Raw genomic sequence first — 230,686 nt, forward strand, 5'->3', positions numbered from 1 at the left:
GCTAGTAGTGGCGAGCGAACGCGGACCAGGCCAGTGGCTTGCATTTAAGAACCGGAACCGTCTGGAAAGTCGGGCATTAGTGGGTGATAGCCCCGTACGGGTAGAAATTATGCAAGTCCTCGAGTAGGGCGGGACACGTGAAATCCTGTCTGAACGTGGGGGGACCACCCTCCAAGCCTAAGTACTCCTTGTCGACCGATAGCGAACAAGTACCGTGAGGGAAAGGTGAAAAGTACCCCGACGAGGGGAGTGAAACAGTTCCTGAAACCGGATGCCTACAAACAGTTGGAGGGCGCAAGCCTGACAGCGTACCTTTTGTATAATGGGTCAGCGACTTAATTTAACGAGCAAGCTTAAGCCGGTAGGTGTAGGCGTAGCGAAAGCGAGTCTGAATAGGGCGCCCTAGTTCGTTGGATTAGACCCGAAACCGAGTGATCTAGCCATGGCCAGGTTGAAGGTGCGGTAACACGCACTGGAGGACCGAACCCACGCCTGTTGAAAAAGTCGGGGATGAGCTGTGGCTAGGGGTGAAAGGCCAATCAAACTCGGAAATAGCTGGTTCTCCGCGAAATCTATTTAGGTAGAGCGTCGGATGAATACTCTCGGGGGTAGAGCACTGGATGGGCTATGGGGGCTTACCGCCTTACTGATCCTAACCAAACTCCGAATACCGAGAAGTACTATCCGGCAGACACACAGTGGGTGCTAACGTCCATTGTGGAGAGGGAAACAACCCTGACCGCCAGTTAAGGTCCCTAAGTTATGGCTAAGTGGGAAAGGATGTAGAACTCCCAAAACAACCAGGATGTTGGCTTAGAAGCAGCCATCATTTAAAGAAAGCGTAACAGCTCACTGGTCTAAATAAGGGGTTCCGCGCCGAAAATGTACCGGGGCTCAAGCCATACACCGAAACTGCGGGTGCATCTTATGATGCGCGGTAGCGGAGCGTTCTGTAAGTCTGCGAAGGGGGACCCGTGAGGGCTCCTGGAGATATCAGAAGTGCGAATGCTGACATGAGTAACGATAAAGCGGGTGAGAGACCCGCTCGCCGAAAGTCCAAGGGTTCCTGCGCAACGCTAATCGGCGCAGGGTTAGCCGGCCCCTAAGGCGAGGCCGAAAGGCGTAGTCGATGGGAATGCAGTTAATATTCTGCAGCTTGGTGGTAGTGACGGATGCCGTGTGTTGTATCTCCTTATTGGATTGGGGGTGCAGCGAAGGTGTTCCAGGAAATAGCTCCACCGTATAAACCGTACCCGAAACCGACACAGGTGGACTGGTAGAGAATACCAAGGCGCTTGAGAGAACTATGCTGAAGGAACTCGGCAAAATGCTCCCGTAAGTTCGCGAGAAGGGAGACCTCACGACGGGCAACCGTTGTGGGGTGGCACAGACCAGGGGGTGGCGACTGTTTATCAAAAACACAGGGCTCTGCGAAGCCGTAAGGCGACGTATAGGGTCTGACGCCTGCCCGGTGCTGGAAGGTTAAGAGGAGGTGTGCAAGCACCGAATTGAAGCCCCAGTAAACGGCGGCCGTAACTATAACGGTCCTAAGGTAGCGAAATTCCTTGTCGGGTAAGTTCCGACCTGCACGAATGGCGTAACGACTTCCCCGCTGTCTCCAGCATAGACTCAGTGAAATTGAATTCCCCGTGAAGATGCGGGGTTCCTGCGGTCAGACGGAAAGACCCCGTGCACCTTTACTACAGCTTCACACTGGTATTCGTCACGACATGTGTAGGATAGGTGGTAGACGTTGAAGCAGGAGCGCCAGCTCTTGTGGAGTCACCCTTGAAATACCACCCTTGTCGTCATGGATATCTAACCGCGGTACAACAATATCCGGGACCGTGTGTGGCGGGTAGTTTGACTGGGGCGGTCGCCTCCCAAATGGTAACGGAGGCGCGCGAAGGTGGGCTCAGAGCGGTCGGAAATCGCTCGTTGAGTGCAATGGCATAAGCCTGCCTGACTGCGAGACTGACAAGTCGAGCAGAGTCGAAAGACGGCCATAGTGATCCGGTGGTCCCTCGTGGAAGGGCCATCGCTCAACGGATAAAAGGTACGCCGGGGATAACAGGCTGATGATGCCCAAGAGTCCATATCGACGGCATTGTTTGGCACCTCGATGTCGACTCATCACATCCTGGGGCTGGAGCAGGTCCCAAGGGTTTGGCTGTTCGCCAATTAAAGTGGTACGTGAGTTGGGTTCAGAACGTCGCGAGACAGTTCGGTCCCTATCTGCCGTGGGTGTAGGAGAATTGAGAGGATCTGTCCCTAGTACGAGAGGACCGGGATGGACGTACCTCTGGTGGACCTGTTGTGGCGCCAGCCGCATTGCAGGGTAGCTATGTACGGAAGGGATAACCGCTGAAAGCATCTAAGCGGGAAACCCACCTCAAAACCAGTTCTCCCTGAAGAGCCGTGGAAGACCACCACGTCGATAGGAAGCGTGTGGAAGTGCGGCAACGCATGAAGCTTAGCTTTACTAATAGCTCGTTCGGCTTGATCCTCTCATTAGTCAATGTTCATCTTTTGGATGCGCCCCTGGCGCATCGAAAAGATCATTTTAAGTGCGCTACCGCCCTTCGGGCTGCTTGAGCGCGTTTGAAATGATCCATAGGGCCAATGTCCTGGAACCTTCGTCCCAGGCGAGGCCGACCAAAACATCAAAAAATATATAGACCAGTTCACGCAAATTGCGCTTCGCCGGCCTGGTGGCCCTAGCGGGGAGCCCCCACCCGATCCCATCCCGAACTCGGCCGTGAAACTCCCCAGCGCCAATGGTACTGCATCTTAAGGTGTGGGAGAGTAGGTCGCCGCCAGGCCTGCAAATCGCAATTTGAAACCTCTTCAATTTGTCTGTCGCTCACGCGCGTAACGCCCTTCGGGCTGCGCTCCGCGGGGCGGCCCGACCGGCCGGCGGCCACTTGGCCTTGCCTCCGCTGCGCTCCGGATCTCTTGTCCCATATCAGCGCAGTCTTCCGGTCAAACCGAAACATAAGGGTATGCCCAAAAGGGACCAGACCCAGTTTGACCAAACGCGCAGCGCGCAAAGGACAAACAAAAAAACAACGCGGGATGGAGCAGCCCGGTAGCTCGTCAGGCTCATAACCTGAAGGTCGCAGGTTCAAATCCTGCTCCCGCAACCAACAAATAACCCGGCCGCGCGCCGGGTTTTTTGTTGCTAACGGATACTGATTCCAAACTGACCAGCGCTCCCACAAAAAGCGCTATGCCCGACGCACTGGCACAAAAAAGCTCAAAGCCACATACCGATACAAAATAAAAAAAAACCCGTCCATAAGGGCGGCCTTTTTTGTTGCATCACTGCGGGGGCAGGGCAAAAGCCCGACGCAGCGGGGCAGAAAACTCTCAAATCCGGCGACGAGCCCAAACAAAAAGCCTGTTCACACAGACTCCAACCTGACAGGCCACTGAAACAAGAGCCACGACCGGTTAACCCAAAGGCCTTCTAGAGACTTTGGGCTGTTTCCTCCATCGCCAGAAGGATGGTGGCCGGTTGGTTTGTCCTGTTTTCGAGAGCTCTTGGTTCATTTGGAGACAGGACGCAGGAATCCAGTGGTCCAAGGGTCACCACTCCATTGCCATTGGTGATGGTGACCTGGCCGGAGATGACCACATAGATCTTTTCTTGAGGGGACGCCTTGAGAGACGTGTGGCCTCCAGGAAGAAGATGGGACATGCCTACCCACATAGAGCGCGTTGACGTTGCCTCCTTTCCCTGAAGACGAAGGCACGCCATCGCGAAGTGTTCCGGCGCCTCATATTGCTGCGCGCTGTCAATGCGGGTTACCTGCATGTGCGTTTCCTACTAAGGCTTGAGGATAACCCGCTCAGGCGTTGCCCGCAGAACTGAAGCGTAGGCCTTGGCAGCGTCGTCAAATCCGTAGACAGTTTCCGGATTGATCGGGAAGGGCTTCAGCACACCGGCCTCGAACTTCGGCTTGAGCACGTCGAAGATCTTCGCGCCATACACACTGTCGAGCGCCAATGTATCGATACCGATGAACTTGTGACGCCCGCGGAAAAACGTGAAGATGTCGAAGTCTACCGCCCTGTCGAACGTGGAGATGAAGACCTGACGCCCCTGTTTTGCAAGCGCCTTGTTGGCCATTTCGAAATAGGGGCTTCCGACGGTGTTGAAGACGATATCAGCGCCCCGCCCCCCGGTCTTTTCGCGAACCAGTTCAGCGACGTCCTGTGAAGAGCTGTCGAACATTTCGATGGGTTGCGCACTATGGCCAAGAAATTCCATGGGCTTGTATTCGACACCGAACACTGTTGCACCTGCCATCGTCGCAAGCTGGATTGCAGCCTGTCCAACCTTTCCGTTGGCCCCGCACACCAGGACATTGTCCCATGGCTGGACGCCGCCAGCTTCTCGCAGACCTTCAAAGGCGGTTATGAAGGGAACGCCGATCGAGCCTGCTTCTTCCATGCTGAAGTTGACCGGTTTTTCGCGGACGGCGGCCTGTGGCAAGGCCATGTATTTGGCGTGAGAACCGTTTTGAGTGATGCCGAGTTCTCCGCCTCCTCCCCAGATTTCCTTGCCGATCAGATGTGCTGGTCCATCAACAACAACGCCTGCAAAATCGCGACCGGGAACTCTTGGCCAAACCGCATGGGGCATATGGCCGAGAGACGCCTTCACGTCTGAAGGGTTTACACCAGCTGCCCTGATTTCAACCAGGACCTGACCCGGCCCGTGCTGTGGTATTGCCGGTTCGATCACGTCGATCAGAAGATTGTCCAGATCCGGCGACTTCTCCGTCACCCAAAGGGCCTTGCCGGTGACTGTCTTGCTTTGAACGTTCATGGCTCTTGTCCCCGTCCTTTTCACTTTGTTGCGGCGCGCTTACTGCTGGAGGCCAAGCATTTGCCTGGCTTCGCCTGCAGTGGCGATTTCGCCTCCCAGTTTCTCGATGAAGTCACGGGCTCTGGCGGTCAGTTCGCCATTGCCCTTTGTCCGTTCGCCCTTGCCGATATAGACGGTGTCCTCCATGCCAATGCGCACGTGGCCACCCAGCAGCCAGGCTTGCACCAGCATCGGAAAAGCCCATCGGCCGACACCGAAGCCGGTCCACACCGTGCCCGGCTGCAACATTCGGGATGCCATGGACATGGCATCCGGGGTTGAAGGCAGGCCGTATTTCACGCCCGTTACAAGCGAACACATGGCGGGACCTTCGATATGTCCGGCCTTCAGAAAATCATTGGCCATGACGATGTCGCCGGTGTCGAACAGTTCCAGTTCCGGTTTCACACCGCTATCGCGGATGACTTCAGCCATCACGCGCACATTCCGGGGTGTGTTGATCACCACCTGCGCACCTGAGTTCATGGTGTTGAAATCCAGTGTGCAGATGTCCGGACGGATCCTTGCGATATGTTCAACCCGCTTTTCGGGGGGCAGGATCGTCGTTCCCGGGCCGGCGACCGAAGGATCATCATCGGAGGGGACGAAACGGCCGCCTGGACCTGTCGTCAGGTTGAGGATCAGATCAGTGTTCTTCTGCCGGATCTGCCTGACAACGTCTTCGTACAGGCCGATCTCCATCGATGGTTTGGCCGTCTCCGGATCACGCACGTGAATGTGGGCAATTGCGGCGCCGGCTTCGGCAGCCTCAAGGCATGCATCTGCAATCTCCTGAGGCGTTGCCGGCAGGTCAGGGTGCTGGTCGCGGGTGGTCAGGTTTCCAGTCACGGCGCAGGTGATGATGGTTTTATGCACCATGGTTCAAAGCCCCCGCCCGGCGTCGACCACGATGCGCGTGCCCGTGGAGTGGGTGAGGTAGGCAACGGACGCAAAGATCGCCTTGCCGACGTCCTCGGCTTCGACAACCTTTTGCAATGGGGTCGCTGCGCCAGCCTTTTCGACCTGTTCCCGTGTTCTGCCTGGAACAAAATCCGTCGCAACCATTCCCGGAGACACGGAGAGGATCCGGACTTCCGGCCCGAGTGCCAGGCCAAGCGTGTGGGTCATCGAATCGAGTGCCGCCTTGGCGCCGCAATAGGCAATGGAAGAGCCGAACCCCTTGAAGGCTGCGATCGAGGACACGTTGATGACGACACCATCGCCGCTCGCCTTGAGCAGGGTGGCAAAGGCGCGAATGGACGCGAACACCCCCCGGAAATTGGACGCGAAAACCTCGTCGATGATGGCGTCCGTCAGTCCATCCAGATCCTTGTGAGCGACCGGCGTCGTGGTGCCCGCCGAATTCACGAGAATGTCGACCCGCCCAAGTCTGCTCGCGATTTCCTCCTTGAAGGCCTCGATGCTTGGCGTGTCGATGACATCGACTTTCAGCGCAAGATGGCCGTCGCCTTCGAGTGCCGTGACGACTGCCTGCGCCTTGTCTTCGCTGGAGCGATATCCGACGACGACACGCGCGCCCGCCTCTGCGAACAGTTTGGCAGATGCTGCGCCTATTCCGCCGGAGCCGCCAATGACAACGGCGACTTTCCCTTTCAATGACTGGCTCAAGACACTTTCCCCTTGATCGGCGGTTCGGGGAAACGGGGTTCGCCTGGCTTCAGGATGAAGTCGTAGGTGCAGGTGTAGAAGGGGGTCGCAACGTCGGGATATTCGGCTGAGGGTGTTTCCCGGAGTTCTAGATCACCCGCGATCTGTTCCTTCGCACCGAACACAACGTCGTTCACCATCGCTTCGTCCGTATCGGCGAAAATCTGGGTGATGAGTGTCTTGTGTTCAGGGGCGGACACTATGAAATGGACATGCGCCGGGCGCATGGGGGTCCGCTTCTGTGCCCTCAACAGGTCTCCCGTGGTGGTGTGAACGGGGACCGGGTAGCCGGCTGGTTTCACCGTGCGGATGAGGTAGTTGCCGTTTTCGTCCGAAACAAATTTGCCACGCAGATTGAAGTCGGCCTGATCCTTGTCCTGGTTCTCGTAAAGTCCATCCGGGGATGCCTGCCAAACATCAAGCGTTGCCCCGGAAATGGGTTCACCATTCACGTCCAGTACACGGCCCTTCAGAACCAGCGGATCTCCCGACGTGGTGGACCGTGCAATGGTGTCGCCAAACTCGCAGTCAGGTGCAGATCCCCGATAGAAGGGGCCAAGCAAGGCTGACATCGTCTCGCCCTGCATGCCGTCATTGTTGATGAGATCGATGAGTGTCGAGGCGCCGAGAACGTCGCAGATGAGAACCGCCTCGTTGTGGGCGTTGTCGGTCTGCTGACCTATGGCATTGAGGATCTGCAGGCCTTTTTCATATTCGGCTTCGGTCGGGCGAACCTCCCGCAGAAAGGCATGCAGGTGCCGGACGAGAGAGGTGATGATTTCCTTGAAACGCGGATCCGATGTCGCCTCCATGGCCGCCAGAACGGCAGGGGTGACATCCTCTTCCTTGCTGATCAGTCTTGTAGTCGTAACGTAGCTGTCCATGACGTTCCCTCAGGCGGACGCTGCTGTCGCATGTAAGGCCTGGTCGGCCCTGGCTGCTTTCAGGTGCGGGTATTTTTCGGTGAGCAAGGAGCCGTGGTAATAGGTGGCCCTGAAGGCGGGCTCCTTGCGAATGTTTTCCAGCCATGCCGCGACCATGGGCTTGTCTGCCCAGGCATCGCCCAGGTTGATGTCGTCCATGCGCACAATGACCGGCATGATGGCGATATCGGCATAGGTGAGGGTCTGTCCCATGATCCAGGGGCCACCTCCTTCCAGAAGCCACTGGTTCATCCGGTCCACGCCCCGGTCCAGGCGTCCCTGCGCCTCGTCCATGTCAGCCTTCGGAAAACCGGTGCGGCCCATTTTCATGAGAAACTCGCGGCGCAACGGCTTGCTGTCGCAAAGCGCCTGAAATTCCTCTGCGCTCATGGCCTGAAAATGCGGCAGGAAGGCAAGATTATAGGATGGTACACGGATCGCCGGCGTCGGCACTTCGTCGATGAAGCGCAACATCGCCCGCATCCTTGCACGCTCATGAGGAGCAGACGGCCGCATCGGGGAGGTGTCCGGCAATATGTCTTCCAGATACTCCATGATGACGGCGCTATCGGTCACGGAGACCCCGTCATGCACGAGGGTCGGAACCACGCCATTGGGATTGATCGCCAGATAGTCCGGCTTGAGCTGGTCGCCACTGAAGAGGTCCAGCTTTCTTTCTTCAAATGCCTGCCCCTTTGCGTGAAGGGCGAAGCGCACACGCTGCGAGCAGGTGGATTGAGGCGCGTTGTAAAGTACGAAACCCATCGGTAGAGCCCTTTCTCTCAGTCCCAGTTCAGGAAGCGGGGCAGGCGGTGTTTCGCTGCCAGGGTTCCAACGATGCCGAGGGGAAAGAACATCAGCGCCAGCGCCATGATCAGGCCGGTTGCCAGGATGTTGAATTCCGAAGAGCCAAGAGTTGCGACGAAGATCTCGTTGAAGGCGACAATCAGGACGGCGCCGATGACCGGGCCCGCGATCGTGCCCTTGCCGCCGAGAATGCACATCAGAACCATGTTCACGCTGACAAGAATGATCAGGAAGATGTTTGGACGGATGTAGGTGAGATATTCACCCCAGATAGCGCCTGCCATGCCGACAAAGGCTGCCGAGATGGCGAAGGCGAGCGTCTTGTAGGTGCGGGTATCGATCCCCGCGCTTTCGGCCTTGATCTCGTCTTTCGAAATGGCGCGCAGCCCGAGCCCGAATTTCGAATGCTTGATCTTGTAGCTGATGAAGACGGTCAGCGCCGCCAGAACGACGAAGGCGTAGTAATACGGCAGCTTGGCCCATTCGACGCTGAGGTCGTTGGCAGGCAAGGCGACGCCATTGGCGCCACCGACAAAGTGCCAGTTGTCAAACAGGATGCGGGCAATCATCACCAGCGCCAGCGAGGAAATGATGAAGCTCGGACCGCGCGTTTTGAGCGTGATACGACCGATCAGATAGCCGACAGCAGCGCAGACGAGGCCTGCCAGAGGTGCCGTCAAAAGCGTCGAGATGCCGAAGCGTGCCAGCAGCATTCCGGCAAAGTAGCCGCCAATGCAGAAGAAGACGTTGTGTCCCAGCGAGATGTAACCCGTGAAACCGCCGAGAATGTTCCAGCCCGATGCCATGACCGCATAGCAGGCCGTGAACAGGATGAGGTGGATCACATAGTTGAAGTTGCCGACAAATTGCAGTGCCGGAACCGCCAGCAAGAGGGCCAGAAGGACGATCGGAAACCAGGTGGCCCGTGTCCTGTCGGCCCGCCGTGCAAGCTTTTCGTTGTGCTCGGCCCGGGCCTGCAGAACGTTGGACGTCTCGTTGAAAGCAAGGGACATTATGCAAGCTCCGGTTTTTCACCGAACAGCCCCTGGGGCCGAACGAGAAGGATGAGAAACAGGGCGAGAAAGAAGGTCATGGTCGACCATGTCGCTCCGACATAGGTGCCGACGAAGGCGGCAATCACGCTCAACAGGAAAGATGCGACGACCGTGCCGAGCAGCGAGCCCATCCCGCCGAGAACCACCAGCGACATGAGGACGGCGATCCACTCCCAGTGCTTTGCCGGAAAGAACGAGAAAACGAAGGAGACAAGGCAGCCAGCAGCCCCGGCGAGACCAATGCTGATTGCGAAGCTGACCAGGGCAACGCGGTTGACATTCACCCCCAGCAGTTCAGCCGCTTCGCGGTTCTGGGTGGTTGCGCGGATGGCGTAGCCGAAACTGGAATACTTCAGGAAAAGCGCCAGCACGGAAATGATGATCAGCGACAGAATGCCGGCATAAAGCTGGCCGGTCGGAATGAAGACATCACCGATAAAGATCGCATCGGTCGCATAGTCCGGAGACGTCACACGCTGGGTGTTCGAGAAGAACCCTCCGAGTGCCCCTTCGACAATCATCGCGATTGCGAAGGTGAGCAGGACCGTCATTTCCGAATATTTGGCCGAGCGTGCTTCCCGTTCGAAAACCAGCTTGTAAAGCACCACACCTATGGCGGCCAGAATGACGATCGCCACGGGCAGCATCATCAAGGGGTCGATGCCGTAGAGCCGGAATCCCCAGTAGGCGACATAAGCGCCGGCGATGATCAGCACCGGATGCGCCAGGTTTACGATGCGCATGACACCAAATACGAGACTGAGCCCGGATCCCATGAGGGCGAACACACCACCAAGAGCAAGGCCCAGAATGAGAGTTTGAATAATATCAGCCATGATTGCCCTCCTCAGGCTGCCTTCTTGCCGCCGAGATAAAGGTCCTGTATCCGCGGGTCGCGCAGGACGTCGTCCGCAGGACCGGAAAACAGGGTGCGTCCCAGGTCCAGAACGACGCCCTGGTCGGAATTCTTCAATCCCATCAAGGCGTTCTGCTCAACAAGAAGGATCGTGATGCCTTCTGCGGCCATCATCTTCATGATTGAAAACATTTCCTGGACGATCTTTGGCGCCAGTCCGAGCGACGGTTCATCCAGCATGACAATGTCCGGCTTCAGGATCATGGTGCGGGCCATGGCCAGGGTCTGTTGCTGACCTCCAGACATCGTGCCTGCGTGCTGGTCGCGGCGTTCCTTCAGGATCGGGAAGAGCTCCTCGATCTCGTCGATGCGTTTTTCCAGGCCGGATTTGTCGCTCATGGAAAAGCCGCCCATGCGCATGTTTTCCCGCACGGTCATTTTCGGGAACAGCGCGCGCTCCTGGGGAACGAAACAAATTCCCTTTCGAAGCACCTGGTCCGGGCGCAAACCCTTGAGGCTTTCGCCCTTGTAGAGAACGTCGCCGTTGCGCACCTTGAGCATGCCGCAGATGGCCTTCAGCAAGGTGGACTTGCCGGCGCCGTTCGGACCGATGATGCAGTGGACCTTGCCGGGTTCGACACGTAGCTCGGCTCCGTCCAGAATTGCCGGGCCGTCGCCGTAACCGGCGGTCACATTGGAAACGTGTAGAAGTTCGCTCATCACGCAGCCTCCTCCAGGACGCCACCAAGATAGGCGTCGAGAACAGCAGGATTTTCGCGGACTTCCTCGGGCTTGCCATCAGCAATGACCTTGCCCTGGGCCATCACCACGATCTTGTGGGACAGGCGCATGATGAGGTCCATGTTGTGCTCCACGATGAGCACCGTGAGGCCCTGTTCGTTCAGCTTTTGTATGTGGCCGATGATTTCCTCAAGCAGCGTCGGATTGACCCCGCCTGCAGGTTCATCGAGCAGAATGATCTTGGGATCGCTCATCAGGAGCGCTGCCAGATCCATCAGTTTCTTCTGGCCGTAGGACAGGTTTGAGCCGTCCTCGTAGGCGATCCGCGTAATGCCGAGGAAGTCGAGGATTTCCATCGCCTTTTCGACTTCTTCCGCACCAAGAGCGGGTTTGAAAAGATCCCGCCAGCCGCCGATCCTGGATTGGCAGATGACGTTTTCCAGAACCGTCATGTCCGCCAGGTTTCGGCTGATCTGGAACGTGCGGCTCAGGCCCATGCGGGTGATCTTGTGCGGCCGCAGATGTTCGATGCGTTGGCCCTCAAGAAGAACCTTGCCGGCCGAGGGTTCGGTTGTCCGGCTTATGCAGTTGAAGGCGGTGGTCTTGCCTGCGCCATTCGGGCCGATCAGGGCCGTGATGCTGCCTTTGGGAACGGTGAACGAACAGCCGTCGACTGCGCGGATCCCGCCAAAATGCTTGGACAGGTTATCTATTTCGAGCATGGGAACTCGCTTTGCGCTTGGAATGTCAGGAGAGCTTCCCGGGCGCCATGCGCCCGGGACCGGTTCGATCCGTCAGAACGAACCCTTCGGGTAGGTGAGGGCGCTGACGCCTTCAAACTCGTCCGTCGGATAGACGAACTGCAGTTCGCCATCGTTCCACTGGGTCATCAGGAACGGCTTGTCTGCAGGTAGCCCCAGTTCATCCCAGTTGAACCGTCCGAGGATCGTGCGAACCGGCTCGTCCCTGGTGCGTTCCGACAACCACTTGCCCATGGCTTCATTGTCGGTTGAACCGGCACCGAGAATTGCCTGCTCGATGCCCTGGCAGACAGCGAAGGGAATGGCAGCGTCTTCATCGGGAACCGCACCGAATTTTTCCTGATAGGAGGCGACGAAGTCGCTGTTGGAAAACGGTTCGCCGGCCAGTGTCGACTGAAACGGCGCATCCTTGTGCCAGGAGGTATGAACCAGAACGCCTTCTGCACTTGAGCCGGTGCCTTCCAGGTATTCAGCCTGTGTTCCCTGGCTGAAATAGACGAGTTTCGGCTCCGCCCGGACTGTCTTGAGTGCGCGTGTCAGCTGGACCGCCTCTTCCGCGGAAGCTGTCAGTCCGATGATCAGTTCCGCTCCGGAGCGTTTCACCTGATTGGCAAGGTTGAGCCAGTCACTGAAACCTTCTTCCGGCCAACGCTCGGAAAAGACGACTTCGATGTTGTTTTCAGCAAGGTATCCCGGTGCTAGGTCGCGCACCAGTGAGCCGTCCGCCGGGTCCATGACCTTCTCACCCATCAGACCGGACCAGACACCGTTTGCGAAGAAGTCGTCCGCGGATATCACGGCCGCAGTCTTGGGTGTTTCACCCTCGGGGATCAGGTCCTTGACGATGCCTGCGAGGGAAGCGCCGACATATTCGGCGGCATTCGGCTGGAAATAGAAGATGTTCTTGTGACCCTGCGTATAGATGCGCAGCGCGCCTCCGGCCGGCAACGGGTGAACCATGTTGTTCTTTGCCAGAATGCTGGCGACAGGGAAGGACAGACGCGAGGAAAAGGTTCCATACACCGCCTCCACGCCGTCGACATTGATGAAGCGTTCGTACTGGTTGATAGCGGTTGCCGGGTCGGATCTGTTATCGGAAACAAGCAGCTCGACCTGGCGACCCATGATGCCGCCGCGCTCGTTGATGAGATCGACACACAGTTCATAGCCTTGCTGGTGTTTTTGTCCGGCAATCGAAAAACCACCGGTCAAGGGCAGGCTGGCACCGATCTTGAGCGGATCAGCCGCCTGAGCCATGCCGGTATAGCCAGATGCAAGCATGCTGGCAGACACAAGAGCTGCCACCGTCCAATTAATGCGTTTCATCTTTTTCCTCCCTGAAGATGAGATCAGATCCTTTTCGGTAGATCTGCGGTGGAGCCCTCCCAAGCCCTTGCACCATACCGTAGCCATTCGTCGTGCCCCTTGCTCACGCTCGAGATCGGGGCGGTATTCACATCACCTCATGCATTTCAGCAACCAATCAATGCAATCGATTGCACAGATTTTCGCAATAATATGCGCGACGAAAATCGTCACGCTCTGATCCGGATGTGCCGGACAGGAAAAGCCTGACTCCCTCCCAAATCATCGATAGCGCCCGAAACAGGTGTCCTGTTTCAGAGCGTTGGGCCGACGCCTCTCCCAAGGCTGACTGTCCCAAATCGAAGCACAGATCTTTCGCTCGTCCAACCCGCTTCGGGTCGGGCCTCGCCACAATGAATGAACCGCACGTAGTAGTGCGGTACCCATTTCCGGCGAGTCGCAGTATGCGAAGTTCAAATCTCTGCAATCGATTGCATAATCGGTAACACGATCACAAACGAGGTGTCAACAGTTTTATGCAATCGATTGCGAAGACGGTTCCATCCAGCTATATGGAGGGTGGGAGGACGCAAAGATGAGCCGACGGCCGACACTGAAGGACATAGCCCGGGAAACAGGTGTTCATGTTTCCACGGTTTCCCGTGCGCTTGATCCGCAAAAGCGCAGCTCGCTGACCGAAGAAATTGTCGTGAAGATCCGTCAAGCGGCCGACAGGCTGGGGTATCGACCCAACCGGATTGCCTTCAGTTTGCGCAAGCAGAAGTCGATGACGGTCGGGGTGATGATCCCGGATATCACCAACATGATTTTCCCGCCGATCGTTCGCGGCATCGAAAGTGTGATGGAGCCGCTGGGTTATGCTTCCATCATCGTCAACACCGATGGAGACAGTGACCGGGAGCGCCGATTGACCGAGACGCTTCAGGAGCGCGGCGTGGATGGCATCATCCATACGGCTGTGTTGCGCAGCGATCCCAATATCGTGGAAGCGGCGCGCCAGGGACTTCCGGTTGTCACGCTGAACCGAAAGGTCGAAGAAGCCGAGATCCCATATGTGATCAACGACGAGGAAGCCGGGATCCGCATGATTTTTGATCATCTTCATGATCATGGTCACCGGCGAATTGCGCATCTTGCCGGGCCCCGGGACTTGTCGACCGGACTGCTGCGCCGTGAAGCGTTCTGCTCGGTTGCCCGGGACTACGGATTTTCGGCCGATGCACTTGTCATCGAGGAAGCCTGTCGTTTCGAGGAGGAGGAAGGCCGCCGTTGCGCGAAAGAGATATTGAGCCGGTCACCGGAGACAACCGCAATTCTGTGCGCCAATGACAGATTGGCCCTCGGGGCCATGGATTATTGCGCCAGAAACGGGCATCCGTGCCCCGACAAGATTTCCATCACCGGCTTCAACGACATGCCTTTCCTGGATCTCATTCCGCCCGGCCTCACAACAGTGCGCATAGAGCAGTTTGATGCAGGGGCCACCGCTGCCCGGCTGCTGGTTCAGATGATCGACGGCTGTGACGGCAAGGTTCCAAGGGAAACAGTTCTTCCGGTCAGCCTGAAATGCCGAAACAGCGTCCTTCGAATAGAAACCGACCATTAGCGGGCACCTGACTTCTGCTGGCCGGGCGATTTTTGCGCGGCGGCCTCAAGTGCGCCGTCACACGGTCCTGGGGCCAAGAACAGTCAATCCAATAAGACTACCGACCAGGCGCATCGCTCCCTTGGGACGACACTCGTGACAGCACCTGTCAGCTTCAGCTTGGACAATCGAGGTGCCCTGATTGCGAGCCTGGTTTGCTTGAGCCCTCGTTTCACTGTTGGCCCTTTGCATTCAGTGCCCGATCGACGGGGTCAGAATGTGGTCGCCGGGCCAGATCGTTGATGTTCTTTCGCATTCGTTGCCGGACCGTACAGCCGCGTAATGGTTCAGGGTCCGGCTAGCAGCACTCATTCACTCGTCTTTTCAGATACTTACGAAAGTGACCAATCCGGCAACCCGGTGGTTGCTGGATCGTCTTTCTTCTTTCAAACGCCGGTTCGAGCTGCGGTTGGGCAGCCGCAGCTTCTGCTCTCGGCGACAAGGTCTCCCAAAAACACTCCAGTCAGGCGTTCTTCGAACGAATAAGTTCATAATGTGATTGTGATTATAAAATTTATTGAATATATAGCCACAATATGAGCTTTCTTGAATTGGTTGTCTGAGCAGGGGGAGATGCATCAGTGTTAAGAGACAGGAGCCTTCTCTGCGGAAGTGTCCGTATTGGAGAAGGTATCTACGAAGCTGGTGTTGAGGGCCTTACCGTCACGAACCCGGCGACCAGCGCTTGCCTCGGCAATGTTCCCAACCTTGGGGGCGCCGAGACAGAGTTGGCCATCAGACATGCCAGAGAGGCACAGGCCGATTGGTCCACACAGCCTGCAAAGGCACGGGCCGAGGTGCTGCAGCGCTGGTTTGCGTTGATTGTCGAGAATGCCGACGATCTGGCGCGCATCATCACCCTGGAACAGGGCAAGCCTTTGAAAGAGGCGAAAGGGGAAGTCCTCTACGGTGCCTCCTACGTCGAATGGTATGCCGAGGAAGCGCGCCGCATATACGGCGAAACGATACCCGCGACGTCCCGGGACAAGCGCCTCCTGGTGATCAGGCAGCCTGTTGGTGTGGTTGCGGCGATCACCCCCTGGAACTTTCCGAATGCGATGATCACAAGAAAGGTTGCACCGGCATTGGCTGCCGGGTGCGCAATCATCGTCAAGCCCGCCGAGCAAACGCCTTTTTCAGCCCTTGCGCTGGCGACGCTCGCCGAGCGTGCAGGTGTTCCGCCTGGTCTCTTCACGGTGATCACGGGGGACGCGCGCAGGATTGGCGCGGCGATGACCTCCAGTTCCGTCGTGCGCAAGCTGTCCTTTACCGGCTCAACGGACGTCGGAAAGTTGCTGATGCGGCAGTGCGCCGACACCGTCAAGAAGATCTCGCTGGAGCTCGGCGGCAATGCGCCTTTCATCGTCTTCGATGATGCCGATGTGGAAGCAGCCGTCGAAGGGGCTGTGGTCGCCAAATTCCGCAACAGTGGCCAGACCTGCGTTTGCGCCAACCGCATCTATGTGCAGTCGGGTGTTCACGACGCATTCGTTGCAGCTCTTGTGGAACGGATGCAGACCATGAAGGTCGGCGATGGGCAGGCCGGTGATACGGACCTTGGTCCGCTGATCGACGTTTCAGCCATAGACAAGGTCCAGGCGCATATCTCGGATGCCATTGCCAATGGAGCCAGGATTGAACTGGGCGGAACGCATCATTCCCTGGGTGGCACCTTCTTTCAGCCGACCGTTCTGACCGGTGTGCACCATGAGATGCGCATCGCGCGTGAAGAGACCTTCGGACCTGTGGCGCCGATCTTTCGTTTCGACACGGAAGAAGAAGTGATCGCGCTTGCCAACGACAGCGAGTACGGGCTCGCAGCCTACTTCTTTACACGCGACCTCGCGCGCAGTTGGCGGGTCGGCGAGCGTCTCGAGTACGGCATGGTCGGCATAAACACGGGCCTGATCTCCACTGCCGAAGCTCCGTTCGGCGGCATCAAGCAATCCGGCCTGGGACGGGAGGGATCCCGCCTCGGCCTGGATGAATACCTGGAAGCCAAATACCTGTGTGTTGGCGGAATCGATGAAGGAAATTGACATGACGGCATATGAGCCAGCCATTGCAGCGTTTCGGGCAGAAGGCGCCCTGCGTTATGGCGTCCTGACAGGCGATGATCTGGTGGACGTGACCGACAATCTGGAAGCCCGGTTCAGCAATCTTCTGGACGTTGTTGCCGCCGGCGCCCTGCCGGATCTGGTAAAGGCCGGCGAGGGGCGTCCGGTGAGCTATCGCGCGGCAGATGTCGCCTTCCAGATCCCGATTGCCGCACCCCAGAAGATCATCTGCGTCGGGGTGAACTACCCGGACAGGAACGCAGAGTACAAGGACGGCCAGGCGCAGCAGATGCGGCCCTCTCTTTTTCCGCGCTTTGCGAGTGGCTTCACCGGTCATGGCCAGCCACTGATCCGGCCACCGGAAAGCGATCAGCTTGACTATGAAGGTGAGATTGCGATCGTCATCGGAAAGGCGGGCCGTCGCATTCCGCGCGAGACCGCATTCGACCATATTGCCGCGATTACCCTTTGCAACGAGGGAACGATCCGCGACTGGACGCGCCATGCGAAATTCAACGTGACGCAAGGCAAGAACTGGGAAAGGACCGGCAGCATCGGCCCGGCTCTCGTGCCGCTGCATTCGCCGGCCCAATTGCAGGATGTCGCTCTTGTAACCCGCGTCAACGGTGAGGTTCGCCAGCAGGACCGGACGTCGAGAATGATTTTCGACTTCCCCTATATCGTCAACTACGTCTCGACATTTGCGCAGCTGATGCCTGGCGACATTCTGGTCTGTGGCACTCCGACAGGTGCCGGCGCAAGGATGGAGCCCCCTTGCTGGTTGAAGCCGGGTGATATTGTGGAAGTCGAAGCCGAAGGCATCGGTATCCTGCGCAACGGCATTGAGGACGAAAAATGCTGAGTGCCGCGCAGGTGCAGGACGTGGCGGCTGAACTTCTGGAAGCGGAAGCGACCCGGCAACAGACTGGCCTTCTCAGCGTGCGTTACCCGGACATCTCGCTGGATGACGCCTATGCCATACAGGGGGCGCAACTTGCGACCAAACTGGCTGCCGGGCGGCGCATTCTGGGGTGGAAAATCGGCCTGACATCCAAGGTCATGCAGAACGCACTCGGTATCGATACGCCGGATTCGGGCGTGCTTTATGACGACATGCTGTTCCCGGATGGCGGGCAGGTGCCGCGCGGCCGATTTATCGAACCGCGCGTGGAAGCCGAGATAGCATTTGTGATGAAGGCGCCGATCGATGGCAACGTGTCCCGTGAAGATGTGATCGCGGCGACGGATTATGTGAGCCCCGCGCTTGAAATCCTGGACACCCGCATCTTGCGTGCTGATCCGGAGACGGGAACGCGCAGGCGCATCTTCGACACCGTGGCGGATAATGCCGCCAATGCGGGCGTGGTTCTGGGAGCTCAACGGCATGACCCCGGCGACGTGGATCTTCGCTGGATTGGGGCTATCGTCGAACAGGATGGTGAGGTCACGGCCACCGGTCTTGGTGCGGCTGTCTTGAACGACCCCGTGATGGGGCTCGTCTGGCTTGCCCGGCGGATGGCCAGCTACGGCCACCGCATCGAACCCGGCCAGATCGTCCTGACGGGATCGTTTATCGGCCCCATCGAATGTCCACCCGGCACGGCGATCCGGGCCGACTTCGGACCGTTCGGCGCCGTCTCCACCAGATTTGCGTGATCGTCATGACCTTAGCGAAAAACCTCTTCAAGGCGCGGCTTGCAAAGCCGGAGACCCAGATTGGCCTTTGGATGGCGTTGGCACATCCCGGCGCCGCGGAAATTTGCGCAGGAGCCGGGTTCGACTGGCTCGTCATCGATGCCGAACACGGACCGAACGGGCTTGCCGAAATCATTGCGCAGCTGCGGGTAATCTCCGGCAGCAGCCATGCGGTGGTTCGTGTCCGTGAGAATGACCGTGCCCTGATCAAGCAGATGCTGGATATAGGGGCGCAGACAATTCTGGTTCCGATGATCGAAACGGCGGCGGAGGCGCAGGAAGCCGTGGACTCGGTCCGTTATCCGCCGGAGGGGGCGCGCGGTGTCGGCGCGGCCCTGGCAAGGGCGTCGGACTATGGTCGCATTACCGACTATCTGCACACGGCAAACAAGCAGGTGTGTCTGCTTGTCCAGGTCGAAAGCTGCAAGGGCATCGATGCGCTGAACGAGATACTGGCGGTAGAAGGTGTCGATGGCGTCTTCGTCGGGCCAGCGGATCTGGCCGCGGACATGGGCTATGTCGGCCAGCCCGAAGCGGATCCGGTACAGGTGGTCGTGGTTGAGGCCCTTTCGCGGATCAGGGCCGCGGGAAAGCCTGCCGGTATCCTGACCTCCAACCGTGAACTTGCGAAACGTTATGCGCTTATGGGGGTCGAGTTTCTGGCCGTTGGGGCTGATGTTGGTGTCTTTGCCCGTGGTCTTGCGGAGTTGAGGCAGGCGTTTCCCTGATCATTTCCCGGTTTCGGTCGGGTGTGACCATATTATGAACAGTCGGGCCCGCTGCGCGAAAGCGCGGCGGGCCTTTGTTTTTGGCTGTTTTCTGCGGCCGAGGTGGCTCGAAATCATCGGGAAATAACTTATTGACTTTGAAAAAAGCCATAATATGATCTTTATCAAATAAAGAATTCAAAAAATGATCATATTATGATCAGTCAAAAATGAGAGGTTCATAATGACGACACTTTCGGCAGGCGCACGGTTCCGGCAGGCCTTGAAGGAAGAAAATCCGCTTCAGGTCATGGGGTCGATCAACGCCTACACGGCGATGATGGCAGAGCGCGTGGGCTACAAGGCTCTTTATCTTGCCGGTGCAGGCGTCGCGAACGCATCCTACGGGCTTCCCGATCTCGGCATCACGAACCTGAGTGACGTGCTGACGGATCTCCGCCGCGTTACGGATGCAAGCAGTCTGCCGGTCCTGGTTGATGTCGATACCGGCTTCGGGGGTGCCTTCACCATCGCGCGCCTTGTGCGCGGCCTGATCAAGGACGGCGCCGGTGCCATGCACATGGAGGATCAGGTTCAGCTCAAGCGGTGCGGTCACCGTCCGGGCAAGGAGATCGTTTCCAAGCAGGAGATGGTTGACCGCGTCAAGGCCGCCGTGGATGCAAAGACCGACGATCAGTTCTTCATTGTTGCCCGCACGGATGCGCTGGCCATCGAGGGCCTGAACGGTGCGATCGACCGGGCCTGTGCCTACGTCGAGGCTGGCGCCGACATGATCTTCGCAGAAGCCTGCACGGAGTTGTCGCAGTACAAGGCTTTCGTCGATGCGCTCGACACGCCGTATCCGGTTCTCGCCAACATTACCGAGTTTTCCAAGACGCCGAACTTCACTCTGGACGAGCTGCGCAGCGTCGGCGTTTCAGCGGCGCTCTACCCCTTGTCTGCGAATCGCGCAATGAACGCGGCAGCCCTGAAGGTTTACAAGCATATTCGTGAGGTCGGATCAGCGACCGGTGTGCTGGATATCATGCAGAAGCGCGAGGAACTCTACGACTTCCTGAACTACCACGACTACGAAAGGAAGATCGACGAGTTGTTCCAAAGTCGGAAGTAATTGAGCAAAGGGAGGAAAGAATGCTCACCAAGAGAACTTTGTTGTCAATCGCAGCGGGCGCCTTGGCGCTCACAGTGGCGGCTCCGGTTATCGCGCAGGACGCGTTTCCGGAGAAGCCGGTCCGCCTGATTGTGCCGTATTCGCCTGGAGGGGGGACAGACACTACGGCCCGGATTGTTGCCGACAACATGAAGGAGTATCTGGGGCAGCCTGTTGTCGTCGAAAACCGTCCGGGTGCGTCCGGAACGGTCGGCACGCTTCTGGCAAAACAGGCAGAGGCTGACGGGTATACCATTCTGTTCGGTATCCAGGCGACGCTTGCGCTGAACCCGTCGCTTTTCAAGTCGGCGACCTACAACTCGAAAGAAGACTTCTCGGGGATCGCGGTGATCTCCGAGTCGCCCTATGTGGTCACGGTGCCGGGGGATTCAGAAATCTCCGACTATGAAGGCTTTGCCGCCGCCGCCACGGAAAACCTGACCATGGCAAACGGAGGCAGCGCGGCGCTTCTGGCGGCGCGCTTGCTGGCCCGGCAGGCGGATCTCAGCTTCACCAACATTCCGTACTCAGGTTCCGGAGATGCAATTTCCGATATCCTGGCCGGCCGTGTGAATGCGATGATCAGCAGTCCTGTTTCGGTCCTGCCGCATGTTGAGAGCGGTGCCCTGAAGCCGATCCTCGTCACGAGCACAGACCGTTACGCCGCGCTGCCCGACACGCCAACGGCAGACGAACTCGGCTTCGACGGTTTCAACGTGGTTGGGTGGTACAGTGTCGTTGCTCCGGCTGGGGTCCCCCAGGAGCGTCTGGACGTTCTGAGCGATGCCTTCAACAAGACCATTGCCAATCCGGACGTGCAGGCGAAACTCGAAAGCATCGGTGTAACGCCGTCCCGGCGTGGCCTGGATTCAGCGGCGACGACAGAATTCATCGCCTCCGAGGTCGACCTGTGGGGCCAGGAAATCAAGGACGCCGGCATCGAGCCGAAGTGACCTATCCCTGAACTTCCATTTCGCAACAATTGAACCTACCGGGCGAGCTTCGGCTCGCCCTTTCAAGGATGGAACCATGCCGCACGCCTGGATCGAATATTCCGGTAATATTGCAGATCAGACCGAGGTCGAAACTTTTGGCCGCTGTGTCCACGCCGCCATGACGGAAGCCGGTATCTTCCCGATCGCGGGTATCCGCATCCGCATCACCCGCATTGACGATTGCCTGGTCGGTGACATGAACCCGGACAACGGGTTCGTCCACTTGTCCCTTCGTATCGGTGAAGGCAGGGATGCGCAGACCAAACAGGAGGCGGCAGACTTGATCTTTGATCGGACTTCGTCGCATCTGAAGCCTCTCGCTGACCGTGCCCGGCTTGCATACGCAATGGAAATGCAAGAGATCCCGAGTGCTTACAGTTACAAGATGAACAACCTGCACAAACACTTGAAAGCCAGCTGACGGTTTTCTGGAGGATGGGATGAAGGCTCTCTTCAAGGCACAGGACGGGCTGCTGGTCGCGCTCGTGGGTGCAATTTTCCTCTACGCTTCCCGCGATCTCGACATGGGCGTGCCGCGCAACATGGGGCCGGGAATGTTCCCGGTCGTCCTGAGTGCCTTGACGATTGTCTTCGGATTGCTGATTGCGGTCGTCAACGTCGTTCGTGACGTCAGCCTTCCGCGGCAATTCCCCTGGCTCGGCCTCTGCGGGGTCGTTGCCTCCATCGCACTCTACGCTCTGCTGATCGAACGGCTCGGCATCGCACTCACCACCTTGTGTGCGATCTCGGTGCTGGCTCTCGTCATTCCGCGCATGAAATGGCTGGAAACGGTGCTGCTCTCCATCGGCGTTTCTGCCTTCCTGTGGCTCACATTCGTTCTGGGCCTCGGCATGCCTCTCAGGCTTTTCCCCGGGTTCTGATCATGATGGATTTCCTCTCAGGGTTTACGGTCGCACTGCATCCGGTAAATCTCTTTTATTGTTTCGCAGGTGTTCTGCTGGGCAATATCGTCGGTGTTCTTCCAGGTATCGGCGCGATCGCGGCGATCTCGATCCTGCTGCCGGTCACCTTCTATCTGGAGCCGACGACCGCGGTCATCATGCTGGCCGGTGTCTATTACGGAGCCGAATATGGTGGCTCCATCGCATCGATCCTTCTCAACCTGCCGGGCACGGCTTCCAATGCGATCACAACGCTGGACGGTTACCCGATGGCGAAAAGGGGCGAGGCTGGTCTTGCCCTGCTGACAGCGCAGATTTCCTCGCTGAGTGGTGGCACTTTCGGCATTCTGGCCATGGTCTTCCTGTCGCCGTTGATCGTGAAATTCTCGCTCTCCTTCGGACCGGCGGAGTATTTCGCGACCTTGCTGCTGGGCCTCGTTGCCGGATCGGTTGCAGTGGGTGGATCGGCGCTCAAGGGTGTTGCGATGGTCTTCATCGGCATGCTGCTGGGCAGCATCGGCCTTGACCTCAACAGCGGCGTTGCCCGGTTCGACATGGGCTATGCAAACCTTCTCGACGGGCTGTCGATCGTCGCCGTTGCCATGGGTCTGTTCGGTATCCCGGAGGTCATCAACAAGCTGAGGGATGACCAGGGCGACAGGAAACCGATCGCCATTTCCGCCCGCTCCATGTTTCTCGCATTCGGCAAACTCAAGAGCATCAAGTTCTCGATCCTTCGCGGAGCCTCCGTTGGTGGCATCCTGGGGCCCTTGCCCGGTGCAGGGCCCACGATTTCCTCTTTCCTGGCCTATTCGCTGGAACGGTCCGTGGGCGGCAAGAAGGAAGAATTCGGCACTGGACGGATCAACGGGATTGCCGCGCCTGAGGCAGCCAACAACGCTGCCGCCCAGACGGCCTTCATTCCGACCATGACGCTCGGTATTCCCGGAACGCCGACGATGGCGATCATCCTGGGTGCCTTGATGATCCATGGCATCGCACCCGGACCGCAGCTGGTGGTCGATCATCCGGACCTGTTCTGGGGCCTGGTCGCCAGCTTCTGGATCGGCAACGTGTTGCTGCTGGTGTTGAACGTACCACTGATCGGGGTCTGGGCGCGACTGGTTGCGGTCCCGAGACGGTTCCTGTTTCCCGTGATCATTGCGCTGATCTGCACTGGCGTCTTCGGCGTTGCGAATTCGACCTTCGACGTCTGGGCCGTGTTGTTGATGGGGGTTATCGGGGCGATCCTGCGATTTTACGACTATTCGCCCGCACCGTTGCTCATCGGGTTCGTTCTGGGGCCGATGCTCGAGGAGCACCTGCGCCGCGCCCTGATGATTTCAGGAGGAGATTTCGGTTATCTTCTCGGATCCAGCACGGCCATCGCGATCCACTGCATCACGATCCTGATCATCGTGCTGCCGCTGCTCAACCTGATCTGGTCGCGGATCAAGCATAAAAATGAAAAACCCGTTGCCGGTTAACAGCCTCGGTCAAGCGGAAGGCGCGGCCGGATCAGGCTCTTCCTATCGGCCGCATCTTCGACAGCTTGGCGCTGATCTTCGCGACTTCCTGCCCCATGATGGCGAGTACCGATTGCAGGTGCTCGCCGGTCATGCGCGCCATGATGCTGGAAACGCTGATTGACGCAAAGGGTGTGCCGGCACTGTCGCGGATTGCCATGGCGACGGTCCTGACGCCTACGTCCGACACCCTGTCGATGTAGCCGGTCTCTCTTGCCAGTTCGACCATCTCACGGATTTTCGTGACGCCACCGGAGAACTCCTTGAGGTCGCCGGTGTTTCTGTCCAGGATCGCTTCGGCTTTCGCAGGCGGAAGGGCGGCAAGGACAGCCATGCCGCCGGCACCCAGCCCGATCGGGCGATGAACCCCGACGTCCAGAACAAACGCCTTCACGGGAAACGCGCCGCTTTCCCGGGCAATGCAGGTCATCTTGTCACCGACGACACGATTGAGGAAAACGGTGTCGCCCGTTACCTCGACCAGACGTTCGAGTTCCGGCTTGCAAACATCTTGCAGGTCATAGGCCGGGAAGACCAGCAGACCCAGTTCGTAAATTCTGGAGCCGAGAAAAAAGCGACGGTTTTCCGCGTCCTGGTCGACGAAGCCATGTTCGATAAGCGCTTGCAGCACCCGCCGGGCAGTCGGCCGGGTCAGACCGGACTTTGTGAGTATGTCCGCGAAGGGAACACCGTCGGGATGCCCACCGGCGACAAGATCGAGCAGCATCGCTGCGCGGTCGATGCTTTGTGTTCCTGCAGTCATCCTCGGAAGTCTCTATAATCGTATGTGTTTAATATCTAATTCGACCGAATGTCCTAGTAGAGTGGTATTGCATGAGGGCACACGGGTCCATTGAAATGAAGGGCATTCGGGAATTTATTGGCATGGCTAAAGGCCTCGTTTCCGGATCCGATGTTGCCACTGTGTCTCCTAGTCGGAGTGACGTGACCTAGAAGCCTGTTGAACGGCTGGAGACGCGGGCTGAAGTCCAATCCGGTCGCGGGTTGGCGAAGTGCTTCTCAGGTCAGTTGACCTGAAATCCGGTCCAGAAGGTCTTGCGCACGTTTTTCGTAAGTTACGGCGTTTTGGGTTCGTGCAAACCTGATTGCACGGCGAAGGGCGGATGAAGCGTTTCGGGTTCGGCCTGTCTGCACCGAGAGCAAGGCCCACAGGCGATGGAGATCCGCTTCGTGCCAGCGTTCGCCGGTGCGTCTGATGATCTTAAATGCCGACGCAAGTGCCTTCAGCCCTTCGGCCGGGCTACCACAGCGGCTGGTCGCTTCTGCGTAGAGTGACAGTCCGTAAGGACGGGTCAGCGTCACGTCCATTGCCGCCTGTGCGTTCAGACCTTCGTGAATTTGCTGAAGGCCGGAAGCGTTCCCAAGCTCTACCTGGGCCCACCCGGCCAGTAGGTCGCCATAAGGGCGCCAGAACGGAATTGCGGCTGCTTCGCAGGTTTCGATCAGGGCCGTCGCCCGTTCCAGCACACGCACCGGGTCTTCACGCTCACGAGCGATCAGTGCTCCTGCCCAAAGCATCTGCGCTCGCCCGAAAGGCTGCTCCAATGTATCCGTCAACGTCATGCCTTCGGTAAAAAGGCGTTCGGCACGTTCGCTTTGGCCGAGCAACTGATGAACGCAGGCGGCATACTGGCGGCAGACGATGCCGGGGTCTTCGCCAAACAGAACCGATGCCTCTGCGTTGTGGTTCGTGCCGTAGGCGCTGCAAACAGCGTTGATATGAGGCAGGCAGGCGGCAAGATCACCACGAAAGAACCGCGTTTGCCCGACGGCATTGTGGGCCACCATTGCGTAGAGCGCTGGTGCATCCTCTGCCAGGTTGTCGAGACCCTTGGCTAGTTCGTCGGCAGCTGCAAGGTCTGCCTTGGTCAGGTGGTGGTTCCAGAGCCCTGCAAGTGCGGGCACAATTGTCGTCGGGTCATTGGTTCTGCCTGCAAGTGTCGCGGCGCGTTCGTAAACGTCCCTAAGTTCGTCCGTGGTGAAGTGATCCCCGACGATAAGCGCCGCTCCCAGACCCAGTAGCGTGCGGCATTCCGCCGTGTGCATTTCGGGGTCAGGCTCGCAGGCGGCGAAGGAGACAAGCGCCTGCCGGAACTGGGCGGCCGCATCGGTGATTGCGCCGCGTTCCAGCGCGGTCAGGCCCGCAAGCCCTCGATGGACGGCAGCACGTTTCCAATCGGCGGCACGCTCGAAATGATCGGCGAGTGTGGACGCGATTTCGCCAGTGCGGGATTTGAACGCGGTTTCCAGCCGGCTGCCGATACGTTGGTGAAGTCCTTGCCGATTTGCGGCCGGAATAGCGTCGTAAAGCGCCTCCTGATAGAGCGCGTGCCGGAAGATGTAGCGTGTTGCCTGCGTCCCGTCCGGCCAGGCCATGACGCCAGCCCGTTCAATAAAGCGCCTGACGCTTGCAAGGCGGTCGAGAACCGCTTCGCCTTTTTCCACCTCGAGCCGATCATCGCTCAACATGGCAGCGGAAAAGCGAATTCCTGCCACGCTGGCAATGTCGAGTAATTGCCGCTCGTATGGGTCCAGCCGGCCGATTTCGCCCGCGATGAATTTTCCGGCCCCGCGTGAGATTGCCGAAACGATTTCATTGATGTCCTGCTCGGGTGCCTGCTGATTTTCGGAACTCTCCAGGACCCCGTCCCGATGCCACTGGTCGATGATCGCATCGACCAGGATGGCATGCCCTTCCGTTCTTCGCCTCAACTCGCCGGCAAGGGAGGCAGGCAGTCCGTGGTCCGGATAGCGTCGCTTGAGAAGGTCCGCGACGGCTGTTTCGTCGAGGCCGTCCAGCGTGATCGGGCTAAAGTCCTGAACACGTTGGAGGTAATGCAATGTCGTTTGAAGATCTCCGGACTTGTCCAGTTCATCAAACCTGTAGGTTCCAACCACAAGGGTTCTGGCAGGAGCGCGGCGCTGAGCCCAGGAAAGAAGCCATGCCAGCGTACTCTGATCGGCCCAGTGCAGGTCTTCCAGAATGATGACACCGGGCTGCTGCTGAGAAAGACGCTCCATGAGTGCGGTCAGCTCCCGCAACATTGAGTCCGGGTGCGTGTCCGTGAATTTTGCGGGCAGGGGAGCGGGCTCCCGGCCAGAACGAAGCTGCGGCAGCAGGTCTCGCCAGGACGGCGCGACATCCTCAAGAAGCCGCAAGACCTGTTTTCGTGACGCACCTTCGGCGAGCTGCGTCACGATCTCGATCAGTGGTCCATAGGGCTCCCGGGCACCCGGATGGGGAATGCACTGCCCCCGGGCAGACCAGAAGTCTGCCGTGCGTGGCAGCGTGGCGGCGAACGTCTCCACCAGCCTTGATTTGCCCGATCCGGCTTCCCCGGCGACAAGGCTCACAATGCGCTTGCCAGCGCGCACTGCCGCTGCGCAGTCCGCAAGGGACTGCAGTTCCGCGGTTCGGCCTACGCAAAGAGGGGCCGGTCCAGAGGTTTCCGTGCCGGAGTTCAGAACCGTGATCTTGCCGACAAGGCGGTAGCCCTGCCTGCCGACCGTTTCGATGAACCCGGGTGTTTCGGCGCTGTCCCCAAGCAAGCGTCTAAGCTCGCGGATACACTGCTTTGGACCGGTCTCGCGTCCATGCTGGTGTCCCCAGATCAGATGTCTCAGCTCTTGCTGGCTGACGATCTCTCCCTCGCGGGCGTGCAGCTCGACCAGCACGGCGAGAGTCTTGGGGCGCAAACGAACGGCTTCCCCGTCACGCAGCAGTTCGCCACGAGAAACATCAAGTTCGATTTTTTGCACTGAGACGCAGATTCCGATGTTCCGGTGAGACACGAGGACCGCGCCTCGATGAAGAATTACACTGACTGACGAACTACTTATACCATTTTTGCACCGTTGCCGACTTTGTTTGCCAGCCTGATTTCCCTACCACCAGTCCTCATGGGGACGCGCACCTGTGGCATGCCCCGCCGCAAGCGCGATCCCCCGTCTGCAATCGGAAAAGAGGACAGCCCAGATTGGCAAAATCGGTCACAACAGGCCCGGTGACAGCACGGGCCGTGCAATTGCTTGCAGCCCTGCTGGTGTCGGTATGCGGCGTTAACCCCGCCGCAGCGTCCGTATCATGTGTTGAGGATTTTGACCGGGGTGTGACTTCCGCGGCAGCAGACGCCAGGCCCGGCACGCCGCTCTCCGCAACACTTTCCCAACAGCTGGATGACGCGGTGCTGGCCGCGCTTCCACTTGCCGAAACGCCGGGCGTCATTGTTGGTGTCCAAACACCTCACGGCACATGGAAAAAAGGATACGGCGTCGCCGACCCGGCAACCGGAGCTCCGATGGAGCCGGGCATGCACACGCGCATCGGGTCCGTGACCAAGACTTTCACCGGAACAATGCTGCTGCAGCTTGCAGAGGCCGGACGGCTTTCTCTCGATGACACGATCGACGCCTATGTCGAGGGAATTCCCAACGGAGACAGGATCACGCTGCGCCAGCTCGCGGACATGACCAGCGGTGTGGCGAGCTACACCGCTTCCGAACGGTTTGTGGAGTTGTTTCTCGATCAACCCGGTGTCGCGTTTTCGCCCGAGGACCTGCTGACTTTTGCCGTCGAAAATTCCCCGCTCTTCGAGCCGGGAACGCAATACGATTATTCCAACACGAACACGATCCTCCTTGGCATGGTCATTGAAAAGACCACCGGGCAGCCCTTCGAAACGTCTTTGCGGAAGATGATCCTGGATCCTCTCGGACTGGAAAAAACAGTCTGGCCGGGAAGCAGGACCGAACTACCGGAGCCCTACGCGCAGGGCGTTACCCTTCAGGGGGGCGATGCGACGCCTGAGACACCTCTTGTTGCCACACACTGGAACCCGGCTTCGCTCTGGACGGCGGGGGAGCTGATTTCCAACATCGACGATCTGCTCGTCTATGGCCGAGCCCTCGGGTCCGGCCAAGGGCTTCTCGGCACCGAGATGCAGCAAGCGCGGCTGCGATCCTTCCGTCCGCCTGAAGGATACGGCCTGGCGCTTCGGTGCAACGGAGAGTGGGTCGGCCACACGGGCGAAGTGCCTGGATACACCACGGTCGTTTTCCATAGCCCGCGGACTGACACGACCCTTGTTGTCCAGGCGAACAGCGACATGCCTTCCGGTGACTGCGAGGAGGGAAAGGAGACGCAGGACGCCGACGAAGGTTCGGGTCTGACCTGCTCGCTGCCTGCCATGCGCATTTTTAACGCCGTCGCTCCGTTACTCGGCGAAACGGCTCCCCAGAACACCGCTGAATAAGAACGGAACCGTCCGTGACAAGACAGGTGCTGCCTCCCCCGGCAACGAAATCCCTGCGCGGTGCTGCCGCTGCTAATCCCAAATCGGCCTTTCGGCTTCGGGCTGCTTCGGTTCTGGTCGTCTCTTTGGTGGCCGCGGAGGATTCTCATTCTGCACTGGCTCAAACACTGGATCAGGCCGTCGCCGGGCAGACCGTCATTATCGAACGGTTCACGCCGCCTACAAGGGCGGGCACGGTCGACATCACGGTGCAGGATCAGCGCAAGCGTGTTTCCGAACAAGATGCCGAGAGTGTACGCTTCACCCTCCGCTCGGTATCGATTGCCGGTGCTCATTCGGTTTCGAACACCGATCTGTCGGCCATCTGGCAGGGCAAGATCGGCAAGAACATATCTCTTGCGGATCTCTATCGGATCGCGGAGGCGGTTGATGCCGCCTATCTGAGAGCCGGCTATTTTTCGATGACCGTCGTTCCGGTGCAGGACTTTGCGTCCGGTGCGGTCTCGCTCCGGGTCTACGAAGGCTATGTTGAAACCGTCGAGATCACCAGTTCCATCCCACGCATCAGGGAGCGCCTGGCACCCTATATCAACCGCCTGACCTCCATGCGGCCCATTCGGATCAAGGAGGCGGAACGCGTTCTGCTGCTGATGAGCGATCTTGCTGGTCTGCAGATCGAGGGAACAATTGTGCGCCCGGAAACGCCTACAGGTGGCGGTACGCTGAAGCTCGCGGTTGATTTCAGCCGATACAGCGCCGGCGTCGGTCTCGATAACCTTGGAACAGATACGATCGGTCCGCTGGAACTTTCCGGAAATGCCACGGTCAACGACATCTTCGGGTTGTTCGAAACGACAAGCCTGGTTGGGGTAACCGTACCGGACGCACCCGAGGAAATGGTGCTGCTGCAGGCTTCGCAGTCGGTTCCAATCGGGTTCAACGGGCTCTCCGCGGGCTACGATCTGACCTATGTGACCCAGAAGCCCGGCGCAGACCTGAAAGAGCAGGACATCCACATCGAAACCGTTATCGGTTCGGCTCATCTCCAGTATCCGCTCATTCGCACCATCGACCAGAGCCTTTATGGCAAGGTGGAAATCAATCTTCGGAACGACCGGATCGACGTGATGGGCGCGCGGGCCGCCCGTGAGCAGGCGCGTTGGGCGACGGTGTCCCTCAGGTACGACGTTGATGCAGGTCCGGCCTCATTTTCCGCTGGAGCCGAACTGGGGCAGAGCCTGAACCACAAAGGTGAAATGGAAATTGACCCGGACGACTATCGCTTTGGCCGGTTCAACTTCGGCGTCTCATACGATCTGGCGTCCATCGCGCGGCTTCAGCTGCGCACGGCCAGCCAGTATTCGCCGACACCGTTGCCCGGTGCGGTCCGGTTTGCTCTCGGCGGCGACCCCTACGGCTGGGCGTTCGATGGCGGCAGCCTCTCCGGTGACAGTGGCTTTGCGTCGGCGTTTGAAGTCAGTCACGACATCGAAACCGGATGGTCTGCACTTCCCGGTCTCACCCTGACGGCCTTTGCCGATTATGGCGTCGTCTGGAACGTGGATGAAGCCGCCGACTTTGCTCGCGACGAACTCGGTTCAGCCGGTGTCGGTGTCAGCGGCATGGTTGCCGACCGGGTGAATTTTCAGGTTCTCACTGCCACACCCTGGCACCGGCCGGAAAACGCTGAGGATCCGGGGACCCGGGTCTTCTTCAGGCTGGGTCTGGCGCTTTGACGACACCGGAAAGTATCGCCCCGGCCGGACCGGCCGAAACTCATCTGAAATGACCCGCACGCGCGAACAGCAAGACTGATTGAGAGGTTACACATGTCGTTCTTCCAGCTCACACGGCGCCGGTTCCTGGCGTCCGCGTCTCTCGCGGTTCTGGCAGCACCAGCCCTTGCCGAGGACCTGCCGCCTTCCAGAACGGCGGGAACCGAGGTTCCTCCTGGCCAGATCGACAAGGCGATCGCCGCGCTTGACGGGATCGTTGAAGACATCAAGGCACGCAGCAAGGTGCCGGGCCTAGCGGTTGCCGTCGTACACAAGGGAGAGACTGTCTACGCGAAAGGCTTCGGAAAGCGGGGCGACGAGGGCGCTCAGCCGATTGACGCCGACACCGTTTTCCAGATGGCTTCCGTCTCCAAGTCGATCGGGGCAACAGTCGTTGCCCGGCAGGTCACGCGCGGCGTTGTTTCGTGGGACAGCAGGATGCGCGACCTGCTGCCATGGTTCAGCCTTGCCGATCCCGAAATTACCGAACGTTTGACAGTGGGGGATCTCTACAGCCACCGTTCCGGTTTGCCGGACCATGCCGGCGACGATCTGGAAGACATCGGCTTTGACAGGCAGACGATCCTCGAACGTTTGCGCCTGCAGCCCCTGCGCGCCTTCCGGACGAGCTATGCCTACACGAATTTCGGCCTGACCGCCGGCGCCGAGGCGGTTGCCGAAGCATCCGGGGCCGAATGGGCCGACCTTTCTGACGAAGCCCTGTTTCAGCCGCTTGGCATGACCAGGACCAGTGCGCGGTTCGATGATTTCATGGCACGGGAAAACCGCGCGTTGCCGCATGCCAGAAGCGGCGACGGTTTCGAGGCGCTGTACCAGCGGCAGCCGGATGCCCAGTCGCCCGCCGGCGGGGTGAGTTCCTCCATCAACGACATGGCAAGATGGATGAAGATGGTTCTGGCCGATGGTGGGGAACTTATTTCTCCCGAAGCCTTGCAGCCTGCAATCAGTCCGCAGAGCTTTTCCAGCCGTCCCCATACGCCTGACGAACGCGCCGGGTTTTACGGCTATGGTTTCAATGTCGGCACTGACCCGTCCGGCCGGGTAATCCTCAGCCATTCAGGTGCTTTCATCCTCGGTGCGGCGACCTATTTCCTGATGATCCCCTCGCTCGACATAGGGATCGTGGTCCTGTCGAACGCGGCTCCTGTCGGTGCCGTTGAATCCATCGGCGCATCCTTCTCCGACATGGTGCAGTTCGGGCGTGTGACCCGTGACTGGTTCTCCGGATACGAAGGCCTGTTCGCTTCCTTCTATGCGCCTGCCGGTTTCACTGCCGGTGAAACGGCACCTGCCGCTGCTGCACCTGCTCCTGCGGCTGACTATTGCACCGGCCGTTACGGCCACCCCTACTTCGGCACGGTCGAGGTGCGAGAGGAAGATGGTGGGCTCGTCCTGCTTGCCGGTCCCCAGCCAATAAAGCTGCCGCTGCATGCCTGGGACGGATCAATGATGGTGTTTGACATTGCCAACGAAAATGCCGTGGCGGGTTCGCGCTCGACCGTGACTTTCTCAGGCAATGGCAAGGAAGCAAGCACCCTGGAAATCGAGCTCTTCGTGCTGAACGGGCCTGCGCGGTTCGAAAGGCTTGCGCAATAGAGTGAGTTGATTCTGCGACGCACATTCAAACCCCGCAGGGACATCCTGCGGGGTTTTTGCTTTCGCACACCCTCAGCGCCTGATCCGCAGAGAGAATAAGCAGAAGACGTCGGGATACTTGAGAGCCCCGGTGCTGAGGCTGTTTCCCGTCCGGGCAATTGGTCGCGCGATTTCAGATAGTTGCAATTGCACGTGCGTCTCCGGAAGACATTGCATACTGGAATATGCAATGCTCCGGGCCGGAGGATGGACCATGACAAAAGAACGGATGAAACTGCCGGGGAGGGGCTATGAAGAGCGGTGTTTCCAAACGTCCTGAAGAGGCAGATTCACAGCCGGAGTTCGGTCCCTGGCTGCCGCAGGCGTCGATCCTGATCGTCGACGACGAGCCTGGCATGCGCAATTTTCTGGTCCGCACACTCGAGCCTTATTGCAAACGCATCGAGCAGGCCGCCGACACGGTCGAGGCCTCGGCGCTTCTCGATACCCACCATTATGACGTGGTGATCCTCGACAATATCATGCCAGGCAAATCCGGTGTGGAATGGCTTGGCGAACAGCGGCGGATCGGGTTTTTCGCCGATGCGATCCTGATGACAGCCTATGCGGATCTGGAAACCGCGATCCAGGCCTTGAGGGCAGGTGCCGTGGATTTCATCCTCAAGCCCTTCCGGTCCAACCAGCTGCTGAACGCGGTTGCCAGATGTCTCGACCGGGTCACGCTGCTGCGGGAAAACCAGCTGTTGCGCCACCAATTGCAGGCAACATCCGACCATCTTCTTCTGCGTGACAAGCTGATCGGACATTCGCGCCAGATCGGCGAGATCCGCGAAACGATTTCCCGTGTCGCGCCACTGCCGACATCCGTTCTGATCACGGGGGAATCCGGAACCGGAAAGGAAGTCGCGGCCAGGTCGCTTCATGATCTTTCCGATCGGGCGGACAAGCCCTTCGTGCCGGTCAATTGCGCCGCCATTCCCGGAGACATGATCGAAGCTGAATTGTTCGGGCATCTCAAAGGCGCTTTCACCGGCGCCGGGTCCAGCCGCGACGGCCTGTTCATGCATGCGCATGGCGGCACGCTGTTTCTGGACGAGATCGGCGAATTGCCCATGGCACTGCAGAGCAAGTTGCTGCGGGCAATCGAAGATCGCAAAATTCGGCCGGTCGGGTCCGAGCGTGAAGTGCCTGTCGATCTGCGGTTCGTGTTTGCGACCAACGCAAATCTGGAGCAGGCCGTGGAGGAGGGCCGGTTCCGGGCGGATCTCTACTACCGGGTCAACGTGCTTCAGCTTGAAATGCCGCCGCTGCGCGAGCGTGGCGACGACATCCGTGAACTTGCGTCGCTGTTCATGCAGAAGCTGTCCGTTCAGCTTGGAATGCCGCCGGTACCGTTTACCGATGAGGTCGTCTCCGGGCTGCTGGCTTATGAATGGCCGGGCAATGTTCGCGAACTGCGCAACACGATCGAACGAACCTTGATCCTTGGACGCTTTCCGGCGGAGTTCCACAGTACGCAGAGCCTGTTGCTGCCCGGCGGGGAAACGCTGCAGGACATGGAGAAGCGTCATATCCTGATGGTGCTCGAGGAAGCCGGTGGAAACCGTGCCGAAGCGGCGCGGCGGCTCGGCATTTCGCGCAAGACCATCGACAGGAAGCTGATGGACTGGAATGGCTGAGGAGAGACGACGCCGGAAATCGGGAAGCCGCCTGTCCGTCAGAGTCAGGCTACTGGCCATCGCCCTGTTGCCGACACTTGTGGTTCTGCCACTCTTTCTCGGCTGGGCGATGGTGCGCTGGAACGCGAAGTTCGACTCCCTGTTGATCACCAAGGTCAATGGCGACCTGACCATTGCCCATCAGTACTTTTCGAGGATTCTGGAAAATTCGGGTGAAAAGATCGATGCGCTGGGCCAGTCGGCCTCCTTTCGCGACGTTGCAGACAGTGGTGATACCGCACTTCTGGCAGCGTTGCTGGAGCGGCGGCGTGAGGAACTGGGTCTCGATTTTCTGTATGTCGTGCGCAAGGACAGGACAGTTGAGGCTGCCTCTCCGCCAAGTGCCGTTCCGCCGGTCTCCAAGGATTGGCCGGTCATCGAACAGGCCTTTGCAGGATCTGCCACAACAAGTGTGGATATCTTCGAAGCCGGTGACCTGACGGCGATTTCTCCGGCACTAGCAGATCGGGCCCGCCTGGATCTCGTCCCGACACCCAATGCCGTGCCGACCGAAAGGGCCGCGGAAACACGCGGCATGGTGGTTCACTCCGCAAGCCCGGTCACCGTGCCGGGAGCGCCCGTGGCAGCTCTGGTCGGCGGCATCCTGCTCAACCAGAACCTCGTCTTTATCGACACGATAAACGATCTCGTCTACCGCGAGGCGAGTCTTCCCGAAGGCAGCCAGGGCACCGCGACGCTGTTTCTGGAAGATGTCCGCGTCAGCACCAATGTCCGTCTGTTCGAAGACAAGCGCGCGCTTGGGACGAGGGTGTCCGCCGCCGTTCGCCAGAAGGTGCTGGGCGAGGGGCAGGTCTGGCTGGACAGCGCGTTCGTCGTCAACGACTGGTACATTTCGGCCTATGAACCGATCACCGACAGTTTCGGCGAGCGGGTGGGTATGCTTTATGTCGGCTTTCTGGAGACGCCGTTCCGGGAAGCCAAGCTGGCGACGCTGGTCGCGCTGCTGCTGGGGTTCCTTGTCGTGACCGCCGGCAGCGTGCCGCTGTTCCTGAGGTGGGCTCGCGGCGTTTTCAAGCCACTGGAAAAGATGACGGACACCATTGCCAGCGTCGAAAAGGGAGACCTTGGCGCCCGCACGCGGTCCGAAGGCAGTGGTGACGAGATTGCGCGTGTCGCCCAGCATCTCGATCATCTGCTCGACCTGGTTCAGGAAAGCGACCGGCAGCTCAGGTCCTGGAACGAGGAGCTGAACACCCGCGTAGAGGAACGAACGCGCGATCTCAAGATGGCGAACAGGCAGCTGGAAGACACCACCAAGCAACTGATCATGTCGGAGAAGCTTGCCGCCATCGGCGAGATCACCGCCGGTGTTGCCCACGAGATCAACAATCCGATTGCGGTGATTCAGGGCAATCTGGAAGTGCTGCGCATGCTGCTCGGCGACCATGCCAAGGTTGCCAGTACGGAAATCCGCCTGATCGACGAGCAGGTCGACCGGATCAACCAGATCGTCATGAAGCTGCTGCAGTTCGCCAAGCCCGACGAATATGCAGGCTATGCCGATCGGCACGCACCGGACGAGGTGATTTCGGATTGTCTTCCGCTGGTTCGCCATCTCTTGCGCAAGACCGATATCGAGGTTGTTCGCGAGGCCACTGCCTCCCGTCTGGTGCTGATGAACCGGACGGAACTGCAGCAGGTGCTGATCAACCTCATCGTCAATGCCATCCATGCCATGCCCGGCGGCGGTACGCTGACGATGAAAACCTGGGACATGAACAAGGAAGATGTCGCCGGAGTGTCGATCGAGATTTCGGACACCGGTGTCGGCATGAGCGCGGATGTTATCGCGCGAATATTCGACCCCTTCTACACGACAAAAAGCCGGCAGGGCACCGGATTGGGGCTTTCGATTACCCAGACGCTGGTCAGCCGTCAGGGCGGTGATATCAAGGTGGAGAGCATCGAAGGGACCGGGACCGTTTTCACAATCTGGTTGCCTGAAAGCGTTTGACGTTTCGGGCGGGTCGCCTCTGAGTTGCCCCGGCAAAAATGCTGTTTGCCTGGTCAAGGGCTTCCGGACAGATTGTCCCAAACGGCCGGAAAACAACTTTTGAATGTGGACAAAATGTCCACTCACCTTTCTTCCTGAAAATCTAACTGTCTGAAATTCAACAGAAAAGAAACTGGCCCCGAACTTGCCATCAGCAAGGAGCTGCCGGAAGGCGCGGGACGGTACAACCGTTCCTGCGTTGCGGACCTGAAGCGGGAGGCTTCGACAGGTCCGCGTCTGCCGGGAGCGGGGCATCCGGCTTTGTCTTGCCGGACCGGGGGAGACATGACAGGCCGGCCGCAAAGGGACCGGCACCTTCCCGGAGGAATGCCCGACAACCGTGCATGGGAGGAAAATAAGTGCATGTTTGATCGGTTGAAAAAGGAACATATCGTCGCAGAGGACGGATTTAACCGCTGGAAGGTTCCGCCAGCATCCATCGCCATCCATCTTTGTATCGGCTCCGTCTACGCCTGGAGCATCTTCAACCCGCCTCTGATCAAACAGTTCGGTGTGGTTGCCGCAGCGCCGGAAGACTGGAGCCTGTCTTCGGTCGTCTGGATCTTTTCCGTTGCCATCGTGTTTCTCGGGCTTGCAGCTGCCTTTGGTGGCAAGTGGCTTGAGGAAGTCGGCCCTCGCATGGTCGGCGTCGTTGCCGCCATCTGCTGGGGTGGCGGTTTCATCATCGGCGGCTTCGGCATCATGACGCACCAGCTCTGGCTGCTTTACCTCGGTTACGGCGTGATCGGCGGCTGCGGTCTGGGGCTTGGGTACGTGTCACCCGTTTCCACCTTGATCCGGTGGTTCCCGGATCGGCGCGGCATGGCCACCGGCATGGCCATCATGGGCTTTGGCGGTGGAGCGATGATCGCAACGCCGATCAAGGAATATCTGCTCGGTCTATTCTACAAGGCACCGGACTACCTGGGTCCTGAAGGATCTGTTGCCCTGATCACCGAAGGAGGCAAGCGCCTTGCGGAAGTCAACGGCCAGATGGTGGAAGTGGTTATCGCAGGCGCCAAGCAGGTGGCAGCAGCGCCCGTTGCGCTTCAGGAGGGGATCTATGTGGTCGGTACCGGCAACACCGGGGCTGCAGGGACCTTCTTCACGCTCGGCATCGTCTATCTGGTCGTGATGATCATCGCGGCCTTCTCCTACCGGGTTCCGCGCGAAGGCTGGCGTCCGGCCGGCTGGACACCGCCAACTGCCGATGCTGCGTCCCGCAAGATGATCACCCACAACAACGTTCACATCGATCAGGCGCTCAAGACACCGCAGTTCTATCTGCTGTGGATCGTGCTCTGCTTCAACGTGACGGCGGGTATCGGCGTGATCGGCGTTGCAAAGACCATGATGACAGAAATCTTCGGCACCACGTTGCCGCTGATCGTGAATTCGGCCTTTGCGGCAACCTACGTGTTCATGATCTCTGTCTTCAACATGGTCGGGCGGTTCTTCTGGGCTTCCACCTCGGACTTCATCGGCCGCAAGAACACCTACCACTGCTTCTTCGTGCTCGGGATCATTCTTTACCTGTCGATTCCGTTTGCAGCAGAACAGGTGAGCGTCAATCCGGCCGTCACCTGGCTCGTGATGTTCTATGCAGCCACCATGATCATCTTCACGATGTATGGCGGCGGCTTTGCGACCATCCCGGCATATCTCGCCGATATCTTCGGCACCAAATATGTCGGTGGTATCCACGGGCGTCTGCTGACGGCGTGGAGTACGGCAGGCGTTCTTGGGCCGCTGGCGATCACCCAGCTGCGGAACATGTCCCTCAACAATGCGATCACGGATCTTGCCGCCAAGGTGGACCCGAGTGCCTTTGCCGAGAAATTCGGCGCGGGTGTCGATCAGCTCGACCAGCTGGTGGCCGCAAAGACGGTGACCGTTGCCCGGCTGATGGAAATCGCTCCGGCCGGCACGGTGGATCCCACGCCGAGCCTCTACAACACCACCATGTATGCCATGGCGGGCTTGCTCGTGATCGCGTTGATCGCGAACTCGCTGGTGAAGCCGGTGCACGACAAGCATCACATGGAAGCCGGCGCCGACGGGACCAGCCCGGTTCCGGAAGGTGCGGAGCCGGCGAAGGCCTGATCAAGGCTTCTGCCGTCACGACCAACCGGCCCGGAAGCTTCCGCTTCCGGGCCTTTTTTGTGTTCATATGCATCACAATGCTCAGGGACTGGGGGGCGGATTTCGGCCCCGACAGGGGCGCTCCGTCAGTTTCCCGCCACGTCCATGGTGAGCGATTTCAAGTGGTCAGGTGCAATGACTGTCACGAAAAGATATTTTCTCTCAATGGCTTGTGTTCTCTTCCGGGTCTTCGCGCGGCAAGTTCTCATTTGAGGTACTGGTTGAAATAAATTTCAGAAAAGGAAATAAATACCAAAACAGTTTGACGGCTTTCGGGGGCTGCCCTTATCCATGGTCTCACTGGGATAAAAACCAGTGTTTGAAATTTCTTGCAGTAAGCAAGTCTCTTTGACAGGCTGACCTGCAAGACCGGGAGGAGCAGCGTCAGGCTCCCTGCGTTGAGAGGAACGCAGACTGGATGTCCTGACAATCTGAAATCGATCACCCATCGGGCATTCGACCGTTCGCGGTTGGCAGCCCGTTGGTCCAGGGAGGAAACCATGGGCACTTCTATCTTCAAGGGAATTCTCGCGTCGACCATGCTGTCGGCTGCAGTTCTGACCGCAGCTCCGGCCGCGGCAGATGGTTTGAAATGCGAGCCGGGCGAAACCTACATCATGAACGTGATGGTTTCCGGCCATCCCTACTGGGTGCCGGTCTATCAGGGCTTCAAGCAGGCTGCGTCCGCATTCGGCTGCGAGACGATCTTCTCCGGCACGCCGGACTATGACATCACCAAGCAGATCGCATCCTTCGAGCAGGACATGGTCAAGCAGCCGGCTGGCGTCTTGCTGCACCCGATGCAGTCCGATCCGTTTATCGAGCCGATCGACCGGGCCGTCGACAACGGCACGCAGGTCGTGACCTTCGCGGCGGATTCTCCGAAGTCCAAGCGCAGTGCCTATATCACCTCAGACAACCTTGCCGAAGCCAAGTTTGCCGCCGAAGAAATCGTCAAGCAGGTTGGTGACAGCGGGGAATATGCGGTTCTCGAAAACCCGGGTCAGTCGAACCACGATCTGCGCGTGACCGCGCTGCTCGACTACATGGGAGAGCACTACCCGAACATGAAACTGGTCGGCCGCCAGGCGACCAACCAGGACAGCAATGCCGCCTACCGGGCAACGGCCTCTATCCTTCAGGCCAACCCGAACCTTGCCGCTCTCTGGATCCCGGAAGCAGGTTCAGCGGAAGGAGCTGTCGCAGCGGTGCTGGAAGCGGAAGCGAAAGTGCTGATCATGCATGCCGATGTAACGCCGACCACACTTGAGCACATCAAGGCCGGCAACATCCACATGGCGCTGAATCCGAACCAGGGCATGCAGGGGTTCATGGGCTTCATGGCCGTCTTCCTGGCCGCACATTCCGACGTGTTCGATCCGTTCAACGACTACAAGGTGTCCGGCTACAATCCGGTTCAGATCCCTTACGTCGACAACGGCTTTGCCGTGATCACCAAGGAAAACGCCGACAGCTTCGACCTCAACGCCTACATGGAAGGCCGCGACCCGAGCTGATGAACAGACCGGGGTTCCTGGAGAGCCCCGGGTGATACGGCGGGCTGCCTGCAGTCGATGCAGCAGATCAGGCAGCCCGTTCCTTCTACGGAATTGCGAGCAAATCGGCCCTGTCATGACTGACGATGTGATCCTCAAGATCTCCAACCTCTCGAAATCCTTCGGGCCGGTGCAGGCGCTCAAGGGGGTAAGTTTCGAATTGCGCAAGGGCGAGATCCATGCGCTAGCCGGGGAAAACGGTGCCGGCAAATCGACGCTGATGAATATCATCGACGGCATCCTGCAGCCGGACAGCGGAGAAATCCGCTTCGATGGCGAACCGGTGGTCATTTCATCTCCGGCGATGGCGCAGAAGCTCGGCATCGGCTTCGTTCACCAGGAGATTGCCCTGTGCCCCGATGTGACGGTTGCCGAAAACATCTTCATGGCGACGACCAATGTCAGCCGTTCGTTCCTGATGAATTATCGTGCGCTTGAAAAGAAGGCCGCTGAAGTGCTGGGCCAGCTTGGCGACATCGATCCGACAACACTCGTGCGGGATCTGTCGATTTCCCACCAGCAGCTCGTCGAGATCGCCAAGGCCCTGACACTCGATTGCCGGGTGCTGATCCTGGATGAGCCGACCGCGGCGCTGACAGAGAAAGAAGCGCAGATCCTCTTCAAGATCATGCGCCGTCTTGCCGACAAGGGCATCTCGATCATCTACATCTCCCATCGCATGGTCGAGATCTTCGACAATTGCGACCGGGTCTCCGTTTTCCGGGACGGCACCTACATCACGACCCGCAATGTTGCGGAGATCCAGCCCGATGACGTGGTCAATGCCATGGTCGGCCGGGTGATCGATGAGCTTTACCCGCGCAAGCAGTCCGAAAGCGAAAAGACGGACGATATCATTCTGGACGTTCAGAACCTGAGTGAACGCACGCGTTTCAAGGATGTCTCGTTTCAGCTCCGCAAGGGCGAGATTCTCGGGATTGCCGGGCTGATAGGCGCCGGGCGCAGCGAGATCGTGAAGGGCATCTGCCGGCTTGAAGGCGACGTGACCGGGGAGGTTTCGCTCAATGGCCGCAAGCTGTCGCTGAAGACCTATCGCGACAGCATCTCCGAGGGCATCGTCTATCTGTCCGAAGACCGCAAGGGTGACGGCATCTTTCTGGATATGTCCATTGCCGCCAATGTTTCCGCCCTGAAGCCGGAACAGGTGGCGAATTCCTTCGGTCTGATTGCCGGAAGCCGGGAGGAGGCGCAGGCAGACACGCTTGGCAAGCGTCTCAATCTCAAATGTGGCTCGCTGTCGGACCCGGTGTCATCGCTTTCCGGAGGCAACCAGCAGAAGGTTGCGATCGCGAAAATGCTGTCGGTCAATCCGAAGCTGATCTTCCTGGATGAGCCGACGCGTGGTGTCGATGTCGGCGCAAAGGCGGAGATCCATCGCATCCTGCGCAATCTCGCCAGCAGCGGGGTCGGCATTCTGGTGATCTCGTCGGAGTTGCCGGAACTGATCGGCGTTTGTGACCGTGTGCTGGTCGTCCGGGAGGGACAGATCAGCGGCGAAGTCACGGGCGATCAGATGACCGAAGAAAACATAATGCACCTGGCGTCCGTGGGCGCCCAGGCAACCATAAACTAATCGTGGGGGAAACCATGGAAGACGCCGTCTCCCTGACAGACGCGCCGAACGGCAAACCGGCAGACGTATCGATGATCCGCAAACTGTTGCGCATGCGTGAAACGGGACTGATCGCGATCATCCTTGTGCTGTTCATCGTGATGTCCTTCGCCTCGCCCTACTTCCTGACCTGGGTGAACATGCGCGCCATGGTCATGGCCTTTGCGGTGGAAGGCATCGTGGTGGTCGGTATGACCATCCTGCTGATTTCCGGCGGGATCGATCTTTCGGTCGGTTCGGTGACAGCGCTGGCCATGGTGATTGCCGGCTGGCTGTTCCTGAACGGGGTCGACCCCTGGGCCGCGTCGGCGATTTCGATTGCCGCCTGTACGGCCATCGGGGCGTTCATGGGGTTCTTTGTCACCCGCGTCGGCCTTCATCATTTCATCGTATCGCTGGCGATCATGGTGATCGCCCGGGGGGCATGTCTTCTGGGCACGGGCGGGCGTCCGCTCGGTCTGTTCACACTGCCGCCCGAGTTCAAGTTCATCGGCCAGGGGTCCATCGGACCGATCCCGGTCGTGATCCTGATCTTCCTTGTGGTGGTGATCGGCTTCGACTTCCTGCTACGCCGCACGACGATGTTCCGCAAGGTGTTCTATACCGGCAGCAACGAGAAGGCCGCAGCCTATTCCGGCATCCGCACCAAGCGCGTGGTGTTCTTCACGACCACCCTTTGCTCGGCTCTGTGTGGTGTGGCCGGCATCATCTACATGGCTCGCTTCGGCTCTGCCCAGCCGACCTTCGGCATCGGCATGGAACTGAACGTGATTGCGGCGGCCGTTATCGGCGGGGCGAGCCTCAAGGGTGGTTCGGGAACCATTTTCGGGGCAATCCTGGGGGCGGTGCTGCTGTCGGTGGTCTCCAGCTCGCTCGCGCTTCTGGATGTCTCGGTCTACTGGCAGGACATCATCCGCGGCTCGATCCTGCTGGCGGCGGTCTCCATCGACCACTATCTCGTCAAGAAACGCGCCTGACCCGGCTCCAGCGAAGAGGCAACCAGATGGCGGACAAGAAAAACGATATCGAGCTGATGCGCCAGATGCACACGGTTCTCGTGCTGCATTTCCTGGAAGGCAAGAAACAGTCGGAAATCGCCGAACTGCTCAACCTGTCGACGTCCAAGGTGAACCGTCTGATCACCCAGGGCCGCAAGATGGGCATGATCAAGATCGATATCGAGAACCCGTTCCAGCGGTTGACGGATCTGGAAAACCTGCTGGAACAATCGACGCCGCTTTCAAAAGCGCTCGTTACATCGTCCGTCGAAGGCAGCCCGAACACGACGCTGAAGCAGGTCGGGCTTGCCGCAGCCAACCATCTGGTGGAGACCATCCGCGATGGTGACATCATCGCCATCACAGGCGGCAAGGCAGTGGGTGCGGTGGTGCAGAACATCGAGACCGACCGGAAGTTCGACGTCACCGTGGTGCCGCTCACCGGAGGTGTGCAGGGCAAGTACCACACGGATGTCAATCATCAGGCCAGCCTGATGGCCGAGAAGCTCGGCGGCAAGGCACTGCAGCTTCATGCGCCACTCTTTGCCGAAAGCCGGGAACAGCGCGACATGCTGATGGAAGTCGGCTCCATTCGCGAGGTCCTGGACCTGGCACGGCAGGCAACGATCGCTCTGGTCGGCATCGGATCCATCGCGACGCCCGGGTCGAGTTACTACGATCTGCATCCGATGCCTGAATCGGACCGCAAGATGCTGGTTGGCAGTGGCGTCAGCGCCGAATTCCTGGCCTACCTGATGCGCCAGGACGGGACGGTTGCCGACTACGCCCTCAATTCGCGGCTGGTCGCACTGGCGCCTGAAGAGCTGCGGCGCTTCAAGCGCGTCATCGGGGTGACCTCGGGCGATGAAAAGATCTGGCCGATCCGGGCCGTTCTCAACGGAAACTATCTGAATTCACTCATCTTGGACGAGGACACCGCGGGAGCGGTCCTTGCAACCATGGAAGGCAAACAGAATGTTGCATGAAATGCTGACACGCGAGATCGGACGTTCAGGCATCGAGGCGTCGGCTATCGGGCTCGGCACCTGGGCCATTGGCGGCTGGATGTGGGGCGGCACGGATGAAGCCAAGTCGATTTCCGCAATTCAGGCTTCCATCGATGAAGGCATCAGCCTGATCGACACCGCACCGGCGTATGGCCAGGGGCTGTCGGAGGAGATTGTCGGCAAGGCGATTGCGGGCCGCCGCGAAAAGGTGGTGCTGGCAACCAAATGCGGTCTCGTCTGGCACACCCAGAAGGGCAATCACTTCTTTGATTACGACGGCAAGCCGGTGCACCGGTATCTCGGCAAGGATGCGATCGTCCATGAGGTAGAGCAGAGCCTGAAGCGGCTTGGGACCGATTACATCGATCACTACATCACCCATTGGCAGGATCCGACCACGCCGATTGCGGAAACCATGGAGGCGCTGGAAAGCCTGAAGACCCAGGGCAAGATCCGCTCCATCGGTGCCAGCAACACGACCGCCGACGATGTGAAAGCCTATGTGGCTGCAGGGCAGCTGGACGCGATCCAGGAAGAATATTCGATGATCAAGCGCGACATCGAGGAGACCCTGGTGCCGCTCTGCCTCAAGGAAAAGGTTTCAGTTCTGAGCTATTCATCGCTGGCGCTGGGCCTTCTGACGGGCAAGATCGGTCCTGACAGAACCTTCGAAGGTGATGATCAGCGCAAGGACAACCCGCGGTTCTCGGTCGAAAACCGCCGCAAGGTTGCCAGGCTGATGGATGCCATCGCGCCGATAGCGGAGGCCCATGGAGCCACCAAGGCCCAGGTGGTAATCGCCTGGACGCTGCAGCAGCCGGGCATCACCTTCTCCTTGTGCGGAGCCCGTGATCCGGAGCAGGCGCGGGAGAATGCCAAGGCGGGGCGCCTCAGGTTGACCAGTGAGGAAATCGGGCTCATCGGCGATGCCGCCGCGACCCATCTGACCGAACTCGCCGCTTAAGAGACTTCGAAATTGAGATTGGAAAGGGCACCGGGCATCCGTCCGGTGAACGGGGAAGGCATGTCCGAACAACGGCAAGGAAAATGGGACCGTATCGCGCGTGACGGCGCCTTCGACGCCGTTGTCGTCGGCGGCGGTATCAACGGGATCGGGGTCTACCGGGATCTGGCGCTGCAGGGTGTCAGGGTGCTGCTGGTGGAACGGAACGACTTTTGCTCGGGGTGCAGTTCTGCCTTGTCGCGCATGATCCATGGAGGATTGCGCTATCTGGAAAACGGCGAGTTCGATCTGGTGCGCGAATCCCTGCGTGAACGCGACGCACTGCTGGTCAATGCGCCCCATCTGGTCCATCCGCTGCCGACCGTCATTCCCATCGGATCGCTCTTTTCCGGGCTCCTGAACAGCGCGGCAAGTTTCTTCGGCTTTTCGGGTCAGCCATCCAGCCGGGGAGCGGTTCCGATCAAGCTCGGGCTGACGCTTTATGACTGGGTGACACGCAAACGCCGGCTGTTGCCGAAACACCGTTTCCGCGGAGCGAAGGCGACCCGGGATACCTGGCCGGGCCTGACCGGTGCCATCCGGTGTTCGGCCACTTATCACGATGCCTGGATCAGCCACCCGGAGCGGCTCGGTCTGGAACTGGTCAGGGAGGTGGAAGAGGTGGCTCCCGACTGTGTCGCCCTCAACTATGCCTGTCTTGAGCCGGCCGGGAGCGGTTTTGTTGTGCGTGATCAGGTGAGCGGCCGAACGGAAGAGATCTCGGCGAAGATCCTCGTCAATGCCACTGGCGCCTGGCTGGATGATGCCATTGATGAGCTTGCCGGCAATTCCAGCCACGAACGCCTGGTGTCGGGTACAAAGGGATCGCATCTCATTCTCGACAATCCGGCGCTGGAGAAGGCGCTTGGCGGCCATATGGTCTATTTCGAGAATTCGGATGGCCGGGTCTGCATTGTCTTTCCGTTCTTCGGCAAGGTGCTGGCCGGGTCGACGGATATCCGCGTCAAGACGGCCGAACGTGTGCGCTGTGAGCCGGAAGAAGAAGCCTACATTCTGGGCTCGCTCCGGCTGGTCTTTCCGGAGATCGACTTCAATGCGGATGATGTCGTTTTCAGTTACAGCGGCATTCGGCCGTTGCCGAAAAGCGATCATGATTTTACCGGCCGGATTTCCAGGGGCCATTTTACCAAGCGTATCGAAGGACCCGTTCCGCAGATCTGCATGATCGGCGGCAAGTGGACAACGTTCCGTGCCTTTGCCGAACAGGCGACGGACGAAGTGCTCAGCGAACTTGGCCGGACCAGGCAGGTCGGCACCCTGTCGCGCCCGATCGGTGGCGGTAAGGATTTTCCTGATGCTGCCGTGATCCTGGAGCGCGACCTGATCTCGAACCATGGCATTGGCCCCGCGCGCGCCGCGCACCTGGTGGCGACCTATGGCACCACGGCGACGGAGCTGCTGGCCTTTTGCCAGGGCCGGCCGGACGACGAGGCGCTTTCGCCGGAGACGGAAATCACTGCCGCCGAAATCGCCTTCCTCGCCTCCCGCGAAAGCGTGGTGACCCTTGCCGACATCGTGTTGCGGCGGACGACACTCGCCATCCAGGGACTGATGAGTGAAGAGCTGCTCGACAAGCTGGCGGCAATCGCCGGTGAAGAACTCGGCTGGTCCGACGCAGAGTGTGGGCTTCAGCGCGACCGGCTGATCGAAGACCTTTCCACCTATCACGGCGTCTCGTTTGAAGATCGCCGGAACCAAGACACAAGCAGGAGCAGAATATGCGTTTGAGCCCCAAAGCCCGGATGAACCGGATGTTCACCCACGGTGGCTGCCTGGATGTTGCCGTTGATCATGGCGTGTGCAACGAACCGAGCTTCATGGTTGGCCTGGAAGACATGGCCGGTGTTGTCGACACCCTGGTCAGGGCCGGGCCTGATGCGATCCAGATGGCCTATGGCCAGGCGGATCTGTTGCAGTCGCGTCCGGAGAAGGACAAGCCGGCGCTGGTGATGCGCATCGACATGGGCAACCCCTACAATGACCAGCGCCACCGGGTGATGTGGTCGCTGCTGCAGAATGCCGACGAGCCGATCATCGGGGCTCTGGAAATGGATGCGGCTTGTGTCGTCGTGAACCTGTTCATGTTGCCGGACGAGCCGGAGCTGTTTCGCCAATGCGTGGAGAATATCTCAAAGGTGCGCGCAGCCTGCCACAAGTATGGCATGCCGCTGATGATCGAGCCGCTGGTGATGCTGCCGAACGACATCCGGGGTGGTTATCAGGTTGATGGCGACGCAGACAAGATCGTGACACTGGTCCGGCTGGCAAGCGAGATGGGAGCTGACATCATCAAGGCGGACCCGACCGACAACGCGGAAGATTTCCACCGGGTGGTCGAAGCGGCGCGCGTTCCGGTTCTGGTGCGTGGTGGCGGCAAGGAAGACCTGAAGACCGTTCTCCGGAAATCCGCTGCACTGATGCGCCAGGGTGCCAAGGGCATGGTCTATGGCCGCAACATCTATCAGCACGACAACCCGAAAGCGGTGGTTGCGGCACTCATGGCAATGATCCACAACGGTGCCGACGGTGACGAAGCATGGGACATCTATAACCGTGGCTGACGACAGGACTTATCTGCTGGGGCTTGATGCCGGCAACACGGTGATCAAGGCTGTCCTGTTCGATCTGGCGGGCCGCCAGGTGGCGATGAGCGCGCTGGACGGTCAATCGTTTTCACCTGCTCCCGGACATGTTGAACGTGACCTCGGCGAGTTGTGGCGCAATGCGCAAACGGTGATCCGGGAGTGCCTTGAGAAAGCCGGTGTCGAGCCTTCGCAGATCGCGGCGGTTGGTTGCGCCGGGCACGGCAACGGTCTTTACCTGCTGGACAAGGACCATGAGCCACTGCTGGGCATCCAGTCGCTGGATACGCGCGCCGCGGATCTTGCAGGCAAATTGCGTGAGGCGCATGGCGACAGGCTGCACGCCCTGTGTCTGCAGGAGCCGTGGCCGTCCCAGACCCCGACGCTGCTTGCCTGGATCAAGGACAACCGGCCGGATCTTTATGCCCAGACGGGAACCGTGCTCCTGTGCAAGGACTTCATCACCTTCAAGCTGACCGGAGAGCGCGTCAGCGAGATTTCCGACATGTCGGGGTGCGGTTTGCTCAGGTTGCCGGACAATCTCTACGACAGGGAGCTGCTGGAACTTTATGGCCTCGGCGAGGCAGAGCCGATGCTGCCGCATCTGGTCGAACCGGCGGATGTTGCCGGGCATGTCACGGCCGAAGCCGCGGCTGCGACCGGACTGAAGGAAGGGACGCCGGTTGTCGGCGGCTATTTTGACGTGATCGCCAGTGCGCTCGGGTCGGGCGTTGTCCATCCCGGCGAAGCCTCGATCATTGCGGGCACCTGGAGCATCAATCAGGTCTTCTCGGAGACACCGATCGTCGACAAGGCGATGTTCATGGCCTCGGGTTTTGCCACCGGCCGGTTCGTCAATATCGAATCGAGCGCAACATCGGCCGCCAACCTGGAATGGTATGTGCGAGAGCTGGTGGAGCGCGGGAAACATCACGACGATCCGTTCGGCTATTGCAACGCGAGGATCGCGGAAGTCACGCCCGCGGCGGACGACCCGTTCTTTCACCCGTTCCTTTACGGCTCGCGGCTTGGGGCGGACTTCCGCGCCGGGTTCTATGGTCTCGCCGGCTGGCATTCTGAAGGGCACCTGCTGCGGGCCTTGTTCGAAGGGGTTCTCTTTGAACATCGCCGCCATATCGAGGTGCTCGGGAGAACCGGTGTCACGTTCGACCGGGCAGTGCTCTCTGGAGGCGGGTCACGCAGCCCGGTCTGGCCGCAGATGTTCGCCGATTGCCTGGGCGTTCCGATCACCGTTGCGGAAGCTCGTGAGACGGGTGCGCTGGGCGCGGCCATTGGAGGCGGTGTTGGTGTCGGTCTCTTCGCCGATTACGAGACGGCTGTTGCAGCCATGACGAGGGCGCAGAAGGAATACCTGCCGGTGGCTGCGATGAAATCGCACTACGACCGGCGCTACCGGACCTACTGCAAACTGACGGATGCTCTTCGGTCCTTCTGGGCCGATATGCATGTCATGGACGAATAGTCCTCTTGGAGGAATTGCCGAAACGTCAGGATCTTCTAGTGTGAGTGAAACAGCCGGGCGAATTCGCATCGGCGAGCACCCACATATGTCTTTTTTCGAGTTTGCGAAGAAACATAAAACCTGATCAGGATGAGGGTGTTAAAGGGTCTCATCAGTGCCGGCGGAAGATTGCCTGGTCCGGCATGATGCAGATCATCGAAGTTTGGATCGCAGCAGGAAAGACTGCGGACGGGAAATGGGCAGGAAACGGGAAACGACATGAGCGGTCCGACTTCACTCGATGGAACCTACGATTATGTGATCGTCGGGGCCGGAACGGCCGGCTGTGTTCTGGCAAACCGGCTGACCGAGGATCCTTCGGTCAAGGTGCTGCTTCTGGAAGCGGGCGGTTCGGACAATTATCACTGGGTACATATCCCGGTCGGATATCTCTTTTGCATCGGCAATCCGCGCACCGACTGGATGATGAAGACAGCCAGCGAGCCGGGCCTCAACGGACGCAGCCTGGTCTATCCGCGTGGCAAGGTTCTGGGTGGCTGCACGTCCGTCAACGGCATGATCTATATGCGCGGCCAGGCGGCGGATTACGACCATTGGCGTCAGCTTGGCAACGTCGGCTGGTCCTGGGATGATGTGCTGCCCTATTTCCTGAAGTCGGAAGACCATCATGCCGGCAAGTCAGGTTTGCATGGCGGTGGCGGTGAGTGGAAAGTCTCAAAGCAGCGCCTGAAATGGGAAATCCTCGAAGCCGTTCAGAAAGGCGCACGGGAGTTCGGTGTCGAACCGCGTGCGGATTTCAATGACGGCAGCAACGAAGGCAGCGGTTTCTTTGAGGTCAACCAGAATGGCGGCGTTCGCTGGAACACAGCGAAAGGTTTCCTTCGCCCGGCACTGAAACGGCCGAACCTGCGCCTGATCACCCATGCCGAAACCAAGTCGATCCTGCTGGAAGGCAAGCGCGCAGCCGGTGTTACCTTCACCGTGAAGGGGCAGGAAAGGACCGCGCGGGCGGAGCGCGAAGTTCTGCTGGCTGCGGGCGCGATCAATTCACCCAAGCTCCTGGAGCTTTCCGGCATCGGCAATGGCGCGGTGCTGTCGCAGCACGGCATCGAGGTGAAGCATGAACGCGCCGGAGTGGGTGAAAATCTTCAGGATCACCTTCAGATCCGAACGGTCTACAAGGTCAAGAACGCCAAGACCCTGAACACCATGGCCAACAGTCTTTTCGGAAAAGCCTCGATTGCGCTTCAATACGGGTTGATGCGATCCGGGCCCATGTCGATGGCACCCAGCCAGTTCGGCATGTTCACCAAGTCCGATCCGTCGCTTGAAACGCCGGATCTCGAATATCACGTCCAGCCTCTCTCGACCGACAAGCTCGGCGACCCGCTGCATCCGTTCCCGGCAATCACGGTTTCGGTGTGCAACCTTCGTCCGGAAAGCGTTGGTGCGTCACATATTCAGAGCCGTGATAGTGGGCAGCAACCCGACATCAAGCTGAATTACCTGTCGGCGGAAAAGGACAAGCTCATTGCCCTCAAGTCCGTACGTCAGGCGCGGGAGATCATGACGGCCAAGGCCTTGCAGGCCTACCAGCCGGAGGAAATCCTGCCGGGGCCTCAGGTCGCCAGCGACGAGGATCTTCTGAAAAAGGTCGGCGATATTGCCACCACGATCTTCCACCCGGTCGGAACCTGCCGGATGGGTCCGGATGAACAGTCGGTCGTCGATCCTCAGCTGAAAGTTCGCGGTCTCGACGGCCTTCGGGTCATCGATGCCTCGATCATGCCGAAGATCGTTTCCGGCAACACGGCTTCGCCCGTGGTGATGATCGCGGAAAAGGCCGCTGACATGATCCGGATGGAGCAACGGGCCTGAGCTTTTTTGGGTTGGAATAAATCGACGGTGGCCCTTGTGAGCCTCCCTGAACGTTGCCCACCCACTGCCTCATCCTGAGGAAGCGTGTCAGCGCTGTCTCGAAGGATGGACGGCATATTCTGGGCAAGCGGCCCATCCTTCGAGACGGACCTGACGGTCCTCCTCAGGATGAGGGGGAAGTTGGTTGGGCTGAACTGAGTCGAGCTAACTTAAGCTGAGCAAACCTGAATTGAGCTGCTTGCGGCGTGTCCGGCAAGCTTCTGAAATTTCATACCTAATCCGCCGCCTTCACCCGATACGGAACGATACCGCGCTGGCCTGAATCGATGAAAGGTTCCTTGTCGACAGCCGGGAAGGCGCGCTGGTCGCAATTGTCCCTCGGACAGATGCGGCAGTTGACGCCAATAGGCTCGGGCGAGGAGATCTCGTCGACCGCAAGCCCGTCGGCATAGACCACCGCATCGGCATATTGCACCTCGCAGCCGATACCAAGCGCGTAGCGGCGCTCGCCGCTGCGGTAGTCCGGCTGGTGTTTGGTGATGCTGGTCGCCACGCAAAGATAGCGTACTCCGTCAGGCATCTGGGCGACCTGCGAGGTGAACTTGTTGGAGTTCTGTTCAAAGGCCTGATGGACGTTCCAGCGCGGGCAGGAGCCGCCGAATCGGGCGAATTGAAACCGGGTTGCGCTGTGGCGTTTGACGACGTTGCCGGCCCGGTCGATCTTGACGAAGTAGAACGGCAGACCTTTGGCGCCGGGGCGTTGCAGGGTCGACAGACGGTGGCAGACGGTCTCGATGCTGGCGTCCAGCCGGTTGGACAGAAGCTGGATATCGTGCCGCGTTTCCGCAGCGGTTTTCAGGAAGTCGTCATAGGCCAGGATCAAGGCGCCCGCGAAATAGTTCCGCAAGGCCAGCCGCGCGATGCTTTCCGCCGACTTGGTCTTGAACCTTGCCCTGGTGACCTCTTCCGAAATGAGGTCCCGCACACACAGTTCGGCGACGACTGACCCAAGCAGGAAGCTCTTGGTCGATTGCGGAATGGCACTGTAGAGCGCGATGGTGCGGGCGAAATCGTCCTGACGGATCAACGTGCCTCGATAGTCCGGAAATTCCGTGACTGAAATGCCGAAGCGTTCCTGAAGCCAGGTGGTCAGGGCGGTGAACTTCGAAGGGGCTTTTGAAAGTCCGATTTCCAGCGAGAGCTTCTCCGCGGCCCGGTCGATGCTGTCGACGTAATTGTCCATGTAGTGGAAATAGTCGCGGACCTCTTCATAAGCGGATTTCCGAGGTCCGGGACCGCTTTCCGGACTGCCGCCGAGCTGGACCAGATCGTCCTCGTTCGCTTCCCGGTCGTGGTAGGTCCGCAGCGCGCCGTAAAGATCCATGATCGCCTTGGTGACGCCTGGTGCCCGAGTGACCAGTTCATGCACTTCCTGCCGGCCGACGGAAGCCGTCAGAAACTGGGTGTCGGCGAAAATTTCCTGGAGATCCTGCACCACCCGGTCGAGGTCGTTCTGCTCGAAGGCCGACAGATCGACGCCAAAGATCCTGTTAATCGTTAGCAACACCGAGGCGGTGACAGGGCGGTTGTTGTTTTCGATCTGGTTTACATAGGCGGTGGACAGGCCGATTTTCTTGGCAAAGTCCACCTGGGACAGGCCGAAATCCGAGCGGATTTGCCTCAACGTGTGGCCAGAATAGAGTTTTTTGCTCACGCTTGGCTTCCTTCAGGATCAAATTGCGAAACTTTAACATTATGCAGTACGCATTTTAACATTTTACAATAGCCGGATAATCATGAAAAGTCCTGCCACCACGGAGGAATACAAACCCAAGGAACATAGTGATGACCGCTCATTTCGCCTTGCCGACAAGTTCCGCAGTCAATGGTAGCGCCGGCCCGTTCGCCGCAGGCATCCGTTGGCCGATCAACCTCACCGACCTGGTGACGCCGCGCCAGCTGGAAATCATGGTGAAGCTGTGCGAAGGCAAGGTGAACAAGCAGATTGCCTATGAGCTGGACGTGTCGATTGCGACCGTCAAAGCGCATATCCGCAATGCCATCACCCGTCTCGGGGCGAAAAATCGCACCAATGCGGTTGCGATCGTCGCTGCCAACAGCGCGATTTTCCAGAACGCAGCCGCCTGATCTGGTCACAGACCAGCCTTCCGGACATCCAGCCAGAAACCTGTGGGTGTCCGGAGTTGGGCCGAGCTTAAATAACGGAGCTCGACTTTGTTTGATCAGGCGTGCGTCTGACAGATTGTGCAAGCCCCATCGACTGCGGAATATCGCGAAAAAATAAATGCGAACCGCAGCCTGTCTGACGGCGGGACCGCCGTCAGTCGCTTGCATTTGGTCGTCGAAAACCTGCTTCCCGACATCGCTGAACTTACGAGCCGAATGTTTCAGGCAAAGTATCAGGCTGTCCGCTTGATCATGGATGTGCGGATGCTTTCCACCTCCGCGGCGAGGAAGTCGCAAAAGTCCTTGGCGACAATGGAAATCGGCCGGTGGGTCGGTGTGAGTATCGACAGGCTGTTCTGTATGCGCGGCCGGAACGGACGAAAGACGATCATGGGCGGGCCCATGCCGAGCCGACCTTTTTCCTGCGCGTTGTAGGCCGTGATCATGTCGCACATCAGGGCGCAGAGGCCTGCTTCTACGAAGCGGAGCCCATGCCAGGCCGTCTGAAGTTCAAAGCGCTGGTTGAAGCGGACACCGGCATCGCGAAAACGGGCGAGTGTCTGCCTGTGGCTGCGATGTTCTGAATGAAGCAGCGCCAAAGGGTATCCATCCAGTTCAGTCGGGGTAATGACTTCCTTCGAAGCCAGTGGATCGGTCGCGGGGATCGCGCACATGCATTCCAGGTCGAAGTCGATCTGGTCGAAGGAATTTCGGGCTCTCGGTGTTTCTGCAAATCCGATATCGAATTGCTGCGCGGCGATCAGTTCCTCGATTTCGGCTGAGGTTCTGCTGGCCAGGGCAACCTTGACGCTCGGCTTGTCGGCAATGAACTTCGACAGGCTGTTGGGCAGGAAATCGGCCGTCGCTTCCGGTATGCCTGCGACCCGCAGTTGGCCGTGTTCCCGGTTGGCAAGGCCGCGCAGGGTACGCTTGGAAATTTCCAGCCGCTTGAGAATGGCTTCCGCTTCTTCCAGGAAGAATTCCGCTTCCGGTGTCGGAACCAGACGGCCTTGCTCGCGAACGAACAGTTTCAATTCCAGTTCGGTTTCAAGGCCCGCGATTGTGGAGCTGACTGCAGGTTGCGTCCGGCCAAGCGTGCGCGCGGCTTCAGAAATCGAGCCACTTCGCATGACCTCTCGAAAGGTCGCCAGTTGCCGAATAGAAAGATTCATGGTTCTGCGAGAACCGCCCTCTCAAATCTCCACACTGATTAATGTGTCGCCTAAACAGGTGCAGGTCAACACATGCAGAGAATTGTTGTGTATTCTTGTGGGTTTAGCTCAATAAGCGCGAATAATACCAGTCTCGAGTCCGTAATATTGCTATATTACGAAATCGAATGCTTACCTTCGCGTAAGCTCAAGCCGTCCCGACAAGCTAAAGACGATTTCCGGCTGGTCTCAAGGTGCCGGTGACCAGAGCCTTGCAAGATCGAAGGTGTTGACGTCCTCAAGCAGCTCGATAAAGCCGCGTGCCGCGTGATCGAGCGATTGCCGACCCTTTTCGGCCGTGGCAAGCGAGGCGTTGCCGAGTGCGCCCGTTATGTTCAGGTCCTGCGCCTTCCAGCCGTATTGGGCCTTGCCGTGGCCACGCAGATGCTTGAATTCCTGCAGGTATGTTTGCTGTTCCGAGGGAAAATCGGTAGCGAGCTCCATGCGAACAAGATCCGGACGCAGATGTAACATCAGTGATGTTTCGATGTCGCCGCCATGGATGCCGTAGGTGAATTCCTCGTCGGCATACAGCCCGTCGGGCTGACCGAACCGCAGCCAGTTGGTGGCGGTGACGAACATGTCGTGTTTTACGCGCAGCTCCCGCGCCACGATATCCAGAACAGGAACGTTGCCGCCGTGGGAGTTGATCAGCACAAGTTTGCGAATTCCGGCACGAGCGACGCTTTCACCCAGCTCTAGCCAGGCGCGTGTGACCGTGTCCCAGGCCAGGGTCAATGTGCCGGGTGAAGAGATGTGTTCGTCCGATTTGCCGACGGCCTGTACGGGTAGGAAAGTGACAGGCAGACCAGAGGGCAGAAGCTTGAGTACCCGCTTGACCTGACCTTCTGCAATCGTCGTGTCCGTGGACAGTGGCAAATGCGGGCCGTGCTGTTCGATGGCTGCAACGGGAAGAACCGCGATCCAGTCTTCAACTCCTTGCGACTGAAAGTCGAGAGTTGTCATGTCTTGCCAATACGGCTTGGGCAGCATGGATCCGTTCCGCTTTGAAGATACGTCACTTTCTCCTTTGCATAGCGTGTCCGGGCAGGCAAGAGGCGGCAGCAGAACGGCCATTGAGCGAGTGGGTCTTCACGAACTTATGATGCCGGATTCTTAACCGGTGTTTAGAATTTGCTGACGCCATTTTGGGACAATCCGCGCCATGATCGGCGCAATCCTGTCAAATACGCCGGCAACGATCCTGAGAGGAAGCGGTGTCGCGGCTGAACGCGATCCTGGTTCTGGGGAAAATACCCAGGGCCGGGACCAGGCTTCTGCGCGTGCAAGCCAGGCAAGTGCCCAGGCAATCTCTGCCCGTGCCGGCAATACGCCGACCCTGACCGCACAAGCCGTGATCGCCCTGCAGGAAGCCGACGGTTCTGCCGATGCGCCAGGTCGATCCCGCCAGGCAACTGCACCTGGAACTCCCGAGAGCGAAGAGACCGAGACCGGAACACCCGCAAATTCGGCGCCTGCTGGCGACAGTGCTGATGCGGAGGCCGAAGCCGCCAGTGGAGGCACTGGCCAGGCTCAGGATGATGCTGCAAAGGACGAAGATCCAGATGGCGACGGCCTTGACCAGGCCGAGGAAAAGCAGGTCGAGAAATTGAAGCAGCGGGACCAGGAAGTCCGTGCCCATGAGCAGGCACACGCCCGTGTTGGCGGTGCTTACGCAGGGGCGCCCAGCTACACCTTTCAGCAGGGACCGGATGGCAAGCGGTATGCCATAGGGGGCGAGGTCCAGATCGACACCTCCAAGGAGCGCACACCGGAAGCCACGATCCGCAAGATGCAGGTCGTCATTCGCGCTGCGACCGCACCTGCCGATCCGTCTTCCCAGGATCTGAAGGTGGCGCAGCAGGCAAGGGCCCAGATTTCCGAAGCGCAGGCAGAAGTCCGGCAGAAGAAGTCGGAAGAACTGTCCGGGGATGATGACGATGGGAATGTCAATGCCACCTCCGGTTCCGATCCTGAAGCTGCTGGTACCGGCAACGAGACTGGCCGGGACAATTCTGACGGCTCAGATAGTGCCGAGAATGCTGGCGGAACGAGCGGGGACAGCGTCCGGGTAGAAACTGCCGCAGCCATTTCCGCCTATCAGTCCGCAGTGGAGCGGACCAATGAAATCCAGTCCCGTCTGTCCGGGCTGGCCACTTGAGCAGGCAAGCCTGGTCCCGCGTAGAATCGAGACCTGGCTGCAGGCATTTTTTCCTATCGCGGAAACTGGTTTAAGGCGCTGCTCATTTCACCCGGAATGAAGCTTGTCAGGCTGGCACTTGCGTGACAGAAAGACGGCTCCCTTTCGGGCGCTCGCCCTCCCAGAAAATGTTAGCTCCATGTCAGTTTCAATTCAGCGCCAAGCCATTGCTGCGCGTCGTGTCGTTTCGGCGATCTTCTTCATGTGCGGAACCAGTATCGGCACGTGGGCATCGCGAATTCCCAATATCAAGTCCGCAACCGGGCTCGATGAAAGTGGTTTCGGCATTCTTCTGCTTGTCATGGCTTGCGGTGCGTTTGTCGCCTTTCCGATAACCGGAATGCTGATCGACCGCCTGGGCGCGGCGCCCATGACAAAGCTGCTGGCGGTTGCAAACATCATCAGTTTCGTTCTGATCGGTCTTTCGCCCAATGTGGCCTTGCTGACAGCGGCATTGTTCCTGGCAGGGCTGAGCATTGGTGCGCTGGATATTTCCATGAACGGCTGGGGTGCTGAAGTGGAAAAGGCGCTGGAGCGTCCGATCATGTCCTCCTATCACGGGCTGTACAGCCTGGGCGCGGGTGTTGCTGCCCTGGCCGGCGGGCTTGCAATCATGGCGGATCTCAGCGTGCTGTCGCATTTTGTCCTGTGGGGCATCGTCGCGGCGCCATTCCTTGTCTGGTATTGGCGTCAATCCTGGCCGCAGACCAAGACGGAAAACGAAGATGGCAGCAAGGCACCGCTTTTCGCGCTGCCCAAGGGGGCTCTGGTGCTGGTCGGGCTGATGGCGCTGGTGGCAGCGCTGGGCGAAGGCGCAGTAACGGACTGGGCCGCGCTCTATCAGATCGAGGATCTTGGCATTGCCGAGTCGATCGCGCCCGCCGCTTTCACGATTTTCTCTATCGCCATGGTGATCATGCGCCTGTCCGGTGACAAGGTGATCGCCCGCTTCGGGCCGGTGCTGACCGCGCGGGTCAGCGGTATCGTCGCGCTGCTCGGGTGCATCCTGCTGGTCTCCGGCGCAGGTCTGTGGTCTGTGTGGGCCGGCTGTTTCGTGATGGGCCTTGGATATGCGGTGCTGTTTCCGTTGGCCATGTCGCGGGCAGCCAGTGATCCGCACATGTCGAAAGGCGCTGCCCTTGCGGCCGTTGCGACACTTGGCTATGGAGCTTTTCTGTTCGGTCCGCCGCTGCTCGGGTTTGTTGGTGACTATCTCTCGCTGAGAGCGTCGTTCATCACCGTTGCGGTGCTGACGGTTGCCATTCCGCTGCTTGCGGGGGCGCTCAAGGTCAAGGACTGACGGACACTGTGGAGACGGTTCACACAACGGGAACGCTGGAAGCGATCACATGACGTCACACAAAAAGGCCCCCGTCGTCGTAACCATGAACGGTATCGGCAAGGTTTTCGAAAACGGCACGACCGCGCTCGACGATTTCTCCCTGGATGTGCGTGAGGGTGAATTCGTGTCCCTGCTTGGGCCATCCGGGTGCGGCAAGTCGAGTGCGCTGAGGATCATCGCCGGATTGTCCGATCCCAGTACGGGCACCGTTTCCTGGCCGGCGGAGCGCAGCGGGCAGGAGGAACATGAGCTCGGGTTCGTGTTCCAGGAGCCGACCCTGATGCCGTGGGCAACGGTTTTTGCCAATGTCTGGTTGCCACTGCGGTTAAAGGGCGTGTCTCGCCAGGCTGCCCGGGACAGGGTGATGGAAGCCCTTGCAACCGTCGGACTGGCCGATTTTGCCGAAGACTTTCCCCGTCAGTTGTCCGGCGGCATGAAGATGCGGGTCTCGATTGCCCGGGCGCTTGTCACCCGGCCAAAAGTTCTTCTGATGGACGAACCCTTTGCCGCGCTCGATGAAATCACCCGGTTCAAGCTTAACAACGACCTGCTGCACCTGCAGAAGACCTTCGGCTGGACCGTGCTTTTCGTGACGCATTCGGTATTCGAATCCGTCTATCTCTCCAGTCGCATCGTGGTGATGGCCGCCCGGCCGGGCCGGGTGATAAGCGAGATGGAAATCGACGCGCCTTACCCGCGAGAAGACAGTTTCCGGACCTCCGCCGAATACAGTCAATATTGCCGTGAGGTTTCCGATGCGCTGCATGGTGCACTGGAGCCGGCTGACGCGCTTTGAAAGGCGTCGGATGTCCGTTAGTGGTCTGTATCACCGTTCGACAGAGGCACTTCAGCGGTCGGTGCATCAAAAGTTAGCTGGATAAAAGGCGCCAAGTCTGCGCAGTCTCAGTAAAATCGACTTTTCCCGGGCGAGTGTCATTTGACGGTTAAATACTCCCGCTAGGGTTCCGCCGCATCATTGATGAACGTGATTCGAGTTGATTGGAAGACGGGGTTGCTGCGATGGCTTTTAATTACAAGAAAAGCATAACGTTTCGGCTGGTTCAGGCGGCGAAGGCGCAGCGGGCCCGGTCCGGGGCGCATCTCATGCGAATCGGGCTGCACCCCGGCCAGGAACTGGTGCTGAAGGTTCTGGCAGATACGGACGGGCGCACAATGAGCCAGCTGGCTCTCGCGCTTGGTGTGCAGCCGCCCACCGTCACCAAGATGGTGACCCGGCTTTCCAGTCAGGGATATGTTCGACGCCAGGTTTCCGACACGGACGGCCGTCTTGCCCGCGTTTATCTGACCGATGTCGGCCGTGAACTGGTGCTGTCGGTGGACAAGGCCTGGAAACGCCTGGAACGGGAAGCCATGTCCGGTCTGGAGGACAAGGACCGCAAGAAACTGCGGAAGCTGCTGCGGCAGGTCGAGAAGAACCTGTCGATTTCCGTCGATGACGACCCGGAACACGAGGCCGATTTCGACACAGACGGCGATGAAGTCGCGGAAGCCGAAGCCAAGGAAAAAGACAAGGCCAAGGCGAAGGAACTTTCAGTGGCCTGATCCACGTCCGGCTCCCGAAACTCCCGTCAGCCGCCAGGTGGCACCATGTGCAGGGCGGCCTGGAAAGATTACAAATCCGTCATTTGAAAAGGGGCGTTGTGCTTCTTACCTCCGTCGCAGCCAGACTGGCACATACGGAGGATGCACACATGCAACTGAGGTATCGGACGATAAACGAGGACCGCGGTGCCCGCCGGGCAGCAGAGCTGCGAGACCGGTTCCGGCACGTGTCGGATGCTTCCATCAACCACCCGCAATTCGGTTTGAGACACGGTGCGCAAGCCCGCACCTGGAGCGAGGTCAAATCCCGTCAGTCTCAATTTCAGGAGCTTATGGCCTGGAGTGTGCTGGCGGTGGTGATGGTCTTCATCGGATTGATGATGCTCTAGACATCGCTGCCACCTGGCTGAAACCGACCGGTGACGCTTCACGCAAAGCGGCACCGGCACGAGATGAACACGCGGCGAACGGCTGGACCGTTCGCCGCTTTTTTGTGTCTTCCGGCCATGGCCTATCTGGGGGATGCAGGGCTCTGGTCTCCGGCGCTAGAGCATGCGTGTTTCACCAACGGTTGATCCGGCTTATGAAGATTGTCGAGGACGTCGCAAGCAACCGCTGTCGTCAACTGCAACTGGGGGAATGCCATGAGTGTCACGGTGACCGGCGGGAGAAAAAATTGGCTCGGGCAACCCACAGCCGTCAGGCGCGGGAAAGCTGCCCGGCTCTCTGCGACGCTGGCTCACGGTAAAACCCTCCTGCCTTTCCTGGCATTCATTGTTCTCCTTGCCGGAACAAGTTCAGCGGTAACCGCGCAGACGCCTGATCCCGAACCGAAATTGCCGACGGGTCTTGAAACCGAGATTGCGTCTTGCAGGGCAGATCCAGCGAACCGGATCGGCGGCGCCGCGATTGGCGAGTGCCTGGAGGACCGGGCAGCGGAACGGCGGGCGGAACTGGACCGCAGACGCGAAAAACTCGCTGAACGGCTCTGCAATCCCGCGCATACGAAACAGCTGTTTGAAGGTGGAAAAGCTTGGGAGGCGCTGCGCCAGAGCGAATGCGGATTGCTTGGCAAGCTCCCGGGTAATACCGGGTCCTATATCAACATGGCGTCTTGCGAGATGACGCTGGCACTTCAGCAAAGCGAGGCACTGGCTTTACTGGAGGATTTTGCCAATCCGTGGTGCCCTTCCTACGAACTGGTTGAAGACGCAAGCCGGAAGGGCGAGCCGGTGCCGGGCGAAGCAGTCGAGATTGTGGGCAGCTCCCTGTCGTGGACATTCGAAGCCACGCCAGACGCCCGGATCGTCGTGTCGGACAGTGTGTCCGGAGAGGTCGTTCCCCTCGATATCTCGGGCTGCTCATTTTGTTCGGGTGATGCGGACAATTGCGAGCAGGACGGCATCTACACCATGTGCGAAGACCCGGAACGTCCGCTTCTTGTCGCTGTTTGCCACAAGGGCGCACATTCCCAGCGTCTGACCCTGTTCGACCCGGTTGTCCGGGGCGCTGAACCCGTCGTTGAGAGTACGGGCGAATATTTCATCGAATGGCAGATTCAAAAGGGACGGCTGGCATACCGGCCGGACGGGGCAGGGGGCGCAGTCTGGCCCGAATACGACTGACCTATCGCTGTCGGCTGGACCGCCTTCATTTGAATGCAGTTTCCAGTTCCTCCAGCAAGGCCTTGATCCGCCGCACCCCTGACCTGCCTTTTGGATAAACAGCCTGTAGCCCTGCGGGGGGCAGCTCGAATTCCCGCAGCAATGGCACGAGTTTGCCCGCTGCCAGGTCTTCAGCAACATCCCACTGGGACTTGCGGGCAATCCCGAACCCGGCGAGACACCAGTCGCGCACCAGTCCGCCGTCATTTGCCGTGCGCCGCCCACTGACCGGACAGCGCACTATCTTGCCGTCGATCAGGAACTGCCAGGCATTGTCGGGCTCGGAGCCAAAACGCATCAGCAGGCAATCGTGCCGGGCAAGGTCCCGGGGATGGTGCGGACGGCCATGGCGTTCCACGTAAGACGGAGCGGCACAGACAATCCGGGCGTTGGCCGCAAGCTTGCGGACGATAAGTGTTGAATCCTTCAACTCCCCATACCGTATCGCAACGTCGTACCCTTGCGAGGCAACGTCCACGAAACCGTCGCTCAGGTGAAGATCGATCGTCACGTCCGGATGAGCTTCCAGAAACCGATCCAGCACGGCCCGAAGGCGTGTTCTGCCGAGGTCAAGCGGTGCCGACAGGCGAATGGGGCCGGCCAGTCTTTCCGCGCCTAACCGGATACGGGCATCCAGCTCTTCCGCCTCGGCGAGCAGGCGGCGGGCGCCGTCCAGCAGCAAACGCCCTTCCTCGGTCAGACTGAGGGCGCGCGTGCTCCGTGTCAGCAACCTGACGCCGTAATGAGCCTCAAGTGCTGCCAGCCGCTCGGACGTCGTCGCGGGGGAATAGCCCATCTCCCTGCCCGCGGAGGCAATGCCTCCCGTTTCCGCAATGCGCACGAACAGCGCGAGATTGTCCATCATTATTCGAAAATTCCGAATTTTAGTTTCGGAATTGTCTCAATTATCTGGCCTTGCCGCAAGCATTAGGTTCGTGGGCAACAAAGGCAGTCCGATGATTGCTGCCGGAAAGGAAACGGGATGCTGCTCGATCATATTACCATCAGAACCCACGACCTGGTGACGACACGTGCCTTCTTCCTTCAGGTCTTCGACGATCTGGAGGAGCGTCCGCGTCCTCGCCGCATCCGCCAAATTCCGGGGCACTGGCTCTACTACGGCAATGAACCTCTCATTCATCTGATCGGAATTCCTCCACACGCCGAAGAGGATCGGCAGGCCGACGGCTGGGACCACATCGGTTTCCGCCTCGAAGGTTACGAGGCCTTCCGGGCAAAGCTGGAACGGCTCGGCATTGCTTATTCCACCATGGATCTGCCGGAACTGGGCGAGCGTCGTCTGTTCTTTCGCACGCCCACCGGTCAGCTGATTGAAACCGTCTTCCGGGAAACCGACCAAAGGAGTGCGTGAGATGGCATTTACCCAGGAAACAAGAACCGTCGTCATTGGCGGCACATCCGGCATCGGAAGTGCCGTGGCCGATGCGCTGGAAAGCCGGCCGGGAGAGGTCTTGCGCGCAGGGCGCTCCAATGGACTGGACGTTGAAGACCCGAAAGAGGTTGCTGTCTATTTCGCCGCGATCGGTCCGGTTGACCATGTGGTTTTCACGGCCGGCAGCCAGGCGCCGGGTGGACCTGTGTCCGGTCTTGATCTCGAGGCAGCCAAAACCGCTTTCGATACGAAATTCTGGGGTGCGGTCGCGGTGGCGCAAGCTGCGGCCAAGCATGTTCGACCGGGCGGTACCATAACATTCACCAGTGGTTTTCTGGCGCGACGAACGGTTCCCGGAACCTTTGTGAAAACCGCAATGAATGCGGCGCTGGAGGCAGGTGCCAAGGTGCTGGCGAAGGAGCTTGCTCCCGTCCGGGTCAACGTCGTCAGCCCGGGCCTTACCGATACATCCGCTTATGCCGCAATGGATCCAGCCGCCCGGACAGCCATGCTGAACAAGGCTGCAGAGACCCTTCCTGCCGGGCGTTTCGCAAGACCGGCGGATGTGGCGGCAGCCTATCTCCTCCTGATCGACAACCCTTCCATGACCGGTGCCGTGATCGATGTCGACGGCGGCGCCCTGATCAACTGACGTTTGTGAAAGGACTTTCCATGACCAGCCTGTTCGACCGATATGACCTCGGTCCCCTTGCCCTGCCGTCGCGCATCGTGATGGCTCCCATGACGCGCTCGCGCAGTACGCAGCCGGGCAATGTGCCCAATGACATGATGGCGGACTATTACGCCCAACGGGCAAGCGCCGGGATGATTGTCAGCGAGGCCACGCAGATCTCACCGCAGGGCCAGGGTTACAGCTTCACTCCCGGCATCCATTCGGCGGAACAGGTCGATGGCTGGCGCAAGGTGACGGACGCCGTTCACCAAAAAGGCGGGCGCATGGTGTTGCAGCTCTGGCATGTCGGCCGCATGAGCCATGCCCAGTTCCAGGGTGGAGGTCAGCCGGTTGCTCCCTCGGCCATCGCCCCGGGTGCGTCCATCTGGGCGGTTGATCCGGCTACGGGTCAGGGTGGCATGATCGAATGTCCTGTTCCGCGAGCACTCACAGCTGAAGAGATTTCTGCCATCGTCGAGGACTACCGGACAGCTGCAGCCAACGCCAGGGCAGCCGGGTTTGACGGTGTCGAGATCCATGCCGCCAATGGGTATCTGATCGACGAATTCCTGCGATCGACCTCCAATCGGCGGACGGATGCTTATGGCGGCAGTCAGGAAAACCGCATCCGGTTTGCGCGGGAAGTGGCTGAAGCCGTTTCAAAAGTCATCGGGGCGGAGCGGACCGGCATTCGCTTTTCACCCTTCATCACCCAGCGCGGCATGGACGATCCGGCCGCACCGCAGACGATCCTGAAGCTCGCCGGGGAACTGGACAAGATCGGTCTTGCCTATGTTCATCTTGCCGAGGCCGATTGGGACGACGCGCCTGAAACGCCCGAAAGCTTCCGGGCTGCCTTGCGAGAGGTCTACTCCGGTACCGTCATTGTTGCCGGTGGCTATACCAAGGTGAAGGCAGACCGGATCCTTGCAGATGGATATGCGGACCTCGTTGCCTTTGGACGTCCTTTCATCGCGAACCCGGACTTTCCGCGCCGCCTGGCGGACGGAGTGCCGCTTGCCGATTTCGATGGGTCGACGCTCTTCGGTGGTGATGCCGCAGGTTACACAAGCTATCCGGTGGCAGCATGACCAACCCAATGAGCAAGGCAGAGATTGCAATGGCGACCGACAGGGTCGGGACGCATCTGGTGTCGGAAGAAAACGGCGTGAAAGTCTGGCATCTTCGACTGGCGCCGGGCGAGACACTGCCTGCCCACCGGCACGAGCGGCCTTATTTCTGGACCGTCCTGACCGATGGCAAGGCCGTCTCACGTCAGGCGGATGGCCGCATTCTGGACGTGACCTACAGGGCGGGTGATACCCGGCATATGTCGGATCTGTCGCCGGATACGGCCTTCGTGCACGATCTCACCAACACGGGCGAAGCAGAACTTGTTTTCGTGACCGTCGAATTCGTCCGGTAAACGGGTTTCGGCAGACAAGACAAACGGAATGGACGATACCTGTTGCTTTGCTTGCGAGCACAGGATCGTCCTTTTCGGCGTCTGCAGCTGCATCAGGCGGCGTATACTTGTGCGTTTATTTTCAGTTTGAATGACGCTATAATTGTGCCCTTGGGTTCTGAAGCCTGGGAGAACGTGCGGTTGGCCGTATTTTGACCGACAAGACGCATATTCTCATCCGACCGTCGGCGGTTGACTGGCGTGCCGGCTTGAAGAGACAGGCTCCATTGTTTTAACGATTCTCGATACGGTGTTGGACATGCCGGTAACCAGTGCAGAGCTGAAGCAGCATCTGGAGCAGAACGAAGCGGCTGTCGACAGGGTGTTGCGCCGGGTTCAGGGGTTCACGGATTCCCTGATGACGCTGGATGCCTTGCGCAGCACGGCGGGCATCACCGGGCAGCCTCTTGAAGAACTGCTTGCTGATTTTCTGAACGAGGAAAATCTCGGCTGGGAGTTTATGTTCCACCTCACCCAACCAATCGAGCCGATCAACGCCGCCAATTTCGATCTCGAGGATCTCGGTGATTTCGCGCACAAGATGCTGGGCTTCAAGCTGTATGTTTTCGACGAAATAGGGTTTTGCGGGATCGCGACACTCGTGTCTCACCGGCTCGCGCTGACCGCCTGGCATGTGACAGTCAAGGACAAGCGGAAGGAGCGCCGGTCCGGCCTCACGGTTCGCACGCAAGAAGGGAGCAAATCGCTGCGCGTGCTTGGTGTGCGTTTCGAGATGCCTTGTCATGACGATCAATGGGATGTCGGTCTGCAGGACGGGGATATCCTGCGTGCCAACCCGGATGTCGCCTTGCTCGCCATCGAGCAACCGATGACAACCTATTACGAATTGCCGGCGGAATCTCCGGCGTGGATCACCGGGCGGAGAAAGCTTTGCCTGAGCCACAGACAGGACGACAACGGCAGGGGCGTCACCTTCGTTACCGGTCGGGCGACGATCGATGATCCTCCTCGTATCCAACTGGAATGGGAGGACGGCGTCACCAGACCCGGGTCGTCAGGCGGGTCGGTTTTCGATACAGATCTTGCATTCGCAGGCTTCCATCAGGGACAGCTGAACGGTGTGTCCGAAATCGTTCCTTACGCCACCTTCGCCGGCATAGACGAGTTTACACAGGCAATTGCGGAGGACCGGGCACCGCCTTACATCTATTCGCTGACGGGGCGTGTCGATGGTCATCTGATTATCGGACGGCAGCGCTATTGTCATGCCATCCATGACGTTGTGCGGGGAGCCGCCCGTCACTTGCGCGGGATCTGGATCAAGCGGATGGAGATCGACCAGACGACGGGACTGGAATTTTCCTACGATCTCTTGTGTCAGGTTCTGGCGCAGAACGGTCAAGCGGCGCAGGTGTTCAGGGTCGAACTGTCTCTGGGAATGGAAGACCTGCTGGAAACGTTGAACGAGAGATTGCACGGCGGAACGCCGCTGCTTGCACGGCCGGGGGCTGCGGACGACGAAACCAGTGAAGGGGCAAGCGACAAGGATCGCGCCAGGCAACTGGTGGACCTCCTGGCCAAGACGACCGGCGCAACCGCGGACAGGCCGAGCTGGATCTATTTCGACAATCCACGCGGAGGTTTGCGCAAGGCGGCACAACAGCAACTGGAACTGCTTCTGGCAATGATCCTGAGCGATACGCGTCTTCGATTTGTCATGGCCGGGGGAGAGACCTACAGCGTTCCGGGGCCAAAGGCGGAAAATGCCAGTGCGCTGACCGGGCCGGGAGTGATGGTGGATTACATCGGCCAGTTCGACCGCGAGGATGTCCGTCATACACTTGAGGCGATCAACCGATCGCTGGGGCTTGGCCTGCCGACGCATGTGGTCGATTTCGTTCTGATGCAGGCCCTTCACGGCGTGCAAGCCCAGGGAACGGTCTATCGCAGTGCGGAAGTGAAAACCGTGTCGGAGAATCTGCAAAGGTCTCTCGCACCGTTGCTTCCGGCCGAAGGAGCATCATCGCCATGAGCAAGGACGGTGACCAGCTCGCGGAAGGCCTGAAGGCGGCCATGCGGTTTGCCGCAACGCGCAAAACCTTCACGCCGCGTGATGCGGTGGAGGCAGCTTCCAAGGTCTTGCAGGACAAGCTGACGCCATTGACGATTGCCCGGTTGCTGACGGAGCTCAACAAGGTCGTCCTGGAAATTTCCTCCGAGCCGGTCTGGTCTCTTCGCAACGGGCCGCGCCATGGTGTGCTCAAGACCATCGAAACTCCGGAGGAAGACACACCTGTTGCCAGAGCCCTGCGTGGTGACGAACCGTTCTCGCAGGAGACCATCGAACGACTGATTGCCGAAACACCGGATCTGCCCGAGCAGGATCAGCTCAAACGGATCGAGGAGATATCCGATGACCTCGACAGGGCCGGGCCGAGTGCGCCTGCCTATCCGTTGCTGGTGCGCCTGCGCGGTGTCATGAACCGCGTGGATGCCGCAAGGCGGGCCAATGCCATGCTGAGCCGGGAGTTTTTTGGCCGGGAGAAGGAACTGGCCCGCCTGCTCGACTGGTGCGCGCGGCCTCAGGAAAAAACACCTGTCAGCGCCTTGTTCATCACCGGCCTGCCGGGCATCGGCAAATCCTTTCTGATCGACCGGGCAATGGCGGAACACAGGTCTGCTCAAAAGGCTCCGATCGTTCTGCGCCTGGACTTCGACCGGCGCGGGCTGAACCTGGAAGATCCCGACAAGCTTGTGCATGAGCTCTCCCGTCAGCTGGGCGATATCCTGACAGACGAAGCCCCCAGACTGCGCGACCTGAGGCTCAAGTATTCCGGCAATGCGGAAACGACCAGTACGACGGTGAGCAGTACCCTTTTGCCGACCGAGCTGGTCGATGCCATGGGCGCTGCGGTGCGGTCGCATGGTGGGCAGGTGGTCCTGGTGCTGGATACGCTTGAAGTGTTGCGCGGCCATGGCGAAACCCGGCCCATTCTGCTGTTCGAGGTTCTGGACAATCTGGTGCGGGCCGGGCTGTCACCGATCTCGATCATTGCGGCCGGGCGGGGGGATGCGCTCGATTCCGTCCGCAAACGCATTGAGGGACCGCCTCTGGAGCTGGAAGGCCTCAGCGAGACGGAATCCCGCAAACTTCTGGACAAGTTGGGGGCTCCCCCGGATCTGCATGACAGGATCTTCGAACTTTCGCACGGCAACCCGCTGATGCTGCGGCTTTCAGCCAAGGTAACGCAGGCGGAGGACTTCGATCCGGGCGAACTGGAATACGGCGAGGCAGGCAGCATCACGGAAGCCTATCTTTACCGGGCTATCCTTTCGCGCATTGACGACCCGCTGCTGGCGAAGCTGGCACACCCTGGTCTTGTCCTGCGCCGGATCAGCGCCGAGGCAATCCAGTTCGTTCTGGCGCCGGCGCTCGGGCTCGGTGAGGATATTGATGAAGCTGCGTCCAGGCGACTTTGGCAGGAACTCAGCAGCCACCATTGGCTGGTGGCCGTTGACGGTCAGGACTGGCTGAAACACCGCAGCGACCTGCGGCAGGAAATCCTGCCCATGCTCTACGTCGAAAAGCCGGAGCTGGCCGCAAGAATAGACCGGGCGGCGGCAAACTGGTTTGCCGGGTTCGACCGTGAGACCGCGCTCTATCATGCCTTCCAGGCGACGCGGGCCGGGGACCCGATGCCAGAATTCACCGCAGCCGAGGTGGCGGGCCTCAGCGAAGATGAGCTGGACGAGCTTCCACTTCCTGCGACGAATGCCATCCTGCAGGAGCGCGGGGAACGCTCGCGCCGGGCGCGCTATACCAGCAGCGAACAGGGAACATCCGAACCGGTTCCGACTTCGAAAGCGGAGGAGGTCGAGCCGGAACTGATCCGCGAACTCGAACTGACCCTTCGGCGGGGCGATGTGTTCGAGGCCGATCATATCTTCACCCTCAACAACGCCTTTCCGCGAAATCCGTCACCTTCCCGTCCCGAGGCTGCTGCCACGCTTGCCTATTTCTGGCTGTCCGGCCAGTGGGCGCGGGCCATGTCCCTTTGGCGGAAACTGCCGAAATCCTTGCTGGAACGATTGAGCCGGGAAGACCCTGGCCTCTACGGGCTGGTCCTGCTGGAAATCGAGGCGGAAGCGAATTTCGACGGACTTGTCGCCCGGTTGCGTGGTGATGAGAAACTGGCGGCAACAGCCTGGCAGGCACGTTCCGAGGGTTCCAGGATTGCCCTTAAGGGGGCGCTGGAATTCGCTCTCATGGCCAGCCAGGAAGGGCGGCCGGAGTATGTGGAGATCCTGGATCCGGTTGCCATGTCCGTCTTCAGGTTCGGTGAGAGAGTTTCGGAATATCCGGCAGATGCAATCCGGCAGGGTGCCAACCGCGCCGAGCGGTTTGCGATCATGACCGGACAACAGCATCCCGACACGGATCAGCACACCATTGCCCGAATGAACCCTGCAATCGCGCCCTTGAGTGTTCTTGCACGCATTCAGCACAGTCCGCGCATGGCGCAATATCTGCGCGGCTTTTACGAGGGGTTGCATGAAACGCTGGAAATGCTGGGAACGCCTGATCTCTTCGACAGTTTCGAGCGCTACTCCAGCGACATCGAGATCGAAGGACCGGAAATTCTGGGGGCGCTGGGCCTTACCTGCGACTGGGTAGGGGCATTTGCAGTGTTCAATGCTGTTCCGGATGCGCCGACGGTTGCGCGGGCGGCCGAACGGTGGCGGCGCTTCAGTGGCGGTATCTGGTCCTACCCGGGTACGCCGCCGTCTTACTGGGGCAACGGTGAGAGCGATGTCTTGCTGATGGCGCGGGTCAACAGTCTGCTTTCGCGGAAGGATCCGCCGGCAACCGCCCGGGCGCTGTTGCGGCGATTGGCCTATGCGGCCGATTATCCCGACACGGAAGAAGGGGCACGGCGTGCCCGGAGTGTTTTCGAGCGGCGGCTGATGCGGCCGCTGGCAATGGCGATGACCGCGGGCTCTGCCCAGGACATTGCAACTGCCCTTGCACCCAGGCTCATGGGGCCAGCCCTGACAGCGGCGTTGGCCGTGATCGGGGCTGATGCTGCGAAAAGAAACGAACCGGTCGACGCATCGACATTGTTCTAGTCGAGCGCGTTTGCAGCTTCGTCAAACACGAAAGAAAGGAGAGAGCCGGGCACTGTTCAGGTTCCGTGTTTCCGGCAAGGCCGCAAGCCTCGTCGAAGCCCGAACCTATGGGGAATACCGGACAATAATACAGACATTGATATTGGAGGAATTTCCATGAACACGCGAGCATTATTGGAAAGTCAGGGACGGCTCGAAGCATTGAAATCGGGCGGACGGCTTGAGGCTGCAAAACGCGCCATCGAGGCAGGACACCCCTTTGTCGAGCAACTTGGACTGGACATACCGGACACGCTTGATGCGCTGGATATGTCCCCCGGCCAGCTTGAAGCCGCCGGCACGCCTTTGACGCAACTGGAAGCCATCGTGCGACTGGTTACCCGGCCGCCGATGGTCGTTGAAAACGGCGCGGTCTCGCTGATCCCGCTGCCGGATGAGTTTGGTGCCGACATAGACATCAAGATCAAGCGGAACGAACACTGGCTCGGCTCGGTCGGGCGGGTTGAATTCATCAATCACTCGATGACCTGGGGCGGAACCGCCTGGGTGGTCGGAGAAGAAGCTGATGGCCGGCATCTTCTTGTCGTGACCAACCGGCACGTGGCCAAGATTGTCGCACGCCGAAACGCCAGGGGAGAGGGCGTCTTCATGCGCTCGCCCTTCACGATGGTCCGTTACGGTGCGCGCGTGGATTTCAACGAAGAGGTTGGCGCGTTGCCGTCGGACGAGCGCCCGGCCGAGATCCTTCGCTTCACCTATCTTGCAGATGATGCCAGCGCCGATGTCGCGATCGGGCGGATCGAAAAACCTGCCGGCTTCGCCGTGGCGCCCTTGCCTCTGGTGGATACGGACGCGGAAACGGACGAGATCGTTGCGGTGATCGGCTATCCGGCCTTCGACAGCCGAAACGACCGCACCGAAATGGAGAAGTATTTCAAGGGCCTCTACGATGTGAAGCGGTTTGCTCCGGGCAAGATGATGCCGGTTGCGCCGGGAACCGTGCTCAGCCACGACTGCACCACGCTCGGTGGAAACTCCGGCTCGCCGATCCTGAGCCTTGATCGCAACAAGGTGGTGGGGCTGCATTTCGCCGGAGCCTATGGAATTGCCAACAGCGCTGTCAGGGCGAGCACGCTGCGGGACCTTCTGTCAGGCAACCGGCCCACGCAGGTCCTGGTCGAGGCCAGTCTTGAACAGGAGGTGGCCGACGGTTTCCACGACCCGAACCATTTTACCGACCGGAACGGCTACGATCCCAACTTCCTGTCGAAAAAGGTCGACTTTCCGAAGTTGCCGGACGGCCTGTTCAATCTGGCCAGCCCGACGGATGCGCTCGCCGGCCGTCCGCATGAGCTGCGCTATACCCACTTCGGGCTTCTCTATGATGTCGATCGCAGAAGCCCCGTGGTCACTGTCGTCAACATCGACGGCGAAAAGGCAATCAAGATCAAACGCAAGAAACCGGACAAGTGGTTTTTCGATCGGCGCATTCCTGTCGAAGCGCAGCTCGGCAAGGGCGACTTCCCGGGAGATCTGGACCGGGGACACATGGTCCGGCGCGAGGACCCGAACTGGGGCGATGACCGCCCGGTGGCGCAACTGGCAAACGACGATACGTTCCACTACACGAACGCCTCGCCGCAGCATTCCTCCCTCAACCAGAACCGGTCCACCTGGCAAGGTCTGGAAAACCATATCCTCGACAGCACAAAGACCCATGCCTTCCGGGCGACGGTCTTTACCGGACCCCTTTTCGACGATGACGAGGATCCGTTCCTCGACGGGGTCGGCATCAATCTGCCCCTGCAGTACTGGAAAGTGGTGGTGATGGATGCCTTGCAGGACGACGGCAGTCTTCGCCTGCACGCGACCGCCTATCTGTTAAGTCAGGGACAGGCCATTCAGAAATACCTGCAGGACCGCCGCGAGTCGGAAGCTGTCGAAGGGTTCGCCTTTGGTGAATACAAGACGTTCCAGGTGTCGGTTGCCTTTCTGGAAGAACTGTCGGGCTTCGATTTCGGACCGTTGAGGGATGTAGATCCGCTGGCATCTCTTGCAGACGAGCTTGAGCTGCCCGACAGCCGACCGCAGTTTGTCGAGATCACGGGAGCGGACTCTCTGGTCCTGTGAGAAAATGTGAGCCTGCCGCCGCTCCGGTCTTTGCCTTTATCGGCAGGGCCGGAGTGGCAGGTGTTTGACATCGACGACTTGAGCTGCGCTAGACCAGGAACGGGTAGCCACCTTCCAGTTTCAGAAGGGCGATCTTTGTTTCCGTACCGCCTGAGCCGGAATATCCGCCAAGGCCGTTCGCCGACAGGATCCGGTGGCAGGGAATGATAATCGGTATCGGGTTGGCTCCGCAGGCCTGACCGATCGGCTGACCGTATGTGTCCAGCTCCCTGGCAAGGTCGCCATAGGTGCGTGTTCCGCCATAGGGGATTGCGAGCATCGCCTTGAACACCGCCTGGTGTAGCTCGCCGCCTTTCGGGGCGAGCGGCAGGTCGAAGGTTTTCAGATCACCCGCGAGATAGGCCTGTACCTGGCGTGCCGCTTCCTTGAGCAACGGTGTTTCTTCTTTGCCAGAGGGCCCGTTCCAGTGTAATTGGGTGATTGCGCCGTCAACTTCCGTAATGGAAAGGCGTCCCAGCCATGTTTCAATTTCTGCAACCGGCATAACCGTCCCCGCTTGTCTTTTAAGGTTAGGTAGTGGGTTGGTGCAATTATCTCAACCGGACCGTTCCTGCCGGGACATGTCCGCTACTCTCTTTTTCATCTGCGGATGATCGTTTGAAAAGGGCCGCCGCCGATGGCGCATGACAGTCAGCACCGTTCGACCGGCAATGCCGCCGCTGCCACGGCGCCGCTCGCCGGGATCGGTCTCATCGTGCTGGCTTGCCTCAGTTTTTCCGTTCTGGATGCAACGGCCAAATACATGTCGGCCAGCCTGCCGACGCTGCAGATCGTCTGGATGCGGTTCGTCAGTCACGTGATCCTGTCGCTGGTCCTGTTCCAGGTCTGGAAGAAACCTTCGCTCCTGAAGACCAACCGGCCGGTCCTGCAGATCGTGCGGTCCTTCTGTCTGCTCGGTACCACCATTTTCAACTTCCTGGCGGTTCGTTACCTGCAGCTGGCCGAAACCATGTCGATCATGTTCGCCGCGCCATTCGTCATCACCGCCCTTGCCGGGCCGCTGCTTGGCGAATGGGCCGGATTACGCCGCTGGATAGCGATCATTGTCGGCTTCATCGGAGTGCTGGTGGTCACCCGGCCAGGACTTGGCGGCATGCACTGGGCGGCGATCTATTCGGTTGCGGCCATGTCCTTTTACGCGGTCTATGCGCTGCTGACCCGCCAGCTCACGGCAACGGACAGCTCTGCCGGAATGCTGATCATTTCAGGTATTGTCGCAGCCATTGCCATGGCGCCTGCTGGTATCTCGGTCTGGGTCACGCCTCCGGACGTGTGGACATGGGTTCTGCTGTTCGCGACCGGCGCTTTTGGTGCGGGCGGGCATTTCCTGTTCATCATGGCGCACAGGATCGCGCCTGCACCGGTGCTGGCGCCCTTCATCTATACGCAGATTGTCTGGATGATCGCGCTTGGCTTCCTGATCTTCGACGACGTGCCCACGTACACGACCATTCTCGGGGCAGCCATCGTTGTCGCGTCAGGCCTCTACATCCTCTACCGGGAACGCGTGAAGGGGATCTGATCAAGGCTGCATCTGCCCGTACGCTGGCCTTAGGCGGTTGACGGGATTGGATAGTTCCCGTCTTAATACCCGCCGGGGTTAAAACAACCGCCGGTCAGGAAGGATCGCCAGCCTTTAAGGGAGGTGTGGGATGGAGCTGAACCGCCGCAGGTTCTTGACAGGGGCAGCAGCCACGGCAGGCGCATTGGCCTTGCCGCAGGTGGCGAACGCCAATGCAGCTGCAAACGCTTATTTCAGTGGCTATCAGGAAGATAGCGGGTTTCAATACAGAAGAACCAACTTCAAGAAGATCGATCCCGTCTGGCATCGGCAGATGGTGAAGTATTTCAGTGACGAGCCACCCGGCACCGTGGTGGTCGATACCAACAATCACTTCCTGTACTGGGTATGGGAAAACAACACCGCGCTTCGTTATGGCGTTGGTGTGGGGCGTGAAGGCTTCCAGTGGTTCGGCCGCGCCAGGATTGACCGCAAGGCCCTGTGGCCGCGGTGGGTGCCGCCACCGGAGATGCTGAAGCGGCAGCCGGATCTGCCGAGAATGGTTGAAGGCGGAGCTGCCAACAATCCACTAGGGCCACGGGCCTTGTATCTCTACCGGGATGGAACCGACCTCGGGTACCGGCTGCACGGCACACTGGAGCCCTGGAGCATCGGCCATGATGTGTCGAGTGGCTGCGTGCGCATGTTCCCGGAAGACATTGTCGACCTTTACCAGCGCTGCCCCAAGGGGACCGGCGTTCTGGTGCTGGAGCATCTTGGAGAAAAAGCGGGCTGAGCCCGTTCATCCGGAGCAATTTGCAATCGACCGGCGGAGCTGCAGTCGAAGAGGCTGAGGGCTGCCGGGCGAGGGGGAAACTTAAAGAGGATTTGGGGGCTTCCTTGGAAAATACATTTGGCCGGATCGGCCGGGGCGCAGTCTTTGCGCTCATGATCGGATTTGGAGTGGCCGGCTGCAACAGCGCCGGTGGATTGTCGTCACCCGACGTGACCAACGCACCAGCTGCCGGGTTCGGAAATATTTCGCCGGGTTCGGAAGAGGAATTCATCATCAATGTCGGACGCCGGGTCTATTTCGACCAGGGCTCGGCTGTGGTCACCGATGAGGCCCGCATCACAATCGAAAATCAGGCCAAGTGGCTGAAGTCGAACAAGAAGTGGCTGGTCAAGATCCAGGGGCACGCCGACGACCCGGGCAGCGAGGCCGCGCAGAAGACATTGTCGACCCAACGTGCGAACGCGGTCATGGCCGAACTGGTCAAGCTGGGGGTCAATCCCAAGCGCATGTGGGTGAAGGGCTATGGCGTGGAGCGTCCGGTGACGGATTGCGACAAGGTCACCTGTCAGTCACAGAACCGCAGGGTTGTCGTCAATCTACGTGAGGAATTCGACGATTCCGCTCCCGCTGGAAGGCGCTGACCTCTGTGAGGGGCTTCGATCCCAAACTTCGGAAAAACAGAAAAACCTGTTTACCCAGAGGGGAGAGGGCTATAACGGTCTCTCCCAACGCCGCTGCGGTTATTGAGAAATAGGAATGTCTGAAGACAACGGTTCCCCTCCCTCCCAGCCGGAATTTCCGCAAAAGCCTGGTAAAAGGCTCACTCTCGGGCACATTGCCGACCAGCTCGGTATTTCCACGGCAACCGTGTCGCTGGCGCTTCGGGACAGTCCGCTTGTTGCCGAGGAAACCAGGGCGAAGGTCAAGCAGACCGCGGAGGAGATCGGCTATATCTACAACCGGTCGGCGGCTTCTCTCAGAACCGCCCGTAGCCAGATTGTGGGCGTTGCCGTTCATGACATCCTGAACCCTTACTTCGCCGAAGTCTTTTCTGCGCTCGAGGACGTTCTGGAAGAGCAGGGGCAGATGATCTTCATCTGCAACCACCGTGACGACGTCAAACGCCAGCGTGCGTTCGTGAACACGCTGTTGCAGCACCGCGCGGACGGATTGATCCTTTGTCCTTCGGTCGGAACCTCGGCCGAAGAGATCAACAGGCTGGTGGACCAGGGGATACCCGTGACGCTGGTGGCGCGCGAGGTTCCGGGGGTCTGGGCACCGTGCGTACGCGGTGACGATCTTGCCGGCACCTATCAGATCACCAAGCACCTGATCAAACAGGGACACAAGGACATCGCCATGGTTGGCGGTCGCCGTGGCAGCTCGACCGGCCGCTATCGCAATGCCGGCTGGCGCAAGGCGCTGGAAGAAGCGGGGATCGATCCCGCAAGCCAGCTTGACCTGCCGGAGCTCATGACCCAGGCCGATGGCCGGGCCGCAGTGCCGAAGATCCTGGAAGCCGAACATCGCCCCACAGCCATCGTCGGCTTCAACGATCTCGTCGCCCTTGGAATGATGACCACGTTCCGGCGAGCGGGGATAGAACCTGGGCCGGACATGGCGATTACCGGTTATGACGATATCGACGGCGCCGATGCGCGCACGCCGGCGCTGACGACGGTGTCAGCCCAGCCGGACAAGATCGGGCGGCTGGCAGCACTGACCCTGCTGCGCCAGATCGCGGGCGACCGCGTGCCCAATACACCCATCGTCATCGAGCCTGACGTGCGGATCCGTGAAAGTTCGCCGCCTCCCGGCGTGCGACTGGCTCCCAAGCTGGCGGACTAGACTAGCCGGCTGGCGGTTGCCGCCTGCTTTTAAGAGGCAGTCAGTTCATCCTGTCGGCCCTCGCCTCGCGCGGGTCTGGAACAATCCAAGCATTTTGAGGCTGCTGCTCCCTGATTCCGGCTCGCGATTCGCCTGACCGGGATGCTTGCGACGTGGCTCGTCATGTTCGGATGCAAAAACGGGCGGCCTGAGCCGCCCGTTCCAGGTGTTCCTGTTGTTTCAGGTCAGCGCGGTTCGTCCGCCAGTCCCTTGAAGATGGCGTAGCAGGCCAGCAACAGCACGATCGTGAAGGGGAACCCGGTCGAGACCGCCATTGCCTGCAGGGCACCCAGGCCCCCGCCAAGCAAAAGCGCGATGGCAACCAGACCTTCGAAGGTGCACCAGAACACGCGCTGCGGCACCGGAGCATCGACCTTGCCGCCTGCCGTGATCGTGTCGATCACCAGCGAGCCGGAGTCCGAGGAGGTGACGAAGAACACGATGACCAGAATGATGGCGATGAACGAGGTGATCGATGCCATCGGCAGATCGGCGAGCATGCCGAAGAGCGACAGTTCGGGGCTGTAGCTCGCAATCACATATTCATGCACCTGGCTGTCGCTGTTGGTCAGGACCTGTTCGATGGCGGTGCCGCCGAACGCGGTCATCCAGATTACCGAGACGATGGTCGGAATGATCAGGACGCAGACGATGAACTCCCGAACAGTGCGGCCACGGCTGACACGTGCAATGAACATGCCGACAAACGGCGACCAGGAGATCCACCAGGCCCAGTAGAACGACGTCCAACCCTGGCGGAAGCTATCGTCCTCGCGGCCGAATGGCATCGACAGCGGCACGATTTCCCTGCCGTAGGCGATAATGTTGGAGAAGAAGTCCGAGATCAGCGTTGCGGTTGGCCCTGCGGCAATCACGAAGACCAGCAAGAGCGCCGCAATCAGCATGTTGATTTCCGACAGCACTTTAACGCCGCCGTCGAGACCACGCAGAACCGAGACCAGTGCAACAGCGGTGATGCCGATGATCAGCACGACCTGTGCCGTGGTGCTGACAGGAATGCCGAAGACGAAATCGAGACCGGCGTTGGCCTGCTGGGCGCCGAAGCCGAGCGAGGTGGCGAGACCGAACAGGGTGGCGAACACGGCCATGATATCGATGACATGGCCCGGCCAGCCCCAGGTGCGCTCACCGAAGATCGGATAGAACACCGAGCGCATGGTCAGCGGCAGCCCCTTGTTGAAGGAGAAGATTGCAAGAGCGAGTGCAACCACTGCGTAGATCGCCCAGGGGTGCAGTCCCCAGTGAAAGATCGTTGCAGCCATGCCCATGGCCTTCGCGGCCGCGACATTTTCCGGAATGAGATTTCCGTCCGCGTCAAAAGGCTTGGGCACGCCGACCGGCTCGGAAAAGGCCATGTGATAGACCGGTTCCAGCACCCCGAAGAACATCAGGCCAATGCCCATGCCCGCGGCGAACAGCATGGCGAACCAGCCGAAATAGGTATAGTCGGGTTCGGCGTCCTTGCCGCCGATGCGGACGTTGCCGAGAGGGGTGACGATCAGCGCCAGGCAGACGAGGACGAAGACGTTGCCGGAGATGATGAAGAACCAGTCGAGGTTTGATGTCAGCCACTTGCGCAGATGATCGAACATCGGGCCGACTTCGGTCTGAAAGGCGAGGGTCAGAAAGACGAAAGCAACGATGGTCAGGCCAGAGACCAGGAAAACCGGATTGTGGATGTCGAGGCTGAAAGGGCCGACAGAGGTTTCGATGTTGTCCTGGCCGATCTCGTATTCGGTGTCGATGAGATTGGCGGCGCCTTCCGGATCCGGAATGCCTTGATTGTCGCTCATGGGAGCGCTCCTTTTGTTCGGGAAACGGGTTATCTCACGAGGAAGACGGATACATCTGCATGGCTCGCGACACGTCCACCGTTCGACGGCCAGAAGTGATCCGGCACGTGCGGGATGTGCGTTGCCATGACAACGAGATCCGCGCCGGTATCGTGAACAGCCTTCAGAATCGCGTTTTCCAGGTCGACAGCCGGATCGTGAGAGAAGACAGCATGACCGGAAGCGGTGATCCCGTGTTTCTGCCCTTCTGCGGCAGCGTAGGCAGCCAGCTTTTCCCGAAACTCGTCCGGCGTGTGGGCCAGGGCGCTTGGTGTGTTTGAAGTTACCGCCGCAAATACCACGGGAATACTATTGGTTTTTGCTATGTAAGCACCCGTTGCGATGGTTTTTTCAAGTTTATCCGCATGACTGAGGTCAATCGGAACTAGTATTTTTGTGAACAAATGTCCCTCCAAGATCTGTTCAGGCAAGAATATACAAGATTCAAGCCGTAGAGGTCCTTGCGCGGAGGGTCCGCTTCAGTATTGCATTCTAGTGTAATGTCGTCTTGTCCCGCTCCGCTACGATTACACTACTGTTGCATATACGGAGGGCGGCGTCAAAAGAACGGCAAGAATACGTCCCGATGCGACATATTGGCGCGTTGGGTTCGAAATAGCGCGAAATTTTGCGCGCGAAGCCGGGAAAACGCTACGGCATCGCGTGTCGAACGTGGATGCGACCAGGTCAGACGGTCTGGGCCGGTCAGAGGGCCGGAGCGTGTTCCGGATACGAACTCTTGTGGGCAACGCATTTGTTGCGGCCCGTCGACTTTGCCTCATAAAGCGCCGTGTCGGCCTTTTGCATGAGGGTTGAAAATTCCAGATCTTCGCGGGCGACGGTGGCAAGGCCCATGCTGCAGGTGACGGTCTGTTTGACGATGTCGAGCTGGCATTCCTCGATAATCTTCACCCGCAGACGTTCACACACCAGCATGGCATCTTCGATTTCGGCGTTGTGCAGGATCATGCAGAACTCTTCGCCACCGACCCGGCCGAAGATGTCGACAGCACGCAGGGCGCTGCTGACGGTATCGGAAAATTTTTTCAAAACTTCGTCGCCGGTGGCATGGCCGTACAGATCGTTGATCTGCTTGAACTTGTCGATGTCCATCATCACAGCCGTGAAGGGGCGCTTGGTGCGGCGGAAGCGTTGCACTTCTGTATTGGCCCGTTCCAAGAAAGCGCGGCGGTTCAGGATCTGGGTCAGGTCGTCGATGCTGGCGACCCGCTCCAGGTTGATCTTGGCGTTCATCAGGGCCTGATGATCGCGCTGGCGGGCGATCTCATGTCCGACCCAGTCCGCGAACTGACGCACGATCTGAAGATCCGACGGGGAAAATGCCCTTTTGCGCACGTCCGGGGCCGTGAAGTTGATTGTCCCATGAACTTCACCATCCACGAGAATCGGGGCGCCGATATACGTCTCCAACTTGAAGATCTCGTGGCAGGGATGCCTGGCGAACTCCGAGCTCGCGGCATTTGAGGTCGCGATCGGCTCTTCGGACTTCAGCGTCAACAGACAATAGGTGTCCTGCAACGGAAACGAAGTGCCCGGAACGAGTTCTCCTTCCGGGCTCTGGGCGTGCGTGATCGTGTAGTGGTCGTCAATCACGTGACTGATAATGCCGAAGGGAACCTCGAAGTGTTCGGTCCCCAGACGCAGGATTTCGGCAATCTTGTCTTCGTGGCCGAGCTCGCGGGTCGAGGTGATGGCGTAAAGCTCGGCCAGCGTACGTTCCGTTTTCTTCCGGTCGGTTATATCGGAAATCAGAACCACGATAGCTTCAACGGCACCGTCATCGCCGAAGCGCGGGTTACAGCTCATCAGGCATTCGCGCAATATGCCGTCGGGAAAATGGAAGCTGACTTCCGATGAAACCTTTTCACCGCTCATCGCTTCCTCGAAGATCGTGCGAACGGTTTCACGTTCCTTCCAGGGTAAGCGGTCACGAAGCCGGGTGCCGATGAGCGTTTCCGGCTTTTCGTTGAACCAGTCACACGCGGTCTTGTTGATGAAGACGCATCTGCCCTCCAGATCGACTTCGGTGACACTGGCAACAATGTTGTCGGCCATGAGCGAAAGGTTCTTGTAGGCGTTTTCGGCCTTGGCCTGGGCGTGTTTGAGTTCCGTGATGTCGAACCGGATGCCGGCGATGCCGCCGGCGCGGGTGCGGGTTTCCGAAATGCGCAGCCAGCGGCCGTCACTGAGGTTTTGCTCCAGGACCGTGCCATCGCCGGCCTGATGCCGATCGAGGCGCTCCGCCAACCATTCGTCGTCCGTCTTGCCGCCCGTCTCGTATTGCTTGCGGTTCAGGCCGAACCGCAGGATGTCCTCGAAACGATTGCCGGGGAACATGGCCGGTGCCGAATGGGCATAGATCTCGCGATAATTGTCGTTGCAGATAACCAGCCGGTCATCCTTGTCGTAGAGTGCGAAGCCTTCCGAAATCGCGTCCAGGGCATCTTCAAGCGTCAAGGCGATGTCGCTCAGTTTGCTTTCCAGCGCCTTTCGTTCCGCCTGATCCCGCGCGATAAACAGAATGCCGGTCAATGAGTGTTCTGTATCGAAGAGCGGTGCGCTGACAACCTCGACGGATACGCTCGACCCGTCTTCGAGCACCAGATCGATTGAATAGGCCTTGCGGTTCCGGTGATCGGTCGGAGTTTGATAAAGTTCGGCCATCTGGGCGAACTGGTTCGGATCGGCGAAGAACCGTTTTGTCGTCGTGCCAACAACCTCTTCGCGGTCCACCTTCAGCAGGTTGGACATGGCCTTGTTCATGAAAATGATGGTGCGTTCGGGGTTGGTCACGAGGACACATTCGTTCAATTCGCCGAACGTCTGTTCAAGATCCAAAGTGATGTTCTTGGTCATTTCCGTCCCCGTTGTCCGACCTTTTTGCGGGCCGCGATGCCATTCAAGACAATAAAAGTTTAATAAAAGGGATACGTAACGGAAGACTCCTTGAAGAAAATACGCATGTTAACCTTGGAAAGGTCTGGCGATCAGTATTTATGCCAAGTTTTCAGTTCTTGCGGTTTTCGTTCAGGAATTTTTCTATCCGTCCCAGCGCATCGCGTATGTTGTCCGTGGAATTCGCGTAAGACAATCTGATGTAGCCTTCGCCCAATACACCGAAGTCGGGGCCGCCGATGGTCGCAACGCCGGTCTCTTCCAAAAGGGCGGATGCAAGTGCCTTGGCCTTCCAGCCGGTCTGCTTGATATTCGGAAAGGCGTAAAAGGCGCCAAGCGGAACGCGGCAGGAAATACCTTCGATGGCGTTCAGGCCGTCAACGGTCACCTTGCGCCGACCGTCGAATTCCCGAACCATGTCCGCCACTGCGGTTTGCGGTCCGGTAAGCGCTGCAAGAGCGCCGAACTGGGCGGGGGCGTTGACACAGGACCACGCGTTGACCGCGAGCTTGCGCGCCTTGTCGATCAGGCCTTCGGGCCAGAGGGAGAAACCCATCCGCCAGCCGGTCATGGCATAGGTCTTCGACCAGCCGTCGAGCAGGATGAGCCTGTCGCGCAGCGACGGGAACCCCAACAGGGAGACGTGTTCCATGCCGTCATAGGTCATCTGCGAATAGATTTCGTCGGACATGACGGCTACATCAGGGAAGCGTTCCAGCCCGGCGACGAGCTTTTCTATTTCGGCACGCGGGGTGACCCCGCCGGTGGGGTTGGCCGGCGAGTTCAGGATCAGAAGCCGGGTCTTGTCGGTGATCAGCGACAGCGTCTCTTCGGCAGAAAAGGCAAAGTCGTTTTCCTCGCGGATCGGAACCGGCACGGGCCGGGCGCCCGTGAACTCGATCATCGAGCGGTAGATCGGGAAGCCCGGATCGGGATAGAGAATTTCACTTCCCGGTTCGCCGAACATCAAGATAGCCATGAACATGGTGACCTTGCCACCGGGAACGATCAGAACGTTGCCGGGGTCGGTCTCCACCGCGTGACGTTTCAGAAGGTCGGCGGAGACTGCTTCGCGTAACGGGGCAATGCCGGTTGCGGGCGTGTAACCGTGCTGACCGTCGCGCAGGGCCTTGATGGCCGCTTCAACGATGTGATCCGGCGTTTTGAAGTCCGGCTGACCAATGCCCAGGTTGATGATGTCGCGGCCTTGTGCGGCAAGTTCCGTTGCCCGCGCCAGCACGGCGAATGCGTTTTCCTCGCCAATCCGGTCAAATCCGCCAATCGTGTGCAGCATTTTGGTCTCCATGCCTTTGCGCGCTTCCTCGAGCCGACGTTAATGCGGCGGACAAGGATTTGAAAAGGCTGAAGAACGGTCAAAGCGTTCGGGCGAGTGTCCACAGGTATGGCGGGAAAAGGGAAATTTCCGTACCGCCCTCCCAATACGGCGGTGAAATGCTTATATTCGCGCCCAAGCGGCCCGCCGATCGGCGGGCGACCCTTTATCTTCTGCCAGGAAAGCGCGCAATGACTGCGACCCAGGACAGCCAGGCACAGATCCCCGTTACCGTGTTGACGGGGTATCTGGGTGCCGGCAAGACCACACTTCTCAACCGGATCCTGACCGAAAACCACGGTCAGCGTTATGCGGTTATCGTCAACGAGTTCGGCGAAGTCGGCATCGATAACGATCTGCTCGTGGAATCCGACGAAGAAATCTTCGAAATGAACAACGGCTGCATCTGCTGCACCGTGCGCGGTGACCTGATCCGCACTGTGCAGAACCTGATGAAGCGCAAGAATGCCTTTGACGCGATCATCGTCGAGACCACCGGTGTTGCCGATCCGGCTCCGGTCGCACAGACCTTCTTCATGGACGACGATGTGCGTGCTGCCGCGAAACTCGATGCGGTCGTGGCCGTTGTCGATGCCCGCCACGTGCTGCAGCGTCTGGAAGACACCGAAGAGGCCGAAGACCAGATCGCCTTTGCCGATGTCATCCTGATCAACAAGACCGATCTCGTCTCGGGCGAAGAGCTTGCCACCGTCGAGGCGCGTATCCGTTCGATCAATCCGTATGCCGTGCTCCACCGGAGCGAGCGTTGCGGTATCGAGATTGCCAAGGTGCTGGATCGGGGTGCGTTCGATCTCGACAGGATCCTGTCGCTCGATCCGCATTTCCTTGAGCATGGTCATCATGCCGACGAATGCGGTCCGGACTGCGACCATGACCACCATCATCACGGCCACGATCATCATCATGACCATGGGCACGATCATGGACATGGGCATCACCATCATCATCACGATGAAGATCCCCATTCGGTGAAGAGCATTTCCCTGAAGGCAGGCGACCTTGATCCCAACATGTTCTTTCCCTGGATCAACCAGGTCACGCAGGTTCAAGGCCCAAACATTCTGCGCCTGAAGGGCATCATTGCCTTCAAGGGGGATCCGCAGCGCTATGTCATCCAGGGGGTGCACATGATCGTTGAAGGCGATCATCAGCGCGACTGGAAAGAGGATGAACCGCGAGAAAGCCGCCTGGTCTTCATCGGCCGCGATCTCAACTGGGATGTCCTGAGAGACAGTTTCCAGGCCTGCGCCGCGCAATAAGGAAGAAGAGACTTGCCGACAGTTGCTCCCGTGGAGGTGGACGGCTTCGTCGTCCGCGCCGGCTATCTGAAAGACACGGCCTTTTTTGCATCCGGAGAAGGCGACATCGTCCTGTCCGGACAGGGTGAAACGAAACTGAAGCCGCACAAGGCCGGGCTTCTGGCTGCCGAACCGACAATCGACGGCAAGGGGCTGATCACATCGGGTGACGACGGCTGCATCTTCCTGAGTGCGGCGGACGGGTCGAGCGAATGCGTCGCCGAACGGCCGCGCAAGTGGATCGACCTGATCGCTGCCGGGCCGTCCGGTGCGCTTGCCTTTGCCAGTGGCCGCACCGCCTGGGTGCGGTTCGCGGACGGGCGCGAAAAGGAATTTGCGCATGAACGGGCGGTCGGCGGTCTTGCCTTCGCGCCCAAGGGCATGCGGCTGGCGGTCGGGCGCTACGATGGCGCGACACTCTGGTGGGCCGGCACGGACGGCGCACCGGTCGAGCTCAGCTGGAATGGCGCGCATCTGGGCGTGAGCTTTTCGCCCGACGGCAAGTATGTTGTTACCGCCATGCAGGAAAACGCGTTGCACGGCTGGCGCCTGTCGGACAGCCAGGACATGCGCATGACCGGCTACCCGGCCAAGGTCAAATCGTTCAGCTGGTCGGTCAAGGGGCGATATCTGGCGACCTCCGGTGCCAATGCCGCGATCCTCTGGCCGTTCTTCGGCAAAACCGGGCCGATGGGGCAGACACCGCTGCAGTTGGGCACAAGGGGTGACAACCTGGTCAGCGCCGTTGCCTGCCACCCGAAGGAGGATGTCGTTGCTGTCGGCTATCAGGACGGCATGATCCTGATGTGCCGGTTCGAGGACAATGCCGAGGTGCTGTTGCGGCGCCCGGGCCTGGGGCCGGTCTCTACAATGGCCTGGGATGCCGATGGAGTCCGGCTGGTCTTCGGAACGGAAACCGCGGAAGCCGGGATCATCAGTCTGCAGGACTGACGGGCCGTAACCTGGAAAGGGAGATCCTGACACGCGATGGCACGTATCATGATGCTGATTGTCATGTTGCTGAGTGGAACCGCGACGTCCCAGTTGCCGGAGTTCACACAGCAATATCGCCAGCGACTTGGTGGGGCCATCGACGCTCTGGAGGAAATTCTGGCCGATTTCAATCGTGATGCCGCTCGTTACGGGCTGACGTCGGCAGAAGCCATAGCGCGTCAGAAATCCTCGGAAGATCCCTTTATCAGAGCGCGCGGCGACAGCATGCTGAACGCCGAAATCCGCTTGAGCAGGCTGAAACTGCAGCGGGAGGAGCTGGAAACGGCCGGGCCGCTGGATCGCATGATCATCTTTGCGCGTGGCTTCGACCCAACCCTGGCGCAGGCAACGGCCGAAGACTACGAACCGGCCATTCCGGTAACGCCGGCCGGCTTTGCCAGTGCGGGTGTCGGAGCACTTGGCGGGCTTCTTGTCATCCGCCTGCTGATCGGCGCAGCGCGCCTTGGGCGCCGCGCCAGACCTGCCCGGCACTAAACGCCCCGCCAGGCCGGCCTTTGGCGAAGCCTTTGACCGGCCGCCGGAAAATACGCTAAGCAGGGTTTCTGGAATGGCCCCAACGGGAAGGATGCCGGATGGACGCAATCACGCGGATGCGCTGCTTCATTCAAGTTGTCGATTCAAACGGATTTTCCGCAGCAGCCCGTGAAATGGGACGGTCCAAGGCGCTGGTCTCGAAATATGTCGGCGAGCTGGAAGACGAGCTGGGTGTGCGTCTGTTGAACCGGACCACCCGTCAGGTGTCGCTCACCGAAGTCGGCGAGGCCTATTACAAGGAAGCCGCCGAAATCCTGCAGCGGATCGATGATCTGCAAGCCTCGGTTCAGTCGTCGCACCAGGAAGTCCGCGGCCGTTTGCGTGTTTCGGCTCCCCGTTCGATGGGCGACGACCTGCTGAACCAGGCCATGATGCATTTTCTGGTGAAGTATCCGGAAATCAATCTGGACCTCAGGCTGGAAGACCGCTTCGTCGATCTCGTGGAAGAAGGTTTCGATCTCGCGGTCCGGGTCACGCAGCTGGAAGATTCCAGCCTGATCGCCCGGAAGATCGCCCCTTTTCGCACCGTGGTGTGCGCCACGCCTGAAACGATCGAGACCTATGGGGCGCCGAATGTGCCCGCCGATCTTTCCACACGGCCTTGCATCATCGATACGAACTACCGCTACAAACAGAACTGGGCCTTCTACACGAATGGAGAGCGTTCGTCGGTGGCAGTGAAGGGGCCGCTGGAAGTCAACAGCGCTGCCGCGGCGCGCGAAGCGGCGCTATGTAACCTCGGTTTCCTTCGTACACCGCTGTTTTTTGTGTCAAAAGATATCCGCGACGGCAAACTGGTTACGCTACTGGAGGCCTATGAGGAGCCGATGCGCGGTATTCATGCAGTTTATCCGCACCGTCGGCACTTGAGCGCAAAGGTGCGCGCCTTTGTTGATTTTCTGGTCGAATGGTATTCGTCAGGTCAAAATGACTGCTGAATTTTTTTAGCTGGTTCAGCTATTTTCCATTCCTTTGAGAATACGCATCAGGATTTTAATTTCCCCGTCGTTTTTCTTTATTAAATGAATGTAATCTGTAAATTTCTATCTATGGTTATTTAAGGGAAATTACTTACAATAAGTTTCGATGAAGGTTTTCCTTGAAAAGCCGATGTATAAATCCCAAGGTTTACTCATGGAAAACGCGCAGGAACATATTGCCGCTCGTCTGGAAGAAGTTTTCTGGAGCCGGGGTTTCGCCGAACCGAGCGTTCCCGAGCTAAGAGCTGGCGCGGGTGTCAGCATGCGCACGCTTTACCGTCATTTTCCCTCACGCGAAGCGATGGTTCTGGGCGCCCTTGAATACCGGCATCGGCGCTACCTCTCCTATGTTCGCGAAGGCGTGACGTTGCCCGGGCTTGAGGCGGCCGTTCAGCTTTTTGACAAGCTGGGTGGCTGGATGCGCATGACAGCGGGCAAGGAGTGCCTGTTTCGCCAGGCGCTTGCAGCAAATCCCGGCAGCACCGAAATAGCGGCGATGGTCAAGCGCCACAAAGGCGAGCTTCTGCGTTTCTTTGGTGAATTGAGCGGACAGGAAAGCTTTGCCTCGCGTCTTTACCTCCTGCATGAAGGCGTCACGGCCTGTTATGCGGAAATGGGGGAAAGAGCCGTTGAAGACGCTAAAATCCTCGTGAGGCAGATGTTCAAAGCCTCGAACGAGAGCCAGTTTTCCTGATCCCTGATCCCTGATCCATTCTGGGTTTGAGGCGTTTGCGCGTGCGTTGCCGAACTTCGTGCCGACCACACAAAGCCGGTAAGCGGGGCAGGGCCGTCAACGGCGGCTCCTGGCCGCCGTCTTGTCAGTCGTCAGAAGTGCTGTCAGGCAGCCTTTGCTTTCGCCAGACGCTCTTCCGCCATTGTGTCTGCCACATGTTCCGGGGTGGTGTTCTCTAGAGCGGCCCGATCGTAGATCTTTGCCAGGGTTTCGCCGATCGCGATGGTTTTGTCGCGGACCACGTTGTCGCCGCTGTTTGCGGTCGCCAGCGCGATGGAAATCACGCCACCGGCGTTGATTGCATAATCCGGAGCATAGAGGATGCCGCGCTTTTTCAGCGCTACGCCGTCCGCCGGGGTCTGCAACTGGTTGTTAGCAGCACCAGCTACGATCCTGGCCTGGATTTGCGGAACCGTGCGGGCGTTGAGACCTGCGCCAAGCGCACAGGGCACAAAGATGTCTGCCTCGACCATGTGTGCTTCAGCCGGATCCACCGCGGTGGCGCCGAACGCATCAATGGCGCGCAGTACGGCCGGTGCGTGAATGTCAGAAACGATGAGCCTTGCGCCGGCTTGGTGAAGCTGGCGGGCGACGTCAAAGCCGACATGGCCAAGGCCCTGCACGGAAACGGTCTTGCCGGACAGATCGCTGCTGCCGTAGACAAATTTTGCGGACGCCTTGATACCTTCGAAGACACCGAGAGCCGTATAGGGCGACGGGTCGCCGAGGCCGGTTGCCTTGGTGCCGCGCACATGGGCGGTCTGGCGGGCGACGGCTTCCATGTCGTCCGGCGACACGCCGACGTCTTCTGCGGTGATGTAGGTGCCGGACAAGCGATCCACATGGCGGCCGAACGCCTCCATCAGGGCTTCGGACTTGTCCTTGCGGGGGTCGGCAATGATGACGGCCTTGCCGCCGCCGAGATCAAGGCCTGCCAGAGAGTTCTTGTAGGTCATGCCGCGGGACAGGCGCAGAGCATCCGTCAGCGCATCCGCCGGGTTCTCGTAGGGCCAGACACGGCAACCACCAAGTGCCGGGCCGAGCGTGGTGTCGTGGACGGCGATGATTGCCTTCAGGCCGGTGGCCTTGTCCTGGACAAAAACGATGTCTTCGTGATCGCCCATCTCCGGATGATCGAAAACGGCACTGTGGTGAACTGATTTATGCAAGGCGTTCATGGCTGGCTCGGTGCAGTGGTTATTGTTGTGAATATTTTAGGCTGCATTCCGGGAATATTGTCTTTTTTCTCCTAATTTTAAACGTTGGATGAGTTGAAACATTCCTCATTTGATTTCCAAGGGTGAAAATTGTTCCCTGGGCGTTTTGCGCCGCGAAATTGTCGCGGTCATCTTCCTGCCGTCTTCTCTGGTCAAACAACGCACTGCGTGTCATGTAAACATATTACATCTGATCAGTGGGTGATCCCGTTGCGCTTGCTTTCCACCTTTCGAGCCAAGGTTCTTCCTGCGGCCTCTCGCCGTTTCCTGTTGGGTCTGGGTCTTCTGTTGGCTGCTCTTGCCGGAGCCAGTGCGCACCCGCATGTCTTTGTCGAAGCACGAAGCAAGCTGGTATTCGACGATGCTGGACAGGCGATTGCGCTTCAGCACGTGTTTCGTTTCGATGATGCGTTTTCCGCTTTCGCCATCCAGGGTTTCGACAAGGATGGTGACGGTCACTATTCCCGTGAAGAGCTGAGTGAACTGGCGAAGGTCAATGTGGAGAGCATGGCCGATTACGGCTATTTCACGTTTGGTGACAATAGCCGGGTCGAATTCGATTTCGATGACCCGACGGATTACTGGCTGGAAGTGGTCAAGGTTCCCCTCGAGGACTACTGGGTGATGAAGCCCGAGGACTTTGAGGCCATGGAGGAAGATGTCCGCATGAATGGCGGCTCCATGCCGGACGATGTGAACCTGCTGGAACTGCATTTCACGTTGCCGTTCAAACAGCCTAGCGATACCAAGAACTTGATCACGCTCGACGTTTACGATCCGACCTATTACGTCGATTTCCGCTTTGGTGCGGGGGACGATGCGCTGGGGACGGAAAACGCACCGGGCACTTGCCGTGTGAGCCGCAAGGAACCGCCACCGCTGGATGATGCCGAAGCCTATGCACTTGCTCAGATCGGTGCAGACCAGCGTGACCTGCCGCCCGAGCTTCAGTCCGTTGCTGCCTCGCAGGTCAATCAGATGCTGGTTGCCTGCGGTGATGCAATGGCCGCCGCGAGCTCCTCGTCCGGAACTACGGAAGCCGCAACGCCCGGAACCACGTCCGCTTCCACGTCCACGGACACTGCTGCCAGCTCGCCCGCCGATGCTGCCGCGGCAATTACGGCTGCACTCGATACGGCGAAGGCTTCAGAAGAAGCGGTTGCCGCGCCGAAGGCGGGTTTCCTCGATACTGTTTTCGGGACAATTGCAGTCAAGCAGAAGGAATTCTACCAGGCGCTGGTCGCCAGTCTCAGGGCCTTCCGCAACAACCCGCATGCGGCCTGGCTGCTGATGGGGCTTTCCTTCGCGTATGGCATCTTCCACGCAGCAGGGCCGGGGCATGGCAAGGCCATCATCACGTCCTACGTGGTTGCCAACAACGAGACCCTTCGCAAGGGTATTTTTCTCTCCTTTGCCTCGGCGTTCGCACAGGCCGTGACCGCGATCCTTCTGGTTGGAGGTCTGGCCGTCGTTTTCAATCTCACCAGCATCGCGATACAGGATACGGCGCGGTGGTTCGAGATCGGATCCTATGTGCTGATCACCGGTCTGGGCGGCTGGCTGTTGTGGCAGAAAGCCCTTCGTCCGCTGGCCATGAATGTGGCGTCCCGTCTGTCAGGTTCCCAGCTCGCGCTCGCGGGCGCTCCGGCTGCCGGTCATCACGGTCATGGCCATAGTCACGATGACCACCACCATCATCATGGCCACGATCATCACCACCATGACCATCACCATCACGAGATCGGCTCTGACGGCGTGTGCGCCACATGCGGTCATGCCCATGCCCCGACACCAGACATGCTTCAGGGCAAGATTACTCTTGCCCGGGCCGTATCGATCATTTTTGCAGTTGGTCTTCGGCCCTGTACCGGCGCGCTGGTGGTGCTGGTCTTTGCTCTTTCGCAAGGCATGATCGCAGCCGGCATCGCTTCCACCCTGGCGATGGCGGTTGGCACCGGCATAACCGTCTCGCTGCTGGCGGGCATGGCAGTCGGGGCCAAGGAACTTGCCGTGCGGCTTTTCGGCGAAGGCAGTCCGATGGCGGTGAAGGTTCACCGGACGATCGAAATCGTCGGGGCAGCCATCGTCTTCCTGCTGGGGCTCACGCTGCTGATCGCAACGCTCGGCTGGGGCTGATTACAAACCCAGGCGCTTGACGCGATAAGCCCGGACGGCATCACCGAAAGCGGCAAACAGCTTTTTCGACGGGCCGTCCGTCGACACCCAGTATTCCGGGTGCCACTGGGTCGCGAGGACGTAGCCGGCACTATCCTTGACGGAGGCTGCTTCGATGGTCCCGTCTTCGGCTTCCGCTTCCGCGATCATGCCATTGCCCAGCCTGCCGACAGCCTGGCGGTGGAGCGAATTCACCTCGAAAGGCTCGTTGCCGACAACGGCCGCCAGACAGCTGCCTTCGGCGACTTCCACCGGATGGGCAATCCGGAAACGTTCGTCTTGTCGTTCGGATGTCGGCGCGCGGTGATCGGCACGCCCGTCAAGGGACTGGATCTCGGTCAGTAGCGTACCGCCAAGGGCAACATTCAATTCCTGCATTCCGCGGCAGATGGCAAAGACGGGAATGCCGCGTTCGACTGCGCGCTTAAGCAGCGGCAGTGTCGTGGAATCGCGGGACGGATCGTATGGACCGTTCTCTTCCGTCGGCACTTCGCCGTAAAGTTCCGGATTGACGTTGGACCGGGACCCGGTCGCCAACACTCCGTCGACCTGGTCCAGAGCTGCGTCCAGGTCCAGATCCGCCCCCAGGGACGGCAGGATCATCGGGATGGCATCGGAGCCTTTCAGCACGGCCTGCAGATAGGTTGAGGTCGCGGCGTGCCAGTTGTAGCCCTCGATGGTTTTCACATCGGCGGTTACCAGGACGAGTGGTTTGGTCATTTCATGCCTGTCAGATGGGAGACCCGTGTCTCCGGAAGTGTTTGGCCAAGGTGTGGACCCAAACAGATTTAGCCGAGCCGGATCAGTCCAGCAATCCCAGATCCTGCGCGACCTTGTAGAGCTGAGCGGCATTCTTGTTGCCGACCTTTTCCCGCAGGTTCAGGCGGTGGGATTCGACGGTGCGCACGCTGATGCCCAGTTCTTTGGCGACTTCCTTGTTGGGCTGGCCTTTGGCAATGGCCGTCAGCACCTGGCGCTCCCGATCGGTCAGCCCGTATGGGTCTTCCACCGGTGCGGATGTGCCGGCACCAACCAGCGTCGGGCCGACCGCGGAGGAGAAATAGTACCCGCCATTGGCAACACTGGTGATCGCAGTAATCATCTCGGCTGCGGAGATATCCTTCAGGATGTAGCCGCGGGCACCTGCCTGGACGACACCGCGCACATACTCCGGGTTGTCGTAGACCGACAGGATCAGTACCGCGATTTCAGGCAGCGTCTTGCGCATCTGGGTCGCCGCTTCCAGCCCGTTCATGACCGGCATGGACACATCCATCAGGAGAACGTCGGGGCGCAGGTCACGGGCGAGTGTCAGGGCATCGCGGCCGTTTGTTGCTTCACCGACCACTTCCAGATCGGCCACCTTTTGCAGCCGGGCCCGGATACCGTCCCGAACCAGCTCATGGTCGTCTGCCAGAAGAACGCGGATGGGCCTGGTAAATGACCGGGGTGAAGGTGAATGCACTGTCATCTTTGCATCATGCCGCTTTTGCCGCCGCATTGTCGAGCGGCATCTGGACTTTAATACGGGTTCCGCCGGAAGCACGTCTGCTCAGGGTTAACCGGCCACCGTAGGTTTCGATCCGCTCGCGCATGTTGCGGAAGCCGAGGCCGCCGGATTTCGGCAGCGGGCGGGGGAGGCCGACGCCATTGTCTTCCACCGAGAGCACAAGCTGCTGCATGCCGACCTTGAGGGAAATCGCGACCTCGCTGGCGTGGGAATGGCGCGCAACATTGGTCATGCATTCCTGAACCACACGGTAGAGGGCGGTCTTGGCACCTTCCGACAAGCGGGCGTGGCATTGCTCCGCCTGAACGTTGACGGTGATGCCCGACTGGTTCTGGAACTCCTTGCCGAGACTGCCGAGCGCAGCCGCAAGGCCCATGTCATCAAGGACACTGGGTCTGAGATCTCGCGATATCCGCCGGACCTCGGCAATGGTTCCGTCCAGCGTCTTGAGGCATTTGGCTGCCTGCACCTGAAGATCCGGATCCCGGTTAGCCTCGCTATGGATCATTTCGACGCCATAGCGCACGGACACCAGAAGTTGGGAGATACTGTCGTGCAGTTCAGTGGAAACGCGTTTGCGCTCCTGTTCCTGCACCTGGAAGATCCGGTTGGTCAGCTCTTTCAGCTTGGTGTCGGCAAAGCGCTGTTCGGAGAACCGCACACCGGCGATGAGGAAACCCGCAATGACGATGGCCGCAAGCGTGATCATGAAGGTGACGAACAGTGTCTGCCGAATGGAGCGGGCAAAGTCGGTGCGGATCGCGGTGACCTCGCGGGCGATGTCATCGGTGTAAAGGCCGGTGCCAAGCATCCAGCCCCACTTGTCGAGCAGGATCGCGTAGCCGAGCTTTTCCTCGACCGTGCCTGTGGAGGGCTTGTGCCAGACATACTGGTGGAAGCCGCCGCCGTTCTGGGCCGCCTCGATCAGGTTGCGGATGACGTAGTCGCCGTTGTCATCCTGGAGCTGCCACCAGTTTCCCCCCACGAGGTGCGGCAGCTTGGGATGGACCAGGTTGGTGCCGTCGAGCGTGTAAACGAAGAAATAGCCGTCGTAGTCGAAGGTCAGATGCTGCAGGATCATCCTGACCTTTTGCTGGGCGGCTTCGCGACCTCCGGGTTCTTCCTTGTAGATCTGCTCGATCGAGGTGAGAGCAAGACTGACGTAGTTCCGGATTTCCTGGCGCTTGGAGGACAGGATGCGCTGTTCCACTGCCTGGGTCTGCGTGTTGATCAGTTCCCGAGACTGATAGTAGGTGGCCGCACCGATGAGTACGGAGACGGCGATCAATGGCAGGATCGTGATGAGCAGCAATTTGGTCTTGAAGGTCACGAATTTTGCTCTCTTGTTGCGCGAACATGCGGCAAACGATTATCTCTCTTGCGTGGTTCTCGGTAGTATTACTGAGAAGCTGCGCAGAACCACGAATAGCGCTTCAGACACTCGGTCAACTAGACATACCTCGAGATCGGTGCAAGTGTGTACCCGGTCCGAAATCGGGTCCGATTAGGGAGGAAACTAATGGATCGTCGTTCGTTTATCAAAAAGGCTGGTATTGGTGCCGGCGGTGTCGCCGCTGGATCCTTGCTGGCTGCTCCGGCAATTGCGCAGGGCACCAAGGAAATGGTCATCGTGTCCACATGGCCGCGCGACTTTCCGGGTCTCGGTATTCCCGCACAGCGCCTCGCAGCCCGTATTGCAGAGCTGACCGCAGGTCGCCTCAACGTTCAGTATTTCGCCGCTGGCGAACGCGTTGGTGCCTTTGACTCCTTCGACGAAGTCGCTTCCGGTAACGCGCAGGCCTACATCGGCGCCGATTACTACTGGAAAGGCAAGCATCCGGGCTGGGCAGCATTCACTGCCGTGCCGTTCGGTCTGACCCAGGCTGAAATGGACGCCTGGATCAAGTACGGCGGCGGCCAGGAACTGTGGGATGAGCTGGCTGGTGAATTCGGCCTGAAGAACTTCGCCATGGGCAACACCGGTGTCCAGATGGGCGGCTGGTTCAACAAGGAAATCGAAACCGCTGACGACCTGAAGGGTCTGAAGATGCGTATTCCGGGTCAGGGCGGCGACGTCATGGCGAAACTCGGCGCGTCTCCGGTGTCCCTGCCGGGTGGCCAGATCTACGAAAACCTTGTTTCCGGCGCGATCGATGCAACCGAGTGGGTTGGTCCGTTCAACGACTACTTCATGAAGTTCTACGAAGCTGCCAAGTACTACTACTATCCGGGCATGCACGAGCCGGGCGCCATGCTTGCTCTGGGCATGAACAAGGCATTCTGGGATAGCCTCGACAAGGTCGATCAGCAGATCATCGTTGCAGCGTGTGCGGAAGAAAACTCCAACACGATGGCTGAAACCAACGCCAACAACGGTAAGTACCTGACCCGCCTGATCAACGAGCACGGCGTTGAGCTGCGTGAGTTCTCCGACGAGATCTACGACAGCTTCGGTGAAGCCGCTCAGGAAGTCCTGGAAGAAGCGATGGATCATTCCCCGCTGTCCAAGAAGATCTTCGAGAGCGTCATCAACGCACGTCAGGAAATCGGCAGCTACATGGCGATCGCCGACATTGCCTACAGCAACAAGCGTAACCGTTACCTCGGCATTCCGAAGTAATCGGTTGAGCAAATAAAAGGGGCGGGAGAAATCCCGTCCCTTCTTCTTAGACAAAGATAAAAAGGCACAGCCACGATGACGGCCTTGGACAATGTTCAAGACGGCTCGCCTGTTATGAATTCCGGTGGTAAAGCCTCGCCGGAGAGCGCCCGCTTCTTCCGCCTGTGCGGCTGGATCGTATTGGCGATCATGACGGCGTTTCTGCTCAACAACTACCTGACCTATTGGCAAGACCTTCCAGGCATTGCGCCCATTTTCGGCGGCGCGGCCAATGGATCCATGCCGATTCTCTGGTCCTGGTTGCAATTGGCGCTCTATGCGGCGTTTGTCCTGTTGGCCTTCGGCTACGTGCGGACGAACGAAAACACGCTGCGTGAAGACAGCGTCCGGGTCACCAACATCAACGCCTATCTCATCAGGGCCTGCTTCTTCGCGGTGCTGATCGTCGGGCTGGTCGACAGCGCGATCTCGTTCCTGCGCATCGAGGGCTTCCTGCCCGATGTCGTCGGGCAGGCGCTTGCCGACGATCTCGGCAAATCTCAGTTCCGGGGCCCTTATGTGCACATGCCGCTGATCGCGCTTTCTTTCGTGATCGCAGCCTTCACCCGCACGCTCGGCTTCACCTGGCTTGCGCTTCTGGTGGTTGCCGCTGAACTGATGATCGTGATCGGCCGTTTCGTCTTCTCCTACGAGCAGGCCTTCCTCGCCGATCTTGTCCGGTTCTGGTACGCGGCGCTGTTCCTGTTCGCCAGTGCCTACACGCTGCTTGAAGAAGGGCATGTTCGGGTCGACATCTTCTATGCGGGCCTGTCCTCGAAAGCCAAGGGCATCGTCAACGCGGTCGGTTCCGTTGTGCTCGGCATCAGCCTTTGTACCGTCATCCTGGTCATCGGCATGGGCGGCAAGCAGAACATCATCAACAGTCCGATCCTGACCTATGAGACCACGCAGGCCGGCTTCGGTCTTTACGTGAAATATCTCATGGCGGGTTTCCTGGGCGTGTTCGCCGTTTCCATGATGATCCAGTTCGTGGCCTATTTCCTGGACGCGGTTGCCGATATTCGCGGCGAACCGGGTGGCCGGGATCATGACAGCCACACTGTTCAATAGAGCCTGACGAGACCGCTTGATATGGAACTTTTCTTCCTTCTTCTCCTGGTCGTCCTGATGGCGATTGCGCTTGGGTCGGGTTTCCCCGTCGCCTTCGCGCTCCCCGGATCGGCCATCCTGACCATCGGCATCGCTGCCGGATCGGGCTACCTGTTCGCCGGCGACCCCGGCGCGTATTTCTCTCACGGTGGCCCAAGCCAGTGGCTCAGCGCGGGGGTGACGAACTTCCGTGGCATCTACTGGGAGGCCGAGCGAGATACGCTCATAGCCATTCCGCTGTTCGTCTTCATGGGCATCATGCTTCAACGGTCCAAGATCGCTGAAGACCTGCTGGTGACGATGGCACGGCTGTTCGGCCCTGTGCCGGGTGGTCTCGGTATTTCCGTGGTTTTCGTGGGTGCTCTTCTGGCAGCCACCACGGGCATCGTCGGCGCAACCGTCGTCGCCATGGGCCTGATCTCGCTGCCGGCCATGCTGCGCAACAAGTATTCGGTGCCGCTGGCAACGGGAACGATTGCCGCTTCCGGGACACTGGGGCAGATCATTCCGCCGTCGATCGTTCTGATCATTCTGGCCGACCAGCTCGCCAGCGCGGTCGATCAGGCCGGTTCGCTGCGCCAGACACTTTACAAGGCGAGCACCGGCGAACTGTCGATGCCGTCGGACTACTCTGTCGTTTCGACCAGTGCGGGCGAAATGTTCCTGGGTGCCTTCCTGCCGGGTCTTGTGCTGGTTGGCCTCTACATGCTGTTCATTCTGGGTTTCGCGCTGTTGAACCCGAAAGCAGCTCCGGCAGTCCATGAAGAAGGCACCTTCACGCGTGCGTTCGCAGGCAAGGTTGTTCTGACCCTTGTGCCGCCGCTGGCCCTGATCTTCCTGGTGCTTGGTTCGATCATCGCCGGTGTTGCTACCGTGAACCAGGCCGGCGCCATCGGTGCCGTCGGCGCGATGGTCATGGCCGGTTATCGTCTTCGTGACGGCAAGCGCGGAGCCTACAGCCCGGCGATCCTGGCCATTCTGGCCTTGCTGGGTCTGGCCGTGGTTGTGAGTTTCTTCGGCTCGGTCAACATCAAGCTGATCCAGACCAGCGACGATGTTCTCGCCCTGGTGCTGGCAATCATCGCCGTTTCGCTGCTGCTGATCGCGGTCCTTTGGTCCGGTTGGCGCACGCTGAAGTTCGAAGACACCCTGCGGGGGGTGATGGTGGAAACCGCCAAGACCACCGCGCTGGTGTTCATCATTCTTCTCGGCGCTGCCATGCTGACCTCTGCCTTCCGTGCCTTCGGCGGGGAAGAGCTGGTCAAGAACTTCCTGCAAGGATTGCCGGGCGGGTTCTGGGCTCAGTTCCTGATCGTGATGCTCGTGATCTTCATCCTCGGCTTCTTCCTCGATTTCATCGAGATCGCCGTCGTGGTGGTGCCGATCGTTGCGCCGATCCTGCTTGCCGATCCGGAAGCAAACGTCACCGCCGTGTGGCTTGGCGTGATGATCGGTCTCAACATCCAGACCTCGTTCCTGACACCGCCCTTCGGCTTCGCGCTGTTCTATCTGCGCGGCGTTGCTCCGGCCGTGGTCAAGACGCTGGACATGTACAAGGGCGTGGTTGCGTTCATCTGCCTGCAGTTGCTGGCGCTCGGCATCGTCGGGCTCTATCCGCAGCTTGTGAACTATCTGCCGAACCGCTCGTCGCTGCTGTCCGAGACAGCTCCGCCGCCAAAGAACCCGCGTCTGCAGTACTGCATGGAGACTCTCATCTACGAGGACTTCCAGCAGAACGGCGACAAGATCCTGTCGGCAATCCAGTCGGTCGAATCCATCGACATGAGCTATCTGCCGGAAGATCTGCGCGATGATGTCATGGACGGTCTGGAAAAGGCGAAGGAAGCCATGCCGCAGATGGAAGCTATCCATGCGGCGGAGGTCGAAGTTGCAGCAGCAGCGGGTGCCTATAAACCGGTGCACACGCAGGTTCGTGCCATCGAACGCGATGCCCGCCGTCTTGATGACCGGATTGCCGACCTTCAGGTCATCGTTGACCGGTCGGGAGAAACCGGCATCTACACGGCTGCACAAGGTGAACGTGCCCAGGCTCGTATCGACGAGCTGAAAGCCCGGCATGAAGCCCTGATGGCTCAGATCCCGTCCGATTGGCAGGATACCTACACAACCTTCGCCAAGATCCAGAAGGCAGAGGATGTGGCCAGGATGACCTATCGTCGGACTGTCGATCAGGCTTACGAGCCGATCGCGGAGCTGAAGGCGATCCTCAACGGTGCTGATCTTGTTGCAAGCTTCAAACCGGAACTCGAAGCCCTGAAGGCCGAAGTGCCGACGCTTGAGCCGGAAGCGGCCGAAGACGCGATTTCGGCCATGCGTTCGCGGGTTGGAGACGCGGAAGGCACGAGCGACATTCGCGATGGCCTGAACGAAGCCCGCAAGATCATGCGCAGCCGTCAGCCGAACGCGGAAGAAGCTGTTGCTGAAATCGACAAGTCGATTGCGGCTCTGGATGCGGATCTTGCCTGGCGCCGCAAAGGGGCCGAGGAAATCCTGCCGCAGCTGGAAACCTTCGATGACGCCGTGGCAGCCAATATCGGTGTGAGAGCCCAGAACCGTTTGCCGACGGATATGGCTCTGGATGTTGCCGGATGTCTTTCCGGGCATCGGGATATTTCCCTGAGCTTCTGATCTTCAGAAGCTTTCCAAGATGCAAAAAGGGCTGTCCCGGTGGACAGCCCTTTTTTAGTTGTCTGACTGGTCTTGCGGAAGTCAGGCGAAGCGCTGCCAGGCGGACGTGAAAATACCGGCGGCTTCGGGCGCTTCAATAATGCGGCCATGACACATGACGATCCGTTTCACGGGCCAGCTGCCAACAGCTTCCTGAAAGGGGGCGATGCCGGATTTGTCGCGGATCGCGTAGCGGTGATAGAAGGCCACGCCCGGCGCGCCGTAGCATCCGATTGCCCTGAAGAACAGTTTTTCGGTGAAATTGTGTTCCGGCTGATAGTTATAGAGCAGGTCAGCCGTTACCAGCGTGCCCGAACGCCGGTGAAAGAGAACCGTTTCGTTCAAGTCGTGCCCGCTCAGTGTCGCATGCTCGATTTCTCCATCAGCCACGACTGTTTTATCAGTGACAATTTCCGAGTTGGCGATCTTGCCGATCTTCCGTTCAAGCCCTTTGGGAACAAGTACACGGGCATTTGGAAAATGGTCCTGTGCGGCGCGCAGATACATGTGATGGAACAGGTTCGGTGCAAAGAGTACCGCGATTTCGCCAAGGCTGCGGAGGGTGTTCCTGACACCCTGGTCCAGTGCCACCGGAGAGTGGAGCACCAGTCCGGCGGCGGTTTCCAGAACGGTCATGCGAAGGCTGCCCTTGCAGCCGAGCCTGGTAAAGGTGGTGTCGAGCGTCCAGACCCCTTCGTCGAGTTTTCGGAGTTCCTGTGCGGAGTTGCTCATGACCACTTCACATCACAGGCCAGCATGTAGCCGGAACCGTAGATGGTGCGAATGTGGGCGGGCTCGTTCTTGCGGTTGAGCTTCTTGCGGATGCGCGAAATGCGTACATCGATGGACCTGTCGAGGCTCTCGTCACGGCCGCCATGTTCAAGCAGGTAGTCTCGCGACAGCACGCGCTTGGGGGCTCTCAGCAAAGCTTCCAGCAACGTGGCCTCTCCGGTGGACAGAAATGTTTCCTCGCCTTCCGGAGAGGTCAGGCAATGGGAGGCGGGCTGGTAGGTCCAGCCTTCGAACCGGGCGCAGTCGACGCTGGCCTTCACCGGTGCCTGGTCGGACGAGCGACGCAGAATGGAGCGGATGCGCGCAACCACTTCGCGCGGGTCAAATGGTTTGACCACGTAATCATCCGCGCCAAGTTCCAGCCCCATGACACGGTCGGTGGAATGTCCGCGCGCCGACAGAACGATGATCGGCACTGATGACCGGCGTCTGATCTCGTTGATGAGCGCCATGCCCTCCATATCAGGCAGGCCGAGATCGACGATGCAGGCATCCGGTGTTTCCAGGCCGAGTGCGATCAGCATCTGTGAGGCCGTGGAAAACACCTTGCCTTCCATCTCGAACTGGAGAAGGGCATCCAGCAGCAAGTTGCCGATTTCCGGTTCGTCGTCGACGATGAAAACCGTGCGTTTGGTTGCCTGGAGGGAGCGTGTCTGCAAGGCGCGTTCCTGTGTCCTAGATCAAGGGTTACTGATTTCGATCCGTCTGTGGGATCGTTTGAGCGGAAAAGCCTGGCAACTGAGACCGGCAAATTGGAAAGGGGCTCGGGACCAGACCAGATGGGTCAATCGCAATTCTCTTTGCATAACCTTCAGGCCGGATCTGGTGTGGGGCTGAGAATCTTTTGCAGGGTGTCTGCAAGTTGAGCATCTGCGAAGGGTTTCGCCAAGACCGGAAATTCGCAGGCGCATTCCTGTCCTGCAAGGTCAGACCAGTCGGCGTAACCGGACATCAGTGCAATGCCCAGATCTTGACGCTTCTGCTGAATTTCGCGCGCGAGGGCCAGACCATTGATCTGCCCTGGCATGATGATGTCACTCAGCACTCCTCGCAATTCGGGAAGGTCCAGCGCCAGGCTCCGGGCGTCTTCCGCGTTTTCGGCTCTCAGCACCGCGTATCCGAGGTTCTGCAACTGGTCCGTCACCGTGTTGGCAACGTCCGGGTCATCTTCCACCAGAAGCAGAAGTTCACCCTGCCCCGGTTTCAAGGGGAGCGTTTCGCCCTCGTCCGCGTCCCGGCCAGTGGTTGGCGTGATACGCTGATACGGCAGATAAAGGGTCAGATAGGTGCCGACGCCCAGGGCGCTGGAGATATGGATCGCGCCGCCTGACTGGCGAATGAAACCATAGACCATGGACAGGCCGAGCCCGCTGCCGGTGCCGAAGTTCTTGGTGGTGAAAAAGGGTTCGAAGACACGCAGTTGCGTGTCCGGATCCATGCCGCCGCCAGTGTCGCCGACGGTGATACGCGCAAACCTGCCGGATGGAATGCTCAGGTCATCGGCTTCGCGGGTGTCCAACTCGCATGCATCCAAAGTGATGGTCAGCGTGCCGCCTTCCGGCATGGCATCGCGTGCGTTGAAGGCCAGGTTGATCAGCGCTGTTTCCATCTGCGTCGGGTCGATGCAAGCGCCGATTTCCTTGTCCTGAGCGGTAATCGTCACGTCGACCGAAGGCGGCAGGGAGCCTTCCAGCAACCGGCCGGCACTGGCGATGACCTTGGCAAGCGACACATTCTGGGGATCGATCGCCTTGCCACGGCTGAAGGCAAGCAGGCGCTGGATCAGATCCGAGCCGCGCTTGGTCGCTTCGAGCATTGGTGACAGCTTGCTGTCGAGGGTTTCCCGATCGAGCGGCGTTTCCATACGCCCGAGAGACAGAAGATTGCCCATCAGGATCGCAAGCAGGTTGTTGAAGTCGTGGGCGAGCCCGCCGGTGAGCTTGCCGACGGCATCCATGCGCTGGGATTGTACAAGCGCTGCTTCCGCCTGCTTCTGGTCGGTGGCATCGAGCGACAGCACAAAAATGCCCAGGGTCCTGCCGTCCTTGGTCATGTCCGGAATGAGGGTCGAACGCATGTAGGCGGTACTGCCGTCGGAACGATTGCGCTGATATTCGTAGCTGACGGCATTGCCTTCAAAGGAACGGTTGATATGGGGTTCCAGCTCCTTGAACAGCTCCTCGCCAACCACTTCCGGTGCCGGCCGTCCCGCGATCGAGGCAACCGAGTGGCCGAACCAGTCGGCGTAGCGGCGGTTGGCGAAGCGGAAGACGGGGCCGGGAGACAGATAGGCAATCAGGGCAGGGATGTTGTCCGTCACCAGACGGAGCCAGTCTTCCGACTGCTGCAGTGCCCGTGTGCGCTCTTCCACCGTTCGTTCCAGCTTTTCCTGCCGGCGGCGATCCTCTGTGACGTCGGAATAGGTTGTGACGAACCCTCCCTTCGGCAGGGGGGTGCCTGAAACGGCGATCACCTGGCCATTTGGGCGGATGCGTTCGAAATAATGCGGCTCGAACAGCTTGGCCCGTTCCAGCCGGCGCTGGATCTTGCCTTCGATATCGCCGGGGCCATATTCGCCGCGCTCGGCGTTGACTCGCAGGAACGCTTCCAGATGCGTGCCGCGACGAGCCAGTTCCTGAGGAAAATCAAGCATTTCCCAAAGGCCCCGATTCCACGCGACAAGCCTGAGATCGGCGTCGAAGGCCGAGAAGCCCTGATTGATGTGGTCAAGCGCCGCCTGCATCAAATCGAGCTGCGTCTTGAGCTGTTGTGTCTCCTCCATGGGGTGAGAGTAAGCCCGAAAAGCAGGTTTGACCATTCATCCGAGAAGAGAATGGCAGTCCTTGCCGACAAGACCCGACGAGGGCCACGTGCAGGCCGAAAAACTTCGCCTTTCATGATATGCTGGCCAAGTATTTTTGACTTTGTTTTTCCTGCGATGGAGGGATCCATGCAATTAAAGAAACTTGACCCGAGGCTGCGCCGGTATGCGGCCGAGGCAGAACTGAAATCATTTGACGACGAAACCGCCCTCGACACCTTTCCGTCCGCTCCCGCGTCCCTGGAGAGCACTTCGGCTGTGTCGCCGCCGCTTGGGGAGGTCCGGCGCGTTCTGGTCGAACTGCAGGCGGATCAACCGCCCGCGGCCTTTGCTGACTTTCATTGGGTACATGTGGCCGGGAAGATCTATTCCGTCTCGCTTCCGATGAACAGGCTGGTGGAGCTGCATGCGCATCCTTCGGTGGAAACTGTCGAAGCCGGGCGGCGCTGGTTTCCGATGCTCGAAACCTCCCTTGCCGAAACCAGGGCGAACACGGTCCATCAGGGCAGTACCGGTGTTCCGGGCCGCACAGGGGCTGGTGTTCTGGTGGGCATCATCGATTACGGAATGGATTTCACGCTCGACGATTTCCGCAAAGCGGACGGCACCACAAGGCTGGCCTTTCTCTGGGACCAGCGCCTCGACGCCCGTCCGGGCGAGAGCGCGCCGGACGATTTCGCCTATGGCGTGGAGTATGGGGCCAACCAGATTGACCAGGCGCTGAATGCGTCTGATCCGTTCAGCATTGTCCGGCACAGGCCGGATGCGGCTTCGCACGGCACACATGTTGCGGGAATCGCGGCTGGCAATGGCAGATCGCATGATTCCGACTTCGCAGAGGGCGCGCATCTTGGAGCGGCGCCCGAAGCCACGCTGATTTTTGTTCAGCCGGATACGCGCGACGGGTCCGGCACATTTACCGATTCTAGCCACGTGGTCGATGCAGTTGCCTACATCATGGGCAAGGCGGATGCGCTCGACATGCCCTGTGTCATCAACATGAGCCTCGGGCAGAATGGCGGTAGCCATGATGGGGAGAGCCTTGTCGAAAGGGCGATCGACCGTCTGCTGGAGCCTTTGGGGCGGGCGTTCGTGAGCGCGGCGGGAAATGAACATGTCTGGCATGGGCATGCCGCCGGAAACATCAAGACGGGCGAAAGCCGGGAACTGCGCTGGAAAACGGGTGGCGGCATGCCTTTGCCGGATGGCACCATCACCCAGACCGGAACGGACAGGACGTCGAGCGAGCTGGAGATCTGGTATTCGAGTGTCGACAGGTTTGCCGTGACACTGACAGCACCGGATGGAACACAGTATGGACCGGTGACCCCTGGGAAATCCCTGCTTCAGGACGAGGTCTTTATCGATTCGGAGCGCTTTTCGAGCTTGAACGGACAAGCGCGGATCTACATGCAACTGGAAGCACCATTCGGGCTCGGGATGCTGAGGTCCGGTGTCTGGACCTTGAAACTGGAGGCACTGGAAGGAGAGAACGGCCGGTTCGACGCCTGGATCGAGCGTGATCTGCGTGACCGGGACAACAATTATGCCGATCAGTCTTTCTTCCAGGGAGGTGATTTCGACCCTGTCCGCACGCTCGGCACTCCGGCGACAACACGCAGGGCAATTGCGGTTGCCAATTACAGCCACTATTCACTTTCGCCGGCTGCTTCCTCCAGCCGCGGGCCCACACGGGACAATCGGAACAAGCCAGAGGTTGCCGCGCCTGGAACAAATATTGTTGCGTCTTGCGCGCAAGGCGGGCGGAACAACGGCAACGGCGGGGTCCACCCGATGCGGGTGCTGAAATCCGGCACCAGCATGGCTGCCCCGCATGTTGCCGGTATCGTTGCCCTGCTGTTTCAGGAAGCGCGCTCCTTGTCGGCGCCCCAGATCGCAAACATCCTGATGGCGACGTCGGACAATCCGGATGGCATACCGGGGTTCGATGTTGCCTGGGGCTTTGGCCGGGTGAACGCGGCGCGTGCTCTGCGGCTGCTGCGCGATCCCGATCAGCCGGGGCGCACCGATGCCGTGATTTGAGCTTTTTGATGTGAAAAACAGGATGCGGCGTCGTTAGCGCCGCATCGCACCGCCGACCTGGATATAGGTGACAGCGGTATCCTCAGCGAGAGAGTTGAGGTTTTCTGCGGTGACGAGCAAAGTCATCAGGTGGCTTTGAGGGCTCCAGGACAACAATTCAGGAGCGCCCGCGCTGTTGGTGCGCAAAGCCAGATCGTCCGGGGTCTTGCCCGGTGCAAGTTCGACCATAGCCTTTATTTGCGCCGAGGGATCGTTTCTCATGATCGCCTTGCGCGCCTGCGGGCTGAGTTTCATCTGCCTGAAGTCCATACCTGGAATATAGCACTGCGCTGCCGGTCTTCAAAACCGGGTCAGCGTTTCCGATGCCCCAGTTTTGCTGCCTTGGCCATCTCGGCCCGTTTTTGCGCGTAGTTTGGTGCAACCATCGGGTAATCCGCGCTCAGGCCCCATTTGCGCCGATACTCGGCGGGAGTCAGGTTGAACTTCGTCTTCAGGTGGCGCGTCAGAAACTTGAATTTCTTGCCGTCCTCGAGACAGACGATGAACTCCGGTGTGACCGAGTGCTTTATAGGCACAGCCGGCACGAGGGGAGCCCTGAATACGGTCGGGGTGTTGTTGGTCGCGGTTTCCAGGGCAACGTGGACATCCAGAATCAACTCGATCAGATCCTGCTGCGGGACCGGGTTGTTCGTCACGTAGTTGGAAACAATTCCCGCGGTGAGCGCCATCAGGTTCGGCGAATCGAAGCTCTCGCCTTCTTCTGGTTCAGCCATGGGAGTTCCTTTTCCGAAATTGGGGACTGGAGAGGGCCGTGGGCGGGGCGGTGCCGGGCGCGCAGGCAAACCGTGCCAAATAGATTTGTTTTACGACTTCGCTTTTCAAGTAGCGATCACATTTTTATCAAATAAAAAAATGTATGAGGAAATTTCGCCGATTTCGGAAACCGGGGAGTTTTCCATTGGAGCAATCTCAACTGTAGTTCTCAAGAAATACTGGACTAAAAATTCTGGTTGTTCCAAAAAACGCTGAAAACCGCAGGAAAAATGGACAAAATCGAAAACGCTATTTCTTCTCTATAGAAAATCTTGCTTTTCAAATCTGTAAACTGAACAGTGTAGTCATGAAGTTCGCATCTGCAGCAAAAGCAAATCCAAGAAAAACAGAGCAAATAAACACAAAGTATTTAAAGTAGTGCGAGGGCAGGGGATATGGGGATGCGGTTTCGGGAGTTCAAGGGCAAAAATGAAAAAGTGAAAAACTGTAAAAAATGATGGATTATCAATGTGTTGCAAAAATATGACTCCAAATGCCAATGTGCGCCAGAGAAAAATTCTGGCTTGAATTCCGACGTCGGAACTGGCTTTTTGATGCGGAGACGGCCAACGGGGTGCAAGTAAATGCTTGTTGTTGGTAGTCTAAAGGTTAGTTTGAAGGGGTCGCGTTAAAGTATTCGAATCCGTTCCTTCAGCCTTCCGACTGAATTTGAAACTGGAGTAATGTAATGAAACTCAAGAGTTTGATGCTCGGCGCGGCCGCAGCTGCTGCTGCAACCACCGCCCAGGCGGCTGACCTTCCGGTCGCTCCGGAGCCGGTCGACTATGTTCGCGTTTGTGACGCATACGGCGCGCGCTTCTACTACATCCCGGGCACCGAAACCTGCCTCCGCGTTGGCGGCCGTGTTCGTACCCAGGTTGTCGTCAACAACGTTCTGGAAGACGGTGCCTTCAGTGACCGTGACTCCGACGGCTACTCCTGGCTGTCTCGCGGCTACCTGTACCTGGACGCTCGCACGGCTACCGAATTCGGTACCCTGCGCACCTACGTGTCCATCTACTCCACCGTTACCAACGGCGAAAACAGCACCACGCTGGAAAACGCCTACATCCAGTGGGGCGGTCTGACAGCTGGTCGTCTGACCTCGAACTTCGACATCTTCACCGGTCAGGCCTTTGTCGGTGTCGTGGATCGTGACTGGTCCGACGTAACGTCCAACCAGATTGCCTACACCGCTGCTTTCGGCAACGGCTTCTCCGCGACCATCGCTCTGGAAGACCGTTCCGATCGTGAATATGGTGATTACGGCGGGACCCGTGCTCCGGACTTCGTTGCCGCTCTCGGCGTTTCCCAGGGCTGGGGTTCTGCACAGCTGTCCGGTGCCCTGCACCAGGTTTACCCGGATGCAGCCGCCAACCGCACCAACAATGGTGGTGAAGACTCCCTGGGTTGGGCAGTCGGTGGTGGTGCTGCCATCAACCTGCCGATGCTCAACTCCGGTTCGAACATCTTCTTCCAGGGCTTCTACGCTGATGGCGCACTGTCCTACATCACCACGTATGACGGCGTAGCCGACTACAACGGCGACGACACCTCCACCGGTTACTCGCTGTCTGCTGGTGCCTACATCCAGGCAACTTCCACGATCGGCCTCGCGCTTGACGGTTCCTATGCCGACATCGACGCCGCAACTGGCCTGAACGACGTAACCCGTTACGCAATCGACGGTTCGGTTCAGTGGGAGCCGGTCTCCGGCTTCGTCATGGGCGCAGACGTTGGTTATGCAAACACCGACATCGACACCCAGGGTGACCAGGACGAACTCCTCTTCGGTGTTCGGATGCAGCGCACCTTCTAATCTTACGGTTAGACTCTGACTGACTAAAAATGACCTCCAGTCAGTCAATCGGCCCGGCAGACTCCAAACTGCCGGGCCTCCCCCGTTTTAGGGGCACCCGCAGTCGCCGAGAGGAAAAGCGCCGTGTCTGCTTTGCTGTGCTGTGGTTTCCGCGGCAACACCGAGCCGGTGCGACTGAAAATTCTTTGCCTCTCCAATTGAAAAGACGTGCGGCGCCAGAATGTTCTCGGCTAACATTCGTGGAATGCCAAAGTCCGAATACAAAAAGAAAAATCCGACGGTTCAGGACGTCGCCCGCGCCGCCAATGTGTCGACGGCAACTGTCAGCCGCGTTTTGACGACGCCCGACAGGGTATCCGCGGAAACCCGGCGCCGTGTGTCGGAAGCGGTCGAAAAGACCGGCTACGTCCTCAATCATGCCGCGCGCAATCTCCGCCGCCGGGACACGGGAACGATCGTTGCGCTCGTTCCGGACATCGGCAATTCCCACTTTTCGAACATTCTCCAGGGCATTGAGACGGTCTGCGCTGAAAGACAGCTGAAAGTGTTGATTGCCGACACGCGCAAGCCGTCCATGTCGCATTCGAGTCTGAGTGACTATTTCAGCAAGAACAATTGCGACGGGATCGTTATCCTGGACGGGCATTTCTCGATTTCCCGAATCAGATCTTCCAATCCCAAGTCCCCGCCCATCGTGCTGGCCGGCGAATGGAGCGACGATCCGGCGGTGCCAATCGCCGTGGTCGACAATCTGATGGGGGCGGATCTGGCAGTGTCGCACCTCCTTGAACTGAAGCACTCCAATATCGGTCACGTTACGGGCCTCCTGTCGCACAAGCCGGGAAGGGACCGGCTCGACGGATTCCGGGCCACGTTGGGCGGTGCGGGTCACGATCCGGCCACTGCCTGGATCTTCGAGGGGGACTACACGCTGGAAGCCGGGGTCAGGGCCGCAAAGGCCTGGCTGGACCTGCCGAACCGGCCGACCGCCGTCTTTTGTGCCAGCGACCGGTCCGCCTTCGGCTTCATCTCATTCCTGAGTGAAGCCGGCATCCGTGTGCCGCAAGATGTTTCGGTTGTGGGGTTTGACGACATCGACATTGCCGGCCATTTCGTGCCGCCACTGACAACAATCCACCAGCCTCGCCGGGCAGTTGGCGAGCAGGCTGCGAAACTGTTGCTCAACCTGCTGGGTGGTGCAAAGCCGGACAATGGCAGCGTTCAACTGGAGCCCTGGCTGGTGGTTCGCAAGAGTGCAGTCGAGCTGGTCTAGGCATCAGCCATTCGCACATGCAGCGCAAATGAAACAATTCGACACGATTGAAACATATTGCTGAAAATCCGCCGTCCTAGCCTGATTTTCAACGGGTTGGGACAGCGTCCTTCTTCGCCTTTAACAATTTACCGGTTGAAGGTTCGGTCGGCACGGCGTTTCATAGCCCCACAGGAAACGACCCCGGAAAACCGGGGCGCCTTCTAAAGGGAAGAAACATCTATGGTAGGGTCGGCCAGCGCTACATCGCGCGGGGAGGACACCTTTCCGAAGATTCTCATGCGCAACGCGCAAGTCTTCGGGGACCGGACGGCGTTCCGGGAAAAGGATTTCGGGATCTGGCAAAGCTGGACCTGGTCCGAGGTGTGTGAAGAAATCCGCGCATTCTCCATCGGATTGAAATCTCTGGGCCTGAAGGCTGGAGACAAGATCGCCATCGTCGGTGCGAACCGTCCAAGGCTCTATTGGGCGATGGTTGCCGCGCAGGCACTCGGGGCCGTTCCGGTGCCTGTCTATTCGGACAGTGTCGCCGAGGAAATGGCCTTCGTGCTCGGCCATGCCGAAGTCACCTTCGCGGTGGTCGAGGATCAGGAGCAGGTCGACAAGCTCCTGTCGATGGCGGACGAGGTGAAGTCGCTCACCGAGATCATCTATGATGAAGTGCGCGGCCTGCGCGATTACGATCATACCCACCTGCACGGCTATTCCTCGGTACTGGAAAAGGGACGCGAGCTGCTTGCGGCAACGCCGTCCCTAGCGGCCGAGTGGGAGGCCGGATTCCGTGAAGCCAAGGGCTCAGACATTGCGGTGATGCTGTACACTTCCGGCACCACCGGGAGACCGAAGGGCGTGATGCTGTCCTTCGACAATCTGGTCATTTCGGCGCGCAACGGCAACAAGTTCGATCATCTGGACGAGACCGAAGAAGTGCTCGCCTACCTGCCGATGGCCTGGATCGGCGACCACGTATTCTCCCTGGCGCAGGCTTTCACGGCGGCCTATTGCGTCAACTGTCCGGAAAGCATGGACACGATCGACGTGGACCGGCTTGAAATCGCGCCGACCTATTTCTTCGCGCCGCCGCGCGTTTTCGAGAACATGCTGACCCGCATCATGGTGCGCATGGAAGATGCGGGTAAAACCAAGCGTGCGATCTTCGACTATTTCATGGAGGTTGCCCGCAAGGTGGGCGAGAAGATCCTGAATGGCGAAACGGTCGGCCTGAAGGACCGGATGCTTTACGCCCTCGGCGAATTCTGCGTCTACGGACCTCTCAAGAACCGCATGGGTCTCACCCGCATGAAAGTCGGCTATACGGCCGGTGAGGCCATCGGGCCAGAGATCTTCCGGTTCTTCCGCTCGCTGGGGCTCAACCTCAAGCAGCTCTACGGCCAGACCGAAGCCAGCGTCTACATAACGCTGCAGCCGGATGGCGAGATCTACGGCGATACGGTCGGCAAACCGGCTCCCGATGTCGAGCTCAAGATCGCCGACAGCGGTGAAGTGATGTACCGCTCGCCGGGTGTCTTCGTCGGCTATTTCAAGAATGACGAGGCTACTGCCAGCACCAAGACGCCGGACGGCTGGGTGCATACGGGTGATGCCGGCATCATTGCCGAGAACGGCCACCTGAAGATCATCGATCGCGCCAAGGATGTGGGCAAGCTCAATGACGGGGCATTGTTCGCGCCGAAATACATCGAGAACAAGCTGAAGTTCTTCCCGAACATCAAGGAGGCGGTCGCCTTCGGTCACGAGAAGGACATGGTGGGCGTCTTCATCAACATCGATCTGACTGCGGTCGGCTCCTGGGCGGAACGCAACAACGTCAACTATGCCTCCTACCAGGAACTTGCCGCGCATCCAGATGTCTACGGCATGATCGAGAGCCACGTCGATCAGGTGAACCGGGACCTTTCCCGCGAACCGATGATGGCAGGTGCGCAGATCAAGCGGTTCCTGATCCTGCACAAGGAGCTGGACGCGGATGACGGCGAGCTCACCCGGACTCAGAAGGTTCGCCGGAGCTTCATCGCCGAGCGCTATGGTCCACTGATCGACGCGCTTTACGACGGATCCACCTCCAAGCATGTGCGTACCGAAGTAACCTTTGAAGACGGCCGCAAGGGCGCAATCGAAGCCACCGTCGAGATCCGCGACATGTCCACCCATGACGCCGGAGCGGGCGTACAGGAGGCCGCCGAATGAACGCGATCGTTTCCGACAAGACACTGTCGCCGAATGGCGCGCAGGAACCGGCAGAGCGCGAGGTGCTGCTGCGGGTCGACAACGTGTCGCTGTCCTTCGGCGGCGTGAAGGCGATTACCGACATTTCGTTCGACATCCAGAAGGGCGAGATCCGCGCGATCATCGGACCGAACGGGGCCGGCAAGACGTCGATGCTCAACGTCATCAACGGATTTTATCATCCGCAGGAAGGCACGATCACCTGGCAGGGCCAGGTGCGCCGCAAGATGAAGCCTTACGAGGCAGCCAGCCAGGGGATTGCCCGGACCTTCCAGAACGTGGCGCTGTTCAAGGGCATGACCACGCTGGACAACATCATGTCCGGCAGGACCTTGAAGATGCACAAGAACTTCTTCTGGCAACTTCTGTGGCGCGGCCCGGCGGAGCGCGAGGAAATCGAACATCGGCGCAAGGTCGAGGACATCATCGATTTCCTTGAAATTCAGGCAATCCGCAAGACTCCGGTCGGGCGTCTGCCCTACGGGCTGCAAAAGCGGGTCGAGCTTGGCCGCGCGCTGGCGATGGAGCCGGACCTGTTGCTGCTCGACGAGCCGATGGCCGGTATGAACCTTGAAGAAAAAGAAGACATGAGTCGGTTCATTATCGACGTGAACCAGGAATTCGGCACGACGATCGCCCTGATCGAACATGACATGGGCGTCGTCATGGATCTCTCCGACCGGGTGGTCGTGCTCGACTACGGCAAGAAGATCGCCGACGGGCCACCGGAGGAAGTGCAGGCCAGCCAGGCCGTTATCGACGCTTATCTCGGTGTGAGCCACTAGGAGGGACGAACCATGCTCTACGACATTTTTATCGATCCCTTCGTACAGATGTACCAGATGCCGGATTTCTTCCTGCAGGTCCTGTGGGAAGGTTTCGTCGCCGGAATTCTGTATGCGCTGATCGCGCTGGGTTTCGTGCTGATCTTCAAGGCCTCCGGCGTGTTCAACTTCGCCCAGGGCATCATGGTGGTGTTCGCCGGCCTGACGCTGGTGGGACTCAACGAAAACGGCGTGCCCGCCTATCTGGCACTGATCCTGACCATCGGCGTGATGGGGGTTCTGGCGTACGGAGTGGAACGGGTGGTCATGCGGCCTCTGGTCAACCAGCCGGAAATCATCCTGCTGATGGCGACCATCGGCCTGACGTATTTCCTCGTCGGCTTCGGTGAATTCGTCTTCGGCGGCGAGCCCAAGCAGATGATCACCGAGCAACTGGGGCTGCCAACCGGCTCGACTGCGTTCGAATTCGGCGACCGGGGGCTCGTGATCCTGCAGCATATCGATATCGCGGCAGCCGTGATCGCGGTGGTGATGGTGACGGCGCTCGGCATCTTCTTCAACAAGACGCGGATCGGCCGGGCCTTGCGGGCCGTTGCTGACGACCACCAGGCTGCCCTTTCCGTCGGTATCTCTCTCAACCAGATCTGGGCGATCGTCTGGTTCGCAGCAGGCCTCGTGGCCCTGGCGACCGGCATCATGTGGGGGGCGCGGTCCGACGTGTCCTTCGCGCTGGAAATCGTAGCGTTCAAGGCGTTGCCTGTGCTGATCCTCGGCGGCTTCACGTCGATCCCGGGTGCCATTGTCGGCGGCCTGATCATCGGCTTCGGCGAGAAGATCGGCGAACTGTACTGGGGTGGTCTTGTCGGGGGCGGGATTGAATCCTGGCTCGCCTATATCATCGCCCTGATCTTCCTTCTGTTCCGGCCACAAGGCCTCTTCGGCGAACGTATCATCGAGCGGATCTAGGGATATCTGACCCATGTTTTATCGCGAAGCTGGCCAATTCAAGACGAGTTACAAGGCGGATCAGGCGCTGTTCCCGATCCTCCAGGACCGCGTCGGCCTGGCCGTCATCCTGATCACGGCATTTGCAGTCATTCCGGCTCTTGCCAACGACTTCTTCCTGACCTCCATCATGATCCCGTTCCTGGTGTTTTCGCTGGCGGCGATCGGGCTGAACATCCTGACCGGGTTCTGCGGACAGTTGTCCCTGGGAACCGGTGCGTTCATGGGGGTCGGTGCCTATGCCGCCTACAAGCTGACGTCGATCTTTCCCGATGCCAATGTCATCGTGATGGTTCTGGTGTCCGGCGTCTTCTCGGCTGCCATCGGCGCGGTCTTCGGACTGCCGAGCCTGCGCATCAAGGGGCTTTACCTGGCGGTGACGACGCTCGCCGCGCAGTTCTTCCTGGAATGGTGCTTCATCCGTATTCCGTGGCTCTACAACTACAACGCCTCCGGCGCGATCGAAGTGCCGCGCCGCGAAGTTTTCGGCATCATCGCCACGGGGGCGGAAGCAACGGCGCTGGCGCGCTACTTCATCGTTCTCGGTATCACGGTGCTGATCGCCTTCCTGATGGCGAACGTCCTGCGCGGCCGGATCGGCAGATCCTGGATGATGATCCGCGACATGGACATTGCGGCTGAACTCATAGGCGTTCGCCCGCTGCAGACCAAGCTGATGGCCTTTGCCGTGTCGTCCTACATCTGCGGCGTGGCCGGTGCGATGATGGTGTTCTTCTGGCTGAATGCCGCCGAGCCGTCGTCCTACTCCATCCGGTTGTCCTTCCAGGTGCTGTTCATGGTGATCCTGGGCGGCCTGGGCAGCCTCGGCGGAGCCTTCATGGGAGCCGCTTTCATCTGGATCCTGCCTGTGGTTCTGAAATTCGTACCCGGCCTCCTCGGCATCGACCTGGCCGCGGAGACCGTGGAGCACGCGACCTTCATGATCGTTGGCGCTCTCATCATTTTCTTCCTGATCGTCGAACCGCACGGCTTTGCGCGGCTCTGGCAGATCGCGAAGCAGAAGCTCAGGGTCTGGCCGTTCCCTTACTAGGGGCTGCCAGCCTTTTCGCCCGCCATCCGGACATGGACCGATCCGGTGAGGAATGGCGCAACCGGTCCGGCGGTATTCATTTCGATGCCGCGTGGGAGGAGAATATGAAAAGCATCAAGCAATTTGCGCTGGGAACCGCTGTTGCGCTCGGGGTCGGTCTCTCCGGCGCCATGACGACCGCGGTCCAGGCACAAGATACCAACTATGTGCCGCTCCTGACTTACCGGACAGGGCCTTACGCTGGCTCCGGCATCCATATCGCCAACGGCATGCATGACTACCTGCAGATGCTGAACGAGCGCGATGGTGGCATCGGCGGCGTCAAGCTGGCGCTGGAAGAGTGTGAAACCGGCTACAACGCCCAGAAAGGCGTCGAGTGCTACGAAGCCACCAAGGGCAAGGGCGCGCTGGTTTACAACCCGTATTCCACCGGTATCACGCTTCAGCTGATCCCCAAGGCCGGTGTCGACAAGATCCCGGTTCTTTCGATGGGCTACGGCCTGTCGGCTGCCGCTGTCGGTTCCACGTTCCCGTGGATCTTCAACGTGCCGGACACCTATTGGGACGGCGCTTCCGTGGTCATCAAGTACATCGGTGAGCAGGAAGGCGGTCTTGAAAACCTCAAGGGCAAGAAGATCGGCTACATCTTCCTTGACGCCGGTTACGGCCGCGAGCCCCTGCCGCTTTTGGAACAGCTGGCCGAAAAATACGGCTTCGAGCTGCTGCAGTACCCGGTTCCGGGTGCGGAAATGCAGAACCAGTCTTCACAGTGGCTGAACGTACGCCGCGACCGTCCGGACTACATGATCATGTGGGGCTGGGGCGCGATGAACCCGACCGCCGTCAAGGAAGCCGTCAAGATCCGCTTCCCGATGGACAAGTTCATCGGTGTGTGGTGGTCCGCAGGTGACGACGATGCTGCCGCCGGCGGTGAAGGTGCCAAGGGCTACAAGGCACTGAACTTCTCCGGTGTCGGCGCCGACTTCCCGGCTCTCGATGACATCAAGAAACACGTCATCGATACAGGCAAGTCCTCCACCGATGCGGAGACGATCGGAAGCACGCTCTATAACCGCGGCGTTCTGAACTCGGTCATCATCGCGGAAGGCATTCGCAGCGCCCAGCAACTGACCGGCAAGACGGTCATCACGGGCGAAGACATGCGTCTTGGTCTCGAGGCTCTCAACCTGGACGAGGCTCGTCTGGCCGAGCTCGGCCTGAAGGGCTTCGCCCATCCGATGAAAGTGACCTGCGATGACCATGCCGGCAGCCATCCGGTGTTCATCCAGGAGTGGGACGGCAAGAAGTGGCGTCAGGCTTCAGACTGGATCGAGCCGATGACCGATGTGGTCCGTCCGCTGCTGGAAGCAGCCGCTGCGGAATACGCAGAAAAGAATGCGCCGTGGCCGGCGCGCACCGAACCCTGCCCGAACTGATAGGCAGTCCGCTCCGCCGCGCCGCATCAACGTGCGGCGGAGCAACCAGGGAGAAAAGGGAATGGCATTGCTGGATGTAGAACAGCCTGGTTCGCAGGGCGCTCGGGATGCTGCCGGGACAATCCTGTCGGTCAACAATATCGAGGTCATTTATGACCACGTGATCCTGGTGCTGAAGGGCGTGTCGCTGACGATTCCCAAAGGCGGGATCGTGGCGCTGCTCGGCGCGAATGGAGCGGGCAAGACGACCACGCTGAAAGCGATTTCGAACCTGCTTGGTGCCGAACGCGGCGAAGTGACAAAGGGCAAGATCCTTTTCGATGGCGAAGAAGTCCAGGCCCTGTCGCCAAACGATCTGGTTCGCCGGGGATGCATCCAGGTGATGGAAGGCCGGCATTGTTTCGGTCACCTGTCCATCGAGGAAAACCTGCTCACGGGCGCCTACACCCGCAAAGACGGGTACAGCGCCGTGAAGGCGGACCTGGAGATGGTCTACAATTATTTTCCGCGTCTGCGCGAGCGGCGTGGCAGTCAGGCCGGTTATACCTCCGGCGGCGAACAGCAGATGTGCGCTATCGGCCGTGCCCTGATGAGCCGGCCGAAGATGATCCTGCTGGATGAACCGAGCATGGGGCTGGCGCCTCAGCTTGTGGAGGAAATCTTCGAGATCGTCCGCCAGCTCAACCAAAAGGAAGGCGTGTCCTTCCTGCTTGCCGAACAGAACACCAACGTGGCGCTGAAATACGCGACCTACGGCTACATTCTGGAATCCGGCCGCATCGTGCTCGACGGCGACGCCAAGGCGTTGCGCGAGAACGAGGACGTCAAGGAATTCTATCTGGGCGTTGGCGGCGAGGGCCGTCGGTCGTTCCGGAATGTCAAACATTATAAGCGAAGGAAGCGCTGGCTGGCCTGACGGGGTTTCAGACACAGGGCCGAAACAGGCGGAGACGACCATGAGCGACATTCAGTTTGACGCGCGCGAGCGGCAAGACGCCGCTCAGCGCGAACGGGATCTTTTTGCCCGATTGCCGGACCTTCTGGTCCATGCGACAGGCAAATCCTCCGGGTGGGCCGTACATCTGGACGGATGCGATATTGCTGGCGTTACCGACCGGACAGCGCTTGCGGGACTGCCGGTCCTGCGCAAGTCCGACCTTCTGGAAAAGCAGCGGGCACAGCCGCCCTTCGGCGGATTTCTGGCAGGTGAGCTTTCCGGTGCTGCAAGGGTTTTCATGTCGCCAGGACCTATCTGGGAACCGCAGGCACCCGGACTCGATCCCTGGAACGGTGCGCGAAGCCTGTTCGCAGCCGGTTTCCGCAAGGGCGATGTGGTTCTCAATGCGTTTTCCTATCACCTGACACCGGGTGGTTTCATTCTGGATCAAGGTGCCATTGCACTTGGATGCACGGTGTTTCCCGCCGGCGTTGGCAATACGGACAGTCAGGTCGAAGCGATCGAGGTGCTCAAACCGTCCGGTTTCGTCGGCACGCCGGACTATCTGAAGATCCTCCTCGATCGTGGCCGGGACCAGGGCCGGGATGTCTCCTCCATCAAGAAGGCCCTGGTCTCGGGTGGTGCGCTGTTTCCATCCCTGCGCGAGGAATACGAGGCAGGCGGAATTCGTGTCGGACAGTGCTACGCGACAGCGGACCTCGGCGTCATCGCCTATGAAACCGAGGCAAGGGAGGGCATGGTCGTCAACGAGGACTACATCGTGGAGATCGTGCGCCCGGGCACTGGCGAGCCGGTGGCAGATGGTGAGGTCGGCGAACTGGTGGTCACCAACTTCAACAGCCTTTATCCGCTGATCCGCTTCGCAACCGGCGATCTGTCCAAGATCATTCCCGGACAGTCGCCCTGCGGACGTACCAACATGCGGCTTGCCGGCTGGATGGGACGGGCAGATCAGCGCACCAAGGTCAAAGGCATGTTCGTCGATCCGGCGCAGATCGCGCAGATCGTTGCCGCCCATCCGGAAATCAGCAAGGCCCGCCTTGCCGTCAGCCGCATAGGCGAGGCCGATGCCATGACACTGACCGTGGAAACCGACGCCTCCGGCAACGGCTTGCCGGAACGGGTTGCGGAAACACTGCGTGAAGTGACCCATCTGAAGGGGGACGTCCTGACCGTTGCTCCGGGTGGATTGCCGAATGACGGCAAGGTGATTACGGATGAACGGGAGTACGGCTAAGGCTCGAAGCAACGCGCAGGCATGCCTCCGGAGTTAATGCAAGTTTCAGTCTCATCCTGAGGAAGCGCGCAAGCGCTGTTTCGAAGGATGGCTGCATACTCCGGAGCAAGTTGCCCATCCTTCGACACGGACCTGTCGGTCCACCTCGGGATGAGGTCTTTTGTTGTTGCACTTCCGCCTGAAATTCGGTGATCCGCCTGCTCAAATCTGCGTATGACAAATGCCGCATTGGCCTCGGCATGTGCTTGGCCTATGTATGGCGTCAGACAGACAGATCGTTTTAGGACCAATCCCGCAGATGACCGTTCAACCGACCGCGCCGATCGCAGCCGACCAGGAAGCCGCATTCAGAAAACTCGACCTGCCGAAGGACCATCCTTCGGTCAAGAGCGGCAAGGTGGGCGTGCTTCTGGTCAATCTGGGCACACCGGACGGCACGGACTATTGGCCGATGCGCCGGTATCTGCGCGAATTCCTGTCCGACAAGCGCGTTATCGAGTGGCCCCGGGCAATCTGGTATCCGATCCTCTATGGCATTGTTCTGATGACCCGTCCGGGCAAATCCGGCAAGGCTTACGAGGAGATCTGGAACAAGGAAAAGGACGAGTCGCCCCTGCGCACGATCACGCGCAGCCAGTCGGACAAACTGTCCGAGATGCTGGGCGATGCGGGTGGCAAGCTGAAGATCGACTGGGCGATGCGTTACGGTCAGCCGTCGATTCCGGACCGGTTGAAGGCGCTCAAGGACGAGGGCTGCGACCGGATCCTGGTCTTCCCGCTTTACCCGCAGTACTCGGCAACCACCACGGCGACGGTCAATGACGTTGTCTGCAAGACGCTTTTGAAGATGCGCTGGCAACCGGCGATCCGGACCGTTCCACCCTATCACGACGACCCGGTCTATGTGACCGCCCTCGCAAAATCAGTTGAGCGGCATCTGGAAAGCCTCGATTTCAAGCCGGACGTGGTGCTGACCTCTTATCACGGCATTCCGCAATCCTATTTCAAACGCGGGGATCCCTATCACTGCCACTGCATGAAGACGACCCGTCTCATGCGCGAAGTCCTGGGCTGGGACGCCGAGAAACTGCGTGTGACCTTCCAGTCCCGGTTCGGTCCGGAAGAATGGTTGCAGCCCTACACGGACAAGACCGTCGAACAGCTGGCCAAGGACGGCGTGAAAAACGTTGCGGTGATGAACCCGGGTTTCGTTGCAGACTGTCTCGAGACGCTTGAGGAAATTGCCGGCGAGGCCGGGGAGATCTTCGAAGAAAGCGGCGGCGAGAAATTCAGCCATATCCCCTGTCTGAACGACAGCGATCTTGGCATGGACGTGCTGTCCCATATCGTGCGGCGGGAACTTGGCGGCTGGATCTGACCAGCCGCAAATCCACAAGCGTTTAACCTTGCCGGTGGAAAATACTCGTAAAATTTCGCGATACTGCCCATAAGTCACGGCACTGTTTCACGAGCGCCTTAAGTGTTTGTGCGAACAGGGGTAGCGGGCGTGCGTCCGAATGGGCGCACTACCGCGAATACGCTGGAAACACTCTGGTATTCGGCGCATAGTGACGATGCTATTTTAAAAAATTACGGGAGACGTATATGCCAATCGCGGGATTTGACATTTTCCTGATCGGCCTTGTCGTGCTGGTCATTCTGGTCTTTTTCGCCGGCGTAAAGACGGTGCCGCAAGGCTACAATTATACGATCGAACGTTTTGGAAAATACCGGAAGACGCTGACACCGGGCCTGAATTTCATCATTCCGTTCATCGACAGGGTCGGCCACAAGCTCAACATGATGGAGCAGGTGCTGGACGTGCCGACACAGGAAGTGATCACCCGCGACAATGCGACGGTGAGCGCGGACGGCGTAACCTTCTACCAGGTGCTCGATGCTGCCCGTGCTGCCTACGAAGTGCTTGGTCTTCAGAACGCTATTTTGAACCTGACCATGACCAACATCCGCTCGGTGATGGGGTCGATGGATCTCGACAACCTTCTGTCCAACCGCGATGAAATCAATGCCCAGATCCTGCGCGTCGTCGATGCGGCTGCAGAGCCATGGGGCATCAAGATCACCCGTATAGAGATAAAGGACATCAATCCGCCGCGCGATCTGGTGGATGCCATGGCCCGCCAGATGAAGGCGGAACGCGAGAAGCGTGCCTACATTCTCGAGGCCGAAGGCAAGCGCCAATCGGAAATCCTGAAAGCGGAAGGCCAGAAGCAGTCGCTTATCCTGGAGGCCGAAGGCCGCCGCGAATCCGCGTTCCGTGACGCGGAAGCTCGCGAACGCGAGGCGGAAGCGGAAGCCAAGGCAACGCAGCTGGTGAGCGCGGCCATTGCCGCCGGTGACGTTCAGGCGATCAACTACTTCGTCGCCAACAAATACGTCGAAGCCTTCAAGGAACTGGCGACCTCGCGCAATCAGAAGACACTCATCCTCCCGATGGAAGCGACGTCGCTGCTGGGGTCCCTGAGCGGTATCGGTGCCATCGCCAAGGAAGCGTTCGGTGACGACGGTTCTTCGAGCCGGTCTTCTTCCCGCATTCCCAATACCCGCAGCGATGAAGGAGACGAGAACCGGTGAGCCTGATTGAAAGCACGATCGCTGCCCTCGGGGCTTGGAGCTGGTTCGTTCTGGGGCTTCTGCTGCTGGGACTCGAGATCCTGGCGCCTGGCACGATTTTTCTCTGGTTTGGCCTGTCGGCGCTTGTCGTCGGTGTCGTGGCTCTGTTGTTCGATTTCGCCTGGCAGGTGGATGTTGGGCTGTTCCTCGTGCTGTCACTCGTCAGCCTGCTGATCGGACGCCGGTTGATGCAGAAACTTGCATCGGAGAAGGGCGATCCGGGGCTCAACCAGCGCGGAAGTCGTTATGTCGGCCGAGAATTCACCCTTGCCGCGCCCTTGAACGAGGGCGCCGGAAACCTGTCCATCGATGACACGATCTGGCGCATTACCGGACCGGACATGCCGGCCGGCACGAAAGTTCGTGTCGAGGCAATTGACGGGGCGCGGCTGGTGGTCTCGCGGGTCAGCTAGATCTCACCGGCATCGTGCGCGTTTCCTTTGCAGGAGGCTGTTGCCGTACCGGACTAAAGCTTGTGGCCGGCCGGCAGCGGCGGTTCTTCAGCCTTGAGCAGAATGCCGATCCTGCGGTTTGCCGCCAGGTAGGGGTCGTTGGGGAACAGCGGTTCGGTGTCGGCCTTGCCGACCACTGAGTAGAACTGGTTATCCGGCACGCCGTATTCGGACAGGATCTGCCGGGCGACATTGGCGCGTTCGCTGGACAGCTCCCAGCCGGTATAGCTTGGATCGATGGACTGACGGCCGGCAGTCGTGTGGCCTGTAATCTCGATGCGATTTGGCATCTGCGACAGCACCGGTGCCATCTTCGCGATCAGGCGCCGGGTGGTCTCGTAAGGATACTTCGAGCCTTCCCGGAACATTGAGCGTCCGTCCTGATCGACGAGCATAATGTTCAGGCCTTCTTCGGATTCTTCCAGAATGATGTTGCTGGAAATTTCGGTGATTTCCGGCATTTCCTGCCAGGCCTGGCGCAGCGAGGCGGCAGCCGTCGCGAATTGCCGCGGCTTTTCGATATCGGCTTCCAGCGTGTCGTGCGTGTTGGCTTCCGGACCTTGTTTGCGCCGCTGTTCATGGCGCACCTGGGAGAAGTCGGAATCCATCTCCTGTTCGACCTGGCTGATATCCTTCATGTAGTCGCGGATCGGAATGCCCTCGACCTCGATGATACCGGTCTTGCGGGAGGTGTCCTTGACACCGAAGGCTTCGCGCATGGACCCGGCGACCACCTGAAGCTTTTCCTTGTCCTGAATGGAAAAGGAAATGATCAGAACGAAGAAGCAGACGAGCAGGGACATCAGATCGGCAAAGGTTACCAGCCAGTCCGGTGCACCGCCGCCTTGAGGTTTCTGTTTCTTTGCCATCGCGCTGTGGTCGCTCTTTTGTCAGTTCCGGATCAGATGTGGTTCGATCGATTTCGATTGAGCCCTTACCGATCGCATCCAGGGTTGGCGAACAATCTGCCCTGCGTCATCTGAAAGCCGCCTGTTCTAGGCCGCGTCCGCCAGCTCGGCGCGCAATTTGTCCGGCAGGTATGCGATCAGCATTTCCTTGATCAAGGCCGGGCTCTTGGATTCGCGGATCTGGCAAACACCGTCGATGATCAGCGTCTGGTTGAGATCGTCGACGTCGAATTTCGCATCCAGCTTGTCCACCAGAGGCAGACAAATGATGTTGGAGATCAACGCGCCGTAAAGGGTCGTCAGAAGGGCGACGGCCATGGAAGGCCCGATTGCTGCAGGGTCGTCCATGTTGGCAAGCATCTGCACCAGGCCGACCAGCGTCCCGATCATGCCGAAGGCGGGAGCGGAATCGCCAAGTGCCTTGAAAACGCGCTTGCCTTCCGCGAGCCGGGAAAGCTGCAGGTCGCGCTCGCGTTCCATCGATTCCTTGATGAATTCCAGCTCATAGCCGTCCGCAATATATTGCACGCCCTTGGCAAGGACAGGATCGGAGACGTCCACGTTCTCCAGGCCAAGCGGGCCGGACTTGCGGACGATTTCGCCCAGGTTGCTGATTTCCGTAATCAGGTCGCGAGGGCTTGCGTTCTTGCCCGCAAGCGCAACCTTGAAGCCCGTAACGAAAGCAGTGGCGATGTCGGAGAGCTGGAAACGGATAAGGGTAGCAGCCAGACCGCCGCCGATCACGATCAGCATCGACGGCACATCGATGAACTGGCCGAAACTGCCGCCAAGGAAAATAGCGGTCGTCACGATGCCGAAAGCACCCACAATGCCGATTAATGTCGCCAGATCCATTCTGTACACACACCAAGGTCTGCGGCGTCAAGCCGATGAAACTTTGGGGCAGTGTAAGAGGCTTATGGCTAATCAAATCCTAATGACGCGCCACTTGCGGGCCGGAAAAGAAACTTTTTCGACCCCGTGAGGCAATATTGCCTGCTTCGGTGAAAGATCAGGCTGCGCCGATGCGAAGAAGATCGTGCAGATGGACAATACCGACGGGGCGACCGTCCTCGATCACGAACACGGAGGTGATCGACAGGCTGTTGGCCAATTCAAGAATTGAAGCCGACAATGTGTCCGGAGAAACGGTCTTGGGAGCACGCGTCATGATTTCACCGGCGGATTTTGCCAGGAGATTTGACGAAACATGGCGGCGCAAGTCACCGTCGGTGATGATGCCGATCAACTGTTTCAGTTCGTCGACGACACCCAGCACACCGAAGCCGCGCTGGGTCATCAGGACGATGCCCTCGCTCATCGAGGTGTTTGCGGACACCAGCGGCATGCGTTCGCCGGTGTGCATGATGTCCTTGGCCGTTTTCAGGCTGGCGCCCAGGCGGCCACCCGGATGGAACACGCGGAAGTCCTGCGCGGTAAACCCACGTCCTTCCAGAAGAGCCACAGCAAGTGCGTCGCCGACGGCCAGCTGAATGAGGGCGGAGGTTGTCGGGGCGAGGCCATGCGGGCAGGCCTCGGTGACAGCAGGCAGGTTCATGACGATATCCGCTGCACGGCCGAGGGTGCTGTCCTTGCGCGAGGTGATCGCGACCAAGGGCACCTTGAAGCGACGGGTGTAGCTGACGATGCCTGCCAGTTCCTGGGTTTCACCCGACCAGGACAGGGCGATCACGACGTCGTCTTCGGTGATCATGCCCAGGTCGCCGTGACTGGCTTCACTGGCATGAACGAAGAAAGACGGCGTTCCCGTTGACGCAAGGCTTGCTGCGATCTTGGTGCCGATATGACCACTCTTGCCGATACCGGTGATGACAACGCGTCCCTTGCTCTTTTGAATGAGATCGAAGGTCTTCTGGAACGGGATGGCAAGCCCGTTCTTCAGCGCTGCCCGCAGGGCACTCAGGCCGGCAATTTCCGTTTCCAGGGTCCGCTCTGCGGAGACGAGGCACAGGGACGTCATGTCTGTATTTTCTTCGGAAACCGGGTCGCGCAGAACGGTGGTCATGAACATAATTCTTTTTTTATTTAGGATCGCCTAGCTCTATGCCAGTCGCCCACGGGGATCAAGAACCCGTGATCTATTAAATGCATTAGATCAGGTGACTTTATGTAACTTTGTGTAACCTTCCAAATTGCGAAAAAGAAACGAAGGATTAACCATCCTTCGTCAGGTTGGACCGGACATTCCACGTCGACTGGTCCCGGAATTCATGCGCAGCTTTCTGCCTCTGATCACTTTTCTTGCCGTTTTGCAGGCCGTTTCCGCGGTCGCACAAACGACGCTTGACGATTTGCGCGGATCGGACGACCCAGGCGGGGCGCAAGAATCAGCAGACCCTTCCGATCAGGCAGCCCAGGCGGCAGACCGCAATCCTACGCAGGCAAATGTCTTTTCCCTCCGTTCGACACTGAATTCGGCAACGGCGGAAACCGGATCAAGCGGCCTTGGAACCAATGGCAGAGCCACTCCGGTCAGGCCATTCGCAGACAGGATTGCAGCGGTCGACAGGGCGGTTCCTCTATCGGACAGCGGTATCGACGACAGCGTTTTTGGCGGAGATACGACCTTCGATGCGGCAGAGGGGATCCGGCTCGGGTCCTTCACGCTGACGCCCCAACTGACCGTTTCGACAGGTTGGACCGATAACCGGTCACAGGCGGCAGACGGAACCCCTGGCAAGTTCTACCGGATTTCTCCCGATGTTTCGCTGACCTCTAACTGGTCACGCCATCAGCTGGACACTTCGCTGCGAGGTTCCTTCACCGGATATCCCGGTGATACCGACGACAACGAGGCGAATGTCTTTGCGGCGGCAAACCTGCGGCTCGACATCAGCGAAGCGACACAGGTAACGACCAGTATATCCTACACGCTCAGCCAGGAGGACGACGGCAGCGCAGAATCGGCTTCCGGGACCGACTATGATCACGAACTTTCGGGAAGCCTCAGCGGTACGCGCGCGATCGGCATCGTCGCCGCGACGGCTTCGCTCGGCGTCGACCGGAATTTCTATACGTCGGAAAGCGGCTCGGAATCCGGACGCAACAACACGCTCTACTCCGCCAGCCTGCGGCTGGACGGCAATACCGGCAGCGTGTTCTCGCCGTTTGTCGAGGGGGCGCTGCTTCTGCGGCGCTATGACGACACCTGTAGCGACGCCTTGTGCGAAAAGCGAAATGCCAATGGCTATCAGGTCATGGGTGGCGTCACCATCGCATCAGGCCCCAAACTGACCGGGGAACTCGGTGCGGGGTGGCGGATCGAGGACATTGAGGATGACAGGCTTGAAAACCTGTCAGGCCTGATTGCCGACGCCTCCCTGGTCTGGTCGCCAAGCCGACTGACGACGGTTACCGCTGGCCTTGGCACCTCCTTCGAGGCAACCGATATCGACGGTGCCAGCGGTTCGATCATCTACTCCGGCGACCTGCGCCTCGCTCATGCCTTCAGTGATCGTCTGGTGGGCGAGACCGGTGTCGGTTACAGTTACCGGACCTATGAAGGTGTTTCGATCGAAGAGCGTACCCTGACAGGGTTTGGTGGTCTGACCTTCGCTGTGACGAAGAACATTGCGGTGACGGCGGATTATACCCATCGTCGTTTCGACAGTTCCCAGCAGGGGAACGACTATTCCGAAAACGCTGTTGAAGCCGGCTTTAGATTGCGGCATTAACGTCACGGTAACCAAATCAACATCATTCATGGGGCGGGGGCAGAAACTTACGGACCTGGGCATCGAGGAGGCCCTGATGCGGAACCTTGCGCAGCTGACTGCGAACGTGAAAACCATATTGCCCTTTTCAGGAAGACTGAGAACCCTCGGGCGCCGGCTGCTTTTGACTGCCGCGGCGACGGGCACTTTGCTGGCCGTTTCGGTGCCGGCACAGGCCGATCAGGGGTTCAGCCAGTTCGTTTCCGGCTTCTGGCCGACGGCCAGGGCGGCCGGCATTTCTTCCCAGACCTACAACGCGGTCTTCACCGGCATGCAGCCGGACGATGACACCTTGCGCCTGATGAGCAAGCAATCCGAGTTCGTCAAACCGATCTGGGATTATCTCGATAGTGCCGTTTCAGACACGCGGGTCGAAAAAGGCCGCGAGATGCTGAAGGAGTACAGCCAGGTTCTTGCGGTCATCGAAAACCGCTACGGCGTCGATCGTGAAGCTGTCCTGGCGATCTGGGGCATGGAAACCAACTATGGCGGCTTCATGGGGCGTCATAACGTAATCCAGGCACTGGCGACGCTGGCCTATGCGGCGCCGCGCCGGAAGAGCTTCTGGGAAAAGGAACTCGTTACCGCGCTGGCGATCGTCCAGGCAGGTCATGTGCGTTTCCAGGACATGGAAGGTTCCTGGGCCGGCGCCATGGGGCACACCCAGTTCATGCCCTCCAGCTGGAAGGCCTATGCAGCCGACTATGACGGTGACGGCCGCCGGGATATCTGGACGTCCATTCCCGATGCACTCGCCTCAACCGCTGCCTATCTGCAAAAGCACGGCTGGCAGACAGGCAAGACCTGGGGATACGAGGTAGCCTTGCCCAGCGGGTTCGACTATCACATGGCCGACGGCGAAAAGACGCTGACGCTAGGCGAATGGGGTCGATACGGAATTCGCCGGTCAAACGGCAAGGATTTTCCGCGGCCGTCCGACAACGCCATCCTGGTTCTGCCTGCCGGAGCAAGCGGACCGGCGTTCCTGATGCTGAAGAACTTCTACGTGATCAAGCGTTACAACAACGCGACTGCCTATGCGCTTGCCGTCGGCCATCTTGCCGACCGGATCATTGGTGGCGGACCGATCGAGGGTGACTGGTCGCGAGAGCACCTTCCGCTCAATCGCTCGGAAACCGCGGAATTGCAGGCGCTTTTGAACCAGCGTGGATTTTCTGTCGGTACGGCGGACGGCAGGATCGGACCTGCTACCCGAAAGGGTATCCGAGCCTACCAGCGCTCACGTGGGATGGTTCCCGACGGTTATGCATCCATTGTTTTGCTGGCACGCCTGAAGCTGGACGGCTAAACTGGGCGCAGTTCAGCTGCAGCAGGAGCACAGCGTGAGAGTTCAGACACGGCAACGGGAAGGGAAGGGGACACGCGCCGCCTCGCTTCGGGTTGTCGTATCCCTTGGTCTTGCGCTTGTTGCCTGCTCTGCCGGAATCTCTGCCGCACAGGACGCGCAACGCGGTGAAATCGTGGTTGCGCAAAACGGGCCCTTCCGGGGGTTCAACCCGTTTGCTCCTTTGCAGCGGTTATTTGGCGGTGGTGGCGAGAAGCGCACGAAGCAGCCACAAAAGACACAGCAGAAGCCGCGGGTTTCCCGGCCCTCGGGGGTGCCGCCCAAATTCGACGTTCTCGAAAAGGACCCCAATGCCGGCCTGATCCTGGTCGTTGGAGACCGCATGGCACGCGGTGTCGCCGACGGGTTGAAATACACACTCGCCCAAAAACCGCAGATCCGTGTCGAAGCCATTACCGAGGACAAGGAAGGCTTTGTCGGAGAAGGATCGCCGGACTGGGCGACACAGGTGGTTTCCAGGATCCGGGGGGCGGACGTTCAGGCCGTGGTGGTGATGATCGGCCGGCGGGACCTGGGTAAATCCTTTCCCGGTGAACCGCCCGTTGAATTCATGACAGCAGAGTGGCTGGAGAGCTACCGCAGGAAGGTCGACGGGCTTGTGCGTGTGGTGCGACAGGAAAAGAAACCGCTTGTGTGGGCCGGCCTGCCGCCCACGGGCGACGAACTGGTGAACGCGGATTTCACGCAGCTCAATTCGATCTTCCAGGGCGCGTCGGAGGACCGGAGAGTCCGCTATGTCGATATCTGGGATATCTTTCTGGCTGAAGACGGCAGCTTTTCCTCTTACGGACCCGATGTCGACGGCAAGAACACGCGTCTGCGGACGAACGACAAGATCGATTTCACCTGGGCAGGCTATCGGAAAGTCGCATTCTTCGTGGAACGCGAACTGTCCCGCCTGCTTGGAGGCTATGGCGGGCTAGCTTTCGAAGGCGTGGAGGACGACCCGAACTTCATCGTCCTGACCGGACGTACGACGTCGCCCGAAGCACTGCTTCTGGGCGGTGAGGATGAAGAAGAGATCAATTCGGCCAGCAGGACCTACCGCTTTTTCGTGAAGGGCGAGCCTTTGCCTCCGATGCAGGGACGTGTGGACGATCCACGGATGCCTGCCGTTGCAGTGTCTGCGCCGGTTGCCGCTGTTGAGGAAGTGTTTGCCCCAACAAGTGCCGACTTGCGTGAGAGCTTGAACTCAGCAGCCAGCCAGGACGCGCAAGGCCGCGTCTCCGTGACCGTGCGCCCGGGATCGCAATGACCCTTTGAAACATGTTTTGAAAAACACAAAACCCCGCAGGCGTTTGCCGGCGGGGTTTTTTCATTTCTGGAAATAGAGTTCAGCGCGGCAGGTCGGTCGAGCCGGTGAGGAACTCGTCAACAGCGCGCGCTGCCTGACGGCCTTCTCGGATCGCCCAGACAACCAGGGACTGACCCTTGCGCACGTCGCCGGCAGCATAGACCTTGTCCAGGCTGGTCTTGTAATCGTCGGTGTTGGCCTTGACGTTGGTGCGGCCATCCAGCTCCAGCTTGTCGCCGGCTTCAGCGATGTAGGTTTCCAGCAGCGGGCCGGAAAAGCCGATAGCCGCCAGAACGAGGTCGGCGCGCAGGATGAATTCGGTACCTTCAATCGGGCGGCGCTTTTCGTCCACGCGGGCGCATTTGACGCCAGTAACCTTGCCGTCTTCGCCGACAAGGGCAAGCGTTGCGGCGGAGAACTCACGTTCAGCGCCTTCAGCCTGCGACGACGAGGTGCGGAACTTGGTCGGCCAGTACGGCCAGATCGCCAGCTTGTCTTCCTTCAACGGCGGGATCGGGCGAATGTCGAGCTGCGTCACCGACAGGGCTCCCTGACGGAATGCGGTGCCGACGCAGTCGGACGCGGTGTCACCGCCGCCGATGACGACGACATGCTTGCCACCGGCCCAGATCGGGGCCTCGTCGCCTTCCGGCTCACCGCCGACCCGGCGGTTCTGCTGGACCAGGTACGGCATCGCCCAATGGCAGCCTTCCAGTTCCATGCCGGAGACACCCGGATCACGCGGACGTTCGGCACCTGCGCACAGGATAACCGCGTCATGACGCTCGGCCAGTTCTTCCAGGGCAACGGTTACGCCGACATTGACGCCGTAATGGAACGTCACGCCTTCGGCTTCCATCTGCTTCACGCGGCGGTCGATGTAGTGCTTTTCCATCTTGAAGTCGGGAATGCCGTAGCGAAGCAGGCCACCGGCCTTCGGCTCACGTTCATAGACATGCACGGTGTGACCAGCGCGGGCGAGCTGCTGGGCGGCCGCCATGCCTGCGGGGCCGGAGCCGATGATCGCCACTGCCTTGCCGGTCTTGGTTGCCGACAGTTCCGGTACGATCCAGCCTTCTTCCCAACCCTTGTCGGCAATCGCCTGTTCCACGCTCTTGATGTTGACCGGAATGTCTTCCAGGTTCAGCGTGCAGGCTTCCTCGCAAGGAGCCGGGCAGATGCGCCCGGTGAACTCGGGGAAGTTGTTGGTGGAATGCAGGTTCTTGAGCGCGTAGTCCCAGTCGCCCTGGTAGACCAGATCGTTCCAGTCCGGGATCTGGTTGTTGACCGGACAGCCAGTCGGGCCGTGGCAGAACGGAATGCCGCAATCCATGCAGCGGGCCGCCTGATTGGTGACGTCCTGGTCGTTCAGCGGAATGGTGAACTCGCGGAAATGGCGAATACGGTCAGAGGCAGGCTGATACTTCTGTTCCTGCCGATCGATTTCCATAAAACCGGTTACCTTGCCCAAGGCGACCTCCTCAAAATTTCATGCGTCTGTCCAGGGTGGCTGCAATCGGCCGCGTCATGCGGCCGAGAGCCAGTTCGTGCGTTTGGCCGGATTATTCGGCAGCGACCATGCCGAGGCGCTGCTCTTCCATTTCGCGCAGGGCCCGGCGGTATTCGACCGGCATCACCTTGACGAACTTGGGCCGGTACTGGGTCCAGTTGTCGAGGATTGCCTCGGCCTTTGTCGAGCCGGTCAGTTCCAGATGTTTCGTCAGCATCTGGCGCAGGCGCTCATCGTCATGGCGGGTCATGTCGCAGGAAAGGTCCACGCGGCCCTTGTGCTCGATATCCCCACCATGGTGGTGCAGCTTCTCCAGAAGATCGTCTTCTTCGGTCACCGGTTCCAGTTCGACCATGGCCAGGTTGCAGCGGGAGCCGAATGTGCCGTCTTCATCGAGCACATAGGCAATGCCGCCGGACATGCCGGCCGCGAAGTTGCGTCCGGTCTGGCCGATCACGACGACGACGCCACCGGTCATGTATTCGCAGCCGTGGTCACCCACGCCTTCGACAACGGCAACTGCGCCGGAGTTGCGAACTGCAAAGCGTTCCCCGGCAACACCGCGGAAGTAGCATTCACCTTCGGTTGCGCCGTAAAGCACCGTGTTGCCGACAATGATCGAGTTTTCCGGCACGATCCGGGTGTTCTCCGGCGGGCGGACGATCAGCTTGCCACCGGCAAGACCCTTGCCGACATAGTCGTTGGCATCGCCGACAAGATCAATGGTGACGCCGCGGGCGACGAAGGCGCCGAACGCCTGGCCTGCCGTGCCCTTCAGATTGATCTTCAGGGTGTCGGGGTGTTTCAGGCCCTTGTTGCCGTACCGCTTGGCGATTTCACCGGAGAGCATGGCACCAACCGACCGGTCGACGGAACAGATCGTCTCGTCGACAATTGTCGGTTCCTTGCTGTCCAGGGCCGGCTTGGAAGCGGCAATCAGGCGACGGTCCAGGATGTCGTGGATCGGGTGATCCTGACGCGTGGTCCAGCGGGTCTCTTCCGGTTTTGCTTCCGGCTGGAAGAAAATACGGGAGAAATCGAGACCCTTGGCCTTCCAGTGATCGATCGCGGCTTCCTTGTCGAGGAAGTCGGACCGGCCGATCATGTCTTCCATCGTTTTGAAGCCGAGGTTGGCCATCAGCTCACGAACTTCTTCGGCGACGAAGAAGAAGTAGTTGATGACGTGTTCCGGGGTGCCCTTGAAGCGCTTGCGCAGGACCGGGTCCTGGGTGGCGATGCCGACCGGGCAGGTGTTGAGATGGCACTTGCGCATCATCAGGCAGCCTGCGGCAATCAGCGGAGCGGTCGAGAAGCCGAATTCGTCGGCACCAAGAAGCGCACCGATGATGACGTCCCGGCCTGTGCGGATGCCGCCGTCGACCTGAAGGGCGATGCGCGAGCGCAGTCCGTTCAGCACCAGGGTCTGCTGGGTTTCGGCAAGGCCGATTTCCCAGGGAGAGCCGGCGTGTTTGATCGAGGTCAGCGGTGATGCACCGGTGCCGCCGTCGTAACCGGATATCGTGATGTGGTCGGCGCGTGCCTTGGCAACGCCGGCAGCAACCGTTCCGACACCCACTTCCGACACCAGCTTGACCGAGATATCGGCTTCCGGATTGACGTTTTTCAGGTCGTAGATCAGCTGCGCCAGATCTTCGATGGAGTAGATGTCATGGTGCGGCGGGGGTGAAATCAGGCCGACGCCCGGGGTCGAGTGACGTACCTTGGCGATCACCGCATCCACCTTGTGACCCGGCAACTGGCCGCCTTCGCCGGGCTTTGCACCCTGGGCGACCTTAATCTGGATCATGTCGGAGTTGACCAGATATTCCGTGGTCACGCCAAAACGGCCGGAAGCAACCTGCTTGATGGCAGAGCGCTGCGGGTTGGACGAGCCGTCCGGCAGCGGATTGAAGCGCTCCGGCTCCTCGCCGCCTTCACCGGTGTTCGACTTGCCGCCGATCTGGTTCATGGCGATTGCCAAGGTCGTGTGAGCTTCACGCGAAATCGAGCCGAAGGACATGGCGCCGGTGACGAAGCGCTTGACGATGGCTTCTGCCGGTTCCACCTGGTCGAGCGCGATCGGCGAGCGGCCGATTTCGTCCGCGGACTTGATCCGGAACAGGCCGCGGATCGCGTAGCGTCCGCTCTTTTCATTCACTTCCTTGGCGAAGGCGCGATAGGTGTCCGGGAGCTTCGCGCGCACTGCATGTTGCAGCAGCGCGACGGAGTCCGGGGTCCACATGTGGCTTTCACCACGGGTCCGGTAAGCGTATTCACCGCCAACTTCCAGCGAGCGGCGCAGGATGGCGACGTCGCCGAAGGCCTGCTCGTGGCGCAGAACGGTTTCATCGGCGACTTCGGCAAGGCCGATGCCTTCGATCATGGTTGCCGTGCCGAAGAAGTACTTCTTCACGAAGGACGAGCCGAGGCCGACAGCGTCGAAGATCTGCGCGCCGCAATAGGACTGGTAGGTCGAGATGCCCATCTTGGACATGACCTTGAGGATGCCCTTGTCGATGGACTTGATGTAGCGGTAGACGACTTCGTCCTGATCGACTTCCTCCGGGAAGTCCATTTCCATATGCATGGAAAGCAGCGTTTCAAACGCGAGATAAGGGTTGATCGCTTCCGCGCCATAGCCGGCCAGAACACAGAAATGGTGGACTTCGCGCGCTTCACCGGTTTCAACCACCAGACCGACAGACGTCCTGAGACCCTTGCGGATGAGGTGGTGGTGCACGGCGGCCGTTGCCAGCAGTGCCGGGATCGCGATGCGTGACCGGCTGATCAGGCGATCGGACAGGATGATGATGTTGTATCCGTCCAGAACCGCCTTTTCGGCGCGCTCGCACAATTCGTCGAGAGCGCCTTCCATACCGACAGCGCCTTTCTCGGAATTGTAGGTGATGTCCAGCGTCTTGGCGGAGAACTGGTTGTCTGCGATGTCGCCGATGGCGCGGATCTTCTCCAGGTCCTCATTGGTGAGGATCGGCTGGCGAACTTCCAGGCGCTTGGAGGTCGACAGGCCTTCAAGGTCGAAGATGTTCGGGCGCGGGCCGATGAAGGAGACTAGGCTCATCACCAGCTCCTCGCGGATCGGGTCGATCGGCGGGTTGGTGACCTGGGCGAAGTTCTGCTTGAAGTAGGTGTAAAGCAGCTTGGACTTGTCGGAGAGCGCTGAAATCGGCGTGTCCGTGCCCATGGAGCCGATGGCTTCCTGGCCGACGGTTGCCATCGGGGTCATCAGAAGCTTGATGTCTTCTTCCGTGTAGCCGAAGGCCTGCTGGCGGTCGAGGAGGCTTTCACCGGCTACCGGCGCGCGCTGGCGCACGCCCGGAAGGTCTTCCAGTACGATCTGGGACCGGTGCAGCCAGTCCTTGTATGGGTTGGCCGTGGAAAGCTGCCGCTTGATTTCGTCGTCGGAAACGATCCGGCCTTCGTCCATGTCGATCAGCAGCATCTTGCCCGGCTGCAGGCGCCATTTCTGGACAATGCGCTCTTCTTCGACCGGCAGGACGCCAACCTCGGAAGACATGATGACGAAGTCGTCGTCGGTGACGATGTAGCGGGCGGGACGCAGGCCGTTCCGGTCCAGCGTTGCGCCGATCTGGCGGCCATCGGTGAAGGCAACGGCTGCCGGGCCGTCCCACGGCTCCATCAGGGCCGCGTGGTATTCGTAGAAGGCACGACGGTTGTCGTCCATCAGCGGGTTGCCGGCCCAGGCTTCCGGGATCAGCATCATGGCCGCATGGGCGAGCGAATAACCACCCATGACCAGGAACTCGAGGGCGTTGTCGAAGCAGGCGGTGTCCGACTGGCCTTCATAGGAAATCGGCCAGAGCTTGGAGATGTCGTCGCCGAGCAGCGCCGACGATACGGACGCCTGACGAGCCGCCATCCAGTTGACGTTGCCGCGCAGCGTGTTGATCTCACCGTTGTGCGCAACCATCCGGTAGGGGTGCGACAGATCCCAGGACGGGAACGTGTTGGTGGAAAAACGCTGGTGGACAAGGGCCAGGGCCGACGAAAAGCGCTCGTCCTTCAGGTCGGCGTAATAGGCGCCGAGCTGATAGGCGAGGAACATGCCCTTGTAGACGATGGTCCGGCTGGACATTGAAACGATATAAAAGCCTTTCGAAACCGCATCGGTTTCGGCACGCACACGGTTCGAGATGACCTTGCGCAGTACATAAAGGCGGCGTTCGAAGGCATCTGCCTCACCGCCGGTCTTGCGAATGAAGACCTGACGGGAAACCGGTTCGGTGGCAGCGATGTCCGGCGCCTTGGAAAGCGATGAATTGTCGACAGGCACGTCACGCCAGCCGATCAGTTCCTTGCCTTCGTCTTCAATGACACGCTCGATGATGGCTTCGCACTTGGCGCGCAGCTCATCGTCCTGCGGCATGAAGATGAAACCGACACCATATTCACCGGCATCGGGAAGCGTGGTGCCGGCGTTGGCGAGTTCTTCTGCAAAGAACGCGTGCGGGATCTGCACCAGCATGCCTGCACCGTCGCCCATCAGCGGGTCGGCACCAACTGCGCCGCGGTGCGTGAGGTTTTCAAGAACCTGCAGACCGTCGGCAATTATCTTGTGGGACTTCTCGCCTTTCATGTGGGCGACAAAGCCGACACCGCAGGCGTCGTGTTCGCGCGACGGATTATAGAGCCCTTTGTCGGCGGCCGTGCTCAGTCGTTCCGCAAGTGTAGTGGTTGCGGTGGTCTTCATGTCCACGCTCCCCGCTTGCATGGCTGTGCTCGTCGTCAGCTCTATCTTCGTCATGTGCGCCCTCACTGTTGACCCCAGTGCCGCCGTGGCTGGGAGCGTCCGGTTCCGTTCGGGTCGCATTCCATCAAGAATGCGGTCCGGCGAACCCTGGCTTTCCTGCCCCGGCTCTGTTGTTGTATTAACCACGGCCGTTTATCAAAGCAAACCGCCGCATTGACGCAGCGGTCCTCCGCTGCCGAAACGTTCCGTCTCGCTTCCTTGCGGATCCTCCCCGGATCCGCACAGTGGTCAGCCTGGCTATCACCGATGCCTTGTTGTCCTGCGCCCTGTCCGGGCCGTTTTGGGCATGGCGATAATTGGGACAGCATACCTGTCCTATTCCAAGCGGCGCGAACATGACAGATTTCGCCGTCGTGAGCAAGAGTGTTTCTGCGTCGCCGCATTATAATTGTTTCGCGCGAAAAGTGCCAATCGTCCGGAAAGGTCAAAACCGGCGATAAATATGTAAGAATCTTGCGTTTGTTAAACTTTGTGCAGTTATGCTCGCAAAACAGTCACATGCGTTTGATTTCCTATTTATCTTCAATAGGGTCATCTACGGTGGGTGACTGGCGGCCCAGCAAAAACGCCGGTACGCAGTGATTTTTCAAAGACGAGAGGAGATCGAGATGAAGCATAAGGCCATGTCTGCAGCAATTGTTGCCGGTGCGGTGGCAACCGCGGTTGCAGGTCTGTCGTCAACCGTTCCGGCCCACGCCCAGGCCAAGGAAAAATGCTATGGCGTGTCCCTTAAAGGTCAGAACGACTGCAAGGCGGGTGCAGGTACGACTTGCGCCGGTACGTCGACCGTCGACTATCAGGGCAACGCCTGGACGCTCGTCCCGAAGGGCACCTGCGTGACGATGGATGTTCCAGGTGGCCGTCACGGCTCTCTGACCGAACTTAAGCGCGACCTGCCGGAAGCCTGATAGGCTTTAGACGGCCGCAACTGCGGCAATCTGGTCAGGCAGGCAGCTTCTTATCCCGCACTTGGTGCCGAGGCGGGCAGGGCGCCAGCCCTTTCAAAGTCAAGAGCCATGGTGCTTCAGTCAGCCAAGTCTGAAGATGTCCTCAGCCAGCGTGCCTGCCTGACAAAACTTTTTCCACCCGGAGGGCCCATGGTTTCCGATACCCGATCAACACCGGTACTGCGCAGCGAGGCGGTTGTTCCCGCGCGCGCCGGAGCCGGTCTGAAGCCGGAGCATGTCGCGGCTATTCTGGAAACGTCCGCGGATATCGGTTTTTTTGAAGTTCATGCCGAAAACTACATGGGGGCCGGCGGTCCGCCGCACCGGCAACTGGAGGCAATCCGCGAGCGGTATCCCCTGTCTCTACATGGTGTCGGTCTTTCGATCGGCGGTGAACAGCCTCTGGACAAGGATCATTTGCGGCGCTTGTCAGACCTGAACAAGCGATATGAACCGGGACTGTTTTCCGAACATCTGGCCTGGTCGACGCACGACACGACTTATTTCAACGACCTGTTGCCGGTACCCTACGACGAAGCCACGCTGAACCGTGTGTGCGATCACATAGATGAAGTGCAGGAGACCGTCGGACGGCAGATGCTTCTGGAAAATCCGTCGACTTACGTCGCCTTTGCACAGAGCACGATGAGCGAACTGGATTTTCTGAGCGAGATCGCGCGCCGGACCGGCTGCGGCCTGTTGCTCGACATCAACAACGTGCATGTGTCCTGCACCAACCACGAGAGATCCGCGAGAGATTACCTCGCCGCCTTCCCGATGGCTGCCGTCGGCGAAATACATCTGGGCGGCCATGCGCCTGACCGGGATGACGCCGGACGGCCACTGCTGATCGACGCGCATGACCGGGAAGTGGATCTTGCGGTTTGGCAGCTTTATGAAGATGTCATTCGTCTACAGGGGCCGCTGCCGACCCTGATCGAGTGGGACAACAATGTTCCCGCCTGGCCGGTTCTGCTTGCCGAGGCACAAGCCGCGGACCGCATTCTGGCGCAGCCTGCAGAGGCTGGCAGAAAGCAAGCGGTCTGACATGCGTGGTCCGCTGTCCCTGCCGCAGGTAAATGCCGCCTCGTTTGGGCGTGCGCTGCTCGACCCGCAAATGGCAACGCCTGATGGACTGACTGGTCCGGATGGAGAAACAGCGCCGAAGCGATTCAATGTCTACCGCAACAACGTCATCGTCAGCCTGTGCGAAGCGCTCGGTGAAAGCTTTCCTGCAGTGAAGGCGCTGTTGGGGGAAGAGTATTTCAGGGCGCTTGCCCAGGCCTTCGTGACAGCTCATCCGCCGGTATCGCCTGTGTTGATCTGGTACGGCGCCGGTTTCGCCGATTTCCTGGACGCGTTTCCGCCGCTCAAGGCATATCCTTATCTCGGCGATGTTGCCCGGCTGGAATGGTCTTGGCTCCAAGCCTATCATGCGGCGGATGCCGCGCCTCTCGATCCGGCAATCCTGGGCAGCATCGATCCGCAAAGACTCGGGGACGTTCGCTTCGTACCGCATCCGGCGGCGCACGTCGTGACATCTGCCTGGCCGATCTGGGCGATTGCGCGAGCCAACAGGTTTGAACCCGATGAGGCTGAAGCTGTCGATCTTGACGAGCCGCAATCGGTAATGATTACCCGGCCGGACATGGAGGTGGATGTCTATCTGCTGCGTCCGGGCGGGGCTGTTTTCACGATGGATCTCCTGCAAGGGCAGACGCTTGCAGCAGCGGCAAGCCGGGCTCAGGAGGAAGACGACGGTTTTTCCTTGTCCGATTGCCTTTCGGACTGTCTTGCAGCTGGTGCATTTTCCGCCCTGCAACTGGATGACTAACACGCATGCGGCAAATGGATGCCGCTTGATCATGGGGGATTAGATGGGTGTGCTGATTGGGTTTTTCGTCAGGCTCTACACGATGGTGTTCGGAGCTCTGGAACGGCTGACAAATGGCTGGTTCATCGGGCTTGCAGCCCGGTTCATTTTTGCCGCGATCCTGCTGCAGTTCTTCCTGAACTCGGCGATGACGAAAATAGGCGGCAACATCATGAACATCTTCACGCCAACCGCAGGTGCCTATGCGCAGATGCTGCCCAAGATGATGGAACAGGTCAGCTACGACACCAGTCAGATTGCGTTCTTCCCGTATGGTCTCATGGTGCTTCTGGGCACCTGGGGTGAATTTGTCCTGCCGGTGATGGTGGTTGTCGGTCTATTCACCCGCTTCGCAAGCCTCGGCATGATCGTTTTCATCTGCGTCATGACCTATGTCGACATCTATGGCCATGGGGCTGATGCAAAGACGATCGGGGCGCTGTTCGACGGTGAACCTTATGCGATCATCGCCGATGACCGGTTGCTCTGGATCTTCCTGTTGCTGGTGCCGATGCTCAAGGGGCCGGGTGTCGTCTCGCTGGACTGGCTGCTCGGCCGGTCCTATCGCAAGCGCGAGATGTACTACTGAAAAATCGGTTGCCGGTTGTGATGCCAAGTGATTAAACCGGCACATGAATTTTGCCAGTGACAATTGGGCGGGTGCGGCTCCGGCGGTGATGTCGGCGCTGGCCCGCTATAATGACGGGTTCTCGCCAGCCTACGGCACCGACCCGTTGACCGATTCCGTCTCCGCCACGTTCAACGAGATCTTCGAACGTGAAGTGGCCGTCTTCTTCGTGGCGACCGGTTCAGCGGCGAATTCCTTGGCGCTGGCTTCCTGTGCCAAGCCGGGCGGGGCGATCTTCTGCCATTCCGGTGCGCATATTCAGGTTGATGAATGCAATTGCCCCGAGTTCATGACCGGCGGCAACAAGCTGTTGAGCGTGAAGGGACCAAACGGCCGGTTCTCCGCCGATGCCCTTCGCGAAAAGATGGCGCAGGTTCCTGACGGTGTTGTCCACCATGGTCAGGTCGCGTCCGTTTCCATCAGCCAGGCAACCGAATGCGGCACCGTCTATACGCTGGATGAAATAGGCGCGATCAAGGATGTCTGCCGGTCCCGTTCGGTGCCGCTTCACATGGACGGCGCACGATTTGCCAATGCGCTTGTGACACTTGGCTGTTCGGCGGCAGACATGACATGGAAAGCGGGTGTGGACGTGCTTTCCTTCGGAGCCACTAAAAACGGCTGCTGGTGTGCGGAGGCCGTGGTTTTCTTTGACCTGGACGCCGCGAAATCCTTTGAGTATTTCCGCAAGCGCGGCGGTCACCTTTTCTCCAAGAGCCGCTTCGTGGCGGCCCAGTTCGAAGGCTATTTCCAGGATGACACCTGGCTGACGACCGCAAGCCATGCCAACGGCATGGCAACCCGTCTTGCCGAAGGCATCAGGCAGGCCGGAGGGCGTACTGCCTGGGCGGTGGAAGCCAACGAACTGTTCCCGATCCTGAAACGCAGCCAGATGGAAGCTCTTCAGGCAGCCGGTGCCAAGCTCTATGAATGGCCTGCAGAGGGCCTCGCCGAAGGCCACGCTCCGGCATCGGACGAAGTCTGTGTGCGTCTCGTCACCAGTTTTGCAACGACGGATGAAGACGTCGATGCGTTTCTGAAAGTGCTGTCCGGGACGGTCTGAGGGCCGCTCTGCTGTGCAGAGATGTCTCGTGACGTGCAGTAACATCAAAAAAGGCGCCTGGTTTCCCAGGCGCCCCGATGATGCGATTGCCGCAGTTGAACCAGGCGGTTAGTGCGCCGTGGTTTCGATCTGCTTGGTTTCACCACTGGTGATTTCGATCTTGCGCGGCTTCATGGCTTCCGGGATTTCCCGGACAAGATCAACGTGCAGCAAGCCGTTTTCGAGGCTTGCCCCTTCCACGCGGACATGTTCGGCAATCTGGAAGCGGCGTTCAAAGGTGCGCGAGGCAATGCCGCGGTAGAGAATTTCCCGGCTGGCATCTTCTTCAGCTTTTTCACCCTTGATGGTGAGCGTGTGCTCCTTGGCTTCGACGCTCAGTTCGTCGTCGGAGAAGCCTGCCACGGCCATCGTGATGCGGTAGGCGTTTTCGCCCGTGCGCTCGATGTTATAGGGCGGATAGCTCGGAGCTTCGTTGCCGGCGGCATCGAGCATCGAGAAAAGCCGGTCGAAACCGACGGTGGAGCGGTAAAGTGGAGAAAAGTCGAAGTGACGCATGTGTCTGTCCTCTCTTGAGCAACTGATACTTCACTGATGTTGAGCAGTCCTTGGTCCCCCGGATTGGCGGGACAGGCTGCGGTGCAAACCCGGTCTGGCGCTTGCATGAAGAGATTTGGTAATTCGGATTTTCATTTCAAGAGGCGGGAAATGTGGGGCGTCGTGGAAACATGAACGCCACATGAACAGTGCCTTCCGGTTGCGTTCAAGTGGCCCGGTGCATCTTCAATCCAACGTCAGCACGGCGCTGGCGGAACAAACTGGAGATTTGAAGATGTTTGCCAATGTTTCGAAATTGTCCGCCCCGATCGCCGGTGCCATTCTGCTGGTGTCCGCAGGTTTCATCACCACCGCATCCGCTGCCCCGCTGGTTGGAAAGACCCAGATCGAACCGGCAAAAGCCGAGCTGGTGGTCAAGGTCGATCATCGTCGTGGTAATGGCCGTGGCAACTGGAACGGCCGTCACGGTGGTCGCCATTTCGAAATGGGTCCGCGCCAGATCCGCCGCAGCCTGCGTCACCGCGGTTTCGACCATATCAAGATCCTCGACCGCCGTGGCCCGATGTACATCGTCCGGGCAAAAGGCTGGCGTGGCATGCCGGTTCGGCTGGTCGTCGATTCCCGCAATGCCAACATTGTCCGCAGCCATCCGATCGGTAAGCGTGGTCACTGGCAGCGCCGCTGGTACTAAGCAGCAGCTACAAGCTGTCTGACCCTTTCAGGGCCGGCTTCCCAGGGAGCCGGCCTGAAGCTTGTTGTGAGGGGCGCCTGGCACGGGTATCACTTGACGATGCAAGACAAAGCCGGACGGTGCCGGCAGGATCTGCAGGCGTGACGAGTTGTTGACGAAAAACCATTATCTGTTTGAAAAACAAACTCTCAACGAGCCCGAGTGATTCGCAGCGCATGACCTTGATCGACCATCCCGACAATCCGGTGCCCGAAGGGGCGCGATCCGGGTTCGTCACGACGCCGGATGACAAGAAAATCCGGTATGCGCATTGGCCCGCCGCCGGTGCCCGGCGCAAGGGTACGGTGACACTGCTTCAGGGGCGGGCGGAGTTCATCGAGAAATACTTCGAGGTGATCGAGGATCTTCGTCAGCGGGGTTTTGCCGTCATCGCCTTCGACTGGCGCGGGCAGGGCGGGTCGCAACGCCTGACCCGCAATCCCAGACGCGGACACGTTTCGAACTTCAACAAGTACAAGCTGGATTTGCGCACTGTCCTGAAGGAAGTTTCACTGGCGACCTACCCTGGGCCTCACTTTGCGCTTGCCCACTCTACCGGAGCGCTGGTTGTCCTGTCCGATACGGACCGTCTGCGGACGATGCTGGACCGCGCGGTGCTGACAGCGCCGCTGCTGGGCCTGCCGACGGGAACTTGGTCTCCCGGCCTGGTGTCCGGGTTCCGGTCGATCCTGCGCAAGCTCACTCTGGGGCTGTTTGGCCGCCCGGGCCTGAAGGCAACCTCTCCCAAGACGTCCTGGCTGATTGAAAAGGTTGCCATTCCGGTTGCCCGCCTGTTGTCGATGTTCGGTCTTGGCAGATTGTTTGTGCCGGGGGGCAACGCTGAAATTTCCGTGCCCTATGAAAGCAACCGGCAAACGACGGACAAGGCGCGGTTCGAGCGGTTCAACAAGGTGCTGGAAGAGGCGCCAGAGCTGGGTGTCGGGTCTCCCACTCTCGGTTGGCTGGGTGCGACCGGCCGCGCCATGCTGGCGCTGCGCCGGCGGGAGGCCGGGCCGAATATCAAATTACCCTGTCTGGTGCTGGCTGCGGGCAACGACCGGATCGTCTCCACACCCATGATCGAGGACTTCGTGGCGCGGGCGAAGGCGACTGCCTATGTGGAAATCGCGGGCGCCGAGCACGAACTGATGATGGAACGCGATGCCTTCCGCGACCAGTTCTGGGCGGCGTTCGATGCCTTTGTGCCTGGCCTTGAAGCCGAACAGGCGCTGGAACGCGCCCAAAGCTGATCCCACGCCCTGATATGGCCGTGTGGACGGTCAATCTGCCTTTGCGAGGTTCCGCAGGAGGATTTCATGCAGGAGCGGGTCGCCTGACGCAACGATTTGGCCGCCGTCGGCCGGAGAGCCGCCAGTCCACGTCGTGACAACGCCGCCTGCTCCTTCAATGATCGGCACAAGTGCAACGATATCATAGGCTTGCAGACCGGATTCGATTACCGCGTCGCCGTGCCCGGCTGCGACCATGCAGTAGGCATAGCAGTCGGTACCATAGCGGGATAACTGCACGGCAGCTTCGATCTGGTCGAACGCCTGGCGTTCGCCTTCGTTGAAAAGTGCCGGTGTGGTGGTGAAAATAGTGGCATCTTCCAGCTTCTGACAGGGCCGGGTCTTGAGCTGCCTGGCACCCAGAGGCCCATCGTACCAGGCCGTCTTGCCGTCGCCACCGAACCGTTCGCCGATATAGGGCTGAACCATCATGCCGAGGCTTGGAACGCCATTGGTCCGCAGGCCGATCAGCGTGCCCCAGGTGGGCAGGCCGGTGATGAAGGCACGGGTACCGTCAATCGGGTCCAGCACCCACACATGTTCAGCGTCGAGATTTTCCGGGCCGTGTTCTTCGCCAAGGATTCCGTGGTCCGGATAGGTCTCGTTGATCAGGGCGCGCATCGCCGTTTCACCGTTCTTGTCGGCGATGGTGACCGGGTCGAAGCCGGCTTTCCACTTGTTGTCGATTGCAAAGCCCTGGCGGAAATGCGGCATGATCGCACCGCTGGCTGCTTCCGCCAGCCTGTCCAGAAACGGGGCAAACAAATTGGAACTGGAAACAGGCCCTGCCGACATCATTACCTCCTGGCTGCGGAAACCGCTCAAAACCCAAATCAACGTGAATTGCCGCTTGTATAACCGGTTCTGCAAAAAAATGAATCTGCAAAACCTGAATGACTGCTCATACTTTGATCAGTTTCAAAGGGCTGTCGGGCTTGACCTTTGTGCGGTGCAATGCGATTTTATTGCGGTGCGATACGTTGTGTCGTACCGCCCTCCTTGGGCGTTTCCTCCCTAGACTCGGGCCGCCTCTTTTGAGAGCGGCCTTTTTTTTGGTCCGGGGTTTTATTCCGCTGCGATGGAGTCCGCCGGCAAGGCTGCATCCGGCATGGAGGTCAGTTCGCGGGCAAACTGGCACAGGTCGTGGAAGAGGTCGCCGAAGCCGGGGGTCGGCTGGTGGGTTGCCTCGTCCATATAGAGCCCGCGATTGATTTCGATCTGCAGGGCATGCAGACCGCTTGTGGGGCGGCCGTAGTGTTCGGTGATGAAACCGCCCGCATACGGCTTGTTGCGCGAGACGGTGTAGCCCATCTCCTTCAGCACCGAGCAGGCGAACTCCGTCAGGTCGCTGCTGCAGCTGGTGCCATAGCGGTCACCCAGGATGAAATCCGGCCGCGTGTCGGTGGTCTGGCATTTCACGCTTGAAGGCATGGAATGACAATCGATCAGAACGGCGTAGCCGAAGGTGACATGGGTCTGGGCCAGAAGCCGGCGCAAAGTGGTGTGGTAAGGCTTGTAGATCTCCTCCACCCGGCTGAGGGCTTCGGACACCGGCAGCTTGTGCCTGTAGATCTCGTGGTTCTCGCTGACGATGCGCGCCACGGTGCCAAGCCCGCCGGCCACGCGGATCGAACGGCTGTTGGCATAGGTCGGCAGACGCCCGTCGAACATCTTCGGGTCGAGCTCATAGGGCTCGCGGTTCACATCAAGGTAGGCCCTGGGGAAATGCGCACGCAGGAGCGGCGCGCCGAGCGGCACGACATGGGCAAACAGATCGTCGACATAAGCATCCTCCGACCGCCGGATGGCTGTTTCGTCCAGGCGGGAAGACGCTAGAAAGCTCTTGGAATATTGCCTGCCGGAATGGGGCGAATTGAAAACGAACGGAACCCTTTGGTCCGCAGGACACAAAACTTCAAACGCTGGAAAGCCGTTAAAGTCCGCCTCGAAGGAGGCTTGTGGGGAAGGCTGCTTGTCGTCCGTCAATGGTGTGTCCTGGTTGCCGCCCGGTGCAGGCCATGGCCCATGGTGCCAAGGAATCGCGGCGCAGTCCACCTTGGTGGGATCAAAAGCCCCGCGGCTGTGGGGAAACATCTGGTGATCGAGGGCAGGAATGGCCAGATGCCACTAATGCCACAGCAGTACCAATGGCCCGGGAATGCCTGCACCATGACGATTTTCCTTAACGTGAGAAGCCGACAGGTTCTCACGAGGCAAGTGATGGTTCTTTCTCAACAAGAGCCTATCCACACCGTGGGGACGTGATCCAATTCACCCTATCATTCTGTGGAATTCGAGCTATAACCGGCAGAAAGGGAACCGAACCCACACGAACAAAGGACCTGGTCAATTACGATGCCGCGTATCCTGCTTGCCGAAGATGATAATGACATGCGCCGCTTTCTGGCGAAGGCGCTGGAAAATGCCGGTCATGACGTCGTTTCGTTCGATAACGGCAGAAGCGCCTACGAGCGCCTGCGCGAGGAACCGTTTTCTCTGCTTCTGACCGATATCGTGATGCCGGAGATGGACGGGATCGAGCTGGCGCGCCGGGCTACGGAACTCGATCCGGACCTGAAGGTGATGTTCATTACCGGATTTGCCGCCGTTGCCCTCAATCCGGAATCGGATGCTCCCAAGGACGCCAAGGTCCTCTCCAAGCCATTCCATCTTAAAGACCTTGTCCAGGAAGTGGAGCGCATGCTGGCCGCCTGACAAGGTGTTGACGCGGCGGAAAACAGGGGTTGCGAACCGGGCTGGGGAAATTTTGACAGTTCGGTGAAAAAGGGGGGTTGCACAGTTTGCGGATCCCCGTTATATCGCACTCCACCACGGCGCTGGGGCGTCGGACTACCGAGAAATTCGGGCGTGTAGCTCAGCGGGAGAGCACTTCGTTGACATCGAAGGGGTCACAGGTTCAATCCCTGTCACGCCCACCATTATTGCGCTGATTGAAGTTTCAAGAAGCGCGGATTGATCAGAAGACAGGCGCAGGACCTGCCGCAGCTTCTAGACCAATCCAGTCAAACGTGAGCGCCTTTGGCGCTCATTTGGTTTAAAGAAGCAGGGCCCTTGTGGGGACAGTGACATGAAGATCAAAAACTCGCTCAAAGCGCTCATGACCCGCCACCGCGACAACCGCATGGTTCGCCGTAAAGGCCGCGTCTACATCATCAACAAGAAAAACCCGCGTTTCAAAGCACGCCAGGGCTAATCTTGTTGCCGCGCATTGCGTGGCGGAAGAACTGAAAATCTCTTCCTGAACAAGGCTTTATCTTGTTGTTGGGAGAGGTGGCCAGGTCCCTGCCACCGTCGTGCACGAAGATGTGTCAAATTCCCGGATTGACCGCCGCATCCAACGATCCATAATCGTCGGATGCGGATTTTTGTGTTTGCCCTCCTGTTTCTCGCCGGCACCAGTCTAGCCAGCGCCCAGCCTGTTCCAGATCTCGGTCCGGAAGCAGAGCCACCTTCTGCCGAAGACTTCAATGCTCTTCCCGACGATCTTCCGGAAGACGGCGGGCAGGTGGTCGTCGATGAGAGTGATCCGGAAGACGAGAAGTCGCGTCTGGACGAACTCTTTGCCAATCTCGCCAAATCGGACAATCCGAAGGAAGCCGAGCGTATCGGCCGGGAAATCCAGATGCTCTGGATGGATTCGGGCAGTGATACGGTGGATGTGCTGATGTCGCGGGCCGGCAAGGCAATCCAGGCTGACGATCATGCGTTGGCGCTGGACCTCCTGGACACAGTGGTCATCCTGAAGCCGACTTATGCGGAAGGCTGGAACCGGCGTGCGACAGTCCACTACATGACGGAAGATTTCGGCAAGTCCCTGGTCGATATCGAGCGCACACTGGCGTTGGAGCCCCGTCATTGGGGGGCCTTGTCGGGGCTCGCCATCATCCAGCGGCGTCTGGGGTTCGAAAGCGAAGCGCTGGCGACGTTCCGGCGGGCTCTTGAAGTCAACCCGAGCCTGGAAAATGCCACCAAGGCCGTGAACGATCTGGAAAAGGAAGCCGAGGGCGAACCTGCTTGAGGCAAGCCCGCCTGAGGTAAGCCCACTCGAGTAAGCCTGGTCGGCCTGTCTTTATGCCGCCGGGCTTGATTGCTGCGAGCGCGGTGCTATGTCCGGGCTATGATCCCGTTCCTGATTGCTCTTCTTGTCGCCGCCTGTCTGTTTGTCGCCTACTCGCTTTTCAGGGCAAGGCAGATTTCGCGCACCTACACACCTGACGGCAGTCTTGCCGAGGTGAACGGTGCGCAGATGCACTATCACTTCATTCCTGCGTCACAGGCGGCCAGCGAGCGGCCTGTGCTGGTGTTCCTGCATGGGGCCAGTGGCAACGCCTACGACATGAAGTTGGCTTTTGAAGGCGCATTCAAGGGGCGCTATTCGCTTCTTTTCATCGATCGTCCGGGGCTTGGGTTCTCGCAGCGCTCCAGAACGGGCCTGAACACGCCTGAAAGCCAGGCGAAGCTGATTACCGGATTGCTCGCGAAACTCGGCATCGAGACATCAGTGGTGGTGGGGCATTCGCTCGGGGGAGCCGTGACGGCTGCTGTGGGCCTTGCCGCACCGGAGCGGGTGAAAGGGCTCGTCTTCCTGGCTCCTGTCAGCCATGTGTGGCCGGGCGGGGTCAACTGGTACTACAAGGTTGCCGCGATGCCTCTCATCGGCTGGCTGTTTGCCCGGACGCTGACGATCCCTGTCGGCGAGCGACTGGTGCCACAAATGCTGAAGCATGTTTTCCATCCGGATCCGCCACTTGCCGGCTATGCGGCGTCTGTCCGTCTGCCGCTGCTTTTCCGTCCCGAAAGCTTCCGCTCGAACGCGGCGGACATCTGCAGTCTGAAGGAAGCTGTGCGGCAACAGTCCCGGCAGTATGGCGAGCTGGAGCAGCCGTCGCTGATCATCACGGGTACGAAAGATACGGTGGTCTGGCCGTCGATCCATTGTGAAGGCCTTTTGCAGGACCTGCCGGATGCGGAGCTGCTGATGCTGGGCGCGGCCGGTCACATGCCCCAGCATACGCATGCGGATGAAATCGTGTCCGGTGTCGACAGACTTGTGGCGCGGATAGAGGCGTCAGAGGACAAGGCGGGAGCGGCTGAAGCCAGGGCCGGGACATTGCGCACGGCATGAAAAAGGCGGCCTTGAAGCCGCCTTTCGTCATCCGGTTTGTTTTAACCGATTAGATCGTCAAATGCCGCCCTGGCCGTCGTTGCCGACGAAGGCAATCCGCAGCATGTTCGTGGAGCCCGGAGTGCCGAACGGCACACCTGCGGTCACGATAATGCGCTGACCCGGTTTCGCAAACCCTTCGGAAAAGGAGATGCGGCAGGCGCGGTCGATCATGTCTTCCTCGTTGGCGGCGTCTTCACTGACCACACAGTGCAAGCCCCAGCCGAGCGACAGGCGACGTGCAGTTGCAAGCACCGGCGACAGAACGATCACCGGGCTGGCCGGACGTTCACGAGAGGCACGCAGGCCCGTTGCGCCAGACGTCGTGTAGCAGACGACGGCAGCAAGGTTCAGCGTTTCGGCAATCTGCCGGGCCGCTGCCGAAATCGCGTCGGCGCCGGTGGCCTCCGGCTCGGTCCGCTGTGCGTAGATGATCGTGCGGTAGTTGGGATCCTGTTCCACCTGCTGGGCGATCTTGTCCATGGTGGACACTGCCTCGATTGGGAATTCGCCTGCAGCGGATTCGGCCGACAGCATGACGGCGTCTGCACCTTCGAACACGGCGGTGGCAACGTCGGACACCTCGGCGCGGGTCGGCACCGGTGCGTTGATCATGGATTCCAGCATCTGCGTGGCGATCACGACCGGCTTGCCTGCACGGCGGCAGGCGCGGGTGATGCGCTTCTGAAGGCCGGGAACCTGTTCCAGAGGCAGTTCAACACCCAGGTCGCCACGGGCAACCATGATGGCGTCGGAGAGTTCGATGATCTCGTCCAGCCGGCCGATGGCCTGCGGCTTTTCGATCTTGGCCAGAACGCCGGCGCGACCACGGGTGATCTTGCGCACTTCGGCAATGTCGTCCGGGCGCTGCACGAAGGACAGGGCCACCCAGTCGACGTTCTGGTCGAGGGCGGCGATCAGGTCCTTGTGGTCCTTCTCGGTCATGGCGCTGGTCGCGATTTCCGAATCGGGAACGCTGACGCCCTTGCGGTCGGACAGCTTGCCGCCGACAACGACTTCCGTCACGGCCCTGGTGCGGTCGGCTTCCAGAACCTTGAGCTGGATCTTGCCGTCATCGAGCAGCAGGCGGTGGCCCGGCTCTAGAGCCTGAAGAATTTCGGGATGCGGCAGGTGGACCCTGTCGACGCTGCCGCCGGACTTGTCGGCGTCCAGCGTGAACGTTGCGCCGTTTTCCAGCATGACCGGACCGTCGGCAAAAGTTCCCACACGCAGCTTGGGTCCCTGCAGATCGGCCAGAATGCCGATTGGCCGCCCAACCTTCTCCTCAACAGAACGGATGCGTTCGACAAGCATCTTCAGACGATCATGATCGGTATGGCTCATGTTGATGCGGAACACGTCCGCACCGGAGCGATACAATTTTTCGATGATGTCTTGTTCTGAGGAGGAGGGTCCGAGAGTTGCAAGAATTTTGACTCGCCGGTTACGCCTCATCGCCCACCTGTCCCCTGTTGCACGGGTTCGGTCAGCTGGACCGTCCAGCTGCTCTGTTCGCCCGTGTCGATTTCAAAAAAGCCTGTCCGCTCGAATCCGCGAGCCACACAGTCCTCAATTCCGCGAATGGTGAATTCCTTTTCCCGGGTGCACATGAACGCCCGGCCACCCCATTCGCCGAATTGGTCATAATCAACTGCGTAGATGTAATAGTATCGTGACACCAGCGCCCCGGGTACCAGGGTCTCGCAGGAATTGGAAGCAAGGTTCCACCAGCCTTCGGTGACCCAGTCGGTCTTGTCCTTGTAGCCGATGGCTACACCAACCTGACTGTCGGTCTTGTTGCAAAGGCGCAGATCCGCTCTGGCTTCGTCACTGGATGCGGAGAAAAACAGCACGGTGAGGAATGCAGCAAAGGCAAATTTCACAGGCACGCTGATACATGCCCGAGACTCGCCCTGGTTCCGTTCCCCAACCTTAAACATATGCAGTCGTTCGCTTTGCTGCTTTACAGACATTCGCTTTTTGCGTCGACAAGGGGGCCTTGTCAACGTCGTTAACGGGATACGGAGCCTTTCGCCCAGACTTGTTTCCCGAACCGTCCGGATTTTTTGTCCAAATGAACAGTCCCACCCCCTATGCCGTCAGAAATGGGGCGGGAACATGGCCGCTCCGCCTCAGATCGGTGTTAGCTGTCAATAAAGCGTATACCGCGTTGTACACACCTTGGCAAAAACACAGGTGCCCTGATTGCAAGGAAGGGTGTGGAAGGTGTGGATGGCCTGCGGTGTTGCCGCCGGAAAGCGGTGTTTTCGGGCTTGGTTCCTTCGCCGGTTTGCCGTAAACCTGACCGCCTGCGCGATAGCGAGCCATAAAAGTTTCCACGAAGCGAGACATGATAGAACCAGCAGCCGAAACCGGCCGGGCCTTTCAGCCGACCGAATACGTAAAGGGCGATTTTACTTCCGGATTGCTGCTCTTGTGCGATCACGCCCGCAACACGGTGCCTGAGCCTTATGGCGATCTCGGCGTTCCGGCCGAACAGTTCGAACGCCATATCGGTTACGACATCGGTGCGCGCGCGGTCACGCTCGAACTGGCGAAGCGACTCACTGCACCAGCTTGCCTGACTACCTATTCTCGGCTGCTGATCGATCCGAACCGGGGCGATGACGACCCTACGCTGATCATGCGCCTGTCGGACGGTGCCGTCGTGCCGGGCAATGCAAAGGTCGACACGAAGGAGCGGGCGATCCGCATCGACCGGTTCCACAAGCCTTATCACGACCTCATCGACCAGACGCTGGATGCCATGATGGAAGTGAGCGAGCCGCCGGTGATCGTCTCCATCCACAGTTTCACGCCGGTCTGGCGCGGCGTGCCGCGGCCCTGGCATGTCACCGTTCTGTGGGACAGCGACCCAAGGGCCGTTCAGCCCATGCTTGAAGGCTTGAGAGCGCAGGAAGACATCGTCGTCGGTGACAATGAACCCTACGACGGAGCTCTCAAAAACGACACAATGTACCGGCACGCAACCCGCCGGGGAGTGGCACATGCGCTCCTGGAACTGCGGCAGGATCTGATTGCCGACGCGGCTGGAGCGCTTGAATGGGCGGACCGACTCGAGCCGGTTCTGAGAAAAATTGCCGGCATGTCCGACTGCCGGCGGATCCAGCATTTCAAGTCGCGTAGCGACGCTGCTTAAGGCCGGGCCACCGGTCCGGGACAGGGAGACCTTCGGGATGGACGATCAGACGAAACTCGAACTGGAAGCCGCGGTTTTCAGACGCCTTGTGGAACATCTGCGTGGACGGACGGACGTTCAGAACATCGACATGATGAATCTGGCCGGTTTCTGCCGCAACTGCCTGTCCAACTGGTATCAGGACGCGGCCCAGGACAAGGGCGTTTCCCTGGAAAAATCCGAGGCCCGCGAAATCGTCTACGGCATGCCTTACGACGATTGGAAGACCAAATACCAGACCGAGGCGACTGCTGATCAGCAGGCCGCCTTTGAAAAGAACAAACCCCAACACTGAGCCGGGGGTTGCCTCGGCTTGCTTGGCTGCTTGACGGCCAATGCGGAGTCTGGCAACGCACGGCCAGGTTATTGACGGCGGCTCATTTCAGCCGCGGCCATTGAGACCGCGCACTGCGCGACAAGGAAGTACGAGAAGGAGAAACAGAAAACATGTCCGATCCCGGTGGAGTGGCAGGCGACCAGCTGCGCGCGTTTGTTGAGCGTATCGAGCGTCTTGAAGAAGAAAAGAAAGTCATCTCCGATGACATCAAGGACGTCTATGCGGAAGCCAAGGGCAACGGCTTTGACGTCAAGATCCTGCGGAAGGTCGTTTCCCTGCGCAAGAAGCAGCCGCATGAGCGTGAAGAGGAAGAGGCGGTTCTCGATCTCTACCTGCATGCACTTGGCATGGCTGGCGGTGCTGGCGGCGGCGAAGGCTGACAAGCTGCGGTAACCGCGGTTCACGACAAGAAAAAAGAGCGGCTGAAAAGCCGCTCTTTTTTTGTGCTCACTGTGTCATTGGTCGACGCTTCAGCGCGCGAAGCGTACCGGAAGGATGACCACTGCCGGACCGTCGAACCGGTCTGTGCGCAGGTCGCCGTAAGGATTGTTTTCAAAGCTGGCGGAGACAAAGCGGTTGCCCGGCATCATCACATTCTTCAGCTGGCGCTGGTTGGGGTGGCTGAGCCACGCGAAGGTCTGATGACGCGTGGTGCCTGCCCCGGACAGAAGCGTCGGAGCGGATTTGTCCGGCAGGCTTGCAAAGCCGGCAAGCGGATCGACAATCTGATCACGCGGGATCCGGCCTGAAACGGATGGCTGACGTGCAGGGGCTGTCTTGGCGGTGGCGCCGGCTGCCGGACTATTGGCCTGTGCCCGTGCCGGTTCACTTACCGACGGACGCAGCGAGCGGCTCAGGCTCGGCGGTGTTGCAGAGGCCGAAGCATAGGCGAGCGTCGTTTCCGAACGTGGTGCGGGCACCGGAGACGGCACGGATGTGCCCGTTGCCGCGGCAATGGCTGCGACCGGATCATCGGTCGGAGCGGAGCCCGGTACGGGAACATCGCCGGTCAGACCGAGATTTGCCGCTGCAACCTTGGCAGCATCGCTAAGACCCTTGCTGGGTTTCTGCTGGGGCGTGCGCGAGGCTACCTGGAACCGCGAGTCGATTGCTTTCTCGGGAGCCGGGTTTGCACCTTGTGTCGGCGCGGTCGGTTGCCCGGTCTCGATTGCAAATCGCTGTGCATCAAGCGTGTTCGGTGCGGGTGGGGGTGTCTTGCTTGCCGCCACGGCGGGAATATCCGCAGGCGGTTTCACGATCGGTGCGTTGCTGGCCACGACAATCGGCGCTGCTGCCGGTGCTTCCGGTTCGCTTTCCAGGACCTTCCGGCTGGGAACAGGCGGATTTTCGATCACCACAGCCGGGGCTTCGGCAACCGGTGCCGGCGGCGTGTTGCCGACGGCTCCCGGACGCTTGGAGGTGTTGTCGCGGTTATTGCCGCCGCCGAAGAGGCTGGCGAACAGGTTGCCGCCGCCGGAGGACGTGTTGTCATCCTGCGCGGTTACCGGAATCGGTTTGCCCGGTCGGGTCAGATTCTGGTCGCGTGTGCTCAGGCCATTGGAAGAGCTTGAGCGCGTGTTGGACGCGACGATCGTCGGTTTGGAACTTCTCGACCGGCCGGACTTGCTTTCGGCAAGCGCAACCTTGTAGCCGCTCATAGGTTTGCCGTCAGACGGAAAGTGAAGTGTCTTGCCGTCCGGGAACACGCGAGCCAGTTCGGAACGGCTCATGCGCGGCCAGTGACGGACACTGCCGGTGTCCATGTGCACGAAGGGGGAACCGGATCTCGGATAATAGCCGACGCCGCCCACTTCCTTGCGCAGGCCAGTGGCACGCAGGTTGGCAAGTTTCACGCCGGGAATGAAAAAGTCCATCGCCTTGCCGAGCGTGTGCTGGCTGTTCTTGGCAACGCCAGAGGACCGCTTGCGCAGCATGTTGTTGGTTGCGGGAGACCGGTAGCTGGAAACGACGTGGATCGGCTGGCTTGCGCCCACCTTCTGGTATACTTCCCAGACCAGATCCAGCAGTTCCGGATCGATCTTGGTCATTTCGTTACGGCGCCAGTCGCGCAGGAAGCGATTGGCTTCGCGCAGACCATCCGGCAGATAGCGGCCGTTTTTCTTGAATGTAATCGACACACGCTCTTTGGTGTGCGTGTTGTACAGCTTCAGGGTACGCGTCTCGGCCTGGGCAAAGGTGACCAGGCACACAGACACGACAGCAAACGCGCCGGCCACTTTCGCGGCACGCTTCAGCCAACCGACGGCGTCGAAATCAACTAACCGTGTACGCAATCTCTATCTCGCCGTTTTCAGAGGGCTTTCACCCATCCCGTGCTCCCCAGCAGGATGCATAGCCTAGCTGCCGCAGGTTAAGAAGTTTTTACCCTATTTTCGCTTCGCTGATAATCGTTGCAGAACTGCAACGGCGCAAGCGCGTAGTGCAAAAACGCTCCGGTAGCGGTGGTTACCCGGAGAATGCGTCAAAATATCGTCGAAATCGACAGTTTGCGCTATGATTTGCCTCAATTCAGGCTGCCGCGTCCTTGCCGCTCTCGTCCAATCCGTATTCCTTGAGCTTGCGATAGAGCGTGGATCGGCCGATTCCCAACCGTTTGGCAACTTCTGTCATGCGTCCGGAATAATGATTGATCGCTGCGCGAATCAGTTCCTCCTCGATATCGGTCAACTTGCGGACATGGCCGTCCTGATCGAGGTTGCGCATGAAACCGAAGGGAGCCGCTTGCTCGAAACCTGCCTGAGGGGCGGGAACCGAGGGGGTGTGGTGCGGTGGAACCGAGGGTTCGCTCGGGCGGACCGGCGCTGCGGCAAGATCGCCTCCGGACAACCGGTCCGGGTAGGCCATCTGTCCCTGCGGCTGGAGCGTTGCGCCCGGAGTGGCGGTCTGTTCCGTTGCCGCGGCAACCTGCGGGAAATCGTTGATCGTCAGTTGCGGGCCGTCGCACAAGACGACAGCGCGGAATACCGCGTTCTCCAGCTGCCTGATATTGCCCGGCCAGTGATACTCCTGGAGCATCGCGAGCGTGTCCGCGGTAACGCCGGCCACCTGAGGCTTGCCTTCCTCTGCCGCGAAACGGGCCAGGAAATGGCGGGTAAGCGCGGGAATGTCCTCTCGCCGGTCGCGCAGCGGTGGGATCCAGATCGGGAAAACGTTGAGCCGGTAATAAAGGTCTTCCCGGAAGACACCTTCCTTCACCTGGTCGATCAGGCGGCGGTTGGTTGCCGAGATCAGACGGAAATCCACTTTCACCGGGCGGCGAGCGCCGATCGGATCGATCTCGCTTTCCTGCAGGGCGCGCAGCAGCTTGACCTGAACTTCCTGAGGCAGCTCGCCAACTTCGTCCAGGAACAGTGTTCCGCCATGAGCTTCCTGAAATTTGCCGACATGCTTGTCGACCGCGCCGGTGAATGCGCCCTTCTCGTGGCCGAAGAGAATCGATTCAACCAGATTGTCGGGGATCGCACCGCAGTTGACCGTGACCAGAGGTTTGGACTTGCGGTCGCTGGAGCCCTGAATGGCGCTGGCGATCATTTCCTTGCCGACGCCGCTTTCCCCCTCGATCAGGATCGGAATGTTCGACGCGGCGGCGCGCTTGCCCAGATTGATCACCCGTTCCATGGCCGGCGAGTGGGTGATGATGTCGGCGAAGGTCAGCGTGCCGGAGGCCTGTTTGCGGATCCGTGTGATCTCGCCTTCCAGAGCGGATGTCTTCAGAAGATTGCGGATCGAGACATTGAGCCGTTCCGGCGCCACCGGTTTGACCACGAAATCCTGCGCGCCCGCATTCATGACGTTGACCACGGTATCGATGCCGCCATGGGCGGTCTGAACGATGACCGGCGTTGCGTTCTTGTCGGAGCGCAGACGTTCCAGAACGCCCAGACCGTCGAGCTCGGGCATCACCATGTCGAGAATGATCAGGTCGATCTCGCTGGCTTCCGGGCTCGACATGATGCGCACCGCTTCGGCCCCATTCTCGGCCGTTTTCGACCGGTAGCCGAATTTTTTCACGGCTTCCTGAAGCAACCTGCGCTGGATGGGATCGTCGTCAACAATGAGAATTTTGCCGCTGAGTGCTTGCATTGGCGGTTTCGCTCGTCCCGAATTGTCTCGTTTCGAACCATTCTGGTCGCAATTGGGTAAACAAATCGTCCAAGTGCAGGCAAAAAAGTTTTCACAGTCAGATTGCAGGCGGACCTTTTCCCGGCCTACTAATTCTAACAACAGATGATTGCCGGACCCGTTCGTCCGCAGGCGCACCGGAGAAAAAACTTGCCCATCCCACATCCCGTCCATGCCCCCCAGGCCGCCGCTTCAGGAGATCTCGGAGCGCTTCCCGAATGGGACCTCACGGATCTCTATCCCGCCGTCGACGCGCCGGAGGTTGCTGCCGACCTGAAGGAGATCCTGGAGCGGTCGAAAACCTTCGAGACGTCCTACAAGGGGCGACTGGCCGAAATGGCGCAGAGCAACGTTTCTGCGCTGGTCACCGCAATTCGCGCCTATGAGGAACTTGAAGACCTGATGGGCAGGCTGATTTCCTTCGCCGGCCTTGTCTATTCGGAAAACACGATCAAACCCGCGTCGCAGAAATTCTATGGCGATGTGCAGGAGCAGATAACGACAGCAAGTTCGCATCTTCTGTTCTTCACGCTGGAGATGAACAAGATCGATGATGGCGTGATGGAAACTGCACTCCAGGACAGCCAGTTTGCACATTACCTGCCGTGGATCGAGGATCTGCGCAAAGGCAAGCCCTATCAGCTGGAAGACCGGGTGGAGCAACTGTTCCACGAAAAGTCCGTTACGGGCGCTGGTGCCTGGAACAGGCTCTTCGACGAGACGATGGCCTCGCTGACGTTCGATGTCGACGGCCAGGAACTGTCGATTGAACCGACGCTCAACATGCTGGTGGATTCTTCGCCCGATACCCGCCGCAAGGCGTCGGAAGCTCTGACGCAGACCTTCAAGGAAAACCTGCGCACCTTCACGCTGATCACCAACACGCTGGCCAAGGACAAGGAAATCTCCGACCGCTGGCGGAATTTCACGGATATTGCCGACAGCCGCCATCTTTCCAACCGGGTCGAGCGGGAAGTTGTCGATGCGCTGGTGGCAGCCGTGCGCGACGCCTATCCGCGCCTGTCGCATCGTTACTACAAGCTGAAGGCAAAGTGGCTGGGCATGGACCAGCTCAACACCTGGGACCGCAACGCACCTCTGCCGAATGCCGACACGCGGGTGATCCCCTGGGACGAAGCGAAGGACACGGTGCTGTCCGCCTACAGCGCCTTTTCACCCGACATGGCGGAAATCGCAGGCCGGTTCTTCGACCGGCGCTGGATCGATGCGCCGGCCCGCTCCGGCAAGGCGCCCGGTGCCTTTGCCCATCCGACAGTGCCAAGCGCACATCCCTATGTGCTGGTCAACTACCAGGGCAAGATCCGCGACGTGATGACCCTCGCCCATGAACTGGGTCACGGCGTTCACCAGGTGCTGGCGGCACCCAACGGACCACTGATGGCGCCGACACCGCTGACCCTGGCGGAAACGGCCAGCGTCTTCGGCGAGATGCTGACGTTCAAATCCCTGCTTGCCAAGGCGGACAACCCGCAGACCCGCAAGGTGATGCTGGCCTCCAAGGCGGAGGACATGATCAACACCGTGGTGCGCCAGATCGCCTTCTACACCTTTGAGCGCAAGGTTCACACGGAACGGCGCAATGGCGAGCTGACGTCGGACAAGATCGGTGAATTGTGGCTGTCCGTGCAGGGCGAAAGCCTCGGTCCGGCGATCAAGTTGAGTGAAGGCTATGAAACCTTCTGGACCTATATTCCGCACTTCATCCATTCTCCGTTCTATGTCTATGCGTATGCCTTTGGCGATTGCCTGGTGAACTCGCTTTATGCGGTTTACGAGGAAGCGGAGACCGGCTTCCAGGAGAAGTATTTCGATCTTCTGAAGGCTGGTGGTACCAAGCACCATTCCGAACTTCTGGCTCCGTTCGGACTGAGCGCGGTCGATCCGGATTTCTGGAAAAAGGGCCTGTCGGTGATCGAGCGGATCATCGACGAACTCGAAGCCCTGGAAGAGGCTTGACGCGGTTTCCGATGACACGGACAGCGCTGCCACCCTTCCACCACACGCCCTATGACGGCACCAGCCAGCCTTTCACCGTCGGTCTGAAGCCGATCGGTGAAGAGGCCTGGCTGGAACCCGATCCCTTTCTGGCGAAACATCTGGGTGAGAAGAAACGGCTGTTTTCCGATCATCTGGAAACGGTTTTCCGTGCAGAGCCGGACACAGACGCCGCGCAGCAGGAGGTCCTGGGCCTCCTCACGGAAAACCTCTCGCGGTTTCATGCAGATACCCACCGGGTCGGGGATGCCGAAGTCGAGATCGTCGCCACCGGCGCGCGCATCCCGCTTGCCGGGTCTCCGACGCTCGTAACGGCTGCAAGCCTTGTACAGGAAGATCTTGTCTTGATGCGGCCCGGTCAGGACGGCTACAGGCTCACGGCTGCCGCGCTCTGTTTTCCCTCGTCCTGGTCTCTGGCGGAGAAGTTCGGCCAGTCCATGACGGGCATTCACGACAATGTTCCCGGCTTCAACGGAAGCCGCATGGGAATGATGGTGGCCCGGATATTCGACAATCTGAAAGCCGGACAGTTTCTGGAGCGCTTCAACTGGTCGATCTATCCCGACGGCGACCTTCACCATCCCTTGCCGAAACAGATCCGCGTCAAGATTGACGACGGTGCACTGGCCCAGCTTTTCCTCCGGGTCGAGCGGCAAACCTTGCGGCGTCTGCCCGGGTCCGGCGATATCCTGTTCACCATCAAGATCCATCACGATCCGTTGGCGGCACTGGAAGCGCAGGAAGGGCGTGCAGGGCTGGCGGAAGGGCTCCGCAAGCAGCTTCTTGCGCTTGATCCGGATCAGCTTGCCTACAAGGGCCTCGTGGCAACACGGGACGATCTGGCCCGGGCGCTGGAAAAAATCAGTCTCGGCTAGCGGAAGATCGTGCTGTGTGCTGAGCGTCAATCAGTGTCCTGACCTTTTCCCGGTCTTCAGCGCTCGCCGGGTGGTAGACCATCATCGCAAGGTCCGCACGGCCGTCTACGGCAAAGGTCGAACATTCAAGGCTCATCCAGCCGGCCACAGGGTGCTTCAACCGCTTGGTAAGGTCGTCTGAGGCGAGGACGTCATGGTCCTTCCACAGGCGTTCGAAATCCGGGCTCAGCTGGCACAATTCCTCTACCAGGGTTGTGGTTTCATATGCGGCGCCGGCGCGTACCACATCGGCCCGAAAAGCACCGACGACGAAACGGGCGACGCTTTCCCAATCCGCCTGGATATTGCGGACCCTCGGGTCGCTGAAGATCAACCGCAAAATGTTGCGTTCGCCGGGGGGCAAGCTGGCGTAGTCGGTCAGGACGGCCGAAGAAGCGCGATTCCAGGCAACGACGTCCCAAGTGTGGGTCCTGATCATGGCAGGGGTCTGTTCCAGGGCATCCAGAACGTTCTGAAGTCGGGGCGACACGCCTTCCTGCGGTTGGTAGCGAACGTCAGGGGCACGGCCGAGCCCGATAAGATAAAGATGCTCGCGTTCGACATCCGTCAGCATCAGGGCCTTTGAAACCCGGTCAAGGACGTCGGCCGAAGGTGCACCGCCACGTCCCTGTTCAAGCCATGTGTACCAGGTGACGCTTACATTCGCGCGGTGTGCGACTTCTTCGCGCCTCAGGCCCGGCGTTCGCCGGCGGGTGAGGGGAATACCGAATGCGGCGGGATCCAGTTTTGCCCTGCGATCCTTCAGGAACCGGCCCAGTCTATTGTCTTCCTGGATATCCGCCATCTTATCCTGTCAGTCATTATACCTGTATAAAGTCACTACTTTAACTGGATAAATATTGCCGCAAGACTGCTCGCCGTTCAACCAACGGAGTGTTTTCATGCGAGTTTTCGTTACCGGCGCAACAGGGTTTGTTGGCTCCGCAGTCGTTTCGGAGTTGTTGCAGGCAGGCCATCAGGTGCTTGGCCTCAGCCGATCGGAAAGAGGGGCCGCGCTCCTCCGGTCTCAAGGGGCACAAGTGCAGATCGGGTCACTGGAGGATCACACCAGCCTTCGTGATGGAGCGAGGGCAAGTGACGCTGTCGTGCACACGGCGTTCAATCATGATTTTTCGCGCTTTGCCGCAAGCTGTGAGGAAGACCGTGCCGCCATTCTGACCCTCGGCGAGGGGCTATCCGGAACAGATCGGCCGATGCTGGTTACCTCGGGTGTTGCCGTTGTCCGGTCCGGACCGGTGGCAACAGAAGCCGATCCGGCGGTTCCAACCTCATCGGCCTATCCCAGAGCTACCGAAGCCGCCGCGGCCGAGTTGGTGAAGACCGGGATCAACGCCAGAGTGGTCCGTCTGCCTTTCTCGGTTCATGGACCGGGGGATCATGGTTTTGTCCCGATGTTGATCGGCATCGCCCGGGAGAAGAGGTTTGCCGCCTATGTTGGCGATGGAGAAAACCGCTGGCCCGCAGTGCACCGTCTGGATGCGGCAAGGGCTTATCGTCTGGCACTTGAAACACCGGATACAGATGGTCCTTTTCACGCAATCGGCGAAGAGGGCATTCCTTTCCGCGCAATCGCCCAGGCAATCGGCCACGGGCTGGGCCTTCCCGTGCGCTCGCTCACCCCGGAAGACGCAGAATCCTATTTTGGCTTCCTGGGTCTCTTTGCCGGAATGGATGGTCCTGCGTCCTGCGACAGGACCAGGGCTGCGCTCGGCTGGCAGCCGGAAGAATGCGGCCTGCTCGCGGATATCGGCAGGAGCGGCTATTTCTGAAAACAGCCGGGCGTTCCCGGGCAGTTGGACGCCTGCGTCGGAATAGCGGCTGGTGGAGCTGGATATTGTTGCGGTAGTTCATATGTAGTGCCAGGAGACCGTATCCAACGGTTCGATGCATCGGGCGTTCCCGGAACGCCAGTTGTTACAAGGGAGCCCGCCACCGCATGGCCGACAGCAAAGACCGTGAAAGCAACCGCCTCAGCGCCCGCATGGGGCGCTACGCCAAAGTCGGCACCAACATGGGTGGCATTGCCGCAAAGGTGGCCGGGGCACGGTTGTTCGGCATGGAACTCGACAATGCCAAGAACGCGGCCGAACTGGCCGCGGCCCTTGGCGGGCTGAAAGGCCCCTTGATGAAGGTGGCACAGCTCTTGTCGACGATCCCGGATGCATTGCCGCCGGAATATACGACCGAACTTGCCAAGCTGCAGGCCAGTGCACCGCCCATGGGCTGGGCCTTCGTCAAACGCCGGATGCGGGCCGAGCTCGGTGCGGACTGGCAAGGCCGGTTTGCCGAATTCGGCAAGGAGCCGGCCGCAGCGGCTTCCCTTGGACAGGTGCACAGGGCCACCGGCCATGATGGGCGCGTTCTGGCCTGCAAGCTGCAATATCCGGACATGGCTTCTGCAGTCGAGGCGGATCTCAAGCAACTGCAGATGCTGTTTTCATTGCACCGGCGCATGAGCCCGGCCATCGATACGCGCGAGATCGCCAAGGAAATCAGCGCCCGGGTCCGTGAGGAGCTGGACTATGCCAGGGAGGCGGCACATATCGCCGTCTATCAGGGCATCCTGGGAGACTTCGACCGTATCCGCGTACCCGAAGTAATCCCGGAGCTGTCGACCAAGCGCCTGCTCACAATGGGGTGGATCACCGGTAAGCCTCTGCTCGACTACAAGGAACACAGCCAGGACGAGCGCAATCTGCTCGCCAGGACCATGTTCCATGCCTGGTGGCACCCGTTCAGTCATTTCGGCGTCATTCACGGTGACCCGCATCTGGGCAACTACACCGTGTTCGAGCAGGAAGGCGCTCCGGCGGGCATCAATCTGCTGGACTACGGCTGCATCCGCATCTTCCCCGAGGCATTTGTCGAGGGCGTCGTCGAACTCTATCGTGGCCTGCTGGAAGAAAATGACGATCGGGTCGTCGCGGCCTATGAGCGCTGGGGCTTCAAAGACCTGAAGAAGGAAGTCATCGAGGTCCTGAACATCTGGGCAAGGTTCATCTACGGTCCTCTGCTCAGTGACCGGGTCCGATCGATCGCGGACGGCGTGTCGGCTGCCGAATACGGACGCAAGGAAGCCTTCCGCGTTCATTCCGCCCTGAAGCAACTGGGGCCGCTGACAGTGCCGCAGGAGTTCGTCTTCATGGACCGGGCGGCAATCGGGTTGGGCGGAGTGTTCCTGCACCTGCGGGCGGAACTCAATTTCTTTGAGCTGTTCAACGAGCAGATCGACGGTTTTGAAGCGGCAACCGTGCGCAAGCGCCAGAACGATGTACTGGCTTCAGCCGGGCTTGCCGGAGCCTCACATGCTGCCTGATTGTGCGAAGGATTTCAGTGCGGAACGGGATGCCAAAGCCAAAGCTGTCAAAAAGTCGCGACCTGTGTGACGAATTGTGCACTTCCCGTCATTGCCGAACCGGCAGGCTTTATTGTATGTAGGCTGCCGACTATCGAATTTTCCTGGGGGACTTCATGTCTGACGAAACTGCGCCCGCAATGGACTATGACGCTCACGAGCAGACTTACGAGGGGTTCATCAACTTCTCCAAGATCGGCACGATCGCAGTCCTGACCATTGTCGTCTGCCTGATCATGTTCGCCTTTGGCGGCACCGCTGCTACCGTTTTTGGCTGGCTGCTGCTGATCGCAACCCTCATTGCCACCGCTGTCGGCATGGCTCTGGGTGCATCCGGCTGGATCCCGCCTGCAGCTGTCTTCGTTCTGAGCGGCATCCTGGCGATCCTGACCGTCTGAGCTAAGCCTCCGGCCTTCATGGTCCGGCCAGCACAGACGAACAAATCTGTTTTTGGAAAGGCGCGGTCAGATCCGCGCCTTTTCCTTTTGTTCTTGGACCCCAAGTGCGATGAGCCAAGCCGCGCCAGCATCCTTTGTCTATGACCCGCCGCTGGAGCCGTTTCTGACGGTTCTGCACGCAGATGACGATCTTCTGGTGATCGACAAGCCGAGCGGGCTTTTGAGCGTGCCAGGCAAGGCTGCCGAACATGGCGACTGCGTCGAAAGCCGCGCGCAGGAGCGCTTCCCAGATGCGCGGATCGTTCACCGGCTCGACATGGATACGTCCGGTGTCATGGTTCTGGCAAGGAACCCCGCAGCTCATCGGCATCTGGGGCTTCAGTTCGAACGGCGCAAGACGCTCAAGACCTACATTGCCGATATCTGGGGGAGCCCGTCAGAAGACGAGGGAGAAATTGATCTGCCGCTCGTTTGCGACTGGCCGAACAGGCCCAAGCAGATGGTCAGCTTCGAGTTTGGCAAACCTGCACTAACCAGGTGGAAGGTACTTGAGCGGAAAGAACTGACGACGCGGGTTCGGCTGTTTCCCCATACGGGACGGTCGCATCAACTGCGTGTCCACATGCTTTCGCTCGGGCATCCAATCACCGGCGACAGGTTCTATTCGGAAGGTGAGGCGCTGACAGCCTCTAGCAGGCTTTCGCTCCACGCCGAAACGCTTGAACTGCACCATCCGGCGCATGGGGAGCGGATCTGTTTCCGGTCCGAAGTACCGTTCTGACGATCATTGGTGATGGTGATTGGTTTGCCGGTCAGCTCAAGACGGCTGTCCAAGGTCGCGGTCAGGCGTTCGCCAGATATCTTTCCATCTGCAGGTCGGGATAGAGCTCCCGCATGCGGTGACCGCAGATCTTATCGATGATTTCGCATTCCTGACGGGACAGGTTTTGAGGCGGCGTATAGGAAACTTCTGGCTCGAAGTTCGTTGCTGACGTCGGTTTCCAGGTGTTGATCTTCGTGTCGGCCACTTCAGGCTTGATGCCCGTTAGATTGGTGAAGGCCTCTATCCGGTCGATATTCTCCTGAAGGTTTTCCGTCAGGTCCTCATATTCGACGACGTGCAGCATTGCCGGCAGGTTTTCGAATTGATTGCGCTTCAGCGTGACGATCACTTCCGTGTTTGCGATCCACTCGGTGCAGCCTTCCACAAGCTTCGACAGGTCAGTGATCCAGCCCTTCGACTTCTGCGACCGCAGGACATCGTAGACATTCCGATAGATGTAGATGCATTTGAGGTCGCTGATCAGGTCCGACGTCTTGACGACGCTTTGAAAGGAAACATTGGGAACCTTTACCGCCCAGATATCCTTGTCGATTGCCTGCGTCGCATCGTCGTAGCTCTGCCTGTAGACCTGCACGGCTCCAACCAGCGCATGGGTTGGAAATTCTGCCGGCAGATCCAGACCAACCATCCAGTAGTCATAGTTCTCTTCGAGGATATTGTTCCATTCGAAGGCTTGCCGTTCCTGGTTGTTCTGGACGTTTACAATCTCCTTATGCGCAAACTCGCACAAGTTGATGATGCGGCGACCACAGGTTTCCCCGTAGCAAATTCCGTTTTCCGAACTCGTGATCAGCCGCTGCAGGAGCGTTGTTCCTGAACGCGTGGTTGGCGAAGTTACGAGAATGGGACTGGCTGTCATGGTGCGAAGCTGGCTTTTCTTCGTCTGGAACGGCTTCGTGGCGAATCGCTTTGAAAACGCTAACACGAATGAACGTTGACGTCGAAAAGGGTGCGATTGCGCAACCTGCGCACGCAGCGATGTGCGGGCGCGATATTGGATGAAAAGGCTTGCTGAATATCGTGGCCGGATCAGCCGTTGCCGACGCGGCCAAGACCTTCGCGGGCAATCTTGTTGGAGTTGTCCAGCGTGATCGCGCGGGTGTAGCTCCGGCGCGCATCCTTCGGATTGTTGAGCATTTCCTGGGCGAGGCCCCGGTTTGCCCAGGCAATTGCGGAATCCCGGTCGAGGTTGACGGCCATCGACAGATCCGAGAAGGCGGCGTTCGGGTCGTTTACAGCGATGTAGGAGATGCCGCGAGCGATATAGGGAGCGCTTGCCTTCGGGTTGAGGCCGATGGCGGTCGCGAAGTCCTCGATCGCGCGCTGATGCTGGTTCTGCGCCTGGTAGATCAGGCCGCGATTGTAGAACGCACGGGCATCGCTGCTGTCACGGGTGATGACGGAATTGAAGTCGGCAAGGGCAGCGTTGTAGTTGCCCTGTTGGCGATAGATGTTGCCACGCCCGACATAGGCCACGTCATAGTCCGGCTTGATGTTGATCGCGCGGGTGTAGTCGGAGACCGCCTGATCGTTCTGGCCCATGCGGCGATAGACAAGGCCGCGGTTGGCATAGGTCTGGTAGGACTGCGGGTTGAGCTGCAGAGCCCGATTGAAGTCCTCGACCGCCTTGTCCAGCTTGCCGGCCTGGCCGTAGGCAATGCCGCGGGTGCTGTAGGCGCTTGCATCGTTCGGATTGGCATCGATCACCGCCGTCAGAGAGGCGATGTTGGTCGAAGACCCGGCCGAAGCATTGGTCGGCACATCGTCGTAGACGCCCGTGGTGCAGGCCGACAGCACGGCTGCAAGGCCAAGCAACGTTGCATGGGGCAGAAACTTGCGCATGCGGCACATACGATCTCTAAGGGTCAAGCGATTAGACATGCCGTTCATCTGCCTCCAATAGGGCGGGAGTATGGCTGCTTCGGGCTCTTTGAACCAAGCCGGATGCATTCCCCGCAAAACGCCAAAAGCCGACCGGAACTTCGGTCGGCCTTAGGGCAGTTTTGAGAAGATTGGCGGCCAAATCCGCCAGAAACGCTCAAGCCGAACTTAGCGGCGAGCAGACTTGCCCGGGAGCAGGCCTTCACGCTGTGCCCGCTTGCGAGCCAGCTTGCGTGCACGGCGAATTGCTTCAGCCTTTTCACGCGCCTTCTTTTCAGACGGTTTTTCAAAGTGACCGCGAAGTTTCATTTCACGGAAGATGCCTTCGCGCTGCATCTTTTTCTTGAGCGCCTTCAGCGCTTGATCGACATTGTTGTCGCGAACCAGAACCTGCACGCGTTTTTTCCCGTTTTCGATGCGCTGCAGAGGATCCGCAGCAAGAATAACCATGATGGAAGCGAGGCTTCGCCAACGAACCTTACGGTGGTTTCAAAAACACATGCGGATGCCCATCGGTTTACCGATCAATCAAGCATCCACTTGTGTACAGAGACCTTATCGCCGCTGACGCGTCGCTCACTTTGGCGCGCTTAATACCAGAGCAAACCCTATGTGTCCACAGGCATTCGCAAAGAAACCCGCCAAAATCGGATTCCGGCACCTGCGCCGGAGCGTGTCCCCAACCCGTAGAACAAGTGTGGACACCGGACAGTATCACGACTAGAGGTGGATGTCTCACCCCGGTCAAAAGAGCCTCGTGCAAGAAGGCGTGACCTTGCCCACATTGTTGGAGGAAACAATGGCGCAGAACGCGTCAAGGGCTCCCGATTCGGACAAGAGCCAGTCCCTTTGGCGGAGCGACATACGGCCTACCCTTTCTCTGGGGTTGCCGCTTGCCGGGGCCCAGTTGGCCCAGATGGCCATCAATACCACGGACGTTCTGATGATCGGACGTCTCGGCGCGCAGGAGCTTGCTGCCTCCGTGCTGGCCTTCAATTTCTACATGCTGGTCTGGTTTTTCGGCATGGGTGTGCTGCAGGCGGTGATTCCGCTTGCCGCCCGCGCCCGTGGCCAGAGAAAGCTGCGCGACCTGCGCCGGGCCGTGCGCATGGGCTTCTGGATTTCCGTCCTGTTCTGCATCCCGGTCTGGGGCATCCTGATCTTCATCGAGCCTATCCTGCTGATGCTGGGGCAGGAGCCGGAACTGGCCAGGCTCGCGGGGGTCTACATGGTCTATCTGCAATGGACCATGTTGCCGGCTCTGCTGATCATGGCCGTGCGCGGCTTCCTGACCGTAATGGAGCGGACGCAGGTGGTGCTCTGGGCGACGATTGCCGGTGCCATCGCGAACGCGTTCCTGGATTATGTGCTGATTTTCGGCGAACTCGGTTTCCCGCGCCTGGAACTGGTTGGGGCGGGGATTGCCTCGGTCATCAGTGCGACAACGACATTCCTGTTCCTGCTGGCGTATGCCGTGCTGCACCCCAGGCTTCGGCGCTACAACATTCTGGGCCGTATCTGGCGGTCGGACTGGCCTGTCTTCTTCCAGATCGTCCGGCTGGGAACGCCGATTGCACTGACAATCATTGCAGAGGGCTCCCTGTTCACGGCCTCGTCGGTGATGATCGGCTGGCTGGGCACGCTGCCGCTCGCCGGTCACGGCATCGCCCTGCAGATCGCATCCATCACCTTCATGGTGCCTGTCGGTCTGTCCGTGGCCGCCATGACCCGCGTCAGCCTTGCTTCCGGGCGGGACGACCACAAGGGGGTCGGCCGCGCCGGCTGGACCGCGCTGGTCGTGACCATGCTGTTCATGGGTCTTTTTGCCATTCTGTTCTGGACGATCCCGGAGCAGCTGGTGGGTGCATATCTCGACCTCAGCGACCCTGAAGCCAGGGAAGTGATGGCCTATGGCGTCTCGTTCCTCACGGTCGCGGCACTGTTCCAGCTTGCCGATGGTGGCCAGATTATCGGTGTCAATAACCTGCGCGGCCTGGGCGACACCACGATACCGCTTTTCTACGCCCTGTTTGGTTATTGGGTCGTCGGCATCAGCCTGTCGCTTGGACTGGGTTTTGTCGCCGAATGGGGCGGGGTCGGTGTCTGGTGCGGCCTGGCGGGCGGCCTTGCCTCCGTCGCGGTGCTGGCGAACCTGCGCTTTGCCCGGCGGGAGAAGCTGGGTCTCGTGCCCGGCTGAGCCAGCCCCGTGTTGGCAACGTATCGGCGTCAAAACCAGAAAGCCCCGGCTTGTGTCCGGGGCTTTTTCAATGCTTTTCAGATGGTCCTGTTCAGGACTTTTCCGAGATCCAGTTGACGTGGCCCATCTTGCGGCCTTCTCGGGTTTCGGCCTTGCCGTAAAGATGCAGACGGGCAGCGGGTTCCTTGAGAACCTCCTGCCAGCTGTCGGCGTCGAAGCCGATGAGATTTTCCATGACGGCATCCGAATGCCGCTCGGCGGAGCCCAGTGGCCAGCCGGCGACAGCACGAATGTGCTGGTCGAACTGGGACGTCAGGCAGGCGTCCTGCGTCCAGTGTCCGGAATTGTGAACGCGCGGTGCAATCTCGTTGACCAGCAGTCTTTCGCCCGCAGCCTCGCGCACCAGGAACATCTCAACGCCCATGACGCCGACGTAATCCAGACCGGCAACAATCTTCCCGGCCATCGCACGGGCTGCGTCCAGCGTTGCCTGCGAGACGCCGGCCGGAACAGTCGAGGTTTTCAGGATGTGGTTTTCGTGGTGGTTCCGGGCAACGTCGTAGCAGGCAATGCCGCCGTCCAGGTCCCGCGCGACAATCACGGAGACTTCACATTCGAAGGGGATAAGCGCTTCGAGCACCATCGGCACCGCGCCGAGCTTTTCGAAGGCGCCGTCGGCATCCTCGGGCTTGCGGATCATCTGTTGCCCTTTGCCGTCGTAGCCGAAGCGGCGGGTCTTCAGAACACCCTGTCCGCCAAAACGCGCGACGGCTTCATCGAGATCCTGCTGCGAGGCAATGTCGGCGAAGTCGGCAATGGCAACACCGGCACCGGAGAGAAACTGCTTTTCAAACAGCCGATCCTGCGAAACCTCAAGCGCACGCACACCCGGGCGCACCGGAACCTTGGCGTCGAGATGGGCAGCCGTCGGGCCCGGCACGTTTTCGAATTCATAGGTGACGGCGTCGACGGAAGAGGCGAAGCGGTCGAGCGCGTCGATGTCCTCATAGGGCGCAACCGTGAAGGTGGCGCTGACGTCAAAAGCGGGACTGTTCGGATCCGGGCAGAAGATATGTGTCTTCAGGCCAAGGCTGGCGGCCGACTGTGCCAGCATCCGGCCGAGCTGGCCTCCACCAAGGATGCCGATGGTGTCGCCTGGGCTCAAACGGGTTTTGGCGTTCATGGTATGGATCCTGCCCGCGTCGGGCTATTTCAGTCGTTGGATGGCGTTTCGGCGACAGCGGCAGTGCGCTCGGCGCGGAAGGCGGTGAGGGCGGCGTCGATTGCCGGATCATGCAGGGCCAGGACGGCAGCGGCCAGCAGGGCGGCGTTGGTGGCACCCGCCTTGCCGATGGCAAGCGTGCCGACCGGAATGCCGGCGGGCATCTGCACGATGGACAGGAGACTGTCCTCGCCGGAAAGCGCCTTGCTTTCGACCGGAACACCGAAGACGGGCAGCGGCGTCAGGGCCGCGGTCATGCCCGGAAGATGGGCTGCACCGCCTGCGCCTGCGATGATTATCTTGAAGCCTTCGGCCTTTGCGCTCTTGGCGAAGTCGTACATCCGGTCCGGCGTGCGGTGGGCAGAGACGATGCGTGCCTCGTAGCTGACACCGAGCTGGTCCAGCGTGTCGGCGGCGTGTTTCATTGTCGGCCAGTCCGACTGACTTCCCATGATGATGGCGACATCCGCTTTGGCCATAAAATGCTCCAGTTTCCGGCGGGCTCAGAAGAGCCGCGGAGTATAGGCAGCGCGCCGCGCATCGCAAGCGCGAATCGGCAGATTTCGTGTCGGAAATTCACATTCGGGGTGCATGGTGCCGATGCGGGAAACGCGCTGGCAGGCAAGCTCAGGCGATGATGTCCGGGAACAGCTGATCCTCAAGTGCCGTGATCCGGTCCTTGATCATCAGTTTCTTCTTCTTCAGCCGCTGCAGCTGCAAGGCATCTTGGTTCGAAGTTGAGGCGAGTGCCTCGACGGCCGCATCAAGATCTCTGTGTTCCTGGCGAAGCTGCGCCAGTTGCAAACGCAACGCATCACTATCCATCTGCGCCATCTATGTCCCCCAAACAGGAGATAAGTCCTAATCCATTTTGCCGATGACGGGCAAGATATCATCTTAGGCCAGCCGGTGGCCGGTTTTCAAAAGTCCCTTGCTTTCGTCACGCGAACCGGGGTGCAGGTCACGATTTCGTATGTTGAAAACTTGTGAACTGGCAAATCTTTCAAGGGTAATTTTCGTGAGTTTTAAGTGTCTTAATTGGGGCCGCTTCTTCAGGGTTTCCTAAGGATAGCAGCGAGAATGCATAATTTGACGGCGAAACGCTCAAGCTATGCGCAAAGAACAATCGACAACGCCGGAATTCCTGTGGCACGATGAAAATGTTGAGCCAACAGACAGGAGGTTATCCATGTCAATGCAGTCGCATCTCGCAGAACTTGAGCGCCGTCACGCGGAAATGGAACGCAAGATTGAAGACGCTCAGTTACATCCGAGTACAGACTCCCTGCAATTGGCTGACATGAAGCGTCAAAAGCTCAAGATCAAGGATGAGATTACGCGAATACGGGAAAAGGAAACGCTCCATTAGAGGGCAGTTCCTCTGAGATTGAACGCCGCGCATTGCGCGGCGTTTTTGTTTTCAGCCCCTAGAGCGCCTTTGCCTGCTCGCGCAGGGCGAATTTCTGGATTTTGCCTGTCGAGGTCTTGGGCAATTCGCAGAAGACAACAGTCTTCGGAGCCTTGAAGCTGGCAAGGTGCTGCCTGCAGAAGGCAATCAGGTCGGCCTCGCTAACCGTTGAACCGTCCTTCAACTCGACAAAGGCACAAGGGGTTTCGCCCCATTTCTCGTCCGGTTTCGCCACCACAGCCGCGGCCTGCACGTCGGCGTGCTTGTAGAGCACTTCTTCCACTTCGATGGAGGAGATGTTCTCGCCGCCGGAGATGATGATGTCCTTGGACCGGTCCTTCAGCTGGACATAGCCGTCGGGATGCAGGACGCCGAGGTCTCCGGAATGGAACCAGCCGCCCTTGAAGGCCTTCTCGGTCGCTTCCGGGTTTTTCAGGTAGCCCTTCATCACGACATTGCCGCGGAACATGACCTCGCCAAGGGTCTCGCCATCGGCAGGCACTGGCTCCAGCGTTTCCGGGTCGAGCACCGTCAGACCTTCCAGCGCGACATAGCGTACGCCCTGGCGTGCCTTTTTCTGTGCCTGTTCGGCAAGCGGCAGGTCGTTCCATTCGACCTTCCAGTCGTTGACGACCGCCGGGCCGTAGACTTCCGTAAGGCCATAGAGATGGGTGACGTTGAAACCGGCGGTTTTCATGGCAGCGAGCACGCTTTCCGGCGGCGGGGCGGCGGCGGTGAAGAATTCCACTTCGCGGTCAAGATCGCGCTTGTGCTCGGGCGCTGCGTTGAGGAGCGTCGACATGATGATCGGCGCGCCGCACAGATGGGTGACGCCTTCATCGGCAATCAGGTCCCACATGGTTTGCGGGCGGACCCAGCGCAGACAGACATGGGTTCCGGCGACAAGCGACAAGGACCAGGGAAAACACCAGCCGTTGCAGTGGAACATCGGCAGGGTCCAGAGGTAGACCGGGTGCTTGGCCATGGAGGCGGTAATCACATTCGCCTGGGCCAGCAGGTAGGCGCCGCGGTGGTGGTAGACCACGCCCTTCGGATTGCCCGTGGTGCCGGAGGTGTAGTTGAGCGCGATCGCATCCCATTCGTCATCGGGAAGCGACCAGGCAAAGTCCGGGTCGCCCGATTGCACGAATTCCTCATAGTCGAGGCTGCCGAGACGTTCGCCTTCCTGCGGAAATTCCGTGTCGGAAAAGTCGATCACGGTAGGTGTCACCGTCGCAATCGACAGGGCTTCCTTGACGACCGGCGCATATTCACGATCGGTGATCAGCACCTTGCAATCGGCATGGTCGAGCTGGAAGGCAATGATAGCGGCGTCGAGGCGTGTGTTCATGGAATGCAGAACCGCACCGGTCATCGGCACCCCGTAGTGGGCTTCCAGCATCGGCGGCACGTTGGACAGCATGACGCTGACCGTATCGTTCTTGCCGATTCCGAGCCGCGTCAATGCGGATCCAAGCCGGCGCGCCCGCCGATAAAAGGTCCGGTAGTCGGTCCGCTGACGACCATGGACGATCGCAACCGTGTCCGGAAACACATCCGCCGCCCTTGCCAGGAAGCTCAGCGGACTGAGCGGTGCATAATTGGCGGTGTTCTTGTCGAGACCCCGGGCGAAGGGGTTGACGCTGGCATCCATGACCATCCTCCCTGAAGCATCCCGCCAGCAGATGGGAACGGGATGCCAAAAACGTCTTGAGACCAATCTGGTACCCTCCGCCACGTTGGGGGGAAGGCACGGTGACCGGTTGATTTTGGCCGTATCAAAACCGGAAACGGTTTGCCGTGCAATTGGTCATTGGCGGGGGTATCCCCTTAGACGATCCACCCCGCGCGCCATGTCAGGCAAGAAGGCCGACAATTCCGTCATAAGTCAGCTTGGCGCCGATCACGCCCATGAAGATATAGATAATGGCGTAGAACATTTCCGCCTTGACGATGCGCACCAGCCAGACACCGACAAGAGTTGCCACCAGCGCCACTGGAAACAGCGTGACGGAAGTCGACAGGTTGGTGGCGTCGAATTGTCCCAGCAGGAAATAGGGCACCAGTTTGATCGCGTTCACGGTGGCGAAAAAGATGACCGCCGTTCCGGCAAACAGCATGGGCGCCATGCGCAGCGGCAGCATGTACATCTGAAAGGGTGGGCCGCCGGTGTGGCTGATGAAGCTGGTGAAGCCTGCCATCATGCCCCAGAACGTGCCCTTCGGCAGATTGTGGCCGCTCGCGGTGGTGATCTTGCGCTGCTTGAAGAGATAGTCGGCGACGAAGGCCAGGGACATTATGCCGATCAGGAAGATGACGAAGGAGTCGTTGACATAGGCGGCCGTGGCCCAGCCGATGCCAATGCCCATCACGGCCGCGGGCAGAAGAATGCTGAGGGTTTTCCAGTCAGCACGGCCGCGATAGGCAATCAGCGCAACAATGTCCATCACGATCAGGATCGGCAACATGATGCCGGCAGCCTGCAGCGGCGAAATGACGAGCGCCATGATCGGCACTCCAAGCATGGCGAAAGTGCCGCCGAACCCGCCCTTGGACAGGCCGACCAGAAAGACCGACGGAATGGCGGCCGCATAGAACCAGGGATCAGTAATTGGGATCATGTGCTGAGAAACGCGAGGAGTAGAACGGACAGGCCCGGCAGACAATCATGCCAGAGTGCTTACGTAAAGTCCCGAAGGCCGAATTGCCTATAAGCGGAGGCTTGCAATTTCGGGTTCCCTTACAGCACTCTAGACCGCAAAAGCCGGAGCTGTGGCTCCGGGCTTGTGTTTGGGAGGACATTGTCATGGCAAGCCGGTATCACGAGATCTACCAGGGCTGGAAACAGGATCCGCTCGGGTTCTGGAAAGAGGCCGCTGAGGAAATCGACTGGGTCTCGACGGGCGACAAGGTGTTCGATCCTGATCAAGGGCAATATGGCCGCTGGTATCCGGATTGGGAGTGCAACACCTGCTACAACTGCCTGGACCGGCACGTGGAGCGCGGTCGTCCCGGCCAGCCGGCACTTATCTACGACAGCCCGATTACCGGACGGACAGCAAGCTACACGTATGCGGAGCTTCTGGAAGAAGTGGAGGCCATGGCCTGCGTGCTGGCCGACCAGGGCCTCGTCAAGGGCGACCGGGCCATCATCTACATGCCGATGATCCCCCAGGCCGTGATGGCGATGCTGGCTTGCGCGCGTCTTGGTGTCATTCATTCCGTCGTCTTCGGCGGCTTCGCCGCAAACGAGCTGGCAACGCGAATCGATGATGCGACCCCGAAGGCAATCATCGCAGCATCCTGCGGCATCGAGCCGGGCCGCGTCATTGCCTACAAGCCCCTGATCGATCAGGCCATCGATATTGCCAGGCATAAGCCGGGCAGCTGCCTCGTCTTCCAGCGCGAGGAACTGACGGCGGACCTGAAAGCGGGCAGGGACCACGATCTCGGTGCTCTTCAGGCAGATGCTGTCGCGGCCGGGCGCAGGATCGCACCGGTTCCGGTGAAAGCAACCGACCCGCTCTATATCCTCTACACTTCCGGCACGACCGGTCAGCCCAAGGGCGTCGTTCGCGATAACGGCGGCCACATGGTGGCACTGAAATGGTCGATGAAGAACCTTTACGACATTCAGCCGGGGGAAGTTTTCTGGGCAGCATCAGACGTGGGCTGGGTGGTCGGCCATTCCTACATCTGCTACGCGCCGCTATTGCACGGCTGCACCACGATCGTCTTCGAGGGCAAGCCTGTGGGGACGCCGGATGCGGGAACGTTCTGGCGGGTTATTTCCGACCACAACATCGTTTCGCTGTTCACGGCGCCGACCGCCTTCAGGGCGATTCGCAAGGAAGACCCGAAAGGCGAGCTGATCCAGAAATACGATCTGTCCCAGTTCCGGTCCCTGTTCCTGGCGGGAGAGCGTGCGGATCCTGAAACGGTCAACTGGGCCATCGACCAATTGCAGGTGCCGGTGATCGACCACTGGTGGCAGACGGAAACCGGCTGGTGCATCGTCGGCAACCCGGTTGGTCTCGGTCAGTTGCCGGTCAAGCCGGGATCACCCACCGTGCCGATGCCCGGCTACGACGTTCAGGTGCTGGACGATGCCGGCCATCCGCTGGGCGCCAATACGCTTGGCAACATCGTGGTGCAACTGCCGCTGCCGCCGGGTTCGTTGCCGACTTTGTGGAACGCGGACAAGCGGTTCTTCGATGCCTATCTCGCCGAGTTCCCCGGTTACTACAAGACCGCGGATGCCGGGATCATTGATGACGACGGGTATCTGTCGATCATGGCGCGGACCGACGACATCATCAACGTTGCCGGCCACCGACTGTCGACGGGCGGCATGGAAGAGGTGCTGGCCACGCATCCCGATGTTGCCGAATGTGCCGTCATCGGCATTGCAGACAAGCTGAAAGGCCAGCTGCCCTGCGGGTTCGTTGTTCTGAAAGCCGGTGTCGACCGGACCCACGACGAGATCGAGAAGGAGCTTGTCAAGCTGGTGCGCGACAAGATCGGCCCGGTGGCGGCGTTCAAGATCGCGATCACCGTGGACCGGTTGCCGAAAACGCGTTCCGGCAAGATCCTTCGAGGCACCATGCGCCAGATCGCCGACGGAGAAAGCTGGAAAATGCCGGCCACGATCGATGATCCGGCAATCCTGGACGAGATTACAGAAGCGCTCAAAACACACGGAATTTCCGTCTGAATTGACCAGGTGACGTTGCTGGAGGGCGATAACAGCCATCGACACAGCCGTTTTTGACACTTAATGTCGGGCCGCCGCGAAGCGGCCCGCACTATTTGCGCATCAGAATTAAACTCAAGCAGCCGTGAGGTTTCCGTGTCTTTGGAGAATAAGGTCGCCATCATTACCGGGGCAGCCCGTGGGATCGGATTTGCAGTCGCCAAGCGCTTTGTCGCCGATGGCGCGAAGGTCGTGATTGCCGATGTGGATGACGAAGCCGGTGAAGCCGCGGCTGAAGATCTGAAATCGCAGGGCGAGGCAATGTACATCCATTGCAACGTCGCTGAACGTCTGGACGTTCGCAATCTGGTTGCCGAAACGCTGAACGCCTATGGCGACATCGATGTGCTGGTCAACAACGCCGGCATCGTGGTCGGCGCGGATTTCCTCGACCTGGAAGAAGAGGATTTTGAGCGCGTCCTGTCGATCAACCTGAAGGGTGCTTTCCTGTGCTCGCAGGCCGTTGCCCGCCACATGGTGGAGAAGGTTCAGAACGGTGGCGAGCCGGGCTGCATCGTCAACATGTCGTCGGTCAACTCGGTGCTCGCGATCCCGAACCAGATCCCCTACTGCGTTTCCAAGGGTGGCATGTCGCAGCTGACCAAGACGACCGCCCTGTCGCTTGCCCAGTACGGCATCCGTGTCAACGCCATCGGGCCGGGCTCGATCATGACCGAGATGCTGGCGTCGGTGAACAGCGATCCGGCGGCGAAGAACCGCATCCTGTCGCGGACGCCGATGCTGCGCGTCGGCGAACCGTCCGAAATCGCCAGCGTCGCCGCCTTCCTGGCGTCCAGCGATGCCAGCTATGTTACCGGTCAGACGATCTTCGCCGACGGCGGCCGCATGCCGCTCAACTACACGGTCGCGGTTCCCGACGACGCGTGATCCGACATCGGCATTCATCAGCCAAGAAGGGCGGCAATCATGCCGCCCTTTTCACGTTTGACGGGCTATGCGGTTTCCGCGTCCAGCTCGGCACCAAACTGGAGCCTCGCCAGTTTGGCATAAAGGCCACCGGCAGCGGTCAGTTCGCCGTGTGTCCCGGTTTCGACAATCCGGCCGTTTTCCATCACCACGATCCTGTCTGCCTTGAGAACCGTTGCCAGCCGGTGTGCGATCACCAGCGTGGTCCGGTTCTCCATCAGCCGGTCGAGGGCTTGCTGGACCAGGTTTTCGCTTTCCGCATCGAGCGCGCTTGTGGCTTCGTCCAGCAGCAGCACGGGGGCGTGTTTCAGGACGGCACGGGCGATGGCAATGCGCTGGCGCTGGCCGCCGGAAAGAGTAATGCCGCGTTCGCCGACAATGGTGTCGTAGCCGTCCGACATCTTCTCGATGAAGGGGGCCGCAAGCGCTGCTTCCGCGGCGGCGATGACTTCTTCCTGGCTGGCGTCCGGCCGTCCGTAGGCGATGTTCTCTGCAATGCTGGCGCCAAAGATAGCCGTGTCCTGCGGCACCAGTGCGATATGGCGGCGCAAGTCTTCCGGGTCGAGGTCCGGCAGGGCAACGCCATTGAGGCGGATGTCACCCGAGACGGGATCGTAGAAACGCATCAGCAGGCTGAAGAGGGTCGACTTGCCTGCGCCTGAAGGTCCGACCACGGCCACGGTTTCGCCCGGCGATATGGTGAGGCTGAGGTCGCGGACGACGGGCATTTTCTCCGCGTTGCGATAGGCGAAAGACACATCCTGGAAGACGATCTCGCCGCGCGGCGTCTCGGGCAGGCTGACCGGGTTTTCAGGTGCGGCGATTTCCGGCTGGATTTCCAGAAGTTCCGACAGGCGCTCTGCCGCGCCGGCTGCCTGTGAAAGTTCGCCCCAGACTTCGGAGAGGGCAGCCAGGGATCCAGCCGCCAGAATGGAATAGAGCAGGAACTGGCTGAGTTCACCACCCGTGATCCTGCCGGAGAAGACGTCGCTGGCACCGATCCAGAGGACGGCGACGATGCTGGCCCCGATCACCATGATGGCAAAGCCGGTCAGCGCAGCGCGGGCCACGATTGCCTGACGGGCAGCCTGGAAGGCGGCATTGACGGCATCTGCATAGCGGCCTGCGCTGCGGCTTTCATGGGTAAAGGCCTGAAGCGTGCGGACCGAGCCCAACATCTCACTTGCATAGGCTGATGCTTCAGCAAGGGTATCCTGGGCAAAGCGAGACCTTCTGCGCACCTGACGCCCGAAGCCGAGAATGGGAATGAGAATGACCGGGATAGCTGCCAGAACGATGACGGAAAGCCTTGGACTGGTGACGACCATCATCACCGCAGCGCCCAGGAACATGATCAGGTTGCGCATGGCAAGTGACGCGCTGGAGCCGAAGGCAGCCTTGATCTGGGTGGTGTCGGCCGTCAGCCTCGACAGGATTTCCCCGGATTTGGCGCTGTCGTAAAAGACCGGGCTGAGCCTGGTCATATGAGCAAAGACATCGGAGCGCACATCGGCGACGACCCGTTCGCCAATCCACATGACCAGGAAATAGCGGACGGAACTGGCAGTTGCGAGAGCGCACACCACGCCGATCAGCACGGCGAAATAGGAATTGACCAGCGCGGGGTCATCGGCGCCGAAGCCGAAGTCGATCATCCGGCGGACCGCCGCAGGAAGAACAAGCGTTATGACGGCGGCCGAGAACAGGGCTGCGACTGCCGCTGCAACCATGGTCTTGTGCCGGAAGAGATACGGCAGCAGCCGGGTAAGCGGGCGAAGCGATCTGCGGGACTTTCCGGATGGGGATTGGGTTTCGTTGGCAGGGGCGTCGGCCACTGGGGTCTCCTTGTTGTTCCTTCCCGTCTTAGCATGTTCCGCAGTGCGGACAATGACTTTGGACAAAGCCGCCAAGAGCTTTAAAAGGGCTTTGTCGGAGGAAAGCGGGCCGCGTCGGCGAGGGGTTGAAATCCTTTGCCGGAGATAGCTGGAAATTGCCGGAATTTGCCCCTTGTCTTGGCTCCTTCCATGGGGTATATCCCCGCCTCATGTTTCTGAGGGCGGCGTCCGCAACCGGATCGGCGGCCCCTCATTTCGTTTTGCGTTTGCTTGGCGGCTTTCCCGGAAGGTTGTCACAGGGCGCTTGAAAGGACCGGCCATGAAAGCGGATATTCATCCCGACTACCACACCATCAAGGTCGTCATGACCGATGGCACCGAATACACCACCCGCTCCACTTATGGTGCGGAAGGCGACACCCTGACGCTCGACATCGACCCGACGTCCCACCCGGCATGGACCGGTGGTGACCGTCAGCTGATGGACCGCGGCGGCCGTGTGTCCCGCTTCAAGAACAAGTTCGCTGGCTTCCTGGGCTCCTAAGCTTCAGCCACGACAGTTTCAAACGAAAAACCCGGCCTCTGGCCGGGTTTTTTGTGTTTTGAGGTCCGCAGGAAGCACAGCAGGTACAATGTCACCCCGGGCGAACACGGCGAGATCCGGGGTCTACCCGTCTCCTGAGAGCTGGCCAGAGAGCTGAGCAGAGACCTGACAGGTGACTTGGCCAGAAAACTGGAGCGTGTTGACCTTCATCAGCAAACCCTGGCGCTTCGGCACTCGGCGTTGAATATAGGCTTCGGATCTACGCTTCGATACTCGGGAGGCATCCTGGGGCTTTACTGGGATCCGGCGCAGGCTCACCCAAAACAAAAAGCCGCCTTGCGGCGGCTTTTCGAATTCGAAAGAGGTTGATCGGACTTAGCCGAACTTGCCGAATGCGGCGTGCAGCTTGTTGATCTGGGAAGCGACCGGATTGTCGTTCGTGGCTTCCTCGACCTGCTCTGCGTCCTTGCGGTACAGCATCTTGTCGAGATGGACGACGCGTTCCTGCAGCCGGGAAGAGCGGTCAACCAGCTCGCGCAACGTTTCCGGCAGATCAGTCCAGGTTGGGCCGCCCGCGGCTGTGGACAGCTTGTCGAGGCGAACCTTGTTCTTCTCGCTGCCGGCCTGCTCACGGGACATCTCGCCCTCGTTGACCGCACGCTGCAGCAGCAGCCAGGAGGCCAGCTGCATGAGCCGGGTGGTCAGACGCATGGATTCCGTCGCATAGGCGAGGGAGGCAGGGCGCGGAAGCTGCTTGGCTTCTTCGCGGCCGTTGCCGTCAAGGTACATTGCGGTTTCCTCGACCAGCGACATGCCTTCCTGAAACAGGCTCTGGAAGCTGTCGGAGCTGGCAAGGTGATGCGCGATATGAACTGCGCTTCCTGTGTCACCGGCTTTTTTGATGTCGTCCGTCATAGGATTGCTAAGCCTCAATTACTCTTCCGGTTATCCTGCCATCTCTTCTTGGTCTGTCCCGGGATATGACATCCCGTTTCAGGTGTTCCTTTTTGGAACGATGCAGGTCTTCATGGCCTGTATCCAGCAAAGCGCGTGCCAAACGGACAGGTAAACGGCCATTAACCAGAACATTGACAAGATACTATGAGGCGTTGGCAAAAAAAAGAGCCGCTTGGTTGCGGCTCTGAGTCTTTAACAGGGAGGCGTCAAACAGAGTGGACAGGAGCCACTCACATCCAGATGACTGGATAGCTATGTTTATATTTTAGAAAGATTAATAAGAGGTAAACGAGTAAATTTTTACCTATCAGCTTTACTGTAAGTGCGTGTCAAAAAAGGACATAAACTCAAGTTCTGTAATAATTTACAGGGTCACTTCTGGAAAATTGAGTTGGCTGCATCGCGAATAGTGCCGCGTTGCTCAAGCTCCTTCTGGGTACGGTTAATTTCACCCTTCAGAGCTTCGATCCGTTCCTGCAGCTCCGCCTCGGAAAGACGAGACAGTTCTTCCCCTACGGTAACCGCGCCAAGTGGTGATTTTTTGGGGACATCTTCATCAAACAGGTTCATCGGTTTCCTCCTCTGCGGTCCCAGATCGGGGTCCGGCCGCGTTTCCGGCCGTTATTTAACCCAGGCCCTGGCAGTTGCCTCGCCGGGCTGTTTTCCTGCAAATAGACAGACGCTCGATTTACCATATGCCAGGCACAGTTGGCCTAGCCAGTCCCAAAATGAACCAAAAAAGGAAACGCCTCTATGCAGAATCTGCCGGATCGCATGACCGCCGTTGCCATTTCAGAGCCCGGAGGACCGGAGGTTCTGCGCGTTGAAGAGCGGTCCATTCCCGAATTGGGACAAGGTGAGATCCTGATCAAGGTGGCGGCTGCCGGTGTCAACCGGCCGGATGTCCTGCAGCGCAAGGGGGCCTATCCGCCGCCGAAGGGCGCGTCCGATCTGCCGGGGCTAGAGGTCGCTGGCGAAGTGGTGGCTCTGGGCGAGGGAGCAGGTCGGCACAAGGTCGGTGACAAGGTAACGGCGCTCGCCCCTGGCGGCGGCTATGCGACCTACTGCAAGGTGCCGGAAGGACATGCCTTGCCGGTTCCCAAGGGGCTTTCCATGGTGGAGGCCGCAGCCGTTCCGGAAACCTTCTTCACTGTCTGGACCAATGTGTTCGATCGCTGTGGCCTGAAAAGCGGAGAGCGCTTCCTGGTGCATGGCGGCACGTCCGGTATCGGCACAACGGCAATCCAGCTCGCGAAGGCTTTCGGCGCCGAAGTCTTCACCACCGTCGGGTCTGCGGAAAAGGCCGAGGCGGTGCAAAAGCTCGGCGCGGACCACGCCATCAACTACCGTGAAGCGGAGTTCGAAAAGGTGATCCTGGAGATCACGGGCGGCGAAGGGGTTGACGTGATCCTGGACATGGTCGGTGGTGACTATGTTGAACGGAACTGGAAAGCCGCAGCGGTCGAAGGACGTATCTGCCAGATCGCGACGCTGAACGGCATTGCGGAGAACGTCAATTTCTCTCGCCTGATGGTCAAGCGCCTGACCCACACGGGTTCGACGCTGCGTCCACGCAGCGATGCGTTCAAGACGGCAATTGCCGAAAGCCTGAAAGAGAAGGTCTGGCCTCTGCTCGAATCGGGCAAAGTCGCGCCCGTGATGGATTCCACCTACCCCTTGGCCGAGGCTGCGGAAGCCCATCGGCGTATGGAAGGCTCTGGCCATATTGGAAAAATCGTCCTGACGGTGGATGGCTGATGCCGGATGGAAACCTGCAACTGCGCGATTGTTACGCGAGTATTTGCGTTTCCGTGTTTTTCGACATATATTCCGGCCACTTTCCAGGAAACTGATCAAGGAACACCGCTTTTTCGCCCTGCCGGGCGAGGGAGCAGACGAGAGGAATTTATCTGATGGCGAACACGCCGCTTATGCCGAAGGCAACCGCCGTCTGGCTCGTGGACAATACCGCGCTGAGTTTCACTCAGATCGCCTCCTTCTGCAAACTGCACCCGCTTGAAGTGAAGGCAATTGCCGATGGCGAAGCCGCACAGGGGATCAAGGGCCTTGATCCGATCCTGACCGGCCAGCTCTCCCGCGAAGAAGTCGAAAAGGCTCAGAAAGACCCGAACTATCAGCTGAAGCTTCAGGGTTCGAAGGTGGTCGTGCCTGAATCCAAGCGCAAGGGACCGCGTTACACGCCGGTGTCCCGTCGTCAGGACCGGCCGAATGCGATCCTGTGGCTGGTGCGCAACCATCCGGAACTGAAGGACGCGCAGATCATGCGCCTTGTCGGCACCACCAAGCCGACCATTGCCGCAATCCGCGACCGGACCCACTGGAACTCTGCCAACCTGACGCCGTCCGACCCGGTTACCCTGGGCCTGTGCAGCCAGCTTGAGCTGGACATGGAAGTCGAAAAGGCTGCGAAGAATGCTCCGCTGCCGATGGCAGGCGAAGTCAACGAGACCCTGATGTCCGTCGAAGACAGCACCAGCGAAGACGCTATCGCAGCTGCTTTCTCGCTCGATCCGTCCAAGCCGATCCAGCGCGAGGAAGAAGAGGAAATCGACGCCGATGCCGTGTTCGCCAAACTGAACTCGCTGAAGAGCGAAACTCAGGACGAAGACGAAGAAGACGACGAAAACCGCTGATCGCTTCCTGCTTTCTGCAAATTCTGGAGCCGCCGGCTGAGTTCAGCCGGCGGTTTTTATTTGACCTTCCAGACGCATGTTTCCGGCTTGCCCGCCCAGGGTGTGGAATGGTTGAATTTTCGACATGAGCCGTACCCAGATCATATGAAAACGCGTTGCCACGCTGAGGATCACACAATAATCTTCCTGAAAAATTCGGGAGACGCTCATGACCTACAGACTTTTGAAACTTGCCTTTGGCCTGACCCTCGCCCTTGGCTCGTTCCAGGCCCACGCGGAAACGCGGATCACCTATAAATCCGCCAAGACCGGTTCATCCTATTACCAGATGGGCGTCCAGATCGCGGAAGCCATCAAGGCCGGCAGCAACGGCGACATGATTGTCACCGTGGAAGAAAGCCAGGGATCCGTTCAGAACGTGATGGAAGCCAAGGCGCGCGGTGGTGATTATGTCTTCACGACGCCGCCAGCGCTCGTTTCCCTTGCCCAGGGTGGCAAGGCCATGTTCGAAGGCAAGGGCGATCCGAAATTCGACGAAATCCGTGCCCTGTTCCCGATCCCTTCGTTGACCATGCATTTCGTCATGTCGGCCGATAGCGGTGTTTCCGACTTTGCCGGCATGGAAGGCAAGACGATCCTTCTCGGCAAGGGCTCCTTCGGTGCGACGGAAGGCGAAAAATATCTGAAGATGTTCGGCCTCGAAGGCAAGGTGAACATCGCTGACGCGGAACTTTCCAATGCGGTTGCCGCGCTCAAGAATGGTCAGATCGATGGTTTCGTGACCGCCGGTTCCTGGCCCGCGCCGAATGTTATCGAGGCGGCTGCCTCCGCGGACGTGACGGTGCTTTCTCTCAGCGACGACCAGATTGCCGAAACCAAGCGTTCTAAACTGGTCATTCCGGCCGGGACCTATGCTGGTCAGGCCGAGGACATCGTCACCACTTCGCTGCCGGTCGTTGCCTATACGACCAGCGCCATGGACGACGACACAGCCTATGCCCTGACCAAGACCTTCTGGGACGAAAAAGCCAAGATGGGCGAAGAAGCCCCGTGGTGGAACGGTGTCGACCAGGCACTGATGGCCAATATCACCGGCAAGATCCACCCGGGTGCCGCACGCTACTATCAGGAAGCCGGCATCGAATTGACCGACGCCCAGAAGTAAATCACGACACCGAACGCGGGGCGCCATGGCAGGATCTGCCGGAAAATGGCGCCCCGTATCGTTCGAGCAGACATACTGGTCCGGAGGAAATCGTCCACCGGACCCTTCCAGGATTGTCCAAAAGCATCAGTTCCCTGCCTTGCGCAGGAGAGCGCTCTGACAGATTGAAACCGTGCAGCGGCATGTCGCCCCTTCGGCCGACAAGCTGCGCAACCAGATAGAAATACCAGCCCATGATCAGTGGTGACACCGCGACATCGCCCTTCCAGCGAATGGCCATGCTTCTTCTCGCAACGGCGCTTGTCGTATTTCATCTCGGGCTGATCTTCTCCGGCCTGGTGCCGAACCTCGTCAGCCGGCCACTTCATCTTGCACTTGCCCTGCCATGGATCTTCATCTTTGCCAAAGGTGGCTTTCTCACGCGCGTGAGCGGTGCTGTGCTGTGTGCTGCAGGTGTGGCCGTCTGTTTGTGGATCGTGGCCAACCAGTCTGCGCTTTCGGACCAATACGGTTTTCTGGAAGGTGATTTCCAGTTCTGGATGGCCGGTGTCCTGTTGCTGGTTGTGCTTGAAGGTGCGCGTCGCGCAATCGGCTGGCCGTTGCCGGTGGTGGCGGCGCTGGCACTGGCCTATGGCATGTTCGGTCAGCATATTCCGGGTGAATTCGGTCACTCCGGCACGCCGCTTGCGAGTTTTCTCGGCACGCTGACCATTGCTGAAGGCGGGGTCTGGGGAAGCCTGACCGGTGTCTCGGTGGGCGTGGTCGCCATTTTCGTGATTTTCGGCGCTGTTCTGAATGCCGGGGAAGCCGGACAAGGGTTCATGAACGTCGCTGCTGCTGCGGCAGGCCGGCTCAAGGGCGGTGCGGCCAAGGTGTCCGTGTTGTCCTCGGCGCTGTTCGGCTCCATTTCAGGCTCCGCGTCTGCCAATGTGGCTTCCACCGGTGCAATCACTCTTCCGGCCATGACGCGGCTCGGCTACCCGAAAAAACTGGCGGCAGCCGTCGAGGCGGTTGCGTCCTCCGGCGGCCAGATCATGCCGCCTTTGATGGGGGCAGGGGCCTTCGTCATGGTGGAGCTGACACGGGTGCCCTATACCCAGATCATGGCAGCGGCCTTGCTGCCGGCAATCCTCTATTTCTTCGCGGTCTGGGTGGGCATCAATGCCTATGCCAAGCGGTATGACCTTGCTGCCATCGATCAGGGCGATCAGCCGCAAATGCGCCAGGTGGCCATTACCTCAGCCTTCTTCCTGGTGCCGTTCTCCGTGCTGTTGTGGGGCATGTTCGTCGCGCGCTATACACCGCAATATGCTGCCTGCATTGCCATTCTGGCCGGGTTCGCGCTGCTTTTCTTCAACGCCCGAGGCACCTTTGCACTCAAGGACATCCTGCTGCGGCTGGAAAACGCGGCTTTGAACTCGGCCCGTCAGGTATCGGTCATCGCGGCGATCATTGTCTGTGCATCGATCATCATCGGCGTGCTGGCGATTACCGGGCTCGGCGTCAAGATCACCTCGCTCATCCTGTCCGGGTCGGGCGGTTACCTGTGGCCGTCCTTGTTCCTGACCGCGCTTGCTTGTCTGATCCTCGGCATGGAAGTGCCGACGACCGCGGCCTATGTCATCTGTGTTTCCGTTGCCGGACCGGCCTTGATGCAGCAGGGGTTGGAGCCCTTGCAGGCGCATCTTTTCGTCTTCTGGTTCGCGCTGCTGTCGACCATCACGCCACCGGTCTGCGGAGCCGTCTTCATCGCCGCCGGGATGATTGGCGAAAACTGGCTGAAGGTCGCTCTTTCCGCCATGGCGCTCGGCATTGGCCTCTACATCATTCCTCTGGCCATGGTCGCCAATCCGGCGGTCCTGGAGCTTGCCGCCCGCCCGCTGCCGGCGCTGCTTGCCGCGGCCAAGATCGGCCTCGGGCTGGGCCTGGTCTCCTACGGGGTCATAGGCTTCAGGAAGCCCCTGCAGAGGCTGGCTGCAAGCGGTGCAGGCCTTCTGGTGATCTTTGTCGGGGGCAATCTCCTCTAGGCAGTCGCCCTAGGTGCTCTGGCCACAGCCTTCCGGCTTGAAAATCCGTTGTGTCGAAGCTGGATGGCGAAGCAGGGCTGCTGCCGGCCGAATTGGGCGTTGCTGAAAATTGCCACCGCAGTTGGGGCACGCGCCATGCAGGACATTTTGGGCGCAGTCCGCACAGAACGTACATTCGAAAGTACAGATAAAGGCCTCTTCTGATTCCGGTGGAAGGTCCTTGTTGCAGCATTCACAATTGGGACGCAGATCCAGCATGGCGGTCTCCGGTAAGGATTTGTCCGCCAAGGGTGATCCGTTGCGGTCGGTCAGGTCAAGCGGCAATCGCTAGCCCTTTTGAACGCGCTTTCCTAAATCGACGTTGCTGCTCTTCCCGAGGCCGTGTCTGAGGCACAGGTAGATGATGGCGAGGCTTGCCAGCAGCCAGAGTGCACCCCAGAAAATCGTGGGGCCGCCAAACTCTTCCGCCAGCATGTAGGCATCGGAACGGGCACCTGAGCGACGGATGGTGTCGTCGAAAATGTCGAAAGGTACGTAGAGGATGCTGGTCAGGCCGATGACGCGCAGGATCAGGTCGTTGACCGTGACACTGAGATACCTCGCTGCCGCCAGCATGGCGACGCCCGTGCCGATGCAGAAGGCGAGGGCGAAGAGATCGCGGATATAGAGCAGCGCGACCAGCAAGGTGAAGGCGCCGAGCAGGCCCAGCACAATGCGGTCCGCATTTGTTTTCAGGGCAATCATCAAGAGTGCCATGCCGATGGCGAGCGAGCCGAGATACCCGGCCGTCAACGTCAGGAACCGGCTGCCACCGCGCGTAATCGCATGTCCAGCCTGCCAGGGCGAGAGAGAGATTTCCTCAACGGAACCACCGGTCAGGATGGCCGCCAGCGCGTGGGACAATTCATGCAGATAGACGATCAGGATCTTCAGCGGCACAACAAAGATCGTGTTCCAGAAGAGGAACATGACCGCCGTGATCAGAATGAGCTGCCAATGGCCTTTGAGGATCTGCATGAATTTGAAAAACCCGTCTGAGGGCGGAAAAGTCAAGCCGGCATGCCCGGTTCGCCCGACATCACGCGTGCATTCCTCAGGATCCGTTGAGCTGACGTAAGTCTCAGCGTTCCGTCAGTTTCAGTTCGATCCGGCGGTTCTTGGCCAGGGCGTCCGGTGTTTCCCCTTCTTCCAGCGGCTGGAATTCGCCGAATCCGGCTGCGACAAGCCGCTTGGGGTCAACGCCGCGTTCGATCAGGTAGCGGACGACGGAAATGGCGCGGGCGGCCGAGAGTTCCCAGTTGTTACGCAAGCGCCCGGTGCCCGACAGGGGGCGGGCGTCGGTGTGGCCGTCGACACGCAGCACCCAGTTGATCTCGTCCGGGATCTGACCGCTGAGTTCCTGGATGGCGTCTGCGAGCTTGTCGAGCTCCTGCCGGCCTTCCGGATTGATGTCTTCCTGGCCGCTGTCGAACAGCACTTCGGACTGGAACACGAACCGGTCGCCGACAACGGAGATGTCGGAACGCTGGGACAGGATTTCGCGCAGGCGGCCGAAGAAGTCCGAGCGGTAGCGCGAGAGTTCCTGCACACGTTGCACCAGTGCGGCGTTCAGCCTCTTGCCGAGGCTGGCGATCTTGGCCTGACTGTCGGCTTCCTTTGCCTCGGAAGCTTCAAGAGCAGCGTTCGCAGCAGCAATCTGGCGGCGTAGTGCCGCGATCTGCTGATTGAGCAGCTCCACCTGCGCAAGGGCGTCCTGACTGATCTGACGTTCGTCATCGAGCAGGTTTTCCAGCTGGGTGGCGCGTCCGCCGGCCGCATCGGCTGCACCGGAACTGTTTTCCAGAAGGCCAAGCAGGCGGGTCTGTTCGCTCTGTGCATCGGAAAGGCTGGCCTGCAGGCCGAGGATCGTGTCTTCCAGCTCCCCGGAATTGGCGCGCTCCAGGGCGAGAAGCTCCGTCAGCTCGCTGATCTGGGCATTCAGCCGGTTCAACACCGTGTCGCGGCCAGAAAGCTGCTGTGACAGGAAGAACTGGGCAATCATGAAGATGGACAGCAGGAAGATGATGACGAGCAGCAGTGTCGCCATGGCATCAACGAAACCGGGCCAGTAGTCGGTCGACTGGGCCCTTCGGCGAGCGCGCAATCCTGCCAGTCCGGCCATGGTCTACTCCTTCGCGCGGTCGAAAGCGGCGGCGATAGAGGACAGGAGCCCTTCAATGCGCTTTTGCTGTTCGCCCTGGGCCTCGGCCCAGTCGCGCATCATCTGCTGTTCGGAGCGAACGTGTTTGACCAGTCCCTGAATGCCTTCGGCCAGATTGGCCATGGCCTGGTTGGCATTCTTGCTGCCGCCTTCCTCAACGCTTTTCTGCAGGGCGGAGATCGAGGCCTGTATCTGTTCGACGCCGGGTGAGTCCGGGGCATTGAACAGGCTTTCTTCCGGATCGATGTCAGTGACCGTTGAGAGCCAGTCTTCAAGCTCGTTGTAGAACCGGTTCTGGGCCTGCCCCGCCTGCAGATCCAGGAAGCCGAGCACAAGCGAGCCGGTCAGACCGAAGAGCGAGGACGAGAAAGCCGTGCCCATGCCGGACAGGGGCGCTTCCAGGCCGGCTTTCAGATCTTCGAAGATGACATTGGCATCACCCGAACCGACGTCGAGCGACTGGATAGTCGCGCCGACCGAGCTGACGGTCTGGAGCAGGCCCCAGAACGTGCCGAGCAGGCCGAGGAACACCAGGAGGCCTGTGAGGTAGCGCGACATCTCGCGGCTTTCCTCAAGGCGCATTCCGATGGAATCAAGGATCGAGCGGGCGGTGGTTGGCGTCAGGGCCATGTCGCCGGACTTGTTGCCGAGCAAGGCAGCCATCGGCGCCAGCAGCACCGGCGAACGCGTGTCGAGGCCCGGGTCGCCGATCCGGAAACTGTTGACCCAGGAGATTTCCGGGAACAGGCGGATCACGCGGCCGAAGAGCAGCAGCACACCGAACACGCCGACAAGCACGATCAGGCCATTCAGACCCGGGTTGCTCATGAAGGCCGTCGAAATCTGCGGGAACAGGATGAAGGCGATGAAGGCAACGATCACCAGAAAGATGATCATGAAGGTCAGATAGGCCCGCGGACTGGACAGGCTATAAGGGTCAAATTCACGGGCCATATTGCGTTATCAATCACCTGAATTGGACGTAACTGATTGATAGCGTGATTTTTAACGGCTTGGAAACCTCGAATTGCCGAAGAGGCCCGAATAAAGTCTGGAAAGCCTGAAAACCACCGGGTTTATCCAAAGGCCTTCTCATGAAGAGACGGGCCGTGGGTCCCGTCTCCCGCGGTGGGCGGTTTGCGCCGCACATCTTTCAGGTCAGCGTCATGCGCTTTTCGAAGATGAGGATGTTCGCGTCGAGGTGCTGCCGGGAAGCGCTGGAGGCAATCAGCCCTGAGCCGGGGTTGCCGCCTTTTTCAGGAGCTGCAGCAGGTATTTGTGGGCGTCTTCGTTGCCGACAACCACATCGCCGCTTTCCAGCATCTTGTTCTTGCCCTGAAGATCGGTGACGAAACCACCGGCTTCGCGCACCATCAGGAGGCCGGCCGCAATGTCCCAGCTGTTCAGGTTGCGCTCCCAGAAACCGTCGAGACGGCCGGACGCGGTCCAGGCAAGATCCAGGGCAGCTGCGCCGCAGCGGCGGATGCCTGCAACTTCCGGCATGATGTAGCGCAGCTCGCGTAGTGTCCGGCCATGGTCGCCCGACCCGATGAAGGGCAGGCCGGTGCCGAACACCATTTCATGCAATTCGGTGCGGCCGGCAACCCGCAGGCGACGGTCGTTCAGGAAGGCGCCGCGACCGCGTTCAGCGGTGTAGAGCTCATCCATCACCGGATTGTAGATGACCCCGGCCACGATCTCGCCAGCCCGCTCCAGTGCGATGGAGGTGGCGAAGATCGGAATGCCGTGCAGGAAGTTGGTGGTGCCGTCGAGCGGGTCGACATGCCAGCGATGCTGGCCGTCGGTTCCCTCGACTTCACCGCTTTCTTCCATGACCAGCCCGAAGGTCGGGCGGGCCTTGGTCAGTTCGGCGCGCACAATGTCCTCGGCGCGGCGGTCTGCTGCCGAGACGAAATCGCCGGGTCCCTTGCGGGACACCTGAAGGTTTTCAACTTCACCGAAATCGCGAACCAGAGAGCGTCCGGCTTTCGTTGCGGCTTGAACCATCACGTTGAGGAGAGCTGTGCGGGCCATTGTTTGTCACTTGTTGTTGGGCGCCGCCCGGCAAAATCCGGGCGCGCCAATTTGAAGTCTTGCCGGGAGGAGATCAGTCCGCGCGGCGGACGTATTCCAGTGAACCGGTGTCGACGATGATCTTTTCGCCGGCGGTGATGAACGGAGGTACCATCACGCGGACGCCGTTTTCCATGAGCGCGGGCTTGTAGGACGAAGACTGGGTCTGGCCCTTCACCACTGCGTCGGCTTCCCGGATTTCCAGGGTCACGAACTGCGGCAGGGTGATGCCGATCGGGCGCTCTTCATGCAGTTCGACGGTCACCATCATGCCGTCCTGCAGGAAAGCGGCGCGGTCGCCGACGAAATCAGCCTGAAGTTCCAGCTGCTCGTAGGTTTCGGTGTCCATGAAAATCAGCATGTCTTCCTGGGTGAAGAGATACTGGAAGTCTTTCTGCTCCAGACGGACGCGCTCGACCTTGTCTTCGGAGCGGAAACGCTCGTTGAGCTTGCGGCCATCGAGCAGGTTTTTCATTTCAACCTGTGCGAAGGCACCGCCTTTGCCTGGCTTGACGTGTTGGACTTTGACAACCGCCCAAAGCGTGTCCTGGTGCTGAAGCACGTTACCGGGCTTTATTTCGTTTCCGTTGATTTTCATGGAACGACCGACTGTTTGATTTGTTTGGATCTTAGGGTCTGTTGACCATTAGAAATCCGCCGCGTCCGGTGGAAACTCCACCCAAACCACGACAAAACTCCAAAACTCAACAGAACCTTTAGCAGGGCGAGACCGGCGGGCCGCCGATGCGCCTGAAATTTGCTCGCGCCTGTCCACCACAAAAGCCGGTGGAGTTCAAGGAAAAAAGGCAAACATCCTTACGATTCCGCGCTTCCTCGCAAGGTTTACGGAGATTCCTTGCCGGGCTCCTCCGACGGGGCCATCAATGTGGCCGAATATTGTTCAGCCAGCTTGCGCGCTTCATCCATTGTTGTTTCGTCCAGACTTTCGATAATCCGGTCGAGCGAGAAATCGGAAACACCCAAGGTGCGGGCAATCAGGTGCCAGCCCGCCGCGGCGGCAAAATCCTGTTCCCGACCACGGCCGTAGGCATAGGTCCGCGCCAGCCGGTTCATCGCGACCGGGTTGCCGGATGTGGCGGCCCGCTCGAACCAGTCGGCGGCTTCCGTCTCGTTCGGATCGACGCCTTTACCCTGGAACCGCAGAATGCCGTAGTAAACCTGCGCGGAGGTATGTCCGCGGCGGGCTGCACGGCCAAGCCAGAACGCACCCAGGCCTGGGTCGTTCAGCCCGGTCTGGGCTTCCAGATAGGAAAGGCCGAGCGCGTATTGCGCTTCCGGGTCGTTTAGCTGGGCGGCTTCTTCCAGAAGTTCTCGCGATTTCTTCTCGTCGAAGGGGCGGCCTTCGCCTTCCTCGTAGAGCAGGGCGAGATTGTAGAGCGCAGACGCATTGCCCGCGTTGGCAGCCTCTTCGAACAGGTCCGCTGCTTTCTTCTTGTCGACCTCGACACCGGTGCCGAGCAGATAGAGCTGGGCCAGCTGCATGGCAGAGCCGGTATCGCCCTTGGCAGCGGCCAGGCTGTACCAGTCGGCAGCCTTGGCCTTGTCCTGATGAATGCCGAGCCCGGCCTCGTGCAGCACGCCTAGCAGGGCCTGGGCGGCCTTGTCGCCCTGTTCCGCCAAAGGGGTCGCAAGACCGAGCGCGGTCAGGAACCAGCCGCGTTGAAAAGCGGTGTACGCGGTATCAGCGTTGGCGACTTCGCCTTCTTCCAGTTTCGGCGGACCCGCGTCGACAATGCTCAGCAGTGTCTTGTCCTTGGTCGTGACGTCGATCAGCACCGGTAACGGTTTGCCGTCCGGGCCAACAGGTACGTCCGGCTCTGGCGCCGCGTCACCGGCCTCTGTTGTTTCGCTGGTGCCGGTGTTGTCCTGGGCATTGGCCGGAGAAAACGACACGGATGACAGCATTCCAGCTGCCAGCAACCCTGCCGCAAGCAGAAAGGGGGCGTGAAGTTTCCGGCGTAGGCTCGTTTCAGGTGTCGGCATGCATCCAGCTCTCGCTATTCGACTTCAGGAAAGGGATGGGCGTCCAGAATACGATTGGCTTCGGCAATCACGGATGAAATATCCGTGTCCGATTGCCAGGCAGCATCCTTGAGGGCAACAAAATCTGCTCCGGTCGCGGCAACGTCTCCCAGAGTTTCAAGCGTGTTGCCGGCAAGTGCGACGCAGGGTGTTTCGAACAGTTCTGCCCACCAGGAGGCGCTGGACAGGGTCCTGTCATGGGCCTCGGCTTTTTCAGGCAGGTCCAGCTTGCCGAAGAAGATGTAGTCGACCCCGGTTTCGGCCCATTCCATGGAATCATGCTTCAGCTTCGTTCCGCCGGTGCCGACGATACGATCGGGCTTGAAACTTTCCACGGCCAGCTTCAGGTCTTCCAGCGAGGTGTCGACGTGGACGCCGTCGGCGCCACTGCGGCCGGCTGCCTGCGTATCGCGATAGACGATGGCCGCCGCACCACCTTCCTGGATGATCGGAACAAGTTCGCTGGCAGCGGCTTGCAGATCCTTGGTGCTGGCGCCAGGGCGGTAGATCATCACGCAAGCGATGTCGCCACCGGTGAAGGCCTGTTTGAGCTTTGCCGCCATGTCGGCGGTGTCAAATTCCGGCGGCGTCACGAGAAAGAGGCGGGGACGGTTCACTTGTGCGGTCCTGATTGATGTCTGATCGGGATTTTGTCCCTAAAGACGGCGAAAGAGGGACGCAAGGCCCCTCTTTCAATAAAGTGAAAGAATTTCTCTGCCGGTCCGGCCGAAAATCAGGCGATCTTCGGATCCAGTTCGCCAGTCTGATAGCGTTTCGCCATGTCGGCAAGCGTAACGATCTTCTTGATCTTGGACGCCTGGCCGGCCGTATTGAAGGCTTCCAGACGCTCGATGCACAGCTTCTGCATGGCATCGCGGGCAGGCTTCAGATATTTGCGCGGATCGAACTCGCCGGGGTTCTCGCTCAGGATCTTGCGGATCTGACCGGTCATCGCCATGCGGTTGTCGGTGTCGATGTTGACCTTGCGCACACCGTTCTTGATGCCGCGCTGGATTTCTTCCACCGGCACACCCCAGGTCTGCGGCATCTGGCCACCATACTGGTTGATGATGTCCTGCAGGTCCTGCGGCACGGATGACGATCCATGCATGACAAGGTGGGTCTCCGGCAGGCGGCGGTGAATTTCCTCGATCACATGCATGGCAAGGATTTCGCCGTCCGGCTTGCGGGTGAACTTGTAGGCGCCGTGGCTGGTGCCCATGGCGATGGCAAGAGCGTCGACCTTGGTTTCCTGCACGAACTTGACGGCTTCTTCCGGGTCGGTCAGCAGCTGGTCATGGCTGAGCTTGCCTTCCGCGCCGTGGCCGTCTTCCTTGTCGCCCATGCCGGTTTCAAGAGACCCCAGAACACCGAGTTCGCCCTCAACGGAGATGCCGCCCAGATGGGACATGTCGGTCACAGTCTTGGTGACACCGACGTTGTAGTCCCAGTTTGCAGGGGTCTTGCCGTCGGCTTCAAGGGAACCGTCCATCATCACCGAGGTGAAGCCGGCCTGGATGGCCGTCATGCAGGTTTGCGGAGCATTGCCGTGGTCCAGATGCACGCAGACCGGAATATGCGGATAGATTTCCACGACTGCGTCCATCATGTGCTTCAGCATCACGTCGTGGGCATAGGACCTGGCACCGCGGGAGGCCTGAATGATGACCGGGGCGTCGGTCTGGTCCGCCGCAGCCATGATCGCCAGTGCCTGCTCCATGTTGTTGATATTGAACGCCGGAACGCCGTAGTCGTGTTCAGCAGCATGATCAAGAAGCTGGCGGAGGGTGATACGTGCCATCAAAAATCTCCAGAGGGTCCGGTTCCAATGAGCCGACAAGGTTCGCGAAAAATCACGACACCTATTTTGCGGTGCGTCAAGTCCCGCTGGTTCTAACAATATTTGTGGCCATTTAAAGAGGGCCAGCTTCGCTTAAATCAATTAAAATACAAGGGTCTGCAGGAAATCGTGTTGGCAGATTTAATTTGCGGATCGAATTAAATTGAGGCGGTCGGCACTACCACCCGGCGAGTTTTAAACCGGCGAACTGATATCGACAAATGTTCCGGCCGGATCTCTGACAATCATCCGCATCTGGCCATAGGGCATTTCGCGAGGTGCCTCGACCACGTTCACACCGAGTGTCAGGGCACGCTCGTATACCGTTGAACAGTCGTCGACGACAAAGGTCAGGATTACTCCCGCGGTGGCGCGCTGGGCACGTGCTGGGACAATCTCGCTGGTCTGTTTCAGGATGCCCAGCTCGAGGGTCGGGTTATCGGCGTCGGCAAGGTTTACGAACCAGTCGGACACGAATTGCGGCTGCAGGCCCAAGAGGTCCTGATAGAAGGCCGCCGTTGCGGCGACCTCCTCGGTCAGGATGTTGGTGAAACAGCGTTGCATGACAGATTTCACCCCTCTTCGATGTCAGGCTTCGAGTGCCTTCACCCCCGGCAGTTCCTTGCCTTCCAGCCATTCCAGGAAGGCGCCGCCGGCTGTGGAGACATAGGAGAATTCGTCAGCCGCTCCCGCGTGGTTGAGCGCTGCGACGGTGTCGCCGCCACCGGCCACGGAATTCAGCTTGCCTGCCTTGGTGTTGGCAGCGGCATGCTTGGCAGCCGCAACGGTTGCGGTGTCGAACGGGGCGATCTCGAACGCGCCCAGGGGGCCATTCCAGACCAGGGTCTTGGCAGCATCGATCTTGGTTTTCACCGTTTCGATGGATGCTGCGCCGACATCGAGGATCATGCCGTCCGCCGGGATGGCGTCGAGCGAAACGGTTTCGTTGTCAGCGCCGGCCTTGAATTCCCTGGCAACAACGGCGTCGGCAGGCAAGACGATCTCACAACCCGCCTTGTCGGCTGCGGTCATGATGCGTTTTGCGGTTTCGGCCAGATCATGTTCGCACAGCGACTTGCCGACGTCCGTTCCTTGCGCGGCCAGGAAGGTGTTGGCCATGCCGCCGCCGATAACAAGCATGTCGACCTTGGCAACGAGGTTTTCCAGCAGATCGATCTTGGAAGAAACCTTCGCACCGCCGACAACGGCGAGAACCGGACGAACAGGATTGCCGAGCGCGGAGCCCAGGGCTTCAAGTTCCGCCTGCATGGTGCGGCCGGCATAGGCTGGCAGAAGCCGGGCAATGCCCTCGGTGGAGCCGTGGGCCCGGTGTGCCGCCGAAAAGGCGTCGTTGACATAGATGTCGCCATTGGCCGCCAGAGCCTTGGCAAAGTCCGGGTCGTTCTTTTCTTCACCGGCATGGTAGCGGGTGTTTTCCAGCAGCAGGACATCGCCATCGACCATGACGTCGACAGCATCCTTCGCCGCCTGGCCGATGCAGTCGTCTGCAAAGACAACGGGTCTGCCAAGCAGGCCGGCAACCGCCAGGGCGACCGGGCCGAGCGACATGTCGGCAACGCGTGCGCCCTTCGGGCGGCCGAAATGGGCGAGCAGGATGACCTTTGCCTTCTTGTCGGACAGTTCGCGGATGGTCGGCAGGACACGTTCGATACGGGTGGTATCGGAAACCTTGCCGCCATCCATCGGCACGTTTAGGTCGACGCGGACCAGAACGCGTTTGCCGGCAATGTCAGTCAGATCATCGAGAGTTTTGAAAGCCATTGATTTACCTGTTGGAAATCGCCCGTCTTCAAGGACGGCTGGAGTTGGTGGAAACGGCGATGCCGATGCCGAACAAGGTCAGGAGAATGCCGAAGGAACGTTCCATCCAGAGCTTGGCACGCATGAACTTGAGGCGTACGGCAGGAAGCGTGAAGAAGACGGTCACCAGAACAAACCACAGGAACACGCCGCCCGCCATGATCACGCCGTAACCGATCTGGGTCCAGAGCGGCGTTTCGGGAGACGTCACCTGCAGAAACACCGAAAGGGCGAACATGGTGGCTTTCGGATTGGTCACGTTGGTGAAGAAGCCCCAGCGAAGCGCGCGGAAGGGCGACATGCCGGACAGGGCACCGTCGGCCGGCATCTCCTTAGATGCCGTGCGGTACATGGTGACGCCCAGGAAAACGAGGTAGGCAGCGCCGATCAGTTTCAGCGCGTTGAAGAGCAGGATCGACTGGGAAACGATCAGGCCGATACCCGCCAGTGCGTAAGTGACGTGTACGCCGAGGGCCAGCGCGATGCCGAGCGCAGTCATGATGCCGGCGAGCCGTCCGCCGATGAGGGCATTGCGCAGGACAACGGCAAAGTCGGGCCCGGGAACGATTGCGACCACGACGGTCAGCGAAATGACGGTGAACAGTTCGAGCAAGCAGGGAACTCCGGGAAGGATAAGGATCGAACAGGGAGAGCTATCGATCTGGCGGTGATTGAAGGTTGGCCATCGTTTCGGACTTTTGGCCGTCAACATCCGGCTGCCAGGACCGTTTGGTGTTTCTTGCGGAGCGTTCCTTCGACCGTTCCACGAAATAGAAGCCGACGCCGATCAGGACAACAAATACGATCAGAAAAGTCAGCGTGGTCATGGCCAGGATCCTTCAATTGGACTCAGGAATTTCCAGCCGGGGAATCCGGCTTTCGCAAGACATCGGTATTGAGGCTGCCCATGTCAGGCTCATCGTCCTGATCTGAAGGGAACCGTTCGTTGTCCCTCTTCATATCGAGCCAGTAGAACCCGAAACCCACAAGGCAACCAACCGCGAACAACGACCCAAGAATGACCAGTAGAGCGGTCATGACGGCGTCTCCAGGATTGAACTGCAAGTCTGCAGCTCCAGTCTACATGACCTTTGCCCCGGGGCTATGCCTGAATCGAGAAAGTTTTTTGCGGCCTTGCCGGAAAGACATCCATACCGACAAAAAAGACGCCGGATGAACCGGCGTCTTTCGAAAGCAGGGATCAGATGAGCTTTGCCATCGCCACGGCCGTGTCGGCCATGCGGTTGGAGAAGCCCCATTCGTTGTCGTACCAGGACAGGATGCGCACGAAGGTGCCGTCCATGACCTTGGTCTGGTCGCAATGGAAGACCGAGGAATGGCTGTCATGGTTGAAGTCCATGGAAACCAGCTTGTCTTCGGTGTAGCCGAGTACGCCCTTCAGCTTGCCGTTTGCGGCTGCCTTGATGGCTTCGTTGATTTCCTCAACGGTGGTGTCGCGCTTGGCGATGAAGTTCAGGTCGACCACGGAAACGTTCGGGGTCGGAACACGAATGGCCACACCGTCCATCTTGCCGGCCAGGTCCGGCAGTACCAGACCGACGGCCTTTGCAGCGCCGGTGGAGGTCGGGATCATGGACATGGCCGCAGCACGGGCGCGGTAGAGATCCTTGTGCATGGTGTCCAGCGTCGGCTGGTCACCGGTGTACGAGTGGATCGTGGTCATGAAACCTTTTTCAATGCCGATGGTTTCATTCAGCACATAGGCGACCGGGGACAGGCAGTTGGTGGTGCAGGACGCGTTGGAAACGACTAGGTCGTTCGCGGTCAGCGCATCGTGGTTGACACCGTAGACGATGGTCTTGTCGGCGCCGTCGGCCGGGGCGGACACCAGAACGCGCTTGGCGCCGGCTTCCAGGTGCATGGAGGCCTTTTCCTTGGCGGTGAAGATGCCGGTGCATTCCATGGCAACTTCAACGCCGAGCTCGCCCCAGGGCAGTTCCTTCGGGTCACGGATCGCGGTCACCTTGATCGGCTTGCCGCCACCTACGGAAATGGTGTCGCCATCGACCTTGACCTCTGCCGGGAAACGGCCGTGCACGCTGTCGTAACGCAGCAGATGCGCGTTGGTCTCGACCGGGCCGAGATCGTTGATCGCAACGACTTCAATGTCGGTGCGGCCGGATTCGATGATCGCACGCAGCACGTTGCGGCCGATGCGTCCAAATCCATTGATTGCTACCTTGGTTACCATAATCCACTCCCGCAATCTTCGGTGTGCCTCAGAAGGGGCTAAACCGATTTAAAAACCACATAGTGTGGTCACTTGAAAAGCACTTGATGTGCCCGTAGGCCCGGCACCATAGGAGGAAGTCTTGGTGCCGGGAATTGATTTCGGTTAAACGCTGAGCTTTGCCTTGGCGGCTGCAACGACGGCGTCCGCCGTGATGCCGAAATGCTCGTAGAGTTCCTTGTAAGGCGCGCTCGCGCCAAAGCCGGTCATGCCGACAAAGATACCGTCCGCACCAATAAAGCGGTCCCAGCCCATGCGGATGCCGGCTTCAACGGCGATCTTGACCGGGCTGTTGCCGATGACGGCGGCCTTGTAGTCGTCTGACTGTGCTTCGAAGAGCTCGTACGACGGAACGGAGACCACGCGCACGGCGATGCCGGCCGTGCTCAGGTCCTTTTGCGCGTTGACGGCGATTTCGACTTCCGAACCGGTCGCGAAGATGGTCACGGCCGCGTCTTCGTCGCTGTCGATCAGCACATAGGCACCCTTGGCGCAGAGGTTGTTTTCCTCATAGGTCTTGCGCAGCGACGGCAGGTTCTGACGGGTCAGTGCCAGGACCGACGGTCCGTCGCGGTTTTCCAGCGACAGCTGCCAGCACTCGAGCGTCTCGGTGATGTCGGCCGGACGGAAGAAGGTCAGGTTCGGGATCGCGCGCAGGGCGGCGAAATGTTCCACCGGCTGGTGGGTCGGACCGTCTTCGCCGAGACCGATGGAATCATGGGTCATGACGTGAATGACCCGCTGGCCCATGAGGGCTGCGAGACGGATCGACGGACGGCAGTAATCGGAGAAGATCAGGAAGCCGCCGGAGTAGGGGATCAGGCCGCCGTGCAGAGCCATGCCGTTCATGGCTGCCGCCATGCCGTGTTCACGGATGCCGTAGTGGATGTAACGGCCGGAGAAATCGTCCGGGGTTACCGGCGCGGTTTGCGGCGTCTTGGTGTTGTTGGAGCCGGTCAGGTCGGCGGAGCCGCCAATGGTTTCCGGAACAACTTCGTTGATGATGCCCAGAACAGCTTCAGAAGCCTTGCGGGTCGCCATGGTCGGCTGTTCGTCGGCGAGCTTCTTCTTGTAGTCCAGAACGGCCTGGGTGAAGCCGGCCGGCAGGTCGCCACGATTGCGGCGCTCGAATTCGGCGCGGGTCTCGGCGTCAGCTTCGGCAAAGCGCTTCTGCCAGTCCTTGTGAGCCTGTGCGGAGCGAAGGCCGGCAATACGCCAGGCGTCCAGAATGTCGCTCGGAACTTCAAACGGCGCGTGCGGCCAGTTGAGCGCGGCACGGGTGCCGGAAATTTCGTCTGAGCCAAGCGGCGAGCCGTGAACCTTCGCGGTGCCAGCCTTGTTCGGTGCACCGAAGCCGATGGTGGTCTTGGCGGCGATCAGGGTCGGGCGGTCGCTGGCCTGTGCCTGGCGGATCGCTGCGGAAATGGCGACCGGATCGTGGCCGTCGACGCTGAGCGTGTTCCAGCCGGAGGCGGCAAAACGAGCCTGCTGGTCGGTTGAATCGGTGATTTCGACCTTGCCGTCGATGGAGATGCCGTTGTCGTCCCAGATGACGATCAGCTTGTTGAGCTTCAGGTGACCTGCCAGCGACAGGGCTTCCTGGCTGATGCCTTCCATGAGGCAGCCGTCACCGGCCAGCACATAGGTGTAGTGATCGACAAGATCCTCGCCGAAGCGGGTGGACTGCAGGCGCTCGGCGATGGCCATGCCGACCGCGTTGCCGAGACCCTGGCCGAGCGGGCCTGTGGTGGTCTCGATACCGGCGCCGTGGCCGTATTCCGGGTGACCGGCAGTGCGTGCGCCGAGCTGACGGAAATTCTTGATCTCGTCGAGGGAGAAGTCTTCATAGCCCAGCAGATACAGCAGGCTGTAAAGCAGCATCGAGCCGTGACCGGCGGACAGAACGAAGCGGTCGCGGTCGGCCCAGTTCGGGGATGTCGGATCGAATTTCAGGAATTCGGTAAAAAGAACTGTCGCGATATCCGCAGCGCCCATGGGCAGGCCGGGGTGACCGGAATTAGCCTTTTCCACGGCATCGATGGCAAGAAAGCGGATCGCATTTGCCATGCGCTGGTGTTTATCAAGATCGGTCATCGTGGTCCCGTTGCTTGCTTTGGAGCCCCCCTTGGCCGAAGCAGAGAGCCCGGCAAGGTTGTTTTGAGGTGCGTTGCTCAAGAATTAACATTCGTCAATCTCGAACAGGCGCCAGACAAATATCAGGAACGGCACCCGAGTCAATAAAGCTGGTTTGGGTCTTTTGAGGGCATTGCCGGGGAAGAATTTTTTCTTCCACGCGTTATAGAGTTGAGGATTCTGCCAATGGTGGCATTGACTGAGAGAAGTTGCGGTGCCTAAGCTCGACGCTCTAACAAAGATTTGCTTTTTCGCCGTGAAACGTGCTTTGCCGCGCATTCTCTGAAATGCCCGTAATTTGAGCAGCAACTCCAGGGTCGAAAGCGCCAAATCTCCAGTCTGACCTAGGAAGGAATGGGCGGACCGCCGCAGAAGAACGATTGGGACGACGTAATTAATGGCGGATGTCGACTGCATGGAAAAGACCAGCCTGGCCGATGCGGTAAAGCGGCTGGACAAAGCCGTCGGCAATCTCGAAGCGGCTGTCCAGCGCCGTCTTGATGCAGACAGGTCGCTCAATGCCCTGCAGGACGACCTGCAGCGGCTCGGCGAAGACCGTTCCCAACTGGCAGCCTCACTCGATGAAAGCGAAGCACGGGCTTCCCGGCTGGAAGAGGCCAACCGGGATGTCTCCCGGCGGCTCGTCTCGGCAATGGAAACCATCCGCAGCGTGCTAGACGCGCACGGAGGCTAGGCGCATATGGCTCAGATCACGGTTACCATCAACGGCAAGTCCTTCCGCATGGCCTGCGATGACGGCGAGGAAGAGCGCTTGATGGGCCTTGCTGCCCGTTTCGATGGCTGGATCAACGACTTGCGAGGCGCCTTCGGCGAAATCGGCGACCAGCGCCTGACGGTAATGGCGGGCATCATGGCGGCCGACCAGCTTTCGGAACTGGAGCGCAAGGTCGCCCGGCTTGAAGAACAGCTGGCCGATGCCAAGAAGCAGCAGGTGGCTGCGCTCGACAACATGAGCCAGAACGAGGAAGAGCTGTCGCGTGCCGTCAATACTGCCGCGGCTCGGATCGAAAGCCTTGCGGACGGCCTTTCCAAGAGCTTGCGGGCCCAGGACAACGCCTGAGGCGACTGCCGATCCGGCCAGACGGCCACGGAGAGTGCCCGCAACTTCGTTTGTGATGAAATCCATGCCGCACTGGTAATTGCCGTCGCACCGGATTATATGCGGTACTTGCGGCTGCCCGATACGTCAGGAACATTATCCCCGGGGCCTTACGCATTCCCTTGGGAGCTGTCCCTGCGCTGGGCCGTGGTCCGTTGCATACGGCGCCCACCTACATTGTAGGTTTCCCGGGATTGCAAATCCAACGGTCGGGCGGCTGCGCGTTTCTTCTTCAGGACGCGGGCCGATCCATTCTATTCGAGGCCCCATGACCGACCTTTCCTCCATTGCTGCCGAAAAAGACAGTCTTCGCAAGCAGGTGCTTGCCCGCCGCAAGGCAATGCCGGAGGTGGAGCGGATCGAGCACAGCCTGATGCTCAGCGATCACGCCGAAGATCTGCCGCTGCCGGCAGGAGCAGTTGTTGCAGGGTTCTGGCCGATCCGGGACGAAATCGACCCGCGCCCGCTGATGGACCGCCTGCGCCAGCTTGGGCACCCCCTGTGCCTGCCCGTGATGACCGGCCCGAGCCTCATCTTTCGCCGCCTGGAGCGGGATACGGAACTGGTTTCCGCCGGTTTCGGCACCTCCGAGCCCGGCCCCTCCGCCGAGGAAGTGCGCCCATCCGTACTTCTGATGCCGCTTGCCGGCTTTGACGGCAAAGGCACGCGCATCGGTTACGGCAAGGCTTTTTACGACATTACAATTGCGCAGCTGCAACACTCCGGCCCCCTTTTGTGCATCGGGCTTGCCTTTTCCGTGCAGGAGGTTGACCGCGTCCCCGCGGAAGCGCATGACAAGCCGTTGAATGGGATTCTGACCGAGCAGGGGTACCGGGCGTTCGGCTGACGGCGAAAGTGATCGCCGAAGCAGGCCGCCCAGTGAGGATATATGCGTATTCTGTTTCTGGGCGATCTTGTCGGCCGCGTGGGCCGTACCGCCGTCATTGAGCAATTGCCGGAGCTGGTGGAAAGCAACCAGCTCGATTTCGTGATCGTCAACGGTGAGAACGCTGCGTCCGGATTCGGCATTACCGAGACGATCCTGCAGGACGTTCTGGATGCGGGTGCCGACGTCGTGACCACCGGCAACCACGTCTGGGACCAGCGTGACACCCTGGTCTATATCGAGCGACAGGACAGGTTGCTTCGCCCGGTCAACTATCCCTCCGGAACGCCGGGGCGCGGCGCCCACCTCTTCACGGCCAGAAACGGCGCAAGGGTGATGGTGGCCAATGTGATGGGCCGCGTTTACATGGATGCGCTCGACGATCCCTTTGCCGCCATCGACAACGTCATCAACGGGTGTCCGCTTGGCGATGTGGCCGATGCCATCATCGTCGACATGCATGCGGAAGCCACCAGCGAGAAACAGGCCATGGGCCACTTCCTGGATGGCCGGGTCAGTCTCGTTGTCGGAACGCACACCCATGTGCCGACGGCCGATCACCAGATCCTGGAAAACGGCACGGCCTACATGTCCGACGCGGGCATGTGCGGTGCTTATGACAGCGTGTTGGGCATGGACAAGGAAGAGCCGGTCAACCGGTTCCAGCGCAAGATACCAAGCTCCCGGTTCACACCGGCTACAGGCGATCCGACCATCTGCGGTGTCGCCATCGAGACGGACGATCGGACCGGGCTTGCCGAGCGGGTTGCGCCGCTTCGCATAGGTGGCCGGCTGGAGCCTGTGATCCCGTCCTTCTGGCCGAACGGGGCCTGACCACGGCCGAGAATTTCTCTGCGCTGGATTTTCCGGGTCAACTTGCCTATAAGCGGCGCAGTTTTCACTGACATCACCTGTAAAGAACCGAGAAGAGCCATGGCAGGCCATTCAAAATTCAAGAACATCATGCACCGCAAGGGACGCCAGGACGCGGCCCGCTCCAAGATGTTCTCCAAGCTGTCCAAGGAAATTACCGTCGCCGCGAAGATGGGCGACCCGGATCCGGACGCGAACCCGCGCCTGCGCCTTGCCGTCCAGAACGCCAAGGCCCAGTCCATGCCGAAGGAAAACATCCAGCGGGCGATCAACAAGTCCCAGTCCGGCGATGACGACAACTACGAGGAAGTCCGTTACGAAGGCTACGGCCCGGCAGGTGTTGCCGTGGTCGTCGAAGCCCTGACCGACAACCGCAACCGGTCCGCCTCCAACATCCGCTCCTATTTCACCAAATGCGGTGGGTCGCTGGGGGAAACGGGCTCGGTCTCCTTCATGTTCGACCGTGTTGGCGAAATTATCTACAAGCCGGAAGCCGGTGAAGCCGATGCGGTTCTGGAAGCTGCGATCGAAGCCGGCGCGGAAGACGTTCAGTCCGACGAGAGCGGTCACACGATCTACACCGCCTTTGAAGATCTGAACGATGTCTCTGCCGCTCTGGAACAGGCACTGGGCGAAGCGGATTCGACCAAGATCATCTGGAAGCCGCAGAACCTGACGCCGGTCAATGCGGACAAGGCCCAGACTATGATGAAACTCATCGACATGCTGGAAGACGACGACGACGTCCAGAACGTCTACTCCAACTTCGACGTCGACGAAGAAACCATGGCCTCTCTGGCTTCCTGAGTAACACAGGATATGGATCTGAAAACCCCGGCCCTGCCGGGGTTTTTGTTTTGGCGTTCCTGAGGCTCGCGCCTTCCTTGAACCAAGGAGACCGATCGCATGTTCAATATCTTCGACCTGACGCAGAAAGACCCGAAAACCTTGCAGGAGCGTGCGCTGAAGCTGGCGGAGGAAGCCGGAGAGCTGGCGCAGGCCGTTCTTTCGGCAACGAAGGCGCCGGGCAGCGAATACAAGAACCAGACGCTGGCAGATGTCCGTGAAGAAGCCGCCGATGCTGCGATCGTGGCGATGAGCGTTCTGGCGCAGGCTTCTTCAAGCAGGGAAGAGTTCGAGGCGGAACTCACGCGGCTGATGGCGGAAAAATGTGCCAAATGGCAGGAGAAGCTGCAGGAAAAGCCTTTGGCCGAATAGGGTTTGCACCGCGTTTTTGGGACGGTTTTTGCCAAGTTGATCGGATGGCCCTAGCCACACTCAACCTCATCCTGAGGAAGCGCAAAGCGCTGTCTCGAAGGATGGGCTACATACTCCGGAACAAGAGGCCCATCCTTCGAGACGCCGCTTTGCGCTTCCTCAGGATGAGGGTGTCTGGGTGTTCCTCCACACTAACATAACGCCAAGAACCGCCTACCGGAAAAGCGGATCCAGCAGGGGCATGCTGGAGAGGGCGGCGAGGGCGATCAGGCCATAGGCGAGCTTGCGATAGAGTTTCGGGTCGGCGTGCTTGAAGCCGTTGGAGCCGAGATAGATCGCAAGGGCATAGACGGGGATCGCCATGATCAGGAGGTGGAACACTTCCAGCGTGAAGAAGCCGTTGAAGATATAGGCAACGAAGGTTCCGATACTCGCGAGCGCGAAGAACACGATCAGGTTGGCACGGACGATTGCCGGTTCCTTGGCGCTGGAGAGCCAGAAGGCAACCACTGGCGGGCCGGAGATCTGCGAGATGCCGCCGAGGATGCCCGCAACTGCGCCAACTCCAAGCGACACCGGCCTGGAGGGTTTGCGTTCATAGCGCCAGCCGGACACCAGCAGCAGTAGCAGTCCGGTCACGATTGCAAAGATCGTCCAGCGTAGAACCAGCACGTCCGCGTTGGCCAGAAGCCAGGCGCCGACGTGAACAAAGACCACGGCACCAACGACCGCGGGAAGCACTGTCGACCAGTTGCACAGCCTGAGCGCCCTGACCACCAAAGGCAGTGCGACAATGCCGTCGATGAACAGAAAGGTGGCAGCCGCGGTTGACGGCAGCATGACGCTGGCGGCCACCGGCATGAAGATCATTCCCGCACCGAACCCTGCAAACCCGCGCACGCAACCGGCCACAAACAGGACCACGGCGAGGAACACCAGAAGGCCGGGCGGAAAGGAGCTGAAGATGTCGGCCATGGGAACTCGCGGAGCGGACGGGATCAACAAGGGATTGGCCCGGCAGATGGCGAGCCTTGGCGGGGGAGGTGGCCTGCCGGTAGGGGCAAGGCCGGATTAAACACGTTGTGAGGTGTTTTTGACAGGCTTTCCGGTGGTAAGCCGCGCTTTGGCTGGCGTCAACGGGGAAGTTTTGTTACCGATTTGTTCCATGATACACGCGATTCGTTTGCTGGGCATCGACCCGGGGCTGCGGCGTACCGGCTGGGGCATGATCGAGGCGACGGGAAATCGCCTGTCCTTCATCGCTTCCGGTACGGTAACCTCCGACAACAAGAAGAGCCTGGCCGAGCGCCTGGTGCAGCTGCATGACGGCCTCAGCGAAGTCGTGCGCCAGCATGAACCGTCCGAAGCCGCGGTTGAACATACGTTCGTCAACAAGGATGCGGGAGCTACTCTGAAGCTCGGGCAGGCACGCGGGATCGCTCTGCTGGTGCCATCGCTCGCCGGACTTCCGGTTGCCGAATATGCGCCGAACCTCGTCAAGAAGACGGTGGTCGGGACCGGTCATGCGGAAAAGGAACAGATCCGGGCCATGGTCAAGGTTCTGATGCCGCGGGCCACTTTCAATTCGGACGATGCCGCCGATGCACTGGCAATTGCCATTTGCCATGCGCAGCACCGGTCCAACAGTACAGCGCGGCTTGCCGCCATGGGGGCAATATGATCGGCAAGCTGAAAGGCACCATCGACAGCTATGGCGAGGATCACGTGATCCTGGATGTGCACGGGGTGGGCTATCAGGTCCATTGTCCCTCGCGCATTCTGCAGGGTCTGCCGCGCGCAGGTGAAGCGGCTGTCCTTTTCATAGAGACAATCGTCCGTGAGGACATGATCCGGCTCTATGGCTTCGGGGTAGAGGCGGAGCGCGAATGGTTCCGTATCCTGATGACCGTGCAGGGTGTCGGCGCCAAGGTGGCGCTGGGCATTCTGGGGATCTTGAAGGCAAGTGAAGTCGCCAACGCGATTGCTCTTGGCGACAAGGCAACGATTTCGCGGGCGCCTGGTGTCGGCAAGCGTGTTGCCGAGCGCATCATTGCCGAACTCAAGGACAAGGCACCGGGACTTGCCACAGTGGACCAGGGCACGATAGCGGTTTCCCAGAACGTTGCCGACAACGTGGCTGCCCGGCCGGTGGCCGAGGCGGTTTCGGCGCTCACCAATCTGGGGTATGCACAGGCGCAGGCGAGTGGCGCCGTCGCAAAGGCCTTGCAGTCAGTCGGTGAGGACGCGACCACGGAAACGCTGATCCGCCTTGGCTTGAAGGAATTGGCCGGATGATCGCCGTTACCTATGGCATCATTGCCGTCGTGTTCGTGGTTCTGGGGATCGGCGGTATCATGTACCTCGATCACCGCTTCAGTGCCTCGGTGGGGGATCGTCCGTTTACCGTCAACGGACGCCGTGTGGAGTCGGACGACCCGTTTGTCCTGCGCCAGTTCAAGAAATTCTATGCACTCCGGGTGGCCTATTCCCTGGCTCTTCTGGTGTTGCTGTTTGTGGTCGTAAGCCATGTCGGATGACACTCGCATCGTGACGCCGGAAATCCGGGGGGACGAGATCGATTCAACCATGCGCCCCCAGGTGCTGGATGATTTTGTCGGTCAGGCCCAGGCGCGCGCCAATCTGAAGGTCTTTATCGGTGCGGCGAAGGCGCGGGGTGAGGCGCTGGATCATGTCCTGTTCGTCGGGCCTCCCGGTCTCGGCAAGACGACGCTGGCGCAGATCATGGCACGCGAACTGGGGGTCAATTTCCGGGCGACCTCCGGTCCTGTCATTGCCAAGGCGGGCGACCTTGCGGCCCTTCTGACCAACCTGGAAGAGCGCGACGTCCTCTTCATCGACGAGATCCACCGGCTCAATCCGGCAGTCGAGGAAGTGCTTTATCCGGCGATGGAAGACTTCCAGCTCGACCTGATCATCGGTGAAGGACCGGCTGCGCGTTCAGTCAAGATCGACCTGGCGAAGTTCACGCTCGTTGCAGCGACGACGCGGCTGGGCCTCTTGACCACTCCGCTGCGCGATCGCTTCGGCATTCCGGTCAGGCTGCAGTTCTATACGGTTCCGGAGCTGGAGCACATCGTCAAGCGTGGCGCCGCCATTCTCGGCATCGGCATGGTTGAAGACGGTGCCCGCGAGATTGCCAAACGCTCCCGTGGAACACCGCGTATCGCCGGGCGACTGCTGCGGCGGGTAAGGGATTTTGCCATTGTCGCCGGCGTCGAGCGGGTCGACAGGGAACTCGCCGACAGGGCGCTTCTGCAGCTGGAGGTCGATGGTGCCGGGCTCGACAGTCTAGACCGTCGCTACCTGAGCCAGATCGCGGTGAATTTCGGTGGTGGGCCTGTCGGGATCGAGACCATTGCGGCAGCACTTTCCGAGCCTCGTGATGCGATCGAGGAGATCGTCGAACCCTACCTCATCCAGAACGGATTTCTGCAGCGGACGCCAAGGGGACGTATCCTGACGCCGATGGCGTTCGAACACCTGGGTCTCGCGGCCCCATCCAGACCGGATGCTCCGCAAATGGGACTGTTTACCGATCCCGAATAGTTTACGTAGTATTTATAAGACAAGGTCTTGTCGGTTACATCCAGCTCTGCATAGCGATTAAGCATTTATTCGCGAATCCTGACGTATCGTCGCGTTAACTATGCGGGGGAAACCATGCGGAAGCGCCTTTCATCTAAACTGGCTTTAATGTTTTTAGCCGGCGCACTCACTATGTGCGTGGCAATTGTCACGGTCACGTCGACCATTTCGCGGGATGTTGCAAACGGTCAGGCAGATGCCGGCCTGCAAAGTGCTACCAAGGCGAAACAGAAGGTTATTGAACTCTCCCTTGGGCAGGTGAAGGACAGCGCTGCGTTCTTCTCCACGCTGGAAGGCGCCAAGGACAGCCTGATGAAGACCATGGTCGGGTGGAAGAACCTGAAAGATGGGCAGAAAAACGTCGAGGAGAGCCAGAAGGAGAGCCCGAAGAAGCTTCTCCGCAGGATCTTCATCACCGACAATCCGCACCCTGAAGGTGAGCGGCACCTCCTGGTGGAGCCGGAAGAGTCCAACTACTACGTCAACAACCACAAGGTCGTTCATCCGATCTACCAGGAACTTGTTGATCAAGGCCTGTTTTCCGATGCCGCGCTGGCCAATCCGGACGGGTTCATCACCTATTCCTATCGCAAGGGACCGGAATTCGCTTTCCACCTGGAGGATGCCGAAATCCAGGGGCATCCGGTGCAGATCGCCATGGGCAAGCTGTTCGAGGCCTCGAAAAACGAGACGCTGGCTGCCGGGCAGATCTATTCCTCGGGCTTTGTGACCACCGAAGACGGTACCGTCTCGGAAGTTCTCGCGGTGCCGGTGTTCTATCTGGACCGGTTCTTCGGCGCGATTGCGTTCACGACCAACATGGAGCATCTGGCCGGATTGCTGAACGAGAAGACCGGCCTCGGCGACAGCGAGCGCATCTTCCTTGCCGATTCCGATGGCAAGCTGGTTCAGCTCGACGACATGGGCCGCGCAAGCGCCGTCCACATGATCTCCGATATCAAGGTCAACGACCGGCTGATCCGCCTGGAAGACGGTGACTACCGCTTCGCGGAAGCAAGCAACACGTTTGTCGGTTCGCCCTTCGGTGTTGTCGATGCCGTCAAGCAGACGGAACTGTCGGCTGCCGCCGATCGCATCACCTATGGTGCGATCATTTCCGGTTTCCTCTGTCTGGTTCCGATCGTCGGCCTGATCTGGTGGGTAACCCGGCGCATGTTCGCTCCCATGGAACGCCTTGCCGTCGCGGCGCGCAAGATCGCCGACGGCGACCTGGAAGTGGGTGTCGAAGCAACCGAACGCCAGGACGAGATCGGCCGCATGGCGCGCTGTATCGAAGTGTTCAAGGACAGTTCGATCGAACGCGAGCGTCTGGCATCCGAGCGCAAGGTTGGCCACATCGCCCGCGAGCAACGTGAAAAGACCATCGATGCGCTGATCGCCGCATTCCGCGCCGAGTCGCAAGCGGTTCTGGAACTGGTGGAAACCAATATTGCCCGTGTGGAAGAAGTCTCTTCCGCCCTCAGTCACCGGTCCACTGCCGCGTCAGACCAGGGGCAGACCGCGGTGTCGACTTCGGAAAACGCTTCCTCCAACGTTCAGGCGGTTGCCTCCGCCACCGAGGAACTCAACGCGTCGATTTCGGAGATTTCCCGACAGGTCGAAACCACGGCAAGCATCGTGGCCCAGACCACCACCGCCGCGCAGAGCTCCAATTCCAAGATCTCCGGCCTTGCGGAAGCGGCCAACAAGATCGGCGATGTCGTGTCGCTGATTTCAGAGATCGCCGAACAGACCAACCTGCTGGCGCTGAATGCGACGATCGAAGCCGCACGTGCAGGCGATGCCGGCAAGGGCTTTGCGGTCGTTGCCTCCGAGGTCAAGTCGCTCGCCGGCCAGACCGCCAAGGCAACGGAAGAAATCTCCGCGCAGATCGCGGCAATCCAGGCCTCCACCACCGAAGCGGTGGAAGAGATTGCCCGGGTGTCGGAATCAGTCGAGGAGGTCAACTCCTACACCACCACGATTTCGGACGCCGTGCAGCAGCAGGGCGCTGCCACCGGTGAGATTTCCAGAAACGTTGCAGAAGCCGCGGAAGGTACCCGCAGCGTTGCAGAGACAGTGGCATCGCTGAACGAAGGCGTTGCCGAAAACTCGGAAGCGGTTGGCGACATGCTGAACGCGACCATCGAGATGAAACAGCAGGCGGAACAGCTTCGTGCGTCCGTCGAGAAATTCCTCTCCGAGGTTGCCGCTGCATAAGATCCGGCCTACGTAAGGGTCAGGCACGAGCCTCCCGGTCGGTCGACCGGGAGGCTTTTTCATTCAGCTTTCGAGGAACAAAGCGTGTCGGACTGGCCGGATCTCGCCGGCCGCCTGGAAGATGGCGGTCATGTGCTTCCTGTTCGCGTCTACTACGAGGACACGGATTTCACGGGTATCGTCTATCACGGTGCCTATGTGCGCTTCTTCGAGCGCGCCAGGTCGGATTTCCTTCGTCTTATCGGCATTCACCATCGTGAGATGGCCGAAGGTACCCACGGTGCTTCACTGGCCTTTGCGGTCAAGACAATGACGCTGGACTTCCAGAAACCGGCCAGGATTGACGATGTGCTGGAAGTTCATACCAGCCTTGCGGAGTACAAAGGCGCCCGAATCCGGCTCGATCAGCTGATTTACCGCGGTGAAGAGCTGCTGATTTCGGCTGCCGTCACCGTTGCGATCATCACCTCGCAGGGACGTCCGACCCGACTGCCGCAGATCCTTTCGGAAAAACTCGTGCAGCATGCACCTGGAGAAAACACCGACGGTTGAAGGGCTTGGCTCTGAAAGAGCAGGCAAGCTGCTTGGCGGCGGTAAAATACTTTCAAAACCCATTACTGCGTTAATCTTGCAGTAACCTTAATTGATTCCTTTAGAGAGGGACTTTCTTTGATTGGAAAAGTCCCAGTTTTGACAAAATCAAACGTCAGAGAGGCGGCAGGTTACAAGAGCCGGCCGGCTGATTCCGGTTCCTCGCTGTCGTTTTCGAAACCTTGAATGCAAAACAGCGTCAGACGGCCAAGGGGTCATTGAATTTATGGAAACACTTGTCCAATCGACATTGGCGCCAGAGAGCGGCATTTCGTTTTTTGCGCTGTTCTGGCAGGCGCATATCGTCGTCAAGGTCGTAATGCTCGGCCTTCTGGGCGCTTCGGTGTGGTGCTGGGCGATCATCGTCGACAAGATCATGCTGGTCGGCCGGACACGGCGCCAGATGAGCCGGTTCGAAACGGTGTTCTGGTCCGGTCAGTCTCTCGAAGAACTCTATAATACGCTTCACAATCGTGTGAACCATTCCATGGCGGCACTGTTCGTCGCAGCCATGCGCGAATGGAAGCGCAGCCACGAGGGTGCGCGGCCTGCCATCGGCAGCCTGCAGCAGCGTATCGACAGGGTGATGGATGTCACCATCCAGCGCGAAGCCGAGCGGCTTGAAAGCCGGTTGCTGATCCTGGCAACCGTTGGCTCTGCGGCACCGTTCATCGGTCTGTTCGGAACGGTCTGGGGCATCATGACAGCGTTCCAGGCCATCGCTGCATCGGAAAGCACCAACCTTGCCGTCGTGGCGCCCGGTATTGCCGAAGCTCTGTTTGCGACCGCACTTGGTCTTTTGGCCGCCATTCCGGCAGTTATCGCCTACAACAAGTTCTCGGCCGACGTCGGCAAGGCGGTTTCACGCATGGAAGGCTTTGCGGACGAGTTCTCCGCCATCCTGTCCCGTCAGATCGACGAGAGGGGCTGATCCATGGCCATGCAGGTCGGTTCAGGTCAGGCAGGAAGCGGACGGCGCGGGCGGCGCAGGCGTCGCCACGCACCCATGAGCGAAATCAACGTCACGCCGATGGTCGACGTGATGCTGGTGCTCCTGATCATCTTCATGGTGGCGGCTCCGCTCTTGACGGTCGGTGTGCCGATCGATCTGCCGGAGACCAGCGCCAAGGCCCTGGAAGGCGATACCGAGCCGATAACCATCTCGGTGAACGCGGCTGGTGAAATCTTCATCCAGGACACCCCGATCACGATCGAGGAGATCGTGCCAAAGCTCGAAGCCATTGCCGCCAATGGTTACGAGGAACGTATCTACGTGCGCGGCGATCAGGATGCCGACTACGGCACCATGATGAAGCTGATGGGCCGCATCAGCGCGGCCGGGTTTAAACGCCTCGGTCTTGTCACTCTGGAAGAACGGGACTCGTAACGCGTCATGCGCGCAGGTCTCATCGCGTCTCTGGCCGGTCACTCGGCTTTCCTGCTCTGGGGCTTGATCGCCTTTCCGGACGCTGAGAGCTTTGCGGTTCCTCAGGTGGATTCTCTGCCTGTCGAACTGGTGCCCATCGAGGAGATCACCAGGCTTCGGGTCGGCGAAAAGACCGCCGAAATCCGGGATGTCGCGGCGGTAAACCCAAGCGAAACCCCGGCCGAAGAACCTCCGAAACCGGCCGACAAGCCGGGCGAAAGCAAGGTTGAGCAGCCGACGCAGCCGACACCTTCGCCGTCTCCGACGCCTCCTCCGGCTCCGGAGCCAACGCCCGTTGCGGATCCGGAGCCAGCTCCGGCGCCTGCGCCCGAACCGGCGCCGGTGGCCGAACCTGCGCCTGCACCGGATCCTGCCCCCGCGCCGGAACCTGTGCCGCAGCAGGAGGCAGCGCCTGCACCCCAGCCGATCGTGACCAAGGTTTCGCCGCGCTCCAAGCCGACGCCGCCGAGGAATGCGCCCGAGCCGCCGAAGGATAATTTCGACAGCACCGATATCGCTGCGCTCCTGAACAAGGTCGAACCGGCCAAACAGACCGGCGAAACCAGCCAGAACCCGGCCTCTCTCGGTTCCCGGCGCGGAGAGCAGAACGTGCGTATGAGCCAGTCCGAGCTGGATGCGCTGCGCGGAATGGTGGCGCAATGCTGGAACCCGCCGGTGGGTGCCGTCGGTGCGGAAGACCTGAAGGTTCGTGTCCGTTTCAACCTGTCCCAGGACGGTCAGGTCTCGGGCCAGCCGGAAGTCATGAATTCCAGCGGCAATCCGGCGTTCGGAGCAGCCTCGAGCAGTGCCGTGCGCGCGATCATGCGCTGCCAGCCATACAATCTGCCAATTTCCAAGTATGAAGCTTGGCAGGAAGTCATCATCAATTTCGACCCCAGAGAGATGCTCGGGGGATAGACTGGCCCGGCCAGTCCAAACGTCCATAAGGGAGCTGATGTGCTCATGCGCGGAATACTGAAGAAACTTTCTGTTTTCACAAACCGGAAAGCCAGAGGGCTCGCATTTGTTCTCGCTTCTTTTGTGGTGATTGCTCCGCTGCCGGCGGCAGCGCTTGTCGAAATCGATATTACCCAGGGCAACATCGAGCCCTTGCCGATCGCACTGCCGTCGTTTTCCGCCGAAGGCGGAGACGGCAAGCTGGCCGCGGACATGACCAACGTCATTGCCGCCGACCTGAAACGATCCGGCCTGTTCCGGCCGCTTGATCCGGCCAGCTTCATTCAGAAGAACATGAGCGTGAATTCCACGCCGCGTTTCGGCGACTGGCGCCAGATCAGTGCCCAGGCGCTTGTCACCGGTACGGTGATCAAGCAGCCGGACGGGCGCCTGCGGGCGGAATTTCGTCTGTGGGACGTTTTCGCGGCAGAGCAGATGCTGGGCCAGCAATTCTACACGACACCCGAAAACTGGCGGCGTCTGGCGCATATCATCGCTGATGCGATCTATGAGCGGCTGACCGGTGAAAAGGGCTACTTCGACACCCGCATCGTCTATGTCGACGAAACCGGCCCGAAGGACAAGCGCGTCAAGCGCCTGGCGATCATGGACCAGGACGGCGCAAACGTGCGTTACCTGACGCGCGGCGACGATCTGGTGCTGACACCGCGGTTCTCGCCGACGAGCCAGGAAGTCACCTACATGTCCTACGGCGGCACCGATCCGAGTGTCTATCTGCTGAATATTGAAACGGGTCAGCGCGAAATCGTCGGCAACTTCCCGGGCATGACCTTTGCCCCGCGGTTCTCGCCCGATGGGCAGAGCGTGGTGATGAGCCTGCAGCAGGGTGGCAATGCCAACATCTTCAAGATGGACCTGCGCTCTCGCCAGACGACGCGTCTGACGAACGACGCGGCCATCGACACGAGCCCGTCGTTCTCACCGGACGGACGCCAGATCGTGTTCGAATCCGACCGCGGCGGCACACAACAACTTTATGTGATGAGCGCAGGCGGCGGCGGTGCGCAGCGTATTTCCTTCGGGCCTGGCCGGTATTCCACGCCGGTATGGTCGCCGCGTGGAGACCTGATCGCCTTCACCAAGCAGCACCAGGGCCGCTTCATGATCGGCGTCATGCGGCCGGACGGAAAGGGCGAGCGTATCCTGACCGAAGGCTATCATAACGAAGGTCCGGCCTGGTCGCCGAACGGCCGTGTGCTGGTGTTTTTCCGGGATACGCCGGGTGCCAATGGCGGGCCGCAGGTCTGGACCGTGGACCTGACGGGATACAACGAACAGCGGGTGGAGACCCCGGCCTTCGCGTCGGATCCCTCCTGGTCGCCGCTGATCGACTGATGGAGACATGCGGCCTGTGAAGGCAGGCCGTGTTAAGCTTTCGCTAACCATGTTTGAAAAGGCGTTTTTTACCGGTTTTGGCTAGAAAGCGTTTACCAAGAACCGGACGGATGAAATGTCAGGTTGGCGGGCTGGGGTGTAGGAGACAGGAATGTTCAAGAGTTTAAACGCCGGACGGGGCGCGCGCTGGATTGCAGTCTGCTTCGTGGTTCTGTTCGCAGCAGCATGTGCCCAGAACAAACCGGACGGGCTGTCGAGCAATGTGAAGCCGGGCACGGGCCAGGACTTCGTCGTGAACGTGGGTGACCGCGTGTTCTTCGAAGAAGACCAGTCGGTGCTGACATCGCAGGGTCAGGCAACCCTTGCCAATCAGGCCAAGTGGCTGAATCGCTATCCCCAGTACACGATCACGATCGAGGGGCATGCGGATGAACGCGGCACGCGTCAGTACAACATCGCGCTGGGAGCACGCCGTGCCCAGTCCGCACGTGACTATCTGGTGGCGCAGGGCGTGAACGCCTCGCGTGTCCGGACGATTTCCTACGGCAAGGAACGGCCTGTGGCTGTCTGTAACGACAACAGCTGCTGGTCACAGAACCGCCGCGCGGTGACGGTCCTGAACAACGCGACCAACTGATCCGGCAAATGCCGAACAAAAAGGCCGGGCAGCTTGCCCGGCCTTTTTTGTTGGGCCGGCCGGAAATGACGAAATCACTTCAATGTCAGCCGGTAACGTCAAAATTTGGCCGAAGTCGAAGCGCTCTGTGCACTTGAGTAAGAAGCCGGGCATGGTAAGACATCATGCGCGTGGATCTGCTTGAGTATTGGCGTTTGTCGGACCACGGCCAGACACTGGTACAGCAAATCCAACCGGAGGAGCGAATGCTGAAACTAAAGGGACTGGCAGGTCTCATCATGGCGTTGGTCATCACCTTCGCCACTGCCACACCGTCGCAAGCCCAGCTGTTCGGACGCAAGAATGACGATTCCAGCGTAAGGATCGGTCAGCTTGAGGAACGGATCCGGGTTTTGACCGGCCAGATCGAACAGTTGTCCTATCAGATGCGGGAATTGCAGGATCAGATGCGCCGCATGCAGGAAGACAATGAATACCGCTTCCAGCAGCTGGAAGGCGGCACCCCGGGCAAACGCTCGGATGTCGCTCCAGGATCGACCGCTCCGGGCCTAGGCCCGGACGGTACTCCGCAGTCGGGCAACCTTATCGCGCCGGGTGGAGGCTTTGCGACCCTTCCCACGGACGGATCTGGAGACGGCAACTGGGATCAGTCCGGCGGCTATGAAAGCGGTTTGCCGAGCGACGGTCCGATCGACCTTTCGCGGCTGGCCAACGGGCTTGAAAACCTGCCTGGCACCGGTCAGGAAATCGCGCCCGATCCCGGTCTTGCCACCGACGATGACCAGATTGCCAGCGTCATCGGCAGCGGCGACCCGAGCTCTGACTACAATCAGGCCTATTCCCTGGCAGTCAATGGCGACTACGCGGGTGCCGAGCGCGGATTCCGGAATTTTCTGGAAACCTATCCCGACGATGCACAGGCTGCGAACGCTCAATACTGGCTGGGCGAAAGCCTGCTGGCACAGCAGAACTACCGCGAGGCAGCCGATGCCTTCCTGAAGACCTACACGGACCATCCCGGCAACGCCAAGAGCCCCGACAGCCTGCTCAAGCTGGGCGTCTCGCTGCGTGGACTCGGTGAAGCGGATGCGGCCTGCGCAACGTTTTCCGAACTGCTGAACAAATATCCGAATGCCGCTCCAGCCGTTTTGTCCCAGGCGCGGGATGAACGCCGTCGTGCCCAGTGCTCCTGACGGGCCGGTTGAGCCCGAGAGGCTCCCGGCCGATCGCGTCGATGCTCTTTTTTCAAAGCTAAGCTCTTTTTCCAATCTGGCGCTGGCGGTGTCCGGCGGCTCGGATTCCCTTTGTCTTCTTGTCCTTTTCGATGAATGGCGCAAACGCACCGGCTGGCAGGGTGCCGCCGAAGTGCTGTGTGTGGATCATCAACTCCGGCCTGAAAGCGGTCAGGAGGCGGAATTCGTTGCAACGAATGCGCGCGCATGCGGCCTTGCCTGCACGGTGTTGCACTGGACCGGCACCAAACCGGCTGCAAACCTCCAGGAAGCGGCACGTGTTGCCCGTTACCGGTTGATGGCAGCGCGTATGCGGGACATCGGTGCGGAGGCGCTTGTTCTTGGTCATCACCTTGACGATCAGGCGGAAACATTTCTGGACCGTCTGACCCGGGGGAGCGGCGTTACCGGCCTCAGCGGGATGGCGGCTGACGAAGGTGGCGGGCCGGAAGGTCTGCGCCTGCTGCGCCCGCTCCTGAGTGTTTCGAAATCCGACCTCGAGGCGACGCTTGAAGAGCGCGGCCGTTCCTGGTGCACGGATCCCTCCAACCGGAACCCGAAATACAAGCGCAGCCGGCTCCGCGCCATCTTGTCGCTGTTGGCCGAGGAGGGATTGAGCGCAGAGCGCCTTGCGCAGACCGCCGCCAATATCCGCCGGGCGCGGGAAGCGCTGGAGCGGACTGCCGACGACCTGGTCGCTCGGCTGATCACCGAACACCCGGCGGGTCCGGCTCGCATGGAGCGTGAAGCCTACCGCAACCAGCCGGAAGAACTCCGTCTCCGGCTGCTCGTCTATCTGATGGCGCGTGTCTCGGGCAAGAATTCCCGACCAAGACTTGCCAGGCTTCAGGCTCTGGACGGGGTGCTGATGTCCGATGAGACGAACCGTCAGACCTTTCAAGGATCGGTTTTCGACGCAGATGCAAGCGTCATCAAAGTGTGGAAAGAGCCGGGGCGCGAGCCGCCGGGCATTCTCACGGGTCTTGCTGGAACCGGCACATGGGATGGCCGCTACCTTTACCGGGCCCCCACACGTTCTGTTGGCGAAAGTGATGCGCCCTTGTGCCTGGGGCCGCTGATGAAAGCGCCTGTAGCGTCCCGGGAAATCGACTGGCCGGCGGGCTGGCCCAGGGCCGCATTTGACTGCGCGCCGGTCCTGTGGCGGGCAGGGGAGATCCTGATCCCGGCTTCCGCAACGGCGGTTTTGACTATTGGCAATTCCTGCAGGAGCGCAGATTTGAATTTGGAGCGAATGCCGATCCAAGGTAAATTGCCGGATAACTTTATGGACAATGAGGACGCAGACGAGGAAATCTGAGGTTTTCCCCATCTGGAACATCTGTTAGAGGTCCGTGCTTAAGAAAATAGTCAGCGCATCTGCGCAACTATGGCGCACCGCCTTGGCAGCGGGCTTTGGGCGACCTATCTTCGCTCTAAAGAAACGTAACCGCGTGCAGTTAGTCGCGTTGGGCGGTTAAGGAAACGAAATGAACGCACATTTTCGCAACTTCGCTCTCTGGGTGATCATCGCCCTGCTATTGATCGCATTGTTCCAGCTTTTTCAAAGTCCCGCGCAGCATGGCGCAACGAATGACATTGCTTATTCGGACTTCATGAAGCAGGTCGACAACGGCGAGATCCGATCGGTCATCATTCAGGAACAGAAGATCACCGGTACCTACAGCAGTGGCAGTGCCTTCCAGACCTACGCTCCTGACGGCGCGCAATATGTCGATGAGCTGCGCAGCAAGGGCGTATTGATCAACGCTCGCCCGCCGGCGGAAAGCTCTCCGTTGCTTGGTGCGCTGTTCTCCTGGCTGCCGATGCTGATCATCCTGGGTATCTGGATTTTCGTCATGCGCCAGATGCAGGGTTCCGGCGGCAAGGCCATGGGCTTCGGCAAGTCCAAGGCGAAGCTGCTGACCGAGGCACACGGCCGGGTAACCTTCGAGGACGTAGCCGGTATCGACGAAGCCAAGGAAGACCTTCAGGAAATCGTCGAGTTTCTGCGCGACCCGCAGAAGTTCCAGCGTCTTGGTGGCCGGATCCCGCGCGGTGTTCTGCTTGTTGGCCCTCCGGGTACCGGTAAAACGCTTACCGCGCGTGCGGTTGCCGGTGAAGCCAACGTACCGTTCTTCACCATTTCCGGTTCCGACTTCGTGGAAATGTTCGTCGGTGTGGGTGCGTCCCGCGTCCGCGACATGTTCGAACAGGCCAAGAAGAATGCTCCGTGCATCATCTTCATCGACGAAATCGACGCGGTCGGCCGTCATCGTGGCGCCGGTCTCGGCGGCGGTAACGACGAGCGCGAACAGACACTCAACCAGCTGCTGGTCGAGATGGACGGTTTCGAGCCGAACGAAGGCATCATCATCATCGCCGCGACCAACCGGCCGGACGTTCTGGACCCGGCGCTGCTGCGCCCGGGCCGTTTCGACCGCCAGATCGTGGTGCCGAACCCGGATATCACCGGCCGCGAAAAGATCCTGAAAGTGCACATGCGGAAAGTTCCGCTGGCACCGGATGTCGATGTCAAGACGCTGGCACGCGGTACCCCGGGCTTCTCCGGTGCGGACCTGATGAACCTCGTCAACGAAGCCGCGCTTCTGGCTGCCCGCCGCTCCAAGCGCCTGGTGACCATGGCAGAGTTCGAAGACGCCAAGGACAAGGTCATGATGGGTGCGGAACGCCGTACGCTGGTGATGACCGAGGAAGAAAAGAAGCTGACCGCCTACCACGAAGCCGGTCACGCGCTGGTGGCTCTGCACCAGGAAGCTTCCGATCCGATCCACAAGGCGACCATCATTCCGCGTGGACGTGCGCTTGGCATGGTCATGCGCCTGCCGGAGAAGGATCAGGTGTCGCTTACCCGCGCCAAGTGCAAGGCCGACCTTGCCGTTGCCATGGGTGGCCGCGTCGCCGAAGAAATGATCTTCGGCTACGAGAAAGTGACTTCGGGCGCGTCCGGCGACATCCAGATGGCCACCAAGCTGGCCCGCGCGATGGCGACCCAGTTCGGCATGTCCGACAAGCTCGGTCCGCTGCTTTACGGGGAAAACCAGGAAGAAGTGTTCCTGGGGCATTCCGTGGCAAAGAACCAGCATGTTTCCGACGAAACCCAGAAGATCGTCGATGCGGAAATCAAGTCCTTCGTCAATCAGGGGTATGAAACCGCCAAGAAGATCCTGGGCGACCACGAAGACCAGTTGCACACGATCGCCAAGGGTCTCCTGGAGTACGAAACCCTGTCGGGTGACGAGATCAAGGGTCTGCTCGATGGCAAGCCGCCAGTGCGCGACACGGACGACGACCAGCCGGTCGGCCGGTCGTCCGCGGTACCGACCGCCGGTGCCAAGCGTGGTGGCGACGAGGCCAGCGGTGGCATGGAGCCGCAGCCGCAGTCCTGATCGGTTCCGATATTCTGAACAACCCAGATGCCCGGCCTGCGCCGGGCATCTTCGTTTGCGGTGAAAGAACAGGGTTGCCAGCCATCAGGGAATGGTAACAATTGCTCACATATTTTGAATCGTGACTTCGGCTGATTGCGTTACAAAGAGCGCAACCAAGACAGATAGATCAGCAAGGCATATTTGATGCGCAAGTTTTTCGGCACCGACGGCATCCGCGGTCAGGCGAACAGCTATCCCATGACCGCCGAGATGGCGCTGAAGGTTGGCATGGCCGCCGGGTTGGCTTTCAAGAACGGCGGGCACCGCCACCGGGTGGTTATCGGCAAGGACACCCGCCTTTCCGGCTACATGCTGGAAAACGCCCTCGTGGCGGGCTTCACTTCGGTCGGCATGGATGTGTTCCTGCTGGGCCCGCTGCCGACGCCCGCGGTCGCGATGCTGACACGCTCGCTCAGAACCGATCTCGGAGTGATGATCTCTGCCTCGCACAATCCGTTCCAGGACAACGGCATCAAGTTCTTCGGACCGGATGGCTTCAAGCTCAGCGACCAGATCGAAAAGACGATCGAAGAGCTGATGGAAAGCGATCTGACATCCCGCCTGCCGAGCGCCAGCGAGCTTGGCCGCGCAAAGCGGATTGACGGTGCGCAGCAGCGCTATATCGAATTTGCCAAACGGACACTGCCACGCGAAATGAGCCTGGAAGGTCTGCGCGTCGTCATCGATTGCGCCAACGGGGCTGCCTACAAGGTCGCGCCCGAGGCGTTGTGGGAGCTGGGTGCGGAAGTGATCACCATGGGTGTCACGCCGGATGGCTTCAACATCAACAAGGAATGCGGCTCGACGTCGACTGATGCCTTGTCCCGCAAGGTGCATGAAGTACGCGCCGACATCGGCATCGCGCTCGATGGGGATGCGGACCGGGTTATCATCGTCGATGAAAACGGCTCAGTGGTGGATGGCGACCAGCTGATGGCCGTGGTGGCGCAGTCCTGGCAGCAAAGCAACCGCCTGTCCGCGCCCGGGATCGTGGCGACGGTCATGTCCAATCTCGGGCTGGAGCGATACCTTCAGAGCCTCGGGCTGGGCCTTGCCCGGACCAAGGTCGGTGACCGCTATGTGGTCGAGCATATGCGTGCCAACGGCTACAATGTCGGCGGCGAGCAGTCCGGCCATATCGTCCTGTCCGACTTTGCCACGACCGGCGACGGCCTGATTGCGGGTCTGCAGGTTCTTGCGTGCGTCAAGGATCAGGACAAGCCCGTGTCGGAAGTCTGCCGCCGGTTCGAACCCGTACCGCAGATCCTCAAGAACGTGCGCTACAAGGGTGGCAAGCCGCTTGAGCAGGACCTGGTCAAATCCGCGATCGAGGATGGCGAAGCCCGCCTTGGCAATTCCGGCCGCCTCGTGATTCGAGCTTCCGGCACCGAACCGTTGATCCGCGTGATGGCGGAAGGCGACGATGCGGAGCTGGTCAAGCAGGTGGTCAATGATATCGCCGGCGTGGTGGCAACAACTGCAGCCTGATCGGCGAGACAGCAAGTGATAAGAAAAGCCGCCCATGTGAGGCGGCTTTTTTGTTGCCTCTTATCTGCGGACAGCCCCGGATGACACCTGGAATGCAGGCTTGGGACAGGGCGACTGGATGCCACTTTCTCGAGAAGTCCTAACAAGTTTCAGAAAACGTGGCGATAGATGGGCCTTCGGATCTGCCTTCTGCTTCATTCGGCCTGGATGACAACAAGCGACTTTGGCAGCTATGTCCCCGGCCTGCCTGATAATTTTGCAAGCCTGTTTTTGATCTATCGATGTTTCTTCGGCTGTTAAGGTTTCCTTAAGGTAAAAAAACGCGGTTAAAGAACAGAGTTAAGTCACAATTAATGAATTCCCGTCAGTATGCTTTCAAGTTTGATGTGTCCGGCATTGGTTAACGCGGACGCTCACTGGAAAAGGACGAGGACATGGACAATTTCTTTAAGCGTTTGTCTTTGACCGGCTTTGCTGTTGCGCTTTCCACTGCTGCATATGCCGCGGATTTGCCAACCCCGGTCATCGAGCACATCCCGCAAGTCCCGGCTGCTGGCGGTTGGTACCTGCGTGGCGATATTGGCTACAAATTATACAGTGACCCGGACGGTAGCTTTAACGATCCTGCTATTGGGGATCTGCGATATGAACGAACCAGTATGGACAACGCCTGGATGTTTGGTGTTGGTGTTGGTTACCAGTTTAACGACTACTTTCGAACAGACTTGACGCTGGATTATGAGACACGGGCAACTGCGACGGGGTACGCAGAGTGCGTTGGTTGTGCCACTTCCGGCCAGTATTCAAAAGAGCAAGCAGACATCGACGTCTGGACAGTAATGCTCAATGCTTACGTTGACGTTGGTACCTGGAACAGGATTACGCCTTACGTGGGTGCTGGTATCGGTGCAGCATATGTTAATACCAGCAACAAGAAGTCGTATAATCCTGACGGTTCAAACCCGACTTATGACGGTGACAACGGCCAGTGGAATTTTGCTTGGGCTTTGATGGCCGGTGCTGAGTACGCTTTCACTCCTAATTGGAGCCTGGATGCGGGGTACCGGTATAAGAACCTCGGGGAAGCAAAGAGTGTTAGGCTTGAGGATGCTGGCACCGGCGGAACGAGAGAAAAATGGGAGGATCTCACTGCTCACGAGTTCCGCCTCGGTGCGCGCTACACCTTCAACACGTTCGCAGCCCCGGCCGGCCCGGTCTACTACGAGCCGCAGGGGCCGATCACCAGCAACTTCTGATCTTTCGATCATCGAATTTGAAAGGCCGGTCAATCGACCGGCCTTTTCCTGTTTGTGCACACACTTTCCCTTGAGTTCTCTTTTGCCAGGCGACGCCAATCCTGATTTCAGGTGCGGGTGGCTTGTCTCAGAGAACGCTTCCGGAAGGCGAGAGGCGTGACCGAATTTATCCGATCACCCGTGATTTGAATTGACCAAAGGTCAGGAAGGTCCTATCCCCATAGGTGGGCCACCTCTCCCCAACGAGAGGCAACTATCTGCGAGGGTAGACAGATATGACAGACCTCACCGCCAAGCCGGACGTGCGTCCGGCCAATCCCAATTTTTCTTCTGGTCCCTGTGCCAAGCGTCCCGGCTGGTCGCTTGAGGCTTTGGGCGATGCGCCGCTCGGGCGGTCTCACCGCGCCAAGCCCGGCAAGGCCAAACTTGCCGAAGCCATCGAGTTGACCCGCAAGGTGCTGAACGTGCCGGACGGATATCGGATCGGTATCGTCCCGGCGTCCGACACCGGCGCTGTCGAGATGGCGCTCTGGTCGCTGCTCGGTGCACGTGGCGTCGAAATGCTCGCCTGGGAAAGCTTTGGCTCCGGCTGGGTTACCGACGTCATCAAACAGCTCAAGCTCGATGATGCCCGGGTCCTGGAAGCGCCTTACGGCGAACTGCCGGATCTTGCCTCGGTCGATTTCTCCAAGGACGTTGTTTTTACCTGGAATGGGACCACTTCCGGCGTCCGTGTTCCCAACGGTGACTGGATCCCGGCCGATCGCGAAGGCCTGACCATCTGCGATGCGACTTCCGCCGCCTTTGCGCAGGACCTTGCGTTCGACAAGCTCGACGTCGTGACCTTCTCCTGGCAGAAAGTGCTGGGCGGGGAAGCTGCACATGGCATGCTTATCCTCAGCCCGCGCGCGGTCGAGCGTCTCGAAAGCTATACGCCGGCCTGGCCGATGCCGAAGATCTTCCGCATGACCAAGGGTGGCAAACTGATCGAGGGCATCTTCAAGGGCGAGACCATCAACACGCCGTCCATGCTCTGTGTCGAGGACTATATCGACGCCCTCAAGTGGGCCGACGGTCTGGGTGGGCTGTCTGGCCTGCGTGCCCGCGCTGATGCGAACCTCAAGGTGCTTGCCGACTGGGCCGAAAAGACCTCCTGGGTCGATTTCCTTGCCGTTGATCCGGCAACGCGGTCGAACACGTCCGTCTGCCTCAAGGTCACGGATCCGGGCATTCTTTCGCTCACTGCAGACCAGCAGGCCGCCTTTGCCAAGGCTCTTGCCGGTACGCTCGACGCTGAAGGCATCGCCTATGACATCGGCGCTTACCGCGATGCACCGTCCGGTCTTCGGATCTGGGCCGGCGCGACCGTCGAGACGAGCGATCTTCAGGCCTTGACCCATTGGCTTGACTGGGCGTTCCAGTCGGAAAAAGCGAAGCTGCCCCAGGCCGCCTGAGCCTGTTCATCCTTCAACGACAACAGTCCCGGGCGGTGCGCTGCCCGGATCGTTTCTCGTATTCAAGGAGAGGCTCCAATGGCTCCCAAGGTACTGATTTCCGACAAGCTGTCGGACGCTGCCGTGCAGATCTTCAAGGATCGCGGCATCGACGTGGACTTCCTGCCGGACGTCGGCAAGGACAAGGAAAAACTGCTGGAGATCATCGGCAAATACGATGGTCTGGCAATCCGTTCGGCCACCAAGGTTACGGAAAAAATCATTGCAGCTGCTGAAAATCTGAAGGTGATTGGCCGTGCCGGGATCGGCGTCGACAATGTCGACATTCCCAAGGCGACCGCGCGCGGTATCATCGTCATGAACACGCCCTTCGGCAACGCGATCACCACTGCCGAACATGCCATCTCGATGATGATGGCCGTTGCGCGCCAGATCCCGGCGGCGGATGCCTCGACCCAGGCAGGCAAGTGGGAAAAATCCCGCTTCATGGGCCGTGAACTTACCGGCAAGACCCTCGGGCTGATCGGTTGTGGCAACATCGGCTCGATCGTGGCGGACCGCGCTATCGGCCTGAAGATGAAAGTGATCGCCTTCGATCCCTTCCTGACGCCGGAAAGGGCCGTTGCGCTAGGTGTCGAGAAAGTCGAGCTTGACGGCCTGTTGAGCCGGTCCGACTTCATCACCCTGCACACACCACTTACCGACAAGACGCGCAACATCATCGATGCCAAGGCCATCGAGAAGATGCGCAAGGGCGCGTATCTGATCAACTGTGCCCGAGGCGGGCTTGCGGATGAGGCGGCAGTGCGGGCGGCCCTGGACGCGGGCAAACTCGGCGGGGCGGCGTTCGACGTCTTTGTCGAGGAACCAGCCAAGGATAACCTGCTGTTCGGCGCGCCGAACTTCGTCTCGACGCCGCACCTGGGTGCTTCCACCACGGAAGCCCAGGAAAACGTTGCGCTGCAGGTGGCGGAGCAGATGTGCGACTACCTGCTACAGGGCGCAGTCCGCAACGCGCTCAACATGCCGTCCATTACTGCCGAGGAAGCGCCCAAGCTGGTGCCATTCGTGCGGTTGGCCGAACAGTTGGGCTCCTTCGCGGGGCAGCTGACGGAGACGGGCATCGAAGGGGTTCGCCTGGAATATGCCGGTGCCGTTGCCGAGATGAACGTGCAGGCGCTGACTGCAGCTGCGTTGACGGGTCTGCTGACGCCGCTCCTGCAGACGGTCAACATGGTTTCCGCGCCCATCCTTGCCAAGGAACGGGGCATGAAGATCGAGGAAATCCGCCGCGAGAAGGACGGCGCCTACGAGACCTACATGCGCCTTACGGTGATCACCCAGCGTCAGGAACGTTCGGTCGCAGGCACGGTCTTTGCCGACGGAAAACCGCGGATCATCCAGGTGAAGGGCATCAACATGGAGGCCGAGCTCGGCCCGCAGATGCTTTACATCACCAACGAGGACAAGCCGGGCTTCATCGGACACCTCGGGATGGAACTCGGCAACAGCGGCGTCAACATCGCGACCTTCCATCTCGGCCGTCTGGCCCCCGGTGACGATGCGATCTGCCTTGTGGAGGTGGATGGCGACGTGTCTGCGGAGGTTCTGGCGCGGCTGGAGGCCGTTTCCCACGTCAAGCAGGTCAAGGCCCTGCATTTCTAGAATGGCTGGCGTTCAACGGAACGCCCGCTGATCCGCTATCCGGTCAAAAAGGGTGCGTGCCCCTAATCGCGCCTTCCGGATGTACGTCAGGTGCAGCCCAAGTTCCTGGCGCTTGAGCCTTCTGCCTTTTGCAGAAGGCTCCTTTTTTCCCGAACTGATCAGACCGCCGGTGCACGGCGCTTTTTGAGGATGCGTCCGTCAAGGACGACGAGGCCTGCCAGCAGTACGGCAAATCCGCCAAGCTGAAGCACACCCAGATTTTCTCCCAGGATCAGCCAGCCGAAGAAGAGAGCGCTTGCCGGGACAAGGAGCGTGACCAGCGAAGCGTTGGTCGCACCGGCTTCGGCCAGAATCTGGAAATAGATCAGGTAGGCTAGGGCGGTTGCCAATACGCCGAGCGCCAGCACATTGAGCCAGGCCGTCAGGCTGGGATCGGCCATGGTCCAGCTACCGGCAGTCAGAAGAGCGACCGGCAGCATGAGGGTGGTCGAACCGAGCAACTGACCCGTTGCCGTCACTTGCGGCGGCAGCGTCTTGAAGCGGCGGGCGAAGGTTGCCGCGCAGGCATAGGAGATCGCGGCACCCAGGCAGCAAAGCTGTGCCCACAACGGGTCGCTCGCAAGGCCTGACAGGCTGCTCCACAACATGATGGCGACCCCTGCAACACCCAGCGCCACACCGGCAATCCTGTTGCCCTGAAGCGTTTCCTGTTTCGTCAGCAGACCAGCCACGATCACCGTGAAGACAGGCGTCGTCGCATTCAGGATGGATGCGAGGCCCGCACCGATTTCTGTCTGTCCGAGAAACAGGAGAGAGAAGGGAATGGCGTTGTTCAGCAGTCCCATGACCAGAAACGGCACGACATATTTTTTCTCCAGCCGGTTCAACATGCCACGATGCCAAAGGATCATCAGCAGGACCGTGCAGGCAATGGAAACACGCAGGAATACGAGAACAAACGGCGGGATTTCGGCAACGGCCACCTTTGCGAACAAAAAGGAACCGCCCCAGATGGCGCCAAGGACGGTCAGCATGATCCAGTTACGAAGTGGCATTGCACGATCTCTGATTGAGTGATGTTTCTCAGGTAGCACCCCACCGGAATGAAGAACACCCGAAACGCGAGTAGAGGACTGGTCGCTTGTGGGGATGGAGCGTGATGCTTTGCCACGGCCCTTGTTCGTTGGGCCGCAATGACCGGTGAAGTGAAGGTGGGCATTGTCCGGGCTACCTTCTTGCAATCGACGACGAATTGCGGCCGCCTGTCCGTTTTGTCTGTGCAAGCGTCGGTCCTGGGCTTGCGCAGTCGGTTCACTCCGGCAACAGTATCGAGGCCGCGTTTTCTTCGGCTGCTCGGAAGAGTTCTTCATTCATGACCCAGGTTGCCCCCGCAGCGGACTCCAGATCGCTTGCCGGACGTTTGACACCGTTGCTGGTTGCTGCCGCTTGCCTCCTGGGTGCGAACGGACTTTCCGTGACGATGATTTCGGTGCGTGCCAAATCGGAAGGCATGTCCGATGCGCTCATCGGGTTGCTGGGGTCGTGCTATTTCGGCGGCATGATCGTCGGTGTGCTGCTGACACCGTTTCTGATCGCGCGGGCAGGGCACATTCGCGTCTTTTCCACGCTGGCTGCAATCAGCGCCATCGCCATCCTGGCGATTGCCTTCACACCTGCCGGCTGGCTCTGGATGGTCGTGCGTCTGGTGAGCGGGGCGGCTTTTTGCGGCACGACGATGGTTCTGGAAAGCTGGCTCAATTCCATCGCCACCAATTCGTCCCGCGGGCGGATTCTTTCCGTCTACCGGATAGTCGACATGATCGCCGTCATGGGCAGCCAGTTCATGCTGCCCGCGTTCGGTCCGCTTGGTCCGGATATTCTGATCGTTCTGGCCATCCTGTTCTGTTTCGCGCTGGTGCCGATCTCCCTGACGAGTGAGCGCAATCCCGCAGCGCCGCCCGCGCGGTTCTTCGATCCGCTCATGTTGTGGCGCGTGTCTCCGGTCGCCCTTGTCGCCGTCTTCACCATCGGCCTCACCAACGGAGCATTCCGCATGGTTGGTCCGGTTTATGCGGAAGGAATTGGGCTGGGGCTTGAAACGGTTGCCGCGTTCATCGCGATCTGGGTCTTTGCCGGGGCAATCTTCCAGTATCCCGCAGGCTGGCTGTCCGACCGGCTCGACCGGCGTGTCGTGCTCGGTGTCTTTACCGTCGGTGCCGGGCTGGCCTGTCTCTTCATATCGGGGTCTTCGACCCGGCTGGAGCTTTTTGCAGGCGTCTTCCTGTTCGGCGGATTTGCTCTGCCGCTCTATTCGCTTTGTGCGGCCCATGCCAACGACAATGCCGAGCCGGGGCAATTCATCGATGTGGTGGCGGGGCTCACACTTGCCTATGGCGTGGGCGCCATGGCGGGACCGTTCATTGCCTCGCTGGTGATGGAGCAATTCGGCCCCTCGGCCTTCTTCCTCTATACCGCCACACTGCACCTGTCGCTCGTGGTGTTCATCTTCGCGCGGATCGTCAGCCGGGACGCTGTTCCCGCAAGCAAGCGGCATCGCTTTGTCTGGCTGCTGCGCACGTCGCCGATGATCTTCAGGCTTGCGCGCAACGACAAGCCGGATGCTGGTGAGCCGCCGGCTAAATAATCTGCCGTCGCGACATTGCCGCAAATGCAGTCTAATCCGGAAAAAGTCCGTTCAGGTGCACGGCATGACTGGTCAATTGTCACAGGGGTGACCGGGCCGATCAGGAGAGCTGGCAAAAAAACCTGCTTTTGCCTCTCAATCTCCCTGCGGAGACTCGCATGAGCAGGGAAACCTGTCTATAGTCCGCGCCGTTTGCCCCGGTCCGGTTGCCGGGGCTTGTCGTGTTGGCGCCCCGGACAAGTTTCGGATGGTGCGGAAGCTGCTTCAGGAGAGCAAAGTCTAGATGGCGAATGTGGTTGTTGTCGGTTCGCAATGGGGTGACGAAGGCAAAGGCAAGATTGTCGACTGGTTGTCGGAACAAGCCGATGTCATCGTAAGGTTCCAGGGCGGGCACAATGCCGGTCATACCCTTGTCATCGACGGTGTCAGCTACAAGCTGTCTCTCCTGCCGTCCGGGGTTGCACGCGAAGGCAAGCTGTCCGTCATCGGCAACGGCGTCGTGCTGGATCCGCATGCGCTGGCAGAGGAAGTCGAACGCCTCAGCAAGCAGGGCGTCGTGGTGACGCCGGAAAGCCTGCGTGTTGCCGAGAACGCAACGCTGATCCTGTCTCTGCACCGCGAGCTTGATGCGTTGCGCGAGAATTCCAACACCGGAACGCGCATCGGCACCACCAAGCGCGGTATCGGACCGGCGTATGAAGACAAGGTTGGCCGCCGCGCTATCCGTTTGATGGACCTGAAGAACCTTGCCACTCTGCCAGCCAAGATCGACCGCTTGCTGACGCACCACAATGCTCTGCGCCGGGGGCTTGGCCAGGATGAGGTTTCCGCACAGGCGATCTACGACGAACTTGCCAGCGTTGCGGACAAGGTCCTGCCCTACATGGACAAGGTCTGGTACCTGCTGGACGATCTGCGCCGTCAGGGCAAGCGTATCCTTTTCGAAGGTGCACAGGGCGCGTTGCTCGACATCGACCACGGCACCTATCCCTTCGTGACGTCGTCCAACACGGTCGCCGGCCAGGCTGCGGCAGGCAGTGGCCTTGGCCCGAATTCGATCAACTATGTGCTCGGTATTACCAAGGCCTACACGACACGCGTCGGTGAGGGCCCGTTCCCGACCGAACTGAAGGACGAGATCGGCGAGTTCCTCGGTACGCGCGGCCATGAGTTCGGTACGGTTACCGGCCGCCGCCGCCGCTGCGGCTGGTTCGACGCTGTGCTGGTGCGCCAGACCGTCTGCACCTCGGGCATCACCGGCATCGCGCTGACCAAGCTGGACGTTCTGGACGGTCTTGATGAAATCAAGATCTGCATCGGCTACGAACTGGACGGTGAGCGCATCGATTATCTGCCGGCTTCGCAGGGTGCCCAGGAGCGCGTGAAGCCGATTTACGAAAGCCTGCCGGGCTGGAAAGAATCGACCGAAGGTGCTCGCACCTGGGCCGATCTGCCGGCGCAGGCGATCAAATATGTGCGTCATGTCGAAGAACTGATCGGTGCTCCGGTCGCTCTTCTGTCGACAAGTCCGGAACGAGACGACACAATTCTTGTGCAGAATCCCTTCCAGGATTGAGATCTGTGACGTTAGAAGCACATTATTAAGGACTGCGGTTGCGTGCTGCGAATCACCGCACGCAACCACCTTTCGTTTTCGGCGTTCCATGAGTGTGCCGAACAAACAATCTGTGTTAGGAAAAGGGTACTGCGAGGTTCTCTGTCGCGGCGAAGTTATTGAAGAAATAGCACCGGTTTTCGAAAAACTTGCTATAAGCCTGAGAATGAAACGAAATCTCGGGCCCGCAGAACAGATCCTTGCAGTCGGCCGGTAGGCAGGAAGATGGCTGATTACTATTCAATTCTGAAGAAAACGATCGCGTCTTTACCTGAAAACAATGGTGCTGCACGCAGAAGCGTTTACAGCCGTGCGCGCAATGCCATTGTCAATCAGCTGAAAGCCTATGAGCCGCCGCTGGCGCCGTCCGAGATCACGGCCGAGCAGCTGCGTCTGGAAGAAGCCATCCGCAAGGTGGAAGCCGAAGCCGCCCGCGAAAGCCTCGGTCTCAGCCCCACCGTTCCGAAGGTCGAGACGCCGACCCCGGCGCCGCAGGTTTCCGCACCGCCCGTGACGCCGCCTCCGGCCGAACCGGTGGCAGAGGCTGCGCCCGAAGCGCCTGCGCCTGCACCGCAGGAACCTGAAACAACTGCAGCGCCGGTGGTGGGTACCCCGGCTCCGTCGCCCTTGAAGGAAACCCTGACACAGGCCGAAGCGCTTGGCACCGCGGCCAGCCAGGCTGTTCACCACGCCAAGGAAGCTGCCGACCCGGGCGCTGCGCCTGTGCGCCAGGAGCCCTCTTTCGGCGGACCGGTGCAGCCGGAACAGGCAGATGATGGCCTGTTCGAGCCTGCAGATAACGCCGGTGCGGCCGATCCCGCCGACCAGGCTTATCCTGGCGACGAGACAACCAAGCCGAAGGACAAGTCGACCTCCAAGAAAAGCCGCTCAAAGCGCGCCAAGCCGAGTGCTTCGGATGCGCTGCGTGGTGATTCATCCGGTAGCCGCACCGTTCCGATCGCGATTGCTGCAGGTGTCCTGCTGCTGGTGCTCCTGGGCGCCGGAGCCTATTTCCTGATGCCTGCGGGCGATGAGACAGCCGATAGCGGCAACGTGCCGATCGCGTCTTCTTCGCAAACGCCTGTCGATACGCAGCCGGACACCACGCCGGAGCCTTCGACCGCTGCCCCTGCCGGGGAAGGTGAAGAGCCTTCGAAAAACACCGACCGCCTGTTGAACGAAGGCGAGACGGATGTGGTTGCCCCGGATGCACGTACGGTAACCACGACGACAATTACCGGACAGTCTGATTCGCCTGCGCCGGCCGATACACCGCAGGTCGATACACCAGCTTCCGCTGCGCCCGAACCTTCTCAGCCGTCCATCGTGACGAGCGGAGAAAACGATCAGTCTTCTGCAACCACCGAAAGCCCGATTGCGGTACCGGAAGACAATCTCTCGGCCATTTCGCCAGACGAAACTTCACCGGCTCCGTCCGCCACGGCTGCGGATTCCTCGGTGCAGCGCTCTATCCTTTACGAAGAAGGGGAAGAGTCCGGCGGTGCCGGAACGGCTGCGCAAGGCGCTGTCGTTTGGGGTGTCGATGAAGAAACGAATCTGGACGGCAAGGCTCTCGCGGTTCTGAGCGCCTCCATTGAAATCCCCGAGCGGGATGTGAAGGTCGACATTCGCATCAAGCCGAATGACGATACCTCCTTGCCCGCCAGCCATCTGGTCGAGATCAAGTACGAGTTCCCGGAAAACTTCGCTCCGGGTGATGTCGTCAACGTGCCCGGCCTGGTCATGAAGCCTACGGAAGAAGCCCGCGGTGATGCGCTGATCGGCGCTTCCGTGAAAGTGTCTCCGGGCTTTTTCTGGATTGCCCTTTCCAGCCTGCCGAACGAGCAGCAACGCAATCTCGCCCTGCTGCGCGAACGCGGCTGGATCGACATTCCGATGCTTTATGAAAACGGCAAGCGCGGCATCCTGACCCTGGAAAAGGGAACCGCCGGTGCAGATGCCGTTGAAAAGGCGATCACGTCCTGGCAAGCCGGCTAAGCGCCAGCCTGCCTCCTTTCAAAATCTGAAAAAGCCGCCTCACGGCGGCTTGCCTTTTTCCGTCACACAAGGCATGGTCCGCCTTGGTCCGAGGGGTGTTCCGGTTACCGGAGCTGAGATGGCGTAATGCCGAACCCTTAGAACCTGATCCGGGTCATGCCGGCGAAGGGACGGAATCCTTAGCCTATTCCCGGATCTCCATTGTCATTTTCGGCTTGTCCGAAGACGGGAGATCCTATGCGTACTTGTCCGCGACCACTGCGGTCGCCGCACATCCGAATGCCGGTATCGGCTTTCATACGTTCCTGTCGGCCAATGGCGACGGGAGCTGCGGGATGATGGCGTTTGTGAAAGCTGTTGCCAGGACCATACTCGGCCTGCTGCTGACTGTCGCAATCTGGGCGGCTATCGTCCATGTGTTCGACACCCAGCATTATATCCTGCCGGGTCCGGACCGCGTCTTTACAGCCTTTGTCAAACACGCAGGCTTCCTTCTGCATCATGCCGGCATTACGGCCTATGAGACGGTGCTCGGGTTTGTGCTGGGGGCAGCCGCCGGGGCATTGCTTTCCGTTCTTTTGTGGCTGTTTCCGATTGCTGCAAGATTTGCCATGCCACCCATTCTGGTGACGCAGGCCCTGCCTGTTTTCGCAATCGCGCCGATCCTGGTGCTCTGGCTCGGTTTCGGGCTGGCATCCAAGATCGTCGTTATCATCCTGGTCATCTTCTTCACGGTCACATCGACGTTTTTCGATGGCCTGCAGCGGCTTGACCCGGGTTTGTGCGATCTCGCCCGGCTTTATCGTCTGTCTCGCCTGAAGGAACTCTGGTTCTTTCGCCTGCCGTCAGGCTTGCCGGCGTTTGCCTCCGGCCTGCGGGTGGCCGCGGTGTTCGCTCCCATGGGAGCGATCATCGGCGAATGGGCCGGGGCGAAAGGAGGCCTTGCCTTCATCATGCTTCAAAGCAGCAACCGGATGCAGGCGGACATGATGTTCGCCGCCCTGATCCTGCTCGCGGCGATGGTGCTGATCATGCGCTTTGCCGTGAACCATCTCACCCGACTTCTTGTTCCATGGCAGCCGCTCAGCTAGCTGCCGCTCTACGGAGGACCTCATGAAAAAACAAATCCTGTCACTCGCATTGGCCGCCGGGCTGCTGGCATCGGGGCCGGTACAGGCCAATGAGAAACTGACCTTGCTGCTCGACTGGTTCATCAATCCGGATCACGCGCCGCTGGTAACTGCGCAGACCAAGGGTTTCTTCGAGGCAGAAGGCCTCGAGGTTGAGATCATCGAACCGGCGGACCCGGCAATGCCGCCGAAACTGGTTGCTGCCGGGCAGGGCGATATCGCGGTGTCCTATCAGCCGACGCTTCATGCGCAAATCGAGGAAGAGCTGCCGCTGAAATGGATCGGTACGCTGGTGGAAACGCCCCTCAATTCGCTCATCGTGCTCAAGGACGGCCCGATACAGGAACTGAAAGACCTCAAGGGCAAGAGTGTCGGCTTTTCCGTGTCCGGCTTCGAGGACGCGATGCTGGGCCAGATGCTGCGTTCGGCCGGTCTGACCATGGATGATGTCGAACTGGTGAATGTCAATTTCGCGTTGTCAGGCTCTCTGCTTGCCGGTCAGGTTGATGCGGTGATCGGCGCATATCGCAATTTCGAGCTCACCCAGCTCGAAATCGAAGGCAAACCCGGCAAGGCCTTCTTCCCCGAAGAAAACGGTGTGCCGATCTTTGATGAGCTGATCTATGTCGTCAACAAGGACAAGACGGACGATCCACGCTTCGCCAAGTTCCTGGCAGCCGTGGAAGCGGCCACCATCTATCTGAGCAATCACCCGGAAGAAGCCTGGAATGCCTTCATAGAAGCGTATCCGAACCTCAATGACGAGCTGAACAGGCGTGCATGGTTCGATACGTTGCCGCGGTTCGCCAAGCGTCCGGCTGCACTTGATGAAGGCCGCTACCAGCGCTTTGCAGAGTTCATGGCCGAAGCCGGTCTGATCAGCAAGGTCGTGCCGGTGGAGAGCTACACGGCCGAAATCCGCTGAGAGGTTGAAGGAACGTTGCCAAGGACAAGACGGCGCTGGAGCCAGTCTCCAGCGCTTCTGACCACCGGCAAAGAAGCTCCCTCTCTCCGTCGTCACCCCGGCCAAGCGTTGCGCGAGCCGGGGCCGGGAAGGCGGAAGCCTCTGTGAGTGTCTGTGGTTTTCAGACGATGGCTTCCGGGCTCTCCGATCCCGGATCTTCGCTGCGCTGCGTCCGGGATGACACCGGGAAGGACTTTCAAACAAAAGAAAAGCGCTGGAGCCTGGGCTCCAGCGCTTTTTTGTTTTTTCCAGGTTCGGCTATCTCAGGCCGTGGGCTGGTCCATGGTGCGGGCGCTGTTGCGCACGGCTTTCTGAACCTTTTCGAAGGCGCGAACCTCGATCTGGCGGACGCGCTCGCGGCTGACACCGAATTCGCCCGAAAGGTCTTCCAGCGTCATCGGGTCTTCGGCCAGGCGGCGTGCTTCAAAGATGCGCCGTTCGCGCTCGTTGAGCACGTCCATCGCGTCGTTCAGCATCTTGCGACGCATGTCCAGCTCTTCCTGATTGGCAAGCAGGGTTTCCTGACTGTCGCTTTCATCGACAAGCCAGTCCTGCCATTCACCGGCATCAGCTTCCGCGCGCACGGGCGCATTCAGGCTGGCATCGCCGCCCAGACGGCGGTTCATGGACACCACTTCCTCCTCGGACACCCCGAGTTTGGTGGCAATCTCAGAGACCTGATGCGGCTTCAGATCGCCTTCGTCCAGCGCCTGGATCTTGCCCTTGAGGCGACGCAGGTTGAAGAACAGGCGTTTCTGGTTGGCCGTGGTCCCCATTTTCACGAGGGACCATGAGCGCAGGATGTATTCCTGGATAGCCGCCTTGATCCACCACATGGCATAGGTCGCGAGCCGGAACCCCTTGTCCGGTTCAAAGCGCTTGACCGCTTGCATCAGG

At 59.6% G+C, this 230,686-nt stretch carries 201 protein-coding genes, 2 tRNA genes, 2 rRNA genes, 1 other RNA gene and 1 riboswitch (2 of these 207 cut by a window edge); of the genes, 131 read left to right on the forward strand and 75 right to left on the reverse strand.

The window, feature by feature from the left end:
• The 3 genes from FIV03_RS09925 to FIV03_RS09935 form a co-directional block, all read left to right on the forward strand.
• Positions 1-2,507: ribosomal RNA gene (locus FIV03_RS09925) — 23S ribosomal RNA — on the forward strand; it begins 216 nt to the left of the window's first position.
• A 200-nt stretch (positions 2,508-2,707) separates the two neighbouring features.
• A 5S ribosomal RNA gene (gene rrf, locus FIV03_RS09930) occupies positions 2,708-2,822 on the forward strand.
• A 247-nt stretch (positions 2,823-3,069) separates the two neighbouring features.
• A tRNA-Met gene (locus FIV03_RS09935) sits at positions 3,070-3,146 on the forward strand.
• A gap of 323 nt (positions 3,147-3,469) precedes the next feature.
• Here the strand turns inward: FIV03_RS09935 and FIV03_RS09940 are convergent.
• From FIV03_RS09940 to FIV03_RS09990, 11 genes are all read right to left on the reverse strand, one after another.
• Complete coding sequence (locus FIV03_RS09940; RefSeq protein ID WP_152509447.1) at positions 3,470-3,817, reverse strand: cupin domain-containing protein; 348 nt, start codon at positions 3,815-3,817, stop codon at positions 3,470-3,472.
• 12 nt (positions 3,818-3,829) lie between these two features.
• Entirely contained in the window at positions 3,830-4,834 is a 1,005-nt protein-coding gene (locus FIV03_RS09945) for a zinc-binding alcohol dehydrogenase family protein (protein ID WP_152509448.1), read from the reverse strand.
• A gap of 39 nt (positions 4,835-4,873) precedes the next feature.
• Complete coding sequence (locus FIV03_RS09950) at positions 4,874-5,752, reverse strand: 3-keto-5-aminohexanoate cleavage protein (RefSeq protein ID WP_152509449.1); 879 nt, start codon at positions 5,750-5,752, stop codon at positions 4,874-4,876.
• A 3-nt stretch (positions 5,753-5,755) separates the two neighbouring features.
• Positions 5,756-6,502, reverse strand: coding sequence for an SDR family oxidoreductase (locus tag FIV03_RS09955; protein ID WP_152509450.1), 747 nt, complete (start codon positions 6,500-6,502; stop codon positions 5,756-5,758).
• On the reverse strand, positions 6,499-7,425 hold the full coding sequence (locus FIV03_RS09960; RefSeq protein ID WP_152509451.1) for a dioxygenase: 927 nt from the start codon (positions 7,423-7,425) through the stop codon (positions 6,499-6,501). The genes FIV03_RS09955 and FIV03_RS09960 overlap by 4 nt, the downstream gene beginning before the upstream one ends.
• A gap of 9 nt (positions 7,426-7,434) precedes the next feature.
• On the reverse strand, positions 7,435-8,229 hold the full coding sequence (locus tag FIV03_RS09965) for a glutathione S-transferase family protein (RefSeq protein ID WP_152509452.1): 795 nt from the start codon (positions 8,227-8,229) through the stop codon (positions 7,435-7,437).
• A gap of 17 nt (positions 8,230-8,246) precedes the next feature.
• A complete protein-coding gene (locus FIV03_RS09970; RefSeq protein WP_023003763.1) occupies positions 8,247-9,284 on the reverse strand; it encodes a branched-chain amino acid ABC transporter permease in 1,038 nt (345 codons plus the stop codon).
• A complete protein-coding gene (locus FIV03_RS09975) occupies positions 9,284-10,162 on the reverse strand; it encodes a branched-chain amino acid ABC transporter permease (RefSeq protein WP_152509453.1) in 879 nt (292 codons plus the stop codon). Before FIV03_RS09975 ends, FIV03_RS09970 begins: the two co-directional genes overlap by 1 nt.
• 11 nt (positions 10,163-10,173) lie before the next feature.
• Positions 10,174-10,902 (reverse strand): ABC transporter ATP-binding protein, encoded by a 729-nt coding sequence (locus FIV03_RS09980; protein WP_055661121.1) that lies wholly within the window; start codon positions 10,900-10,902, stop codon positions 10,174-10,176.
• A complete protein-coding gene (locus FIV03_RS09985) occupies positions 10,902-11,645 on the reverse strand; it encodes an ABC transporter ATP-binding protein (RefSeq protein WP_023003760.1) in 744 nt (247 codons plus the stop codon). Before FIV03_RS09985 ends, FIV03_RS09980 begins: the two co-directional genes overlap by 1 nt.
• A gap of 72 nt (positions 11,646-11,717) precedes the next feature.
• A complete protein-coding gene (locus tag FIV03_RS09990) occupies positions 11,718-13,010 on the reverse strand; it encodes an amino acid ABC transporter substrate-binding protein (protein ID WP_152509454.1) in 1,293 nt (430 codons plus the stop codon).
• A 574-nt stretch (positions 13,011-13,584) separates the two neighbouring features.
• Between FIV03_RS09990 and FIV03_RS09995 the strand changes: the two genes are divergently transcribed.
• From FIV03_RS09995 to FIV03_RS10040, 10 genes are all read left to right on the forward strand, one after another.
• Positions 13,585-14,616 (forward strand): LacI family DNA-binding transcriptional regulator, encoded by a 1,032-nt coding sequence (locus FIV03_RS09995; protein ID WP_152505457.1) that lies wholly within the window; start codon positions 13,585-13,587, stop codon positions 14,614-14,616.
• A 659-nt stretch (positions 14,617-15,275) separates the two neighbouring features.
• Positions 15,276-16,694, forward strand: a complete 1,419-nt coding sequence (locus FIV03_RS10000) for an NAD-dependent succinate-semialdehyde dehydrogenase (protein WP_286202306.1) — start codon at positions 15,276-15,278, stop codon at positions 16,692-16,694.
• 1 nt (position 16,695) lies between these two features.
• On the forward strand, positions 16,696-17,574 hold the full coding sequence (locus FIV03_RS10005; protein ID WP_152509456.1) for a fumarylacetoacetate hydrolase family protein: 879 nt from the start codon (positions 16,696-16,698) through the stop codon (positions 17,572-17,574).
• Positions 17,568-18,368 (forward strand): 2-oxo-hept-4-ene-1,7-dioate hydratase, encoded by an 801-nt coding sequence (gene hpaH / locus FIV03_RS10010; RefSeq protein WP_152509457.1) that lies wholly within the window; start codon positions 17,568-17,570, stop codon positions 18,366-18,368. Before FIV03_RS10005 ends, hpaH begins: the two co-directional genes overlap by 7 nt.
• Positions 18,369-18,373: 5 nt before the next feature.
• Complete coding sequence (locus FIV03_RS10015) at positions 18,374-19,135, forward strand: HpcH/HpaI aldolase/citrate lyase family protein (RefSeq protein WP_152509458.1); 762 nt, start codon at positions 18,374-18,376, stop codon at positions 19,133-19,135.
• A 223-nt stretch (positions 19,136-19,358) separates the two neighbouring features.
• A complete protein-coding gene (gene prpB / locus FIV03_RS10020) occupies positions 19,359-20,246 on the forward strand; it encodes a methylisocitrate lyase (RefSeq protein ID WP_023003744.1) in 888 nt (295 codons plus the stop codon).
• 20 nt (positions 20,247-20,266) lie between these two features.
• Complete coding sequence (locus FIV03_RS10025) at positions 20,267-21,238, forward strand: tripartite tricarboxylate transporter substrate binding protein (RefSeq protein WP_023003742.1); 972 nt, start codon at positions 20,267-20,269, stop codon at positions 21,236-21,238.
• Positions 21,239-21,314: 76 nt separating this feature from the next.
• The gene (locus tag FIV03_RS10030) at positions 21,315-21,701 is read left to right on the forward strand and encodes a 5-carboxymethyl-2-hydroxymuconate Delta-isomerase (protein WP_023003740.1); all 387 of its coding nucleotides are present in this window, start codon (positions 21,315-21,317) and stop codon (positions 21,699-21,701) included.
• Positions 21,702-21,720: 19 nt separating this feature from the next.
• Positions 21,721-22,161 carry a tripartite tricarboxylate transporter TctB family protein gene (locus tag FIV03_RS10035; RefSeq protein ID WP_152509459.1) on the forward strand — a complete coding sequence of 147 codons (441 nt, stop codon included), beginning with the start codon at positions 21,721-21,723 and terminating at the stop codon, positions 22,159-22,161.
• 2 nt (positions 22,162-22,163) lie between these two features.
• Positions 22,164-23,669 (forward strand): tripartite tricarboxylate transporter permease, encoded by a 1,506-nt coding sequence (locus tag FIV03_RS10040; protein WP_152509460.1) that lies wholly within the window; start codon positions 22,164-22,166, stop codon positions 23,667-23,669.
• Between the two features lie 31 nt (positions 23,670-23,700).
• On the opposite strand, the gene FIV03_RS10045 is transcribed toward FIV03_RS10040, so the two are convergent.
• Both FIV03_RS10045 and FIV03_RS10050 read right to left on the reverse strand, forming a co-directional pair.
• Positions 23,701-24,471 (reverse strand): IclR family transcriptional regulator, encoded by a 771-nt coding sequence (locus tag FIV03_RS10045; protein ID WP_152509461.1) that lies wholly within the window; start codon positions 24,469-24,471, stop codon positions 23,701-23,703.
• Positions 24,472-24,728: 257 nt separating this feature from the next.
• The gene (locus tag FIV03_RS10050) at positions 24,729-27,488 is read right to left on the reverse strand and encodes an AAA family ATPase (RefSeq protein WP_152509462.1); all 2,760 of its coding nucleotides are present in this window, start codon (positions 27,486-27,488) and stop codon (positions 24,729-24,731) included.
• A 218-nt stretch (positions 27,489-27,706) separates the two neighbouring features.
• On the opposite strand from FIV03_RS10050, the gene FIV03_RS10055 reads away from it, so the two are divergent.
• From FIV03_RS10055 to FIV03_RS10125, 15 genes are all read left to right on the forward strand, one after another.
• Positions 27,707-28,981 (forward strand): serine hydrolase domain-containing protein, encoded by a 1,275-nt coding sequence (locus tag FIV03_RS10055; protein ID WP_152509463.1) that lies wholly within the window; start codon positions 27,707-27,709, stop codon positions 28,979-28,981.
• Positions 28,982-28,995: 14 nt separating this feature from the next.
• Positions 28,996-30,717, forward strand: coding sequence for a ShlB/FhaC/HecB family hemolysin secretion/activation protein (locus FIV03_RS10060; protein WP_152509464.1), 1,722 nt, complete (start codon positions 28,996-28,998; stop codon positions 30,715-30,717).
• 93 nt (positions 30,718-30,810) lie between these two features.
• Positions 30,811-32,373 (forward strand): serine hydrolase, encoded by a 1,563-nt coding sequence (locus FIV03_RS10065; protein ID WP_152509465.1) that lies wholly within the window; start codon positions 30,811-30,813, stop codon positions 32,371-32,373.
• A 290-nt stretch (positions 32,374-32,663) separates the two neighbouring features.
• Entirely contained in the window at positions 32,664-34,052 is a 1,389-nt protein-coding gene (locus FIV03_RS10070; protein WP_023003722.1) for a sigma-54 dependent transcriptional regulator, read from the forward strand.
• Entirely contained in the window at positions 34,045-36,066 is a 2,022-nt protein-coding gene (locus tag FIV03_RS10075; protein WP_152509466.1) for a HAMP domain-containing sensor histidine kinase, read from the forward strand. Before FIV03_RS10070 ends, FIV03_RS10075 begins: the two co-directional genes overlap by 8 nt.
• Before the next feature lie 402 nt (positions 36,067-36,468).
• The gene (locus FIV03_RS10080; protein WP_152509467.1) at positions 36,469-38,208 is read left to right on the forward strand and encodes an OFA family MFS transporter; all 1,740 of its coding nucleotides are present in this window, start codon (positions 36,469-36,471) and stop codon (positions 38,206-38,208) included.
• Positions 38,209-38,747: 539 nt separating this feature from the next.
• The gene (locus tag FIV03_RS10085; protein ID WP_152509468.1) at positions 38,748-39,764 is read left to right on the forward strand and encodes a substrate-binding domain-containing protein; all 1,017 of its coding nucleotides are present in this window, start codon (positions 38,748-38,750) and stop codon (positions 39,762-39,764) included.
• Between the two features lie 115 nt (positions 39,765-39,879).
• The gene (locus FIV03_RS10090) at positions 39,880-41,397 is read left to right on the forward strand and encodes a sugar ABC transporter ATP-binding protein (protein WP_152509469.1); all 1,518 of its coding nucleotides are present in this window, start codon (positions 39,880-39,882) and stop codon (positions 41,395-41,397) included.
• A gap of 71 nt (positions 41,398-41,468) precedes the next feature.
• On the forward strand, positions 41,469-42,413 hold the full coding sequence (locus tag FIV03_RS10095; RefSeq protein ID WP_075284065.1) for an ABC transporter permease: 945 nt from the start codon (positions 41,469-41,471) through the stop codon (positions 42,411-42,413).
• A 26-nt stretch (positions 42,414-42,439) separates the two neighbouring features.
• Positions 42,440-43,420 carry a sugar-binding transcriptional regulator gene (locus tag FIV03_RS10100; RefSeq protein WP_055661135.1) on the forward strand — a complete coding sequence of 327 codons (981 nt, stop codon included), beginning with the start codon at positions 42,440-42,442 and terminating at the stop codon, positions 43,418-43,420.
• Positions 43,410-44,405, forward strand: coding sequence for an aldo/keto reductase (locus FIV03_RS10105; protein WP_152509470.1), 996 nt, complete (start codon positions 43,410-43,412; stop codon positions 44,403-44,405). The genes FIV03_RS10100 and FIV03_RS10105 overlap by 11 nt, the downstream gene beginning before the upstream one ends.
• Positions 44,406-44,465: 60 nt before the next feature.
• Entirely contained in the window at positions 44,466-46,193 is a 1,728-nt protein-coding gene (locus tag FIV03_RS10110) for a glycerol-3-phosphate dehydrogenase/oxidase (protein ID WP_173013978.1), read from the forward strand.
• Positions 46,184-47,026: a class I fructose-bisphosphate aldolase gene (locus FIV03_RS10115; RefSeq protein ID WP_152509471.1), complete on the forward strand. Its 843-nt coding sequence runs from the start codon at positions 46,184-46,186 to the stop codon at positions 47,024-47,026. Before FIV03_RS10110 ends, FIV03_RS10115 begins: the two co-directional genes overlap by 10 nt.
• A complete protein-coding gene (locus FIV03_RS10120) occupies positions 47,019-48,530 on the forward strand; it encodes an FGGY-family carbohydrate kinase (RefSeq protein ID WP_152509472.1) in 1,512 nt (503 codons plus the stop codon). Before FIV03_RS10115 ends, FIV03_RS10120 begins: the two co-directional genes overlap by 8 nt.
• Positions 48,531-48,788: 258 nt before the next feature.
• Positions 48,789-50,408 carry a GMC family oxidoreductase N-terminal domain-containing protein gene (locus tag FIV03_RS10125; protein WP_152509473.1) on the forward strand — a complete coding sequence of 540 codons (1,620 nt, stop codon included), beginning with the start codon at positions 48,789-48,791 and terminating at the stop codon, positions 50,406-50,408.
• Positions 50,409-50,682: 274 nt separating this feature from the next.
• On the opposite strand, the gene FIV03_RS10130 is transcribed toward FIV03_RS10125, so the two are convergent.
• Complete coding sequence (locus FIV03_RS10130) at positions 50,683-52,122, reverse strand: helix-turn-helix transcriptional regulator (protein WP_152509474.1); 1,440 nt, start codon at positions 52,120-52,122, stop codon at positions 50,683-50,685.
• A gap of 131 nt (positions 52,123-52,253) precedes the next feature.
• Between FIV03_RS10130 and FIV03_RS10135 the strand changes: the two genes are divergently transcribed.
• Positions 52,254-52,556, forward strand: coding sequence for a LuxR C-terminal-related transcriptional regulator (locus FIV03_RS10135; protein ID WP_077291702.1), 303 nt, complete (start codon positions 52,254-52,256; stop codon positions 52,554-52,556).
• Between the two features lie 272 nt (positions 52,557-52,828).
• On the opposite strand, the gene FIV03_RS10140 is transcribed toward FIV03_RS10135, so the two are convergent.
• Both FIV03_RS10140 and FIV03_RS10145 read right to left on the reverse strand, forming a co-directional pair.
• A complete protein-coding gene (locus tag FIV03_RS10140; RefSeq protein WP_152509475.1) occupies positions 52,829-53,767 on the reverse strand; it encodes a LysR substrate-binding domain-containing protein in 939 nt (312 codons plus the stop codon).
• 228 nt (positions 53,768-53,995) lie between these two features.
• Positions 53,996-54,799, reverse strand: coding sequence for a creatininase family protein (locus FIV03_RS10145; protein ID WP_152509476.1), 804 nt, complete (start codon positions 54,797-54,799; stop codon positions 53,996-53,998).
• A gap of 172 nt (positions 54,800-54,971) precedes the next feature.
• Between FIV03_RS10145 and FIV03_RS10150 the strand changes: the two genes are divergently transcribed.
• From FIV03_RS10150 to FIV03_RS10175, 6 genes are all read left to right on the forward strand, one after another.
• The gene (locus FIV03_RS10150) at positions 54,972-55,967 is read left to right on the forward strand and encodes a putative metalloprotease CJM1_0395 family protein (RefSeq protein ID WP_152509477.1); all 996 of its coding nucleotides are present in this window, start codon (positions 54,972-54,974) and stop codon (positions 55,965-55,967) included.
• Positions 55,968-56,145: 178 nt separating this feature from the next.
• Complete coding sequence (locus FIV03_RS10155; protein WP_152509478.1) at positions 56,146-57,306, forward strand: MFS transporter; 1,161 nt, start codon at positions 56,146-56,148, stop codon at positions 57,304-57,306.
• Between the two features lie 49 nt (positions 57,307-57,355).
• Entirely contained in the window at positions 57,356-58,144 is a 789-nt protein-coding gene (locus tag FIV03_RS10160; RefSeq protein WP_152509479.1) for an ABC transporter ATP-binding protein, read from the forward strand.
• A gap of 224 nt (positions 58,145-58,368) precedes the next feature.
• Positions 58,369-58,911, forward strand: a complete 543-nt coding sequence (locus FIV03_RS10165; RefSeq protein ID WP_031270568.1) for a MarR family transcriptional regulator — start codon at positions 58,369-58,371, stop codon at positions 58,909-58,911.
• 149 nt (positions 58,912-59,060) lie between these two features.
• Positions 59,061-59,300 (forward strand): hypothetical protein, encoded by a 240-nt coding sequence (locus FIV03_RS10170; protein ID WP_077291707.1) that lies wholly within the window; start codon positions 59,061-59,063, stop codon positions 59,298-59,300.
• A gap of 255 nt (positions 59,301-59,555) precedes the next feature.
• Positions 59,556-60,536, forward strand: a complete 981-nt coding sequence (locus tag FIV03_RS10175) for a lysozyme inhibitor LprI family protein (RefSeq protein WP_152509480.1) — start codon at positions 59,556-59,558, stop codon at positions 60,534-60,536.
• A 25-nt stretch (positions 60,537-60,561) separates the two neighbouring features.
• On the opposite strand, the gene FIV03_RS10180 is transcribed toward FIV03_RS10175, so the two are convergent.
• Positions 60,562-61,440 (reverse strand): LysR family transcriptional regulator, encoded by an 879-nt coding sequence (locus tag FIV03_RS10180; protein WP_209009926.1) that lies wholly within the window; start codon positions 61,438-61,440, stop codon positions 60,562-60,564.
• Between the two features lie 117 nt (positions 61,441-61,557).
• Between FIV03_RS10180 and FIV03_RS10185 the strand changes: the two genes are divergently transcribed.
• The 7 genes from FIV03_RS10185 (at position 61,558) to FIV03_RS10215 (ending at position 71,324) form a co-directional block, all read left to right on the forward strand.
• Positions 61,558-61,947 carry a glyoxalase gene (locus FIV03_RS10185; protein ID WP_152509482.1) on the forward strand — a complete coding sequence of 130 codons (390 nt, stop codon included), beginning with the start codon at positions 61,558-61,560 and terminating at the stop codon, positions 61,945-61,947.
• 1 nt (position 61,948) lies between these two features.
• Positions 61,949-62,620: an SDR family oxidoreductase gene (locus FIV03_RS10190; protein ID WP_152509483.1), complete on the forward strand. Its 672-nt coding sequence runs from the start codon at positions 61,949-61,951 to the stop codon at positions 62,618-62,620.
• A 20-nt stretch (positions 62,621-62,640) separates the two neighbouring features.
• The gene (locus tag FIV03_RS10195; RefSeq protein WP_152509484.1) at positions 62,641-63,732 is read left to right on the forward strand and encodes an alkene reductase; all 1,092 of its coding nucleotides are present in this window, start codon (positions 62,641-62,643) and stop codon (positions 63,730-63,732) included.
• Positions 63,729-64,067, forward strand: a complete 339-nt coding sequence (locus FIV03_RS10200) for a cupin domain-containing protein (protein ID WP_152509485.1) — start codon at positions 63,729-63,731, stop codon at positions 64,065-64,067. Before FIV03_RS10195 ends, FIV03_RS10200 begins: the two co-directional genes overlap by 4 nt.
• Positions 64,068-64,365: 298 nt before the next feature.
• A complete protein-coding gene (locus FIV03_RS10205; protein WP_152509486.1) occupies positions 64,366-66,099 on the forward strand; it encodes a serine protease in 1,734 nt (577 codons plus the stop codon).
• A complete protein-coding gene (locus FIV03_RS10210) occupies positions 66,096-69,194 on the forward strand; it encodes an ATP-binding protein (RefSeq protein ID WP_152509487.1) in 3,099 nt (1,032 codons plus the stop codon). Before FIV03_RS10205 ends, FIV03_RS10210 begins: the two co-directional genes overlap by 4 nt.
• Before the next feature lie 156 nt (positions 69,195-69,350).
• Entirely contained in the window at positions 69,351-71,324 is a 1,974-nt protein-coding gene (locus FIV03_RS10215) for a DNA/RNA non-specific endonuclease (RefSeq protein ID WP_152509488.1), read from the forward strand.
• 88 nt (positions 71,325-71,412) lie between these two features.
• On the opposite strand, the gene FIV03_RS10220 is transcribed toward FIV03_RS10215, so the two are convergent.
• A complete protein-coding gene (locus tag FIV03_RS10220; RefSeq protein ID WP_023003661.1) occupies positions 71,413-71,868 on the reverse strand; it encodes a methylated-DNA--[protein]-cysteine S-methyltransferase in 456 nt (151 codons plus the stop codon).
• Between the two features lie 132 nt (positions 71,869-72,000).
• On the opposite strand from FIV03_RS10220, the gene FIV03_RS10225 reads away from it, so the two are divergent.
• From FIV03_RS10225 to FIV03_RS10240, 4 genes are all read left to right on the forward strand, one after another.
• A complete protein-coding gene (locus tag FIV03_RS10225) occupies positions 72,001-72,906 on the forward strand; it encodes a DMT family transporter (protein WP_152509489.1) in 906 nt (301 codons plus the stop codon).
• A 130-nt stretch (positions 72,907-73,036) separates the two neighbouring features.
• Positions 73,037-73,681 (forward strand): L,D-transpeptidase, encoded by a 645-nt coding sequence (locus FIV03_RS10230; protein ID WP_152509490.1) that lies wholly within the window; start codon positions 73,037-73,039, stop codon positions 73,679-73,681.
• A 104-nt stretch (positions 73,682-73,785) separates the two neighbouring features.
• Positions 73,786-74,322: an OmpA family protein gene (locus FIV03_RS10235; RefSeq protein WP_286202282.1), complete on the forward strand. Its 537-nt coding sequence runs from the start codon at positions 73,786-73,788 to the stop codon at positions 74,320-74,322.
• Positions 74,323-74,437: 115 nt separating this feature from the next.
• A complete protein-coding gene (locus FIV03_RS10240; RefSeq protein WP_055661151.1) occupies positions 74,438-75,529 on the forward strand; it encodes a LacI family DNA-binding transcriptional regulator in 1,092 nt (363 codons plus the stop codon).
• 224 nt (positions 75,530-75,753) lie between these two features.
• Here the strand turns inward: FIV03_RS10240 and FIV03_RS10245 are convergent, their stop codons facing one another.
• The 4 genes from FIV03_RS10245 to FIV03_RS10260 all read right to left on the reverse strand — a co-directional run bounded on the left by FIV03_RS10245 (position 75,754) and on the right by FIV03_RS10260 (position 81,631).
• Positions 75,754-77,382 (reverse strand): BCCT family transporter, encoded by a 1,629-nt coding sequence (locus FIV03_RS10245; RefSeq protein ID WP_152509491.1) that lies wholly within the window; start codon positions 77,380-77,382, stop codon positions 75,754-75,756.
• A 29-nt stretch (positions 77,383-77,411) separates the two neighbouring features.
• Positions 77,412-77,852: a universal stress protein gene (locus FIV03_RS10250; RefSeq protein ID WP_209009927.1), complete on the reverse strand. Its 441-nt coding sequence runs from the start codon at positions 77,850-77,852 to the stop codon at positions 77,412-77,414.
• 274 nt (positions 77,853-78,126) lie between these two features.
• Positions 78,127-80,298 (reverse strand): diguanylate cyclase, encoded by a 2,172-nt coding sequence (locus FIV03_RS10255; RefSeq protein WP_152509492.1) that lies wholly within the window; start codon positions 80,296-80,298, stop codon positions 78,127-78,129.
• Positions 80,299-80,449: 151 nt separating this feature from the next.
• Positions 80,450-81,631, reverse strand: a complete 1,182-nt coding sequence (locus FIV03_RS10260; RefSeq protein ID WP_152509493.1) for a pyridoxal phosphate-dependent aminotransferase — start codon at positions 81,629-81,631, stop codon at positions 80,450-80,452.
• A gap of 230 nt (positions 81,632-81,861) precedes the next feature.
• Between FIV03_RS10260 and FIV03_RS10265 the strand changes: the two genes are divergently transcribed.
• The 5 genes from FIV03_RS10265 (at position 81,862) to FIV03_RS10285 (ending at position 86,211) form a co-directional block, all read left to right on the forward strand.
• Positions 81,862-82,950, forward strand: a complete 1,089-nt coding sequence (locus tag FIV03_RS10265; RefSeq protein ID WP_031270558.1) for a GTP-binding protein — start codon at positions 81,862-81,864, stop codon at positions 82,948-82,950.
• A 12-nt stretch (positions 82,951-82,962) separates the two neighbouring features.
• On the forward strand, positions 82,963-83,940 hold the full coding sequence (locus FIV03_RS10270) for a WD40 repeat domain-containing protein (RefSeq protein ID WP_152509494.1): 978 nt from the start codon (positions 82,963-82,965) through the stop codon (positions 83,938-83,940).
• A gap of 36 nt (positions 83,941-83,976) precedes the next feature.
• Positions 83,977-84,477, forward strand: a complete 501-nt coding sequence (locus FIV03_RS10275) for a DUF2937 family protein (protein WP_152509495.1) — start codon at positions 83,977-83,979, stop codon at positions 84,475-84,477.
• Between the two features lie 98 nt (positions 84,478-84,575).
• A complete protein-coding gene (locus tag FIV03_RS10280; protein WP_152509496.1) occupies positions 84,576-85,475 on the forward strand; it encodes a LysR family transcriptional regulator in 900 nt (299 codons plus the stop codon).
• Positions 85,476-85,671: 196 nt separating this feature from the next.
• On the forward strand, positions 85,672-86,211 hold the full coding sequence (locus tag FIV03_RS10285; RefSeq protein ID WP_152509497.1) for a TetR/AcrR family transcriptional regulator: 540 nt from the start codon (positions 85,672-85,674) through the stop codon (positions 86,209-86,211).
• 143 nt (positions 86,212-86,354) lie between these two features.
• Here FIV03_RS10285 and FIV03_RS10290 read toward each other — a convergent pair whose 3' ends face one another.
• A complete protein-coding gene (locus FIV03_RS10290) occupies positions 86,355-87,428 on the reverse strand; it encodes a Glu/Leu/Phe/Val dehydrogenase dimerization domain-containing protein (RefSeq protein WP_152509498.1) in 1,074 nt (357 codons plus the stop codon).
• A 240-nt stretch (positions 87,429-87,668) separates the two neighbouring features.
• Between FIV03_RS10290 and FIV03_RS10295 the strand changes: the two genes are divergently transcribed.
• Positions 87,669-89,603 carry a DUF1007 family protein gene (locus tag FIV03_RS10295; RefSeq protein ID WP_286202283.1) on the forward strand — a complete coding sequence of 645 codons (1,935 nt, stop codon included), beginning with the start codon at positions 87,669-87,671 and terminating at the stop codon, positions 89,601-89,603.
• Here the strand turns inward: FIV03_RS10295 and FIV03_RS10300 are convergent, their stop codons facing one another.
• The 3 genes from FIV03_RS10300 to FIV03_RS10310 form a co-directional block, all read right to left on the reverse strand.
• Positions 89,604-90,362 carry a gamma-glutamyl-gamma-aminobutyrate hydrolase family protein gene (locus FIV03_RS10300; RefSeq protein ID WP_152509500.1) on the reverse strand — a complete coding sequence of 253 codons (759 nt, stop codon included), beginning with the start codon at positions 90,360-90,362 and terminating at the stop codon, positions 89,604-89,606.
• Positions 90,363-90,444: 82 nt separating this feature from the next.
• Positions 90,445-91,113 (reverse strand): response regulator transcription factor, encoded by a 669-nt coding sequence (locus FIV03_RS10305; RefSeq protein ID WP_055661261.1) that lies wholly within the window; start codon positions 91,111-91,113, stop codon positions 90,445-90,447.
• Positions 91,114-91,120: 7 nt separating this feature from the next.
• A complete protein-coding gene (locus tag FIV03_RS10310) occupies positions 91,121-92,482 on the reverse strand; it encodes a cache domain-containing protein (RefSeq protein WP_152509501.1) in 1,362 nt (453 codons plus the stop codon).
• A 189-nt stretch (positions 92,483-92,671) separates the two neighbouring features.
• Between FIV03_RS10310 and FIV03_RS10315 the strand changes: the two genes are divergently transcribed.
• The 3 genes from FIV03_RS10315 to FIV03_RS10325 all read left to right on the forward strand — a co-directional run bounded on the left by FIV03_RS10315 (position 92,672) and on the right by FIV03_RS10325 (position 97,570).
• The gene (locus FIV03_RS10315; RefSeq protein WP_077291725.1) at positions 92,672-93,772 is read left to right on the forward strand and encodes a TRAP transporter substrate-binding protein; all 1,101 of its coding nucleotides are present in this window, start codon (positions 92,672-92,674) and stop codon (positions 93,770-93,772) included.
• Between the two features lie 75 nt (positions 93,773-93,847).
• Positions 93,848-94,882, forward strand: coding sequence for a TRAP transporter small permease subunit (locus tag FIV03_RS10320; protein ID WP_152509502.1), 1,035 nt, complete (start codon positions 93,848-93,850; stop codon positions 94,880-94,882).
• A 21-nt stretch (positions 94,883-94,903) separates the two neighbouring features.
• On the forward strand, positions 94,904-97,570 hold the full coding sequence (locus FIV03_RS10325; protein WP_152509503.1) for a TRAP transporter large permease subunit: 2,667 nt from the start codon (positions 94,904-94,906) through the stop codon (positions 97,568-97,570).
• A gap of 81 nt (positions 97,571-97,651) precedes the next feature.
• Here the strand turns inward: FIV03_RS10325 and FIV03_RS10330 are convergent, their stop codons facing one another.
• The 3 genes from FIV03_RS10330 to FIV03_RS10340 all read right to left on the reverse strand — a co-directional run bounded on the left by FIV03_RS10330 (position 97,652) and on the right by FIV03_RS10340 (position 101,183).
• Positions 97,652-98,341, reverse strand: a complete 690-nt coding sequence (locus tag FIV03_RS10330) for a hypothetical protein (RefSeq protein WP_152509504.1) — start codon at positions 98,339-98,341, stop codon at positions 97,652-97,654.
• Complete coding sequence (locus tag FIV03_RS10335; protein WP_023003610.1) at positions 98,338-99,060, reverse strand: response regulator transcription factor; 723 nt, start codon at positions 99,058-99,060, stop codon at positions 98,338-98,340. The genes FIV03_RS10330 and FIV03_RS10335 overlap by 4 nt, the downstream gene beginning before the upstream one ends.
• 152 nt (positions 99,061-99,212) lie before the next feature.
• Positions 99,213-101,183 (reverse strand): PAS-domain containing protein, encoded by a 1,971-nt coding sequence (locus FIV03_RS10340; protein WP_152509505.1) that lies wholly within the window; start codon positions 101,181-101,183, stop codon positions 99,213-99,215.
• 168 nt (positions 101,184-101,351) lie between these two features.
• On the opposite strand from FIV03_RS10340, the gene FIV03_RS10345 reads away from it, so the two are divergent.
• Positions 101,352-103,265, forward strand: coding sequence for a S8 family peptidase (locus FIV03_RS10345; protein WP_209009928.1), 1,914 nt, complete (start codon positions 101,352-101,354; stop codon positions 103,263-103,265).
• Between the two features lie 33 nt (positions 103,266-103,298).
• Here FIV03_RS10345 and FIV03_RS10350 read toward each other — a convergent pair whose 3' ends face one another.
• Both FIV03_RS10350 and FIV03_RS10355 read right to left on the reverse strand, forming a co-directional pair.
• Entirely contained in the window at positions 103,299-103,559 is a 261-nt protein-coding gene (locus FIV03_RS10350; protein WP_152509507.1) for a hypothetical protein, read from the reverse strand.
• Positions 103,560-103,615: 56 nt separating this feature from the next.
• Complete coding sequence (locus FIV03_RS10355) at positions 103,616-104,038, reverse strand: MucR family transcriptional regulator (RefSeq protein WP_023003602.1); 423 nt, start codon at positions 104,036-104,038, stop codon at positions 103,616-103,618.
• A gap of 728 nt (positions 104,039-104,766) precedes the next feature.
• Here FIV03_RS10355 and FIV03_RS10360 point away from each other — a divergent pair.
• From FIV03_RS10360 to FIV03_RS10415, 12 genes are all read left to right on the forward strand, one after another.
• On the forward strand, positions 104,767-105,897 hold the full coding sequence (locus FIV03_RS10360) for a porin (protein WP_023003600.1): 1,131 nt from the start codon (positions 104,767-104,769) through the stop codon (positions 105,895-105,897).
• Positions 105,898-106,141: 244 nt separating this feature from the next.
• Positions 106,142-107,170 carry a LacI family DNA-binding transcriptional regulator gene (locus FIV03_RS10365; protein ID WP_173013820.1) on the forward strand — a complete coding sequence of 343 codons (1,029 nt, stop codon included), beginning with the start codon at positions 106,142-106,144 and terminating at the stop codon, positions 107,168-107,170.
• Positions 107,171-107,392: 222 nt separating this feature from the next.
• Positions 107,393-109,378 (forward strand): AMP-binding protein, encoded by a 1,986-nt coding sequence (locus FIV03_RS10370; RefSeq protein ID WP_152509509.1) that lies wholly within the window; start codon positions 107,393-107,395, stop codon positions 109,376-109,378.
• Positions 109,375-110,202, forward strand: a complete 828-nt coding sequence (locus FIV03_RS10375) for an ABC transporter ATP-binding protein (RefSeq protein WP_023003592.1) — start codon at positions 109,375-109,377, stop codon at positions 110,200-110,202. The genes FIV03_RS10370 and FIV03_RS10375 overlap by 4 nt, the downstream gene beginning before the upstream one ends.
• A gap of 12 nt (positions 110,203-110,214) precedes the next feature.
• Positions 110,215-111,168: a branched-chain amino acid ABC transporter permease gene (locus FIV03_RS10380; RefSeq protein ID WP_023003590.1), complete on the forward strand. Its 954-nt coding sequence runs from the start codon at positions 110,215-110,217 to the stop codon at positions 111,166-111,168.
• A gap of 13 nt (positions 111,169-111,181) precedes the next feature.
• Entirely contained in the window at positions 111,182-112,258 is a 1,077-nt protein-coding gene (locus tag FIV03_RS10385) for a branched-chain amino acid ABC transporter permease (RefSeq protein ID WP_152509510.1), read from the forward strand.
• A gap of 104 nt (positions 112,259-112,362) precedes the next feature.
• The gene (locus FIV03_RS10390) at positions 112,363-113,694 is read left to right on the forward strand and encodes an ABC transporter substrate-binding protein (protein ID WP_031270547.1); all 1,332 of its coding nucleotides are present in this window, start codon (positions 112,363-112,365) and stop codon (positions 113,692-113,694) included.
• 61 nt (positions 113,695-113,755) lie between these two features.
• Complete coding sequence (locus FIV03_RS10395; RefSeq protein ID WP_023003584.1) at positions 113,756-114,610, forward strand: ABC transporter ATP-binding protein; 855 nt, start codon at positions 113,756-113,758, stop codon at positions 114,608-114,610.
• 40 nt (positions 114,611-114,650) lie between these two features.
• Positions 114,651-115,889 carry an AMP-binding protein gene (locus FIV03_RS10400; protein WP_152509511.1) on the forward strand — a complete coding sequence of 413 codons (1,239 nt, stop codon included), beginning with the start codon at positions 114,651-114,653 and terminating at the stop codon, positions 115,887-115,889.
• 298 nt (positions 115,890-116,187) lie between these two features.
• Positions 116,188-117,267 carry a ferrochelatase gene (gene hemH, locus FIV03_RS10405; protein WP_152509512.1) on the forward strand — a complete coding sequence of 360 codons (1,080 nt, stop codon included), beginning with the start codon at positions 116,188-116,190 and terminating at the stop codon, positions 117,265-117,267.
• A 227-nt stretch (positions 117,268-117,494) separates the two neighbouring features.
• On the forward strand, positions 117,495-118,484 hold the full coding sequence (locus tag FIV03_RS10410) for an SPFH domain-containing protein (RefSeq protein WP_152505495.1): 990 nt from the start codon (positions 117,495-117,497) through the stop codon (positions 118,482-118,484).
• Entirely contained in the window at positions 118,481-118,936 is a 456-nt protein-coding gene (locus FIV03_RS10415; protein ID WP_152505496.1) for an NfeD family protein, read from the forward strand. Before FIV03_RS10410 ends, FIV03_RS10415 begins: the two co-directional genes overlap by 4 nt.
• A 53-nt stretch (positions 118,937-118,989) precedes the next feature.
• Here FIV03_RS10415 and FIV03_RS10420 read toward each other — a convergent pair whose 3' ends face one another.
• The 3 genes from FIV03_RS10420 to FIV03_RS10430 all read right to left on the reverse strand — a co-directional run bounded on the left by FIV03_RS10420 (position 118,990) and on the right by FIV03_RS10430 (position 121,909).
• Positions 118,990-119,844 carry a flagellar motor protein MotB gene (locus tag FIV03_RS10420; protein ID WP_152509513.1) on the reverse strand — a complete coding sequence of 285 codons (855 nt, stop codon included), beginning with the start codon at positions 119,842-119,844 and terminating at the stop codon, positions 118,990-118,992.
• Positions 119,845-119,970: 126 nt separating this feature from the next.
• Positions 119,971-120,738 carry a MotA/TolQ/ExbB proton channel family protein gene (locus FIV03_RS10425; protein WP_152509514.1) on the reverse strand — a complete coding sequence of 256 codons (768 nt, stop codon included), beginning with the start codon at positions 120,736-120,738 and terminating at the stop codon, positions 119,971-119,973.
• Between the two features lie 157 nt (positions 120,739-120,895).
• On the reverse strand, positions 120,896-121,909 hold the full coding sequence (locus FIV03_RS10430) for a KpsF/GutQ family sugar-phosphate isomerase (protein ID WP_152509515.1): 1,014 nt from the start codon (positions 121,907-121,909) through the stop codon (positions 120,896-120,898).
• Between the two features lie 205 nt (positions 121,910-122,114).
• Here FIV03_RS10430 and FIV03_RS10435 point away from each other — a divergent pair, with 205 nt between their 5' ends.
• From FIV03_RS10435 to FIV03_RS10445, 3 genes are all read left to right on the forward strand, one after another.
• Positions 122,115-123,578: an outer membrane beta-barrel protein gene (locus FIV03_RS10435; protein WP_152509516.1), complete on the forward strand. Its 1,464-nt coding sequence runs from the start codon at positions 122,115-122,117 to the stop codon at positions 123,576-123,578.
• Between the two features lie 76 nt (positions 123,579-123,654).
• Positions 123,655-124,926, forward strand: a complete 1,272-nt coding sequence (locus FIV03_RS10440) for a lytic murein transglycosylase (protein ID WP_209009929.1) — start codon at positions 123,655-123,657, stop codon at positions 124,924-124,926.
• Positions 124,927-124,960: 34 nt separating this feature from the next.
• Positions 124,961-126,238, forward strand: coding sequence for a GDSL-type esterase/lipase family protein (locus FIV03_RS10445; protein ID WP_152509517.1), 1,278 nt, complete (start codon positions 124,961-124,963; stop codon positions 126,236-126,238).
• 79 nt (positions 126,239-126,317) lie between these two features.
• On the opposite strand, the gene FIV03_RS10450 is transcribed toward FIV03_RS10445, so the two are convergent.
• The gene (locus tag FIV03_RS10450; protein ID WP_031270545.1) at positions 126,318-127,748 is read right to left on the reverse strand and encodes a glutamate synthase subunit beta; all 1,431 of its coding nucleotides are present in this window, start codon (positions 127,746-127,748) and stop codon (positions 126,318-126,320) included.
• Positions 127,749-127,839: 91 nt separating this feature from the next.
• Positions 127,840-132,516 carry a glutamate synthase large subunit gene (gltB, locus tag FIV03_RS10455; protein ID WP_286202284.1) on the reverse strand — a complete coding sequence of 1,559 codons (4,677 nt, stop codon included), beginning with the start codon at positions 132,514-132,516 and terminating at the stop codon, positions 127,840-127,842.
• Between the two features lie 668 nt (positions 132,517-133,184).
• On the opposite strand from gltB, the gene FIV03_RS10460 reads away from it, so the two are divergent.
• From FIV03_RS10460 to FIV03_RS10480, 5 genes are all read left to right on the forward strand, one after another.
• A complete protein-coding gene (locus FIV03_RS10460; RefSeq protein ID WP_152509519.1) occupies positions 133,185-133,484 on the forward strand; it encodes a DUF2282 domain-containing protein in 300 nt (99 codons plus the stop codon).
• Between the two features lie 189 nt (positions 133,485-133,673).
• Positions 133,674-134,570, forward strand: a complete 897-nt coding sequence (locus tag FIV03_RS10465) for a DUF692 domain-containing protein (protein WP_152509520.1) — start codon at positions 133,674-133,676, stop codon at positions 134,568-134,570.
• Between the two features lies 1 nt (position 134,571).
• The gene (locus FIV03_RS10470; protein WP_152509521.1) at positions 134,572-135,357 is read left to right on the forward strand and encodes a DNA-binding domain-containing protein; all 786 of its coding nucleotides are present in this window, start codon (positions 134,572-134,574) and stop codon (positions 135,355-135,357) included.
• Between the two features lie 43 nt (positions 135,358-135,400).
• Positions 135,401-135,985 carry a DoxX family protein gene (locus FIV03_RS10475; RefSeq protein WP_152509522.1) on the forward strand — a complete coding sequence of 195 codons (585 nt, stop codon included), beginning with the start codon at positions 135,401-135,403 and terminating at the stop codon, positions 135,983-135,985.
• Between the two features lie 43 nt (positions 135,986-136,028).
• Positions 136,029-137,087: a low specificity L-threonine aldolase gene (locus tag FIV03_RS10480; protein ID WP_152509523.1), complete on the forward strand. Its 1,059-nt coding sequence runs from the start codon at positions 136,029-136,031 to the stop codon at positions 137,085-137,087.
• A 108-nt stretch (positions 137,088-137,195) separates the two neighbouring features.
• Here the strand turns inward: FIV03_RS10480 and FIV03_RS10485 are convergent, their stop codons facing one another.
• Complete coding sequence (locus FIV03_RS10485) at positions 137,196-137,642, reverse strand: Hsp20 family protein (protein ID WP_055661173.1); 447 nt, start codon at positions 137,640-137,642, stop codon at positions 137,196-137,198.
• 274 nt (positions 137,643-137,916) lie between these two features.
• Between FIV03_RS10485 and FIV03_RS10490 the strand changes: the two genes are divergently transcribed.
• Both FIV03_RS10490 and FIV03_RS10495 read left to right on the forward strand, forming a co-directional pair.
• Positions 137,917-138,333 carry a hypothetical protein gene (locus tag FIV03_RS10490; protein WP_152509524.1) on the forward strand — a complete coding sequence of 139 codons (417 nt, stop codon included), beginning with the start codon at positions 137,917-137,919 and terminating at the stop codon, positions 138,331-138,333.
• Positions 138,334-138,548: 215 nt separating this feature from the next.
• Entirely contained in the window at positions 138,549-139,622 is a 1,074-nt protein-coding gene (locus FIV03_RS10495; RefSeq protein ID WP_152509525.1) for an alpha/beta hydrolase, read from the forward strand.
• A 30-nt stretch (positions 139,623-139,652) separates the two neighbouring features.
• On the opposite strand, the gene hisN is transcribed toward FIV03_RS10495, so the two are convergent.
• Positions 139,653-140,459, reverse strand: a complete 807-nt coding sequence (hisN, locus tag FIV03_RS10500; protein WP_152509526.1) for a histidinol-phosphatase — start codon at positions 140,457-140,459, stop codon at positions 139,653-139,655.
• A gap of 267 nt (positions 140,460-140,726) precedes the next feature.
• On the reverse strand, positions 140,727-141,572 hold the full coding sequence (locus FIV03_RS10505; RefSeq protein ID WP_173013981.1) for an N-formylglutamate amidohydrolase: 846 nt from the start codon (positions 141,570-141,572) through the stop codon (positions 140,727-140,729).
• 444 nt (positions 141,573-142,016) lie between these two features.
• On the opposite strand from FIV03_RS10505, the gene cpdR reads away from it, so the two are divergent.
• From cpdR to FIV03_RS10530, 5 genes are all read left to right on the forward strand, one after another.
• A complete protein-coding gene (gene cpdR, locus FIV03_RS10510; protein ID WP_006932209.1) occupies positions 142,017-142,376 on the forward strand; it encodes a cell cycle two-component system response regulator CpdR in 360 nt (119 codons plus the stop codon).
• Positions 142,377-142,525: 149 nt separating this feature from the next.
• A tRNA-Val gene (locus tag FIV03_RS10515) sits at positions 142,526-142,600 on the forward strand.
• A gap of 149 nt (positions 142,601-142,749) precedes the next feature.
• The gene (gene ykgO / locus FIV03_RS10520) at positions 142,750-142,875 is read left to right on the forward strand and encodes a type B 50S ribosomal protein L36 (protein ID WP_006932207.1); all 126 of its coding nucleotides are present in this window, start codon (positions 142,750-142,752) and stop codon (positions 142,873-142,875) included.
• Between the two features lie 162 nt (positions 142,876-143,037).
• Positions 143,038-143,700 (forward strand): tetratricopeptide repeat protein, encoded by a 663-nt coding sequence (locus FIV03_RS10525; protein ID WP_062487005.1) that lies wholly within the window; start codon positions 143,038-143,040, stop codon positions 143,698-143,700.
• A 99-nt stretch (positions 143,701-143,799) separates the two neighbouring features.
• The gene (locus FIV03_RS10530; RefSeq protein ID WP_209009932.1) at positions 143,800-144,807 is read left to right on the forward strand and encodes an alpha/beta hydrolase; all 1,008 of its coding nucleotides are present in this window, start codon (positions 143,800-143,802) and stop codon (positions 144,805-144,807) included.
• A gap of 57 nt (positions 144,808-144,864) precedes the next feature.
• Here the strand turns inward: FIV03_RS10530 and pyk are convergent, their stop codons facing one another.
• A complete protein-coding gene (pyk, locus tag FIV03_RS10535; protein WP_023003528.1) occupies positions 144,865-146,301 on the reverse strand; it encodes a pyruvate kinase in 1,437 nt (478 codons plus the stop codon).
• On the reverse strand, positions 146,298-146,729 hold the full coding sequence (locus FIV03_RS10540; protein WP_228148130.1) for a DUF1036 domain-containing protein: 432 nt from the start codon (positions 146,727-146,729) through the stop codon (positions 146,298-146,300). The genes pyk and FIV03_RS10540 overlap by 4 nt, the downstream gene beginning before the upstream one ends.
• Before the next feature lie 467 nt (positions 146,730-147,196).
• Between FIV03_RS10540 and FIV03_RS10545 the strand changes: the two genes are divergently transcribed.
• The 3 genes from FIV03_RS10545 to FIV03_RS10555 all read left to right on the forward strand — a co-directional run bounded on the left by FIV03_RS10545 (position 147,197) and on the right by FIV03_RS10555 (position 148,762).
• Positions 147,197-148,006, forward strand: a complete 810-nt coding sequence (locus FIV03_RS10545; RefSeq protein ID WP_152509529.1) for an N-formylglutamate amidohydrolase — start codon at positions 147,197-147,199, stop codon at positions 148,004-148,006.
• Positions 148,007-148,043: 37 nt separating this feature from the next.
• Positions 148,044-148,340, forward strand: coding sequence for a DUF1244 domain-containing protein (locus FIV03_RS10550; protein ID WP_152509530.1), 297 nt, complete (start codon positions 148,044-148,046; stop codon positions 148,338-148,340).
• Between the two features lie 152 nt (positions 148,341-148,492).
• Entirely contained in the window at positions 148,493-148,762 is a 270-nt protein-coding gene (locus FIV03_RS10555) for a DUF2312 domain-containing protein (protein WP_031270542.1), read from the forward strand.
• Between the two features lie 90 nt (positions 148,763-148,852).
• Here FIV03_RS10555 and FIV03_RS10560 read toward each other — a convergent pair whose 3' ends face one another.
• The gene (locus tag FIV03_RS10560) at positions 148,853-150,676 is read right to left on the reverse strand and encodes a DUF882 domain-containing protein (protein WP_152509531.1); all 1,824 of its coding nucleotides are present in this window, start codon (positions 150,674-150,676) and stop codon (positions 148,853-148,855) included.
• Positions 150,677-150,911: 235 nt separating this feature from the next.
• Positions 150,912-152,486: a sigma-54 dependent transcriptional regulator gene (locus FIV03_RS10565; RefSeq protein WP_152509532.1), complete on the reverse strand. Its 1,575-nt coding sequence runs from the start codon at positions 152,484-152,486 to the stop codon at positions 150,912-150,914.
• 189 nt (positions 152,487-152,675) lie between these two features.
• On the opposite strand from FIV03_RS10565, the gene FIV03_RS10570 reads away from it, so the two are divergent.
• A complete protein-coding gene (locus FIV03_RS10570; protein ID WP_229004916.1) occupies positions 152,676-154,502 on the forward strand; it encodes a M3 family oligoendopeptidase in 1,827 nt (608 codons plus the stop codon).
• An 11-nt stretch (positions 154,503-154,513) separates the two neighbouring features.
• On the forward strand, positions 154,514-155,416 hold the full coding sequence (locus tag FIV03_RS10575) for a DUF3445 domain-containing protein (RefSeq protein ID WP_152509534.1): 903 nt from the start codon (positions 154,514-154,516) through the stop codon (positions 155,414-155,416).
• Here FIV03_RS10575 and FIV03_RS10580 read toward each other — a convergent pair.
• Positions 155,403-156,260 carry a helix-turn-helix transcriptional regulator gene (locus tag FIV03_RS10580; protein ID WP_152509535.1) on the reverse strand — a complete coding sequence of 286 codons (858 nt, stop codon included), beginning with the start codon at positions 156,258-156,260 and terminating at the stop codon, positions 155,403-155,405. The two genes, FIV03_RS10575 and FIV03_RS10580, sit on opposite strands and share 14 nt — an antisense overlap.
• Positions 156,261-156,357: 97 nt before the next feature.
• On the opposite strand from FIV03_RS10580, the gene FIV03_RS10585 reads away from it, so the two are divergent.
• The 4 genes from FIV03_RS10585 (at position 156,358) to FIV03_RS10600 (ending at position 160,010) form a co-directional block, all read left to right on the forward strand.
• Positions 156,358-157,245: an SDR family oxidoreductase gene (locus tag FIV03_RS10585; RefSeq protein WP_152509536.1), complete on the forward strand. Its 888-nt coding sequence runs from the start codon at positions 156,358-156,360 to the stop codon at positions 157,243-157,245.
• A 167-nt stretch (positions 157,246-157,412) separates the two neighbouring features.
• Complete coding sequence (locus FIV03_RS10590; protein ID WP_152509537.1) at positions 157,413-158,792, forward strand: AarF/ABC1/UbiB kinase family protein; 1,380 nt, start codon at positions 157,413-157,415, stop codon at positions 158,790-158,792.
• A gap of 155 nt (positions 158,793-158,947) precedes the next feature.
• On the forward strand, positions 158,948-159,229 hold the full coding sequence (locus tag FIV03_RS10595; RefSeq protein WP_023003505.1) for an aa3-type cytochrome c oxidase subunit IV: 282 nt from the start codon (positions 158,948-158,950) through the stop codon (positions 159,227-159,229).
• A 109-nt stretch (positions 159,230-159,338) separates the two neighbouring features.
• Complete coding sequence (locus tag FIV03_RS10600) at positions 159,339-160,010, forward strand: pseudouridine synthase (RefSeq protein WP_152509538.1); 672 nt, start codon at positions 159,339-159,341, stop codon at positions 160,008-160,010.
• 61 nt (positions 160,011-160,071) lie between these two features.
• Here FIV03_RS10600 and FIV03_RS10605 read toward each other — a convergent pair whose 3' ends face one another.
• From FIV03_RS10605 to rpsU, 3 genes are all read right to left on the reverse strand, one after another.
• A complete protein-coding gene (locus FIV03_RS10605) occupies positions 160,072-160,932 on the reverse strand; it encodes a sulfotransferase (protein WP_152509539.1) in 861 nt (286 codons plus the stop codon).
• A 170-nt stretch (positions 160,933-161,102) separates the two neighbouring features.
• Complete coding sequence (locus tag FIV03_RS10610) at positions 161,103-161,915, reverse strand: tetratricopeptide repeat protein (protein WP_023003502.1); 813 nt, start codon at positions 161,913-161,915, stop codon at positions 161,103-161,105.
• 207 nt (positions 161,916-162,122) lie between these two features.
• The gene (gene rpsU, locus FIV03_RS10615) at positions 162,123-162,350 is read right to left on the reverse strand and encodes a 30S ribosomal protein S21 (protein WP_008188883.1); all 228 of its coding nucleotides are present in this window, start codon (positions 162,348-162,350) and stop codon (positions 162,123-162,125) included.
• A 403-nt stretch (positions 162,351-162,753) separates the two neighbouring features.
• Here rpsU and FIV03_RS10620 point away from each other — a divergent pair, with 403 nt between their 5' ends.
• A complete protein-coding gene (locus FIV03_RS10620; protein ID WP_062487024.1) occupies positions 162,754-164,151 on the forward strand; it encodes an MATE family efflux transporter in 1,398 nt (465 codons plus the stop codon).
• Between the two features lie 91 nt (positions 164,152-164,242).
• Here FIV03_RS10620 and FIV03_RS10625 read toward each other — a convergent pair whose 3' ends face one another.
• The 3 genes from FIV03_RS10625 to FIV03_RS10635 form a co-directional block, all read right to left on the reverse strand.
• Positions 164,243-165,334 (reverse strand): 5-(carboxyamino)imidazole ribonucleotide synthase, encoded by a 1,092-nt coding sequence (locus tag FIV03_RS10625; protein ID WP_152509540.1) that lies wholly within the window; start codon positions 165,332-165,334, stop codon positions 164,243-164,245.
• Positions 165,335-165,363: 29 nt separating this feature from the next.
• A complete protein-coding gene (purE, locus tag FIV03_RS10630; RefSeq protein WP_055661187.1) occupies positions 165,364-165,852 on the reverse strand; it encodes a 5-(carboxyamino)imidazole ribonucleotide mutase in 489 nt (162 codons plus the stop codon).
• 148 nt (positions 165,853-166,000) lie between these two features.
• Positions 166,001-166,207, reverse strand: coding sequence for a DUF465 domain-containing protein (locus tag FIV03_RS10635; protein ID WP_023003497.1), 207 nt, complete (start codon positions 166,205-166,207; stop codon positions 166,001-166,003).
• Between the two features lie 355 nt (positions 166,208-166,562).
• On the opposite strand from FIV03_RS10635, the gene FIV03_RS10640 reads away from it, so the two are divergent.
• Complete coding sequence (locus tag FIV03_RS10640) at positions 166,563-166,742, forward strand: DUF465 domain-containing protein (RefSeq protein WP_031270536.1); 180 nt, start codon at positions 166,563-166,565, stop codon at positions 166,740-166,742.
• 58 nt (positions 166,743-166,800) lie between these two features.
• Here the strand turns inward: FIV03_RS10640 and FIV03_RS10645 are convergent, their stop codons facing one another.
• Both FIV03_RS10645 and FIV03_RS10650 read right to left on the reverse strand, forming a co-directional pair.
• Complete coding sequence (locus FIV03_RS10645; protein ID WP_152509541.1) at positions 166,801-168,435, reverse strand: acyl-CoA synthetase; 1,635 nt, start codon at positions 168,433-168,435, stop codon at positions 166,801-166,803.
• 202 nt (positions 168,436-168,637) lie between these two features.
• On the reverse strand, positions 168,638-169,402 hold the full coding sequence (locus FIV03_RS10650; RefSeq protein WP_023003494.1) for a sulfite exporter TauE/SafE family protein: 765 nt from the start codon (positions 169,400-169,402) through the stop codon (positions 168,638-168,640).
• A 185-nt stretch (positions 169,403-169,587) separates the two neighbouring features.
• On the opposite strand from FIV03_RS10650, the gene FIV03_RS10655 reads away from it, so the two are divergent.
• Positions 169,588-171,495, forward strand: a complete 1,908-nt coding sequence (locus tag FIV03_RS10655) for a propionyl-CoA synthetase (RefSeq protein WP_152509542.1) — start codon at positions 169,588-169,590, stop codon at positions 171,493-171,495.
• A gap of 135 nt (positions 171,496-171,630) precedes the next feature.
• Positions 171,631-172,422, forward strand: coding sequence for a 3-oxoacyl-ACP reductase family protein (locus FIV03_RS10660; RefSeq protein WP_055661189.1), 792 nt, complete (start codon positions 171,631-171,633; stop codon positions 172,420-172,422).
• Positions 172,423-172,487: 65 nt separating this feature from the next.
• Here the strand turns inward: FIV03_RS10660 and FIV03_RS10665 are convergent, their stop codons facing one another.
• Positions 172,488-174,296, reverse strand: coding sequence for an ABC transporter transmembrane domain-containing protein (locus tag FIV03_RS10665; RefSeq protein WP_077291755.1), 1,809 nt, complete (start codon positions 174,294-174,296; stop codon positions 172,488-172,490).
• A 319-nt stretch (positions 174,297-174,615) separates the two neighbouring features.
• On the opposite strand from FIV03_RS10665, the gene rpmE reads away from it, so the two are divergent.
• Positions 174,616-174,840: a 50S ribosomal protein L31 gene (gene rpmE / locus FIV03_RS10670; RefSeq protein WP_006932159.1), complete on the forward strand. Its 225-nt coding sequence runs from the start codon at positions 174,616-174,618 to the stop codon at positions 174,838-174,840.
• 375 nt (positions 174,841-175,215) lie between these two features.
• On the opposite strand, the gene FIV03_RS10675 is transcribed toward rpmE, so the two are convergent.
• Both FIV03_RS10675 and FIV03_RS10680 read right to left on the reverse strand, forming a co-directional pair.
• On the reverse strand, positions 175,216-175,755 hold the full coding sequence (locus FIV03_RS10675) for a DUF1465 family protein (RefSeq protein WP_023003489.1): 540 nt from the start codon (positions 175,753-175,755) through the stop codon (positions 175,216-175,218).
• A 414-nt stretch (positions 175,756-176,169) separates the two neighbouring features.
• Positions 176,170-176,367: a DUF1192 family protein gene (locus FIV03_RS10680; protein ID WP_023003488.1), complete on the reverse strand. Its 198-nt coding sequence runs from the start codon at positions 176,365-176,367 to the stop codon at positions 176,170-176,172.
• Positions 176,368-176,550: 183 nt separating this feature from the next.
• On the opposite strand from FIV03_RS10680, the gene FIV03_RS10685 reads away from it, so the two are divergent.
• The 4 genes from FIV03_RS10685 (at position 176,551) to FIV03_RS10700 (ending at position 181,643) form a co-directional block, all read left to right on the forward strand.
• Positions 176,551-177,555 (forward strand): NAD(P)H-quinone oxidoreductase, encoded by a 1,005-nt coding sequence (locus tag FIV03_RS10685; RefSeq protein ID WP_152509543.1) that lies wholly within the window; start codon positions 176,551-176,553, stop codon positions 177,553-177,555.
• Positions 177,556-177,710: 155 nt separating this feature from the next.
• Positions 177,711-178,451, forward strand: coding sequence for a cell cycle transcriptional regulator TrcR (locus tag FIV03_RS10690; protein WP_152509544.1), 741 nt, complete (start codon positions 177,711-177,713; stop codon positions 178,449-178,451).
• A gap of 208 nt (positions 178,452-178,659) precedes the next feature.
• On the forward strand, positions 178,660-179,616 hold the full coding sequence (locus tag FIV03_RS10695; protein WP_075282849.1) for a TAXI family TRAP transporter solute-binding subunit: 957 nt from the start codon (positions 178,660-178,662) through the stop codon (positions 179,614-179,616).
• A gap of 233 nt (positions 179,617-179,849) precedes the next feature.
• On the forward strand, positions 179,850-181,643 hold the full coding sequence (locus FIV03_RS10700; protein ID WP_286202285.1) for a TRAP transporter fused permease subunit: 1,794 nt from the start codon (positions 179,850-179,852) through the stop codon (positions 181,641-181,643).
• Between the two features lie 9 nt (positions 181,644-181,652).
• Here FIV03_RS10700 and FIV03_RS10705 read toward each other — a convergent pair whose 3' ends face one another.
• From FIV03_RS10705 to FIV03_RS10780, 17 genes are all read right to left on the reverse strand, one after another.
• Positions 181,653-181,901 carry a DUF1272 domain-containing protein gene (locus FIV03_RS10705; RefSeq protein WP_152509545.1) on the reverse strand — a complete coding sequence of 83 codons (249 nt, stop codon included), beginning with the start codon at positions 181,899-181,901 and terminating at the stop codon, positions 181,653-181,655.
• A gap of 69 nt (positions 181,902-181,970) precedes the next feature.
• On the reverse strand, positions 181,971-182,660 hold the full coding sequence (locus FIV03_RS10710; RefSeq protein WP_152509546.1) for a M50 family metallopeptidase: 690 nt from the start codon (positions 182,658-182,660) through the stop codon (positions 181,971-181,973).
• Positions 182,661-182,763: 103 nt separating this feature from the next.
• Positions 182,764-183,804 carry a peptidoglycan -binding protein gene (locus FIV03_RS10715; RefSeq protein ID WP_023003479.1) on the reverse strand — a complete coding sequence of 347 codons (1,041 nt, stop codon included), beginning with the start codon at positions 183,802-183,804 and terminating at the stop codon, positions 182,764-182,766.
• Positions 183,805-183,807: 3 nt separating this feature from the next.
• Positions 183,808-184,797, reverse strand: coding sequence for a flagellar motor protein MotA (locus FIV03_RS10720; RefSeq protein WP_023003478.1), 990 nt, complete (start codon positions 184,795-184,797; stop codon positions 183,808-183,810).
• Positions 184,798-185,070: 273 nt separating this feature from the next.
• Positions 185,071-185,877 carry an inositol monophosphatase family protein gene (locus FIV03_RS10725; protein WP_077291762.1) on the reverse strand — a complete coding sequence of 269 codons (807 nt, stop codon included), beginning with the start codon at positions 185,875-185,877 and terminating at the stop codon, positions 185,071-185,073.
• Between the two features lie 73 nt (positions 185,878-185,950).
• Complete coding sequence (gene efp, locus FIV03_RS10730; RefSeq protein ID WP_006932138.1) at positions 185,951-186,514, reverse strand: elongation factor P; 564 nt, start codon at positions 186,512-186,514, stop codon at positions 185,951-185,953.
• Between the two features lie 245 nt (positions 186,515-186,759).
• Positions 186,760-187,920 carry a tetratricopeptide repeat protein gene (locus tag FIV03_RS10735; protein ID WP_152509547.1) on the reverse strand — a complete coding sequence of 387 codons (1,161 nt, stop codon included), beginning with the start codon at positions 187,918-187,920 and terminating at the stop codon, positions 186,760-186,762.
• A 14-nt stretch (positions 187,921-187,934) separates the two neighbouring features.
• On the reverse strand, positions 187,935-188,576 hold the full coding sequence (locus FIV03_RS10740) for a thiamine phosphate synthase (RefSeq protein WP_152509548.1): 642 nt from the start codon (positions 188,574-188,576) through the stop codon (positions 187,935-187,937).
• A gap of 116 nt (positions 188,577-188,692) precedes the next feature.
• Positions 188,693-189,760: a class II fructose-bisphosphate aldolase gene (fba, locus tag FIV03_RS10745; protein WP_152509549.1), complete on the reverse strand. Its 1,068-nt coding sequence runs from the start codon at positions 189,758-189,760 to the stop codon at positions 188,693-188,695.
• A 234-nt stretch (positions 189,761-189,994) separates the two neighbouring features.
• Entirely contained in the window at positions 189,995-190,363 is a 369-nt protein-coding gene (locus FIV03_RS10750) for a VOC family protein (protein ID WP_075282841.1), read from the reverse strand.
• Between the two features lie 24 nt (positions 190,364-190,387).
• Positions 190,388-191,581: a phosphoglycerate kinase gene (locus FIV03_RS10755; RefSeq protein WP_152509550.1), complete on the reverse strand. Its 1,194-nt coding sequence runs from the start codon at positions 191,579-191,581 to the stop codon at positions 190,388-190,390.
• 28 nt (positions 191,582-191,609) lie between these two features.
• Positions 191,610-192,233: a LysE family transporter gene (locus FIV03_RS10760; protein ID WP_152509551.1), complete on the reverse strand. Its 624-nt coding sequence runs from the start codon at positions 192,231-192,233 to the stop codon at positions 191,610-191,612.
• Positions 192,234-192,273: 40 nt separating this feature from the next.
• The gene (locus FIV03_RS31565) at positions 192,274-192,447 is read right to left on the reverse strand and encodes a hypothetical protein (RefSeq protein WP_023003470.1); all 174 of its coding nucleotides are present in this window, start codon (positions 192,445-192,447) and stop codon (positions 192,274-192,276) included.
• Positions 192,448-192,469: 22 nt separating this feature from the next.
• Positions 192,470-192,658 carry a hypothetical protein gene (locus FIV03_RS10765; RefSeq protein ID WP_023003469.1) on the reverse strand — a complete coding sequence of 63 codons (189 nt, stop codon included), beginning with the start codon at positions 192,656-192,658 and terminating at the stop codon, positions 192,470-192,472.
• Positions 192,659-192,821: 163 nt separating this feature from the next.
• Positions 192,822-193,832 carry a type I glyceraldehyde-3-phosphate dehydrogenase gene (gene gap, locus FIV03_RS10770; protein ID WP_077291767.1) on the reverse strand — a complete coding sequence of 337 codons (1,011 nt, stop codon included), beginning with the start codon at positions 193,830-193,832 and terminating at the stop codon, positions 192,822-192,824.
• Positions 193,833-193,976: 144 nt separating this feature from the next.
• The gene (gene tkt / locus FIV03_RS10775) at positions 193,977-195,965 is read right to left on the reverse strand and encodes a transketolase (protein ID WP_152509552.1); all 1,989 of its coding nucleotides are present in this window, start codon (positions 195,963-195,965) and stop codon (positions 193,977-193,979) included.
• Between the two features lie 84 nt (positions 195,966-196,049).
• Positions 196,050-196,334 carry a hypothetical protein gene (locus FIV03_RS10780; protein ID WP_077291768.1) on the reverse strand — a complete coding sequence of 95 codons (285 nt, stop codon included), beginning with the start codon at positions 196,332-196,334 and terminating at the stop codon, positions 196,050-196,052.
• Between the two features lie 85 nt (positions 196,335-196,419).
• Here FIV03_RS10780 and FIV03_RS10785 point away from each other — a divergent pair, with 85 nt between their 5' ends.
• The 7 genes from FIV03_RS10785 (at position 196,420) to FIV03_RS10815 (ending at position 200,101) form a co-directional block, all read left to right on the forward strand.
• Positions 196,420-196,698, forward strand: a complete 279-nt coding sequence (locus tag FIV03_RS10785) for a DUF4164 domain-containing protein (RefSeq protein WP_023003460.1) — start codon at positions 196,420-196,422, stop codon at positions 196,696-196,698.
• 6 nt (positions 196,699-196,704) lie between these two features.
• Complete coding sequence (locus FIV03_RS10790) at positions 196,705-197,085, forward strand: cell division protein ZapA (protein WP_023003457.1); 381 nt, start codon at positions 196,705-196,707, stop codon at positions 197,083-197,085.
• 108 nt (positions 197,086-197,193) lie between these two features.
• Positions 197,194-197,348: non-coding RNA, 6S RNA (gene ssrS / locus FIV03_RS10795), on the forward strand.
• Positions 197,349-197,392: 44 nt separating this feature from the next.
• Positions 197,393-197,971: a 5-formyltetrahydrofolate cyclo-ligase gene (locus FIV03_RS10800; RefSeq protein ID WP_152509553.1), complete on the forward strand. Its 579-nt coding sequence runs from the start codon at positions 197,393-197,395 to the stop codon at positions 197,969-197,971.
• A 42-nt stretch (positions 197,972-198,013) separates the two neighbouring features.
• Positions 198,014-198,844, forward strand: coding sequence for a TIGR00282 family metallophosphoesterase (locus FIV03_RS10805; RefSeq protein WP_055661200.1), 831 nt, complete (start codon positions 198,014-198,016; stop codon positions 198,842-198,844).
• A gap of 99 nt (positions 198,845-198,943) precedes the next feature.
• Positions 198,944-199,690 carry a YebC/PmpR family DNA-binding transcriptional regulator gene (locus FIV03_RS10810; RefSeq protein WP_023003451.1) on the forward strand — a complete coding sequence of 249 codons (747 nt, stop codon included), beginning with the start codon at positions 198,944-198,946 and terminating at the stop codon, positions 199,688-199,690.
• Positions 199,691-199,789: 99 nt separating this feature from the next.
• Positions 199,790-200,101, forward strand: coding sequence for a MazG-like family protein (locus tag FIV03_RS10815; RefSeq protein ID WP_023003450.1), 312 nt, complete (start codon positions 199,790-199,792; stop codon positions 200,099-200,101).
• Between the two features lie 213 nt (positions 200,102-200,314).
• Here FIV03_RS10815 and FIV03_RS10820 read toward each other — a convergent pair whose 3' ends face one another.
• Complete coding sequence (locus tag FIV03_RS10820) at positions 200,315-201,076, reverse strand: sulfite exporter TauE/SafE family protein (RefSeq protein WP_152509554.1); 762 nt, start codon at positions 201,074-201,076, stop codon at positions 200,315-200,317.
• 190 nt (positions 201,077-201,266) lie between these two features.
• Here FIV03_RS10820 and ruvC point away from each other — a divergent pair, with 190 nt between their 5' ends.
• The 18 genes from ruvC to serA all read left to right on the forward strand — a co-directional run bounded on the left by ruvC (position 201,267) and on the right by serA (position 221,438).
• Positions 201,267-201,782 carry a crossover junction endodeoxyribonuclease RuvC gene (gene ruvC, locus FIV03_RS10825; RefSeq protein WP_062487062.1) on the forward strand — a complete coding sequence of 172 codons (516 nt, stop codon included), beginning with the start codon at positions 201,267-201,269 and terminating at the stop codon, positions 201,780-201,782.
• The gene (gene ruvA / locus FIV03_RS10830) at positions 201,779-202,396 is read left to right on the forward strand and encodes a Holliday junction branch migration protein RuvA (protein WP_062487064.1); all 618 of its coding nucleotides are present in this window, start codon (positions 201,779-201,781) and stop codon (positions 202,394-202,396) included. The genes ruvC and ruvA overlap by 4 nt, the downstream gene beginning before the upstream one ends.
• Positions 202,393-202,638, forward strand: a complete 246-nt coding sequence (locus FIV03_RS10835; RefSeq protein WP_023003446.1) for a hypothetical protein — start codon at positions 202,393-202,395, stop codon at positions 202,636-202,638. The genes ruvA and FIV03_RS10835 overlap by 4 nt, the downstream gene beginning before the upstream one ends.
• Positions 202,628-203,668, forward strand: a complete 1,041-nt coding sequence (gene ruvB, locus FIV03_RS10840) for a Holliday junction branch migration DNA helicase RuvB (protein WP_023003445.1) — start codon at positions 202,628-202,630, stop codon at positions 203,666-203,668. The genes FIV03_RS10835 and ruvB overlap by 11 nt, the downstream gene beginning before the upstream one ends.
• A gap of 171 nt (positions 203,669-203,839) precedes the next feature.
• Positions 203,840-205,927, forward strand: coding sequence for a methyl-accepting chemotaxis protein (locus FIV03_RS10845; RefSeq protein ID WP_209009933.1), 2,088 nt, complete (start codon positions 203,840-203,842; stop codon positions 205,925-205,927).
• Positions 205,928-206,011: 84 nt separating this feature from the next.
• On the forward strand, positions 206,012-206,479 hold the full coding sequence (gene ybgC / locus FIV03_RS10850) for a tol-pal system-associated acyl-CoA thioesterase (RefSeq protein ID WP_152509556.1): 468 nt from the start codon (positions 206,012-206,014) through the stop codon (positions 206,477-206,479).
• Between the two features lie 265 nt (positions 206,480-206,744).
• Positions 206,745-207,449 carry a protein TolQ gene (gene tolQ, locus FIV03_RS10855; RefSeq protein ID WP_023003442.1) on the forward strand — a complete coding sequence of 235 codons (705 nt, stop codon included), beginning with the start codon at positions 206,745-206,747 and terminating at the stop codon, positions 207,447-207,449.
• A 3-nt stretch (positions 207,450-207,452) separates the two neighbouring features.
• On the forward strand, positions 207,453-207,905 hold the full coding sequence (gene tolR / locus FIV03_RS10860) for a protein TolR (protein ID WP_023003441.1): 453 nt from the start codon (positions 207,453-207,455) through the stop codon (positions 207,903-207,905).
• 6 nt (positions 207,906-207,911) lie between these two features.
• Positions 207,912-208,862: a cell envelope integrity protein TolA gene (locus FIV03_RS10865; RefSeq protein WP_152509557.1), complete on the forward strand. Its 951-nt coding sequence runs from the start codon at positions 207,912-207,914 to the stop codon at positions 208,860-208,862.
• A 45-nt stretch (positions 208,863-208,907) separates the two neighbouring features.
• The gene (gene tolB / locus FIV03_RS10870) at positions 208,908-210,257 is read left to right on the forward strand and encodes a Tol-Pal system beta propeller repeat protein TolB (protein ID WP_152509558.1); all 1,350 of its coding nucleotides are present in this window, start codon (positions 208,908-208,910) and stop codon (positions 210,255-210,257) included.
• 151 nt (positions 210,258-210,408) lie between these two features.
• Entirely contained in the window at positions 210,409-210,894 is a 486-nt protein-coding gene (gene pal, locus FIV03_RS10875; protein ID WP_152509559.1) for a peptidoglycan-associated lipoprotein Pal, read from the forward strand.
• 245 nt (positions 210,895-211,139) lie between these two features.
• Positions 211,140-212,087 (forward strand): tol-pal system protein YbgF, encoded by a 948-nt coding sequence (gene ybgF / locus FIV03_RS10880; protein ID WP_031270520.1) that lies wholly within the window; start codon positions 211,140-211,142, stop codon positions 212,085-212,087.
• Between the two features lie 88 nt (positions 212,088-212,175).
• Positions 212,176-213,444: a tRNA lysidine(34) synthetase TilS gene (gene tilS, locus FIV03_RS10885; RefSeq protein WP_173013821.1), complete on the forward strand. Its 1,269-nt coding sequence runs from the start codon at positions 212,176-212,178 to the stop codon at positions 213,442-213,444.
• Positions 213,445-213,613: 169 nt separating this feature from the next.
• Complete coding sequence (gene ftsH, locus FIV03_RS10890; RefSeq protein ID WP_023003435.1) at positions 213,614-215,533, forward strand: ATP-dependent zinc metalloprotease FtsH; 1,920 nt, start codon at positions 213,614-213,616, stop codon at positions 215,531-215,533.
• A 186-nt stretch (positions 215,534-215,719) separates the two neighbouring features.
• A complete protein-coding gene (gene glmM, locus FIV03_RS10895; protein ID WP_173013822.1) occupies positions 215,720-217,063 on the forward strand; it encodes a phosphoglucosamine mutase in 1,344 nt (447 codons plus the stop codon).
• A gap of 434 nt (positions 217,064-217,497) precedes the next feature.
• Entirely contained in the window at positions 217,498-218,319 is an 822-nt protein-coding gene (locus FIV03_RS10900) for an outer membrane protein (protein ID WP_152509562.1), read from the forward strand.
• Between the two features lie 275 nt (positions 218,320-218,594).
• The gene (locus FIV03_RS10905; protein WP_023003431.1) at positions 218,595-219,773 is read left to right on the forward strand and encodes a phosphoserine transaminase; all 1,179 of its coding nucleotides are present in this window, start codon (positions 218,595-218,597) and stop codon (positions 219,771-219,773) included.
• Positions 219,774-219,851: 78 nt separating this feature from the next.
• Entirely contained in the window at positions 219,852-221,438 is a 1,587-nt protein-coding gene (gene serA / locus FIV03_RS10910; RefSeq protein WP_152509563.1) for a phosphoglycerate dehydrogenase, read from the forward strand.
• Between the two features lie 158 nt (positions 221,439-221,596).
• On the opposite strand, the gene FIV03_RS10915 is transcribed toward serA, so the two are convergent.
• Positions 221,597-222,493 carry a DMT family transporter gene (locus FIV03_RS10915; RefSeq protein WP_173013823.1) on the reverse strand — a complete coding sequence of 299 codons (897 nt, stop codon included), beginning with the start codon at positions 222,491-222,493 and terminating at the stop codon, positions 221,597-221,599.
• A 317-nt stretch (positions 222,494-222,810) separates the two neighbouring features.
• Here FIV03_RS10915 and FIV03_RS10920 point away from each other — a divergent pair, with 317 nt between their 5' ends.
• The 5 genes from FIV03_RS10920 (at position 222,811) to FIV03_RS10940 (ending at position 229,750) form a co-directional block, all read left to right on the forward strand.
• The gene (locus tag FIV03_RS10920) at positions 222,811-224,082 is read left to right on the forward strand and encodes an MFS transporter (RefSeq protein ID WP_077291776.1); all 1,272 of its coding nucleotides are present in this window, start codon (positions 222,811-222,813) and stop codon (positions 224,080-224,082) included.
• 283 nt (positions 224,083-224,365) lie between these two features.
• A complete protein-coding gene (locus FIV03_RS10925) occupies positions 224,366-225,658 on the forward strand; it encodes an adenylosuccinate synthase (RefSeq protein ID WP_023003427.1) in 1,293 nt (430 codons plus the stop codon).
• 264 nt (positions 225,659-225,922) lie between these two features.
• Positions 225,923-227,695: a hypothetical protein gene (locus FIV03_RS10930; protein ID WP_152509564.1), complete on the forward strand. Its 1,773-nt coding sequence runs from the start codon at positions 225,923-225,925 to the stop codon at positions 227,693-227,695.
• A gap of 81 nt (positions 227,696-227,776) precedes the next feature.
• Positions 227,777-227,883: riboswitch (TPP riboswitch) on the forward strand.
• Between the two features lie 57 nt (positions 227,884-227,940).
• The gene (locus FIV03_RS10935) at positions 227,941-228,786 is read left to right on the forward strand and encodes an ABC transporter permease (protein WP_353622186.1); all 846 of its coding nucleotides are present in this window, start codon (positions 227,941-227,943) and stop codon (positions 228,784-228,786) included.
• Between the two features lie 22 nt (positions 228,787-228,808).
• Positions 228,809-229,750: an ABC transporter substrate-binding protein gene (locus FIV03_RS10940; protein WP_152509565.1), complete on the forward strand. Its 942-nt coding sequence runs from the start codon at positions 228,809-228,811 to the stop codon at positions 229,748-229,750.
• A 302-nt stretch (positions 229,751-230,052) separates the two neighbouring features.
• Here FIV03_RS10940 and rpoH read toward each other — a convergent pair whose 3' ends face one another.
• Positions 230,053-230,686 carry the 3' portion of an RNA polymerase sigma factor RpoH gene (gene rpoH / locus FIV03_RS10945; RefSeq protein WP_062487082.1) on the reverse strand. It continues 251 nt past the right edge of the window, so the window shows 634 of its 885 coding nt (coding positions 252-885); its start codon lies off the right edge, out of view — the gene reads right to left on this strand; it ends in the stop codon at positions 230,053-230,055.

Source organism: Labrenzia sp. THAF187b (assembly GCF_009363375.1).
Lineage (GTDB): Bacteria > Pseudomonadota > Alphaproteobacteria > Rhizobiales > Stappiaceae > Roseibium > Roseibium algicola.

Coding starts and splice junctions, on each gene's coding strand:
- FIV03_RS10255 (WP_152509492.1), bottom strand. CDS start 80,298: ATGACCAAGAACATCACTTTGGATCTTGAACAGACGTTCGGCGAATTG.
- FIV03_RS10420 (WP_152509513.1), bottom strand. CDS start 119,844: ATGGCAAAGAAACAGAAACCTCAAGGCGGCGGTGCACCGGACTGGCTG.
- FIV03_RS09990 (WP_152509454.1), bottom strand. CDS start 13,010: ATGAAACGCATTAATTGGACGGTGGCAGCTCTTGTGTCTGCCAGCATG.
- FIV03_RS10940 (WP_152509565.1), top strand. CDS start 228,809: ATGAAAAAACAAATCCTGTCACTCGCATTGGCCGCCGGGCTGCTGGCA.
- FIV03_RS09980 (WP_055661121.1), bottom strand. CDS start 10,902: ATGAGCGAACTTCTACACGTTTCCAATGTGACCGCCGGTTACGGCGAC.
- FIV03_RS10400 (WP_152509511.1), top strand. CDS start 114,651: ATGAGCGACATTCAGTTTGACGCGCGCGAGCGGCAAGACGCCGCTCAG.
- FIV03_RS10345 (WP_209009928.1), top strand. CDS start 101,352: ATGCAATTAAAGAAACTTGACCCGAGGCTGCGCCGGTATGCGGCCGAG.
- FIV03_RS10300 (WP_152509500.1), bottom strand. CDS start 90,362: ATGACCAAACCACTCGTCCTGGTAACCGCCGATGTGAAAACCATCGAG.
- FIV03_RS10475 (WP_152509522.1), top strand. CDS start 135,401: ATGGGTGTGCTGATTGGGTTTTTCGTCAGGCTCTACACGATGGTGTTC.
- FIV03_RS10155 (WP_152509478.1), top strand. CDS start 56,146: ATGTCAGTTTCAATTCAGCGCCAAGCCATTGCTGCGCGTCGTGTCGTT.
- FIV03_RS10755 (WP_152509550.1), bottom strand. CDS start 191,581: ATGGCTTTCAAAACTCTCGATGATCTGACTGACATTGCCGGCAAACGC.
- FIV03_RS10030 (WP_023003740.1), top strand. CDS start 21,315: ATGCCGCACGCCTGGATCGAATATTCCGGTAATATTGCAGATCAGACC.
- efp (WP_006932138.1), bottom strand. CDS start 186,514: ATGAAAATCAACGGAAACGAAATAAAGCCCGGTAACGTGCTTCAGCAC.
- FIV03_RS10430 (WP_152509515.1), bottom strand. CDS start 121,909: ATGACCACCGTTCTGCGCGACCCGGTTTCCGAAGAAAATACAGACATG.
- tolR (WP_023003441.1), top strand. CDS start 207,453: ATGGCCATGCAGGTCGGTTCAGGTCAGGCAGGAAGCGGACGGCGCGGG.
- pyk (WP_023003528.1), bottom strand. CDS start 146,301: ATGAGGCGTAACCGGCGAGTCAAAATTCTTGCAACTCTCGGACCCTCC.
- FIV03_RS10865 (WP_152509557.1), top strand. CDS start 207,912: ATGCGCGCAGGTCTCATCGCGTCTCTGGCCGGTCACTCGGCTTTCCTG.
- FIV03_RS10585 (WP_152509536.1), top strand. CDS start 156,358: ATGCGAGTTTTCGTTACCGGCGCAACAGGGTTTGTTGGCTCCGCAGTC.
- FIV03_RS10350 (WP_152509507.1), bottom strand. CDS start 103,559: ATGAAACTCAGCCCGCAGGCGCGCAAGGCGATCATGAGAAACGATCCC.
- FIV03_RS10685 (WP_152509543.1), top strand. CDS start 176,551: ATGCAGAATCTGCCGGATCGCATGACCGCCGTTGCCATTTCAGAGCCC.
- FIV03_RS10435 (WP_152509516.1), top strand. CDS start 122,115: ATGCGCAGCTTTCTGCCTCTGATCACTTTTCTTGCCGTTTTGCAGGCC.
- FIV03_RS10385 (WP_152509510.1), top strand. CDS start 111,182: ATGTTTTATCGCGAAGCTGGCCAATTCAAGACGAGTTACAAGGCGGAT.
- FIV03_RS10290 (WP_152509498.1), bottom strand. CDS start 87,428: ATGAACGCCTTGCATAAATCAGTTCACCACAGTGCCGTTTTCGATCAT.
- ruvC (WP_062487062.1), top strand. CDS start 201,267: ATGATACACGCGATTCGTTTGCTGGGCATCGACCCGGGGCTGCGGCGT.
- FIV03_RS10550 (WP_152509530.1), top strand. CDS start 148,044: ATGGACGATCAGACGAAACTCGAACTGGAAGCCGCGGTTTTCAGACGC.
- FIV03_RS10185 (WP_152509482.1), top strand. CDS start 61,558: ATGCTGCTCGATCATATTACCATCAGAACCCACGACCTGGTGACGACA.
- FIV03_RS10590 (WP_152509537.1), top strand. CDS start 157,413: ATGGCCGACAGCAAAGACCGTGAAAGCAACCGCCTCAGCGCCCGCATG.
- FIV03_RS10915 (WP_173013823.1), bottom strand. CDS start 222,493: ATGCCACTTCGTAACTGGATCATGCTGACCGTCCTTGGCGCCATCTGG.
- FIV03_RS10170 (WP_077291707.1), top strand. CDS start 59,061: ATGCAACTGAGGTATCGGACGATAAACGAGGACCGCGGTGCCCGCCGG.
- FIV03_RS10835 (WP_023003446.1), top strand. CDS start 202,393: ATGATCGCCGTTACCTATGGCATCATTGCCGTCGTGTTCGTGGTTCTG.
- FIV03_RS10115 (WP_152509471.1), top strand. CDS start 46,184: ATGCGTTTGAGCCCCAAAGCCCGGATGAACCGGATGTTCACCCACGGT.
- FIV03_RS10920 (WP_077291776.1), top strand. CDS start 222,811: ATGACCCAGGTTGCCCCCGCAGCGGACTCCAGATCGCTTGCCGGACGT.
- FIV03_RS10425 (WP_152509514.1), bottom strand. CDS start 120,738: ATGGATCTGGCGACATTAATCGGCATTGTGGGTGCTTTCGGCATCGTG.
- FIV03_RS10205 (WP_152509486.1), top strand. CDS start 64,366: ATGCCGGTAACCAGTGCAGAGCTGAAGCAGCATCTGGAGCAGAACGAA.
- FIV03_RS10360 (WP_023003600.1), top strand. CDS start 104,767: ATGAAACTCAAGAGTTTGATGCTCGGCGCGGCCGCAGCTGCTGCTGCA.
- FIV03_RS10800 (WP_152509553.1), top strand. CDS start 197,393: ATGACCGACCTTTCCTCCATTGCTGCCGAAAAAGACAGTCTTCGCAAG.
- FIV03_RS10690 (WP_152509544.1), top strand. CDS start 177,711: ATGGCGAACACGCCGCTTATGCCGAAGGCAACCGCCGTCTGGCTCGTG.
- FIV03_RS10700 (WP_286202285.1), top strand. CDS start 179,850: ATGATCAGTGGTGACACCGCGACATCGCCCTTCCAGCGAATGGCCATG.
- FIV03_RS10695 (WP_075282849.1), top strand. CDS start 178,660: ATGACCTACAGACTTTTGAAACTTGCCTTTGGCCTGACCCTCGCCCTT.
- FIV03_RS10600 (WP_152509538.1), top strand. CDS start 159,339: ATGAGCCAAGCCGCGCCAGCATCCTTTGTCTATGACCCGCCGCTGGAG.
- rpmE (WP_006932159.1), top strand. CDS start 174,616: ATGAAAGCGGATATTCATCCCGACTACCACACCATCAAGGTCGTCATG.
- FIV03_RS10015 (WP_152509458.1), top strand. CDS start 18,374: ATGACCTTAGCGAAAAACCTCTTCAAGGCGCGGCTTGCAAAGCCGGAG.
- FIV03_RS10650 (WP_023003494.1), bottom strand. CDS start 169,402: ATGATCCCAATTACTGATCCCTGGTTCTATGCGGCCGCCATTCCGTCG.
- FIV03_RS10465 (WP_152509520.1), top strand. CDS start 133,674: ATGGTTTCCGATACCCGATCAACACCGGTACTGCGCAGCGAGGCGGTT.
- FIV03_RS10495 (WP_152509525.1), top strand. CDS start 138,549: ATGACCTTGATCGACCATCCCGACAATCCGGTGCCCGAAGGGGCGCGA.
- FIV03_RS10330 (WP_152509504.1), bottom strand. CDS start 98,341: ATGAGCAACTCCGCACAGGAACTCCGAAAACTCGACGAAGGGGTCTGG.
- hpaH (WP_152509457.1), top strand. CDS start 17,568: ATGCTGAGTGCCGCGCAGGTGCAGGACGTGGCGGCTGAACTTCTGGAA.
- FIV03_RS10900 (WP_152509562.1), top strand. CDS start 217,498: ATGGACAATTTCTTTAAGCGTTTGTCTTTGACCGGCTTTGCTGTTGCG.
- FIV03_RS10085 (WP_152509468.1), top strand. CDS start 38,748: ATGGGCACTTCTATCTTCAAGGGAATTCTCGCGTCGACCATGCTGTCG.
- FIV03_RS10355 (WP_023003602.1), bottom strand. CDS start 104,038: ATGGCTGAACCAGAAGAAGGCGAGAGCTTCGATTCGCCGAACCTGATG.
- FIV03_RS10820 (WP_152509554.1), bottom strand. CDS start 201,076: ATGGCCGACATCTTCAGCTCCTTTCCGCCCGGCCTTCTGGTGTTCCTC.
- FIV03_RS10035 (WP_152509459.1), top strand. CDS start 21,721: ATGAAGGCTCTCTTCAAGGCACAGGACGGGCTGCTGGTCGCGCTCGTG.
- FIV03_RS10365 (WP_173013820.1), top strand. CDS start 106,142: ATGCCAAAGTCCGAATACAAAAAGAAAAATCCGACGGTTCAGGACGTC.
- ruvB (WP_023003445.1), top strand. CDS start 202,628: ATGTCGGATGACACTCGCATCGTGACGCCGGAAATCCGGGGGGACGAG.
- FIV03_RS09995 (WP_152505457.1), top strand. CDS start 13,585: ATGAGCCGACGGCCGACACTGAAGGACATAGCCCGGGAAACAGGTGTT.
- serA (WP_152509563.1), top strand. CDS start 219,852: ATGGCTCCCAAGGTACTGATTTCCGACAAGCTGTCGGACGCTGCCGTG.
- tkt (WP_152509552.1), bottom strand. CDS start 195,965: ATGACCGATCTTGATAAACACCAGCGCATGGCAAATGCGATCCGCTTT.
- FIV03_RS10725 (WP_077291762.1), bottom strand. CDS start 185,877: ATGGCCCGCACAGCTCTCCTCAACGTGATGGTTCAAGCCGCAACGAAA.
- FIV03_RS10490 (WP_152509524.1), top strand. CDS start 137,917: ATGTTTGCCAATGTTTCGAAATTGTCCGCCCCGATCGCCGGTGCCATT.
- ruvA (WP_062487064.1), top strand. CDS start 201,779: ATGATCGGCAAGCTGAAAGGCACCATCGACAGCTATGGCGAGGATCAC.
- FIV03_RS10110 (WP_173013978.1), top strand. CDS start 44,466: ATGTCCGAACAACGGCAAGGAAAATGGGACCGTATCGCGCGTGACGGC.
- FIV03_RS10070 (WP_023003722.1), top strand. CDS start 32,664: ATGAAGAGCGGTGTTTCCAAACGTCCTGAAGAGGCAGATTCACAGCCG.
- FIV03_RS10805 (WP_055661200.1), top strand. CDS start 198,014: ATGCGTATTCTGTTTCTGGGCGATCTTGTCGGCCGCGTGGGCCGTACC.
- FIV03_RS10245 (WP_152509491.1), bottom strand. CDS start 77,382: ATGAGCGACAATCAAGGCATTCCGGATCCGGAAGGCGCCGCCAATCTC.
- purE (WP_055661187.1), bottom strand. CDS start 165,852: ATGGCCAAAGCGGATGTCGCCATCATCATGGGAAGTCAGTCGGACTGG.
- FIV03_RS09960 (WP_152509451.1), bottom strand. CDS start 7,425: ATGGACAGCTACGTTACGACTACAAGACTGATCAGCAAGGAAGAGGAT.
- FIV03_RS10145 (WP_152509476.1), bottom strand. CDS start 54,799: ATGCTGCCCAAGCCGTATTGGCAAGACATGACAACTCTCGACTTTCAG.
- FIV03_RS10340 (WP_152509505.1), bottom strand. CDS start 101,183: ATGGAGGAGACACAACAGCTCAAGACGCAGCTCGATTTGATGCAGGCG.
- FIV03_RS10215 (WP_152509488.1), top strand. CDS start 69,351: ATGAACACGCGAGCATTATTGGAAAGTCAGGGACGGCTCGAAGCATTG.
- FIV03_RS10720 (WP_023003478.1), bottom strand. CDS start 184,797: ATGGCCCGTGAATTTGACCCTTATAGCCTGTCCAGTCCGCGGGCCTAT.
- FIV03_RS10275 (WP_152509495.1), top strand. CDS start 83,977: ATGGCACGTATCATGATGCTGATTGTCATGTTGCTGAGTGGAACCGCG.
- FIV03_RS10065 (WP_152509465.1), top strand. CDS start 30,811: ATGTCGTTCTTCCAGCTCACACGGCGCCGGTTCCTGGCGTCCGCGTCT.
- FIV03_RS10625 (WP_152509540.1), bottom strand. CDS start 165,334: ATGAACGCCAAAACCCGTTTGAGCCCAGGCGACACCATCGGCATCCTT.
- FIV03_RS10375 (WP_023003592.1), top strand. CDS start 109,375: ATGAACGCGATCGTTTCCGACAAGACACTGTCGCCGAATGGCGCGCAG.
- FIV03_RS10265 (WP_031270558.1), top strand. CDS start 81,862: ATGACTGCGACCCAGGACAGCCAGGCACAGATCCCCGTTACCGTGTTG.
- glmM (WP_173013822.1), top strand. CDS start 215,720: ATGCGCAAGTTTTTCGGCACCGACGGCATCCGCGGTCAGGCGAACAGC.
- FIV03_RS10160 (WP_152509479.1), top strand. CDS start 57,356: ATGACGTCACACAAAAAGGCCCCCGTCGTCGTAACCATGAACGGTATC.
- FIV03_RS10200 (WP_152509485.1), top strand. CDS start 63,729: ATGACCAACCCAATGAGCAAGGCAGAGATTGCAATGGCGACCGACAGG.
- FIV03_RS10645 (WP_152509541.1), bottom strand. CDS start 168,435: ATGGATGCCAGCGTCAACCCCTTCGCCCGGGGTCTCGACAAGAACACC.
- FIV03_RS09985 (WP_023003760.1), bottom strand. CDS start 11,645: ATGCTCGAAATAGATAACCTGTCCAAGCATTTTGGCGGGATCCGCGCA.
- FIV03_RS10610 (WP_023003502.1), bottom strand. CDS start 161,915: ATGCGCAAGTTTCTGCCCCATGCAACGTTGCTTGGCCTTGCAGCCGTG.
- FIV03_RS10470 (WP_152509521.1), top strand. CDS start 134,572: ATGCGTGGTCCGCTGTCCCTGCCGCAGGTAAATGCCGCCTCGTTTGGG.
- FIV03_RS10180 (WP_209009926.1), bottom strand. CDS start 61,440: ATGATGGACAATCTCGCGCTGTTCGTGCGCATTGCGGAAACGGGAGGC.
- tolB (WP_152509558.1), top strand. CDS start 208,908: ATGCGCGGAATACTGAAGAAACTTTCTGTTTTCACAAACCGGAAAGCC.
- FIV03_RS10580 (WP_152509535.1), bottom strand. CDS start 156,260: ATGGCGGATATCCAGGAAGACAATAGACTGGGCCGGTTCCTGAAGGAT.
- FIV03_RS10395 (WP_023003584.1), top strand. CDS start 113,756: ATGGCATTGCTGGATGTAGAACAGCCTGGTTCGCAGGGCGCTCGGGAT.
- FIV03_RS10595 (WP_023003505.1), top strand. CDS start 158,948: ATGTCTGACGAAACTGCGCCCGCAATGGACTATGACGCTCACGAGCAG.
- fba (WP_152509549.1), bottom strand. CDS start 189,760: ATGGCACGTATCACCCTCCGCCAGCTTCTTGATCATGCTGCTGAACAC.
- FIV03_RS10620 (WP_062487024.1), top strand. CDS start 162,754: ATGGCGCAGAACGCGTCAAGGGCTCCCGATTCGGACAAGAGCCAGTCC.
- FIV03_RS10815 (WP_023003450.1), top strand. CDS start 199,790: ATGTTCAATATCTTCGACCTGACGCAGAAAGACCCGAAAACCTTGCAG.
- FIV03_RS10715 (WP_023003479.1), bottom strand. CDS start 183,804: ATGGCCGGACTGGCAGGATTGCGCGCTCGCCGAAGGGCCCAGTCGACC.
- FIV03_RS10320 (WP_152509502.1), top strand. CDS start 93,848: ATGACGGCCTTGGACAATGTTCAAGACGGCTCGCCTGTTATGAATTCC.
- FIV03_RS10005 (WP_152509456.1), top strand. CDS start 16,696: ATGACGGCATATGAGCCAGCCATTGCAGCGTTTCGGGCAGAAGGCGCC.
- ftsH (WP_023003435.1), top strand. CDS start 213,614: ATGAACGCACATTTTCGCAACTTCGCTCTCTGGGTGATCATCGCCCTG.
- FIV03_RS09965 (WP_152509452.1), bottom strand. CDS start 8,229: ATGGGTTTCGTACTTTACAACGCGCCTCAATCCACCTGCTCGCAGCGT.
- FIV03_RS10675 (WP_023003489.1), bottom strand. CDS start 175,755: ATGACGGACGACATCAAAAAAGCCGGTGACACAGGAAGCGCAGTTCAT.
- FIV03_RS10220 (WP_023003661.1), bottom strand. CDS start 71,868: ATGCCGGTTGCAGAAATTGAAACATGGCTGGGACGCCTTTCCATTACG.
- FIV03_RS10575 (WP_152509534.1), top strand. CDS start 154,514: ATGACACGGACAGCGCTGCCACCCTTCCACCACACGCCCTATGACGGC.
- FIV03_RS10305 (WP_055661261.1), bottom strand. CDS start 91,113: ATGACAGTGCATTCACCTTCACCCCGGTCATTTACCAGGCCCATCCGC.
- FIV03_RS10810 (WP_023003451.1), top strand. CDS start 198,944: ATGGCAGGCCATTCAAAATTCAAGAACATCATGCACCGCAAGGGACGC.
- FIV03_RS10325 (WP_152509503.1), top strand. CDS start 94,904: ATGGAACTTTTCTTCCTTCTTCTCCTGGTCGTCCTGATGGCGATTGCG.
- FIV03_RS10140 (WP_152509475.1), bottom strand. CDS start 53,767: ATGAATCTTTCTATTCGGCAACTGGCGACCTTTCGAGAGGTCATGCGA.
- FIV03_RS10545 (WP_152509529.1), top strand. CDS start 147,197: ATGATAGAACCAGCAGCCGAAACCGGCCGGGCCTTTCAGCCGACCGAA.
- ykgO (WP_006932207.1), top strand. CDS start 142,750: ATGAAGATCAAAAACTCGCTCAAAGCGCTCATGACCCGCCACCGCGAC.
- FIV03_RS10210 (WP_152509487.1), top strand. CDS start 66,096: ATGAGCAAGGACGGTGACCAGCTCGCGGAAGGCCTGAAGGCGGCCATG.
- FIV03_RS10705 (WP_152509545.1), bottom strand. CDS start 181,901: ATGCTGGATCTGCGTCCCAATTGTGAATGCTGCAACAAGGACCTTCCA.
- FIV03_RS10135 (WP_077291702.1), top strand. CDS start 52,254: ATGACCGCTCATTTCGCCTTGCCGACAAGTTCCGCAGTCAATGGTAGC.
- FIV03_RS10230 (WP_152509490.1), top strand. CDS start 73,037: ATGGAGCTGAACCGCCGCAGGTTCTTGACAGGGGCAGCAGCCACGGCA.
- FIV03_RS10790 (WP_023003457.1), top strand. CDS start 196,705: ATGGCTCAGATCACGGTTACCATCAACGGCAAGTCCTTCCGCATGGCC.
- FIV03_RS10485 (WP_055661173.1), bottom strand. CDS start 137,642: ATGCGTCACTTCGACTTTTCTCCACTTTACCGCTCCACCGTCGGTTTC.
- FIV03_RS10390 (WP_031270547.1), top strand. CDS start 112,363: ATGAAAAGCATCAAGCAATTTGCGCTGGGAACCGCTGTTGCGCTCGGG.
- FIV03_RS10710 (WP_152509546.1), bottom strand. CDS start 182,660: ATGCAGATCCTCAAAGGCCATTGGCAGCTCATTCTGATCACGGCGGTC.
- FIV03_RS09970 (WP_023003763.1), bottom strand. CDS start 9,284: ATGTCCCTTGCTTTCAACGAGACGTCCAACGTTCTGCAGGCCCGGGCC.
- FIV03_RS10925 (WP_023003427.1), top strand. CDS start 224,366: ATGGCGAATGTGGTTGTTGTCGGTTCGCAATGGGGTGACGAAGGCAAA.
- gltB (WP_286202284.1), bottom strand. CDS start 132,516: ATGAAGACCACCGCAACCACTACACTTGCGGAACGACTGAGCACGGCC.
- FIV03_RS10460 (WP_152509519.1), top strand. CDS start 133,185: ATGAAGCATAAGGCCATGTCTGCAGCAATTGTTGCCGGTGCGGTGGCA.
- FIV03_RS10440 (WP_209009929.1), top strand. CDS start 123,655: ATGCGGAACCTTGCGCAGCTGACTGCGAACGTGAAAACCATATTGCCC.
- FIV03_RS10175 (WP_152509480.1), top strand. CDS start 59,556: ATGAGTGTCACGGTGACCGGCGGGAGAAAAAATTGGCTCGGGCAACCC.
- FIV03_RS10765 (WP_023003469.1), bottom strand. CDS start 192,658: ATGACCGCTCTACTGGTCATTCTTGGGTCGTTGTTCGCGGTTGGTTGC.
- FIV03_RS10125 (WP_152509473.1), top strand. CDS start 48,789: ATGAGCGGTCCGACTTCACTCGATGGAACCTACGATTATGTGATCGTC.
- FIV03_RS10845 (WP_209009933.1), top strand. CDS start 203,840: ATGTGCGTGGCAATTGTCACGGTCACGTCGACCATTTCGCGGGATGTT.
- FIV03_RS10555 (WP_031270542.1), top strand. CDS start 148,493: ATGTCCGATCCCGGTGGAGTGGCAGGCGACCAGCTGCGCGCGTTTGTT.
- FIV03_RS09940 (WP_152509447.1), bottom strand. CDS start 3,817: ATGCAGGTAACCCGCATTGACAGCGCGCAGCAATATGAGGCGCCGGAA.
- FIV03_RS10190 (WP_152509483.1), top strand. CDS start 61,949: ATGGCATTTACCCAGGAAACAAGAACCGTCGTCATTGGCGGCACATCC.
- FIV03_RS10640 (WP_031270536.1), top strand. CDS start 166,563: ATGTCAATGCAGTCGCATCTCGCAGAACTTGAGCGCCGTCACGCGGAA.
- FIV03_RS10165 (WP_031270568.1), top strand. CDS start 58,369: ATGGCTTTTAATTACAAGAAAAGCATAACGTTTCGGCTGGTTCAGGCG.
- hisN (WP_152509526.1), bottom strand. CDS start 140,459: ATGATGTCGGCAGGGCCTGTTTCCAGTTCCAATTTGTTTGCCCCGTTT.
- FIV03_RS10635 (WP_023003497.1), bottom strand. CDS start 166,207: ATGGCGCAGATGGATAGTGATGCGTTGCGTTTGCAACTGGCGCAGCTT.
- FIV03_RS10090 (WP_152509469.1), top strand. CDS start 39,880: ATGACTGACGATGTGATCCTCAAGATCTCCAACCTCTCGAAATCCTTC.
- FIV03_RS10480 (WP_152509523.1), top strand. CDS start 136,029: ATGAATTTTGCCAGTGACAATTGGGCGGGTGCGGCTCCGGCGGTGATG.
- FIV03_RS10680 (WP_023003488.1), bottom strand. CDS start 176,367: ATGAACCTGTTTGATGAAGATGTCCCCAAAAAATCACCACTTGGCGCG.
- FIV03_RS10280 (WP_152509496.1), top strand. CDS start 84,576: ATGGACGCAATCACGCGGATGCGCTGCTTCATTCAAGTTGTCGATTCA.
- FIV03_RS10370 (WP_152509509.1), top strand. CDS start 107,393: ATGGTAGGGTCGGCCAGCGCTACATCGCGCGGGGAGGACACCTTTCCG.
- FIV03_RS10075 (WP_152509466.1), top strand. CDS start 34,045: ATGGCTGAGGAGAGACGACGCCGGAAATCGGGAAGCCGCCTGTCCGTC.
- hemH (WP_152509512.1), top strand. CDS start 116,188: ATGACCGTTCAACCGACCGCGCCGATCGCAGCCGACCAGGAAGCCGCA.
- tolQ (WP_023003442.1), top strand. CDS start 206,745: ATGGAAACACTTGTCCAATCGACATTGGCGCCAGAGAGCGGCATTTCG.
- FIV03_RS10045 (WP_152509461.1), bottom strand. CDS start 24,471: ATGACTGCAGGAACACAAAGCATCGACCGCGCAGCGATGCTGCTCGAT.
- FIV03_RS10735 (WP_152509547.1), bottom strand. CDS start 187,920: ATGCCGACACCTGAAACGAGCCTACGCCGGAAACTTCACGCCCCCTTT.
- FIV03_RS10195 (WP_152509484.1), top strand. CDS start 62,641: ATGACCAGCCTGTTCGACCGATATGACCTCGGTCCCCTTGCCCTGCCG.
- FIV03_RS10105 (WP_152509470.1), top strand. CDS start 43,410: ATGTTGCATGAAATGCTGACACGCGAGATCGGACGTTCAGGCATCGAG.
- FIV03_RS10785 (WP_023003460.1), top strand. CDS start 196,420: ATGGAAAAGACCAGCCTGGCCGATGCGGTAAAGCGGCTGGACAAAGCC.
- cpdR (WP_006932209.1), top strand. CDS start 142,017: ATGCCGCGTATCCTGCTTGCCGAAGATGATAATGACATGCGCCGCTTT.
- FIV03_RS10040 (WP_152509460.1), top strand. CDS start 22,164: ATGATGGATTTCCTCTCAGGGTTTACGGTCGCACTGCATCCGGTAAAT.
- FIV03_RS10605 (WP_152509539.1), bottom strand. CDS start 160,932: ATGACAGCCAGTCCCATTCTCGTAACTTCGCCAACCACGCGTTCAGGA.
- FIV03_RS10225 (WP_152509489.1), top strand. CDS start 72,001: ATGGCGCATGACAGTCAGCACCGTTCGACCGGCAATGCCGCCGCTGCC.
- FIV03_RS10530 (WP_209009932.1), top strand. CDS start 143,800: ATGATCCCGTTCCTGATTGCTCTTCTTGTCGCCGCCTGTCTGTTTGTC.
- FIV03_RS10525 (WP_062487005.1), top strand. CDS start 143,038: ATGCGGATTTTTGTGTTTGCCCTCCTGTTTCTCGCCGGCACCAGTCTA.
- FIV03_RS10285 (WP_152509497.1), top strand. CDS start 85,672: ATGGAAAACGCGCAGGAACATATTGCCGCTCGTCTGGAAGAAGTTTTC.
- FIV03_RS09975 (WP_152509453.1), bottom strand. CDS start 10,162: ATGGCTGATATTATTCAAACTCTCATTCTGGGCCTTGCTCTTGGTGGT.
- gap (WP_077291767.1), bottom strand. CDS start 193,832: ATGGTAACCAAGGTAGCAATCAATGGATTTGGACGCATCGGCCGCAAC.
- FIV03_RS09945 (WP_152509448.1), bottom strand. CDS start 4,834: ATGAACGTTCAAAGCAAGACAGTCACCGGCAAGGCCCTTTGGGTGACG.
- FIV03_RS10095 (WP_075284065.1), top strand. CDS start 41,469: ATGATCCGCAAACTGTTGCGCATGCGTGAAACGGGACTGATCGCGATC.
- FIV03_RS10260 (WP_152509493.1), bottom strand. CDS start 81,631: ATGCTGCACACGATTGGCGGATTTGACCGGATTGGCGAGGAAAACGCA.
- FIV03_RS10150 (WP_152509477.1), top strand. CDS start 54,972: ATGATCGGCGCAATCCTGTCAAATACGCCGGCAACGATCCTGAGAGGA.
- FIV03_RS10410 (WP_152505495.1), top strand. CDS start 117,495: ATGCCAATCGCGGGATTTGACATTTTCCTGATCGGCCTTGTCGTGCTG.
- ybgF (WP_031270520.1), top strand. CDS start 211,140: ATGCTGAAACTAAAGGGACTGGCAGGTCTCATCATGGCGTTGGTCATC.
- FIV03_RS10380 (WP_023003590.1), top strand. CDS start 110,215: ATGCTCTACGACATTTTTATCGATCCCTTCGTACAGATGTACCAGATG.
- pal (WP_152509559.1), top strand. CDS start 210,409: ATGTTCAAGAGTTTAAACGCCGGACGGGGCGCGCGCTGGATTGCAGTC.
- FIV03_RS10080 (WP_152509467.1), top strand. CDS start 36,469: ATGTTTGATCGGTTGAAAAAGGAACATATCGTCGCAGAGGACGGATTT.
- FIV03_RS10100 (WP_055661135.1), top strand. CDS start 42,440: ATGGCGGACAAGAAAAACGATATCGAGCTGATGCGCCAGATGCACACG.
- FIV03_RS10930 (WP_152509564.1), top strand. CDS start 225,923: ATGGCTGATTACTATTCAATTCTGAAGAAAACGATCGCGTCTTTACCT.
- FIV03_RS10750 (WP_075282841.1), bottom strand. CDS start 190,363: ATGCAACGCTGTTTCACCAACATCCTGACCGAGGAGGTCGCCGCAACG.
- FIV03_RS31565 (WP_023003470.1), bottom strand. CDS start 192,447: ATGACCACGCTGACTTTTCTGATCGTATTTGTTGTCCTGATCGGCGTC.
- FIV03_RS10655 (WP_152509542.1), top strand. CDS start 169,588: ATGGCAAGCCGGTATCACGAGATCTACCAGGGCTGGAAACAGGATCCG.
- FIV03_RS10315 (WP_077291725.1), top strand. CDS start 92,672: ATGGATCGTCGTTCGTTTATCAAAAAGGCTGGTATTGGTGCCGGCGGT.
- prpB (WP_023003744.1), top strand. CDS start 19,359: ATGACGACACTTTCGGCAGGCGCACGGTTCCGGCAGGCCTTGAAGGAA.
- FIV03_RS10905 (WP_023003431.1), top strand. CDS start 218,595: ATGACAGACCTCACCGCCAAGCCGGACGTGCGTCCGGCCAATCCCAAT.
- FIV03_RS10025 (WP_023003742.1), top strand. CDS start 20,267: ATGCTCACCAAGAGAACTTTGTTGTCAATCGCAGCGGGCGCCTTGGCG.
- FIV03_RS10240 (WP_055661151.1), top strand. CDS start 74,438: ATGTCTGAAGACAACGGTTCCCCTCCCTCCCAGCCGGAATTTCCGCAA.
- FIV03_RS09950 (WP_152509449.1), bottom strand. CDS start 5,752: ATGGTGCATAAAACCATCATCACCTGCGCCGTGACTGGAAACCTGACC.
- FIV03_RS10565 (WP_152509532.1), bottom strand. CDS start 152,486: ATGCAAGCACTCAGCGGCAAAATTCTCATTGTTGACGACGATCCCATC.